This window comes from Salinimicrobium gaetbulicola (genome assembly GCF_042676025.1).
Taxonomy (GTDB): Bacteria; Bacteroidota; Bacteroidia; order Flavobacteriales; family Flavobacteriaceae; genus Salinimicrobium; species Salinimicrobium gaetbulicola.
On sequence record NZ_JBHTJP010000035.1, the window covers coordinates 1 to 230686 of the forward strand.

The 230686-nt window shown below is 41.6% G+C and carries 209 protein-coding genes and 5 tRNA genes (1 of these 214 cut by a window edge); 104 read left to right on the top strand and 110 right to left on the bottom strand.

From position 1 onward, the window contains the following. Window positions 1-189: 189 nt before the first annotated feature. The 8 genes from ACFQ1G_RS09280 to ACFQ1G_RS09315 all read left to right on the top strand — a co-directional run bounded on the left by ACFQ1G_RS09280 (window position 190) and on the right by ACFQ1G_RS09315 (window position 5268). Window positions 190-810 carry a hypothetical protein gene (locus ACFQ1G_RS09280; protein ID WP_380738879.1) on the top strand — a complete coding sequence of 207 codons (621 nt, stop codon included), beginning with the start codon at window positions 190-192 and terminating at the stop codon, window positions 808-810. Window positions 811-971: 161 nt separating this feature from the next. Continuing rightward, window positions 972-1529, top strand: coding sequence for a hypothetical protein (locus tag ACFQ1G_RS09285; protein ID WP_380738881.1), 558 nt, complete (start codon window positions 972-974; stop codon window positions 1527-1529). A gap of 17 nt (window positions 1530-1546) precedes the next feature. Then, entirely contained in the window at window positions 1547-1894 is a 348-nt protein-coding gene (locus ACFQ1G_RS09290; RefSeq protein WP_380738883.1) for a hypothetical protein, read from the top strand. A gap of 176 nt (window positions 1895-2070) precedes the next feature. Further along, a complete protein-coding gene (locus tag ACFQ1G_RS09295) occupies window positions 2071-2511 on the top strand; it encodes a hypothetical protein (RefSeq protein WP_380738885.1) in 441 nt (146 codons plus the stop codon). A 128-nt stretch (window positions 2512-2639) separates the two neighbouring features. Beyond that, on the top strand, window positions 2640-3092 hold the full coding sequence (locus ACFQ1G_RS09300) for a WapI family immunity protein (protein WP_380738887.1): 453 nt from the start codon (window positions 2640-2642) through the stop codon (window positions 3090-3092). Window positions 3093-3262: 170 nt separating this feature from the next. Continuing rightward, complete coding sequence (locus ACFQ1G_RS09305; protein WP_380738889.1) at window positions 3263-3919, top strand: hypothetical protein; 657 nt, start codon at window positions 3263-3265, stop codon at window positions 3917-3919. A 152-nt stretch (window positions 3920-4071) separates the two neighbouring features. Next, entirely contained in the window at window positions 4072-4656 is a 585-nt protein-coding gene (locus tag ACFQ1G_RS09310) for a hypothetical protein (protein ID WP_380738891.1), read from the top strand. A 75-nt stretch (window positions 4657-4731) separates the two neighbouring features. Continuing rightward, on the top strand, window positions 4732-5268 hold the full coding sequence (locus ACFQ1G_RS09315; RefSeq protein ID WP_380738893.1) for a GNAT family N-acetyltransferase: 537 nt from the start codon (window positions 4732-4734) through the stop codon (window positions 5266-5268). Window positions 5269-5368: 100 nt separating this feature from the next. On the opposite strand, the gene ACFQ1G_RS09320 is transcribed toward ACFQ1G_RS09315, so the two are convergent. Then, complete coding sequence (locus tag ACFQ1G_RS09320) at window positions 5369-6757, bottom strand: glycosyltransferase (RefSeq protein ID WP_380738895.1); 1389 nt, start codon at window positions 6755-6757, stop codon at window positions 5369-5371. A 362-nt stretch (window positions 6758-7119) separates the two neighbouring features. On the opposite strand from ACFQ1G_RS09320, the gene ACFQ1G_RS09325 reads away from it, so the two are divergent. Continuing rightward, window positions 7120-7551, top strand: coding sequence for a DUF6705 family protein (locus tag ACFQ1G_RS09325; RefSeq protein WP_380738897.1), 432 nt, complete (start codon window positions 7120-7122; stop codon window positions 7549-7551). A gap of 12 nt (window positions 7552-7563) precedes the next feature. Here the strand turns inward: ACFQ1G_RS09325 and ACFQ1G_RS09330 are convergent, their stop codons facing one another. The 3 genes from ACFQ1G_RS09330 to ACFQ1G_RS09340 all read right to left on the bottom strand — a co-directional run bounded on the left by ACFQ1G_RS09330 (window position 7564) and on the right by ACFQ1G_RS09340 (window position 9812). Continuing rightward, window positions 7564-7938: a DUF1508 domain-containing protein gene (locus tag ACFQ1G_RS09330; protein WP_380738899.1), complete on the bottom strand. Its 375-nt coding sequence runs from the start codon at window positions 7936-7938 to the stop codon at window positions 7564-7566. Window positions 7939-8206: 268 nt separating this feature from the next. Beyond that, entirely contained in the window at window positions 8207-8503 is a 297-nt protein-coding gene (locus ACFQ1G_RS09335) for a thioredoxin family protein (protein WP_380738901.1), read from the bottom strand. A gap of 85 nt (window positions 8504-8588) precedes the next feature. Then, a complete protein-coding gene (locus ACFQ1G_RS09340) occupies window positions 8589-9812 on the bottom strand; it encodes a metallophosphoesterase (RefSeq protein ID WP_380738903.1) in 1224 nt (407 codons plus the stop codon). Window positions 9813-10048: 236 nt separating this feature from the next. Here ACFQ1G_RS09340 and polA point away from each other — a divergent pair, with 236 nt between their 5' ends. Continuing rightward, window positions 10049-12874 carry a DNA polymerase I gene (gene polA, locus ACFQ1G_RS09345; RefSeq protein WP_380738905.1) on the top strand — a complete coding sequence of 942 codons (2826 nt, stop codon included), beginning with the start codon at window positions 10049-10051 and terminating at the stop codon, window positions 12872-12874. Window positions 12875-12939: 65 nt separating this feature from the next. Here polA and ACFQ1G_RS09350 read toward each other — a convergent pair whose 3' ends face one another. Together ACFQ1G_RS09350 and ACFQ1G_RS09355 are read right to left on the bottom strand one after the other, a co-directional pair. After that, window positions 12940-15585 (bottom strand): DUF5916 domain-containing protein, encoded by a 2646-nt coding sequence (locus ACFQ1G_RS09350; RefSeq protein WP_380738907.1) that lies wholly within the window; start codon window positions 15583-15585, stop codon window positions 12940-12942. Between the two features lie 176 nt (window positions 15586-15761). After that, window positions 15762-16340: a lipocalin family protein gene (locus ACFQ1G_RS09355; protein ID WP_380738909.1), complete on the bottom strand. Its 579-nt coding sequence runs from the start codon at window positions 16338-16340 to the stop codon at window positions 15762-15764. A gap of 378 nt (window positions 16341-16718) precedes the next feature. On the opposite strand from ACFQ1G_RS09355, the gene rplM reads away from it, so the two are divergent. The 4 genes from rplM (at window position 16719) to tsf (ending at window position 19554) form a co-directional block, all read left to right on the top strand. Beyond that, window positions 16719-17174, top strand: coding sequence for a 50S ribosomal protein L13 (gene rplM / locus ACFQ1G_RS09360; RefSeq protein ID WP_380738911.1), 456 nt, complete (start codon window positions 16719-16721; stop codon window positions 17172-17174). Further along, window positions 17174-17560, top strand: coding sequence for a 30S ribosomal protein S9 (gene rpsI / locus ACFQ1G_RS09365; protein WP_380738913.1), 387 nt, complete (start codon window positions 17174-17176; stop codon window positions 17558-17560). Before rplM ends, rpsI begins: the two co-directional genes overlap by 1 nt. Before the next feature lie 186 nt (window positions 17561-17746). After that, the gene (gene rpsB, locus ACFQ1G_RS09370; protein WP_380738915.1) at window positions 17747-18637 is read left to right on the top strand and encodes a 30S ribosomal protein S2; all 891 of its coding nucleotides are present in this window, start codon (window positions 17747-17749) and stop codon (window positions 18635-18637) included. A gap of 95 nt (window positions 18638-18732) precedes the next feature. Beyond that, window positions 18733-19554, top strand: coding sequence for a translation elongation factor Ts (gene tsf / locus ACFQ1G_RS09375; RefSeq protein WP_380738917.1), 822 nt, complete (start codon window positions 18733-18735; stop codon window positions 19552-19554). Window positions 19555-19626: 72 nt separating this feature from the next. On the opposite strand, the gene ACFQ1G_RS09380 is transcribed toward tsf, so the two are convergent. Continuing rightward, window positions 19627-19998: a hypothetical protein gene (locus ACFQ1G_RS09380; protein WP_380738919.1), complete on the bottom strand. Its 372-nt coding sequence runs from the start codon at window positions 19996-19998 to the stop codon at window positions 19627-19629. Window positions 19999-20135: 137 nt separating this feature from the next. Here ACFQ1G_RS09380 and pyrH point away from each other — a divergent pair, with 137 nt between their 5' ends. The 6 genes from pyrH to ACFQ1G_RS09410 all read left to right on the top strand — a co-directional run bounded on the left by pyrH (window position 20136) and on the right by ACFQ1G_RS09410 (window position 27708). After that, complete coding sequence (gene pyrH, locus ACFQ1G_RS09385; RefSeq protein ID WP_380738921.1) at window positions 20136-20843, top strand: UMP kinase; 708 nt, start codon at window positions 20136-20138, stop codon at window positions 20841-20843. 45 nt (window positions 20844-20888) lie between these two features. Then, entirely contained in the window at window positions 20889-21443 is a 555-nt protein-coding gene (frr, locus tag ACFQ1G_RS09390; RefSeq protein ID WP_380738923.1) for a ribosome recycling factor, read from the top strand. Between the two features lie 144 nt (window positions 21444-21587). Then, a complete protein-coding gene (locus ACFQ1G_RS09395) occupies window positions 21588-24002 on the top strand; it encodes an efflux RND transporter permease subunit (RefSeq protein ID WP_380738925.1) in 2415 nt (804 codons plus the stop codon). Window positions 24003-24109: 107 nt separating this feature from the next. After that, entirely contained in the window at window positions 24110-25552 is a 1443-nt protein-coding gene (gene asnS / locus ACFQ1G_RS09400) for an asparagine--tRNA ligase (protein ID WP_380738927.1), read from the top strand. Between the two features lie 90 nt (window positions 25553-25642). Next, window positions 25643-27103 (top strand): RNA polymerase factor sigma-54, encoded by a 1461-nt coding sequence (gene rpoN / locus ACFQ1G_RS09405; protein ID WP_380738929.1) that lies wholly within the window; start codon window positions 25643-25645, stop codon window positions 27101-27103. Continuing rightward, window positions 27103-27708, top strand: a complete 606-nt coding sequence (locus tag ACFQ1G_RS09410) for a hypothetical protein (protein ID WP_380738931.1) — start codon at window positions 27103-27105, stop codon at window positions 27706-27708. The genes rpoN and ACFQ1G_RS09410 overlap by 1 nt, the downstream gene beginning before the upstream one ends. Here the strand turns inward: ACFQ1G_RS09410 and ACFQ1G_RS09415 are convergent. The 9 genes from ACFQ1G_RS09415 to ACFQ1G_RS09455 form a co-directional block, all read right to left on the bottom strand. Beyond that, a complete protein-coding gene (locus ACFQ1G_RS09415; protein WP_380738933.1) occupies window positions 27703-28407 on the bottom strand; it encodes a porin family protein in 705 nt (234 codons plus the stop codon). The two genes, ACFQ1G_RS09410 and ACFQ1G_RS09415, sit on opposite strands and share 6 nt — an antisense overlap. Before the next feature lie 108 nt (window positions 28408-28515). Then, window positions 28516-28998, bottom strand: a complete 483-nt coding sequence (locus ACFQ1G_RS09420) for an ExbD/TolR family protein (RefSeq protein ID WP_380738935.1) — start codon at window positions 28996-28998, stop codon at window positions 28516-28518. A gap of 19 nt (window positions 28999-29017) precedes the next feature. Further along, window positions 29018-29629, bottom strand: a complete 612-nt coding sequence (locus tag ACFQ1G_RS09425) for an ExbD/TolR family protein (RefSeq protein WP_380738938.1) — start codon at window positions 29627-29629, stop codon at window positions 29018-29020. Between the two features lie 6 nt (window positions 29630-29635). Next, complete coding sequence (locus ACFQ1G_RS09430; RefSeq protein WP_380738940.1) at window positions 29636-30073, bottom strand: hypothetical protein; 438 nt, start codon at window positions 30071-30073, stop codon at window positions 29636-29638. Window positions 30074-30091: 18 nt separating this feature from the next. Continuing rightward, window positions 30092-30898 (bottom strand): MotA/TolQ/ExbB proton channel family protein, encoded by an 807-nt coding sequence (locus ACFQ1G_RS09435; RefSeq protein WP_380738942.1) that lies wholly within the window; start codon window positions 30896-30898, stop codon window positions 30092-30094. A gap of 70 nt (window positions 30899-30968) precedes the next feature. Further along, window positions 30969-31056, bottom strand: a tRNA-Ser gene (locus tag ACFQ1G_RS09440). An 83-nt stretch (window positions 31057-31139) separates the two neighbouring features. Next, window positions 31140-32168: an asparaginase gene (locus tag ACFQ1G_RS09445; RefSeq protein WP_380738944.1), complete on the bottom strand. Its 1029-nt coding sequence runs from the start codon at window positions 32166-32168 to the stop codon at window positions 31140-31142. Continuing rightward, on the bottom strand, window positions 32152-33294 hold the full coding sequence (locus ACFQ1G_RS09450; RefSeq protein ID WP_380738946.1) for a 1-acyl-sn-glycerol-3-phosphate acyltransferase: 1143 nt from the start codon (window positions 33292-33294) through the stop codon (window positions 32152-32154). The genes ACFQ1G_RS09445 and ACFQ1G_RS09450 overlap by 17 nt, the downstream gene beginning before the upstream one ends. A gap of 52 nt (window positions 33295-33346) precedes the next feature. Beyond that, window positions 33347-34114 (bottom strand): TatD family hydrolase, encoded by a 768-nt coding sequence (locus ACFQ1G_RS09455; protein ID WP_380738948.1) that lies wholly within the window; start codon window positions 34112-34114, stop codon window positions 33347-33349. A gap of 51 nt (window positions 34115-34165) precedes the next feature. Between ACFQ1G_RS09455 and ACFQ1G_RS09460 the strand changes: the two genes are divergently transcribed. Continuing rightward, complete coding sequence (locus ACFQ1G_RS09460; RefSeq protein WP_380738950.1) at window positions 34166-34603, top strand: retropepsin-like aspartic protease; 438 nt, start codon at window positions 34166-34168, stop codon at window positions 34601-34603. Between the two features lie 266 nt (window positions 34604-34869). Here ACFQ1G_RS09460 and odhB read toward each other — a convergent pair whose 3' ends face one another. Both odhB and ACFQ1G_RS09470 read right to left on the bottom strand, forming a co-directional pair. After that, window positions 34870-36102 (bottom strand): 2-oxoglutarate dehydrogenase complex dihydrolipoyllysine-residue succinyltransferase, encoded by a 1233-nt coding sequence (gene odhB, locus ACFQ1G_RS09465; RefSeq protein ID WP_380738953.1) that lies wholly within the window; start codon window positions 36100-36102, stop codon window positions 34870-34872. Between the two features lie 57 nt (window positions 36103-36159). After that, a complete protein-coding gene (locus ACFQ1G_RS09470; protein WP_380738955.1) occupies window positions 36160-38931 on the bottom strand; it encodes a 2-oxoglutarate dehydrogenase E1 component in 2772 nt (923 codons plus the stop codon). Between the two features lie 112 nt (window positions 38932-39043). On the opposite strand from ACFQ1G_RS09470, the gene ACFQ1G_RS09475 reads away from it, so the two are divergent. Continuing rightward, window positions 39044-39583 (top strand): alpha-ketoglutarate decarboxylase, encoded by a 540-nt coding sequence (locus ACFQ1G_RS09475; protein WP_380738957.1) that lies wholly within the window; start codon window positions 39044-39046, stop codon window positions 39581-39583. On the opposite strand, the gene ACFQ1G_RS09480 is transcribed toward ACFQ1G_RS09475, so the two are convergent. Next, window positions 39580-40548: a polyprenyl synthetase family protein gene (locus ACFQ1G_RS09480; RefSeq protein ID WP_380738959.1), complete on the bottom strand. Its 969-nt coding sequence runs from the start codon at window positions 40546-40548 to the stop codon at window positions 39580-39582. The two genes, ACFQ1G_RS09475 and ACFQ1G_RS09480, sit on opposite strands and share 4 nt — an antisense overlap. 144 nt (window positions 40549-40692) lie before the next feature. Between ACFQ1G_RS09480 and ACFQ1G_RS09485 the strand changes: the two genes are divergently transcribed. From ACFQ1G_RS09485 to ACFQ1G_RS09530, 10 genes are all read left to right on the top strand, one after another. Further along, a complete protein-coding gene (locus ACFQ1G_RS09485) occupies window positions 40693-41295 on the top strand; it encodes a TetR/AcrR family transcriptional regulator (protein ID WP_380738961.1) in 603 nt (200 codons plus the stop codon). After that, window positions 41296-42660, top strand: a complete 1365-nt coding sequence (locus tag ACFQ1G_RS09490) for a TolC family protein (RefSeq protein ID WP_380738963.1) — start codon at window positions 41296-41298, stop codon at window positions 42658-42660. It begins immediately after the preceding gene. Window positions 42661-42694: 34 nt separating this feature from the next. Continuing rightward, window positions 42695-43855: an efflux RND transporter periplasmic adaptor subunit gene (locus ACFQ1G_RS09495; protein ID WP_380738965.1), complete on the top strand. Its 1161-nt coding sequence runs from the start codon at window positions 42695-42697 to the stop codon at window positions 43853-43855. A 36-nt stretch (window positions 43856-43891) separates the two neighbouring features. Continuing rightward, window positions 43892-47335: an efflux RND transporter permease subunit gene (locus ACFQ1G_RS09500; protein ID WP_380738967.1), complete on the top strand. Its 3444-nt coding sequence runs from the start codon at window positions 43892-43894 to the stop codon at window positions 47333-47335. Window positions 47336-47467: 132 nt separating this feature from the next. Then, entirely contained in the window at window positions 47468-48667 is a 1200-nt protein-coding gene (locus ACFQ1G_RS09505) for a glutamate-5-semialdehyde dehydrogenase (protein ID WP_380738970.1), read from the top strand. Window positions 48668-48707: 40 nt separating this feature from the next. After that, window positions 48708-49487 carry a glutamate 5-kinase gene (proB, locus tag ACFQ1G_RS09510; RefSeq protein WP_380738972.1) on the top strand — a complete coding sequence of 260 codons (780 nt, stop codon included), beginning with the start codon at window positions 48708-48710 and terminating at the stop codon, window positions 49485-49487. A gap of 185 nt (window positions 49488-49672) precedes the next feature. After that, complete coding sequence (gene aspS / locus ACFQ1G_RS09515; protein WP_380738974.1) at window positions 49673-51427, top strand: aspartate--tRNA ligase; 1755 nt, start codon at window positions 49673-49675, stop codon at window positions 51425-51427. 44 nt (window positions 51428-51471) lie between these two features. Next, window positions 51472-53265: a chloride channel protein gene (locus ACFQ1G_RS09520; RefSeq protein WP_380738976.1), complete on the top strand. Its 1794-nt coding sequence runs from the start codon at window positions 51472-51474 to the stop codon at window positions 53263-53265. Window positions 53266-53267: 2 nt separating this feature from the next. Continuing rightward, entirely contained in the window at window positions 53268-53507 is a 240-nt protein-coding gene (locus ACFQ1G_RS09525) for a hypothetical protein (protein WP_380738978.1), read from the top strand. Window positions 53508-53609: 102 nt separating this feature from the next. Further along, window positions 53610-53804 carry a cold-shock protein gene (locus ACFQ1G_RS09530; RefSeq protein ID WP_380738980.1) on the top strand — a complete coding sequence of 65 codons (195 nt, stop codon included), beginning with the start codon at window positions 53610-53612 and terminating at the stop codon, window positions 53802-53804. Between the two features lie 68 nt (window positions 53805-53872). On the opposite strand, the gene ACFQ1G_RS09535 is transcribed toward ACFQ1G_RS09530, so the two are convergent. Continuing rightward, window positions 53873-54826 (bottom strand): NAD-dependent epimerase/dehydratase family protein, encoded by a 954-nt coding sequence (locus tag ACFQ1G_RS09535; RefSeq protein ID WP_380738982.1) that lies wholly within the window; start codon window positions 54824-54826, stop codon window positions 53873-53875. A 153-nt stretch (window positions 54827-54979) separates the two neighbouring features. Between ACFQ1G_RS09535 and ACFQ1G_RS09540 the strand changes: the two genes are divergently transcribed. Further along, window positions 54980-55579, top strand: coding sequence for a hypothetical protein (locus tag ACFQ1G_RS09540; RefSeq protein WP_380738984.1), 600 nt, complete (start codon window positions 54980-54982; stop codon window positions 55577-55579). 17 nt (window positions 55580-55596) lie between these two features. Here ACFQ1G_RS09540 and ACFQ1G_RS09545 read toward each other — a convergent pair whose 3' ends face one another. Both ACFQ1G_RS09545 and parS read right to left on the bottom strand, forming a co-directional pair. After that, the gene (locus ACFQ1G_RS09545; protein WP_380738986.1) at window positions 55597-56055 is read right to left on the bottom strand and encodes an RES family NAD+ phosphorylase; all 459 of its coding nucleotides are present in this window, start codon (window positions 56053-56055) and stop codon (window positions 55597-55599) included. After that, window positions 56055-56540: a type II RES/Xre toxin-antitoxin system antitoxin gene (parS, locus tag ACFQ1G_RS09550; RefSeq protein ID WP_380738988.1), complete on the bottom strand. Its 486-nt coding sequence runs from the start codon at window positions 56538-56540 to the stop codon at window positions 56055-56057. Before parS ends, ACFQ1G_RS09545 begins: the two co-directional genes overlap by 1 nt. A 129-nt stretch (window positions 56541-56669) precedes the next feature. Here parS and ACFQ1G_RS09555 point away from each other — a divergent pair, with 129 nt between their 5' ends. The 4 genes from ACFQ1G_RS09555 to ACFQ1G_RS09570 all read left to right on the top strand — a co-directional run bounded on the left by ACFQ1G_RS09555 (window position 56670) and on the right by ACFQ1G_RS09570 (window position 62482). Beyond that, window positions 56670-58181 (top strand): carboxypeptidase-like regulatory domain-containing protein, encoded by a 1512-nt coding sequence (locus tag ACFQ1G_RS09555; protein ID WP_380738990.1) that lies wholly within the window; start codon window positions 56670-56672, stop codon window positions 58179-58181. A 63-nt stretch (window positions 58182-58244) separates the two neighbouring features. Continuing rightward, on the top strand, window positions 58245-58739 hold the full coding sequence (locus ACFQ1G_RS09560; RefSeq protein ID WP_380738992.1) for a nuclear transport factor 2 family protein: 495 nt from the start codon (window positions 58245-58247) through the stop codon (window positions 58737-58739). A gap of 85 nt (window positions 58740-58824) precedes the next feature. Further along, window positions 58825-60891: a M13 family metallopeptidase gene (locus ACFQ1G_RS09565; protein WP_380738994.1), complete on the top strand. Its 2067-nt coding sequence runs from the start codon at window positions 58825-58827 to the stop codon at window positions 60889-60891. Window positions 60892-61249: 358 nt separating this feature from the next. Continuing rightward, on the top strand, window positions 61250-62482 hold the full coding sequence (locus ACFQ1G_RS09570) for a DUF6090 family protein (RefSeq protein ID WP_380738996.1): 1233 nt from the start codon (window positions 61250-61252) through the stop codon (window positions 62480-62482). Between the two features lie 106 nt (window positions 62483-62588). On the opposite strand, the gene ACFQ1G_RS09575 is transcribed toward ACFQ1G_RS09570, so the two are convergent. Continuing rightward, window positions 62589-63119, bottom strand: a complete 531-nt coding sequence (locus ACFQ1G_RS09575) for a CIA30 family protein (RefSeq protein ID WP_380738998.1) — start codon at window positions 63117-63119, stop codon at window positions 62589-62591. Between the two features lie 203 nt (window positions 63120-63322). Between ACFQ1G_RS09575 and ACFQ1G_RS09580 the strand changes: the two genes are divergently transcribed. The 8 genes from ACFQ1G_RS09580 to ACFQ1G_RS09615 all read left to right on the top strand — a co-directional run bounded on the left by ACFQ1G_RS09580 (window position 63323) and on the right by ACFQ1G_RS09615 (window position 67009). Next, window positions 63323-63475 carry a hypothetical protein gene (locus ACFQ1G_RS09580; protein WP_380739000.1) on the top strand — a complete coding sequence of 51 codons (153 nt, stop codon included), beginning with the start codon at window positions 63323-63325 and terminating at the stop codon, window positions 63473-63475. Window positions 63476-63481: 6 nt separating this feature from the next. Further along, entirely contained in the window at window positions 63482-63628 is a 147-nt protein-coding gene (locus ACFQ1G_RS09585) for a hypothetical protein (protein ID WP_380739002.1), read from the top strand. Between the two features lie 241 nt (window positions 63629-63869). Beyond that, window positions 63870-64748 (top strand): CPBP family intramembrane glutamic endopeptidase, encoded by an 879-nt coding sequence (locus tag ACFQ1G_RS09590; protein ID WP_380739004.1) that lies wholly within the window; start codon window positions 63870-63872, stop codon window positions 64746-64748. Between the two features lie 79 nt (window positions 64749-64827). Further along, entirely contained in the window at window positions 64828-65379 is a 552-nt protein-coding gene (locus ACFQ1G_RS09595) for a hypothetical protein (protein WP_380739006.1), read from the top strand. A 59-nt stretch (window positions 65380-65438) separates the two neighbouring features. Next, window positions 65439-65822 carry a lipocalin family protein gene (locus ACFQ1G_RS09600; protein WP_380739008.1) on the top strand — a complete coding sequence of 128 codons (384 nt, stop codon included), beginning with the start codon at window positions 65439-65441 and terminating at the stop codon, window positions 65820-65822. Next, window positions 65812-66207, top strand: coding sequence for a DUF2255 family protein (locus ACFQ1G_RS09605; protein WP_380739010.1), 396 nt, complete (start codon window positions 65812-65814; stop codon window positions 66205-66207). Before ACFQ1G_RS09600 ends, ACFQ1G_RS09605 begins: the two co-directional genes overlap by 11 nt. Then, a complete protein-coding gene (locus ACFQ1G_RS09610) occupies window positions 66204-66524 on the top strand; it encodes a hypothetical protein (protein ID WP_380739012.1) in 321 nt (106 codons plus the stop codon). Before ACFQ1G_RS09605 ends, ACFQ1G_RS09610 begins: the two co-directional genes overlap by 4 nt. Before the next feature lie 23 nt (window positions 66525-66547). Next, window positions 66548-67009: a GNAT family N-acetyltransferase gene (locus tag ACFQ1G_RS09615; RefSeq protein ID WP_380739014.1), complete on the top strand. Its 462-nt coding sequence runs from the start codon at window positions 66548-66550 to the stop codon at window positions 67007-67009. 49 nt (window positions 67010-67058) lie between these two features. Here ACFQ1G_RS09615 and ACFQ1G_RS09620 read toward each other — a convergent pair whose 3' ends face one another. Further along, window positions 67059-68693, bottom strand: coding sequence for a hypothetical protein (locus ACFQ1G_RS09620; RefSeq protein WP_380739016.1), 1635 nt, complete (start codon window positions 68691-68693; stop codon window positions 67059-67061). Window positions 68694-68831: 138 nt separating this feature from the next. On the opposite strand from ACFQ1G_RS09620, the gene ACFQ1G_RS09625 reads away from it, so the two are divergent. Continuing rightward, entirely contained in the window at window positions 68832-69803 is a 972-nt protein-coding gene (locus ACFQ1G_RS09625; protein WP_380739018.1) for a hypothetical protein, read from the top strand. Between the two features lie 189 nt (window positions 69804-69992). Continuing rightward, on the top strand, window positions 69993-71342 hold the full coding sequence (locus ACFQ1G_RS09630; protein WP_380739019.1) for a PQQ-like beta-propeller repeat protein: 1350 nt from the start codon (window positions 69993-69995) through the stop codon (window positions 71340-71342). Window positions 71343-71547: 205 nt separating this feature from the next. Here the strand turns inward: ACFQ1G_RS09630 and ACFQ1G_RS09635 are convergent, their stop codons facing one another. Then, the gene (locus tag ACFQ1G_RS09635; RefSeq protein WP_380739021.1) at window positions 71548-71793 is read right to left on the bottom strand and encodes a hypothetical protein; all 246 of its coding nucleotides are present in this window, start codon (window positions 71791-71793) and stop codon (window positions 71548-71550) included. A gap of 95 nt (window positions 71794-71888) precedes the next feature. Then, window positions 71889-72449 carry a helix-turn-helix domain-containing protein gene (locus ACFQ1G_RS09640; protein WP_380739023.1) on the bottom strand — a complete coding sequence of 187 codons (561 nt, stop codon included), beginning with the start codon at window positions 72447-72449 and terminating at the stop codon, window positions 71889-71891. Between the two features lie 184 nt (window positions 72450-72633). Between ACFQ1G_RS09640 and ACFQ1G_RS09645 the strand changes: the two genes are divergently transcribed. Next, window positions 72634-73524, top strand: coding sequence for an RluA family pseudouridine synthase (locus ACFQ1G_RS09645; protein ID WP_380739025.1), 891 nt, complete (start codon window positions 72634-72636; stop codon window positions 73522-73524). Between the two features lie 222 nt (window positions 73525-73746). Here the strand turns inward: ACFQ1G_RS09645 and ACFQ1G_RS09650 are convergent, their stop codons facing one another. The 3 genes from ACFQ1G_RS09650 to ACFQ1G_RS09660 form a co-directional block, all read right to left on the bottom strand. Continuing rightward, window positions 73747-75267: a tetratricopeptide repeat protein gene (locus ACFQ1G_RS09650; RefSeq protein WP_380739027.1), complete on the bottom strand. Its 1521-nt coding sequence runs from the start codon at window positions 75265-75267 to the stop codon at window positions 73747-73749. 515 nt (window positions 75268-75782) lie between these two features. Continuing rightward, window positions 75783-76592, bottom strand: coding sequence for an NAD(P)H-binding protein (locus ACFQ1G_RS09655; RefSeq protein WP_380739028.1), 810 nt, complete (start codon window positions 76590-76592; stop codon window positions 75783-75785). Between the two features lie 55 nt (window positions 76593-76647). Next, window positions 76648-78960, bottom strand: a complete 2313-nt coding sequence (locus tag ACFQ1G_RS09660; RefSeq protein WP_380739030.1) for a M28 family peptidase — start codon at window positions 78958-78960, stop codon at window positions 76648-76650. 131 nt (window positions 78961-79091) lie between these two features. On the opposite strand from ACFQ1G_RS09660, the gene ACFQ1G_RS09665 reads away from it, so the two are divergent. Next, window positions 79092-79559, top strand: a complete 468-nt coding sequence (locus ACFQ1G_RS09665; protein ID WP_380739032.1) for a CBS domain-containing protein — start codon at window positions 79092-79094, stop codon at window positions 79557-79559. On the opposite strand, the gene ACFQ1G_RS09670 is transcribed toward ACFQ1G_RS09665, so the two are convergent. From ACFQ1G_RS09670 to ACFQ1G_RS09680, 3 genes are all read right to left on the bottom strand, one after another. Continuing rightward, a complete protein-coding gene (locus ACFQ1G_RS09670) occupies window positions 79556-79903 on the bottom strand; it encodes a hypothetical protein (RefSeq protein ID WP_380739034.1) in 348 nt (115 codons plus the stop codon). The genes ACFQ1G_RS09665 and ACFQ1G_RS09670 overlap by 4 nt on opposite strands. A gap of 15 nt (window positions 79904-79918) precedes the next feature. Further along, a complete protein-coding gene (locus ACFQ1G_RS09675; RefSeq protein ID WP_380739035.1) occupies window positions 79919-80392 on the bottom strand; it encodes a hypothetical protein in 474 nt (157 codons plus the stop codon). A gap of 63 nt (window positions 80393-80455) precedes the next feature. Then, complete coding sequence (locus ACFQ1G_RS09680) at window positions 80456-81430, bottom strand: hypothetical protein (RefSeq protein ID WP_380739037.1); 975 nt, start codon at window positions 81428-81430, stop codon at window positions 80456-80458. Between the two features lie 260 nt (window positions 81431-81690). On the opposite strand from ACFQ1G_RS09680, the gene ACFQ1G_RS09685 reads away from it, so the two are divergent. Beyond that, window positions 81691-82023, top strand: coding sequence for a single-stranded DNA-binding protein (locus ACFQ1G_RS09685; protein ID WP_380739039.1), 333 nt, complete (start codon window positions 81691-81693; stop codon window positions 82021-82023). Between the two features lie 72 nt (window positions 82024-82095). Here ACFQ1G_RS09685 and ACFQ1G_RS09690 read toward each other — a convergent pair whose 3' ends face one another. From ACFQ1G_RS09690 to metG, 3 genes are all read right to left on the bottom strand, one after another. Then, a complete protein-coding gene (locus ACFQ1G_RS09690; protein WP_380739041.1) occupies window positions 82096-82998 on the bottom strand; it encodes a histone deacetylase family protein in 903 nt (300 codons plus the stop codon). 22 nt (window positions 82999-83020) lie between these two features. After that, entirely contained in the window at window positions 83021-85432 is a 2412-nt protein-coding gene (locus tag ACFQ1G_RS09695) for a hypothetical protein (RefSeq protein ID WP_380739043.1), read from the bottom strand. 322 nt (window positions 85433-85754) lie between these two features. Continuing rightward, window positions 85755-87848, bottom strand: a complete 2094-nt coding sequence (gene metG / locus ACFQ1G_RS09700; RefSeq protein ID WP_380739045.1) for a methionine--tRNA ligase — start codon at window positions 87846-87848, stop codon at window positions 85755-85757. A 125-nt stretch (window positions 87849-87973) separates the two neighbouring features. On the opposite strand from metG, the gene ACFQ1G_RS09705 reads away from it, so the two are divergent. Further along, window positions 87974-88561 carry a hypothetical protein gene (locus ACFQ1G_RS09705; protein WP_380739046.1) on the top strand — a complete coding sequence of 196 codons (588 nt, stop codon included), beginning with the start codon at window positions 87974-87976 and terminating at the stop codon, window positions 88559-88561. 22 nt (window positions 88562-88583) lie between these two features. Next, entirely contained in the window at window positions 88584-88943 is a 360-nt protein-coding gene (locus ACFQ1G_RS09710) for a YraN family protein (RefSeq protein ID WP_380739048.1), read from the top strand. On the opposite strand, the gene ACFQ1G_RS09715 is transcribed toward ACFQ1G_RS09710, so the two are convergent. From ACFQ1G_RS09715 to ACFQ1G_RS09750, 8 genes are all read right to left on the bottom strand, one after another. After that, the gene (locus ACFQ1G_RS09715) at window positions 88932-89468 is read right to left on the bottom strand and encodes a DUF421 domain-containing protein (protein ID WP_380739051.1); all 537 of its coding nucleotides are present in this window, start codon (window positions 89466-89468) and stop codon (window positions 88932-88934) included. The genes ACFQ1G_RS09710 and ACFQ1G_RS09715 overlap by 12 nt on opposite strands. A 19-nt stretch (window positions 89469-89487) precedes the next feature. Then, window positions 89488-90747, bottom strand: coding sequence for a DUF389 domain-containing protein (locus tag ACFQ1G_RS09720; RefSeq protein ID WP_380739052.1), 1260 nt, complete (start codon window positions 90745-90747; stop codon window positions 89488-89490). A 96-nt stretch (window positions 90748-90843) separates the two neighbouring features. Beyond that, window positions 90844-94218, bottom strand: a complete 3375-nt coding sequence (mfd, locus tag ACFQ1G_RS09725; RefSeq protein WP_380739054.1) for a transcription-repair coupling factor — start codon at window positions 94216-94218, stop codon at window positions 90844-90846. Window positions 94219-94287: 69 nt separating this feature from the next. After that, complete coding sequence (gene pdeM, locus ACFQ1G_RS09730) at window positions 94288-94956, bottom strand: ligase-associated DNA damage response endonuclease PdeM (protein ID WP_380739056.1); 669 nt, start codon at window positions 94954-94956, stop codon at window positions 94288-94290. Next, window positions 94941-97403 carry a ligase-associated DNA damage response DEXH box helicase gene (locus ACFQ1G_RS09735; protein WP_380739058.1) on the bottom strand — a complete coding sequence of 821 codons (2463 nt, stop codon included), beginning with the start codon at window positions 97401-97403 and terminating at the stop codon, window positions 94941-94943. The genes pdeM and ACFQ1G_RS09735 overlap by 16 nt, the downstream gene beginning before the upstream one ends. Before the next feature lie 70 nt (window positions 97404-97473). Then, window positions 97474-97896 (bottom strand): endonuclease domain-containing protein, encoded by a 423-nt coding sequence (locus ACFQ1G_RS09740; RefSeq protein WP_380739060.1) that lies wholly within the window; start codon window positions 97894-97896, stop codon window positions 97474-97476. Continuing rightward, window positions 97896-99491 carry an ATP-dependent DNA ligase gene (locus tag ACFQ1G_RS09745; protein WP_380739062.1) on the bottom strand — a complete coding sequence of 532 codons (1596 nt, stop codon included), beginning with the start codon at window positions 99489-99491 and terminating at the stop codon, window positions 97896-97898. Before ACFQ1G_RS09745 ends, ACFQ1G_RS09740 begins: the two co-directional genes overlap by 1 nt. Window positions 99492-99542: 51 nt before the next feature. Further along, complete coding sequence (locus ACFQ1G_RS09750; RefSeq protein ID WP_380739064.1) at window positions 99543-100589, bottom strand: ligase-associated DNA damage response exonuclease; 1047 nt, start codon at window positions 100587-100589, stop codon at window positions 99543-99545. A gap of 231 nt (window positions 100590-100820) precedes the next feature. Between ACFQ1G_RS09750 and ACFQ1G_RS09755 the strand changes: the two genes are divergently transcribed. Continuing rightward, window positions 100821-101246 (top strand): TerB family tellurite resistance protein, encoded by a 426-nt coding sequence (locus tag ACFQ1G_RS09755; protein ID WP_380739066.1) that lies wholly within the window; start codon window positions 100821-100823, stop codon window positions 101244-101246. A 62-nt stretch (window positions 101247-101308) separates the two neighbouring features. On the opposite strand, the gene fbp is transcribed toward ACFQ1G_RS09755, so the two are convergent. Then, complete coding sequence (gene fbp / locus ACFQ1G_RS09760; RefSeq protein ID WP_380739068.1) at window positions 101309-102316, bottom strand: class 1 fructose-bisphosphatase; 1008 nt, start codon at window positions 102314-102316, stop codon at window positions 101309-101311. 117 nt (window positions 102317-102433) lie between these two features. On the opposite strand from fbp, the gene ACFQ1G_RS09765 reads away from it, so the two are divergent. The 5 genes from ACFQ1G_RS09765 to ACFQ1G_RS09785 all read left to right on the top strand — a co-directional run bounded on the left by ACFQ1G_RS09765 (window position 102434) and on the right by ACFQ1G_RS09785 (window position 106930). Further along, window positions 102434-102916: a GNAT family N-acetyltransferase gene (locus ACFQ1G_RS09765; RefSeq protein ID WP_380739070.1), complete on the top strand. Its 483-nt coding sequence runs from the start codon at window positions 102434-102436 to the stop codon at window positions 102914-102916. Continuing rightward, the gene (locus ACFQ1G_RS09770) at window positions 102913-104163 is read left to right on the top strand and encodes an aspartate kinase (protein WP_380739072.1); all 1251 of its coding nucleotides are present in this window, start codon (window positions 102913-102915) and stop codon (window positions 104161-104163) included. Before ACFQ1G_RS09765 ends, ACFQ1G_RS09770 begins: the two co-directional genes overlap by 4 nt. Before the next feature lie 28 nt (window positions 104164-104191). Further along, on the top strand, window positions 104192-106009 hold the full coding sequence (locus ACFQ1G_RS09775; RefSeq protein ID WP_380739074.1) for a GNAT family N-acyltransferase: 1818 nt from the start codon (window positions 104192-104194) through the stop codon (window positions 106007-106009). A gap of 83 nt (window positions 106010-106092) precedes the next feature. Next, window positions 106093-106740 (top strand): SDR family oxidoreductase, encoded by a 648-nt coding sequence (locus tag ACFQ1G_RS09780; protein ID WP_380739076.1) that lies wholly within the window; start codon window positions 106093-106095, stop codon window positions 106738-106740. A 1-nt stretch (window position 106741) separates the two neighbouring features. Further along, window positions 106742-106930, top strand: a complete 189-nt coding sequence (locus tag ACFQ1G_RS09785) for a YwbE family protein (RefSeq protein ID WP_380739078.1) — start codon at window positions 106742-106744, stop codon at window positions 106928-106930. Window positions 106931-106933: 3 nt separating this feature from the next. On the opposite strand, the gene ACFQ1G_RS09790 is transcribed toward ACFQ1G_RS09785, so the two are convergent. The 13 genes from ACFQ1G_RS09790 to ACFQ1G_RS09850 all read right to left on the bottom strand — a co-directional run bounded on the left by ACFQ1G_RS09790 (window position 106934) and on the right by ACFQ1G_RS09850 (window position 120097). Beyond that, entirely contained in the window at window positions 106934-108127 is a 1194-nt protein-coding gene (locus ACFQ1G_RS09790; protein ID WP_380739080.1) for an MFS transporter, read from the bottom strand. A 164-nt stretch (window positions 108128-108291) separates the two neighbouring features. Continuing rightward, window positions 108292-109251, bottom strand: a complete 960-nt coding sequence (locus ACFQ1G_RS09795; protein ID WP_380739082.1) for a 2-hydroxyacid dehydrogenase — start codon at window positions 109249-109251, stop codon at window positions 108292-108294. 3 nt (window positions 109252-109254) lie between these two features. Further along, complete coding sequence (locus ACFQ1G_RS09800) at window positions 109255-109620, bottom strand: cupin domain-containing protein (RefSeq protein WP_380739084.1); 366 nt, start codon at window positions 109618-109620, stop codon at window positions 109255-109257. Window positions 109621-109712: 92 nt separating this feature from the next. Continuing rightward, a complete protein-coding gene (mgtE, locus tag ACFQ1G_RS09805; protein WP_380739085.1) occupies window positions 109713-111065 on the bottom strand; it encodes a magnesium transporter in 1353 nt (450 codons plus the stop codon). Next, a complete protein-coding gene (gene rsmA, locus ACFQ1G_RS09810) occupies window positions 111055-111897 on the bottom strand; it encodes a 16S rRNA (adenine(1518)-N(6)/adenine(1519)-N(6))-dimethyltransferase RsmA (protein WP_380739087.1) in 843 nt (280 codons plus the stop codon). Before rsmA ends, mgtE begins: the two co-directional genes overlap by 11 nt. A gap of 36 nt (window positions 111898-111933) precedes the next feature. After that, window positions 111934-112242, bottom strand: coding sequence for a DUF4286 family protein (locus tag ACFQ1G_RS09815; RefSeq protein ID WP_380739088.1), 309 nt, complete (start codon window positions 112240-112242; stop codon window positions 111934-111936). Window positions 112243-112276: 34 nt separating this feature from the next. Next, on the bottom strand, window positions 112277-114061 hold the full coding sequence (locus tag ACFQ1G_RS09820) for a tetratricopeptide repeat protein (protein ID WP_380739090.1): 1785 nt from the start codon (window positions 114059-114061) through the stop codon (window positions 112277-112279). Between the two features lie 57 nt (window positions 114062-114118). Continuing rightward, window positions 114119-115390 (bottom strand): serine--tRNA ligase, encoded by a 1272-nt coding sequence (serS, locus tag ACFQ1G_RS09825; RefSeq protein ID WP_380739092.1) that lies wholly within the window; start codon window positions 115388-115390, stop codon window positions 114119-114121. 75 nt (window positions 115391-115465) lie between these two features. Further along, a complete protein-coding gene (locus ACFQ1G_RS09830; RefSeq protein WP_380739094.1) occupies window positions 115466-116785 on the bottom strand; it encodes an HTTM domain-containing protein in 1320 nt (439 codons plus the stop codon). After that, the gene (locus tag ACFQ1G_RS09835) at window positions 116775-117713 is read right to left on the bottom strand and encodes a bifunctional riboflavin kinase/FAD synthetase (protein WP_380739096.1); all 939 of its coding nucleotides are present in this window, start codon (window positions 117711-117713) and stop codon (window positions 116775-116777) included. Before ACFQ1G_RS09835 ends, ACFQ1G_RS09830 begins: the two co-directional genes overlap by 11 nt. Window positions 117714-117722: 9 nt before the next feature. Continuing rightward, window positions 117723-118346, bottom strand: coding sequence for an aminoacyl-tRNA hydrolase (gene pth, locus ACFQ1G_RS09840; protein ID WP_380739098.1), 624 nt, complete (start codon window positions 118344-118346; stop codon window positions 117723-117725). Window positions 118347-118417: 71 nt separating this feature from the next. Further along, entirely contained in the window at window positions 118418-119041 is a 624-nt protein-coding gene (locus ACFQ1G_RS09845) for a 50S ribosomal protein L25/general stress protein Ctc (protein ID WP_380739100.1), read from the bottom strand. Window positions 119042-119155: 114 nt separating this feature from the next. Continuing rightward, window positions 119156-120097, bottom strand: a complete 942-nt coding sequence (locus ACFQ1G_RS09850) for a ribose-phosphate pyrophosphokinase (protein WP_380739102.1) — start codon at window positions 120095-120097, stop codon at window positions 119156-119158. Window positions 120098-120557: 460 nt separating this feature from the next. Between ACFQ1G_RS09850 and ACFQ1G_RS09855 the strand changes: the two genes are divergently transcribed. Together ACFQ1G_RS09855 and ACFQ1G_RS09860 are read left to right on the top strand one after the other, a co-directional pair. After that, window positions 120558-121370, top strand: a complete 813-nt coding sequence (locus ACFQ1G_RS09855) for a response regulator transcription factor (RefSeq protein WP_380739104.1) — start codon at window positions 120558-120560, stop codon at window positions 121368-121370. Window positions 121371-121478: 108 nt separating this feature from the next. After that, a tRNA-Leu gene (locus ACFQ1G_RS09860) sits at window positions 121479-121560 on the top strand. A 44-nt stretch (window positions 121561-121604) separates the two neighbouring features. On the opposite strand, the gene ACFQ1G_RS09865 is transcribed toward ACFQ1G_RS09860, so the two are convergent. Further along, window positions 121605-121949 (bottom strand): hypothetical protein, encoded by a 345-nt coding sequence (locus ACFQ1G_RS09865; RefSeq protein ID WP_380739106.1) that lies wholly within the window; start codon window positions 121947-121949, stop codon window positions 121605-121607. 303 nt (window positions 121950-122252) lie between these two features. Between ACFQ1G_RS09865 and ACFQ1G_RS09870 the strand changes: the two genes are divergently transcribed. From ACFQ1G_RS09870 to ACFQ1G_RS09885, 4 genes are all read left to right on the top strand, one after another. Then, window positions 122253-122840 carry a HupE/UreJ family protein gene (locus ACFQ1G_RS09870; RefSeq protein WP_380739107.1) on the top strand — a complete coding sequence of 196 codons (588 nt, stop codon included), beginning with the start codon at window positions 122253-122255 and terminating at the stop codon, window positions 122838-122840. A gap of 105 nt (window positions 122841-122945) precedes the next feature. Continuing rightward, entirely contained in the window at window positions 122946-123377 is a 432-nt protein-coding gene (locus ACFQ1G_RS09875) for a deoxycytidylate deaminase (RefSeq protein WP_380739108.1), read from the top strand. Further along, on the top strand, window positions 123374-124966 hold the full coding sequence (locus ACFQ1G_RS09880; protein WP_380739109.1) for a S41 family peptidase: 1593 nt from the start codon (window positions 123374-123376) through the stop codon (window positions 124964-124966). The genes ACFQ1G_RS09875 and ACFQ1G_RS09880 overlap by 4 nt, the downstream gene beginning before the upstream one ends. 12 nt (window positions 124967-124978) lie before the next feature. Then, a complete protein-coding gene (locus ACFQ1G_RS09885; RefSeq protein WP_380739110.1) occupies window positions 124979-125284 on the top strand; it encodes a hypothetical protein in 306 nt (101 codons plus the stop codon). A gap of 19 nt (window positions 125285-125303) precedes the next feature. Here the strand turns inward: ACFQ1G_RS09885 and ACFQ1G_RS09890 are convergent, their stop codons facing one another. After that, window positions 125304-125504: a hypothetical protein gene (locus ACFQ1G_RS09890; protein ID WP_380739112.1), complete on the bottom strand. Its 201-nt coding sequence runs from the start codon at window positions 125502-125504 to the stop codon at window positions 125304-125306. Continuing rightward, window positions 125501-126076, bottom strand: a complete 576-nt coding sequence (locus ACFQ1G_RS09895; RefSeq protein ID WP_380739114.1) for a MarC family protein — start codon at window positions 126074-126076, stop codon at window positions 125501-125503. Before ACFQ1G_RS09895 ends, ACFQ1G_RS09890 begins: the two co-directional genes overlap by 4 nt. A 127-nt stretch (window positions 126077-126203) precedes the next feature. Between ACFQ1G_RS09895 and ACFQ1G_RS09900 the strand changes: the two genes are divergently transcribed. From ACFQ1G_RS09900 to ACFQ1G_RS09925, 6 genes are all read left to right on the top strand, one after another. Beyond that, entirely contained in the window at window positions 126204-126773 is a 570-nt protein-coding gene (locus ACFQ1G_RS09900) for a DUF3109 family protein (RefSeq protein ID WP_380739115.1), read from the top strand. 407 nt (window positions 126774-127180) lie between these two features. Then, window positions 127181-128158, top strand: coding sequence for a ribonucleotide-diphosphate reductase subunit beta (locus tag ACFQ1G_RS09905; RefSeq protein ID WP_380739117.1), 978 nt, complete (start codon window positions 127181-127183; stop codon window positions 128156-128158). Between the two features lie 139 nt (window positions 128159-128297). Further along, window positions 128298-130745, top strand: a complete 2448-nt coding sequence (locus ACFQ1G_RS09910) for a ribonucleoside-diphosphate reductase subunit alpha (protein ID WP_380739119.1) — start codon at window positions 128298-128300, stop codon at window positions 130743-130745. 43 nt (window positions 130746-130788) lie between these two features. Next, on the top strand, window positions 130789-130926 hold the full coding sequence (locus tag ACFQ1G_RS09915; RefSeq protein ID WP_380739121.1) for a hypothetical protein: 138 nt from the start codon (window positions 130789-130791) through the stop codon (window positions 130924-130926). A 134-nt stretch (window positions 130927-131060) separates the two neighbouring features. Further along, window positions 131061-132404, top strand: a complete 1344-nt coding sequence (locus ACFQ1G_RS09920; RefSeq protein WP_380739123.1) for a deoxyguanosinetriphosphate triphosphohydrolase — start codon at window positions 131061-131063, stop codon at window positions 132402-132404. 58 nt (window positions 132405-132462) lie between these two features. Then, entirely contained in the window at window positions 132463-135309 is a 2847-nt protein-coding gene (locus ACFQ1G_RS09925) for a T9SS type A sorting domain-containing protein (protein ID WP_380739125.1), read from the top strand. Between the two features lie 9 nt (window positions 135310-135318). Here the strand turns inward: ACFQ1G_RS09925 and ACFQ1G_RS09930 are convergent, their stop codons facing one another. Together ACFQ1G_RS09930 and ACFQ1G_RS09935 are read right to left on the bottom strand one after the other, a co-directional pair. Then, window positions 135319-136287 (bottom strand): DUF3078 domain-containing protein, encoded by a 969-nt coding sequence (locus ACFQ1G_RS09930; RefSeq protein ID WP_380739126.1) that lies wholly within the window; start codon window positions 136285-136287, stop codon window positions 135319-135321. Window positions 136288-136318: 31 nt separating this feature from the next. Further along, window positions 136319-138097, bottom strand: a complete 1779-nt coding sequence (locus ACFQ1G_RS09935) for a 1-deoxy-D-xylulose-5-phosphate synthase (protein ID WP_380739128.1) — start codon at window positions 138095-138097, stop codon at window positions 136319-136321. Window positions 138098-138135: 38 nt separating this feature from the next. On the opposite strand from ACFQ1G_RS09935, the gene ACFQ1G_RS09940 reads away from it, so the two are divergent. Beyond that, on the top strand, window positions 138136-138585 hold the full coding sequence (locus ACFQ1G_RS09940; protein WP_380739130.1) for a nucleoside deaminase: 450 nt from the start codon (window positions 138136-138138) through the stop codon (window positions 138583-138585). Window positions 138586-138684: 99 nt separating this feature from the next. Here ACFQ1G_RS09940 and ACFQ1G_RS09945 read toward each other — a convergent pair whose 3' ends face one another. From ACFQ1G_RS09945 to ACFQ1G_RS10020, 16 genes are all read right to left on the bottom strand, one after another. Beyond that, window positions 138685-138894 (bottom strand): hypothetical protein, encoded by a 210-nt coding sequence (locus ACFQ1G_RS09945; protein WP_380739132.1) that lies wholly within the window; start codon window positions 138892-138894, stop codon window positions 138685-138687. A 37-nt stretch (window positions 138895-138931) separates the two neighbouring features. Continuing rightward, window positions 138932-139555: a glycoside hydrolase family 16 protein gene (locus tag ACFQ1G_RS09950; protein ID WP_380739134.1), complete on the bottom strand. Its 624-nt coding sequence runs from the start codon at window positions 139553-139555 to the stop codon at window positions 138932-138934. Further along, window positions 139552-140313, bottom strand: coding sequence for a glycoside hydrolase family 16 protein (locus ACFQ1G_RS09955; protein WP_380739135.1), 762 nt, complete (start codon window positions 140311-140313; stop codon window positions 139552-139554). Before ACFQ1G_RS09955 ends, ACFQ1G_RS09950 begins: the two co-directional genes overlap by 4 nt. 3 nt (window positions 140314-140316) lie before the next feature. After that, entirely contained in the window at window positions 140317-142593 is a 2277-nt protein-coding gene (bglX, locus tag ACFQ1G_RS09960) for a beta-glucosidase BglX (protein ID WP_380739137.1), read from the bottom strand. Between the two features lie 311 nt (window positions 142594-142904). Next, entirely contained in the window at window positions 142905-143849 is a 945-nt protein-coding gene (locus tag ACFQ1G_RS09965) for a glycoside hydrolase family 17 protein (RefSeq protein WP_380739139.1), read from the bottom strand. A gap of 41 nt (window positions 143850-143890) precedes the next feature. Beyond that, window positions 143891-144799, bottom strand: a complete 909-nt coding sequence (locus ACFQ1G_RS09970; RefSeq protein ID WP_380739141.1) for a glycoside hydrolase family 17 protein — start codon at window positions 144797-144799, stop codon at window positions 143891-143893. 24 nt (window positions 144800-144823) lie between these two features. Then, entirely contained in the window at window positions 144824-146386 is a 1563-nt protein-coding gene (locus ACFQ1G_RS09975; protein ID WP_380739143.1) for an MFS transporter, read from the bottom strand. A gap of 36 nt (window positions 146387-146422) precedes the next feature. Then, complete coding sequence (locus tag ACFQ1G_RS09980; RefSeq protein ID WP_380739145.1) at window positions 146423-147919, bottom strand: glycoside hydrolase family 30 protein; 1497 nt, start codon at window positions 147917-147919, stop codon at window positions 146423-146425. A 27-nt stretch (window positions 147920-147946) separates the two neighbouring features. Then, window positions 147947-149245, bottom strand: coding sequence for a glycosyl hydrolase family 17 protein (locus tag ACFQ1G_RS09985; RefSeq protein WP_380739147.1), 1299 nt, complete (start codon window positions 149243-149245; stop codon window positions 147947-147949). 1 nt (window position 149246) lies between these two features. Next, window positions 149247-152720 (bottom strand): hypothetical protein, encoded by a 3474-nt coding sequence (locus ACFQ1G_RS09990; protein WP_380739148.1) that lies wholly within the window; start codon window positions 152718-152720, stop codon window positions 149247-149249. A 77-nt stretch (window positions 152721-152797) separates the two neighbouring features. Beyond that, window positions 152798-154141: a hypothetical protein gene (locus ACFQ1G_RS09995; RefSeq protein WP_380739150.1), complete on the bottom strand. Its 1344-nt coding sequence runs from the start codon at window positions 154139-154141 to the stop codon at window positions 152798-152800. 479 nt (window positions 154142-154620) lie between these two features. After that, the gene (locus tag ACFQ1G_RS10000) at window positions 154621-156252 is read right to left on the bottom strand and encodes a glycoside hydrolase family 16 protein (RefSeq protein ID WP_380739152.1); all 1632 of its coding nucleotides are present in this window, start codon (window positions 156250-156252) and stop codon (window positions 154621-154623) included. 11 nt (window positions 156253-156263) lie between these two features. Next, complete coding sequence (locus tag ACFQ1G_RS10005) at window positions 156264-158357, bottom strand: PKD domain-containing protein (RefSeq protein ID WP_380739154.1); 2094 nt, start codon at window positions 158355-158357, stop codon at window positions 156264-156266. Between the two features lie 12 nt (window positions 158358-158369). Next, window positions 158370-159848 carry a RagB/SusD family nutrient uptake outer membrane protein gene (locus ACFQ1G_RS10010; protein ID WP_380739156.1) on the bottom strand — a complete coding sequence of 493 codons (1479 nt, stop codon included), beginning with the start codon at window positions 159846-159848 and terminating at the stop codon, window positions 158370-158372. Between the two features lie 11 nt (window positions 159849-159859). Further along, entirely contained in the window at window positions 159860-162880 is a 3021-nt protein-coding gene (locus tag ACFQ1G_RS10015) for a SusC/RagA family TonB-linked outer membrane protein (protein ID WP_380739158.1), read from the bottom strand. A 241-nt stretch (window positions 162881-163121) separates the two neighbouring features. Continuing rightward, window positions 163122-165905: a helix-turn-helix and ligand-binding sensor domain-containing protein gene (locus ACFQ1G_RS10020; protein WP_380739160.1), complete on the bottom strand. Its 2784-nt coding sequence runs from the start codon at window positions 165903-165905 to the stop codon at window positions 163122-163124. A gap of 187 nt (window positions 165906-166092) precedes the next feature. On the opposite strand from ACFQ1G_RS10020, the gene ACFQ1G_RS10025 reads away from it, so the two are divergent. Further along, window positions 166093-169677, top strand: a complete 3585-nt coding sequence (locus ACFQ1G_RS10025; protein ID WP_380739162.1) for a metallophosphatase — start codon at window positions 166093-166095, stop codon at window positions 169675-169677. 276 nt (window positions 169678-169953) lie between these two features. Here ACFQ1G_RS10025 and ACFQ1G_RS10030 read toward each other — a convergent pair whose 3' ends face one another. The 6 genes from ACFQ1G_RS10030 to ACFQ1G_RS10055 all read right to left on the bottom strand — a co-directional run bounded on the left by ACFQ1G_RS10030 (window position 169954) and on the right by ACFQ1G_RS10055 (window position 174852). Next, entirely contained in the window at window positions 169954-170430 is a 477-nt protein-coding gene (locus tag ACFQ1G_RS10030) for a DsrE/DsrF/DrsH-like family protein (RefSeq protein WP_380739164.1), read from the bottom strand. Window positions 170431-170446: 16 nt separating this feature from the next. After that, window positions 170447-170755: a TusE/DsrC/DsvC family sulfur relay protein gene (locus ACFQ1G_RS10035; RefSeq protein ID WP_380739166.1), complete on the bottom strand. Its 309-nt coding sequence runs from the start codon at window positions 170753-170755 to the stop codon at window positions 170447-170449. Between the two features lie 26 nt (window positions 170756-170781). Then, complete coding sequence (gene sqr / locus ACFQ1G_RS10040) at window positions 170782-172011, bottom strand: type III sulfide quinone reductase, selenoprotein subtype (RefSeq protein WP_380739168.1); 1230 nt, start codon at window positions 172009-172011, stop codon at window positions 170782-170784. A gap of 261 nt (window positions 172012-172272) precedes the next feature. Next, on the bottom strand, window positions 172273-173610 hold the full coding sequence (locus ACFQ1G_RS10045) for an OmpP1/FadL family transporter (protein ID WP_380739170.1): 1338 nt from the start codon (window positions 173608-173610) through the stop codon (window positions 172273-172275). A 411-nt stretch (window positions 173611-174021) separates the two neighbouring features. Further along, window positions 174022-174615 carry a lipid-binding SYLF domain-containing protein gene (locus ACFQ1G_RS10050; protein WP_380739172.1) on the bottom strand — a complete coding sequence of 198 codons (594 nt, stop codon included), beginning with the start codon at window positions 174613-174615 and terminating at the stop codon, window positions 174022-174024. Between the two features lie 165 nt (window positions 174616-174780). Then, window positions 174781-174852: transfer RNA gene (locus ACFQ1G_RS10055), tRNA-Arg, on the bottom strand. 133 nt (window positions 174853-174985) lie between these two features. Between ACFQ1G_RS10055 and ACFQ1G_RS10060 the strand changes: the two genes are divergently transcribed. The 3 genes from ACFQ1G_RS10060 (at window position 174986) to proC (ending at window position 177422) form a co-directional block, all read left to right on the top strand. Further along, entirely contained in the window at window positions 174986-175978 is a 993-nt protein-coding gene (locus ACFQ1G_RS10060) for a DUF1028 domain-containing protein (protein ID WP_380739174.1), read from the top strand. A gap of 4 nt (window positions 175979-175982) precedes the next feature. Next, the gene (locus ACFQ1G_RS10065) at window positions 175983-176339 is read left to right on the top strand and encodes a hypothetical protein (protein WP_380739176.1); all 357 of its coding nucleotides are present in this window, start codon (window positions 175983-175985) and stop codon (window positions 176337-176339) included. A 276-nt stretch (window positions 176340-176615) separates the two neighbouring features. Further along, complete coding sequence (gene proC / locus ACFQ1G_RS10070; protein ID WP_380739177.1) at window positions 176616-177422, top strand: pyrroline-5-carboxylate reductase; 807 nt, start codon at window positions 176616-176618, stop codon at window positions 177420-177422. Window positions 177423-177558: 136 nt separating this feature from the next. Here proC and ACFQ1G_RS10075 read toward each other — a convergent pair. From ACFQ1G_RS10075 to rseP, 4 genes are all read right to left on the bottom strand, one after another. Beyond that, window positions 177559-177632, bottom strand: a tRNA-Asn gene (locus tag ACFQ1G_RS10075). 51 nt (window positions 177633-177683) lie between these two features. After that, window positions 177684-177757, bottom strand: a tRNA-Asn gene (locus tag ACFQ1G_RS10080). 114 nt (window positions 177758-177871) lie between these two features. Then, window positions 177872-179314, bottom strand: coding sequence for a bifunctional metallophosphatase/5'-nucleotidase (locus ACFQ1G_RS10085; RefSeq protein WP_380739178.1), 1443 nt, complete (start codon window positions 179312-179314; stop codon window positions 177872-177874). A 71-nt stretch (window positions 179315-179385) separates the two neighbouring features. Next, window positions 179386-180756: an RIP metalloprotease RseP gene (gene rseP, locus ACFQ1G_RS10090; protein WP_380739180.1), complete on the bottom strand. Its 1371-nt coding sequence runs from the start codon at window positions 180754-180756 to the stop codon at window positions 179386-179388. Window positions 180757-180908: 152 nt separating this feature from the next. Here rseP and ACFQ1G_RS10095 point away from each other — a divergent pair, with 152 nt between their 5' ends. From ACFQ1G_RS10095 to ACFQ1G_RS10110, 4 genes are all read left to right on the top strand, one after another. Beyond that, window positions 180909-181574, top strand: coding sequence for an SCO family protein (locus ACFQ1G_RS10095; protein WP_380739182.1), 666 nt, complete (start codon window positions 180909-180911; stop codon window positions 181572-181574). 138 nt (window positions 181575-181712) lie between these two features. Continuing rightward, complete coding sequence (locus ACFQ1G_RS10100; protein WP_380739184.1) at window positions 181713-181943, top strand: FeoA family protein; 231 nt, start codon at window positions 181713-181715, stop codon at window positions 181941-181943. Between the two features lies 1 nt (window position 181944). After that, window positions 181945-184044: a ferrous iron transport protein B gene (gene feoB / locus ACFQ1G_RS10105; protein WP_380739185.1), complete on the top strand. Its 2100-nt coding sequence runs from the start codon at window positions 181945-181947 to the stop codon at window positions 184042-184044. A 12-nt stretch (window positions 184045-184056) separates the two neighbouring features. Then, window positions 184057-184209: a FeoB-associated Cys-rich membrane protein gene (locus ACFQ1G_RS10110; protein WP_380739187.1), complete on the top strand. Its 153-nt coding sequence runs from the start codon at window positions 184057-184059 to the stop codon at window positions 184207-184209. Here ACFQ1G_RS10110 and ACFQ1G_RS10115 read toward each other — a convergent pair. From ACFQ1G_RS10115 to ACFQ1G_RS10125, 3 genes are all read right to left on the bottom strand, one after another. Then, on the bottom strand, window positions 184206-184547 hold the full coding sequence (locus ACFQ1G_RS10115) for a hypothetical protein (RefSeq protein WP_380739189.1): 342 nt from the start codon (window positions 184545-184547) through the stop codon (window positions 184206-184208). The genes ACFQ1G_RS10110 and ACFQ1G_RS10115 overlap by 4 nt on opposite strands. 108 nt (window positions 184548-184655) lie before the next feature. Beyond that, window positions 184656-185477 (bottom strand): ZIP family metal transporter, encoded by an 822-nt coding sequence (locus tag ACFQ1G_RS10120; RefSeq protein ID WP_380739190.1) that lies wholly within the window; start codon window positions 185475-185477, stop codon window positions 184656-184658. Further along, a complete protein-coding gene (locus tag ACFQ1G_RS10125) occupies window positions 185474-186136 on the bottom strand; it encodes a metal-dependent transcriptional regulator (protein ID WP_380739191.1) in 663 nt (220 codons plus the stop codon). Before ACFQ1G_RS10125 ends, ACFQ1G_RS10120 begins: the two co-directional genes overlap by 4 nt. A 103-nt stretch (window positions 186137-186239) precedes the next feature. Here ACFQ1G_RS10125 and ACFQ1G_RS10130 point away from each other — a divergent pair, with 103 nt between their 5' ends. Continuing rightward, a complete protein-coding gene (locus tag ACFQ1G_RS10130) occupies window positions 186240-188528 on the top strand; it encodes a TonB-dependent receptor (protein WP_380739193.1) in 2289 nt (762 codons plus the stop codon). Window positions 188529-188532: 4 nt separating this feature from the next. Here ACFQ1G_RS10130 and ACFQ1G_RS10135 read toward each other — a convergent pair whose 3' ends face one another. Beyond that, window positions 188533-189261 carry a TerB family tellurite resistance protein gene (locus ACFQ1G_RS10135; RefSeq protein ID WP_380739194.1) on the bottom strand — a complete coding sequence of 243 codons (729 nt, stop codon included), beginning with the start codon at window positions 189259-189261 and terminating at the stop codon, window positions 188533-188535. A 166-nt stretch (window positions 189262-189427) separates the two neighbouring features. On the opposite strand from ACFQ1G_RS10135, the gene ACFQ1G_RS10140 reads away from it, so the two are divergent. The 3 genes from ACFQ1G_RS10140 (at window position 189428) to ACFQ1G_RS10150 (ending at window position 191366) form a co-directional block, all read left to right on the top strand. After that, window positions 189428-189838: a BrxA/BrxB family bacilliredoxin gene (locus ACFQ1G_RS10140; RefSeq protein ID WP_380739196.1), complete on the top strand. Its 411-nt coding sequence runs from the start codon at window positions 189428-189430 to the stop codon at window positions 189836-189838. 129 nt (window positions 189839-189967) lie between these two features. Then, on the top strand, window positions 189968-190708 hold the full coding sequence (locus ACFQ1G_RS10145) for a lysophospholipid acyltransferase family protein (RefSeq protein ID WP_380739198.1): 741 nt from the start codon (window positions 189968-189970) through the stop codon (window positions 190706-190708). 1 nt (window position 190709) lies between these two features. Then, complete coding sequence (locus tag ACFQ1G_RS10150; protein ID WP_380739200.1) at window positions 190710-191366, top strand: HD domain-containing protein; 657 nt, start codon at window positions 190710-190712, stop codon at window positions 191364-191366. 4 nt (window positions 191367-191370) lie between these two features. On the opposite strand, the gene ACFQ1G_RS10155 is transcribed toward ACFQ1G_RS10150, so the two are convergent. The 6 genes from ACFQ1G_RS10155 to ACFQ1G_RS10180 all read right to left on the bottom strand — a co-directional run bounded on the left by ACFQ1G_RS10155 (window position 191371) and on the right by ACFQ1G_RS10180 (window position 197473). After that, window positions 191371-192444: a PA0069 family radical SAM protein gene (locus ACFQ1G_RS10155; RefSeq protein ID WP_380739202.1), complete on the bottom strand. Its 1074-nt coding sequence runs from the start codon at window positions 192442-192444 to the stop codon at window positions 191371-191373. A gap of 53 nt (window positions 192445-192497) precedes the next feature. Beyond that, window positions 192498-193280, bottom strand: coding sequence for an enoyl-CoA hydratase/isomerase family protein (locus ACFQ1G_RS10160; RefSeq protein WP_380739204.1), 783 nt, complete (start codon window positions 193278-193280; stop codon window positions 192498-192500). A 6-nt stretch (window positions 193281-193286) separates the two neighbouring features. After that, on the bottom strand, window positions 193287-194741 hold the full coding sequence (locus ACFQ1G_RS10165; protein WP_380739205.1) for a sensor histidine kinase: 1455 nt from the start codon (window positions 194739-194741) through the stop codon (window positions 193287-193289). 44 nt (window positions 194742-194785) lie between these two features. Next, on the bottom strand, window positions 194786-195334 hold the full coding sequence (locus ACFQ1G_RS10170) for a CopD family protein (protein WP_380739207.1): 549 nt from the start codon (window positions 195332-195334) through the stop codon (window positions 194786-194788). 111 nt (window positions 195335-195445) lie between these two features. Continuing rightward, window positions 195446-196477 carry a ferrochelatase gene (hemH, locus tag ACFQ1G_RS10175; protein ID WP_380739209.1) on the bottom strand — a complete coding sequence of 344 codons (1032 nt, stop codon included), beginning with the start codon at window positions 196475-196477 and terminating at the stop codon, window positions 195446-195448. A gap of 93 nt (window positions 196478-196570) precedes the next feature. Then, on the bottom strand, window positions 196571-197473 hold the full coding sequence (locus tag ACFQ1G_RS10180) for an AraC family transcriptional regulator (protein ID WP_380740796.1): 903 nt from the start codon (window positions 197471-197473) through the stop codon (window positions 196571-196573). A gap of 200 nt (window positions 197474-197673) precedes the next feature. Between ACFQ1G_RS10180 and hemA the strand changes: the two genes are divergently transcribed. The 15 genes from hemA to ACFQ1G_RS10255 all read left to right on the top strand — a co-directional run bounded on the left by hemA (window position 197674) and on the right by ACFQ1G_RS10255 (window position 210430). Next, a complete protein-coding gene (hemA, locus tag ACFQ1G_RS10185; protein ID WP_380739211.1) occupies window positions 197674-198933 on the top strand; it encodes a glutamyl-tRNA reductase in 1260 nt (419 codons plus the stop codon). Then, window positions 198930-199850 carry a hydroxymethylbilane synthase gene (hemC, locus tag ACFQ1G_RS10190; protein ID WP_380739213.1) on the top strand — a complete coding sequence of 307 codons (921 nt, stop codon included), beginning with the start codon at window positions 198930-198932 and terminating at the stop codon, window positions 199848-199850. Before hemA ends, hemC begins: the two co-directional genes overlap by 4 nt. 30 nt (window positions 199851-199880) lie before the next feature. Next, window positions 199881-200585: a uroporphyrinogen-III synthase gene (locus ACFQ1G_RS10195; RefSeq protein ID WP_380739215.1), complete on the top strand. Its 705-nt coding sequence runs from the start codon at window positions 199881-199883 to the stop codon at window positions 200583-200585. 13 nt (window positions 200586-200598) lie between these two features. Then, the gene (gene hemE, locus ACFQ1G_RS10200; RefSeq protein WP_380739217.1) at window positions 200599-201621 is read left to right on the top strand and encodes a uroporphyrinogen decarboxylase; all 1023 of its coding nucleotides are present in this window, start codon (window positions 200599-200601) and stop codon (window positions 201619-201621) included. A gap of 33 nt (window positions 201622-201654) precedes the next feature. Next, a complete protein-coding gene (hemF, locus tag ACFQ1G_RS10205) occupies window positions 201655-202557 on the top strand; it encodes an oxygen-dependent coproporphyrinogen oxidase (RefSeq protein WP_380739219.1) in 903 nt (300 codons plus the stop codon). Between the two features lie 43 nt (window positions 202558-202600). Beyond that, window positions 202601-203566 (top strand): porphobilinogen synthase, encoded by a 966-nt coding sequence (gene hemB, locus ACFQ1G_RS10210; protein WP_380739221.1) that lies wholly within the window; start codon window positions 202601-202603, stop codon window positions 203564-203566. Window positions 203567-203606: 40 nt separating this feature from the next. Beyond that, window positions 203607-203951, top strand: coding sequence for a hypothetical protein (locus tag ACFQ1G_RS10215; protein WP_380739223.1), 345 nt, complete (start codon window positions 203607-203609; stop codon window positions 203949-203951). 76 nt (window positions 203952-204027) lie between these two features. After that, window positions 204028-204498 (top strand): hypothetical protein, encoded by a 471-nt coding sequence (locus ACFQ1G_RS10220; RefSeq protein WP_380739224.1) that lies wholly within the window; start codon window positions 204028-204030, stop codon window positions 204496-204498. Between the two features lie 270 nt (window positions 204499-204768). Further along, complete coding sequence (locus ACFQ1G_RS10225; RefSeq protein WP_380739226.1) at window positions 204769-205278, top strand: hypothetical protein; 510 nt, start codon at window positions 204769-204771, stop codon at window positions 205276-205278. A 171-nt stretch (window positions 205279-205449) separates the two neighbouring features. Then, window positions 205450-206430: a lipoate--protein ligase gene (locus ACFQ1G_RS10230; RefSeq protein WP_380739228.1), complete on the top strand. Its 981-nt coding sequence runs from the start codon at window positions 205450-205452 to the stop codon at window positions 206428-206430. Between the two features lie 80 nt (window positions 206431-206510). Beyond that, window positions 206511-207584: a CNNM domain-containing protein gene (locus ACFQ1G_RS10235; RefSeq protein ID WP_380739229.1), complete on the top strand. Its 1074-nt coding sequence runs from the start codon at window positions 206511-206513 to the stop codon at window positions 207582-207584. Next, on the top strand, window positions 207577-208050 hold the full coding sequence (locus ACFQ1G_RS10240) for a methylated-DNA--[protein]-cysteine S-methyltransferase (RefSeq protein WP_380739231.1): 474 nt from the start codon (window positions 207577-207579) through the stop codon (window positions 208048-208050). Before ACFQ1G_RS10235 ends, ACFQ1G_RS10240 begins: the two co-directional genes overlap by 8 nt. Window positions 208051-208053: 3 nt before the next feature. Continuing rightward, entirely contained in the window at window positions 208054-209199 is a 1146-nt protein-coding gene (locus tag ACFQ1G_RS10245; RefSeq protein ID WP_380739233.1) for a serine hydrolase domain-containing protein, read from the top strand. Then, window positions 209196-209909 carry a 3'-5' exonuclease gene (locus ACFQ1G_RS10250; protein ID WP_380739234.1) on the top strand — a complete coding sequence of 238 codons (714 nt, stop codon included), beginning with the start codon at window positions 209196-209198 and terminating at the stop codon, window positions 209907-209909. Before ACFQ1G_RS10245 ends, ACFQ1G_RS10250 begins: the two co-directional genes overlap by 4 nt. A gap of 155 nt (window positions 209910-210064) precedes the next feature. After that, the gene (locus ACFQ1G_RS10255; protein ID WP_380739236.1) at window positions 210065-210430 is read left to right on the top strand and encodes a DUF6616 family protein; all 366 of its coding nucleotides are present in this window, start codon (window positions 210065-210067) and stop codon (window positions 210428-210430) included. 134 nt (window positions 210431-210564) lie between these two features. Here ACFQ1G_RS10255 and ACFQ1G_RS10260 read toward each other — a convergent pair whose 3' ends face one another. The 7 genes from ACFQ1G_RS10260 to trhO all read right to left on the bottom strand — a co-directional run bounded on the left by ACFQ1G_RS10260 (window position 210565) and on the right by trhO (window position 220586). Then, on the bottom strand, window positions 210565-213774 hold the full coding sequence (locus ACFQ1G_RS10260; protein ID WP_380739238.1) for a M4 family metallopeptidase: 3210 nt from the start codon (window positions 213772-213774) through the stop codon (window positions 210565-210567). A gap of 214 nt (window positions 213775-213988) precedes the next feature. Then, window positions 213989-214645 carry a CoA transferase subunit B gene (locus ACFQ1G_RS10265; protein WP_380739240.1) on the bottom strand — a complete coding sequence of 219 codons (657 nt, stop codon included), beginning with the start codon at window positions 214643-214645 and terminating at the stop codon, window positions 213989-213991. Next, on the bottom strand, window positions 214646-215350 hold the full coding sequence (locus ACFQ1G_RS10270; RefSeq protein WP_380739242.1) for a CoA transferase subunit A: 705 nt from the start codon (window positions 215348-215350) through the stop codon (window positions 214646-214648). It lies immediately after the preceding gene. A 93-nt stretch (window positions 215351-215443) separates the two neighbouring features. Beyond that, window positions 215444-217789 carry a penicillin-binding protein 1A gene (locus tag ACFQ1G_RS10275; RefSeq protein WP_380739244.1) on the bottom strand — a complete coding sequence of 782 codons (2346 nt, stop codon included), beginning with the start codon at window positions 217787-217789 and terminating at the stop codon, window positions 215444-215446. Between the two features lie 14 nt (window positions 217790-217803). Beyond that, window positions 217804-218292 (bottom strand): gliding motility lipoprotein GldH, encoded by a 489-nt coding sequence (locus tag ACFQ1G_RS10280; protein ID WP_380739246.1) that lies wholly within the window; start codon window positions 218290-218292, stop codon window positions 217804-217806. Then, window positions 218285-219436 (bottom strand): PSP1 domain-containing protein, encoded by a 1152-nt coding sequence (locus ACFQ1G_RS10285; protein ID WP_380739248.1) that lies wholly within the window; start codon window positions 219434-219436, stop codon window positions 218285-218287. The genes ACFQ1G_RS10280 and ACFQ1G_RS10285 overlap by 8 nt, the downstream gene beginning before the upstream one ends. Before the next feature lie 118 nt (window positions 219437-219554). Then, entirely contained in the window at window positions 219555-220586 is a 1032-nt protein-coding gene (gene trhO / locus ACFQ1G_RS10290) for an oxygen-dependent tRNA uridine(34) hydroxylase TrhO (RefSeq protein ID WP_380739250.1), read from the bottom strand. Window positions 220587-220951: 365 nt separating this feature from the next. Here trhO and recA point away from each other — a divergent pair, with 365 nt between their 5' ends. From recA to ACFQ1G_RS10305, 3 genes are all read left to right on the top strand, one after another. Beyond that, a complete protein-coding gene (recA, locus tag ACFQ1G_RS10295) occupies window positions 220952-221965 on the top strand; it encodes a recombinase RecA (protein ID WP_380739251.1) in 1014 nt (337 codons plus the stop codon). A gap of 331 nt (window positions 221966-222296) precedes the next feature. Beyond that, on the top strand, window positions 222297-222839 hold the full coding sequence (locus ACFQ1G_RS10300) for an RNA polymerase sigma factor (RefSeq protein WP_380739252.1): 543 nt from the start codon (window positions 222297-222299) through the stop codon (window positions 222837-222839). A gap of 1 nt (window position 222840) precedes the next feature. Further along, the gene (locus ACFQ1G_RS10305) at window positions 222841-224109 is read left to right on the top strand and encodes an outer membrane beta-barrel protein (protein ID WP_380739254.1); all 1269 of its coding nucleotides are present in this window, start codon (window positions 222841-222843) and stop codon (window positions 224107-224109) included. Here ACFQ1G_RS10305 and ACFQ1G_RS10310 read toward each other — a convergent pair. Next, a complete protein-coding gene (locus ACFQ1G_RS10310; protein WP_380739256.1) occupies window positions 224106-224846 on the bottom strand; it encodes a lysophospholipid acyltransferase family protein in 741 nt (246 codons plus the stop codon). The two genes, ACFQ1G_RS10305 and ACFQ1G_RS10310, sit on opposite strands and share 4 nt — an antisense overlap. Window positions 224847-224921: 75 nt before the next feature. On the opposite strand from ACFQ1G_RS10310, the gene trpS reads away from it, so the two are divergent. Continuing rightward, a complete protein-coding gene (gene trpS, locus ACFQ1G_RS10315) occupies window positions 224922-225890 on the top strand; it encodes a tryptophan--tRNA ligase (RefSeq protein WP_380739258.1) in 969 nt (322 codons plus the stop codon). On the opposite strand, the gene dprA is transcribed toward trpS, so the two are convergent. Continuing rightward, window positions 225887-226987: a DNA-processing protein DprA gene (gene dprA / locus ACFQ1G_RS10320; RefSeq protein WP_380739259.1), complete on the bottom strand. Its 1101-nt coding sequence runs from the start codon at window positions 226985-226987 to the stop codon at window positions 225887-225889. The two genes, trpS and dprA, sit on opposite strands and share 4 nt — an antisense overlap. Before the next feature lie 95 nt (window positions 226988-227082). On the opposite strand from dprA, the gene ACFQ1G_RS10325 reads away from it, so the two are divergent. After that, window positions 227083-228012, top strand: a complete 930-nt coding sequence (locus ACFQ1G_RS10325) for an HU domain-containing protein (protein ID WP_380739261.1) — start codon at window positions 227083-227085, stop codon at window positions 228010-228012. Window positions 228013-228119: 107 nt separating this feature from the next. Then, window positions 228120-228635, top strand: coding sequence for an acyl-CoA thioesterase (locus ACFQ1G_RS10330; RefSeq protein ID WP_380739263.1), 516 nt, complete (start codon window positions 228120-228122; stop codon window positions 228633-228635). A 6-nt stretch (window positions 228636-228641) separates the two neighbouring features. Here ACFQ1G_RS10330 and ACFQ1G_RS10335 read toward each other — a convergent pair whose 3' ends face one another. The 3 genes in view from ACFQ1G_RS10335 to ACFQ1G_RS10345 are tightly spaced (at most 8 nt apart) and all read right to left on the bottom strand, a layout consistent with a single transcriptional unit that may run on beyond the window. Beyond that, the gene (locus tag ACFQ1G_RS10335; RefSeq protein WP_380739265.1) at window positions 228642-229862 is read right to left on the bottom strand and encodes a murein hydrolase activator EnvC family protein; all 1221 of its coding nucleotides are present in this window, start codon (window positions 229860-229862) and stop codon (window positions 228642-228644) included. Further along, window positions 229862-230641: a DUF4292 domain-containing protein gene (locus ACFQ1G_RS10340; protein ID WP_380739266.1), complete on the bottom strand. Its 780-nt coding sequence runs from the start codon at window positions 230639-230641 to the stop codon at window positions 229862-229864. Before ACFQ1G_RS10340 ends, ACFQ1G_RS10335 begins: the two co-directional genes overlap by 1 nt. An 8-nt stretch (window positions 230642-230649) precedes the next feature. After that, a protein-coding gene (locus tag ACFQ1G_RS10345) for a tetratricopeptide repeat protein (RefSeq protein ID WP_380739268.1) crosses the window boundary here: on the bottom strand, window positions 230650-230686 show its end. 1325 nt of this gene lie beyond the right edge of the window; 37 of the gene's 1362 nt are visible here — the last part of the coding sequence; its start codon lies off the right edge, out of view; the stop codon is at window positions 230650-230652.

Sequence of the window (230686 nt, forward strand, 5' to 3'; positions counted from 1 at the left end):
TTATTATTAAAACGACAAGAAAATAATAAAACGTTGCACAACAATGAATAACACAAATTGCTCAATACCTTCCAAAAGTGACATTTTTGACTACCTTTAAAATTGACCTTTTAACTAACAAATTCGAGTTCCCAGGCCGCAACTTGCGATAATCGCAACCGTTAGGCAAAATTTCAGAAAATTCCAATAATGAAGAAAATCTTACTGACCTTGATCCTGCTTTCTACAAGTTTAAACTTCTATTCTCAATCTGATAAAGATGAGTTATTAGAACAAAATATTGAACAATTAGTTGAAGAATTAAAATTCATGTATCACTATGATCAAGCTACAAGAGAATATTTGTACTATCAAACATTTGATAAATCGATCACAGATAGCATTGAAAATTTAAGCGATGAATTAAAGAAAAACAGGTTAGAATTTACTCCGATAAAATCTGATAGCCTGGAAAACCAAATCTGGCAGAACTATATTACTCCAATGGATAAAATCCATACGGAGAGAATGATTGAAATAACAAAAAAATATGGCTTTCCTTCAGCAGAAAGATTGAAAAAATATTCGGAGGAATCAATAGATTTCAGCCCTCTGATATTATTAATTCATTCTCCATTTTCATATTCAGAGGATTTAAAGAAAATAGCTAAAATAGAAAAGGAACAAGGAAGATTGGAAAAATGTGATTATGGATATTTATTATGGCATCTAAATGGAAGATCTGATTTTCAACCAATGCTCGATAATGGTTATGAAATGATAAAAAATGAAGATGGAACTGTCAAACTAAAACCGGTAGATTGCGATTAGAAACTTTACACAACAACGGTTAACGAGCAAATTGCGGAGACCTTTCAAAAATGACATTTTTGACTACTTTTAAAATCAACAATTAAACTGACAAACCCGCGTCTCCAAACCCGCAACTTGCGTTAACCGGGAACGTTGCCCAACATTTAAAAATCTCATTTATGACCAAAAAAGATTTCTTTAGAATACTTATTAAGTTGTTCGGAATTTATGCGCTCATATTATCATTATTCACTTATATACCTTCTAATATTAGTTATATCACTTATCAATTTGAGCCAATTAATCTGATTTATGTTTTTGGATTCACTGCTCTAATAATTGGAGTTTATATTTTACTTATTCGCCAAACAGATCGGATAATAAACCTTCTTAAAATTGATAAAGGATTCGATGATGAAAGAATAATTCTTGGCGAATTAAACGCTGTTAAAATACTTCAGCTCGGACTTATAATTATTGGAGGATTTTTAATTATTGATTATTTACCAAATTTTTTAAACTATACTTTTTTAGCTTTTAAAGGTCAGGTATCGCCCAGCGGACTAAATTATATGGAACAAGTTCAGTTCGGATCACCAACTGATTATTTGAATTGGTTTGTTTCCGGATTTAATTTAATCCTGGGCTACTTACTACTGACCAACTATTTAAGAATAGCTAAATGGTTGAATAGAAAAGATAAAAACGTTGGGCAACAGCGGTTAACGAGCAAATAGCGTCAGATCCTTCTAAAATGACAGTAGAAGAAATAAAACTAAAGATAAAATGGTGGGAATCTAAAAGGTGGATTTTCAACCTCGTTGTTGGATTATTTGGTGCCTATGCCGTTTACGACGGACTTTCAAGAGAGGAAATTTATTGGTCTAATGCAGACCTGATCGGAATCCTTCTTTGGGGAATTGGAGCCAACATCTTTTATTCAGCAGGAATATTGGTCGAACTATTCAATTGGTATTACTTAAATAACAGGATCACTTTTGCAAAGTTCCGGATGATGTTTTTTATAGCCGGACTTTTATTTAGTTGCTTTTGGACTTTATGGTGTGGATGGAATTACTTTTCTAAACCTTTTCTATGGTAAAAAAAACTAACTACAACATCGGTTAACGAGCAAATAGCGGGAGATCTTTTAAAATGACATTTTTGACTACCTTTAAAAATACTATTTAATCGACAAATTTCGTTTCCCAGGCCCGCTACTTACGTTGACCGGGCGGGTTGTAAGCAATGCAAAAAACTAACGATTAAGAACATTGGATGGAGACAATAGTAACGATAATATCAATCATTCTTTTGCTCCCACTCCTTTCGGTCCCAGTTCTTCTTTTCATTGGAATAAAAAAATGGAAACGACCAAAAGTTAACTTTCCGACTTATTTGATGATTGGACTGATAATCACAGCAGTTATTTCAGGGACATTTGCGTGGTGGGCGGACTATTCTGACCAACTTTTAATGATTCATTACGGCTATGACTTTGACGCAATGAACGACACAGATCGATTTGAAAATGTGGTACTCCAGAATCTTGAAAGAGTAAAACAACTCGAAATTGGATACTTTGGAATCGGTTGGCCGTTACAAGCAATTATGACTTTCGTTTTCTATTCGCCATTCCTGGTAATAGTTTACTTGGTCGGGCATTTGATAACGAAAGCTAAAAGAAAAAATAAAGAACATGCGCCTAACAACGGTTAACGAGCAAATAGCGGAAGAGCCTTCTAAAATGACATTTTTGACTACCTTTAAAACTATAACTTAACCGACAAATTCACGTTTCCCAAGCCGCCACTTTCGTTAACCGGGAACGTTAGAGCCAATGTGAAATGACACAGGAAGAAATTATGTTTTTTGAACTAAAAGGAAGTGGAGACTTTCTCCGAATTGATGTAATCGGAATTGCTCTTCCAGACGTAGAAGACGACTGGGATCAAAAGTGGGTAAAATCAAAAGTATCTCTAAAAGCAGGAGGGTTCTCTGGACAATTTGATTGTGATTTGGTGACAACAGACTTTAAAAAATTTAGAGACCAGTTATCTGAACTTTACGAAAAGATGAACGGAGTTGCCCTTTTTGACACCCTAGAAGAACAAATTTATCTCAAAATAAAAGGAGACGGAATCGGACATTTTAAAGCTGATTGTAAAGTTATGGATAGTATTGGAACAGGTAACGCTCTTGAATTTAAGTTAGAATTTGACCAAACCTTTATCCCTCAAATGATAATCCAACTTGACGATATAATGCGGACTTTTCCAAATTCCGCTAATCAAAAATAGCACCTGATAAAAAAAACACAGGCGCTAACAACGGTTATCAAAAACGGCTTTTTTGAGAGATATTTTCCTACATTTATTTCCACAAGAAAAATCGTTTCCGCCCAAAGTGCCATCTTCCCTACTCGCCACTTTTGTTAACCGGAGACGTTGTACACAAAATCTACGCAAACATGAACAAAAGAATATTCCTTTTAATTTTTTCTGTAGTAACAATATCCTGTAAGTCTCAAAACCATTTTAATTATTCTAAGGGATTTTCTGACTGCTTATCCAACAAGGACATAGAACTTTTGGACAAAGCAACACAAATATTCGAACAGAAATTATCTGAATATTATGGAGGTAAAAATGCCAATGAAAACTTTATGTTGTACCTAAAGGATTCGGGTTCGATACCTCCCTCATTAAAACCTCCCAAATTTTATTACAACCATGAATCTTTGGAGATTATTCAAGAATTGAAACGCAATGGAACTTATGAAAAGATATGGAGAGATTATGACCCCGATGATTCTTCAGAGGATAATATTGAGATTATACAACTGGATGGATCTGATGAACCCGAAAGGAAACCATTAAAGATGGCCTTTCTAGATCCAAATGGTGATTATCTTGATTGTATCAAAAGATACTATTCCAATAAACCAATAAAAGAAGTCTTAATTATTCAATCAGAACATGGAGATATTGCTACTTCAGTTATCGCAAGTGTTTTAAAAAAGCAATTAAAAGAAAAAGATTTTGAAAATGGTTTAAATAAAGTAATAGTGGCTATCTCGTCGTACTATGAAATGACTATTCTACTTAAGAACAATCCGAAGCCTTGATACTGCAGCCAACATCGGTTATCAGCAAATAACTGGCATTTCAGTAAAATGTGATATTTTAGACAACAAGTAACAAACAACAAAGCCGACAAGAACGCGTCCCTACTCCACGCTACTTGCGTCAACCAGCGGCGTTGGCCACAAGCAAAAAAATGAAATCAACTAAGAAGAAAAACTACTTAAAAGGGAAAACCGTCTTTATAGTTTCAATGATTGTAATTCTAGCAACCTTCTTAACGGTGTGGCTGACTGGAATAAATTACAACAGAGAAATAACTTCTAATTTATATTTATCCCTCTCCATAATTGGTGTAATTCTATTTCTATTCATGACATACGGACTATATAAAGGAGTCGGATTAGAAGATGATTTTCCAAAATATAGAAGCTTTAAAAAAGGAGATCTATTTGGAAGTACTCATCCAGGAACAATAGAAACACCAGATACAGATGTGGGAGATGGAATTGCGGGCTTAATTTTATCCATTGTATTATGGATATTGGTAACAATCGCAATGATTATATTATTGATCCTATTGGAAGCAATTTTCTGGTTCTCTTTATTTATAATTATAATGATGCTTTATTGGGTCTTTTTCAGAGCTCTAAAATTAGTTTTTAGCAAATCAGACAAAACATTTGGAGACATTTTTTCATCTATCTCATATTCTTTGACATATACAATTCTATATTTAGGATGGATATATGGAATAGTTTACCTGACAGAAATTTTATAGACAAGCCTGTGGCCAACAACGGTTCATCGCCAATAAGCGGCAGAAATTTAGTGCAACCCAATAACCAGAACATCAATGGAACTAAAATCTTTTCCGACATTAACCACAGAAAGACTTTTATTGAGGGAAATTAAACTTTCAGACTCTGATGTTATACTTTTCTTACGCTCTGATGAGACTGTCACTAAATTCATTGAAAGACCTGAAAACAGAAAAACCAGGAATATCGCTGATGCCAGGAAATTCATAAAAGAAATAGATAAATACTTTGAAACAAACAGATCGATCACCTGGGGGATAACATTAAAAAATGACCCCGGGCTCATAGGAACGATTTGTCTTTGGAATTTTTCTAAGGATCATAAAATTGCTGAAGTTGGATATGATTTAGACCCTAAGTTTCAAAAACAGGGAATAATGAATGAAGCTTTAAAGGAGACTATCAGATATGCTTTTCAAAAATTGAAACTGGAAAAAATCGAAGCTTTTACCCATAATGAAAACCATGATTCGAAGAGATTGTTAGGAAAAAACGGATTCCGGTTTGTTGAAAATAGAAAAGACCTTAATAATGAATCCAATGTTATTTTTGAACTTAATTCCTTTATGTAAAGAGTCAGACTAAAAAACAAATGACAATAGGTATTTCAAAAACATCAGTTATAAAAAAAGGAACCCAAATGGGTTCCTTTACTTTTATGTTTTAATTCACTTATCCTCTGGTCAACCAACCTCTCCTACTTGCCGTTGCAATAGCATACGGAGTGATCCAGAACAATCCGAAGGTGTAAAGGATGCTGTATGAATAAGCCCAGAAAGATTCTGATAATTTATATCGCTTCGCATAGAACAGTACCGGGAAGCTGGATAATATCAATATACTTAATAGCGTAGAGCTAATGAACAACACCGGATGCATCGAAATAAAGAACAGCATCAGCAATATTGAAGGGTAACTCATGACTAACTTTATTACCTGGTTAATGAACAGTATTCGTGATCCGGCCTTAGAACCTTCTCTGAAGTCTGTAAACACATACTTCGCCATTGCCAGGTTTTCACGCACGTTACTTCGTCCCCATCTAATGAACATCTTATATAGTCCGGTATATTTCTCGGGAACATTAGTAAAGGCGTAAGCGTTTCTTTGGAAAAGAACATGGTATCCCTGCTTCAGGATCATGTTCGTCATGGCTCTGTCCTCCCCAATATCTGAAGGTTGCCCCATAAAGGTCTGGTTGATCCACTCATCGAGACATCCAAAAACAGCATCTCTTCTATAGGCAGCAAGGGCTCCGGGAGTACACAATACCGATTCCAGGCTACTTTCAGCAGAACGAACAAATTCAAAGCTCAACACGAAACTCACATCGAGCATTTTAGGCAATAATGCCTTTTTTCCGTTATTCAGAACACGAATGTTACCGGCTACCGCCCCGCATTTCTCATTCACTACGAATGGGCTTACCAGGTTACGCAGTGTATCTTCAGTAACTTCAGAATCACTGTCTACAGTCACGAAAACCTCACCGGTCCCAATATTAAAACCACGGTAAAGAGCATGACGCTTTCCTTTATTTTCAGGCTGCTGGTAGATACTTACACGGTCACCAAGACTTTTCTTGGCTTCCTGCATCCAATGCCAGGTATCATCCTTACTCCCATCATCAATGGCCAGCAACTGTAGTTTTCCAGCAGGATAATCACTCTTTGCTAGGCTCATCAAGGTTGCCCACACTTGTTTACCTTCATTATACGCCGGAACGATCACCGTACAGGTAGGCAACTCTTCGTTAGATACAGACTCTACGGGCTTATAGCGGAAATATAGATACAGGTTATAAACAAAGAATCCGGCTTTGAACAAGAATAGTCCTCCTGCAATGATGAAAAATGCCATCCCCCAATTGGAATCCAGCTTTTCCATGTGATACCTGTCAAAATCATTTTGCAAAGCATACACCAGGTAGGCAGCGCCCATGAGAAGAACCAGGCTGCTTGCTCTTACTAAAATTCCTCTAAGATCTCTTTGCTTTTTAGGTTTAATGGATTTATTATTCTTTGTATTCGCTTGATTTGAAGCTATTGTTTCACTTTTCATTCTTATGCTGTGTTTAGTTTGTTTGTGCCGGAACCGCATCTTTCGTTCTACATTGGCTCCTGCCCTCAATAAGCAATCTGTGTACCAAGCCTAAAAAGCCAACAAACAGAGGTGTTTATGAGTTGTTTTAACCGAAAACTGGGGAATTATTCCACAGCATTTAAGGGCGATTACCCAACTTCAGCTAAACACGCGCAATATTAGCCAAAAAGATGATTGGTTGTAGGAATTAAGAACAGATAAGTAAGAATATTTAAGGAGTATGCTTCCACCCATTTTTCAAGCAAATTTTGAGTTTATTAAAGAATTACTATTTTAACAACCAGAAACATGGTTTTCCATCAAATCAATCTGAAATTATCATGAAAAAAATCACTTTTTTACTTCTTCTGGCAATAGCATTCATTTCCTGTACTGCAGATGACAAACTTAAGATAGACAGTTCAGAAATTGTGGGCGTCTGGAACTGGACCAGTACTGATGGAGGTATGGCTTTCAACATTCACGAAACTCCCCAGTCTACCGGAAATGAATATCAGTTAATTCTAAATTCAAATTATTCTTATTCCCTTCTTGAAAACGGGAACACAATTTCCAGCGGCACATTTGAATTAAGTATGAGAGAGTCTCAATTATTCAATAGAACAAGTAAATTCATCACTTTCTCCGGAGACATAGAAGAGGCTGATAATTTGGTCCTTAATGGAATGATCACCAGAACTGATCAGGAAACATTAACTATCGCTAATGACTTCCCAGACGGGATTGGTAGTACATTTTCAAAAATAGAATAGGTTCTTCAAAGATTATTTAGTCTCACCCGCAGCTACGGGCTCAGGTTCTTCAAACACATTTTCACTTTCTGAGAAATCAAGGGTTTCGGCCTCTTCAACGTATTTAACGATTTGGTCCAGACCTTTTTCAAGCATGAGCTCTGTGGAGAATTTTCGGCTGTTCGCCAGGACCAGCCCGCCTTTAGAGATCCTAAAAAAATGCTTTCCGGATTTCTTTTTCCTGGTAATGGTAAAATCTGAGAAGTTTTCTCTAATCGCGTTTATTATTAATTCGCAATCAGATTTCTTCTTTAAGGAAAAGCTGGTAAAGATGGTCTTCCCTTTTCGGTTAGCGAATGTGAATTTAAATTCTCCATTAAATCTCTTACTTATAACAAATGCACTCATAGATATCCTCAAATTTTCAACGCCTGCAAATCTAAAAAATCTGCTATATGCAGCAGTTCGCTGTGAAAATATCTATTGAAAAGTTATTAAGAATTCGATTTGATAAAATGGATTTCCTTCAATTTTCAGGCCCGGATCAAAGCATGAATTTCACCTCAATTTAAACCCTTAATAATTTGAAAATCATAACAATATTTATATTTTAGACAACTCTATACTTTTTGTCTTTTAGCCAACAGGAAACAGTCCCTACAATGTTTCTTGTTTCCTAAATGTATTCCTGCATAAGCCCAATGAGTGTATTGGCATCCTGTTCGCCACTTTGGCGCCACTTCATTTCACCTTCCTTATAGATCATTAAAGTAGGTAAGGTTTTCACTCGAAGTGCCTCGGCAAGCTGTGAATTTTTATCCACATTGATCTTTATGACTTTGCCTTTATCACCAAGTGCGGCCGCTACATCTCGTAATACCGGATGCATGGCACTGGAAGCGTCATTCCATTCTGTATAAAAGTCCAGGAGGACCGGAACGCGCAAGTCAATTAATTCACCAAATTTTGACATAAACCCAATTTTTAAATGAGCTGAAATGCCTGCGGAAAAATGACAGATTTCCGTGGGCTTTATCAAATATAGTGAAATCTTTAAATTATACGGGTTTAGGGCCTTTTCGCAGTTCAATGACCGATATTTCCGGCCAGATACCAACCCTTCCGGGATATGCTAAAAATCCAAAGCCCCGGTTCACGTTTAGGTAACGCCCGAACTCTTCATAAATACCTGCCCAGTTCTCATACCTATACTGCACAGGACTCCATTTAAACCAACCCGGGATCTCGATCCCGAACTGCATTCCGTGGGTGTGACCACTCAACGTAAGATGGTAATGCTTGGAATCCTTTTTGATCTTTTCCTGCCAGTAAGAAGGATCATGAGAAAGTAACACTTTAAAATCTTCATTATGCACACTTGACGCAGCCTTATCGAGATCTCCTTTCTTCTTAAAACCACCGGCACCCCAGTTCTCTACTCCAACCAAAGCGATGCGCTGACCGTTCTTTTCCAAAAACCTGTGTTCGTTCAACAGCAGGTCCCAGCCCATTTCGGCATGCACCCCTTTTAATTCTTCCAGGTTTCGAGTTTTCGCTTCGGCAGATTCCCAGTTCACATAATCTCCATAATCATGATTTCCCAAAACCGAGTACACTCCGTCTTTGGCACGAATACTTCCGAAGAGCTCTTTCCAGTCTTTCATTTCTGAAGCCTTGTTGTTGACAAGGTCACCCGTAAAGGTAACCACATCACTTTCCTGCTCATTGATAAGGTCGATCCCGTATTTGATCTTTTCGGGGTTATCAAAACTTCCGCTGTGAACATCACTTATTTGCGTGATACGATATTTATCGAAGGCTTCCGGAAGGTCGTCGAAATACAACACATATTTAAGCACCTTGTAATTGTAACGTCCCTGGTACATTCCGTAAAGAAGGGATGCGAACGGAATGGCAGCAATACCCAATGCGATCTGGCTAATGAATTTTCTCCTGGAAGGGACAGAAAAATCAGAATTAGAGTGTGCTAATTTATTAGCTCCGCCCACGATCAGTCTCACAAGATCCTCCCCAAAAAGAAGAAAGAACATGATCAATTTAGGCACAAAAAAGGCCAAAAAGAAACCTACGGAATAACTGCGTGCACCCGACCAACCTTCATTGCCGGGACCTACAAACTGATATAAAAGATTCCCCAGCGCCAAAAGTGACAAAAACAGGTAAATGTAATAGATCCAGTTGTGACGTGTGATCGTCTTAAAAGCCTGATAGGCGTAAATGTCCAGAACTACATAAATAATCACAAAAATGATCCAGCGCATGAGCAATATTTTTTTCGAAGATACTTCGGCAGCTGTTCATTAACCCTACTTTTTTAGTGGAATTAATTAATGAACCTATAGCTTCTTTTTATCAACGGGAACAATAATAGAGCCATGAATAAAAATATCCCGGAATGTAAAAACTACTCCCCGGCTTGAGATTGGAGTTTTAAGAACGGGGCTCGTGTTTTTTAGCCAGAACTTCGTAGTTTTGGGATCCTATCAAAAACACAAAAATGGCTAAACAAAAGCGACTTTTTCTTCTCGATGCATACGCCCTGATCTTTCGTGGGTATTACGCGTTCATAAAAAATCCGCGTATCAACTCAAAAGGACTGGATACCTCTGCGATCATGGGGTTCACCAATTCCCTTTTTGACGTAATACGCCGCGAAAAACCAGATCATCTGGCTGTATGTTTTGACAAAGAAGGAAGCGCCGCAAGAACCGAAATGTTCGAGGCGTATAAGGCGCATCGTGACGCGACTCCTGAGCCAATCCTTCAGGCCATTCCCTACATTCAGAATATTTTAAAAGCCATGCATATCCCGGTGGTCGTTCTCCCCGGATGCGAGGCAGATGACATCATAGGCACTCTGGCTAAACAGGCCGAAAAAGAAGGCTATAAGGTTTTTATGGTCACTCCAGATAAAGATTTCGCACAGCTGGTTTCTGAAAACATTTTCATGTACCGCCCCGCAAGAATGGGTAACGGAATTGAGATCTGGGGAATACCTGAGGTTCAGAAGAAATTTGAGGTAGAAAGGCCCGAGCAGGTTATCGATTTCCTCGGAATGATGGGAGATGCCGTTGATAATATTCCCGGATTACCGGGGGTGGGAGAAAAAACCGCCAAGAAATTCCTGAAGGAGTTCGGAAGCATGGAAGAGTTACTTGCCAACACAGACAAACTGAAAGGTAAGATGCGCGAAAAGGTAGAAGCCAATGCCGAACTTGGAATCCTATCCAAGAAGCTGGCTGCTATACTTACCGATTGTGACGTAAAATTCCACGCTGAAGATTACGAATTATCCATGCCCGATTCAGAAAAGGTACAGGAGATCTTTGAAGACCTGGAATTCCGAAGGTTAAAAGATCAATTCCTGAAGCTATTTTCAGGAGAGCAGACCTCTGCGCCAACCCAGGTTACCAGTACTCCCACCGCTAAAGCTCAGGCTCAGCCTGCCGGGGCAGGACAATTCTCCTTATTTGGCGGCGAGGAGCCCGAAAAAATGGAATCCTTCAGCGGAAGAAAAACCCTAAAAGAGACTGCGCATATGTATCAGAGTGTATCTCAGGGAATGGCCATGCAGTTTTTCCTTCAAAATTTAGTGAAACAAAACTGCGTTTGCCTGGAGCTTACCACTACAGAACTTGACCCTATCACGGCAGAAGTGATCGGGATCGCTTTTTCATGGGAAGCCGGAAAAGGGTTCTACCTGCCGGTTCCGGAAGACAAGGAGCAGGCACAGTCTATAATAGATACGCTAAAACCCTTTTTTGAGGCGGAAAATATTGAGAAGGTTGGTCAAAACCTGAAAAACGACATTAAAACCCTGGCTAAATACGGTGTTGAGATCAAAGGTCCGCTCTTTGACACCATGATCGCCCATTACCTGATAAATCCGGATATGCGTCACGGGTTGGATGTACTTTCGGAAACCTATCTTAACTACACGCCCGTTTTCGTGGAAGACCTGTTAGGAAAAGGAAAGAACCGCAAGTCTATGCGAAGCATCCCACTGGAAGAGCAAACCGAATTCAGTGTGGAAGACGCCGATGTGATCCTTCAGCTGAAACAAAAGTTTTCACCTGAGCTGAAAGAGGCAAATACAGAAAAACTTTTTAATGAGATCGAGATCCCGCTCGTAAGAGTGCTGGCCGACATGGAACTGGAAGGCATCAGGCTGGACAAAGACTTCCTGAGTAATCTTTCCGAAGCGCTTGAAAACGACATTGAAAACCTCGAAAAGGGAATTTACGAGACCGCCGGGGAAGAGTTCAATATTGGTTCCCCAAAACAGCTGGGGATCATACTTTTTGAAAAACTGAAACTGGTCGATAAACCCAAAAAGACCAAGACCGGACAATATTCCACAGGGGAGGACATTCTTTCTACTCTGGCTTCCGAACACAAGATAGTGCAACAGGTATTGGATTACCGCGGACTCGTAAAACTGAAGAATACATATATCGACGCGCTTCCGCTGCAGGTGGAGGAAAGTACGGGCCGGGTGCATACAGAATACCTGCAAACCGTTGCTGCCACCGGAAGACTAAGTTCCAATAACCCGAACCTTCAGAATATACCTATCAGGACAGAAAGAGGTCGACAGGTGAGAAAAGCGTTCGTACCAAGAGATGAAAACCATGTGTTACTGGCCGCCGATTATTCCCAGATAGAATTACGGATAATCGCTTCACTGAGCCAGGAGGATAACATGATAAAAGCGTTCAAGGAAGGACAGGATATTCACACTTCCACAGCGGCCAACGTCTTTAACGTACCTATCGAAGAGGTGACCCGCGAGCAGCGAAGTAATGCCAAAACAGTGAATTTCGGGATCGTGTATGGAGTTTCAGCCTTTGGACTGAGCAACCAGACAAATCTTTCCCGCAGCGAATCAAAAGATCTTATTGACACCTACTATAAGACCTATCCAAAACTCAGAAATTACATCAGTGACCAGGTAGATTTCGCCCGCGAACATGGATACGTTCAAACCGTACTTGGCAGAAGGCGTTATTTAAGAGATATCAATTCTCAAAATGCGATGGTGCGCGGTGCCGCAGAAAGGAACGCCGTGAACGCCCCTATCCAGGGAAGTGCAGCCGACATCATCAAGCTGGCCATGATCAATATTCATAAAAACCTCAAGGAAGGCAATTTCAAGACCAAAATGTTACTGCAGGTGCATGATGAATTGGTTTTCGATGTATACAAACCCGAACTGGAAGAGATCAAGACCCTGGTAAAATCTGAAATGGAGAATGCCTTTAAAATGGATGTTCCGCTAGAAGTCGATCTTGGAACCGGTCTTAACTGGCTGGAAGCCCATTAAAAAAACCGCATAAAAAAAGCCCTTTTTGGAGAATCAAGAAGAGCTTTTTCTTTGGCTAAATAATCTTATAATAAGAACCTGTAGGTCGCCTTTATTAAAAAGGTATTCTGCGGTTTTTGTCGCAACAGCTGGTTATCAACTATTCCGCTGAAATCATTATTAACATCTCCCATTCCGTTAATCCCCTGTGACCATACGAGGAAGATCTCAGACCCCGGTATGTATTCCCAACGGGCCACCAGGTTAGACCTGTATTGTACGAAAGCGAAATCAGGATTGGAAACCGTATAATCGGTTACATTATCCCTGTTCTCATCTATAAGATAACTTCCGTTTTCCAGAGAGATCTGGTCATCACCGTACCATGATACTCGATCGTTCAGGTCTTTAGCAACTGGGTCTACCACATAATTTAGGTTTGAGTAGTTCGCCTTGAAAATAAATGGCTGTCCATAATACTGAATGGTAAGGTTTGGATTAATATTATAGTTCAGTCGCAAGGTCGCGCTCAGGGTTTCCTGGTCGATTGCACCTAAAATATACCGGGCCGAATTGTTGAAAGCCTTCTCTGCCACATATTGAGTCCTATTCGGATTTTTCTCATATTCCAGGTCAAGGGACAGACTCAGGGAATTAAGAGGTTGATATTTCATGCCGACAACAAAACGGTCCAGGCTGAATTGATTTTGAGTGGCTTCGGAATGTACCCATCCAAATTTGGTTGCCAGTTTTTTCCTTTGATCACTTCCGGAGAAAATAAAGAAGTAGTTCTCTTCATTAAACCTCCATCGAGGTCCTCCTCTAAGAAAAGTATTAGTAAAGATGCGGGGTTTATGAGCCGCTCCGCCTTCACTCCACCAGTTATTCTTATAATTCACAAAACCAACCACCTCATATTGCACCCGGTTGTAATTTCCTTCAAAATCAAAGGATGTATGCTGATTTAACCCAAGCACCGCTCTCCTGAACCAGGATGTGGGCTTGGTGAACATTCTGCGAACAGTTAAATACTGCCTGATGTCATCTGCCTGGCGAAGGAATCCAATATCATTTAGTTCCAGCTCCGGTGAGATCCACTTACCTCCCAGCTTATATTGCCAGTCGCCTCCACCCATTCGCCCATATTCCAGCCGGCCTCCGGTCCCGGTAAGGGATGTTCTTTCAGGATCTACTTCCACATGCTCTGCATCAACTCGTTGAAATAAATGCACGATGGAGTTCTGAGTGCTGGCAATAGCTTCGGAATTTCCTTCTACCCTGCTCAGAACACCGCTTCCTGAAAGGTAATATTTCCTGTCCTTCCAGGTGTGTTTAAAATCAAGTCCGCCTGAAAAAGCACGGGTATGCAAAAAGGAAACTTCCTCTTCCATGTTTCGGTTTGTTGCGGTAAAAATTCCGCCCACATAACTATTCCTTTCATTCAGGTCTTTTTGAACTCTTCCCACCAGGTAATTGGTCAAAGGTTCCACCAGCCTTTCGGCTTCTTCGCCCGAATCGGTCACAACATCTGCGAATTCCCTTCCAGTAACAGATTCCAGCACCCCTATGGTCCATCCGTTTTCGGTCTTTCCGCTGAATTTTGCCGCACCTAGAATCGTAGTGTTCTGTGGCTGGTCTACATAAGCGGTATTTGGCCCCGAAGCACTTCCCTGGGGACTCCTGCCTATTCTTCGGGAAAAGAATAGATTATCCTGGCTGTCTGCAAAAGCATAATTGAAGACACTTTTATTTTCTACGAAGAAAGGCCTTCTTTCCTCAAAGAATATTTCAAATCCGTCTAGAGAAACAGCTCCCGGATCGGCATCTACCTGCCCAAAATCGGGATTTATAGTAAGGTCTACCGTTAGGTCGTTCGTTATTCCGATCTTGGCATCCAGCCCGGCAGTAAACTCCCCGTCTCTTCCATCTTTAAAAGGATTCCCCTGTTGCTCTTCATATGAATCATATTTTCCCACGGTATAAGGCTGAATCTCCAATTGCTTTTGAGGCTGCAAACCTTTTAACCCTCTCAATTCTCCGAATGAACTTACCCAGCCGGTAGGATTTGCAGGAACCGGTTGCCAGGTGGAACGTTCCTCTTTATTAAAATATCTTCTGGTGGCCTGGATTCCCCATACCTGGTCCTGTTCAGCGCTGAACCTTAACTGACTTAACGGGATCTTCACTTCGGCAGTCCATCCATCATCATCGATATTGGTCTTTAAATACCAGATAGGGTTCCAGCTGGGGTCAAACTGACCATTATTGGAAATGAATTCATCCCCTTTCACCCCACTGGCAGAAATAGTGAACGAAAAAGCGGTACGATCGTCATTGTAACTGTCAATATTCAGCTCCACCCAATCACCTGGAAATTCATCCCTTCTTCCCATTCTTTGAACGATCGTTTCAGGATTTGGTTCAAAGCATTTAAAAGCTACATAGAGATTTTTAGCGTCATAAAGGATCTTCATCCTGGTCTGCTGGGTAGGAGGCGTATTGTTATCGGGTTCGAATTCCACAAACCCGGAAGTCCAGGCAGCTTCATTCCATGTGGAATCGTCCAGGTAGCCGTCAATTTTTATAGCTTCTTTTCCTTCCACGGAAGTAGTGGTATAGGAACGTTTCGCGAAATCAAAATTTAATTCCGGCTCATTGCTGACCTGTGAAATTGATTGCTGGGAAATTACAGTACTCAAAAGGAGTACTGCTCCTGCTTTAAAATAATTCATTGCTCGTTTTCTGGTTGATTTGTTTAATAGACTGCAGAAAAAGCAATTTGTGACAAAAAAATTGAACTTTTTGAAATTTTTGAGTCGTTTGGAGCATAATTCCTGAGATTAACCCAAGAAAAAAGCCTTCGGAAAACTCCGAAGGCTCTAAGTATTAAGGGGGGCAAAAAAAGGTCTTATTGTTTTTTATAGATCATTTCAATTCTATTGATCGAAGAAACCGAAGTGTTCCCCGGATCTTTAACCAGTTCTTCAACTTCATAATCTTCAATAGCCACATGCAGGTACATTGCACCGTCTACAGTACTTAGACCAATAGTCTTTGTGAAAGTTAAAGTAGTTTCACCACTTTGAAAGCTAACCGAAAGTTCATTACCGGCTACCTCATAGGTAGCAGCATAATCACCTTCTCCATCACACTGCATTTCGCCATCAACAAAATTCAATCTGGCCTGGTGAGCTAAAACTCCACCTTCGGCATTGAAATTAAAGAACAGGTTGTCAAAACAAGTGGTCTCTTCAAGAATATTTGTGTTACTGGTCCCGTCTGCATCAAGGTCTACAGCAACATCAGAATTCATGGCTTTGATCTTCCAGGTTCCCACTAGATCATTCTGGCGGATATCCTGCTTCTCAAAAACGTTTGTTGTAGAGTTCAGGGAGGTCATTTCATCGTTCACAGATTCCGAAGAACAACTCACCAAAAGGGCGGCAGTAATGGTCAAAGCAAATAAGTTCAGGGCAATTTTTTTCATTATATAAATAATTAAGGTTCTGATATTTAGGAGTGACAAACATACAATGGAAAAAAATATTTTAGCAAAACTTTAACGTTAAAATTTCCTTTTGTCGGGGAATACTTACCTTTTAACGGAGAGAGCCTTAAAAACACCTATAAAGAGAAAAATTCAAATCCCGATCTATTCCGGGTAAAAAATAAAGTGAAATTCCATTTTAAAGAAGGAATGCAACTTAGGTTAAGAAAGCACTTTTCTAAGTCGTCTGAGAATCAGATTCTTTTACTATATCAAATTAATGAAATGCCGTTTGTAATATAAATTTATAATTGTACATTTGCACCCCTGTTTTATGCAGGGAATGGAATGTTTAATTATTAAGTAAATTTAATTAGTGTGGACACATTAAGCTACAAAACGGTTTCTGCCAACAAAGCCACTGTAAATAAGGAGTGGGTTGTTGTAGACGCTGAAGGACAAGCCCTTGGTCGCCTTTCATCTATAGTTGCGAAACTATTGAGAGGAAAGTACAAGGCTAATTTTACCCCACACGTTGATTGCGGAGATAACGTAGTTGTTATCAATGCCGAAAAGATCAACTTGACAGGAAAGAAATGGGACTCTAAAGAGTACATTCGCCACACCGGCTACCCTGGGGGTCAAAAAAGTTTAACTGCATCGGAATTATTCGGAAAAGGTCCTGAGAGACTTGTCGAAAATGCAGTAAAAGGAATGCTTCCTAAGAACAAATTAGGAGCTGACCTATTCCGTAATTTAAGGGTTTTCGCAGGATCTGAACACGATCTTCAAGCGCAAAAACCAAAAACTATTAACTTAAACGATCTTAAGTAATGGAAGTTATTCACAAAATTGGCCGTAGAAAAACGGCAGTTGCACGTGTTTATGTTTCTAGCGGAAGCGGGAACATCACTGTTAACAAAAAAGACGTTCAGGATTACTTCTCTACAGGCACTCTTCAATACAAAGTAAGACAGCCGCTTAACATGACCGGAAACAACGAGAACTTTGACATCAAAGTAAACGTTTACGGTGGTGGGATCACAGGACAGGCCGAAGCTATTCGTCTTGCCTTATCCAGAGCAATGGTAGAGCTTGATGCTGAGAACAGAACTACTCTTAAGCCGGAAGGTCTTCTAACTAGGGACCCAAGAATGGTAGAGCGTAAGAAATTCGGACAGAAGAAAGCTCGTAAGAAATTCCAGTTCTCTAAACGTTAATTTTTATTTGATGCTGCGGCGTCAAAAAGTTCATTTAAAAAAAGATTTTTGTTGTTACGCCGAATTCACACTGGGCAGAGTCTTAGTGTCGGTGGTTAGTTTAGCATCTAAACAGACAAGGCCGGATATATTTAGGTATCGCCACTTGCCTGTTGCTATCTCAACAGAACGTAAACTATTACAAAAATGGCAAACAAAGTAGAAGTAAAAGAATTACTTGATGCAGGTGTACATTTTGGACACTTGACAAGAAGATGGAATCCAAACATGGCTCCTTACATATACATGGAGCGCAACGGGATTCACATCATCAACCTTTACAAGAGTGCTGCTAAAATGCAAGAAGCTGCTGAAGCTCTTAGCAAAATCGCAGCCAGTGGTAGAAAGATACTCTTCGTAGCTACCAAGAAACAAGCAAAAGAAATCGTTGCTGAACAAGCCGAAAGAGCTAACATGCCTTACATCACAGAAAGATGGCCTGGTGGTATGTTGACCAACTTCGTAACTATTAGAAAAGCTGTTAAGAAAATGGCTTCTATCGATAGAATGAAGAAAGACGGTACATTCAACACGCTTTCTAAGAAAGAACGCTTACAAGTAGATCGTTTAAGAGCTAAGTTAGAAAAGAACTTAGGTTCTATTTCAGACATGAGCCGCCTTCCTGGTGCCTTGTTTGTAGTAGACATCACTCGTGAACACATCGCGATTAAAGAAGCTCAAAAATTAAACATTCCAATTTTTGCAATGGTTGACACCAATTCAGATCCAAGAGATGTGGATTATGTGATCCCTGCAAATGATGATGCTTCAAAATCAATCAACAAAGTTGTTTCTTATGTTGCTGATTCTATAGTAGAAGGATTGTCTGAAAGAAAAGCCGGAAAAGATTCTAAAGAGTCTGAAGGTGAAGACAAGCCAAAAAAAGCTCCTAAAGCTAAAAAGCCGGAACTAGAAACTGAAGTTCCTTCTACAGAGCCTGAAGATAAAAAGGCAATGAAAGAAGCTAAAGAAGACGTGAAACTAGAGTCTAAGAAAGAGACTTTAGCAAAATCTTCTAAAGAAGGCGAAGAAGAATAGAAGTAACACATAGAAGTTAATTATATGAGTCGTTTAGTTTCTTTCATCGCAAATTAGCTAAACGACTTATCCATTCTAATAAAACATTTAAGACTATGGCTAAAATAACCGCCGCAGAAGTAAATAAATTAAGAAAAGCTACCGGTGCCGGTATGATGGATTGCAAAAAGGCATTGGTTGAAGCTGAAGGAGATTACGACAAAGCTATTGAGATCCTTCGTAAAAAAGGACAGAAAGTTGCCGCTAACCGTGCCGACAGAGAATCTTCTGAAGGAGCTGTGATCGCAACCGTAAACGCTGACAACTCAAGAGGTGTGATCGTTTCGCTTAACTGTGAAACTGACTTCGTTGCTAAGAATGATTCTTTCGTTCAAATGGCACAAGACTTCGCTAACCTTGCTTTAGACGTAAACTCTAAAGATGAGCTTTTAGCTAAGGATTACAACGGACTTAGCGTTCAGGAGAAATTGACTGAGCAAACCGGTGTTATCGGTGAGAAGATCGAGATTGGTGACTTTAGAACTCTAGAGGCTCCATTCGTAGGATCTTACATCCACGCAGGTAACAAGATCGCTGTACTTACAGGGCTTTCTGCAAAAACTGACAACGCTGAGGAGATCGCAAAGAACGTTTCTATGCAGGCAGCTGCTATGAACCCTGTTGCTTTAAACGAAGATGGTGTTGACCAGACTATAGTAGAAAAAGAGATCGAGATCGCTAAAGATCAATTGAGACAAGAAGGAAAACCAGAAGAAATGTTAGACAATATCGCTAAAGGTAAGATCAAGCGTTTCTTTAAAGACAACACTCTTGTTAACCAGGCGTATATCAAAGACAACAAAATGTCTGTTGCTGAGTACGTGAAAACTGGAGGAGATGTTGAAGTTGTAGCTTTTGAAAGAGTTGCCTTAGGATAATTTCTTTGGAAAAATCATATAAAAAACCCGCTTCTGCAAAGGAGCGGGTTTTTAGTTTTTAGATGGCTCACACTACAACCTCTCAAAGGTCATGAACTTATTTGGGTCACTTTCCGGAATAGAAGGGTATAAATACCCAATATTGAATCTTCCCGGGTCGAGTTTATCAAAAGATAAAGCAGTTTCGCCCTCCGAGCCTTCCAAGCTCAAATAGATTTCGTCCCCATCAATACGGTAAGTGTAAATTTCAGTATACCCCTCCCCGTCTATTAGTGTCATTTTATTGTTGGCAGTAAAGATCAAGGTAGTGCGTTCACTTTGTGGATATACTTCCACCCATTCACCGGTAAGGGATTCTTCAATATCTTCATCGTTCATACAACCCACAACCCCTGATAGGGTCAATACAAGGACAATGAACTTAGTTATTATATTAGTTTTCATCATGTGATATTTGTTATTAAAATCCCAATAAAAATATAAAATTTCGGGCGGCTAAAATCTTCCGGTCAATTATATATTTTGACTTAATAATCTCAGCAATAAATTCCTTAGTTTTGCACAACCCACAATTCACATACATGCATTACAAAAGGATCTTATTAAAACTTTCAGGAGAAGCACTAATGGGTGACCGTCAATACGGTATCGACCCGGTTCGTCTCGCTGAATACGCGAAAGAAATTAAGGCAGTTACAGACAAAGGTGTCGAAGTTGCCATAGTTATTGGAGGAGGAAACATTTTTAGAGGAGTATCAGGAGCCAGCAAAGGTATGGACCGGGTAACCGGAGATCATATGGGAATGCTCGCAACCGTGATCAATGGACTTGCACTGCAGAGTGCCCTTGAAGATGCCGGAATTCAAACCAGACTTCAGTCGGCAGTAAAGATCAATGAGGTAGCCGAACCATTTATCAGAAGAAAAGCAATGCGCCATCTTGAAAAAGGCAGAGTTGTTATCTTTGGAGGAGGAACCGGAAATCCATATTTCACGACCGATTCCGCAGCCGTTTTACGCGCCATTGAAATTCACGCCGATGTGATCCTGAAAGGAACACGTGTTGACGGAATTTACACCGCAGACCCTGAAAAAGACAAAAAAGCTACTAAATTTGATTTTATTAGCTTTGATGATGTGTTGACCAAAGGATTAAAGGTAATGGATACAACAGCCTTTACCCTTAGCCAGGAAAACAAGTTACCTATCATAGTTTTTGATATGAACAAACCGGGGAATCTTGAAAAAGTAGTTACCGGAGAAAATATTGGAACCAAAGTAAACCTGTAACAGGGTTAAAATCTTGAAAAGTAGTTTTTAATTAAGTTTAAAAAAATGAACGACGAAGTAGAATTTATTATTGATAGCGCCAGGGAAGCTATGCAAAATGCCATCATCCACCTGGAAAAACAATTGGTAAATATTCGTGCCGGAAAAGCGAGTCCGGCTATGCTGGGAAGCGTAAAGGTTGACTACTACGGAAGCCAGACGCCACTTAACCAGGTTGCGAACGTAAACACGCCTGATGCCCGCACCATTACCATTCAACCTTTTGAAAAAAGTCTTATCCAGGCAATAGAAAAAGGGATCATGGTGGCGAATCTAGGGTTCAATCCAATGAACAATGGAGACAGCGTTATCATAAATGTTCCGCCTTTAACCGAGGAACGTCGTAGAGAATTGGCAAAACAAGCCAAAGCTGAAGCTGAAGAAGCTAAGATTGGGGTTCGAAACGATCGTAAAAATGCTAATCAGGACATCAAAAAGGTCGACATCTCTGAAGACGAGAAGAAAATGGCTGAAGCTGAGATCCAGAAATTGACCGATACTTACATTGAAAAGATCGATAATATATTAGCAGTAAAAGAAAAAGAGATCATGACAGTTTAATTGATCTGAACATATTTTAAAAGCGGCCTCGAGCCGCTTTTTTTATTCCCTCTCAAAAAGCTCTTTTTCAAAGCATTACTTAAGCCGCTTTTCCTGAGAAAAGTAAGAAGGCTTTCATACCTTTGCAGCCCTTAAAAATGTCTAATGTCCAAGTTTCTGAGTTTTGAATTCTGGAATACTGTTGCCCGTACTATTCTTCGGAACAGGATTCTCATCCTTATATTAATTTTTGCCACCACCGTTTTCCTTGCTTCCCAGTGGAAAAACATGAAATTTTCCTATACAGAAGCAAACCTTTTACCCGATGATGACGAGATAAACCTAAGATACCAGGAGTTTCTCGACAAATTTGGAGAGGAAGGAAATTTGATCGTGATGGCGACCAACGATTCTACGCTTTTCACGCCCGAAAAATTCAAGGCCTGGAACGATCTGGCCAAACGCCTGAATTCCTATGACGAGATCGATTTTACGGTATCAATCGGAGACCTGAAAAAACTTCAAAAGTTTGAAGATCCCGGCAGATTTGAGATGGTGCCTTTTATCAAGGATTCTACATTTAGTAGTGAAGAGGTATCGGGCTACCGGGAAGAACTCTTTGAAAGATTACCATTTTACGAAGGATTGGTTTACAGCAAGAATAGCAACACCGTTCAATCTGCCATTTACCTTAAAAAAGACATTGTAAACAGTAAGCTGAGAAAGGATTTTGTTGTCAATGACCTCATTCCTATAGTGGAAGAATTTGAAGAACAAACCGGCATGAACGTGTATGTCTCTGGAATGCCATACATACGAACCCTGAACTCGCAAAACATCATTGATGAGATAGGAATGTTCATTGGGGCCGCACTTTTGGTCACTTCCCTTATCTTTTTCTTCTTTTTCAGATCCTTCAGGGCTACCTTGATCTCCATGATCACTGTGGTAATTGGTGTGATGTGGGCCTTTGGGGTTTTAGGCCTATTGCATTATGAGATCACTGTATTAACCGCCATCATCCCACCACTTATTATCGTGATCGGGATCCCGAACTGTATCTTCCTAATCAATAAATATCAGCAGGAGATCAAGAAACACGGGAACCAGGCGAAATCCCTGCAACGAGTGATCACAAAAGTTGGGAACGCCACTTTGATCACCAATTTAACGACCGCTTCAGGATTCGCGACTTTTATCTTAACTGAAAGTACCCTTTTGAAAGAATTCGGTATTGTAGCCTCAATAAACATCCTTGCTATTTTCATTCTAAGCCTGTTGATCATCCCGATCATCTACAGTTACATGAGAATTCCGAAGCAAAAACACTTGAAACACCTTAATAAGAGGTGGATAGGTGGATTTGTGGACTGGATGGAGCGCATGGTGAGGCATCACAGGATAAGCATATTCATCATTTCCTTATTACTGCTGGTAGGAAGTATCATCGGGATCTACACAATCAAGATCTCAGGCAGCCTTTTAGAAGACATGCCTAAATCGGCAGGGTTCTTCCAGGATATTGAATTCTTTGAAGAAGAATTTGATGGGATCATGCCTTTGGAGATACTTATTGACACTCAGCGCGAAAAAGGGGTAATGAAACTTTCCACCCTTAAAAGAATGGATCAGCTTCAAGATCTCTTAGCCGAAGAAGAAGAGCTTTCAAAACCACTTTCTGTCGTTAACCTTGTCAAGTATTCAAAACAAGCGTACTATAACGGAAATCCCAAATACTTTCAGCTTCCTACCTCACAGGAACAGAATTTCATTCTCCCGTATGCAAAGAATCTGGGAGGGGACGGAAATAACATTTTAAACACTTATGTTGACAGCACCGGCCGCTATGCACGAATGACCACTTTCATGAAGGACATTGGCACCGAGGAAATGGAAAAGATCGAGGAAGATCTGTGGCCTAAGATCAATAAGATCTTTCCTGAGGACCGCTACGAGGTTGAAATGACCGGAAAAGCCCTGATCTTTCAAAAGGGAACGAATTACCTGGTGAAGAACCTGGTGATCTCATTAAGCTTAGCGATACTTTTGATAGCACTTATAATGGCCTGGATGTTCAAATCCTGGAAAATGATCCTGGTCTCTTTAGTCCCAAACCTCTTGCCGTTATTGGTGACGGCGGGATTGATGGGGTTTCTGGGAGTCCCTATAAAGCCATCTACCATTCTTGTCTTTAGTATCGCGTTTGGTATTTCGGTAGATGATACGATACATTTCCTGGCAAAGTACCGCCAGGAGTTAAAGGCCAATAAATGGAAAGTTAAACGCTCAGTATATGCATCGCTTCGGGAGACCGGGGTGAGTATGTTCTATACCTCGATCGTATTATTCTTCGGTTTTTCGGTATTTATGATCAGTAGTTTCGGAGGAACCGTAGCCCTGGGAGGATTAGTTTCGGCAACCTTATTATTTGCCATGCTTTCCAACCTGTTATTACTTCCTTCCATGCTGTTATCCCTTGAAAAAGAGATCGCAAACAAACAGGTTCTTAAGAAACCTGCCATTGATATTATTTCAGAAGAAGATGATTTCCTCGAAGAGGAAGAAGACCTAAAAAATTAAGTATGAATAAACACAGATAATTCCCTAAAAACAGGCTATTTCGAAGTATTGATTTACTTGCCAAGCTACGGGGGAAAAATTATCTTTGTTTTCCAAATTTCGAAAAGATGATAAAAGGAAAAGTTGCTGACCTTTTGGAAAGCACTCAATATTTACAGGAAGTACAGGTTAAAGGATGGGTTCGCTCTTTCCGAAGTAACAGGTTCATTGCATTGAATGACGGTTCTACGATCAACAACCTGCAGTGTGTGGTTGACTTTGAGAAAATGAATGAAGAGCTATTAAAGCGCATTACAGTTGGTGCCGCCATAAAAGTTACGGGTACGCTCCAGGAGAGTCTTGGCAGTGGCCAGAAAGTGGAGATTCAGGCATCTTCCATTGATATTTTGGGTGATGCAGATCCTGAAGAGGTAAAACTGACCATACTTTCTCCAAAACGTCACTCCCTTGAAAAGCTCCGCGAACAGGCTCATTTGCGTGTTCGAACGAATACTTTTGGAGCCGTGATGCGTTTACGTTCTAAATTATCGTACGCTGTACACAGCTATTTTCAGCAGAATAACTTCCATTATGTGAACACACCTATCATAACCGGAAGTGACGCCGAAGGCGCAGGTGAAATGTTCAAAGTGACCTCTTTTGATCTTGAGAACCCACCTAAAAATGAAGATGGGAGCATCAATTTTAAAGAAGATTTTTTCGGAAAAGAGACCAATCTAACCGTATCCGGTCAGCTGGAAGCTGAAACTTACGCGCTTGGACTTGGACAGGTTTATACTTTTGGACCAACCTTCCGCGCAGAAAATTCAAATACCTCAAGACACCTTGCAGAATTCTGGATGGTGGAGCCCGAAATGGCCTTTTGCGACCTTGACGGTAATATGGATATAGCCGAAGATTTTATAAAATACGTTCTAAAGTACATTTTAGAGAACTGTAAAGACGATCTTGCTTTTCTGGAACAACGCCTTGCCAACGAAGACAAAGCGAAGCCTGAAGCTGAAAGAAGTCCTATGTCGCTAACAGACAAGTTAAAATTCGTCATAGAGAACAACTTTAAAAGAGTGAGTTATACAGAGGCGATCGAGATTCTGAAGAACTCTAAGCCAAATAAGAAAAAGAAATTCAACTATATCATTGAGGAGTGGGGAGCTGATTTGCAGAGTGAGCACGAGCGCTATCTTGTTGAAAAGCACTTTAAATGTCCGGTAATACTTTTTGATTACCCTGCAAACATCAAAGCTTTCTATATGCGCCTTAATGAGGATGGGAAAACTGTTCGCGCCATGGATATTCTTTTCCCGGGAATTGGGGAGATCGTTGGAGGTTCTCAAAGAGAAGAGCGCCTTGACGTATTAAAGCAGAAAATGCAGGCTCTGGGCATCGATGAAAAAGAACTTTGGTGGTATCTTGATACCAGAAAGTTTGGAACTTGTGTACACAGTGGTTTCGGACTTGGATTTGAGCGTTTAGTACAGTTTGCTACAGGTATGTCAAACATCAGGGATGTAATTCCATTCCCACGCACACCGCTTAATGCAGAATTCTAAAAATCCTTTCCTAAAGTAGTCATAAAACAATCTGCAAAGTTTTACGTTTGGAGATTGTTTTTTTATTTTTATAGAAAGCCCATTAAATCTATGCTTAAACAGCAATTAAATCTAAAATTATCTCAGAAGCTCTCTCCGCAGCAGATTCAGCTGATGAAGCTTATTCAATTGCCTACCCAGGCCTTTGAACAAAGACTTAAGCAGGAAATGGAAGAAAACCCGGCTCTTGAAGGCGGGAAAGAGGAAAAGGAGGAATACGAGGATGAATTTAGTACAGATGACTACCAGGATGATGATCCGGGAAATGAGTCTATTGAGGCAGAGATCGATGTAGATGAATACCTTAGTGATGACGAGATTCCCAGTTACCGACTGCAGGCCAATAACTATAGTGCAGATGATGAAGACAAACACGTTCCTTATGCATCTGGCACCTCTTTCACCCAATTTTTAAAAACCCAATTAAGTACCCTGCGACTTTCAGATGACGAAAAAGAGATAGCAGAATTTTTGGTTGGAAGCGTTGATGAAAGCGGGTACATTAGAAGGTCAACTCAGGATATCGTTGATGACCTGGCCTTTACTCAAAATGTTTACACTGATGAGGCCAAGGTTGAAAAAGTACTCAAATATGTACATGAACTGGATCCGGCCGGAGTTGGAGCACGCTCCCTTCAGGAGTGCCTTTTAATTCAACTCAACCGCAAGGAACCCACCAAACAGGTCTCACTTGCTGCAGATATTATTGAAAAATCCTTTGATCAATTCAGTAAGAAGCATTATCAAAAATTGCTTTCCAAACACGATATTTCCGAAGATGAATTACGTGAAGCAATTGACGTAATTGAACATTTGAACCCGAAACCGGGAGGCGCCTATGCGGGCAATACCAGAATGGTGGAACATGTAATCCCAGATTTCACCATTAAGATCGTTGACGGCGAACTGGAACTGAGCTTGAATGGCCGGAATGCTCCGGAAATGCATGTTTCCAAAGATTATAGTGAAATGCTGAAGGGTTACAAGGCTTCCAAGGAAAAGTCAAAGGCCCAGAAGGATGCAGTCATGTTCATCAAACAAAAACTCGATGCGGCCAAGTGGTTTATCGAAGCCATTAAGCAGCGACAAACAACGCTGTTTGTTACTATGAGCGCCATAATGAATTACCAGAAAGAATATTTCCTTTCCGGTGATGAACGAAACTTGAAACCCATGATCCTCAAGGACATTGCTGATGAGATCGATATGGATGTGTCAACGGTTTCAAGGGTTGCTAACAGTAAATATGTTGATACCCCATATGGGACAAAACTCATCAAGGATTTCTTCTCAGAATCTATGAAAAATGACCAGGGAGAAGATGTTTCAACAAGAGAGATCAAGAAGATCCTTGAAATTACCATTGATGAAGAGAATAAACGCAGACCATTAACCGACGAGAAGCTGGCAAAAATGCTGAAGGAGAAAGGATATCCTATTGCGCGAAGAACGGTTGCCAAATACAGGGAACAGCTTGACATTCCTGTCGCCCGTTTACGCAAAGAAATTTAATGAAGTTCCTCTTAAAGTTGGCCTCCTACCTCTTTCATCCTATTTGGATGCCATTTGCGGGCTCTTTACTTTATTTTATAACATCACCCAGATTTTTTCCTGAATCGGTCATTAAAGCCAAAATACTGGCTATCTCGATCCTGACGATCTTCATTCCCTATGTCTTCGTCATGTTACTTAAAACAATTGGTAAATCAAAATCCCACTTTTTTCCAGATGTGCGGGAACGCAAAATGCCTTTATTATTCAATTCCCTGGTTTACCTGCTCACCCTTAAACTGGTCTTGGACTCCTTTGACTACCCTGAATTATATTTTTTCTTTTTAGGGGTATTCATTGCCACCATGACCGCTCTGTCAATGGTTTACTTAAATTTCAAGGTAAGTCTTCATATGATAGGACTGGCAGGATTGACAAGTTTCTTGATTTTACTGAGCATTCATTTTAACCTGAACCTAATTTTCACCATTAGCTTTTTTATTGCAGTAACAGGATTAACAGCCACCTCAAGGCTTACCCAAAAAGCACATACCACAAAAGAGTTAATTATAGGCCTTCTGGTTGGAGCTATTCCGCAATTTTTTCTGGCAATACTCTGGTTATAAAAGGAAGAACATTAAACCAACCTGGAAGGTTTTAAGATCTACCTGCTCACCATCAATTAGGGCATCTTCATTAAAAAAGGAATTCAGACTGTAGTAGAAGTTAAAGTTAAAGGTGTTGTATCCGAAAGTAAATGTTGCCCCCAATCTAAATCTATTGAATTCAGGAACATCTGTTTGTTTAACAGTAAGTTCGGGCTGCACAAATTTAGAACGGAAGTAATAAACGTATGAAGGCCTGAGACCAGCGTAAATTCGCCAAAATTTATAAGACTCGGGAGTTGAAGTTCTCCATCTGAATTGTAGCGGTAGATCTATAGCCTGTGTAGAGAATCTATTCTTATCAAATTCAATTTCCTCTGCGTCTAAATTGATGAAATTGGTGTTGCCTTCTGCATCCTCCCCTAAAAAGAGATTTTGACCATAGGTATTGATAGACCACCCTAAACCAACTCCAAGAGCTACATTTCGTCTTTGGTTAAGCGGAAAATCTCTCACAAAACCTGTATGAAATCCCCCTGAGAATTGCTTCCCCGTAATACCATCGGGTGTACCCATTAATAAATTATAAGTGAAGCCAAAATAGATCTGGTCTTCTCTATAAAGACTATCTACTGTAGACTCATTATTTTCCTGAGCTACGGCCTCGGGAAAGTTTACGAAACCCAGAAGAAGAAAAAAAAGGCAAAAATATTTGCTCATTGCACAGGTTTTGAACAAAGATAGAATTAAAGTAAGAGTCTAAATAAAAAAATCCCCTTTCAACAAAGTTAAAAGAGGATCCTTTATATAAATAAGTAATGATAAGATTTACTCCATATTTTGAGCAGCATCTCCCGTACGGGTGGTGTAGTTGATCTTAAGCGCTTCAGCTTTTCTCAATTCCTGCTTGATATCTGAAACTAATCCCATGTTTGTTTCCTTGTCAACCTTTAAGGCTGTAGTAAGGAATGGAACAAGTTCTTCCCTTTTGGTTTCCCTTTCAGAATAAATGAACTGCTGAATTTCACTCACATCCGCAAAATTATCGTTCAACTGGATACGAGCTTCAGTACCAAAACTGGATTTATATCGTGAACTGGGCTTCCCTGCATAGATGTACATCACCAGGTCTTTCTTGTCAAGTTTCTCAACCTGATCAGCGAAAGGCAATGTATTCTCCACCTTCAACGTAGTCTCCCGCATCGTGGTAGCCACCATGAAGAAGAAAAGTAGCATGAACACGATATCCGGTAAAGACGCGGTATTAACAGCAGGTAGTTCACTACTCTTTTTCTTTGTGAATTTAGCCATTTTAAAAATTTTTGTTCAATTAATTACTCTTCGGTTCAGCTTCTGATAACTTCTGAGGCCACATATCTTTGATCTCCTGGATTCTTTCTTTCAAAAGGTCCTTATTACCACGATAGTTTACATCATCATAATCAGCTTCCATCTTCGTGAAACTCTTTCCGTATAAACGTTGAGCAGTTCTATCACGTAGTTCGTTATATGCTGCTACCAGTTCATTCTGTACTGCAATATAAGTACCGTATTCAGTTTGACGGTCATTAACCAACATGATTACAGCCTTATCTGGATTATCAGAGGATTCTGGACTTTTGGCGCCTTGACAATAATCACATGCCTCAGGCCCTACTCCTCCTCCGTTATCAAGGAACTTTTTGGCAGCTTCTCTAAGATCGCCAAGTTCCATGATTTCATCTTCTACAAAGAGTTGATTGTTTCGGTTTACAATCACCTGGAAGATGTTTTTCTGCTTAATAATTGGCGGTTCCACTTCCTCTTCCTGCATTGGCGGCAACTTTCGGCTAATACCACTATCTGTTTCGATAGTTGTGGTCACCAAAAAGAAGATTAAAAGCAGGAAGGCGATATCGGCCATCGAACCGGCATTTACTTCAGGTGAAGATCGTCTTGGCATAATTTGCTATTTAATAAGTTTTTTCACTCCAGAAACAACCATCAACAAAATTGCTGTTGCAGCAAGGATGTAGAAAGTCACTAATCCTGCACCAACCCAATGAGTCGTACTTGCTGAAAATACTTCTCCGTCAGACATGGTCATTTCAGTTCCGCTGGTTACTAAGTAAGAGATCACTACTATCAGTAAAAATGCACCAACAGAAAGTAATGTCTTCTTAATATTACCTGTGAACAGACCTTTGATCACGAAGACCAGTACCAGCAATACAATAAGTGCAAATATGATGTACGCCACAATTAAAAATGGTGTAACCACACTCGCCTGTAGGTCGGCAGAGCTCTCGATAGCCTCATCTCCGGCAAGTAGTACTCTACCCCAAAGGATAAGTCCTAATACTCCGATTACGAGCGCTAAATATTTTAAAATTTTATGTAAGGTCATAATATAAGTTCGGTATTGTTATACTCTTCTTTTGTTCTTGTAGTCAACTAACATATCGATCAACGTGATGGAAGCATCTTCCATATCGTTTACGATTCTATCGATTTTAGCGATAATGTAGTTGTAGAAGATCTGAAGAATAATAGCAACGATCAAACCGAATACTGTAGTAAGAAGTGCTACTTTAATACCTCCGGCAACTAATGATGGTTGCATATCTCCTGCTGCTTCAATTTTATCGAAGGCCTGGATCATACCAATTACAGTACCCATGAACCCAAGCATTGGAGCCAAAGCAATGAATAAAGATACCCAAGATACGTTTTTCTCTAATTGTCCCATTTGAACACCACCATAAGCTACAACAGCTTTTTCAGCAGCCTCTGTGCTTTCGTCTGCACGGTCAAGACCCTGGTAGTAGATAGAAGCAACAGGTCCTTTTGTATTTCTACAAACTTCCTTAGCAGCTTCGATTCCTCCTGTGTTCAATGCGTCCTCAACTTCCTGAGCTAACTTCTTAGTGTTAGTAGTAGAAAGGTTAAGGTAAATGATTCTTTCAATGGCAATCGCCAAACCTAGGATCAAACACAAAAGAACGATCCCCATAAATCCGGGACCACCTTCAATAAAACGCTTTTTAAGCTCTTGGTGAAAACCTTCGCTTTCAGCCTCAACATCATCGGAAGCAGCAGCCGCCTCATCATCTTGCTGAACAAAGTTCATCATAGTCGCTGGCAAGGCATTTACGTTATTTGTCGCATTTACATTTACGGCTCCGAACACCATAATTGTAGCGATTACCAAAATTGAAAATAATCTTTTCATTACTTTTTGTCTTATTTTAATTAGTTAACGGGTTAAAGATATAAATATTTATTCAAATAAAAATAACTTGCAGAGAGGAAGGGATTCGAACCCTCGATACGCTTTTGGCGTATACACACTTTCCAGGCGTGCGCCTTCGACCACTCGGCCACCTCTCTAAAAATATAAAATTACCGCTTTTTTCAACGGTGCGCCAAATAACGAAAAAAATAATTTGCTGGTCAAGAAACAACCTGACTTTTTACGTTATTTCGCCCCTTAAAGACGTTTCAAAGATCGTCTTGAAAACTTTGGGAGATAAATCTTTCGCCAACAGGTACATCACCTTCGCCACAGCGGCCTCAGTCGTGATATCTTTTCCTGAAATTACACCTGCCTTTTTTAGCTGTGTACTTGTTTCGTATTGACCCATGGCAACACTTCCTCCAATACATTGAGTTACGTTCACTACAACCACTCCTCTGGAAATGGTATTCTTTACAAGGTCCACGAACCATTCCTCGGTCGGTGCATTGCCACTACCATAGGTTTCCAGGATCACCCCCTTAAGATCTTCTTTGGAAAAAATATGCTCCAACAAAGAACGGTTGATGCCCGGGAAGATCTTAACCAAAGCAATGCGATCGTCAAGCCCTTTATGAAGCTTCATTTTCCTTCTGCGGTTCGGTTTCCACAAAACAGCATCATTCACTGCAAGGTGAACGCCAGACTCTACTAAAGGGGGATAATTCAGGGATGAAAAAGCCTGAAAATGCTCTGCATTGATCTTTGTGGTCCTGTTTCCCCTGTATAATTTATACTCAAAATATAATCCCACCTCGGTGATCACAGGTCGGCCATGCTTCTGCAAACCGGCGATCTGTATACTGGTAATGAGGTTTTCCTTGGCATCTGTTCGAAGATCCCCTATAGGCAATTGCGAACCCGTAAGTATGATGGGCTTGGATAGATTCTCAAACATAAAGCTTAACGCTGAAGCACTGTAAGACATGGTGTCGCTGCCGTGAAGCACCACAAAACCATCATATTTATCGTAATTCTCTTCAATGATCTCTGCCATCTGTAACCAAAATGACGGACGCATATTTGAAGAATCTATAGGTTTACTGAAACTTACAGTTTCAATACTGTGCTCAAGTAATTTTAATTCAGGGATATTTTGAAGTAACTCGTCAAAATTAAAGGCCTTTAAAGCCCCGGTCTCAAAATCTTTCACCATACCAATGGTACCACCGGTATAGATCAACAGGATATTAGAGCTGGTCTTCATTCAGTCCTTTTTTATTTAAAACCGGATTGGCATACATTAAAAGATAGCTATTTACCTCCAGGGCATTTTTAAAATCTACCCTCCTGGTGAGACGCCTTTCAAACTGCCTTTTCTCTTTAACACTATAATATTCCTCAAAGCGGGATTTTCCGCTTAATAGGTCACAAGCTATATAATTGGCGGGCCACAGCCTGTAATTCCTATGTATCTGCTTATCAATATAAGAGGTCAAACTCTGTAATTGCTCATTTACAGAAATCGAGCCCTCCTCAAGTTTTTCAAATTCCGAAGCACTAATAGGCTCTCCCGCGCTTAGATGGATCCTACCTTTATTACCTAACGCGCCCTTTAAAATTGATTTAAAATCTTCATTGGCCGATTTAATATAGATAGTTTCCATGCGTTTTGCAAGGATCTCAGGCATCTTCAAGACATCTGTAGGATCAAATTCATAAGAAATAGAAACCGGAACGATCTTAAGCTTTGATAGGTATTGAGCTACAGTATCATCATGCTTAGCCATAGCCAGCATCTTAAGAACCCCCTGCTGGGTATGGTCATTCCCATCTTTAGTCCTTCCCTCGCGCTGCGCCATCCAAACAGATCTTTTTTCTTCAAGAATGAGCTGACGAATATATTCGGAAAGTTTTTGAGAGCTTTTGAGCATCTCCCTTGGCCCTAGTCCTCTTTTGACCAGAAAGTTCCTGTTCAATTTTGAAAGGGCCAGCAAAAATGGTTTCTGCACAAGGTTATCTCCAATCGCCGAAGCGGTCATTTTGAGATCGGCTTCATACAAAACGCAATTCAGCAGAGAAGTATCAAGAACTATATCCCGGTGATTTGAAATATACAGATAAGCCTCGTCTTTTTTAAGGTTATCAAAGCCTGAATAAGTAAGCCCTTCTGAACTTTTCTCCAGCACCTTTTGAACGGTAAGGTAAATGATCTTGGTTTGGAAATCCCGAATGGAATGACAACTCAGAACCTTTTCTTCAATAGCCGAAAAAGCAGCGTTGGGAAACGTAAACTGCAATAAGGCCTTAATCATGGGGTGTTTTACATATTCGCGAAGTGCCTGCTGCACTTCATCCTCATTATAAAACCGAATATCATCGTAATTTGCCACTATTATTACTTTAGGGTTAGCAAATGAACAAAAATTAAAATAATTCCTCCCCTCAAATATTAAATATCTCCTTTGAATTCTCTGTTGTCACCCGGGCCACTTCTTCTGGTGAAACCTCATAAATTTCAGCTACTCTATTAAGCACCTGCACTATATACAAACTCTCATTCCTTTTACCACGGTAAGGTACAGGCGCCAGGTAAGGCGCGTCAGTTTCCAGCACGATCTCCTTTAGCGGGATCTCTTTTAAAAATTTATCAATTTTACCATTTTTGAAGGTTACAACTCCCCCAATTCCCAGTTTCATATTATAGGACAGCGCTTGTTTAGCCTGTTCTAAACTTCCGGTAAAACAATGGAATATCCCGAAGAGATCTTCACCTTTTTCGGACTCCAGCACTTCGAAAACCTCATCAAAAGCGTCCCGACAATGTATTACTATGGGCAACTTATACTTTTTAGCCAGTCTTATCTGGTGACGGAAAGCTTCCTGCTGAATACCCAGGGTTGATTTATCCCAGTAAAGATCGATCCCGGTTTCCCCAACTGCATAAAACTTCTTTTCGGAAAGTTCCTTTTCCACAAAAGCGAGCTCCTCCTTAAAGTTATCCTTTACGTGCGTAGGATGCAAACCGGCCATTAAAAATATATTTTCCGGAAAGGCTTTTTCAAGCTCATGCATAGACTCGGCATATGCTGAGTCGATCGCAGGAATAAAGAATCGCTTCACATTGGCATCAATGGCCCGCCTGATCATCTCTTTACGGTCTTCATCAAATGCTTCGCTATATAAATGGGTATGAGTATCTGTAATTATCATGATTGCAAAAATAATTTATTTTATACACCTATCTTTGTCAAAAAGAAAAGAATGTCGTCTCTGAAAAAGTTTTTAAAAGAAAAAGGGTACAAGAAAATACCACTCACATATACTGCCACTCAACACCTGGAAGTCAAAGCCAAGATCAATCAAATTGAGGGAACTTTCATTCTCGACACCGGAGCTTCCAGTTCGTGCGTGGGCTTCGATGCGGTTTCCTATTTCAAACTCCTGGCCGAGGATAGCGATGTGAAAGCAGCGGGAGCCGGAGGCACGAATATGATGACACAGATCGCGCAAAAGAACATCATCGAGATCAAAGGCTGGAAAAAGAAAAAAGTTGACCTTGTCCTGTTCGACCTGCAGCACGTTAATGACGCTCTTGTAAAACACAAAGCTGAAAAGGTGCAGGGGATCATTGGAGCAGATATTCTTAAAAAAGGCAAAGCCATCATTGATTATAAATCAATGAACCTCTTCCTGAAATAAAGTTTTCTTAAAAGCTGTTTTTAGCCTGTGTATTTTATCGGGTTTTTACGTACCTTGTAGGTAACCCAAAAAATCATATGCTATGAATTTATTTGACCACGACCATCACATCCCAATTTTGCCGGCCATTTTAGCTGTCGCGATTATTTTAGTGATCCTACTGAACATTTACATGCTCATCCAGGGAATCTAACTATAATACTTAAAAGCAAAAAAGGCAACGATTTGAAACCGTTGCCTTTTTTTTTATTCTGATCATTGAATGACTACAATTCCAATGCTCGTTTTACATCGTTATCCATCAACAGTTCTTCAGGGTTTTCAAGCGCCTCTTTTACAGCTACAAGGAACCCAACAGATTCTCTTCCGTCAATGATTCGGTGGTCATAAGATAACGCAACATACATGATAGGACGAATTTCCACATGACCGTCAATTGCCACAGGTCTGTCTACGATGTTGTGCATTCCCAGGATACCACTCTGAGGAGGATTGATGATCGGAGTGGACAACATAGATCCAAATACTCCCCCGTTAGAAATGGTAAAAGTACCTCCTGTCATTTCATCAACCGTGATCTGTCCGTCACGGGCACGTATGGCCAATCTCTTAACCTCAGCTTCTACCCCGCGGAAGCTCATATTCTCCACATTACGCATCACCGGAACCATTAATCCTTTTGGACCTGATACGGCAATACTAATGTCTTTAAAATCATATTTGATCTGGTAATCTCCATCGATCATAGAATTCACATCTGGATACATATCCAGAGCTCTTACAACTGCGAGTGTAAAGAACGACATGAATCCTAAGCTCACACCGTGCTTATCCTTGAACTCTTCCTTATACTGCTTACGCAAAGAATAGATCGCGCTCATGTCAACCTCATTGAAAGTGGTCAACATCGCTGTCTGGTTCTTAGCCTCTACAAGACGCTCGGCAACTTTTCTGCGAAGCATGGACATTTTCTTGCGGCTTTCACCACGAGAACCTTTACCCGGAGTACCCATAGAAGGCTGAGCTTTCACAGCATCCTCTTTAGTTACTCTTCCGTCTCGACCGGTTCCGGAAACAGACTTTGCATCCATTCCTTTTTCGTCAAGGATCTTCTTTGCAGCTGGAGACGGGCTTCCCGTAGCATAAGTCTCCTCTTTTTTAGGAGCTTCTTTGGATTCTTCTTTTGCAGGCGCTTCTTCTTTTGAAGACTCTTCTTTAGTCTCCTTTGCTTCAGAAGACTTTTCTCCACCTCCCGGTTTCGGCGCATCTGTATCGATCAAACATACCACTTCTCCTACAGCAACGGCATCCCCTTCTTCTGCTTTAAGGGTTATGATCCCACTTGCTTCAGCAGGAAGCTCAAGGGTTGCCTTGTCGCTATCCACTTCGGCGATCGCCTGATCTTTTTCAACATAATCTCCGTCTTCAACCAACCATTGAGCGATTTCAACTTCGGTGATGGATTCTCCCGGAGAAGGGACTTTCATTTCTAAAGCCATGATCTTTTGTTTTTATTGTTTCCGGTACTGGACCGGGGAATTTTAGTTATTTACTTTTTATAATGGACTATCTGAACTCTTATCGAATACGGCAGCGATCACTCTTTCATGACGCTTCTTGAACCTTACAGAACTACCTGCCGCAGGGGAACCATAGAATTTCCTGCTGCATACCCTGAAGTTCTTGGATTCTTCAAAATGAAGCAACAAGTGACTATATGCCCCCATGTTTCTTGGCTCTTCCTGAGCCCAAACTATATCGTCTGCATTTTTATATTTCTCCATCACCTTTTTCATTTGGTCTGCAGGTAACGGGAATAATTGTTCAATTCTAACCAGCGCAACATCATCACGATTTTCCTCTTCCTTACGCTCTAAAAGGTCGTAATAGAATTTACCGGTACAAAATACCAAAGATGTAACTTTTTCTGCTGAAGCGGAATCATCATCCAATAAAGGCTGGAACGTTCCGTTCGCGAATTCTTCCTTAGTAGAAACCACTTTTGGATGTCTCAGCAAACTCTTCGGAGTGAAGACGATCAAGGGTTTTCTATAATTCACCTTCATTTGTCTTCTCAATAAATGGAACATGTTGGCAGGCGTGGTAACATCTGCTACAAACATATTATCCTTAGCGCATAACTGAAGGTATCTCTCCATTCTTGCGGAAGAATGCTCTGCACCCTGACCTTCATATCCGTGAGGCAACAACATCACCAACCCGTTTTGAAGCTTCCATTTATCTTCGGCTGCAGAAATATACTGGTCGATCATGATCTGGGCTCCGTTACTAAAGTCCCCGAACTGCGCCTCCCAAATGGTCAGTGATTTAGGACTTGCCATGGCATATCCATAATCAAAACCAACCACTCCATACTCTGAAAGCAGGGAGTTATAGATCTGGAAGTCTCCTTCAGATCCATTTATATTATTAAGAAGAATCACTTCTTCTTCACTGTCTTCTACTTTTACAACAGCATGCCTGTGAGAGAAAGTCCCACGTTCCACATCCTGTCCGCTCATTCTCACAAAATACCCTTCCTTAAGAAGTGTTCCGTAAGCCAGTAATTCAGCCATGGCCCAGTCTAAGCTATTGGCATCAAAGAACATCTTATGACGTTGATCGATGAGCTTCTGGATCTTGCGAAGGAACTTTTTATCTTCCGGAAGTTTTGTAATTACATCAGCCACTTCGGTCAACATGTCCATTGGCACGGTCGTGTCAACCTCCTCCATCATTTTGGTTTCGTCTACGTTATCGAAACCTTCCCATTCATCCTGCATGAAAGGAGTGATCCTTGTTGTTTCCTCTTTTCGGGAATCTTCAAGATTTTCTTCCAGTTTGGCCTTATATTCCTCTTCGAGCTTAGCTACATGGTCTTCACCTATAATGCCCTGCTCCTTTAACTTTTCAGCATAGATGTCACGCGGATTCTTATGCGCGCTGATTGCCTTATATAATTTAGGCTGGGTGAACCTTGGCTCATCCCCTTCGTTGTGCCCGTACTTTCTATATCCTAAAAGGTCAATAAACACATCCCTTCCAAAGGTCATTCTGAAATCTAACGCGAACAATACTGCATGCACTACGGCTTCGGCATCATCGGCATTTACGTGAAGTACCGGTGATAATGTCACTTTCGCCACATCTGTACAATACGTAGAAGAACGTCCATCCAGATAATTGGTAGTAAACCCTACCTGGTTGTTCACTACTATATGCACAGTACCTCCGGTTTTATAACCATCAAGTTGCGCCATCTGCACGATCTCGTAAACAAGACCCTGGCCTGAGATCGCCGCATCTCCATGTACAATAATTGGAAGTACATTTTGAATGTTGTCTTTATAGTGACGATCCTGTTTTCCACGTGCAATACCTTCCACCACAGCGCCTACTGTTTCCAGGTGCGATGGGTTTGGAGCGATATTGATATTTATCTCTTTTCCGTGGTCTGTTTGCCTGCAGGATGTCCATCCAAGGTGGTATTTAACGTCCCCGTCAAAAATGTCCTGCTCGTAATCTTTTCCGTCAAATTCACTAAAGATATCCTTGGCGCTTTTTCCGAAGATATTGGTAAGCGTACTAAGACGTCCGCGGTGAGCCATCCCCATCACGAAATCCTTAACTCCAAGATCGGCGGCTTTTTCAATAAGCGCGTCTAAAGCAGGAATAAGGCTTTCCCCTCCCTCAAGAGAGAAACGCTTTTGACCTACGTATTTGGTATGAAGGAAGCTCTCGAAAGAAACCGCCTCATTTAATTTTTTAAGAATGTGCTTTTTCTCCTCAGCATCAAAGTTCGGCTGATTCTCATTGATGTTCAGCTTATTCTGGATCCATTGGATCTCTTCAGGCTTTCGAATGTACATGTATTCGATCCCGATCGAGTCACAATAAACTTTCTCAAGATGAACTATGATCCCTCTTAAGGTAGTAGGCCCTATTCCAAGGATCTCACCGGCATTGAAAGTGGTATCAAGATCACTTTCCTCAAGTCCGAAATTCTGAATATCTAATGTAGGCCTGTATTTTCTTCTGGCGCGAACCGGGTTGGTTTTGGTAAAAAGGTGGCCGCGGGTTCGATATCCGTCTATCAACTTCACAACCTGGAACTCTTTTATAACCGGCTCGGGGATATCAATGGCTTCCCCGTTTTGAGGAAGTTCAAATACGGCCTGGCCGTTAGAAGAACTTTCCATCCCAAAATCAAAGCCTTGGAAAAAAGCCCTCCAGCTTGGTTCTACACTATCGGGATACTGTAAATACTGATCATATAATTCAGCAAAATATGCTGTATGTGCGGCATTTAAAAATGAAAATTTATCCATAAGGTGAAACTCCTGTTTCTTTTTTTTAAAACTTTACAAAAGTACAATTTTTCAAATGACAGGCCGATGCATTTCCTATATTTATCCTCTAACTTAGAGTTTTTTTAACAAGATGAACATACGTATTTTCAAGAAAAAGCAGATTTTCTTTTCAATAATAATAGCCTTATGCACTCATTCTTACTCGATTGCACAGTCCTCAAGCGGGACAGACGGGTCCGATTTTTTTGAACACGTTCGTTTCGGCGGAAGTCTAGGTGCCAGTTTCACCAATGACGGCTACGGAATATTTTTAGCACCAAAAGCTATTTATGACTTCAACCAATTCACCTCTGCGGGAGTTGGTCTTGCCGGATCTTATACAAGTGTTGATGATTTTTCTGCCTCCTCTTTCTCCGGAAGTCTGATAGGGCTACTTAGACCTGTTAAAAATATTCAGCTTTCGGCCGAATTCGAAGAGAACTATGTATCTAAAAACTGGGAACTGGAAGGCGCTAACAGGAAAGATTCTTACTGGTATCCCGCCCTTTTTCTGGGATTAGGCTACACCGCCGGACCTGTAACAGCAGGAATTAGGTATGATATTTTGTATGATGACACTAAAAGTATTTACGGAAGTGCCCTAATGCCTTTCATAAGTGTCTATTTCTAGACATCTCTGTTCATTAGGTTTTCTCCAAATTTTCTCAGCATAGATTTTTTATCCTCCTCGATATCCAGGTCATTTAAAACCTGAAATGCCTTGTGAGTGTATTTCTCGATCTCCAGACGGGTTTGCTCGGCTGCACCGCTGCTTTCAAAAAGAGCTTTTACGGTCTCCACTTTTGCCCGGGAATCTGGAGGATTAATAGAATACAAATGCCCCAACTGGATCGCCGTTTCTTCAGCGTTTAAGGATGTAAGGTATAAGAAGGTCTTTTTGTTCTCAATAATATCGCCCCCCACTTGCTTTCCGAAGGTTTCAGGATCCCCAAAAGCGTCAAGATAATCATCCTGTAACTGGAAAGCGATACCCAGAAGTCGGCCGAATTCATAGATCTTCTTCTTGTTATCTTGTGAAGTATTGGCTACAATCGCACCCATTTTAAGAGAAGCTCCCACCAGCACTGCAGTTTTGTATTCGATCATCTTCATGTATTCGGGAATACTCACATCATCACGGGTCTCAAAATCTATATCATATTGCTGTCCTTCACACACCTCGATGGCTGTTTTAGAGAAAAGCTGGGCAAGTTCCCTGAAAGTAGAACCTTCATAGTTTTCGAATAATTGGTAAGCTCTTATCAGCATGGCATCCCCAGAAAGTATACCGGTGTTAAGATCCCACTTTTCATGCACAGTTTTTTTTCCTCGCCTTAGAGGAGCATCGTCCATAATATCATCATGGACTAAAGAGAAATTGTGGAAGATCTCGATCGCAAGCGCAGCATCCAGCGCTTTCTTATGATCACTTCCAAAGATCTCTGCAGCCATAAGCACCAAAACCGGACGCACCCGCTTTCCTCCCAGTCCCAAAATATAAACCATGGGATCGTAAAGATTTTCCGGCTCTTTGGTTTTTACTTTCTCTGAAAGATAGGCGACAAATTCTTCCCTGTATTGGTCAATGGCGTGCATAAAATAGATTTTCGGCTAAAATACCAAAACAGGAATAAATTTCCCTCTTAATCAGTTTACTCTTATCAGAAAAAAACTACGGAAACTTGAATTGTATTGAAAGTTTCCTTTTGTATATTTGCGCGCCCAAAAATCTGAAAAATCATGAAGGAGAAAATTTTAAACAAAGCTGCTGAAAAGTTTCTCAATTTGGGAGTAAAAAGTGTGACTATGGATGAGATCGCCGGGGACCTGGGGATGTCTAAAAAGACCATCTATGCACATTTCTCGACCAAGACCAAACTGGTAGAAGCCACCGCTCTTCACGTATTTCAGAAGATCTCTGAAGGAATTCAGGCCATCAGGGAAGAAAAGAACGATCCCATTGAAGAGATGTACGAGATCAAGAACTTTGCCTGTACCCACTTACGCAATGAGCGCTCTTCCCCACAATTTCAGCTAAAAAAATATTACCCTAAGATCTTTGAAACCATTCGCACTAAACAGCAGCAGGTCATGGAAGCACAGATCAAGCAGAACCTGGAACGGGGAATGGCTGCGGGAATATACCGAAAAGACCTGCCATTATCTTTTACCAGCAGGATCTACTTCGTGGGCTTGTTGGGAATAAAGGACCTGGATCTGTTTCCGGAAGGAGATTACACCACGGCCGAGCTTATTGAAAAACACCTGGAATACCACTTAAGAGCCATCGTTACCGATAAGGGACGGGCCAAATTGAATAAACTTTTAAACACGAACAGTTAAATGAAAAGGATCAGCATTTTCCTTATCGCCTTCGTTTGCATGAGCCTTACAGCTCAAACGCCACGGGACACCACAGCACTTTCCCTTTCTCTGAAAGAGGCGCTGGCTATGGGAATGGAAAACAATTACAACTCTGTAAAGTCTGAAAAGGAGGTTGAGATTGCGCTTAAACAGAAATGGGAGATCATTTCACAAGGTTTACCGCAAATAAACGGGAACGTAGATTATCAAAATTTCCTGAAGCAACCGGTAACCCTAATTCCCGGGGAGATCGCAGATGGCGACCCAGGAACTTTCGTACCTGTAAGGTTTGGAACCAAGCAAAACCTCAACGCTACTGCCACCTGGTCACAGCTTATTTTTGACGGCTCTTATATTGTAGGAGTACAATCTGCCAGAACCCTGCTGCAGATCTCCAAAAATGCCAAAGTGAAGACCGATCTTGAAGTACGTAAAGCTATTATTAATGCCTACGGAAATGTCCTGTTGGCTGAAGAAAGCGTGGAGATTTTAAAAAGCAATCTTTCTACTGTTGAGAAGAATCTGAATGACACCCAGAAGATCTTTGAAAACGGCCTGGCAGAAGAGGAAGATGTGGAACAATTGAAGATAACACGTATTGGGCTTGAAAATAACCTCAACCGAAGCATTCGCATGAAAGACATTTCTTATCAAATGCTGAACATGGCACTGGGAATGCCGGTAGACACTAAAATAGTTCTAACAGAGGATCTGGATGCTCTTGCTATGCGCTTCCTCGACCTCGAGTTATTGGAAAAATCCATACCTGTAGAGGAAAACATCGATGTGCGTATCGCTCAAAATACAGCCGAAGCCGCTAACATCTTTGTACGCCTTGAAAAGGCCAAAGCCCTGCCAAGCCTCACCGGATTCTTAAATTATGGAGCAGCAGGATACAGTGATGATTTCAGTTTTTTTGAGGACGATCAAAAGTATTATTCTCAATCTATACTTGGGGTAAGTATGAACATCCCCATTTTCAGCAGTGGGATGCGAAGTTCAAGAACTCAGCAAAAGGAACTGGAATTTGAACAGGCCCTTTTAGACCTGGAACAGACCAGAAATCAGATTCGACTTGAAATTGAATCTGCCCGATCAAATTATAAGTTCAGTATCGAGAATTATCAGGCGCAGCAGGAAAACCTGGCACTTGCTCAGAGAATTGAAAACAAGAATCAAATCAAATTCTTTGAAGGTCTTGCCAGTAGTTTTGAACTAAGCGAGGCACAAAGACAGCTCTACGTAGCTCAGCAAAATTTACTGCAGTCGATGTTGGAAGTGATCACTTCAAAGGTTGAACTTGAAAATAAATTAAGCACTCAAACTTATCCCGAAGAGGAGTAAAAAAAGAATATTAAAACATCTAATTGTTTAGAAAATGAAGAAAATAAGTCTTGTAATGTTTAGCCTGTTGGCACTTTCCTCTTGCGGAAATTCTGAAAAATCTGTTGAAGAGATCATTGAGGGGGAGAATATTTCAGAAATAAGAGCTAAAAAAGCAGAATTGAGTGCGCAACAAAGTGAGCTAAGCTCTAAGATCGCCAATCTTGATGCTGCTATCCAAAGATTGGATAAAAACAAACAGTTCACCCTTGTGGAAACCATGGTGGTAAAAGACACCCTTTTCAAACATTATGTTGAAATTCCCGGAGATGTGGAGACTGACGAGAATATCACAATTTATCCTGAATTTTCAGGCGTCCTGACGCAGATGCTGGTTAATGAAGGAGACCGTGTTCAAAAAGGACAGGTTCTGGCAAGAATCGATGACGGTGGTTTAGGAAGTCAGCTGGCGCAACTGGAAACTCAGGAAGCGCTCGCAAAGACCACTTTTGAAAGAAAAAAAAGATTGTGGGAGCAGAACATTGGTTCTGAGATACAGTATTTGGAAGCCAAAGCCAATTTTGAAGCGGTTCAAAATTCAGTGAACCAGTTACAGGCTCAGCTGGCAAAAACGGTTGTGAGAGCACCTTTTAGCGGGGTGATCGACGAGAAGTTTTCTGAAAAAGGCGAGGTGGTTGCACCGGGACAAAGCAGGTTGTTCAGGTTGATCAATCTTTCTAACATGTATATTACCGCTGCCGTGCCCGAATCATACCTCGGAAAGATCCAAAAAGGGACAGATGTGATGATCGAGATCGCGGCGACGGGGACCGAATTCAAAAGTAAGATCGCACAGGTAGGAAACTTCATCAATCCGAACAACAGAACCTTTGAGATCAAGGTGGCCGTGCCGGCAGATAAGGAACAGGTAAAACCTAATCTTATCGCCACTGTAAAACTAAACGATTACAGTGCCGAAAACGCGATCACCATTCCTGAAAGTGTGATCCAGAAGAATGCGGCAGGTGAGAACGTAGCATATGTTTACAACCCAACCACCGACAGTACCGGGGTGGCCGAAAAAAGGATTTTAGAGACCGGTCTTATTTATAATGAGAAAGTGGAGATCCTTTCCGGAGTAAAAACAGGAGAGATCCTTATTACCGAGGGAGCAAAGAATGTTCAGGAAGGTGAGAAAGTAAGCATAAAAGACTAAAAACAGGCAGTCTTTTCGAAACAGAGAAACAACAGCATGAAAATAGAAAACGACTTTAAATTATCCTCCTGGGCCATTGACAACAAGATGACGGTGTACGTTATCATCGCCATCATTATGATAGGCGGATTGATGTCCTATTACAGTATGCCTAGGGAATCCTTCCCGGAGATCGTGGAGACCAAGATCTACGTAAGTTCGATCAATCCGGGGAACTCGGCAGAGGATATTGAAAAATTCATCACAGAACCCCTCGAAGAGGAGTTTAATAATATTGGAGGAGTCAACGAGATCACCTCCACCACCCTTCAGGATTACTCGTTGATTATCGTTCAGTTTGACGAGGATATTTCGGTTGATGCAGCCAAGCAAAAGGTAAAAGACAAGGTAGACCAGGAAAAAGCGGCTACCACCTGGCCAACTATGGATAATGGCGCAAAGGTTGAACCCAATGTGTTTGACCTGAATCTTTCCGAAGAAATGCCCATCTTGAATGTGAATCTTACAGGAGATTTCCCAGTGCAGCAGTTGAAGGAATATGCCGAATACCTGCAGGACAAAATAGAATTACTACCACAGATAAAGGAAGCTTCGATTCGCGGAGCTGAAGAAATGGAAGTGGAGATCGCGGTTGACGTGCATAAAATGACAGCTTCAAAAGTGAGTTTTGGAGACATTATCAGCGCGGTGAGCATGGAGAACCAGACCATTTCTGGAGGAAACGTAATTACCGGAGGGGTTCAAAAGAACATCCGTATTCTGGGTGAGATCGAAGACCCCAAGGAACTGGAAAATATCATTGTAAAACGCGAAGAAGGAAATGTCTTCCTGAGAGATATCGCAGACGTAAAATTCCAGGAGAAAGAGCCTACCACATATGCCCGCGAATATGGGAAACCGGTGGTGATGCTGGATATTAAAAAGCGCAGCGGAAAGAACATGATCGAGGCGATAGATGACATCAAAGCTATCATCAAAAAAGAACAGGAAACTTCGTTGCCGGACGGACTTACAATTACCTATTCCAACGACCAGTCGACCACTACCCAGAATATGGTAGATGACCTTGTGAATAACATCATTTTTGGGGTGATCCTTGTGGTATTGGTACTGATGTTCTTCCTTGGCTTCCGCAACGCGTTGTTCGTTGGTTTTGCCATCCCGCTTTCCATGTTCCTTTCTTTCATCATCCTTTCCAGTTTAGGTTTCACCCTGAATACCATGGTACTTTTCGCCCTGGTTATGGGACTTGGGATGCTGGTAGATAACGGGATCGTGGTAGTAGAGAACGTTTACAGTCTCATGGATCAGGGGATGCCCCGTCTGAAAGCAGCGAAACAAGGGGTTGGCGAGATCGCATGGCCTATCATTGCTTCCACGGCGACCACCCTTGCGGCGTTTTTTCCGCTTGGGCTTTGGCCAGGAACCATCGGGAAATTCATGATCTACTTCCCTATTACTTTATCGATAGTACTTGGTTCGTCACTTTTTGTGGCCCTGATCATCAACTCCATGTTGACCTCGCAGTTCATGAAGACAGAAGAAAAGGAATTCACCAGGAAAAAACTGATCAGGTTAAGTGCCATTTTAGGAGGTACAGGTTTGATCCTTGTGATCGCCGGATTCATACTGAATATGGGAGCATTCAGAGGAATTGGGAATTTGGCAATTCTGATTGCCATCTTACTCTGGGCATATAAATATTTCCTGAGTTCCTGGGTAGATTTCTTCCAGTTCAGGGCACTAAAGAAACTGGAAACAAAATACGAGGATACACTTCGTTTCTCTTTGGAAGGAAAGAAGGCCTATTTGGTCTTCTTCGGAACAGTTTTAATGCTGATCATTTCCTTCGTATTGGTTGGAATTGTAAAGCCTACGGTGCTTTTCTTTCCCGAAAACCAACCGAACCAGATCATAACTTATATCGAATATCCTGAAGGTACCGACATTCGCAAAACGAATGAACTTACCAAAAAGGTAGAGGACCGAATCTATAAGGCTATTGAAAAATACGAAGATGAGGACGGCTATAACTATATGGTAGAATCGGCTATCTCACAGGTAGGCCAGGGTGCCGGAAACCCGCAGACAGACGGTGGACAGCAGAATGAAATGCCTCATAAAGCGAAAGTCACTCTCTCGATGAGGGAGTTCAAAAAGCGTCGTGGTGTGAAAAGTAGCCACGTGCTTTCCGAGATAAGGGATGCAGTCCAAGGATTCCCCGGAGCATCTATTATTGTTGAGAAAGATGCCGCCGGACCTCCAACAGGATACCCCATCAACCTGGAGTTAAGAGGTGAAGATTACGGTGAAATGCTTATTGAGGCTGAAAAACTGAGAGAATACATCAACGAAATGAATATTCCGGGAATCGAGGAATTGAACATTGATGTAAATAAATCCAAACCAGAACTGAATGTTACGGTTGATCGCGTAAAGGCGGGTCAGCTGGGAGTATCTTCTGCTTCTGTGGGGCAAACCCTGAGAAGAGCCATTTATGGAGAAGAGATCTCAACTTTCAAGGACGGAGATGAAGATTACGAGATCAACGTGAGATTCAATGAAGATTTCAGGTATAACGAAAACGCGCTTTTCAACCAGCCTATTACCTTTAAGAATCAGAATACAGGTGAGATCGTACAGGTTCCTATTTCATCTGTAACAAAGAAAGATCTTAACTCGGCTTTCAGTTCCATTAAGAGAAAAGATCTAAAAAGGGTTATTACTATTTATTCTAACGTACTTGAGGGTTATAACGGAAATGCCATTGTTGAGCAGTTACAGAGTGAACTTCAGAATTATGAACTACCGGATGATGTGAACCTTCAATTCACAGGGGAGCAAGAGGAACAGCAGGAGAACATGGCGTTTTTACTTAGGGCCTTACTAATTGGCCTGGGTGCAATTCTATTGATCCTGGTAGCCCAGTTCAACTCAATACCAAAACCCTTGATCATTTTAATGGCAGTTTTCTTGAGTTTAGCAGGGGTCTTCTTCGGAATGGTGGTCTTCCAGATGGATTTTATCATAATCATGACCATGATGGGAATTATCTCCCTGGCGGGAATTGTGGTAAACAATGCCATCGTACTGGTAGACTACACCCAGATCTTAATTGACCGCAAAAAGTTGTCATTAGGACTGGATGACCATGATGTGCTGACAAAAGAACAGTATTTTGAAATGATCGTAGCCGGAGGTAAATCCAGGTTGCGTCCTGTGCTTCTAACTGCCATTACGACAGTTTTAGGCCTCATTCCACTGGCGATAGGGTTAAACATTGACTTTTTTACACTTTTCACAGATTATGACCCGCAGGTCTATATTGGAGGGGATAACGTGATCTTTTGGGGACCACTGGCCTGGACGGTGATCTTCGGATTGATCTTTGCCACCTTCCTAACCCTAGTGGTAGTGCCGGCTATGCTCTATATGGTTAACCGATGGAGAGTGAGAATTCACGAAAAAAGAAATAAATAAGCATTATATATTTTCAATAATATTTGAAACCTCCGGCCTTTAACCGGAGGTTTTCTTTTTATTCCGGAGTCTGGCAAAGAGTTTGCGCTTTATTAGTCGAAGTTCAATTATTTATTAATTAAAAATCAAAGAATGAACACGCTATTAACCATTGATGAACGAAACAAAGTTTTGCTGTCAATGGCCAAACTTGTAGAAAAGGAAAGAGAAAGTATTTTAAAAGCAAATAAGATCGACCTGGATGGTTATTCAGGAGACGATCTGGCCATGGAAGACCGACTAAAAGTCAACGATTCCAAAATTGAAGGTATGGTTGAGTCTTTGGAGCACCTTGCGTCACAGGAAGATCCTGTGGGCGTGGAACGCTTCAGCTTTAAACATGACAACGGGATGCAGGTATATAACAAGACCGCATCTTTTGGAACTGTCATGATCATATATGAATCCAGACCCGACGTAACTGTCGAAGCCGCAGGGATCGCCTTTAAATCAGGTAACAAGATCCTTCTTAAAGGAGGTAAAGAATCCCTAAATTCAAACCTAAGGATCGTAGAATTGTGGCACCAGGCTCTTAAGGAGAACAATGTCTCTACCGACTGGGTAGAATATCTTCAATATGACAGAAAGCAAACCCAGGAATTCCTGGCAAATCCAACCCAACCTGTAGATCTTATCGTGCCTCGAGGAGGGGAGCGATTGATCAAGTTCGTAAAAGAGAACTCTTCGGCACAGGTGATCGTGAGCGGACGAGGTAACAACTTCGTTTATGTTCACGACAAAGCAGATACAGATATCGCGATAAATGTGATCCTCAACGGGAAAACCGGGAAGATCTCAGCATGTAACGCGGTAGACAAAGTTTTGATCGATTCAAACCTTCCGAATAAAAAGGAATTTCTGAAAGAATTGACAGTCAAACTTAAAGAACACAACGTAGAACTTATTGCAGACAAGTCTCTGGAAGGAGAACTTCAGGAAGCAAGGCCTCTTAAAAGTGAGGACGAGTGGTATGAAGAATTCCTGGATTACAAAGCCCTTATTGGCGAAGTAGATTCAGTTCAGGAAGCCATTGAGAAGATTAATAAGTACTCAGGTGGACACTCGGCTTCTATTATCTCAAGAGATGATGAAGCTGCAAAACAATTTATGGAGACCGTAGATAATGCGGCGGTTTATCACAACGCATCTACGCGTTTCACAGATGGCGGGCAGTTAGGACTTGGTGGAGAGCTCGCTATTAGTACAGATAAACTACACCAGCGTGGGCCAATTGGCCTTCAGCATTTGGTAACCAATAAATGGTATATACACGGAAATGGACAAACAAGATAAGGATACACTAAATAAGATTTTAGAAACTAATAATATAGAAATGGACAAGCCTAAGCAGAAGAAGAGAATTTTATTAAAGTTAGGATCCAATACTCTTACAAGAGAAACAGACCAGATCTCCCGTGGGAAGATCGAAGATATAGGAAGACAGATCGCGGCACTTAAAGATGATTATGAGTTCGTGCTCATTAGTTCTGGTGCGGTAGCTGTTGCAAAACAATTCGTGAACCTGGAGAGAAGTGGAGAAAATATTGACGTGAAACAAGCGCTGGCTTCTATTGGACAACCTCACTTGATGAGAATTTTCCAGGAAAGCTTCAGGGAACTGGGGTTATTGACCTCTCAGATCTTGCTCTCTCCAAATGATTTTGGAAGGGAAGATTCCAAAAAGAACATCATTAATACAATGAATGTTTTACTTGAGAATGATTATATCCCGATCATTAATGAGAATGATACTTCTTCAACTGAGGCGATCCAGTTTGGAGATAACGATAACCTGGCGGCACAGACCGCAGCTTTACTGGATGTAGACCTTTTCATCATTGCGACCAATACGCATGGGGTTTACAAGAAAGGATCCATCAGCGCCGATACTCCTGAGACCATCCGCAAGGTGAATGACCTGGACGAGTTGAAGAAAGAGGTAATGAGCGATACCAAATCTGCTCATGGTACCGGTGGTATGGAGTCAAAAGTTTCAGCTGCCGAGATCACTCAAAAAGCGAAAATTGAGACGTGGATCGTAAATGGTCTTGATGAGAATTTTATTCTGAATGCTATTAATGACGAGGTGCATTTCACCAAGATCCACCATTAGTCGATAGCGATTATATAATTGAACATGAAAAATCCGGAGAGCGATCTCCGGATTTTTTTGTTTTATTTCTTCGGAAGGCATTCCATTAAGGAGCTTCTTTAAAAACTTCAGAATTATTTTTGACTGCAATTCCGCAGAATCCGCTCAGTTCTTCTTATTTTTGCAACTTCGAAAATCAGGAAATTATGTACAGAAGTCACAGCTGTGGTGAATTAAGAATAGAAGATATAAATCAGGAAGTTACCCTTTCGGGATGGGTGCAAAAACTGCGCGATAAAGGATTCATGATGTGGGTCGATCTTAGAGACCGTTATGGAGTAACGCAGTTGATCTTTGATGAGGAGCGCACACCGAAAGAAATGATGGAAAAAGCCTCAAAACTAGGGCGTGAATTCGTAATCCAGGTAAAAGGTACGGTGATAGAAAGGGTTTCAAAGAATCCTAATATGCCTACCGGAGACGTGGAGATCCTTGTTTCTGAATTGACTATTCTGAATGCTGCGGAATTGCCTCCGTTCACCATCGAAGATGAGACCGATGGTGGGGAAGACTTAAGAATGAAGTACCGCTATCTTGATATTCGCAGAAATCCTGTGAAGAACAAACTTATCTTCCGAAGCAAAGTAGCCATGGAAGTGAGAAAATTTCTTTCTGAAAAAGGCTTTATTGAGGTGGAGACTCCGGTACTTATCAAGTCTACCCCTGAAGGTGCACGTGATTTCGTGGTACCAAGCCGTATGAATGAAGGACAGTTCTATGCCTTGCCGCAATCCCCTCAAACATTCAAACAGTTATTGATGGTTGGCGGAATGGATAAATATTTTCAGATCGTAAAGTGTTTCAGGGACGAAGACCTTCGTGCCGACAGGCAGCCTGAATTCACGCAGATTGACTGTGAAATGGCATTCGTGGAACAGGAAGATATTTTGAACATTTTTGAAGACTTCACCCGTCATCTTATTAAAGAGGTAAAAGGAGTGGATGTTACAGAATTCCCTCGCATGACCTATGCAGAAGCCATGCAAAAGTATGGTAACGACAAGCCTGATATAAGGTTTGGAATGGAGTTCGGGGAATTGAAGGACCTTGCAAAAAATAAAGGATTCAATGTATTCGATCAGCAGGAGCTGGTAGTTGGGATCTCGGTTCCGGGAGCTGCAGGCTTCACCCGCAAAGAGATCGACAAATTGATTGATTGGGTGAAACGCCCTCAGATCGGTGCCAACGGACTGGTTTGGGTAAAATACAATGAAGACGGAAGCCTAAAATCTTCTGTTGACAAGTTCTATTCTGAAGCAGACCTGAAAGAATGGGCTGAAAGAACCGGGGCAAAAGCCGGTGATCTGATCCTGGTGATGGCCGGCGAAACAGACAAGACCAGAACTCAGTTGAGTGCGCTGCGTATGCACTTAGGAAATGAAATGGGCTTAAGAAAGTCTGACGAGTTTGCTCCGCTATGGGTAGTAGATTTTCCACTTTTAGAGTGGGATGAAGATACTAAGCGCTACCATGCCATGCACCACCCGTTCACCTCTCCAAAACCGGAAGATATTGATCTTCTGGATACAGATCCGGGGAAAGTGAGAGCGAACGCCTATGATCTTGTTCTTAACGGAAACGAGATAGGAGGAGGTTCCATCAGGATCCACGACAAGAATACCCAGGCGATGATGTTCCGTCATTTAGGGTTCACCCCTGAAGAGGCCAAAGCACAGTTCGGTTTCTTAATGGACGCTTTCCAGTATGGAGCACCACCGCACGGAGGGATCGCATTCGGGTTTGACCGATTGGTTGCGATCCTTGGAGGTCAGGAAACTATCAGGGATTATATCGCTTTCCCGAAGAACAATTCAGGTAGAGACGTAATGATAGATGCTCCTGCAAAAATCGATGAAGAGCAACTTAAAGAACTAAGCTTAAAACTAACTTCAGAATCATAAATTAAAAATCCTGCTTCGGCAGGATTTTTTGGTCATTTAAGAAGATGCCGGGGAAAAAGAGAAATCCGTTACTGCTTAGGTTCCTCATCTGGAGGACCAAGAACATGACGCAGCAGCAGTTCGTGATGTTGTTGAGCGCCCTCATTGGGCTTACGGCTGGGATAGGAGCGGTGGTGATCAAGAACCTCACTCACTTTATTCAGGAATTACTGGAGGGAAAGTTCATTAATTATTACCATCATGCCTTTTACTTTGTATTCCCTATTATCGGACTAACGCTCACCGCATTTATTATCAGGTACGTAATTAAAAGTCCGATAGGCCACGGTATTCCCTCTACCCTATATGCCATCTCGAAGAAGAAAGGTATTATGCGACCTTTACAAATGTATGCCTCGCTTATAACGGCGCCTATTACAGTAGGTTTTGGAGGATCTGTCGGTCTGGAGGGACCTACGGTTGCTACCGGGGCATCTTTGGGTTCGAACATTTCAAGGATGTTCAACATGAACCAGACCACCCGAACTTTATTGATTGGTTGTGCAGCGGCAGGAGCAATGTCCTCGATCTTTAAGGCTCCTATTGCTGCGATCATCTTTGCGATAGAAGTTTTTAGTCTTGACCTGACTATTGCATCCCTGCTTCCTTTACTTTTAGCTTCGGTTTCGGCCATCCTTACCTCCTATTTCTTTTTTGGATCGGGAACAGTTTTACCTTTTACACTTAAGGATAGTTTTGTGATAGCAGATGTACCTTACTACGTATTACTGGGTGTCATCGCGGCGCTCTGCTCAATCTATTTTACCAAGGTCTATTTTAAGATCAATGATCTTTTTAAAAATATTAACTCCAGGTTACACCGACTTCTGTTGGGAGGATCACTTTTAGGACTGCTCATTTATTTTATTCCTCCATTGTATGGGGAAGGTTATGACGTGATCAATAACCTGCTACAGGAAGATTACCTGAAAGCGATGGGGAATAACCCCTTTACAGCTTATATGGATAACTTCTGGATCGTGATAAGCCTTCTGGCCGGGCTTGTGATCTTTAAGATCGTTGCCACTTCCCTCACCTTTAACGCTGGTGGAGTTGGTGGGATTTTCGCACCTGTTTTGTTCATGGGAAGTACAATGGGCCATTGCGTCGCCCTTTTCCTTAACCACCTTAATATTCTGAAAAGTCCGCTTTCAGTAAGTAATTTTACCCTGGTAGGAATGGCCGGATTAATGGCCGGGGTGTTACAGGCGCCACTTACAGCTATTTTCCTCATTGCCGAACTCACTCACGGTTACGAATTGTTCGTGCCGTTAATGATCACGGCTGCCATTTCGTTTATGATCACCACACGTTTTCTGCCTCATTCTGTTTATACTATGGAACTGGCAGTACGCGGGGAGTTAATAACCCATAACAAAGATCACGCGGTACTTACCTTAATGGAGATCAACCAGGTCATTGAAAAGAATTTCATTCCTTTAAAACTTGGTATGACCCTTGGTGAAATAGTTTATAAAGGGGTGGTTAAATCTTCCAGAAACATATTTCCCGTGGTTGATAAGGACAATAATTTTATGGGTATCTTGCTGCTGGACGATATTCGGCCTGTCATGTTCGACAAAAACCTGTACGACACGGTTAAGATCGACGAACTTATGCAAAGCGCACCCGAAGTTATTGACCGGAACGCCGATGGCGTTAAAAGCATCATGAAAAAATTCCAGGACAGCGATGCCTGGAACCTACCAGTCGTAAGTCATGGCAAATACCAGGGCTTCGTTTCCAAATCAAAATTATTGACCGCTTATCGTAAAAAATTAATAGAAGTAACAGTTTAATTATGAATACTTTAATGAAAATAATCGGTATCCTGATCCTCCTGGCAATTGGAGTCGGATACTATTTTAGACTGAACGAAGATGTTCAAACAGGTGACCGCATTATAGGTATCGCAGTGCTTGCAAGTGCTTTCATACTTATGCCCATCTTCCTCTACCATAGATGGAAGGGGAAAAAATTAAAAGATTACACACTTTCAGATGAAAATTTGAAAAAAATGAAAGAGAGAAACAGGGACTAAATCTCAGAAAATAAAATTTTTAGAAATAAATAACACTTTCATTAACAACTGTTTCAAGAATTAGTCTATGTTTGTACTTTATTAATTATTATTTTTTTTACAATGGAAGGTACAGTTAAATTTTTCAATGAGTCTAAAGGTTACGGATTCATCACCAACGACGAAACAGGAAGAGACATCTTCGTACACGTTACCGGTTTAAACGGTGAGTCACTTAATGAAGGTGACAAAGTGGAGTATGTTGAAGAAGAAGGAAGAAAAGGAATGACCGCAGCTCAAGTGCGTGTTATCGGATAATATAAAGTTATTTGTATTTCAAACGTCCTGCCAGGCAGGACGTTTTTTTTTGCCTTTATTTTTCTTATCTAATCATAGTGAACTTCCTTCACACCTTCCAGCATCTCTGTTGTCATCCTGTCTAGGTCAAACTCATGCTTCCATCCCCAGTCCTCACGGGCACTGCTATCATCAATACTTGACGGCCATGAATCAGCGATCGCCTGCCTAAAGTCAGGAGCGTAATCGATCTCAAATTCAGGAATGTGTTTTTGAATTGCCTCAGCCAGAGTCTTAGGAGTAAAATTAAGAGCAGCGAGGTTATAAGAAGATCTTACTTTCACCTCTTCCGCAGGAGTTTCCATCAAAGAAATCGTAGCTCTAATCGCATCATCCATAAACATCATTGGAAGTTCGGTATCCTCTTTAAGGAAGGAGGTATATTTTTGATTTTTCAGGGCCTCATGATAGATCTCCACAGCATAGTCTGTAGTTCCACCTCCGGGAGGAGTCTTGTAACTGATCAAGCCGGGATAACGCACACTTCTTACATCTACCCCAAATTTGTTATGGTAGTATTCACACCAGCGCTCCCCGGCCTGCTTACTAATCCCGTATACCGTGCTTGGTTCCATGATCGTGGTTTGAGGGGTATCATGTTTTGGAGTGGTAGGTCCGAAGACCGCAATACTAGATGGCCAGAAGACCTTTGAAACTTTTTTATCCTTTGCCAGGTTCAACACATGAAATAGCGAATTCATGTTCAAGGCCCAGCCTTTCATTGGAAATTTTTCAGCAGTAGCGCTCAGCATGGCTGCCATCAAATAAACCTCATCGATCTCGTGTTGAATGACTAGGTCCTGAATTTGCTCAAAGTTAGTAGCATCGGCGATCTCAAAAGGTCCCGAAGCCATTAGCTCAGGGCTGCCCTCCCTAATATCGCTGGCAATTACGTTCTTATTGCCAACCTTTTCCCGCAAAGCCATAGTAAGTTCGGTTCCTATTTGCCCGCAAGCACCAATAATCAATATCTTTGAAGCCATAAAAATTCTGTTTTTGAGTTAAGCAAAGATATCTATTTCGAGAAAGATGAGAAACCACAGGTCCTAAATCCTTGCTGAAAGTCCCGATTTATTTTTTACTTCGGAAGCATTCATCAGAAACAGAAATTAAGGTGTAAACCCTATCTTTAAAAAATGAAAAAAATACTCTTTTTACTCTCCATATTGACACTGATCTCCTGCAAGGAAAATGTTCAGCAGAAAACGGAAACCACGGCTACAAACGGTTCTAAATTTTCAGATACCCTGAAAGTTACCACCAACCGAAAAGTCAACTTGTTGCCCGAAGCCAAAACTGAAGTGAGTCAATGGCTGGCCTATGTAACTGCTCAAAATGAGATCGAGTCGCTACGCACCAGCACCGGGCGTGATATTCTGGATACTTCCAACAGCATAATGCAGATAATGGAATCTCTTTCAACTTCAATTCCGGATAGTTTAAGAACTACGGCCGTTAATTCCCGGGCGAACGTTTTGCTAACAAAAGCGAAGATCCTGCATCAGCTGGCGAACAAAAAAGAGAAAAATGCCGATGAAATTTTTGAGGTCGCCAACGACCTGATCGTCGAATTCGACAATTTCAAATTACAGCTAAATGAGCTCTATTTAAAAAGTCCGGGAGATTTTGAACTGGAACTGGATGAAGAATTCGAAAAGGCAAAAGAAGAAGCCCTTGAAGCGGAACCCACGAGGGATTCATTAGATGAAGATGTAGATCCCAACGCCTTCAGGTAATCCCTTTTTAAACAACTCTATTTGAATAACCTTTCATCAAAAGGAAATTTTTCAACCGTAGAAATCTTGATCTTCTTAAAATCGGGGTGCTTGGGATTGATCAGGTAATTATGATCTCCAGGGACCACCGCCGAAGGGATCTTTAACAAACAAAATTCCTCTTTTCTCACAAAGTCATCCCCTACTCCCTGTGTATTGAGATCATAAGGAAACGCATTCCAGTTTTTAGAGAGTTCAGTTCTTTCTGCGACTGTAAACTTTACTTCGTCAGGGATCTCAATTTCTACCATTACAAAATCATCGGGCATGGTAGCCAGGGTAAGGTGCACGGCAACTTCGGCCATGGCCAGCGCCCTGCTCTCAGCGGTATAGATGATCTCGGTTCCACGGGAATTCCACCTGCCTCCTACCATGGCAGCTCCTTTCCCAGAAAGTTCTTCAGAATATTTTTTTCTTGACAACCGGTATACTTTCATTACGCGAAGATTCCCTGGTCAATATGGTGCAGTTCTTCTACCACCAGCTCCTTTCCGTAGGAATCTTTTAGCAACTCCTTCGGTTTCAGATTCCCCAATGCGTAGTTGGGAGTTTGCAGCCACAGGTAAAATTTTTCAGGCCCGAAAACTGAATTCCCCAGGGAAGTCACCTCAGCCAGTTCCAGAATCTTCTCAGAATGAATCGGCTTAAAAACGTGATTTTTGGAAGCCCTGTATCTCTGTAATGTCTTGGTAGAAATATTCAGGATCTCTGCCCACTCTTCTTCGGAAAATGGGGTTTTTTCCTGGATTAATTTAAACAGCCGGTAAGGAATGCCTTCGCGAATGGAATGTACAATGAGCATCCTGTTAGACAGGAATTCTTTGTAGGTGATCTCCCTATCACTAAGATTCAGGTGCTGGTCCTGCTCTACCTTTTTGAGATAGGTGCGCACCGCTTTATCAATTTTTAAATTGGCTTCCATAGCTTAGACATTTGTCTGTAAATTTACGACAAATGTCTTTAATAATTTAAATCTTATTGGAAAATAATCTATACAAGTATGAAAACGTAACATTTGGGCCCGAAAGTCGTCTTAGTAAAAAAGCTTTTCATGAGATCTTTCCGCTATATATTCACATTACTTCTATTTTCAATTATCAGTTTTACTGCTGAAGCACAGGAAATAAAAGCCCGGGTGCTGGACGCTGAAACTAAGGAGCCGATACAATACGCGAACGTGCTTTTTGGTGAACACCACGGTGTAGTAACCAATGACGAAGGATACTTCAGTTTTACTACCGGAAAACTTCCGAAGTCCATCAAGATCTCTTCTTTGGGTTATGATGCTCAGGAATTGGATCCCAATGAAGTTCAGAATAAGACCATTCTATTAAAACCTTCCACCATCGAACTTGGAGAGGTCTTTCTCTCCAACAAAACGTTAACTCCAAGTGAGATCCTAGAAAAAGTAAAGGATGAAGTTCCCAACAATTACGATTTAGGCCTTGGTCAAAAAAGAGTCTTTTTGAGACAATCTTATTTCACCAACATAAAAAAGTTCAAAATGGAGGTAGATGAATCCACTATCCCTGGGATTGATCAAAACCTGATGGACCGCATCACTGCCGAAATGCCAAAATTCACCGACTCTTACCGGGAGGTGTTGGGAGATCTTTACGGAAATTACGACAATCAGAAATTTAAAATCGTAAAAGCGGCGAATCTATATAATCCAGAAAACTCCCAGTCTCTGGAACAGCTCACAGATCACCTGGAAGAAGCCTTCAGAAAGAATCTGAAAAAGGGATCTTTCCTTAAGATCCGATCTGGGATCATTGGAGTGAAAGTTGACGAAGAGGAATTGGAAGAAAGCATGGCCGATCTGGAAAAAGAGAAAAAGGAAAAGACCCCTGAAGAAATTGCAGAAAGCAATGCCAAAAATCAGAAGTACCTCAAGGAGAACGCTACCCAAACTATCAACTCCTTGCTGGGAAACATCTTCTGGAAAAAGGACATTGATTTCGATCTTTTTGAAAAGACCCGTAAGTATGAACTTACGCTGGAAGGCTACCTGCGGATGGGAGAAAATACTGTTTACGTGATCAATTTTGAACCTAAACGCGGTGCAGATTACAAAGGGAAGATCTATGTAAACACCCTGGATTACGGGGTACATCGATTGGATTTTGAAAATGTAAAACCGCTGAGCAAGTTCAAATTATTTGGAATTAGCACTTCAAAGGATGTGCATAAAGGTAAAATGATCTTTACCCGCAACGAGCAGGGCAAATACAGCATTAATTACCTGGAACAGGAAAAAGGCGAAACTGTAGGCCTGGACCGGCCGCTAACAATTATTGAAAAGAACCGTCATGTACCGGGCCGTAACAAGCAGAACGAACTCGACCTGGACCTTGATTTCAGGGTTGGAGAAGTAGAAAAAGTGCAGCTGGTTGTATATGAGGACCGACCCCTTGACAAAACCGATTACGAAAAACTCAAAGTGAAGGACGATTTTGAATATCAAAAGTTCAAGACCTATAATGCAGATTTCTGGGCCGGGTATAATATTATTGAACCCAATGCTGCTATCCGGAAATTCAGTGCTTTGGAAAAAGAATAAGGCCTTTGGTTTCTTCGGAAAGCAATACCTGAAAATTGTATCTTGGGCTAAATTTTTTAACCCATGAAAAAACTACTTTTTTTAAGCCTGCTCCTGCTTTCAACTTTGGGAGTCAAGGCACAATCTGATACTAAGGAAAAGATCAACACGGTGTTGGAAAACTGGCATGATGCGGCCAGCCGTGCCGATTATGACGACTACTTCAACATTATGGCCGATGAATCTACTTTCATAGGGACAGATCCTACAGAAAACTGGGAAAAAGGAGAATTCGCTGAATGGTCTAAGCCTTATTTTGACAAAGGCAAAGCCTGGAGTTTTTCTACTTTAGAAAGAAATATTTTTCTAAAACAGGACTGCGAGATCGCCTGGTTCGATGAACTTTTGGAAACCCACATGGGAATTTGCCGCGGCTCTGGCGTTATGACTTATGAGGAAGGGGAATGGAAGGTTAAACATTATGTGCTTTCCATTGAGATCCCGAATGAAAATGTTGACGAGATCACCCTTATCAAAAAAGATTTTGACACCAGGCTGATGGAAAAGCTAAAAAAATAGTCCTTTCGGGACGGTTTTTGATGCTTCGGCTTCCGAAGAAATTTAACGACTTTAACATATATACTTAACTTCAATTTTATCATCAATGAACAGAATACCTAAGGCATTTTTGTTTTCTATGATCGCGGCGGTGTTGTCCACGGGATGTAAGAACGACAAGGAAACCGTTAAAACCGAAGAAAGCAGGGGAATCAACCTTGCCAATATGGATACCACTGTAACTGCCCGCGAAGACTTTTTCCGTTTTGTGAACGGAAGATGGCTGGACACGAACGAAATCCCGGCTGACAAGACCGTATGGGGCAGTTTCCACGAGCTAAGAAAACAAACCGATACCGATGCGCTGGCTTTATTAGAATCGGCAGCCGAAAATGATAACCTGGAGCCGGGTTCTGATCAGGCCAAAGCTGTTTTCCTGTACAAGACCATCATGGACACAGTGAGTAGAAATGAGCAGGGAATCAAACCTATCGAACCTTACCTCGCGAAGATCGAGGCCATTCAGAATAAAGCCGATCTTCAAAATTTCCTTACTGAAATGCATAAATATGGCGGTGCCGGATTTTTCAATTTTGGAGTAGGTGCAGACGCCAAGAATTCCAACATGAACGCGGCCTACCTTTACCCGGGAAGCCTGGGACTGCCAGACCGTGATTACTACATAGGTACAGATCCCGATTCCAAAGAAAAAAGGGAACTTTACAAGGCACACATTACCCGTATGCTTCAGTACCTTGGAATTTCTGAGCAGGAAGCCGACTTAAGCGCTAAAAAGATCCTGGCTTTCGAAACCGCTTTGGCAACACCAAGACTGGATAAAGTTGACCGTCGCGATGCGAGGAAGACGTATAATCCAATGACAGTTTCAGAATTACAGAATACCACTCCGGCCATTAAGTGGGAAAAATTCTTTAACGAGATAGGTGCTGAAAAGGTAGATACTGTGATCGTGCGTCAGCCAAAATACATGGAAGCTTTGCAGAACGTTTTGGCAGCCAATGACGTGGAAGAATGGAAAGAATACCTGAGATGGACGCTTTTCAATGATGCTTCTTCCATGCTTACTACAGAGATCGAAACGGCCAACTGGGAATTTTATGAAAAGACCCTGAGAGGAGCCAAGGAGCAGTTGCCACGCAACGAGAGAGCCCTGGCTACCATCAACCGTGCTGTAGGTGAGGCCCTGGGTAAATTGTATGTAGAACAGCACTTCCCTGCCGAAGCTAAAGAAAAGGCAGAGGAGATGATCCAGAATGTTATCAAAGCCTTTGAAACCAGAATTGACAACCTAAGCTGGATGAGCGACAGCACCAAGGTGAAGGCCAAACAAAAACTGAACACTACCGTGATCAAAGTAGGTTATCCAGATGAATGGAAAGATTACAGCAGCCTGGAGATAACTGGTCCTGCCGAAGGCGGATCTTACTTCCAGAATATGCTGAATGCCGCCAGATGGAACGTGGAGGATGATATGTCAAAACTGGGTGAGCCGGTTGACAAGACCGAATGGTTCATGGCACCACAGATCGTGAACGCCTACTACAACCCAAGTTACAACGAGATCGTGTTTCCGGCAGCAATTTTACAGCCGCCATTCTACGATTACAAGGCAGATGCCGCGGTGAATTACGGAGGAATTGGAGCCGTAATTGGGCACGAGATCTCTCACGGGTTCGATGACAGCGGTTCCCGTTTTGATTCTGAAGGAAACCTGAACAACTGGTGGACCGAAAAAGACCTCGAGCAGTTCGAGACCTTAGGCGGAAAACTGGCAGACCAGTACAGCGCTATCGAAGTATTGGACAGCGTATATATCAACGGAAAATTCACCCTGGGTGAGAACATCGGAGACCTTGGTGGAGTGAATGCCGCGTATGACGGACTTCAGATTCACCTAAAGGAACACGGAAACCCCGGCAAGATCGACGGGTTCACGCCAGAACAGCGTTTCTTCCTTTCCTGGGCAACCGTGTGGAGAACCAAGATGCGTGAGGAAGCTTTGAGAAACAGGATCAAGACAGATCCTCACTCTCCGGGTCAATACCGTGCTTACGTACCATTACAGAACATCGATGCTTTTTATGAAGCTTTCGATATTCAGGAAGGCGACCCAATGTATTTGAAGCCTGAGAACCGCGTGAAGATCTGGTAATCTTCTTCTGAAAAAAGATAATTAAAAGCCTCTTCTTAGGAAGGGGCTTTTTTTATTCTCCTGTAAGACATAAATTCCACTGTTTTCAAATCGGCAGAATTTCCCCGACCCCCATTGGATGTAATTTTTATAGCCCGAACCCAATATTTTACGCCCTAAAACATTAAATTAGAGTAGCTTAATCCAGTTTTCCCCTTCTGATTATTCCGGTAATTATTCCCCCGCAGTCCCTCACGGCAAAACCAGATCCCCCAATTTTACTTAGCCCTCGTATTAGCGATCATAATGAAATACTCATACTATCATGATTCCTTATTTCAGAAAGATTCGAAAGAAACTCGCAGAAAACAACAGGCCTATGAAATACATGCGATATGCCATAGGAGAAATAATACTCGTGGTGATAGGGATTTTGATCGCGATCCAGATCAATAACTGGAACCAGGAAAGGATCCAAAGCGAAGAATTAGACGGGTTGCTGCAAAGTGTGGCGAACGGGGTGAATTCAGATGTCAGGACTTTGAACCTGCTGTTGATCGCCCGGGAAAATATAGCCATCATGGCCGACTCCATTTACAGGACCCACATCGCTCCCGACAAACCACCCGCAAATGCCGTTGAAGCCGCGTATATTTCCTATGCGTTCAACGACATAAACAGCGCTATTTATTTTAACCCCAATACCAGTGCTTTCCAGGCCTTAAAGAACTCTACCTATATTGGAAAGCTTCAGGGTACAGACCTGGCATTGTTGATCAATACGTACTATAGCAATGCCGAAAAGCTTCGTGGTATTGAAGAGGAAATTAACCAGAACACCCGGAACCTGGTCCAGGATTGGGAAGCTGACTTCACAAAGCAGGATATAGCGCTCTTTTACCGTCCCTTCCCTGCCTATGATCAATCCCCTGCTGTCAGGACCCGTTTTTATGAGATCCTGAAAGATGATCAGTCCATCAATCTTCTAAGGAACTCAACTTATGAAGCTGCATTGGTGGGATTTTATGAGGAACAAATACTCCTGGGTAACAAGCTCATACAAATGATCAAGAATTCAAAGGAAACCTTTGACGAGCAGACCAAACTTGAATTCAGCGGGATCTTATTCTCTTTTGGCGACGCAGACCTGGTGAGCCTGCTTATCAATGGTCAGGTGCCAACAGAGTTCAATATAAATTATGCTGCCTCCAGCAATCCTACAGGCCTTCTCTCTTTGGAAAACGATTACATGGTGATCGAATACCCGAGCGATACGTATACCTGGGGGGCTCCTTATTTCAGGGTAAATGCCCTTAAAGGAAGGGTACATGAAATGGATTTCTCGCCCTATGACAAATTATTGATCGAGATGAAGGGGGCAACCGGCGGGGAGGAATTTGAGGTTACCATGAAAGATAAAAAGGACCCGCCCGATGGTTCAGAAGCCCGGGTAAGAATGCAGGTGACCGACGAATGGAAGGTCTATGAAATTGACACCGCTGAATTCACTACTGCCGACATGAAAACCATAGAGGTCCCGCTCGCGTTCGTTTTTCAGGGCCCCGAAGGACAAACGATCCACGTAAGATCTGTGCGGTTTAAAAAAGGCTGATTCATAGCTGCAAGTGAGACCTTAGACATGAGGCCAAGAACCGCGTGAAGATCTGGTAATTTAAATGAAATTGTCATTCCGACGCAGGAGGAATCTCACTGAACCATTATCTAAGTTCGATCTTATCGAGAAAGAGTTTGAATTTCTCCTTCTTCTTGTTCCCTATCAGGATGGCGATCTCTTCAAAATGCGCTGCGGAAAAATTCGGTTGCTCCAGTCTTCTTCCCCTAAAGGAGGGATACATGTCTTTCAGCGGGATCTCTATCTCCTGCCATTCTCCCGAAGTCTGAAAAGAAGCGACATACGAATAGGCATCTGCGGCATCGGCTTTAAGCCTGAACTGGTATTTTTTGCCGTCCCCTTTTAGCCTGAGCACGACCTTCGTGTGATCGTTCACCTCAATTTTACCCGACCTGTAACGCACCGAGGAGAAACCCCCGTTGTTCTCCAGGGAGATCTCCCCTTCGAAAACCCCGTGCCCGTCCTCATTTAAGCTGAAGTTGCCTAAGGAACGTCCTCCCATCACTATATCATCCACGACCACCCATTTCTGAAGGTCTGAACCTTTGGTAAAATCAAATATGAGCTGCGATGTCATGGAAGAAAAAAAGATCATTAAGATTAAGACTGGTACCATCACCCGTTTTTTAAGACTCCCTAATTTACCAATTAATTATCAGGGTTTTAACCAGATCACAAGTAAAAAACTCCAAAAAGAGCTTTTTTTATGGATTTCCGTAAAACTGTTAAAAAATTAACGTTAACTTAGACTGATTATTTTAATTTGAAATTCCCTACCGAAAGATTTTTCTAATAAAATCAACCTTTAAAAATAACTATATGGAATTTATTGTAGGAATTATCGTGATGGTAGTATTCGTATTCGTGATAAGGCTTTTCGGAGCTTGGATGTTACGAATTGATGAAATAATAACCAATCAAAAAGAAATTTTAGTTGAATTAAGAAAAGGGAATAAAGTTGATAATATATAAAATATCATGGCAGTAAAGCACATACCCACAGGAGAAGTTCACAAAGGATCCAAAGGTGGAACCACCGGATGTGGATTCAATACAAATGAACAATCAAATCATTGGACAAACACGGGAGAGAAAATTACCTGTGCGAAAAATGGTTGTAATTGATAAAATCTGTGAACCTTTTTTAAATTAAGCTATTCATCAACCAGGAAGAACCCCTGATATACTAAAAAGGACTTTTTTGGAGATTTTTTTATGGTATCCCGCAAATTTTGTAGGAATTTTCATTTCAATTTACGAGCCGCGCTTTTCTTCCCCTCACCTGTACGGCCATATAAGTTTGAAAAATCGGGTTTCTAAGCTCTGATATTTCAGAACATTCAAGGAGTTTGAAAAATTTTAAAGCATGTCAGAAGAGATCAAGATCAAAGGTTGGGTAAGGATCCTGTTAATTATTATCCCGTATATTTTTATCGTCGGCATTTTACAATTCATAGCCATAAGCCTGGCGGGTTCTGATTTCATTGATTTAAATATTCCGCAGCCGATAACACAGAAATTATTAACGCTTGTATTTTCATTTCTAGGTACCCTTATTATAGTGGCGGTATTTGTAAAATACGTGGATAAAGAAAAATTTTCAGAAATAGGTTTTAGGGTAAAGAATAAGGTCAATGAATTCTGGATAGGGTTTTTCTTAGGCTTGCTGATAATGTTTGGGGCCTTCGGAATACTGGAACTGCTGGATCAAATCCAATATCAGGCATTTGAATTTGACCTCAGCCAATTGATCGCGACCATACTCATATTCATCTTAGTGTCATTTACTGAAGAGATCCTTTTTCGGGGATATATTCTCAGAAACCTGATGTACTCCTTCAATAAGTATTTCGCCTTAATACTGTCTGCTTCAATATTTTCTTTTTTGCACGGATTCAACCCCAATATTGACATCATAGGATTTGCCAATATCTTTCTGGCGGGAATCCTGTTAGGGATCACCTATATACATACAAAAAGCCTGTGGTTCCCGATGGCTTTGCATTTTAGCTGGAACTTTTTCCAGGCCATTTTAGGTTTCAAGGTGAGCGGACAAAATTCTTATTCCATGATCAGGTTCAGCATGACTGAGCCCACCCTTTTAAATGGAGGAGCGTTTGGTTTTGAGGGCTCCATCCTGGCATTGATCACTATGATAGTCAGCATTATTGCGATCATACTATATTATCGTAGAAAAAAACCGGCCGTAACTTTAGTAAACCACAAAAAGCCCAGAACCTTTTAAAAAGATAGATAACTAAAATTTTCGTTCTTCAATTACATCACCTGCGTTAACCGGCAGCGTCGACAATAATTCACCTCCCATGACAAAAATAATTTTAAAATCGAATTTCCAGGCACATCAAAAATTAGTTTTGATCCTGCTGTTTATAGTGACCTTCTTCATTGGGTCGCTGGTGTTATTAGCCTTTTTGCTGGGGCCAGCTAATAAAATTGGGATTAGCGTTTGGGATTATGTCTATTTAATGCTCTTCCCCTTATCTCTGTATATAATGTTACTTCTTTTAAGCAAAAACGGGGTTGTCATTGACGATAACCAGTTATTCACATCCAAATTCATATTTAAAAAACCCTGGTACAGGAAAAAGGTAGATATGGCTGGAATGACAGATATCAGTATTCTAAAGTTTCGGGGAAAACAGAAATTCATGTTTGCTTCGGCTGCAGATCCAGACAAAGCATATTCGGTAGGACTTCAAAGAGCATTTCTTCTCAATGAAAATCACACTAAAAAAAAGTTATTATTTGAGGTGAATAATGAAGAAATGGCTCAACAGGCGGTTCACACCATTAAAGAAGAAACTGATTTGAATTTTACAGTGTATAGTCCAAAGATCAGGTCCAGAAGAAGGTAAAATTATTGCCAAAAAAATTACAGTTCTTTCTAGATCAATTTTTACAAATTTCCAAAACAATGAAAACAAAACCCTTCCTCATCTTATTATTGTTAACCCTGGCATTTAGTGTGAATGCACAAAGATCCGACCTCATAGTTGGAAACTGGGTTTTTAAAGATGCCCTGAACAAAGAAATAGATGAAGCCGGTAGAGCTTATATAGAAGCAGAAGTGATTGATAAATGGAAATTTTCATTTCACCCCAATGGCCTTTTTGAAACATCAATGATGGGTGAAAAGGAAACCGGGGAATGGAAATTAAGTTCAGATTCAAAAGGTATTATCTTATTAGGAATGGAGGGAGAACCAACAGAGTTCAAGATCCTGAAGGCTACCGAAAAAGAACTGACCTTAAAACTTGGATTAGGCGAGTTCGTGTTGATAAGAATTAATGAAAACTAATTTTATACCCATGTTCCCCGCAGACTTTTACACTTATTTATCAAACCACACCCTGGTCGAGATCAAGGGAGGTACCACGAGAGAAACCTTTTTACCAATCTGGATGGTCACGGTAGACGGCCGCGTCTTCTCCAGGAGCTGGAACAAAAGCGCGAAAAGTTGGTTCACAGAATTCCTCAACACCGGCGTGGGCGAGATCAAAACCGGCGACCGCGTGCTACAGGTAAGCGGGAAGAAGCTAAGTCCGGATGACCCGATCAACCCAAAGATCAGCGAGGCCTACCTGCGCAAATATGACCAGCCGGGAAATCTCACATATTCCCAGGGCATCTCCCAACCAGAATACTTCGATCATACCATGGAATTTTTCGTGAGAGAAGCATGAAGCACCCCTGGAAAACAGCCTTCTGGGCATGCTTTTTTATGTTGATCGCGGTCACCTGCCTCGGCGCGTATGCTGTTCTTGACCAGGGCGTGACCCTTACCTATCTTCGGGATGACCATTCCGTAAAAGAAAGGGAACTGGAAGCCATTACTCAGATGCTGGAAGGTGCGCCAATTCCAAAGCAACAGGTACTTCACGCGCTGGAAAAACATCTCTTATATGAAATCCCGGATGCCGAAGCAGATACCATTCGGCTGGCCAATCTTACTTTCGTCTTCCAAAATGACAGTCTGCAAAGGCTCATTAAAAACCCTTGAGCCCATCCTCACAATAGATCACTATGCCTGACCGCAACCTTATCAAAATTCTGAGAACGACCTCAGATGACCCAAATTTCAGAGCTCTTGTAAAGTTTCTGGACCAGGACCTGGCAAGAAGGGACGGCAAGGATCACGCGTTCTTCGCCCAATACAATAACCTGGATACGATCAGGCACGCGGTGGTGGCCTATGACAATGAACTGCCAGGCGCCATCAAGGAGTATGATAAATACACGATGGAAGTGAAGAGAATGTACACCCTTCCGGAAAGCCGCGGAAAAGGGATCGCTTCCCTGATCCTTTCAGAACTGGAAGAATGGGCCACAGAACTCTCTTATAGCAGGTGCATTTTGGAAACCGGGATCAGGCAACCGGAAGCCATCAGGCTGTATGAAAAGAACTCCTATCAGCTCATCCCGAATTATGGCCAATACAAGGAAGTGGCTAGCAGCAGATGTTTTGAAAAGCACCCTGGGCTGTAGGCTTCCTTAAGCCAGATTGCAAAACACTTCGACTTAAATAAAAAGCTTTCTACTCCGCAAGATTAATTTTAAAGAAATAGGTATATTCTTCCTGATTCACCCCGGTATTTTCTGCCCTGGCAAGGACCACTGTTTCATCATCTATGAATACCATTGACGAAATATCTCCAGTAGGTAACTGAGGATATTTCCAGACCATTTCCAGGTCATCAAAGTTATAAAGTGCTTCAAAAGTTGCAAGAAATTTATTGCCTGGACTTGCAGCTTTCATTTTTTCTTCGAAACTTCTAATCAAATTGAGACCGAGATCCAATTGGAACTTTTCCCAAAGTATGTATTGGTTGTCATCTGAAAGAAAAATATAGGGCTCAGGATAAGCAGCATATTCTGGCCATGAAGGATAATCCCTGTCCCAATTAATAGAATAACCATCTACTAAAAACCTATGCATCCTGCCACTACTGGTGTTACTTTCCCCTCCATAAAGGGAGCTGTTATTCTTGTTATATTCAATATCCCCGTGTCTTAAACCGGAGGTATTACTGCTTATAAGTTTTCCGCTATCTCCATTGTAGATCCAGAAGGAGGAGCTGCCCGAAGTAGGAGGGTTTCTGTGACAATAAAGAGTACTGTTCAGACCCACTTCAATCTTATGGAATCCCCAGCTATTGGTGTTGGTCACGAAGGTTTCTGCCTCGAGCAGGTCAAGGTCTAATTTAGTTATTTGGTCAACATTCTTCTGTACCAGGAAAAGATATTGCCCGTCTGGAGAAATATCCAGGTCGGCAAATTTTCGATCCTGCAAAATATGTGATTCGATCTCAAAGGTATTCTCCTTAACATCGATTATAAGGAGTCCGAAAGTGGTGGAATCATAATGAGAATATTGAGGGCCTACTATAGCATATACCTTTTGACGCAAAGGATCCTTTATAATTTTATGCACAAAATGAGGGAACATGAAAAATATCCCGGCATGCTGCTTTGCAATATTGCTTCCAACAGGATGATCATGCGGCCTTGTCGTTCGTACCACTACCTGGTACTCATGTTCTGCAATGAAGGAGTTCCCACCGGTCAACAGGTAGTCTAAAGTATTAATATCTGTAATTTCGGCAACAGGAGTGTAATCCTGTTTGTATATCAAATAAGAGATGAAATCTTCTCCCTGGTATTTTGACCAATGCAACCGTACAGACCTACCGGTATTCTCTGCTCGCAGTTCTATGCTGTTGGATAATATTATTGAATCTTTTGCGGTAAAAGTAGTTCCGGGAATCGAAGCTTCGAGAAAAACGGTATGAATACCTTTGGATAACTTTTTCTGAAGATTGGTATCTCCATTATCTTCGAGCCTTCCCTGAAAGAGTATCCCGTCTATATTGCTTCTCCACACCACCTCAACAGGAGGCATTTCCTCTGCCTGTGCGTCCCCCGAATGTTCAATTTGAACAGCTCCCGTAAAGGACAATTCCTTCCCAGGATCAGCGAATACACCTTCATAACCTTGTAAAGGTTCCTCTGCATTATGAAAGGAATAATCGCGAATTTGTTTTGGAGTAAGGATTTCAGCGGTAATACCTGTGAGAGGGTTCTGCGGTTCAGGTTCATTTCCATTTTTCTCTTCGGGACTGCATCCCACAACGATCCCCACAAGGAGGATTAAAAAACCATTTTTGATCATTTTATGTTGTTCTCTGTTACTTTACGCCTTCATCACAAATTGACAGACCTGAGTACTAATTCCTGAATTTTTTCAAAAGTAAGAATTTTACTATATCTTCCCCTCCTTACATAGTATTAACCGTTTTAAAAACCTTTAATGAAATTTTCGTTTTTATCCCTCTTTCTTGCATTTTTTCTATTTTCATGTAGTTCTGAAAGTCCTTCAGAAGAACCCAATCCTGAACCTGCCGAAAAATACTTCAACAACCATAAAAGTCTTACAACACAGACCGAAGTAGAAGATTTCGGCGAAAAAGGCTTTACCGTCATTACAGGTAATTTAATCATTGGAGTTGAGACATCTTCAGATCCCATTACTAATCTAAGCAGCCTTAGCAGCCTTACAAGCGTGAGAGGTGACATTGTTATCATTGGGACAAGCCTGGAGGATCTGGATGGCCTTGAGAACATAGATCTTGAAGACGACTCTTACCTTTCGTTGATCAACAACCCACATCTTATGGAAATTAGAGGTTTAAGAGGAATAACCGGGCAGTTGAAACAATTAGACATCAGGTTAAGCCCAAAACTCGAAAGCCTGGCAGGTCTGGAAGGAGTTACCAATGTAACCTATAACCTCGAACTGAGGGACCTTGAAAAACTGAATAATCTAAGCGCTCTCAGTAATATTCAGCATCCGGTAGAATATTTAACTCTTAACCAAACGGGAATTACCTCTACCACAGGCTTATCTAACATTCCTGCAGTGACCGACCTTTCTTTATTTCATAACGACAATCTCATATCCCTGCATTTGGCTGGACTTCAACAGGTAAAAAGATTCTCTATAAGTCATAATTCAAGCCTTGAAAACATTAATGGATTAACCGGACTTAAAGAAGTAGAGAATTTTAATATTGGCTACAACGCAAGTCTTCAAAATTTAGACGGACTTGAGACTCTGGAAAGGCCTGTAAATATGTCGATGTCAGTATCAAATAATTCTTCTTTGGGTAATTTCTGTGGTCTTCAAACCCTGACTTCTAAAGGCTGGACAGGATTTAACGCCTATCAGAACCTTTATAATCCAACCATAGAGCAGGTAGCAGGCGAAGAATGCCAGATCTAGGCACATAGCACACCTCTTTCACCGTGCAGTTTTATTCTTGCTCATTGCTGAATCGGGAGTTTTATTCTTTTGAATCGATTTGTTGTTTCAGGAAGGTAAGCTTTCTTTCTATTGGTTTTTTTTAGCGGGATTTTAATAAATTTACATTTATTACCCACTATTTCGTTCACATCCTGCATAGAAAATCTGATGAAAAAATTCATTTTAAGAACCAGTCCGATTTTAAGCCTTCTATTTCTGCTATTTATTTTTTATTCCTGCAACGAAAAGTATCTTAAGGAGAAGAAAATGTTCCTGGGAAACCAGGAACATACGGGAAATTATGATTCTCCTTCTGTAAAGGACGAACCAGAAATACTCTGGAAATTTGAAACGGGAGGACAGGTTATCTCTTCACCGGTAATCTTTGACAACACGGTATATATTGGGAGCAGCGACAACCGTCTTTACGCGATAAACGCAGGTACCGGGAAAGTGCTATGGGAATTCGAAACAGGCGGCGCCGTCAATTCCACGCCCGTGGTAACCAAAGACAAAGTGATGTTCTTGAGCTATGACGGGTTCTTTTACGCCTTGAACCGGGAGGATGGTAAGCTCGTTTGGAAGTTCAAAACCCAGGGAGAATCCAGGTTTTTGGTAAAAGATTATTTCAACAAATCCTTCAAACCAGATTTCTGGGACTTCTATCTCTCCTCGCCTGTCGTGAAGGGAGATAAAGTCTATTTCGGGTCCAGTGACTCGAATATCTATGCCCTGGATATCGTAACGGGAGAAAAGATCTGGAGTTACAAAACAGGTGGCAGTGTACACTCCTCACCTGCCATTTCGGGCAATTCCCTGGTTATAGGCTCTTGGGACAGTAATGTCTATTGCCTGAACGCGAGCACCGGAAAGGAAAAATGGAAATTCGAGACCGGTAAGGATCTTAAATCCTACATCTGGCATGGCGTACAGGCTTCACCCGCTATTGATGATAGTACAGTCTATATAGGCTCCAGGGACGCGAAATTCTACGCTTTGGACCTTGAAACCGGGAAACCAATATGGATAACCGATGAGTTTAACCGGTCCTGGATGCCGAGTTCCACGGCCGTAGGACCTAAAAACATCTATACCGGTTCCTCCGATTCCTTCAGCTTTTTTTCAATTGACAGGAAGTCGGGAGATATCAACTACGCGGTCGATACCAAAGCGTATACCTTTTCGAGCCCCGCCATAGACCGGGAAATGGCTTACATAGGTTCTGCGAACGGCAGGTTATATGGCATCGAACTGACTTCAGGAGATATCAAATGGGAGTTCGAGACCATGGGCGCCAGGAAAGATACCATCCATTTGTTCAATGCCGGCGGAGGCCTCGATAAGGAAAAGTATAAAGTACTGACAAAGGACATTAGGGACATGCCTGCCCTTTCAAGCCTGATGGAAAAGATCTTTAGCAGCACAGGAGCCATCGTGTCTTCCCCTGTGATCTCAGACCGGGTCATTTACTTCGGAAGCTCGGACGGACATGTCTACGCGATCACAGATAAAAAGTAACGTTCAGACCCCGAGCAGCCTTATACCTGAAAGATCCTTAAAAAATGGAAATAAAAAAGCAGGCCCTAAAGCCTGCTTTTCTTATGCCGGACGAAAAATATCATTCGGAACATTTTGGTTGGATTTACAATTCACGAGCCATCTTTCTTTACGAGAAGAAGTGCCGGATAGTTGCATTTTATATTAATTCAGAACTTTTGATCACCTAAGAAGCCTTTGCAACGGTTTCCTGGTTGGTTTTCAAAATATCAATAACCTCATTGCGTTTTTTATCCAATTTGGTTTCGATCCTTTTGATCAGATCTATTTCTTTCCCATTTTCAAATTTCACATCCTCACTAGTCAGTTTTGGATATTTTGCTTTTAAAGCTTTAGATTGTTTGTCCCAATCTCCTTTAACTTTAAAAGATTCATTCGGCATTGTTTGGTTTTCTTTTTTCTTGGTTTCCATAATTCAATTTTAACGAGTACTTAATTGCACTGGCACAAAGATGACCCTAAACCCCTCTTAATATGTTACATAAGTAAAAATCAAGCTTACATATGTTACAGGTTTTCCAGGTTTCCCTTTCTCTTTTTCCCTAATTTCTTATAATAAGAAGGGGTATGACCGGTAACTTTTTTGAACTGGTTCGATAAATGAGCCACACTGCTGTAGTGCAACCTGTATGCTATTTCGGTAAGATTCAATTCATCGTACAGGATGAGTTCTTTAGCTTTTTCTATTTTATGCTTAATGATAAAATGTTGTATGGTAACCCCTTTCACTTCGGAAAAGAGGTTGGATAAATAGGTATAATCATAGCCCAGTTTTTCACTGATAAACTCTGAATAATTCACTTTTGGCACCTCTTCCGAAACATGTATCATTTCAATAATCACATTTTTGATCCTGTCGATCAATATACTCTTCTTATCTTCTAATAATTCCAAACCTGAAACGGCGAGGTTCTGTTTCAACTGCTGAAGTTGTTCCTTTTGGATGTTTTCTTTTATTTCGATCATCCCCAACTCCAGACTTGTGTATTCGATCCCCAGCTTTTCTAATTCCAATTTTACCATGAGCTTACATCTCAAACTAACCATGTATTTAATATAGAGCTTCATGGATCACAATTATTTTATTGATTTACAATACCTTAAAGATAAGTTATTCAGCACGTGTACAGCTTTAAAGAATGAAGGAATAGAGAACTAAGAGTAATTCAATTATGTTCCTGTCTCCTCCATAATATTCCCCACAGGGAAAGATTTCATACCTTTCAGGAACCTAATATAATTCCACTTTTGAGTGAAAACCGAGACCCATTTAGTTCCTGAAGAAGTCATACCTATCCGGCTGCAGGAATACGGCGTGGGGATCTTCCGGGAATTCCCCACAAAGTCGGCGCTCAAAAAGGCCCTGAAGAAGCGGTATATAACGGTAAATGGGAAACCGGGGAGCACGGCAACGATGATCACCGGCGGGGAAAACATCCGGCTGGAAGTGCCTCCCGCCAAGGCTACCAATAAAAAACTGGTTTTTCCGCTCGAGGTCCTTTTCGAAGACGAGCACCTGGCGCTGGTATACAAACCTGCGGGCATCGTGGTTAGCGGCAACAGTTTCAAGACCCTGGCCAATGCCCTGCCCCAAAACCTGCGACCCAGCAAGCTTCCCGATGCCGCTACTCCCCGGCCCGTTCACAGGCTTGATCTTGCCACTACGGGCATCTTACTGGCCGGCAAAACCGGCAGCGCCATCCGTGCCCTTAACAAGCTTTTCGAGGATAAGCAGGTGGAAAAGACCTATTACGCGGTATGCATCGCAGAAATGTTCTCCTTCGGTAACATCTCCACGCCTGTCGACGGTAAAAGTGCCCTTACAGAATACCGCGTACTGGAAAAGGTAACTTCGGAAAGATTCGGTTACCTCAACCTGGTCGAGTTAAAACCCCAGACCGGAAGAAGACACCAGCTGCGGAAACATTTGTCGGGCCTTGGAAATCCCATTTTAGGGGATAAAGAATACGGACTCGAAGGCCTCATTTTGAAAGGCAAAGGCCTTTACTTGCATGCCGGCAGCCTCAGGTTCGAACATCCTTTTACCGGGAAAAACTTGAACATACAGACAGACCTTCCGAAGAAGTTTAGAAAGATATTTGGACCGGTTCAGGAAACAAGTTTAGGCTCGAATGAAGGCTAACAGTTAATAAAAAATAACCTCCTGATCTTTCTTCAGATTGTCAGGCTGAGCCTTTTTGTGGCCGCAAGGCAAACAAAAAGAAAGGTCGAAGCCTGATCTTTAAAGGAATAATTTCGCGACGCCGGTACATTTTATCTACCGGATCTATTATTTTTGAATATGGAGTTAAAAAAAGCCTTCAACTCATGTTGAAGGCCTTCTAAATTAAAGTATAACCCGGGTTTAACTGGTTTTGTTCTTACCTACTTTTTGATCAACTTCAGCCCGGATCAAAGCAAATTCAATAGAATTAAACCTTTCTTCTGCAATTTCTTGATATAAGGCCATTGCCTCTTCGGTATTTCCGGCCTTCTCGTAAATTTTGGCTTTCCAATACTTATCGTGAATATAATCTTCATCGGTCTGGTCGATGTGTTCCACAGCCTTTTCAATATTGCCCATCTTGTAATTAATAATAGCCAAAGCCCGGTGGTAAGGCTCTAACTTATCGGGACTGTTGAGGGAGTCTACGGCTTTTTTGATCGATTCCGCTTTTTCCTTGGCGGCATCATATTTTTTGCTGGTTACCAGTACCATGGTGTCCCAGTAATTCATGAGGGCATTTTGATTTGCTGTCACGCTGGGACTATTGGCATCACTGGCCAGTTGCTTTGATATTGGTCTCAGATCATTTACGATTTTCTCCATGCGTTTAGCGTCTCCATCATGCATGGCAATATGGGCAGCCGTAATAGCAGCCTGAAATTTACCGATAGTCTTATTGCTTTCAGGTACATTTAAGCTGTCCAGCGACTTGGTTCCCTCGTCAAGAAAGGCCAGTGCTTCTTTTGATTTACCTTCGTAAACAAAAGTATTGGCTTCAGCCGAAAAATTTGTTCCAAATTCACTTACTTCCCGGGCGTCCTTAAAATTTTTACGGGCTTCCTCATAATTACCGAGAATTGAATTGGCATGACCGGATTTTGCCAAAGCCACTTCATCCTGAGGGTCCAGTGAGGCCGCTTTTTCATAGCTCGCCAGCGCCTGGTCCAGCTGGTCTTGATCACGGTAATAATCACCCAATAAAATATGTGATCGAGGACTGTTAGGAGCCGTTTTTACGAGCATGTCGAAGTATTTTTTGGCCTGGTCCTTATCCTTTGGTGAATCAAATAAATAGGAAACTCCTAAACTTGCTATCGCCGGAACATATTTGGGATTCAATTCCAAAGCTTTCTTCCAGTGTTCTCTTGCCTTTTCTTCCTGGTCATTACCATTGTAATAAATGGCTAGATTATCCTGGGCCCGGGCAGATTTTGGATATTTCTCCACCATTTTTTTGCTGATCTTCAATTCCCGGTCCGTGTCACTTTTTAATCCGGCTTCCGTCGCATCCATCATCATGACCTCGGCATCATTAGCCTTTTCACGCATGGCCATGAATTTCTCACGATTTGTCGCCCAGTCTTTGGCAGAATTGGCAGCATAGGTCCTATACATTTGAGCCGATACAAAATCGGGGTCATGTTCCAGTGCTTCGTCAAACTTGGTGCGAGCCTTCCTGGAACTTCCATTGTCGAAATATTCCAGTCCTTCCTTAAAGGCCTCCATGGCCTCTTCAGAATCGGTGTTAACGGGTAATTCATTTCCAGCATAATCGGTTTCAACTTCTGTTTCCGGTTCCTTTTCAGAATCTTTACAGCCAGCAACAAAAACTATTGCTACCAGGAAAATGTAAATTGGCAATTTTTTGATATAAAACATAGTCATAATTATTTGGTTAGTACAACATCTATTCTACCTAAGTTAATGATTTTCAGTTAATAACTAATTTTTATTGGGTTAATAGCTTAAATAAATCTGGTACTTTTTGTAGGTTTAATCTTCACTCTTTTAAGGAAAATTTCAAGCATAATATCCTCACCGATATTTCGTCCTCATTTTTTGGTTCTTGGTCTTAAATTTCAAATTCACATTTTAAACTCAAAAATTTAATTTCCTGACCATATGCAGAAATAACCTGATGACCAAAAAAAGCCTTAATACACAGACAGCCCTTCCGAAGAAGTTCATAAAGATATTTGGATCGGTTCGGGAAACACATTTGGGCTCGTTTGCAGGAGAACAGTATGTCAGGCTGAGCCTTTTTGCGGCCGCAAGGCAAACATAAAGAAAGGTCGAAGCTTGCTAAGAAGTAAGAAGTCCTACCAAAAAGAACTTCGACTAATCCTCGGCTGAAGCCTCGGGCTCAGTTTGACAGCCGTGGTACAAAATGATTGTTAACTGATATTTGTCTTAAACTCATACTCCAGCTCCCGCCTCACTTTGGAGGCTGAAATGATCTTGCCCACGGAAGGTTTTGAGTGATCGAACTCCGGAAGTTCTAGTGCGGCTTCTCCGGCTTTCTTACGGTAGTACTCTTCTTTAGGCGGATTGAGCGGATACACCGCGTTGAACACCTCCCCGAAAATGTCCTTTTCGAGCAGGCTAATAATAATCCCGATACAATCCTCCTGGTGGATAAGATTCACCGGGCCCAACGGATTGGAAAGGTTCTTCCTGCCGGCCATGTACTTCACCGGGTGCCTCCCTGCTCCTATTAGTCCGCCGAACCTCAGCACCGTGGCCTCAAAAGAGTTGTTTCCAAGCAGGACTTTTTCAGCATTGGCCAGTTCGCTTCCGTTTCGGGAAGTGGCGTTGGGCTGCGAGTCTTCGGTGTAGATCTTAAAACTTTCGGTCTCCTCATACACCGAAATGGAACTTATGAATAACACTTTTTTAATGGCCACTTTTTCAATTTCTGAAGCCAGTTTCTGAATGCTTCCCGAAAAATCCAGGTCGGGATCTTTTCGCAGTCCCGGCGGGATGTCGACAATCAGCACGTCTGTCCCCTCTAAAAATTCGGAAACCTCTCCCTCCACTCCTTCAGGCTTCACCCGAACCAAATAGGGATCTATGCCTTCAGCCTGCAATTGGGAAAGTTTGTCCTGAGAAGTGGTGGAACCCTTCACAAAAAACCCTTTCTTCAACAGCGTTTTTGCCAGGGGAAGTCCCAGCCAGCCGGTGCCTAAAATCGAAATGTTCTTCATCAGTTCTCTGTTGTAAGTTATCAGTTGTCGGTTGGCCCACGGCTAATTGACAAAGTTATTCCAGTACAAAACTACGTTTTAAAATCACGGCGTCATTGAGCACGAACGGTCTTGGGATCATGTCTTCCCCGCGTGATTTCACGTGCAGCTCTGGGTTATCAAACAGGTCGTAAGCGGCCTCGAACATGGTGATCTCAGGATGCGTTCCTTTCTCCACGCTCATTTCCATTCTCAAGGTGTCGCGGTTCACCGGGTAATATTCCAGCAGTCGGTCACTCCAGCGAAGGCTGAACACGTTCAAGTTGCTTTCACCGGGTTGAAGATCTGGCGCCGGTTTATCATTTACGGTCATGTTCTCAAAACCAATGGTCTTATCGGCGTACAGCTCTATGCGGTTGATATCACGGTTGGAAGCGATCTTTACCGAATAGCTGTCCAGGTCAGGATCCAGGGAAGCTTTCCTTTCAATTCCGACGAAAGGCTTCGAAATTTCCACTTTCGGAGCAACCGCGGTATGTTTAAAGGAAGTGCCGTATTTGCTGCTGAATTCGGTTTTTACGCCTGCTTCGGAAGCATTTTCAAAATAGGGCGAGTTCCAGGTATCCAGTTGGGTGTCATAGGAATTCCAGGTCGCCACGCCCGACTCCTCATCCAGGAGATATACCAAACTGTTGGGCTTGGGTCTTTCCGCAGAAAAATCGGCTTTGAAATGAGCGATCACAAAGAGCGTCAAAAAGCTTAAAAAACTCAGGAACCCCAGCAACTGAAGTTTTGAATAATGGGAAAATACCGGCCAAACCAATACCCATAGCAGAACCGTGAGTATTCCGGCCAGAAACAGCATTTTCAAGCCCAGGGCAACCGGGAAGCTGACCACGAAAGGCATCAGGATAAAAATGGCAGGCAGGCTTAACAGGCTTTGAGCGAACAGGTTGAATTTTGGCTTTTTCAGCAGGAGATACCACTGCAGCAGTCCTACCAGCACGAGAATCACGAAATAAGACGCGCCTTTGAGAAAGAAGGCTGCCAGCGCGCTTATAAAGAGCCAGAAGAACAGCGGGGCCCCGAAAAAGGCTGCCTTATTCTCCTCTTTCCGGAAGTAATTATAGGTGTAGAAACAGATGCTTAGCCCCAGGAAGATCACCGCGGCGATGTAATAGTAGCCGTTGTAGGTGAACCCGTGTTCCATCTCGGTATACTGGGGGTACAGGAAAAGCGCGAATTTCCACAGCCCGTAAGCGAGTCCGCCACTTAACAACAAAGAGACCAATAGAGGAACAAAACCTTTAAGCACTCCCCTTATTGAAAGCAGGTCCTTGCCGGCGGCATAGAATAGCAATGCCAGGAAACCGATCGTCGCCAGGAGGAGCAACGGAAAGATCCATGAATAGGGATAATGCAGCATTTGAAAGGCCGGCACATTGAAGAACACCAGGTCTTCTTCAGAATTCATTTCCTTGAACGGGGTACCGGCGAAATAATTTAAAATAGGCATCAGGTAACTGCCCTGGTGGGCTAGCGTATTGACATCCAGATTTTCGGGCAGGTCACGGGCGGTATGATAATCAAAGTGGTCGTCTATAAAGGCGAAATTGAAGCCGCTGATTTCTCCCTGTTCCCTCAGCACCGTGAGATCGGTGTCATTCGGCAGCATTTTATAGACACTGTAGGCCAGCGAATTGGTGACGGGAAATTCCGGATCGGCCTCAAAAAATTGTTCCAGCAGGGCCTTATTTCCCCCGTTGGTCTCCAGCAGCATGAAGGAATTTCCGCCGCTGCCTCGTGCTTCAAAGTTCAGCGCGAGAGCCACGTCCTTTGCCCAGGGATGTTCTTCCACGAAAATATCGGCCCCGTTGAGGCCAAGCTCTTCGGCATCTGTAAATACCAGCATGATGTCATTCACCGGTTTCACGCCTGTGGCCAAATAGGCGCGGATGCCTTCCAGGATGGTGGCGACGCCGCTGGCCGCGTCACTGGCCCCATAAGAAGAATGCATGGCGCTGTCGTAATGCGTGAGCAGTAAAAGAGCTTTACCGTCACCCGAACCTTCTATGCGGGAAAGGATATTGCGGGGGCGGGTGACCGTCCCGTGCTTGTTCACAGACCAGCCTTCCTGGGTCTGCACCAGCAGGCCCATGTCCTGTAATTCGTTGATTATATAATTGCGAACCTCGATGTGCTCATCACTCCCCACATAATGCGGATGTTGAGACAGGGCTTCCACATGCCGAAAAGCTCTGGCGGTGGAAAATTCGGTCGCGGGGATTTCCCGGTTGAGATCAACATGAGGTTTGGTTCCGTAGAAGCTCCAAAACACGGCCGCGACCAGGATTAGAAAAGAAACGGGAAGCTGTAATTTTTCTGACATAACTCAAATATATTTAAAAGAAGTACAACTAATGAAGGGCTTAAGGATCATTTCTTAAATTATTATTAAGAAATGTATGGAAAAGGCAATTTTTGACTATTTTATAGTTTCACAATTAAACACTTAGGGTTATGGGTATAAAAAGTTTTCAAGGGAGAAGAGCCGAACCTGAAAAGGTACAAAGCGCTCCAATTAGTGTCTCAGATTACATGGCGACAGATCTCATCACCTTCAGGGAAGACCAGACGATCTTCGAGGTGATGGAACTATTAATGAAGCACCGCATTTCCGGGGGCTGCGTGGTAAATGATAAGAATGAATTACTGGGAGTGATCTCTGAAGGAGATTGTATCAAACATATTTCAGACAGCAGGTATTACAACATGCCTATGGAAGATTACACGGTGAAGAACCGGATGACCTGTAATGTGGAAAGTATAGACCCCGACATGAACGTACTGGATGCAGCTAAAAAATTCATTGAACACAAATTCAGGCGGTTCCCGATCTGTAAGGACGGGAAACTGATAGGCTTAATAAGCCAGCGTGACGTGTTGCGCGCAGCTATCAACCTGAAAGGCCAGAACTGGCATATCTAAATGCGTTTTACTAGGGCGTAGAAATCTCCTTCCAGCGGAAGATATCCCTGGTCGTAGACAAAGTAATAGGTATTCCCGGTCTTAGTGGTATAGATGCTCGTGAAATATTCAAAATTAAAACCTTTGGCCAGCAATTTCGTTTTGCTGGCCTTTGTTTTATCGTTCGGGTTGAGTTCCTCGAGGATCCGGTAATTCTTGCGCAGCAGGTTGTTCACATTACGTACGAGATTCTTCCTGTCCTTGTTGAGATTGTTGTTATAGGCATTGCGGCAGTAGTCGCTGCAGAACTTCTTGTCTGTTCTGCCCACGATCTTTTCCCCGCATTCCGGGCATGCTTTTTCCATACTTAAAGATATAAATTATTCAAGATCCTCCAGTTCCATTTCAAAATCGTGCTGCAGGTCTTCGTGCAGCTTTTGAATGTTCTTTCTTACCAGTGCCAGTTGGCGGTCAAATAAATTCTGCAGGGTCCTGTTCTTGTGTATTGAGGGACTGAAATCATGCATCTTGTGTAAAAAGTAAATAAGCAGTTCGGTTTCGGTTTCCTTTTTCCCGGAGTAGCGGCTGTACTTTTTCACATTCCTGAGGATCTTGCGCATGCTCTTCTTCATGAAATAATAGCTGCTGCGGTTGATCTCCTCAAATTGTCCGTCCATTTCCTGTTTTACGCCCTCTATGTATTCCTCTTCATTATCTGCGGAAAAAAGCAGGTAAGTAAGCAGCTCTTTATTTTCCTTTTTAAAACGGGAGAGCCTGAGAACGATCTCCAGGAGTTCCTGTGGAGACCGGTGTTTCAGTTCATCTTTAAGTTCCTTGACCGATGCGGGTTTCATCAATATTCATTGTTTCCTGCAAGATAAAGTTTTGCTGCCTGAAGTATAAGTGCTTCCGCATATTTATTCATGAAGTGCTTTTTCAAAGAACGCTGCGATCTCCTGTTTCACCTCCTCCGGATGTTCGTGCCCGAGCTGTTCATAGGTCCTTATTTCAGCGTTCACCCCTTCCCGCTTATAGATAGCTTTGGTCTTCTGCCACCGCGCAGGCAACATTTCCTTGCCCAGTACATTTTCAATGGCAGCACGCTCGGGCTCATCATAGGCATCACTATAGGGCAGGGCGTCATTGTCATCCAGGGCGCCCATAAAATAGAATTGCGGGGTGTTCATAAAAGCTTCAGATTCAAAGGCCTTCCCGAAAAATTTGACGAAATCAGCAGTCCCTACAGGATAATTAAGTTCCACTTCATTCTCTTCGGAAAATGGCAGCATCAAAATACCGTTCACCCCACCCGCAACAACCGCTTTCACCTTTTCAGGATGAATTAAGGTAAATCTATTAGCGAAACTTCCCGAAGCGGAAAATCCGGTCATCAAAAATTGAGGTGCCACAGAAATGCCTTTTTGCTGAAGTCTCTCCTTCGCGTCTTCCACCATGGCCAGCAATTGCATGTCCACGCGTTCCAGTTCATTTCCCTTCTGAAGCATCACGTCCCGGTCAAGACTGTGGGTATACATCTGACTGGTAGATTTTTCCCTGGGGAAAACCGGAACCAGTAACGGAAATCCGAGCTGGCGGGCAGTGTAGTTTCCAAGGTAATATTCATTGGTGGCATTGCTTTTTGCCCGGTCTATATGTTCCTGAAAATCATCGGTCACCATACCCGAATTATTGGGTTCCACCACCAGGTATTTCTCCGGATTTTCAGAAAGATCATCGGGAATAAAAAGATAGTATGGATAATTAAAGCCCTTCGAAGTATTTTTCTCGATGAGGGTCACTTCCCCTTCAATATCCTTTTTACAGGAAAGCAAAAGCGCCGTTAAAAAAAAGAGAAATAAAAAGCGTAACCGGAAAATTAGAAAAGAAGACATATTTGAACTTTTTGAATAAATCGGGTTTTACACTGTCTAAGGATGATATAATTAAGGGGTCATCCGCGCCACACCTGCCTTCACAAGTTAAATGTATGATTTTTAGGTTAAAGGAAAAAGGCCTCATATCCGTTTACAAACGCTTACAAACGAATGTAAACGAAAACAAATCTTTCCCAACCGAATATCGATGAAAACCCGCTGTACGTTTGTCCTGTTGAAATGAACGAATGATTTTCAGCTAACTAAATTTTTAAGTCATGAATACACTAAGAAACAAAGTACAGTTGATCGGCCACGTAGGAAACGCACCAGAGATCTTAACTCTTGAATCAGGAAAGAAACTAGCTAAATTTTCCATCGCTACTAATGAATCATACAAGAACGCGAAAGGGGAAAAGATCACAGATACCCAATGGCACAATGTAGTTGCCTGGGGCAAGACCGCAGAACTTATTGAGAACTATGTTCCAAAAGGTAAAGAAGTTGGTGTGGAAGGCAAACTTACCAGCCGCAGCTATGAGGACAAGGAGGGTGTAAAAAGATACATTACAGAAGTGGTTTGTAACGAGCTCTTATTGCTGGGTAAGTAAACTTCGGAAAAATAAAAATCCCGCCACAACGGCGGGATTTTTATTTTAGTTCCTCACAGAAGGTTCTTTTTGCTAAAAAAAGATCTCCTTCGCGAGCCTGAAGGTATTGGCGTGCGCATCCACGATATTCCTGATCTGGGGAGAATAGCCTCCTCCCATACTCACCTCAACAGGGATCTTAAGGTCATGACAGGTTTGAAGTACGAAGCGGTCTCGTTCCTTGCATCCGGCCTGGGTGCAGTCAAGCTTGCCCAGCTTATCGGTGGCCAGGATATCCACTCCGCTTAGGTAAAAAATGAAATCGGGCTTCACCCGGTCGATTAGTTTTGGAAGAGTGTTTTTCAGGATTCTAAGGTATTCCTCATCTCCCGTACCGTTTTCAAGTTCGATATCAAGATCAGATCTTTCCTTTTTGAAAGGATAATTGTTCTTGCCGTGCATGGAAAAAGTGAAGACTGAAGGATCTCCTGCGAAGATCTCGGCTGTACCATTTCCCTGATGTACATCGAGGTCTACGATGAGGATCTGCTCTGCCAGTTCATTCTTCTGAAGCCATCTGGCTGCTACAGCCTGATCATTGAACATGCAAAAACCTTCCCCCATATTGGAATAGGCATGGTGTGTGCCGCCTGCAACGTTCATGGCGACTCCATATTTCAAAGCATATTCAGCTGCTTTTATGGTGCCCTGGGAAATAATGAATTCGCGCTCTATGAGACGTTTAGACAAGGGTAAACCTATTTTCCTGGCCTCCCGCGGACTCAAAGTTTGATCTTTGAGAGCCTCTACATAGTGCTTATCATGCACGGCAAATATATTGGCTTCATCGGGAAATTTGGGTTCAAAGAAGTTTTCCTGAGTACAGATGCCTTCGTGTAGTAATTGCTGTGGTATCAGCTCATATTTTTCCATCGGAAAACGATGCCCCTTGGGCAAGGGCAATACAAATATGGGATGGTACGCGATTTTGAGCATGTTTATGCCAAAGATAAAAAACCTATTCCCCGACCGAAACTGTTTTCACATCATAAATTAATTTCCCGTCTGTAGTAAAACCTTCGATGATCATCTGGAAATCCACTTCAGGCTTTTTGATCTTGAAAATTACATCTTCTCCTACTCCCGCATAAAGATCTGGCTTCCAATCGATAACACCATACTTTTGAAAAAATTCATCATGGTTGTTTTCATACCTGGGTACATAAAATAATTTCGGACTACTGTAGGCCAATGGAATTTCAAATTGTTGAACCCTGTTGCGATCTCTTGCAGGGGTTCCTGATTTTAACAGCGAATAAATTTTAATTGCACCGTTACCACCCGTTATTCCCTCACCCAAACCATGTTTATTGATCTCAATGTAGTCAATAGAAGATAAGGGATATTGGTGAAACATTGTTTGATCTACAATACGTATTCCATCAAGAAAAACAGCCATTCCTTTGGATGGAGCAGGTTTTCCAAAGGATGCCCCAGAACCTGATTCATTTGCCGCAACAGCAAATTTATTATTGACACTAAAGCTTCCTCCCGCTTCAGAAACCATTAAACCTTTACTTTTTAAATAACCTGCTAAGGTTTGATATAAGGGTACTTCATTCTCCTTTATCACATGAATGCGCCCAAAGCTGTGGATTCCTAACTTCCTCTCCCGCTCCAGTAACTTGTCTATCTTGATTTCCAAAAGCACCTCCTTGAGTTCCTCCGCCTGACCTTCAAAAGGAAGTACGGGTGTCATTAAATTGCCGTTTATACTATACTCACTGTTTTTCTGCAGCAAAAACTTTGAATGATGGCTAAGATAAGGAATCTTCTGAGGCGAAAACTGGACTGCAAGTCCTGCAGGTAAGAGTTTATCATTGTCTTTAATGCGGGAAATAACAAGCTCTTCCCCTTCAAGAGGACGAAAACCATCAAAAACAAAGGCACCATTTCCCGGTGGTATATCCAGGAACAGCGGTTCATTATTTGAATTAGCATGGACGAGATAACGCAGCCGGTTTCGATTAGAACCTTTATTAATGTACCCAGTGAGTTCGATGTTGTTCTCAAACCTATACTTTAATTCCAGTGGCTTTTCGAAGATGGCCCCCCAGTCATAACTGCTCCATCCCTGGGTGATTAAAAGGTTGTCCAGTGCATATTTCTTTTCTTCGGTGATTTCATGAAAATACCAACTTCCGTTCTCAATGTTTCCACGGAGGTAAGGCTGAAGCATAGTATAAGAGACAATGTTGTGATTGCTGTTATTCGAAATGGAATTTTGAGGAAGAATGGAAACACTCAAATGAGAACTATCTGCTCCATTCCTGAGAAATCTTACCGCTAAAGAATCCTGGGCTTCAATAAGCCGTGGATCCTGAATCTCCCGAAGAGGTATTCCTTCATAATTGAAGAAAAGTCGTTCCGCAATAGGGCGACAAGCCTCGTCCATAAGGGTAATTATATTCATCCCCGATGCCAGGTAATCCAGATCCAGTACTACAGGAATGGATTTTTTATCTCCGAATTTAATATCAATTGTCTCTATGCGTTTCCGATTCTGAATTACCAGAAAGTATGGCTTATTTTCAATTTTTGGAAGACTCGCAGAATTGGAATTCACAACAAGCCGCAACTCTTTATTCCTTTGAACAGCAGACAGTATAATGCCTTCGGAAGCTACCGGGGTTTGAAACGATACCGAGATCTCCTTTCCTTCGAAAACAACTATCGCAGAATACTTCTCATTTGGATCGGGGATCAAAGTAAATTTACCTATTCCATACCTGTTAAGTGCTACGTCTGAAAGCAACCTATTGCGGCTATCCCTTATCTGAACCGCGGCGTTTGGCAAACCATATCCGGTTTTATCCTTAACAACAACTCCAACGGTATTGGTTACATCGCTTAGTAAATGCCCACTTTCAGGTAAAAATTGAGCATCGATTTCCGTGAGATCGTCTTTGTTTACTTTGAAATCAAGGTTGGAGTCCCGGACTACGAAACTTCCTTTAAAGAAATTTTGTTCATCGAAATTTCTCATCCAGTTGGTAAAACCGGTCAAAACGTAGTCTCCGGAAGTAAAAGAAGTGTCAATTTGAATTGTATTTGAAGCCACTCCATTCTTCACCAGCAGCATTTTCTCCTTCACCACTTCTCCTGCAGAATTACTTATCTGCACATATAAATTAGTGGTCTCTATGGAGGGTTTTAAATCGTTTTTATTAACTACATAAGCTGAAAAGCCAAGTTGTTCCCCCATCAACAGGATGGTTTTATTCAGATGCAAATAAGCGACTTCTTTAGGAATAGAATGATATTCTTTTAAAGTGGATTCAAGTTTTGCCTCCTGAATTTGAGCTTTTAAAGATGGGAGGATAAACATAATAATAAAGAGAGGGAAAGACAGACGGGTAAATTTATTCATGTTATTCCAAATTAATTAAAGAATTAATAAAAAATGTCTGCAGGGAATAAAAATTACTCAATAAATATACCGAAAAGATAATTTTATCAGGTATTGTTCAGCGGCCTGAAAATCAGAACAATAGGAGAGATCTAAAATAGAAAAACTCACAAATTCTTCAAATTGTGAGTTCCTGCTGTGAGTCTATTCCGTCAGATTTTGGAGATTACAAGCCTTTATTGGACCTGTTATTTAAGAAAATAAAGGATTTTAAATCATGAATCTTTCCACGAAAGGATTAGACCCCACAGGTTTTAAAAACCTGTGAGGTCTTGTAGTGTTTTTACGAGATCACTGTCCCAGGCTTCACCCCGTCCTCATCAGGATTTACGAAAACCAGTTTCCCTTCAGCATTCTCGGTCATTAGGATCATCCCTTCGCTCTCCACTCCTCTCAACTTTCGAGGAGCAAGGTTCACAAGAACGGTCACTTTCTTTCCAACAATATCTTCCGGTTTAAAACTTTGTGCGATCCCCGAAACAATGGTTCGAACGTCAATCCCGGTATCCACTTTCAACACCAGAAGCTTGTTTGCTTTTGGCATCTTTTCAGCTTCTACAATGGTTCCTACTCTCAGGTCCATCTTGGTAAAGTCTTCAAAAGTGGCGATTTCCTTCTGTGGTTCTGCCTGTTTGTTCTCGGCTTCGTTCGCCGCTTTAGTAGCTTCCAATTTATCCAGTTGTTTTTGTATTTGTTCGTCCTCTATTTTTGAGAACAGTAATTCCGCTTTTCCTATTTGGTGTCCTGCCGGTAACAATTCGTCCTGTCCGGCAATCTTGTGCCAGCTGCTTTCTTCAGATTCGTTCTCACCTCCTGCTTCGGAAGTAGACTGCCCGTGATTCAGCATTCTCTTCAATTTTTCCGCGGAAAAAGGAAGGAAAGGTTCACTTAATGTAGCTAAAGAGGAAGCGATCTGAAGGGCCACATACATAATGGTTTTTACTCGCTCCTCATCGGTCTTGATGAGTTTCCAGGGCTCCTCATCGGCCAGGTACTTGTTTCCTAAACGAGCTACGTTCATCAGCTCTGCTTGTGCTTCCCTGAACCTGTAGCGCTCTATGGAACTTTCTATCACCGCAGGATACGCTCTCAATTCGGCAAGGGTCTGCTCATCAACTTCGGAATATTCTCCGGGAGCCGGAACGATTCCGTTGTAATATTTATTGGTCAGCACCACTACACGGTTGATGAAGTTTCCGAAAATGGCAACCAGCTCATTATTATTTCTCGCCTGAAAATCCTTCCAGGTAAAGTCGTTGTCCTTGGTTTCAGGCGCATTGGCGGTAAGAGCGTACCTCAGCACATCCTGCTGATCTGGAAAATCTTCCAGGTATTCATGCAGCCAAACCGCCCAGTTCTTCGACGTTGAAAGCTTATTTCCCTCCAGGTTCAAAAATTCGTTGGCGGGGACATTTTCAGGAAGTATATAACTTCCTTCAGCTTTTAACATGGCCGGGAAAATGATGCAATGGAAAACGATGTTATCCTTACCAATAAAATGCACCAGTTTAGTATCCTTATCTTTCCAGTAAGGCTCCCAGTCTTTTCCGGTTCTTTCAGCCCACTCTTTGGTAGAAGAAATATACCCGATCGGCGCGTCAAACCACACATATAATACTTTTCCTTCGGCTCCTTCTACAGGCACCGGAATTCCCCAGTCAAGATCACGGGTCACCGCACGAGGCCTCAAGCCGTCATCGATCCAGGATTTCACCTGTCCGTAAACGTTAGGTTTCCAGTCCTTTTTATGGCCTTGGAGGATCCATTCTTTCAGCCAGCTTTCATATTGATCTAAAGGAAGGAACCAGTGTCTGGTCTCTTTTAAAATTGGGGTTTCCCCGGTAATAGCCGATTTTGGGTTTATAAGATCTGTCGCGTTATGGCTGGTACCGCACTTTTCGCACTGGTCACCATAGCTCTCTTCATACCCGCATTTTGGACAGGTTCCTACCACAAAACGATCCGCCAGGAACTGCTGGGCTTTCTCGTCATATAACTGCTTGGTGGTCTCTTCTGTGAATTTTCCGGCTTCATATAATTTCCTGAAGAATTCTGAAGCCGTTTTATGATGCATCTCCCCTGAAGTACGGGAATAATTGTCAAAAGAAATTCCGAAGTCCTGAAAAGAGTCCTTGATGATCTTGTTATATTTATCAACGACATCTTGTGGAGATACTCCTTCTTTTTTGGCCTTTATCGTAATTGGTACGCCGTGTTCGTCACTTCCGCAGACAAAAGCGACATCCTTTCCCTGCATTCTTAAAAAACGCGAATAAATATCGGCCGGCACATAAACTCCTGCCAAATGACCAATATGAATAGGTCCGTTAGTGTATGGCAGGGCTGCCGTGATCGTATATCTCTTAGATGATTCCATCAAAAATAAGGTTCAGTTTTAAAAGCTGTAAAGTTAAGGAAGTGCAAGGGATTACACGTTAAATTCTTGTAAAAGGGGTAGGCTTTGACCGGAAAGCGAACTAATTTTAAGAAAAACCTTAATCCATGCGTAAACTTCTACTCCTATCTGCAATTATCTTGCTGGTTTCCTGCAAGAGTAAACAACTGACTGCCAATTCCCCGGAAAAATACGACCTCGAAGTACTGGCCCAGGTAATCTCTGATAATAAACTGGATGAGATCTATCCCGGCTCCAACAAGACCGAAGGAACAGAATTGTTCGAAGAAGGAACTGAAGAACGCTCTTATACCATTCTTTATCCTCAAACCCCTGATAATTGTTTGATAATTTGGGCCGATAAAGACCGTACAAAATTACACCAGATCTATGTTGAAAAAGAAAGTCGCTGGCGTTCCAATACCGGAATTCGCGTAGGATCAACTTATGATGAACTCGAAGAGATCAATGGCGGACCTATAAAGTTCTATGGCTTTGGATGGGATCATAGCGGCGCGGTTGACTGGAACAAAGGCGGACTTGAAAATAGTAAAATCAGGGTTTTTCTAGCTCCAAAAATAGCGCCTCCAAAAGATTTTTACACAGACAAGATGATTACTACTACCGATGATGAGATCGATGCCATGCAATTAAAAGTAAGGGCGATCCTTTTTCAGGAACCGACAGAAAATTAATGTAAAGTACGTTTAAAAGGGAATGGCAGATCACAATGAATTGGGAAAGGAAGGGGAAGATCTTGCCGTAACTCACCTTTTAAAGAACGGGTATAAGATCGTCGCGCGAAACTTTAGGTATCAAAAAGCTGAAGTAGATATCATTGCCCGAAAAAAAGATGTTCTCGCGGTTATTGAGGTAAAAACCAGGAGCACCCCCGACTTTGGAGATCCACAGAATTTTTTAAAGCAAAAGCAGATCAATTCCCTGGTAAAGGCCATCGATTTTTTTGTGAATGAACATGATCTCGAGGTGAACGTTAGATTTGATATCATCGCCATCATCAAGAACAAGGCAGGTACTAAAATCGAACATCTTAAAGATGCTTTTTTACATTTCTGACCTATCTAAAACCTCTTCAAAAGTCGTTTCTCCTTGCCTATCTGTTTTTCCAATTACAGAAAATGAGGCATCTATCTCAAGGATAACGGCAGCAACGTCCTCCATTCTACCGAAGCCCTCTTTTCGTGCTGCCTCCACTACTTTACTTTTATCGAGCCTCTCTTTTCTGAGATTTCTCTCTAAAAATTCATCATTATAGAAAAGCAAGATAGGCGTTGTACTTATCAGCCTCTTAAAGAATTTCGATTTGCGCTCCAGGGTTGCAAATAAATACTGAAGCACAGCCAGCAACATAAAAGCTGTTATAGCTTCTGACAGGGAAAGGCTTTTGGCAGTAAGCACCCTTCCGAAGACCGAACCAATTGCTACCATAATGATCATATCAAAAGCACTGATCTTTGCCAGGGTCCTTTTACCTGAGACCCGCAAAATAAAAACTATAGAAAGGTAGGCAGCGATCCCCACCACGATCACCCTAAGGATGGGTTCCCATCCGGCCCAAAAGAAAATCGTCTGGTCTTCCATACAAGAAATTTAATTTTAATTAATCTTCCACTATTTTGATCTGATACACCTCATGCAGATTGTCATCCTGGTACCTGATATTCTTTTTAAGGTGGTCAATAATCGTCATTTTGAGATCCTTTTCATTCATTTTTTTATTCTTCGGAAGGACCGTAACATCATATTGCACGGTAGCCTTTCCGTTAATTTTGATCTGTGTGAAACTGACCTCTTTACTGATCACTTCGATATTTTCCAGTTTTTGCAATTCTGAAGCCAGCAACTCCGTAAGCTCGGTGTTCATACTGGCCTTCCGAAGAAAGGGCGGCTCACTGAACTGCCAGAACATCATGGCACCGATCGCTAACACTACAAAACCGCTGGTAAGCCAGGTCATTATTTTATTCCCCTGAAGAAAACGCACTCCGTCAGGTTTCACTTTTCCATAGAAATAAAAAACCAATGTTGCAGCCAGGTGAATTCCGAAGAGCTGTAAGACAACCCTAAAAACACTGCTCCAAATCACTCCCCAGTCCATCATATAAATTCCTGCGCCAATAAGCCCCACGGGAGGAGCCAGGGAAGCAGCGACCAATATTCCAACGGCCGCTCCCGAAACCAGGCTGTCGCGCTCAGATTGCACGATGTTGATCGCCCCGGCGAAACCGGAAACCAGCGGCAGCAAAAGTGCCACTTTGGAAACCTGACTGATCTCAACCATTAACGGGGTGAGGACCTCCAGCGGGAAAATGACGCTCATCAAATAACTTACGGCCACACCGATCCCTATAGCGAGAATATATCGTTTTAAACTGCTTCTTAACAGGTCCTTTGTCCCCGCAGATGTTGCCAGCGCCGCATTCATGGCAGGTCCCGCAAAGGGGGCTACCAGCATGGCTGCGATCAATAAAAAGATATTACTGGTATACAAACCGATCCATACAATGATCCCGGCCGCTATGGAATAGCCTATCAATCCTTTTAGAGAACCTACGCTTTGAATACCTCCCAGATAGATCTCCAGCGAGCTTTTTGGCTGCACATCGATCACCTGGTCCGGAGAATCGGAAGCAGGAGGATAAAGTGTAATTACACCACGGGGTATAAGACTGATCTCGGGTTTACCGAAATCATCCAGTTTTTTAAGGAAATCATTGACCTTCTGATTAGGTAAAAAGATCACAAAAACATCATTTCCCCCTTCTTCTAGACAAATACTGTTGATGCCGTTTAGATCTTCTGCCAGATCCAGGATCTCTTCTTTTTTCCCTTTAGGGATCTTGATTATTAGTTGCCGCATCCTGCTATTTGGTTAGTTAGGAAAAGCTTGATCTCCTACAAGTTAAAAAAAGCAGGCCATCCTGAGGCGACCGTTAAGGGTAATTTAGGGAATCTTCTATTCCACCTCCACCTTCGCCTTCACATCCAGCGGCTTCAATACCTGCAAAGCGCGATCTATTGAAGTCACTTTTTCGAAGGTTAATAACAATCTTAATCCTGAACGGGTTTTCTTTTCTTTCATGGTACAGGAATGCGGATGCGTCTGCACGTACTGCAAGACCTTTGTAAAGTTCTTACTCTGGTAGAATCCGGAATTTTGATCAGCAATAAAGTAGCCTATCAATTTGCCCTGCTTCATCACGATCTTCTCCAAACCGATTGCCGATGCGATCCATTTTATGCGGACGCTGTTCAGAAGATCTTCTGCCGGATCAGGCAGTTCTCCGAACCGGTCGACCAGTTCAGCCTCGAATTTCTCCAGCTCTTCTTCACTTTTGACATTATTGAGCTGGGTATAAAGATTCAGACGTTCAGAAATATTGTTAATGTAATCATCAGGGAACAACAGTTCAAAGTCACTGTCGATCTGGGTGTCTTTTACATATTCCTTATCTTCCGAAGCCTGGTCTGCATACAGTTCCTTGAACTCATTTTCCTTGAGCTCTTCGATGGCTTCATTCAATATCTTCTGATAGGTGTCAAAGCCGATCTCGTTGATAAATCCTGATTGTTCGCCTCCTAAAAGGTCTCCCGCACCGCGTATTTCAAGATCTTTCATCGCGATATTGAACCCGCTGCCCAGTTCACTGAACTGCTCGAGAGCTGTGATACGTTTTCGGGCATCATCGGTCATAGCCGAATATGGCGGAGTGATAAAATAACAGAAAGCTTTTTTGTTGCTTCGGCCAACCCGTCCGCGCATCTGGTGCAGGTCTGAAAGTCCGAAGTTGTTGGCATTATTGATAAAGATGGTATTGGCGTTTGAAACGTCCAGTCCACTTTCCACGATCGTGGTTGAAACGAGAACGTCGAATTCCCCGTTCATGAATTTCAGCATCAGCTGCTCCAGTTTCTTTCCTTCCATCTGCCCGTGACCGATCCCGATCTTTGCGTCGGGCACCAGTCGCTGTATCATACCCGCGACTTCCTTGATGTTCTCGACCCTGTTATGGATGAAGAACACCTGCCCTCCACGTTGGATCTCGTAAGAGACAGCGTCGCGAATGGTCTCTTCGGAAAAACGTATTACATGTGATTCTATCGGATACCTGTTTGGCGGCGGAGTCGTAATTGTAGAAAGATCCCGCGCGGCCATCAAACTAAATTGCAGCGTCCTCGGAATTGGCGTCGCGGTCAACGTGAGGGTATCCACATTTTCCTTAATGGTCTTCAGTTTATCTTTTACGGCCACCCCAAATTTCTGTTCCTCATCAACGATCAGCAATCCGAGATCCTTGAATTTTACGGTCTTGTTCACCAGTTGGTGTGTCCCGATAATGATGTCGACTTTCCCGTTCTCCAATTCTTCTAAAGTCGTCCTTCTCTCCTTGGCCGTTCTGAAACGGTTCAGATAATCGACTGTAACCGGAAAGTCCTTGAGTCGTTCGGTAAATGTTTTATAGTGCTGAAAAGCCAGAATGGTTGTAGGCACTAAAACAGCAACCTGTTTCCCGTTATCCACCGCTTTGAAGGCGGCACGGATTGCCACCTCAGTTTTTCCGAAGCCAACATCCCCACACACAAGGCGATCCATGGGGCGTTCGTTTTCCATATCAGCCTTCACATCCGCCGTGGCCGTACTTTGATCGGGAGTATCTTCGTAAATAAAGGATGCTTCCAGCTCGTGCTGCAGGTAAGAATCGGGACCAAATCCGAAGCCTTTTTGCAGCCTACGTTTGGCATAAAGCTCAATAAGGTTGTATGCGATGTGTTTAACCCGTGCCTTGGTCTTCTGCTTCAGGTTCTTCCAGGCATTACTGCCCAATTTATATATCTTGGGCGGTTTCCCGTCTTTCCCGTTATACTTGGAAATCTTGTGCAGGGAGTGAATGCTCAGGTAAAGAATATCACGTTCTCCATAAATGAGCTTTATCGCTTCCTGCTTTTTGCCCTCAACATCTATTTTTTGAAGCCCACCGAATTTCCCGATTCCGTGGTCAATGTGAGTCACATAATCTCCCACTTCCAGGCTGGTAAGTTCCTTGAGAGTAATGGCCTGCTTCTTGGCATACCCGTTCTTCAGGTGGAATTTATGATACCGCTCAAAGATCTGGTGATCTGTATAACATACCATCTTTGAAGCTTCATCAATAAAACCCTGGTACATGGATAACACCACTGTCTGGTACTTCACATCCTTGTCAACATCGTCAAAAATGTCATGGAATCGCTTGGCCTGCTGCTCGCTTACGCAGAAAATATAGTTGGTATATCCTTCTTCAGACCGCTCATGCAGATCCTGTATCAGGAGGTCGAAATGCTTGTTGAAAGAAGGCTGTGGTTTGGTATTGAATTCAATGGTCTGAGGTTCTTCTCCCGGCCTTAACTGGTAATGCCGGCTTGACATTTCCACTACCGAATAGTCCTGCATTTGCTCCTTTAAAAGAGTGGAACTACAGAACAATTCTTCAGGCGTGCCGTGTTTCACCTCTTCCGGAAGGGTTTTGAAAGCTTCCAGGGCCTTTACAAAAAGCTTGTCTACCTGCGCAGAAAGCAATTCCAGGTCTTTGGTGAAAACGACGGTCTTATTGGAAATATATTTCAGGAAACTCTCCCGTACTTCCTCGGTTCTCTTGTGTTCTACATTTGGAATAATAGTGATCTTCTTGACCTTTTCCGTGGAAAGCTGGGTTTCCACATCAAAGGTCCTGATGCTTTCCACCTCATCTCCGAAAAATTCAATTCGGTAAGGCTCATCATTGCTAAAGGAGAATACATCCAGAATCCCCCCGCGCACCGAAAATTCACCTGGTTCGGTCACAAAATCCACTCTTTTGAACTTGTATTCGAACATGATCTCATTGACAAAGTCAATAGAAAGCTGATCGTTCACATGTATCTTCAAGGTGTTCTTATCGAGCTCCTTTCGGGTGACCACCTTTTCAAAAAGGGCATCAGGATAAGTAACTATAAGAGCTGGCTTCTTCCGGGAGTTGATCCGGTTAAGCACCTCTGCCCTTAGAAGCACGTTAGCATTGTCGGTCTCTTCTATCTGGTAGGGCCTGCGATAACTTCCGGGGTAAAAAAGCACATGCTTTTCCCCCACCAGCTGCTCGAGGTCATTCAGGTAATAGGCCGCCTCTTCCTTATCATTGAAAATGAGCAGAAAAGGTTTGTCTGATTCCTCAAAAGCGTTGGCGATCACAAAAGAAAGGGCCGAGCCTACAAGGCCTTTTATATGAATATTATTTTGAGGTTGGGCAATAGCTTTCCCCAGTTCCAGCTGTTGGGCCGACTGTGCAAAACTTTGGGCGATAGAAGATTTACTCAAAAATTAGAATTTTGCGCAAAGATACTAAGTTCTGAGCTTTCGGATAAGACCAGAGGTTTTAAGGTGAAGTTAAATTCCTCCCACCAAACATATCACCTCTTCTTTGGTGATCACAAAAACCTCATCGCCTTTCTTAGGACTTAGAATATGTTTACCCGTAAATTCCCCAAATGCCGGCAGGATCATCTGGGTTTCAGTTTTGAAAAAGCATGGTAATTTCAGACTTTGTCGGGCCCACCCTTTGATTCGCACCCCGGGATGAAGGTGTCCCGAAAAGTTGAAAAACCCGGGTCTTTCTTCCGGATGATGTGTGAGAAGAAAATTCTTCAGAATGATCTCAGGAGTCAGTTTTACTCCTAAAGCTTCATATTTTAAGGGTGAAATTATATCATGGTTCCCCTCTACCAGTATCACTTCGGAAGAAACATTTTCCATCCAGGCTTCAAAGAACAGCCATTCCTTGTTCAGTGAACTGTGAAACAGATCTCCAAGGAAAACCAGCTTTTGAGGTTTGAAAAAATCGACTGCCTCGTCCAATTTCTGATAATTGCCCAAAAGGGCATTTTGGGGCACTGCACTGCCAAACTTTCTGAAATGGGACACCTTGCCAAGGTGTACATCACTGATCAGCAACATATCCTCCTCTTCCCAAAACAGTGCTCCGGAAGCATGCAGGATAAAATTCTGGTCAAAAATAGAAATGGATTTTGTCATTTTAGAAGTTACAGGTTTTCCCATTGCGCCATCATTCTTTTAACCCGGTCTTCCAGCTTTTCGGAAGTCAGTTTTTGCCGCAACCGGTCGGTAATGATCGGAAAGGCAAAAGGAGTGGGCTTTTCACAATCCTTCCAGACGATGGTCTGTTGTTCGATGCGTTCCACGGCCATAAGCAAACGGCCTTCTTCTAGCTGGTGTTCAAAGGTTTCCCGGAAGGCCTGCTGAAACAAGAGATTGTCACTTTCATAATCCCTAAAAACGCTGAAAAGCAATTGGGAATTGGATTGCAGATGTTTTGTTTTGATCATTTTATTCGGAAAACCAGTAAAAACCATGCCTGAAATTACCGCAATATCACGAAATTTCCTTCGGGCCATTTCTGTAGCGTTCAAACTCTTCTGAAGGTCGTCCATCACATATTCAGAAGATATCAGATTATTGTCAAAAACCTGGTCCATGTCTATCGGTTGATCTGAGAGCAACTCAAAGCCGTAGTCGTTGAAAGCCAGCGAGAAGGTGATCGGGGACAAGAGACTTATGCGGTAAGCCAGCAAACTTGCCATCGCTTCGTGCACGAACCGGCCTTCAAAAGGGTAAAAGATAGCGTGGTATCCCTCGCGGGTCTTAAAAGTTTCTATCAGAAATTCATATTTCCCCGGGATTATTGATTCCTTCTTTTGCCGCTCAAAAATATGAGAAAGGGCCTTTAATTCAACAGACTTGTGAGTTTTGCCCGCGGCCACGAACATCTCTTCCCGTAGCAATTCACTCATTTGTGCCGAAAAGGTCATTCTCCCCCCGGCCCAACTGGGAAAACGCGAACTTTTCTGTTTCGACTTCTTAACGATCACCTGCATATTTTTGATCTGGTACAGTTTTAGGTTCTTTCCGGCAAAGGTGAAAACATCCCCGGGATTCAGTTTTGAAATGAACCATTCCTCGATAGTGCCGATATATCCTCCACCCAGATATTTAACAGAAAGTACGGCATCTCCCACAATAGTTCCTATTTGTAAACGGTGACGCATCGCGATCGCCCGGCTGTTCACTTTAAATTTTCCATCTTTTTCAATTTCCACTTTTTTGTATTCATCATAAGCCTGCAGCGTCTGGCTACCTTTGGTGATAAAATTCAGGATCCATTCCCATTGTTCTTCGGAAAGAGCCTGATAACAGAAAGTTGATTTTACTTCCGGATAGATTTCCTTCGGAAAGAATCCGTCTGAAACCGCCAGGGTAGTCAAATACTGGACCAGCACGTCATAACTTTGGAGGTATGGAATCCGGTCTTCAACCACCGTATTCTTAACCGCTTTTTGCAGTGCTGAAGCTTCTATAAGTTCCATGGCGTGAGTCGGCAAAAAATAGATGACGCTTTCCTCGCCGGGACGGTGTCCGCTACGTCCGGCCCTCTGGAGAAACCTCGCGACTCCTTTTGGCCCGCCTATTTGGATAATAGTTTCCACCGGCGCGAAATCCACTCCCAGGTCAAGGCTGGAAGTCGCGACCACGGCCTTAAGCCGTTCTTCCCTGATAGCCTGTTCCACCCACAGTCGTGTTTCCTTATTAATGCTTCCGTGATGCATCGCCAACTCACCGGCAAACTCCGGGTACTTCTGAAGTATTCGCTGAAACCAGATCTCACATTGAGACCGCGTATTTGTAAATAGCAAAGTTGTTTTGCTTTTTCGAATGATGGGGATGACCTCATCCAAAAGATGCATTCCCAGGTGCCCCCTCCAGGGGAAGGTTTCCATTTTCTCGGGAATAATAGAACTCACCCTGATCTTCTTATTGATCTTCGCCCTTATCAAAACCGAATTTTCAAAGGCTTTTGAATTCGGGCCCAATAAAACTTCCCGTGCCTGCTGCAGGTTTCCTATTGTAGCCGAAATCCCCCAGATCTTCATTTTTGGAGACACGGTCTTTAGTCGTGAAAGGGCAAGCTCCACCTGCACCCCGCGTTTAGTTCCCAACAACTCATGCCATTCGTCGATCACGATCGCATTCAGATTCTTAAAAGTCTTGTCATAACCTTTGGAGGAAAGCAAGAGTTGCAAACTTTCAGGAGTGGTAATTAGCAGATCGGGTATTTGCTTTTTTTGTGCCGCACGAACCTTTTGCGGTGTATCGCCAGTTCGTATTCCCACCGTCAATTGTGTTCCTATTTCCTCAGCAAAGCGGTTTGCAGCCTGTTCTATTTCTACGGAAAGCGCCCGCAACGGGGTGATCCAGATGGCTTTTAAACCGGGTTTGTGTTTGTTCTTGTAATCAGGGTTCTTCCTGATATAATCCAGCACGATAGGGATCCAGAGGGCATAGGTCTTCCCGCTACCGGTAGGCGCGTTCAGGAGTCCGTTCTTACCTTGCAAAAAGGCATTCCAGGTCTGTTTCTGGAATGGGAAGGGCTTCCAGTTTTGATTTTCAAACCAGGTATCCGCTATTTTTATGAGTTCGTTTTTGTTCATAACCCTTCCGTCCGATTTCATCGGACACCTTCCCTTGGAAAGGGAAGGAACTTTTTGTTTAGTACTTCAATTAATTTCTTAGAGGCTCCCCTCCTCCCTGAGGAGGGGTGTCCGAAGGACGGGGTGGTCCGTCGTCCCTAAAATTATTTTTTATTTCACCCAATACCCAATCCAAATTCTCAAACACACTTTTGTTCTCAAACCTTATTACTTTAAATCCTATATTCTCCAACATCGCAGTTCTCTTCCTGTCTTTTTCTTCTGCCGTAAGGTTCATATGGCCCTGCCCGTCAAGCTCAATGATCAGTTTCTCTTCTGGACAGTAGAAATCTACTATAAAATTAAGAATGCTGTGTTGCCTTCTGAACTTTCTGCCCTCCAGCTTCTTTTGCTGCAAATATTTCCAGAGAAATGCCTCGGCTGAAGTGCCTTGATTTCGCAGTTTTTTTCGATACGACTCGAGAGATTTCTTGTTGTGGATCTTCTTCTTCATCACTTAGGAATTAATGCTTTCAGATCCTCCAGGGTATTTGCTTCTTCAACTTTCTTATCCTGCCGCCATCTTAGTATTCTCGGAAAACGTGTCGCCACCCCGCTTTTGTGCCGATTGGATTCAGCTATCCCTTCAAAAGCGATCTCGAAAACCAGTTCAGGTTTTACGCTGCGTACCGGACCAAAACGCTCCAGAGTATTCTTCTTTATAAAGGCATCCACCTGCCGGAATTCAGCATCTGTCAGCCCTGAATAGGCCTTGGCAAAGGTTACCAATTCTTCTTTTTCCTCATCCCATAATCCGAAGGTATAATCTGTAAACAAATTCGACCTCCTTCCATGGCCGCGCATGGCATAGGTCAACACAGCATCAATGGTCAGAGGCTCCATTTTCCACTTCCACCAGTCGCCTTTTTTTCTTCCTACCAGGTAGGGAGAATCCCAGCGCTTTAACATAAGGCCCTCACTTTTCACTTCCCGGGCACGTTCCCTTTCGGCAGCGGCTTCATCCCACTTGTTAAATGTGATCGTGTGAGAAAGATGAAGAGGCAACTCTTCGTGTTTTACCTTCGAATGAAGTTCTTCCAAAATCTCCCTTCTGTGTGAAAATGCCCGAGCCCTAAGATCTTCGCCCTGCCATTCCAAAAGGTCGTAAGCTTTCAGGATGACCGGAGTTTTCTTCAGTAAGGCTTTGGAAACGGTTTTTCTGCCTATCCTGGTTTGTAGGTCTTTGAAAGTCCCAATCTCTCCTTTTGGAAATGGCAATATTTCCCCGTCCAAAACAGTACCGTCAGGAAGTACTTCTGTGAAAACGGAAAACTCAGGGTATTTATCGGTTACCAGTTCTTCTCCCCGGCTCCACACAAAAACTTCACCATTACGCACCACCACCTGGGAGCGAATTCCGTCCCACTTATGCTCTGCACTCCATTCGGCAGGATCTCCCAGGTCTCCCGGCTTCCCTTCAATAGCGTAAGCCAGGTAAAACGGATATGGTTTAGAAAGGTAGTCCTCCTCATTTTCTTCCAGAATAAGTTTCTCAAAAGTGATCTTTTGAGGGTCCCAGTTCCCCATAAGTTTATACGCCAGGATATCTTCATCAATATCTGTAGCTTTTGAAAGAGCCCGGGTCATCAATTTCTGACTTACCCCGATCCTGAAACTCCCGGTGATCAATTTGGTGAAAACGAATCGTTCATAGTAATTCAATGCGAGCCAGTTCTCTTGCAGGTATTCTTTCTTTTCTGATTCCGTGGCCGATTTAAGGTCAATCATCTCATCCAAAAACTGGGAAAGGCTTTTTTCACTATTCTCTTCGGAAGGAGGAATCACCAAAGCTATGGTTTCAGCCAGGTCTCCTACAATGTGGTAGGATTCTTCGAAAAGCCACAACGGAATTTGAGCCAGTTCGGCAGCGAAAGTCCGCAATAAAGTGGTGTTCACAGGCCGGGGCGGCCTTCTGTGAGAAAGGATCGCGATGGCCCATACCTTATCCTTACCCGGCACCCTTTGAAAATAGCGGGTCAATGCCGCCACTTTTACCGTGGTCTTATTGGTGCTGTCCAGTTCTTTTATGAGTGCTGCGAATTCTTCCATAACCCCTCCCCGGCCCTCCCCTAAAAGAGGAGGGAGTTTTAGTTTTTTTAATTAATCTTCTTCATTTTTAACCTCTTCCGTTTTAGTATCCATTTCAGCCAGTTCTCCTTCATACTGAGTTTCGGCAGTTCGCGCATCATATCCTTGTTCAGCGAGAAACCGGGAGAATATTTCAGAATAACCATGGGTGCAGATCACCCTTTCACAACCGGTAGCCTTGATCGACGTGATCAAGCCCTGCCAGTCACAATGATCTGAAAGCACAAAGCCCCTATCTACAGCACGTCTTCTTCGCGCTCCGCGGAAAGCCATCCATCCACTTGCCATCGCCGATTCATAGGGAACCATTTTCCGGATCCAGGTACTTCCATGGGCACTGGGCGGTGCCAGCACAACCCCACCCTTGATCTCCTCTTTTTTGACCTCCCGTGTTATTCGGGTGGTTTCGGGAAAGTCTACCATAGGCCGAATCACATCGGTCATATTTTCGATCGCGCCATGCGTAAAGATCCTGCCAATAGAAGGATCCAGAAATTTTAAGAGCCGTTGTGCTTTCCCTAAGGAATATCCAAAAAGAACCGAAGTCTTTCCTTCATCGCGATTTTGTCGCCACCAGTTATTGATCTCTTCCATAACCTGCGCCTGTGGCTGCCATTTAAATGCCGGCAAACCAAATGTACATTCCGTAATGAAAGCATCACAGCGGATTGGTTCATAAGGAACTGCAATTCCATCATCTTCGGTCTTGTAATCTCCGGAAAACACCCAGACCTCTCCTTTATATTCCACCCTCACCTGGGAAGAACCAATAATATGCCCTGCCGGATGTAGTGAAAATTTGACATTATTGACCGTGAAGGTTTCCCCATAGTTCACACCGGAAACATTTATATCTCCCAGCCTATGTTCCATGATAGGTATATTATCGTGATGGGTAATGTATTGATGGTGGCCCCATCGAGAATGGTCTGCATGACCATGGGTGATTATAGCTTTATCAACCGGTTTCCATGGATCCAGGTAGACCCCGGCCTGTTCACAGAAAATGCCTTTCTCATCAAAGCAAAGCAGGGGTTTTTTGTTTTTTCGTACCGGCATAATCTCAAGTTAGGGATTTTCATGCAGGGCAACTTTGGCATTAGGAAAAAATTAAAATTCTATCGTGGTTTTTGGGTAAGCGATTGCAGCGGATAGCTCCCGAAGGTTTCCGAAAACTGAGGGACTATGAGCGGAAAGCGCGGTCCCGACCTTAGGAGGGATACCCCAAAGTTTTATAAAAAAATCGGAGAGTAAAAATGGTTTCTTTATCTTTATCTAAAACAAAAAAGTATGTCATTTTCAGATCTATTTGGTACCGGGGAACACCTTCGGAATTTAGGGCACTTCGCCGCTATCGTAAATCTCGCTGCAGTTGACGGGGAAATAAATGAACGGGAGGAAGAACAGTTAAAGCGTTTTGCTGCAAAAATGAATATCCAGGAAGAAGAATATATGAAGGTGCTGAAAAACCCAACGGCTTTTCCAATCCACCCTAATAACAGTGTAGAAGGAAGGCTGGAGCGCTTACATGATCTTTTCAAGATCATATTCGCTGACCATATTATCGACGAAGAGGAGGAAGAATTGCTGAAAAAATATGCGATTGGCCTGGGCTTCTCGTCAGAAGTTTCGGAAGGGATCATCAAACGATCTATACAGATATTTAGCGGACAGATAAGTTTTGATGACTATTTGTTCCTGCTGAACAAAGAGTAAGGAAACATTATCCAATAAAAAAAGGACCTCTTCAGGTCCTTTTTTCGAATCAACTAATTAAGCTATTTATACTTAGCCATAAACTCTTCAGCTTTCTCTACCATAGATCTGCTGCCGCAGAAAAATGGCACTCTTTGATGCAGTTCCTGAGGTTCAATATCCAGAATACGACTGAAACCATCGCTGGCTTTACCACTTGCCTGCTCAGCGATGAACGCCATGGGATTACATTCATATAATAACCTCAACTTTCCGTTTGGAGCCTTCGAACTTGTGGGATAGAAATAGATTCCTCCTTTAATCATATTCCTGTGAAAGTCTGAAACCAAAGAACCAATATACCTTGAGGTATACGGGCGATCATCCTTTTCTTCCTGGCAATACTTGATATAATCTTTTACTCCCTGCGGAAAATGCACATAATTCCCCTCGTTTACCGAGTAGATATGGCCGTTTTCAGGATATTTCATGTCCGGGTGGGATAGATACCACGAACCCAATGCAGGGTTCAGGGTAAATCCGTTCACCCCGTGCCCAGTAGTATAGACCAGCATAGTCGAGGTGCCGTAAACTATATATCCGGCTGCTACCTGTTTGTTTCCCGGTTGCAGAAAATCTTCCAGTTGCACGGGCGTACCTACCGGTGTCACCCTTCTGTAAATCGAAAAAATAGTTCCTACTGAAACGTTGACGTCAATATTAGAACTTCCGTCAAGCGGATCCATCAACACAACGTACTTGTTCTTATGATCTTTATTACAGCCTTCAATGGTTATGAAGTCATCATTTTCTTCGGAAGCGATCCCACAAACGATCTCACGGTTGGTCAAGGTTTGAATGAACTTCTCATTGGCATAAACATCCAATTTTTGCTGGTCTTCCCCCTGAACGTTTGTTTCACCTACGGCTCCCGTGATATCTACAAGACCTGCTTTATTAACCTCGTGATTAACCACTTTTGCGGCCAGACGAATGGAATTTATTAGTCGGGAAAGTTCTCCCGATGAGTATGCGAATTCTGATTGATTTTCAATGATAAACTCCCCAAGAGTTTGGTTTTTCTTGACCATTTGGTTATTATAAATTTGGTACTCAACAAAACTAAATCAAATTAATTTAAGCAACTATAACGTTTTCGTAAATTTTATCTTAAAATCAATTTCTATTTTTGTCGTTAAATAAAGTCTATGGAAACCATCATCAGAAAAGGAAAGAAAGAAGACATGCCGGCGGTACTTGAACTCATCAAGGAACTGGCAGCATTTGAGAAGGAGCCCGATGCAGTAGTTACCACTGTAGAGACTTTAGAACAGGAAGGGTTCGGTGAGAACCCGCTATTCCACGTTTTTGTGGCCGAAGTGGACGGGAGAATCGAAGGGATGGCCCTAGTCTATTACCGTTTTTCTACCTGGAAAGGTCGTACTTTACATTTGGAAGATCTCATTGTTAGAGAGGAAAAACGCGGCACCGGCTTAGGAAACGCTTTGTATAAGAAAGTAATAGAGTTCGCAAAAGAACAGAACTTAAAACGTGTAGAATGGGTGGTACTGGATTGGAACCAGCATGCCATTGATTTTTATGAGCGAAGCGGAGCCAACATATTAAAAGACTGGTACACGGTACAAATGGATGAGGACGGAATCACCAAATACGTAGAAACCAACACATGAAAGTATTCAAATTTGGAGGCGCCTCTGTAAAAGATGCTGAAGGAGTAAAAAATGTACTCAAAGTCCTGGAGACCACCGGCACTTCACAAAAACTGGTCGTGATCTCTGCAATGGGAAAAACCACCAATGCCCTTGAAGAGGTGGTGAAGGATTACCTGGATACAGGAAACTATAACAACAGTCTTCAAACTATAAAGGAATATCATCACCAGATAATTCTCGAGCTTTTCCAAAGCAAGGAACATCCAATTTTCAAAAAGGTGAGCGGCTTCTTTCAGGAACTGGAAAACTTCCTGAACCACAACCGCTCGCAACAATACGATTTTGTATATGACCAGGTAGTGATCTACGGTGAACTTTTGTCAACCTCTATCGTTGGTGAATATCTTTCTTCGGAAGGAATCCGCACCGAGTGGCTTGACGCCAGAAACTGTATCAAGACCGACAGCACTTACCGTGACGCGCAGGTGAACTGGGAAGAGACCCAATCGCAGATCACCAAATTTGTAAAAAGAGATAATCTGACCATAACTCAGGGTTTCATCGGTTCTGACGCCAATAACTTCTCCACCACACTTGGTCGGGAAGGAAGTGATTACACTGCCGGGATCTTCGCATATTGCCTTAACGCCGATAGTGTAACTATCTGGAAAGACGTTCCGGGGGTGTTAAACGCAGATCCGCGTGTGTTCCAGGATCCAACATTACTGGAACAGATCTCCTATGAAGAAGCGATCGAACTTGCATTTTACGGGGCTTCGGTCATTCACCCTAAAACACTTCAGCCTTTACAGAGAAAAGAAATTCCACTTTATGTAAGATCATTCCTAAACCTGTCGCAGGAAGGAACAGCCGTAAAAAAGGGGCATACCATCCTGCCCAGGATTCCGTGTTTTATAGTGAAGAAAAATCAGGTTTTGATCTCGCTATCTTCGCTTGATTTCTCATTCATCATGGAAGATAAGATCAGTGAGATCTTCAGTTTATTCCATAAATACCAGATCAAGGTCGACCTCATTCAGAACTCCGCGATCAGCTTTTCAGTTTGTGTTGATAATAAATTTAATAATTTAGAAAAGTTAATTAATCAGCTAAAAGCTACTTTTAGAGTCACCTACAATACCGGAGTTTCTTTATATACCATCAGGCATTTCAATGATGCAGCGATAAAAGAGCTTGAAAAGGACAAAAAGATTCTCTTGAAACAAACCACAAGGGAAACTGTCCAGATAGTAGCGACTCCCTGAGCATTTTAGTGCATTAAATTTTATACAAATGGGAATTGTAAGCGCCAAAGAGGTTGCCAGGTTCATGAACCTAGATAAATTCGGATTTTTAGGGACTTCTGTAGGATGGATCGTTTTACAATCCACCAGGCTTTCTGTAATCAATAAGGAATATGAAAAGCGGAAAAACCTTCCTGCTACAGAATTTATTGATTCCATATTAGAAGCTTTCGAAATAGACTTCGAGATCCCCGAAGAAGATCTTAAAAGGATTCCGAAGACAGGTCCTTTCATCACCATTTCAAATCATCCGTTAGGCGGGATCGACGGAATGATCCTGCTGAAGTTGTTGCTGGCAAAGCGGGAAGATTATAAGGTGATCGCCAATTTCCTGCTACAGCGTATAGAGCCTTTGGAATCTTACATCATGCCGGTCAATCCTTTTGAAGATCACAAGGAAGCAAAATCCAGCCTGAAAGGTATCAAGGACGCTATTTTACACATCCGTGAAGGGAAAGCTTTGGGAATCTTCCCCGCGGGCGAGGTTTCCACCTACCGGGACCACCGCATGATCGTTGACCGCCCCTGGGATCCTGCAGCAATGAAATTGATCCAGAAGGCCAATGTGCCGATCATACCAATCTATTTTCACGCGAAGAACAGTACTTTTTTCTACAGACTGGCATCTTTGAGCGATGTACTACGCACTGCTAAATTGCCCAGCGAAATGCTATCTCAAAAGAAAAGAAAGATCAAAGTGCGTATTGGAAATGCCATAAACCCTTCTGATATTGAGGAAATCCCAACTATTGAAGCGCTAACGGCCTTTTTAAGAAGAAAGACCTATATGCTGGCAAATGCCTTTGAAAAAAAGCCATTTTTTAAAGGCTTACCTAAAAATCTGAAAAAGACGAGAGCCCCAAAAGAGATCGTAGAAGCTACCCGCGATGACCTTATGATCGAAGAGGTGGAGAACTGTCGGAAAATGGATAAAAGGCTGCTGGAAAGCAAGAACTATGAAGTATTCCTGGCAAAAAAAGAGATCATTCCTAACATCTTAAAGGAAATAGGTAGGCTGCGGGAGATCACTTTCAGGGCGATCGGGGAAGGCACCAATAATCCCATTGATTTAGATGAATTCGATGATTACTACTATCACATGTTTCTCTGGGATAATGAAGCCAACAAACTGGCTGGAGCTTACCGAATGGGAATGGGCTGTGAGATCTATGAAAAATACGGAATAAACGGATTTTATTTACAGGACCTCTTTAGGTTTGAACCAGAACTGCATACTATGATGAGCCAGTCCATTGAAATGGGGAGAGCCTTCATCATTAAAGAATATCAACAAAAACCGATGCCCCTTTTCTTACTTTGGAAAGGGATCGTACACTGTACTTTACGTTTCCCGTCCCATAAATACCTTATTGGCGGGGTAAGTATCAGCAATAAGTTTTCGAATTTTTCCAAATCGCTGATGATCGAATTCATGAGGTCCCATTATTACGATCCATACATTGCACAGTATGTAAGACCTAAGAAGGAATTCAAGGTCAAACTGAAGGATGGTGACAAGGACTTTGTTTTTGACGAAACCCAGGCCGACCTCAACAAATTTGACAAGATCATTGATGAAGTGGAGCCGGGAAGTTTACGTTTACCGGTACTTATCAAGAAATACATTAAACAGAACGCCAAGGTGATCGCTTTCAATGTGGACCCATTGTTCAATGATGCGGTTGACGGCCTAATGTATATTCGCATTGCAGACCTTCCGGAAAGCACCGTAAAGCCAGTGATGGAAGAATTTCAGGTGGAACTTGAACGCAAGGTAACAGAGATGCGGAAGCAAGAGAAAAACTGAATTATTTTATTGACAAGATTCTCTTCTACAGTTGTAAATCTTTTTTAGGATCGTTATATTACCTGAATAGAAAAAGAAATACTATGGAAAAAATATTGATAGCCGGAGCTACCGGAAGTACAGGAAAAAGGATCATCGAAATTCTGAATAACAGTCAGAGTTTTGACCCTGTGGCCATGATCAGGAAAGAGGAGCAAAAGACCATTTTTGACGATATGGAAGTAAAATGGGTGTTGGCCGATCTGGAAGGAGATGTTTCCGAAGCAGTAAAGGGGGTTGATAAGATCATTTTTGCGGCAGGCTCAGGTGGAAGTACCGGTCCTGAAAAGACAGATGCAGTAGATCGTGACGGAGCAATAAAGCTAATTGACGCAGCCAAAAAAGCCAAGGTCAAAAAATTCATTATGCTGAGTTCCATGGGTGCAGATGATCCCGCCGCTCATGAAGAATTGAAACATTACCTGGAAGCGAAGGCTGCCGCAGATGAACACCTGAGAAAAAGTAAATTAAAATATACCATTTTACGCCCCGGAAGACTTACAGATGATATGGGACTTGGAAAGGTGAATCTGGCCGAAAAACTGGATGACCTTGGAGAGATCCCGAGAGATGACGTGGCTTTCTTATTGATCATGTCGCTGGCAGACCCGCTTCTTCCTAATATGACCGTAGAAGCCATTGAAGGTGAGGAACCTATTAAGTCGGCAATGATCGAACTAAGCAGAGGATAAAATGAAACCACTTCGGAAGGATATCAGTCCCGGTACAGCGGTAAGAATTGTACAAAAACAGGATCAGCGATCCGGAAAACTTACGGAAGGTATTGTGGCTGATATGCTGACGAAATCCCCTTCCCACCCACATGGGATAAAAGTACGCCTGGAAACAGGAGAAGTAGGAAGAGTACAGTCTATAATTTAGCTGTTAAAACTTCCGGATCCGTTGGGAGTTAAGAATGGTCAAGGCCATTGCGCCAAAGATTCCCAAAATGATCGACTCGAAACTGATTCCCATGTCGATCATAAATCCAACTACCAGTGGTCCCAATGCTGTACTTACGACCATAAACATGGTAAATACACTTCTTATGGCTCCCATTTTCTCGGTGCCGTAGATCTCGGCGATCAAAGAAGTTTTAACGGTACCGGACATTCCAACGGTAACGCCCATTAGTACCAGGAAGATCAAAGCTCCAATAATACTATTCATTAATGCTAATGGTAATAGTCCCAGACAAACAGGAATCAGGTAATACCTGAACATTTTCTTGGCGGTGAACTTATCGACCCATACCCCGCCGAAAAGGGAAAACAGGAACCGGGTAGCCGCATAGACCGTGAAAAATGTAGCGTAGAGCTGGACAGACCAACCTTTATTCTCTACAAATACATACTGGTAGAAAATGATGGCTGTAACCGAAAAGCTCAGCATAAAACTCGCTGGCACCATCACCCCGAATTTTTTATCGAAAACGATGCTTTTGTAATCCTTCAGAAGTGACCAGAAGGAAGGTCTGGCCGCAGTAGACAGTTGCTCATCAAAAGCCTCAAGATTGGTGAATTTTAATCTTAGTAAGTACAACAGCAGAAATACGCCACTGGTAATGGCGGCAATACGCCAGTCGTAAAAGGCAATTAAAAGCGAGATCAAAACAGGGAATACAGCTTCACCTACAGAAAATCCGAGAGATGAAAAACTCAAAGCCTTACCTCGATCGGCAACGAATTGCTTAGACATGATGGTCATACTTATATGCGTAAGTAAGCCCTGACCGGTAAGGCGCAGCCCTGTTATTGCAACGATGAGGAAAAGGATATTTTGAGAAAATCCCAGCAGCATACTGGAAAGCCCTAGTCCTATAATAGTAAAGGCTGTCACTTTTTTGGCCGGTTTATGGTCGACGGTGTGCCCTACCGAAAGCATGATCATGGAAGCCGTAACCGTACACCCGGCGTAAATGGCTCCAAAGGTACCTTCAGAAATGCTAAATGATTTTATTATTTCCGGCACATAAAGCGATATCAGGAAGGTCTGTCCAAATCCTGACAAAAAGGTCAATAACCATCCAAAACTTACTTTTCTAAAGTTCCCTTTCAGAAAGTGGTAGAAATCTTTCAAACCTGTATTTTTTCAATTAGTGCGCAAAGGTAACAGGCTTTATTCGGAAATCTCGGAAAGGACTTAAGTATATCTTTTAGCGCTATAGAAAAGCTTTATCTTCTTCAAATAAAACGATGCCGCAAAAGACTGGTACATGAAACATTTGGGCTTAAATACAGATCCTATTTTTCTTCGGAAGCAGTTCCGAAACGTTCAATGATCTTGGCCGCTATGGTATCTGCCAGTTTACGATGAGATTCCAGCGTCCACCCCGCCACATGCGGCGTAAAAAGCACATTATCCATCACCAGTAACTCCTGGAGGGCCTGAGGAAGTTTTTCTTCTCCGGAAAAAAGATCTTCAAAAGAGGATTTTTCGTACTCCAGCACATCCAGCCCTGCACCCAGGATCTTTTTCTCCTGAAGCGCTTTCACCAGGTCGGCGGTCACCACACTTTTTCCCCTAGCGGTATTCAGGAACCAAAAAGGCTTTTCAAAAGCATTAATGAAGTTCTTATTGATCATATGATTGGTTTGCGGGGTCCAGGGGGTGTGCAGACTTAACACATCTATTTTTTTCCTGAATTCTTCAAGGGAGACCTGGCGCGCATTTTCATCACCTACTCCGTCCAGAATATCGTAGCAAAGCACCTCCACTTCAAATCCGCACAGTTTTTTTGCGAAGGCCTTTCCCATATTTCCGTAGCCTATGATCCCCACGGTCTTGCCGTCCAGCTCCACTCCCCTGTTCGCTTCCCGAAACCAAAAGCCTTCCCGAACCTGCCTGTCTGCCTTATTCAAATTATTGAAAAGGGACAATAACATTCCGAGGGCGTGTTCTCCTACCGCGTTCCGGTTACCTTCAGGAGCTGAGAACAAAGCCACCCCCTTCTTTTCGGCATGTTCCACATCAATACTTTCCAACCCTGCTCCTACGCGGGCGATAAACTTTAGGTTGGGAGCGGCATCTAAAAAATCCCTTCCTATTTTAAACCTGCTCCTGATCACGATCCCGTCATACAAATGCTGGTTTTCCAGGATCTCTTCAGAACTCAGTTTATAACCTTCAATATTTTGATGTCCTGCAGCTTCTAACTGCTGCATAAGGGTCGGGTGGTTACTATCGGCGTGAAGAATGGTCATAAATTAGATTTTTGGATAGTCGGTCTTTGTGAGTTCGGCGTTCACCTCCCCTGTATGTTTGATGCTGAGCTTTTCAAAAAGCATGATGTGCACCTCTTCCCCATTCTTGGTCATGGGACAATGCCGCACTCCTTTTGGGACCACGATGATCTCTCCTTCCTTTATGGTTTCGGTCCGGTCCTCAAACTGGATATACAGGGTACCCTTGACGACCTGAAAAAGCTCATCTTCCTCCTCATGTTGATGCCATACGAACTCGCCTTTGACCTTTGCCAGCAGTACCTGCATGTCGTTGACGACAGCTATCTGGTGCGGATGCCAGTGATCCCGGAATTTAGTGAGTTTTTCTTGTGGATTGATCGAGTGCATAAAACTTTCAGAAACAGGTTCTTTACAAAACTACTGAATGAAAATGGAATTCAGGACAGCCACCACAGGTATCGGTAGCAGCTTTTATTCAATTAAAATCCTAAGATAACCTTCGCGATGGTGAAATAAATAAGGATCCCGAAAATGTCATTACTGGTGGTGATGAACGGGCCGGTTGCCATCGCAGGATCGATCCCGAACTTATCCAGAATGATAGGTACGAAAGTTCCAATAAGCGATGCGATCACGATCACCGAGATCAATGATATCCCTACGGTAAGACCGAACCAGAAATCAAATCCAAGAAGGAAAATCCCACCAATAAGCAATAAAAGCGCCAGGGCGGCACCATTGAGCAAACTCAGTAATATCTCTTTAAAAAGTCGGTTTAGCAAAGATCCGCTCAGGCTTTGATTTGCCAGACCCTGCAACACGATCGCCGAAGATTGTACCCCTACGTTTCCTGCCATCGCCGCGATAAGCGGTACGAAGAAGAATAAGGCTGCATGTTCTTGCATTGCGGCATCAAAGGTTCCCAGCACGGTCACTGATACAAATCCTCCCAATAACGCAAGAATAAGCCATGGTAAACGGGCTCGGGTAAGACGTAAAATAGAATCATCTGCCTCAACATCTTCAGAGATACCGGCTGCCATCTGGTAATCTTTTTCAGCCTCGTCCCTTATAAAATCAACGATATCATCAATAGTGACACGACCTACGAGTCGCCCCATTTCATCTACCACGGGAATGGCTTCCAAATCATATTTTTGCATGATACGAGCCACCTCATCACCTTTGGTATGAACGTTCACATAATCCACCTTAGGAATGTAAACATCACTTATATTGGCCCTGCTAGGCGCGGTAAGCAGATCTTTCAAAGACAAACGTCCCTTTAATTTGCCCTTATCGTCCACCACGTAAATGGAATGCACGCGGGTCACATTCTCGGCTTGGGAGCGCATCTCTGTCATACATCCGGTCACACTCCAGTTCTCATTGACTTTTACAAGTTCTTTCGCCATTAAACCCCCGGCAGAATTCTCATCATATCGAAGCAGTTCGACGATGTGCTCGGCGTGTTCCTCGTCAATGATCTCTCCAATAACCTCCTGCTTCCTTTCTTCGGAAAGTTCAGAGATAATATCGGCGGCATCATCGGTATCCATATTCTCGAGCTCCTCGGCGATCTCCTTGGCCGAAAGATTATCAAGAATGCGTTCCCGCACGTCTTCTTCCAGCTCCATAAGAGCTTCGGAAGTTTTCGTACTATCGAGAAGTTTAATGATATAGGTAGCCTGGTCGAGATCAAGTTCATCAATGATCTCGGCAATATCGGCGTGGTGCACCTCCTCAAGCTGCACCAACAATTCATCATCCCGCTGTTCTTCGATGAGATGTTGAATGTTCTCGATATATTCTTCGGTTACCTCAAACTGCATGCGGTTCTATTTTTTGGGTCAATTCAATAAAGCGGGCAACAGAAAGCTGCTCCGGGCGCAGTCCAAAGATACTATCTTCTTTTATATCTTCAGGCAGATCGAATATTTTGAGACTGTTCCTAAGGGTTTTTCTGCGTTGCTGAAAAGCGGTTTTTACCACTCTAAAGAATAATTTCTCATTGCAAGGAAGTGAAAAATCCTCTTTCCGGGTCAGTCTCAGCACCCCGCTATCCACCTTTGGAGGCGGATTAAAAACTGTTGGCGGAACTGTAAAAAGATATTCGGCTTCATAAAAAGCCTGTACCAGAACTGATAATATTCCGTAGGTCTTACTGCCTTCCTTTTCGCAGATTCGTTTGGCTACTTCCATTTGGAACATCCCCGAAAATTCAGGGATAAAGTCCCGTAATTCCAGCATCTTAAAAACGATCTGGGAAGAAATATTATAAGGGAAATTGCCGATAATGGCGAATTGATCTTTCCCGAACACCTCGCTTATATCATATTTCAAAAAGTCCTTTTCGTGGATCTTTCCGTGAAGAGGGGGATAATGTTCATTCAAATAGATGACACTCTCGGTATCGATCTCAATGACGTGTACATCAATATCCTTTTTCAAAAGGTATTTGGTGAGCACTCCCATCCCGGGACCTATTTCAAGTACATAATCATAACCTTGATAAGTCAAAGTTTCAGCGATCTTTTCTGCTACGTTCTCATCTTTCAAAAAATGCTGCCCCAAATGTTTCTTGGCGCGTACCTCTCCCTGAGAATCTTCATTTTTGAAATGTTGCCCTTTACCCGGACGATTTTTACCGTATTTTTTCTTCATGTTCCGGAGTTTTGGCTTTGGAAAGCCGAATGGAAATTATTGTTCGCTGATCACTTCAAGTTCTGTTCTAAAGGCTACGAATTTACCTTCAAATGCTTTTGAGCTTGCCCGCAAGCGCTGCGCGTCTTCGTCGTAATACTTCTGAAGCATTTCCTTGCTGGGCGTCGTATACTGCACTGAATATGTGATCCCGCCCATTTCCTCTTTCACCATCACCCGGGTCATAAGAGCCTTAGAGAATTTTCCGGTATTTAACATGTCTGGAATATGTACGGTCTTCATCCAATCTACCCACTCATGGTGGACATCTTCCTGGATGTTTATGGTCACGTTATAAATATACATAGCTTCTGAAATAAATTTTGAGAATTAGCGGCGATCATTCGATCTCATCGCCCCTTAATTGACGGAATTTTTTCCGCGCGTCGACAAAGTAAATACTATCAGCGTAATTAAAGATAATTTTTTCATAAAAGTCCTGCGCTTTTTCGGGCTGCTGAAGTTTTCCGAGGTATAATTCGGCCAAACGGAAATAGGCATTGTCGGCTAAAACTCCTTTTTGGTAATGCTGAATTATCTTTAAATAGTTCGCCTCGGCCTTTTCATACTCCTCTGTCTCTTCAAACAGTAAGGCCTGCTTTAAAAGAGCATCATCCTCAATTTTTTCACCTTTGTGATGGGTTAATATTGAATCCAGCTCTTGAATAGCCTGCTCTTTCTTCTCCTGAAAAGCCATGAGATCTGCTCTCGCATATTTTTTCAAAGCAGTTTGAGTGGAATCCTCCAGGCTGTTTTCACTAATCAACAGGCTTAGTTCCATCGCATCATTTGCAATAAGCTGGGAGGTGGCAGACTTCAAAACATCCAGCTGAATATTGGCCCACTTAAAATCTCCTTTGTAATAACTTGTTTTTGCAACCTTGAACCGGGCCATTTGTGCAACCACATCATTCTCAACCAGATTTTGAACCTGCGTAAAATAAATGAGTGCCTGGTTGAACTTTTCGTCCAGGACCAGAATATCAGCAAGTGCCATTTTCAAGGCTGCTTCTTCAAACTTTTTGAGATCCTCATCAAAAAACGTTTTCAAAACCGCCTCGCCCTCTTCATTCTTTCCCATGTTGAAGGCCAGGAAATTCGCGTAATCAATATGTAAAGAAAGAGTCTTAAGGCCTGTCCCGTAACTGTCAAAAAGCTGTTGGTAAGCTTCAATTATTTCTGGATATTTTTTCTTCGGAAGGGTATGCTTTAAAATGTTGAGTTTTAACTGGTGAGCCTGAAGTTTCACTTCTTCCTGCGGAGCTTCAGCTATGATAAAATCCAGCACCTCCAGGGCCGTATCATTCTGACCTTCTTCGTTAGCAAGCATGGTCAATCTCATAATGGCACCCAGGCCCTGCTGGGATCGCCTATAGATAGCCTTCTCCTGTAAAAAGGCCTTTTTAAAGTCCTTTTGCTGAATAAACAGCCAGCTTAGCATTTCATTGAAGAGAATATTCTGGTCTTCCTGAAGCTTTTTCAACAGTAAGGTCCTAAAGATAACATTGGCTTCATTTCCCGGATCATCAGTAATAAACTGACCGTAAATTCGGCTAACTCCCGGCAATAATTGGGGGTTATTCCCCAGTACTTCAATATAATTGCTGAACATTTTTTCGATCTCGCCCTGCTCTCCGTATAATCTTGCCAGCTGGATATTATATTCGGCATCGGGGTTGCCTTTCATCCCCAATTCGTAAGCCGAAACGGCTTTATTCAGCAGGCTGTATTTCTCAAAGGTCTGCGCTATGGAAAGTGCGTAATTTGGTCTCGATTCAATAGCTCTAAGAGCCTCATTGTAGAATTGCTCTGCCTGTTCCTTGTTCTGCTGAAGTTCATAATTGTGTCCCAGTTCTACCAGATAATAAGGAGCATTGGCCGTGTTATTGAGCTTAAATTTCAGCAGTTCTTCCGCCTTTTTAAAGTTTTCCAGCTGCTGGTAAGTAGCGATCAGGCCAAAGAAAATACTTGGGCTGTGCGGCTGATCTTCAAACAGGCGTTCGTAGATATTCTGCGCTTTCTTAAAGTCCCCCCTGTCAAAATAGTTCTTCGCCAGTTGTTCTGACTGCGCAAAACCGGCATAACTGAAGAGTAAAAAAAAAGTAAGGATATAAAAAAAGCGCATTCAGTTGTTTTTTATAAAGATAACAAAATGCGCTTTTAGATTTTGAATATCAGCCTCTTAATCTATGATATCAAAACCGGTATATGGGATCAATACTTCAGGAACCTTAATTCCCTGCGGAGTCTGGTAATTTTCAAGAATTCCTGCCAACACTCTTGGTAAGGCAAGAGAACTTCCGTTAAGGGTATGAGCGAGCTGCTTTTTCCCGTCGGCAGTTTTGTAGCGCAGCTTTAAACGGTTTGCCTGGAAGGTCTCAAAATTAGAAACCGAACTAATCTCCAGCCAACGATCCTGAGCGGTTGAAAACACCTCAAAATCGTAGGTAAGCGCAGAAGTGAATCCAAGGTCACCACCGCAAAGTCTCAAAATACGGTAAGGCAATTTCAATTCACGTAAAATATCTTTTACCTGCTCCACCATTCCGTCTAATGCGGCATATGAATTTTCAGGTTTTTCAATTCGAACGATCTCCACTTTATCAAACTGGTGCAGACGATTCAATCCTCGCACATGTGCCCCGTAAGATCCGGCTTCCCTTCTAAAACACGGCGTGTACCCGGTACAGGCGATAGGTAGATCGCTTTCAGAAAGCAGATCATCCCTGAACATGTTGGTCACAGGTACCTCAGCGGTTGGAATGAGGTACAGGTTGTCTTCGGTCACGTGGTACATTTGCCCTTCTTTGTCTGGCAGCTGCCCGGTTCCATAACCCGAAGCTTCATTTACCAAAAGCGGCATTTGATACTCTGTGTATCCCGCGGCCACATTTTTGTCTAAAAAGTAAGAAATAAGCGCGCGTTGCAACCTTGCTCCTTTTCCTTTATACACAGGGAATCCGGCGCCTGTGATCTTGTTCCCAAGTTCAAAGTCAATAATGTCATATTTTTTGGCCAGTTCCCAGTGAGGCAAGGCAGCTTTGTCAAGTTGCGGCACTTCACCTTCCTTAAATATCTCTTCGTTGTCTTCTTCTGAAACTCCCGCAGGTACGATCGCATTCGGAATATTAGGAATGTTGTACAGGTGTTTGTTAAGCGCCTCGGTAGTTTCGGCCAGCTTCTCAGAAAGTGCTTTTGACTTCTCTTTTAGATCTGAAGTTTTCTGCTTTAAAAGATTCGCTTTTTGATGTTCGCCATTTTTGAACATCAAACCTATCTCTTTGGAAAGCTTATTAGATTCAGCTAAGGTCTCGTCCAGCTCAGCCTGTGTGGAACGACGGGTTTCGTCTAATTCCAGCACTTCGGAAAAGATCTGGTCGGCTTCAAAATTTCTCTTTTTCAAGGCCTCGATATATGCCTCTTTATTCGCCCGAATATTGGCTACCTGTAACATAAGTTCTGTTTTTTGAAGATTAACTGAAGTGAATATTTCAGCTCAAGGAACAAAAATAACAAAAGCCCTTAAACATTAGTCAATCGAAGAGGGTAAAATCCAGGGAGCATGCCCAAAATGGTTCCATTTCACCGAAGCCAGGTCGACCGAAGGATCAATAAAGGGCGCATACGACCTACCGTTAACGCTCAGCCTGCTTTCTACATAGATCTCCACATCTTTACCTTTTTCGGCGTATTCTTTTTTAATATGCTGGGCAAACTGCCAGATAAGATCTGCTTTGGCCGGCATGGAACGCAGCTGTTTCGGGCTGAGATAATCTTTATTGTCAATTTTTATCGTGTCCTGTCGATTCGCTTTATCAACTACCTTAAACCGGGCGATACCGCTTTTTGAACGCAGCATCATGCGCCAGCTAAGGCGATGGCCTTCTTCGGTCCACAAGACATCATCCTGGAAGAACCAGTGTCTTACCGGTAAAGCAAGTTGCACGGCAAACCAGATCCCACATAAAATGAGCAGGGGTTTGCGGTAAGCGGGTACTTCCAGCTCATTTTTGGAGTAGTAAGGTTTCTTCCAGAGAAAATACCTGTTGATTTTTTCCGAAGGAAAAAAGAACAGTGTAAATGCCAGTGCCAGATAAGGGAAGATCCCAATGTGGAAAACGAAGCTGTTGAAAAGGTGAAAAAATACGGCTGCCAAAAATGCAAAGATCCGGGTTCGTTTCCATAACAACAACGGGATGATCAATAGGTCAAATAAAAATCCGTAGTAGGCAATGGAATAATGTACCCATTCATGCTGCAGGAATTCCCCGATAAGCGGAAGGTCTTTTTTTCCCGCCATAAGCAAAGCCGGAAACCTAAGGCTGAACCAATCTGGATAAAGCTTAGCAATGGCCGCGTAGGTATAGACGATCCAGAGTTGAAAAACTATCAGCAACCATACCCAGCGAGGCATGTTTATATTTTTAAGACTCGGTTTTCGCCATACATCAACAGATGCATAACGATGTGCCGGTAACAGGGTCATTATAAAACACAACAACATCAAAAGATAATAATGGTTGTTGTAAGAAGATTTTTGCATGAGGTAAACTCCGGCCCACATGATCGCATACATGAACACACTTAGGCGGTATTTGAAACCAACCATCACGAAGAGACCAAAGATTCCAAGAATGGCGTAATACCAGATCATGCCATTTCCCGGTAAAGGCTGCAAAAATTCGAATCCAATAAAGTTAAAAGTAAATTCAGGCTCAATGAGAATGCGTCTCACCCAACCTGTAAAGATAGCGCCGAATGCTTCAATGGCGAGCAGGGCACCAAAACATATCCTGAAGACTATCAGGGCGGAATTGTCAATACGGGTAAACAGCCATTTATTTAGCATAGTTATCACGGATAAACTGCCTGCTGAACGCCTCATCCTGTTTCATGGCGCGTTTCAGGTTTTCAACGGTATCGAATTTCTTCTCATCCCTTATGCGGGTGAGCAGTTCTATACTCAGGTATTTTCCGTAGAGATCCTTGTCCAGATCCAGAAAATGGGTCTCTATGGTCTTATCTGTCCCGCCAACGGTGGGGTTGGTACCAATGTTCATCATTCCAAACACCTCTGCCCCATCAATTTCTGAACGCACCACGTAAACCCCATTTTTGGGGATCAACTTATATTCTTCTTTTATTTCAAGGTTAGCGGTTGGAAATTCGAATTCCTTACCGAGGCCTTTACCCTTTACTACCGTGCCTGCCAGGGAAAAAGGGTAACTCAGGTAGCGGTTTGCTTTTTCAACATATCCGTCAAGCAAAGCCTGCCTGATCTTGGTTGAGCTAACCGCGACTTCCTCGACATCCTGTTTGGAAATCTCTTCTACTTCAAACTCGTATTCCCGACCAAACTCGCGAAGATCATTGATATCGGCAGTTCGATTCCTTCCGAAGCGGTGATCATACCCAATAATGACCTTTTTGGCCTTTAATTTATGAACCAGGATATCTCTTACAAATTCACGGGCACTAAGCCTTGAGAATTGCTGAGTGAACGGATGAATAATGAGATGATCCACCCCGCTTTTTGCGAGGATCTCCTTGCGTTCTTCTATGGTGTTGATAAGCTTGATTCCGGCATCTTTTTGCAGCACCATTCTTGGGTGCGGGAAAAAGGTGAGGATCGCAGATTCCAGGTTCCCGGCTTTCGCTGTGTTTACGAGCCTTTCAATTATTTTTTGATGCCCCACATGCACTCCATCAAAAGTCCCAATCGTAACCACCGTGTGGTGATCACTTTCAAATGCGTAAGCTCCTTTATGTTCTTTCAAGGCAAAAAGCTATTTTCCGTTAAAGGTATTCATTGTATTATTAATTCCAGCGGTGCCAAAAGATTTTATGACTTCAACCGACTTTTTAAGACGCTCGGGTAGGTTCTTCTCCTCTCCTTCATCCCATTCCCCAAGGACGTAATCTACCTGGCGGCCTTTTGAGAACTCATCACTAATTCCAAATCGGAATCTATTGTAATTGGTGGTACCCAACTGCCCTTGGATATCTTTTAATCCGTTATGTCCTCCGTCACTTCCTTTGGTCTTCACTCTAATTGTCCCAAAAGGTAGATTAAGATCATCAGTTATCACCAACAGGTTTTCAACAGGAACTTTTTCCTTCTGTAGCCAGTAATTCACAGCTTTTCCGCTTAGGTTCATATACGTGCTTGGCTTCAGCAGAATAAAAGTACGGCCTTTAAATTTGTAGGTCGCAATATCTCCCAACTTTTGGGTTTCAAAAGTTAGGGATTCCTGTTCGGCTAAATAATCCAGCACTTTAAAACCAATATTGTGACGGGTATTATGATATTTGGGCCCAATGTTGCCTAGCCCAACGATGAGAAACTTCTTCATAGGGGGAATTTCTTCTTGTTTTTCTTTTCCAATCAATCTTCCGAAGAAGGATAGCATAGTTTCGTTTTGGTAAAAATAAAAAAGCATCCCGAAATGGGATGCTTTTATGATCGAAAACTCTTAAAGTTTTACTCGTTAACTTCAGTTGCCGGTACTTCGTCAGCTGCAGTTTCTTCTTCTTCATCTTCGTCGTCAATAGCAACAACGTTACGAGAAGTTCTAACCTGACAAACCACTGTGTTATCTGGGTGCATGATCTTGTAATCATCGCTTTTCAATGCAGTAACATATAATTTGTTACCAATTTTAAGCGGAGTGATATCAGCCTCGATAAAGTCAGGAAGGTTTCCTGGAAGACCTTTAACTCTCATACGACGAAGGTTGAAACGCAACACCCCACCGTTTTTAACTCCACGTGCAACACCGGTAGTGTGAACAGGGATTTCCATAGAGATCTCTTTATCTTCGAAGATCTCATAGAAGTCAATGTGCAAAATAGCATCGGTTACAGGGTGGAATTGGATATCTTGAAGAACAGCATTAAACTTCTCTCCTCCTTTTAATTCAATAACTACAGTGTGTACATCTGGTGTATACACTAAGTCTTTGAAGGCAATTTCGTCTGCTGCAAAGTGTAATGGCTGATCTCCTCCGTATAATACGCAAGGAACCTGTCCAGCATTACGTAAGGCTTTTGTAGCTTTCTTGCCTACGCTTTCTCTTTTAGATCCGTTGATCGTAATTGATTTCATTGTAAAAAATTTTAGGCTGCAAAAGTAAATCTTTTTTTCGATTTACTAAAAGCTTCGCAGCGAATAATTTAAACAATTAGGCTTTCTTTTATTTCCTCGGAAGGATTCCGGGCCTTACATGATGAATTTTGAGCTTATTGACCTGTTGTCGTGTACTCTTCTCATCACATCTGCAAATAGATCTGCGCAGGTAAGTACACGAATCTTATTACTTTCCTGTTTCAGCGGAATGGAATCTGTCACAATCAACTCTAATAATTTAGAATTTTCAATTCGCTCGTAGGCTTCTCCCGAAAGTACAGGATGTGTACAGATAGCGCGAACACTCTTTGCGCCTCTTTCCATCATTACATCGGCAGCTTTGGTAAGGGTTCCTGCTGTATCTACCATATCGTCTACCAGAACAACATTCTTACCTTCTACATTCCCGATCAATTCCATGTGAGAGATCACGTTGGCCTTGGCTCGTTGCTTATAGCAGATAACCACGTCACTTTCCATGGTTTTGGAATAAGCGTAAGCTCTTTTCGAACCTCCCATATCAGGTGATGCGATCGTAAGATTTTCAAGGTTCAAGCTCCTTAAGTAAGGCAGAAATACAGTGGAAGCGAACAGATGATCGACCGGCTTTTCAAAGAATCCCTGGATCTGGTCTGCATGGAGGTCCATTGTAATAATACGGGTCGCACCGGCAGTTTCCAGCATTTTAGCGATCAATTTCGCCGCGATTGGAACACGAGGCTTGTCTTTTCTATCTTGGCGGGCCCAACCGTAATAAGGAATCACAGCAGTAATATGCCTTGCCGAAGCTCTTTTGGCAGCGTCAAGCATGAGAAGCATTTCCATAAGGTGATCAGATCCCGGGTGGGTAGAACCAATTATAAATACTCGTGATCCTCTTACTGATTCTTCAAAAGAAGGCTGGAATTCACCGTCACTATAAGTGGAGGTAATCACATTTCCAAGCTTGGTGCCGTAGGCTTCAGCTATTTTTTCAGCGAGATTTCTACTCTGGGTACAGGAAAAGATCTTGGCTTCGGTAATTACGTTAGGCATGTTGTGTTGTTTTTGAAGTGTTTGTTGTTGCTCTGCAAATTTAGAAATTAAATTATAGTAGGCCCTTGAATTCCCACCTCAAAAGCACAAATTTTGTTTTATTATTCAAATAATAAAATCATGAATAGAATCCTGAATTTTTATTAAAAAAATAAACTCGGACCAAAATACCTTTTTTAAGGTATTTTTTAGGCCACTGAAACTGTTTAACTTAGCATCGCCAAAAATATGAATTGAGCAACAAGTTTGGGTATACATGGAGAATCGGTGTAGGGGCGATAATCCGAAATGTAGGTCAAAACTTCACTGCTAATCATAAAACTTGGCATTAAAGCCTTTTGGATTTTCCAGAAGGCTTTCTGTTTTTTAAACATTTCCAGAAAATGGGATTGAATTATTGCGACTAAATCTGCAGGATTTATATAATTCATATATTTACTACTCCCAATTAAAAACCGCTATGCAAAAGGATCTACAAAAGATCTCAGATTACTGGAAGGAGATGTATTCCAGCCAGGTGAAAGAGTATCGCGCTTTTGAAATCTCTGATGATTTTAAAAGGTATGCCTCTATGTTCGCTTTGGGAAACTCCTACTTATATATTGTGAATCTTCACAACTTTAAATTGGAATATATCTCAGACTCTGTAGAGCGCTTTGTGACTAAGAAACCTGGCGATGTAGACCTCGAGGATCTTTTAGCAACCGTACTTCCAGAAGACCTTGAAAACATAAATCTTAAAAGCAAGGTCATAAACGATTTCTACACCTCATTTCTAGACCCAGATAATGTCCTGGCTTATAAGAATATATTTTCTTACCGCATGAAGGATGCCAGTGGAAAAGTAAAAACAATGCTTTATCAGGCAATGCCTCTAACTGTTTTAGAAAATGGGGCCCCTGAACATGTTTTATGCATTCAAACAGATGTTTCTCATTTAAAGGTGACCAGCACAAGTGCTGTTTCATTTATTAATATGAATGGCGGAAAATGCTATTACAACGTTGACATCTCTAAAGGGAAATTCGACCCCAGGGTTTGTGAAGGTGGCGAAAAAGATCTTTCAGAGCTTTTTTCTGAAAGGGAAAAAGAGATAGTCATTAAGTTTTCACGAGGACTCAATGCAGAACAGATCGCAGAGGAATTAAACCTCTCCCATCACACGGTCAAGACTCACCGAAGAAATATTTTAAAGAAAAGCGGCTGTACAAATACTACTGAATTAGTTGCAAAATGCCTTACCAATGGAATAATTTCACCAAGTCTCTTTTAAAATTTAAAGCTTTAAAAGCTTTTTAATAGAGACTGTTTTAGTTTAGAAAATTAATCTTCCTAAAATACATTTGAAAAAAGAAAATTTTTATATTTTTGCCGTCCACTTGCTCGAGTGGCGGAACTGGTAGACGCGCTGGATTCAAAATCCAGTTTCTTCGGAAGTGCGGGTTCGATTCCCGCCTCGAGTACTTAAAAACCCTATCATTTTTTGATGGGGTTTTTGTTTTTATGACTATCTGAACCAGCCTAATTGAGAAAAGATCAAAAAGAAGGTTAGTAAAATGATCAAAGGAACAACTGCAAAGTAGAGCCACTTTTTCTCGATCTCCCTTCTCAAACTGTCCTTAACAAGCCGCTCCTCGAATCTTTCCAAGGATATAAACTTTTTAACATCAGATCGTAAGGCTTCTCTTCCCTTTTGAGATATAATGAAAACTCCCCGGGGAGTTGCATATATCAAGTTGTATTTCTGTAATTGCAAAAAAATCTTCTCTTCAGCTGTACTTCTGAAATGCGGAATGTCTTCAATTCCATTTTCAAATTTCAGAAGCACCTCTCTTTCAAGGTTAGGCTCCATTTGTTTAGGGTACAAGGATTTGGGGCTGCAAAACTATCTAAAAAAGAGGGAATAAAAAACATAAATGTTCCACCCTTTAAGCCTAAATGAAAAGAAAAGATTTTCATGAATTGATCCTGAAATATGAATTTTTAAACCGATACAATGTAGACCTCTCCCCCAGGTTCTTTTAAATTGAATTTCAGACTTTTTCACTATCCTGAGAGGTATTTGAGTAATAATATCACTTTTCAATTACCTTTCTCTTTTTGGATTTTTGGTAATAAATCGTACTTTCGACCCCCTCACTAGCCCCCATTAATTATGTCTGAATTCTGGTTATACTTCAAATTAGGCCTGGAACATGTTCTGGACTGGAAAGCCTATGATCACATCTTATTTTTAATCGTACTGGTTGCCTGCCACAGCTTTCACGGTGCCAAAAGGGTATTCTGGCTGGTCACTCTTTTTACGTTGGGCCACACTTTATCTCTCTTTTTATCTACCTACGGAATTATCTCGGTAAGCGTAAAATGGGTGGAATTCCTAATTGCATTAACCATTTTCATCACCGCAGTCTTCAATATCATTACCGCGAAAAAGCCTGAAAACAGGAAGGATATTACAGTACTTTATATAGCTTCGGTTTTCTTCGGAATAATTCACGGGCTCGGATTTTCCTCTTATTTCAAGATGATCTCAGCTGGGACTGAAAGTAAACTTTTACCACTGCTCGAGTTTGCACTCGGTATTGAAGCTGCTCAGCTTATTGTTGTGTTGATCGTGCTCATTTTGGCATTTATTTTCCAGGGAGTCTTGGGAGTTACCCGAAGAGACTGGATATTGGTTCTTTCCTCTATTGTGATTGGGGTGGTACTTCCAATTCTTATCGAAAATATCCTGGCCCTCTAAGTAAAATTTAACATCAGGAAATTGTTTTAACTTCGTGCCTGCAATATTTTAGTAGTGCACAAGTTTACTGGGCAAAGCTTCATATATTGCACGTTATTACACATTATGCAAAAAAAGAAGCAACTTAAATACGACAAAGCCTATCTCAGGATTGCCCGGGAATGGAGTAAACTTTCCCATTGTAAGCGAAAGCAAGTTGGCGCGCTTATTGTGAAAGATAGAATGATAATTTCCGACGGATATAACGGTACCCCCACCGGTTTTGAAAATCCGTGCGAGAATGAAGAGGGATATACCAAATGGTATGTATTGCATGCGGAAGCTAACGCCATTCTAAAAGTGGCCGGTTCTACACAATCCTGCCGGGGAGCAACCCTTTACATTACGATGTCACCCTGCAAAGAATGCAGTAAATTGATACACCAGTCAGGTATAAAGAGATTGGTTTATTCAATAGATTATAAGGACAATTCCGGACTTGAATTTCTTAAAAAAGCCGGAGTCGAGATAGAAAAAATTGAAGAACTTGACGATTGAAGAAGAATTCGAATAAATACCTGCCCTTAATAATAGGATTCGCCTGCGCTATTGGAGTGATCTTAGGTGCAGCTCTCGATTTTTCAGATTACACCTCTTCCCCATTCCTTTCCAATAACACCAAAAAGGAAAAATTAGCCCGTCTTATAGATTATATTGAATATGAATATGTAGACGACGTAAATATTGACAGCATTGTTGATATTACGGTAAACGGCATCCTTACAGACCTTGATCCACACTCAGTTTATATTCCTCAGGAAGAATACGCGATGGTAAGCGAGAGCATGAAAGGCGATTTTGTAGGGATCGGGGTGAGCTTTTATAGCGTGAACGATACTATAGTCGTAATACAACCTCTTGAAGGCGGACCTAGTCAAAAAGTAGGCATCCAGGGAGGTGACCGCATATTATACGCCGATGGAAAACCTTTATTCAACAAGAACATCAGTAATGACTCCATCACAGAGCATTTAAAAGGGGAAGAAAATACTAAGGTAGTTCTTAAGGTATATCGAAAAGGTAATCCAGAACTGCTGGAATTTAACGTAAGACGCGGCCGGGTACCCCTGAGAAGCGTAGATGCCGCCTATATGCTTACCGACAAATTGGGTTACATTAAAATTAACAGATTTGCTGAATCTACATACAAAGAGTTCAAGGAAAGCCTGATTAATCTAAAGGAACAGGGTGCCACAAAAATAGCCTTAGACCTTCGGAATAATCCCGGCGGATATCTTGGGGAAGCTACCCAGATCGTAGATGAATTCCTGCCAGATGACAAGTTGATCCTGATCACCCGGAATAAAAAAGGAGCTGTTGAAAAAACCTTTGCCACCAATTCCGGAAACTTTGAAGAAGGAGAATTATTCGTATTAATAAATGAAAATTCAGCATCGGCAAGCGAGATCGTAGCCGGAGCTCTTCAGGATAATGACAAAGGAACCATTGTGGGACGCAGGTCTTACGGAAAAGGACTGGTGCAGCGAGAAATGGCATTAGGTGACGGAAGCGCTGTTCGCCTCACCATTGCCCGATACTACACCCCTACCGGAAGATCTATACAAAAACCTTACGACCACGGCAATAAGGAATATTTCAATGACTATCTAAACCGCTACAAGAATGGCGAATTGATCAACGCCGATAGCATTACAGTGGCAGACAGCCTTAAATATATTACCCCCGGCGGAAAAGTAGTTTTTGGCGGCGGCGGTATCATTCCAGATGTCTTTGTGGCCAAGGATACCAATTTTGAAAAAGAAAGCCTCAATCTGATGCTCCGAAGCGGGTATATGGATCGCTTTATATTTGAAGTTCTTGAAAATGACAGAGAATATTACAATTCACTCGTATTCGAGGATTTCATGCAGATAGAAATGGTTGATGAAAAAATTCTTGACCAGTTCAGAACCTTCACCATAAGAGAAAACTTCCAGGTTAAGATCACAGATTATGAACCGGTTTTAAGGCGTTATCTCAAGGCCACCATGGCGCAGCAGCTTTTTGGCAGCAACGCATTTGAGCAAATTGTGAATGAGGAAGACCGGATGATCGAAAAAGTAATCGAATTATCTTTGAAAAAATAGTATTTTAGGAACGTGAAAGAACCGTTTCTTTATGGACAGGCAATTTTGTTCCTGTCTCCTCTTCTCATGTTCATAATTGCCGTTGCCTTCCGTTTGTTAGACAACAGCGCTTACCTCTTTTTACAAAAAGAGATCATCATCAATTCTTCCTATATTTCGGTCAGGCTTTTAAGATTGCATGCACAACGCACACATGATCCTAAATTCGCAAGGCAACTAAGACGCATGTTACTCTATAGAAAGCTGCATAGGCTATTCCTGTATCTTATGATACCCGCTTCGGTCTTCACCATTTACTACGGAAGACTCTTGTTTTAATAATCTGGTAAGATAAACCCTATTCCTTATTTACCTTTTCTGAAATGGCGCGTGACATCAGAAGGATGATCATTAGGACCACAACGCAGCTTGATGCCAGAATTCCTATCAGCGCGGTGGCGCTATCTCCTGAAAAAGCATTATTGAAATCCACGAAAGTAAAATTATAGACTATTAACGCAGCCGCTAGGAACAGTAATAGGTAGATGAAGATTTTCATAAAAACAAACTCTTAATATTTGTAGCAAATAGTTTAACAGCAATGGCAAGCAGGATTACCCCGAAGATCTTTCGGATGACATTGATCCCCTGTTTTCCAAGAAAGTGTTCGATCTTGCCCGATGCTTTAAGCACGATGTACACAAAAATGATATTTATAATAATGGCCGCAATAATGTTTACGGTCTCATATTCAGCTCTAAGTGACAATAAAGATGTCATGGTCCCCGCTCCCGCTATCAAAGGAAAAGCAATGGGCACTACCGCAGAGGTTTCAGGGGCATCATCTTTATAAAGTGTAATCCCGAGTATCATCTCCAAAGCCAGGAAGAACAGGATCAAGGAACCTGCCACGGCAAAAGAATTAACATCGATCCCAATAAGGTTAAGGATCTCTTTCCCAACAAACAAAAAGGCGATCATTAAAATTCCCGCTACCACAGTAGCCTTCTCACTTTGAATATGTCCGGCTTTTTTTCGCAGTTCAATGATAATAGGGATACTACCAATAATATCAATGACCGCAAATAGGATCATACCGGCAGTTGCTATTTCTCTAAAATTCAGATTCATGTAGATAAAAAAGTGGGATGCAAAAATACATTGAAAAATTACAACGAGGGCAGGTCTATGTGAAAATTTTAACACAATTGGAAAGACTGAGGTTTATTTTAAGGACATTAAAAAGTATCTTTGCAGCATGTTTCAAATAGGAAAAACCATCGTTAGTGAAGAGATCCTGGAAAAGGATTTTGTGTGCAACCTTTCAGCTTGTAAAGGAGCATGTTGTATTGCGGGAGATGCGGGAGCGCCTCTGGACCAACAGGAAACTGAGATACTTAAGGATATTTACCCCAAAGTAAAACCCTTTCTTCGCAAAGAAGGGATCAAAGCCATAGAAGAACAAGGAACTTCAATAATTGGTGCTGACGGGGAATTTGAAACTCCGCTTATTGATGGAGCAGATTGCGCATATGTGACTTTTGATAACAAAGGAACCGCCCTCTGCGGAATTGAAGAAGCCTACAACCAGGGCGATATCGACTGGAAAAAACCCGTTTCCTGTCACCTGTACCCGGTAAGAACCCAGGATTATTCAGAATTTTCAGCCGTAAACTACCATCACTGGCACATTTGTGATGACGCATGCACCCTTGGAAAAGAACTCCAGGTACCGGTTTACAAATTTGTGAAAGAAGCACTCATTAGAAAATATGGCGAAGACTGGTATGCGGAACTTGAAAAAGTAGCCGAGAAGATCCAAAAATAACCCTCTTAAAATTACATTCCCACCTCACGGTCTTACCTCAAATATGACCCAATTTGGTATGCTCCTATTTCAGGCTTACATCAGCATGGTTTTCGGTCAGAAGCTTATTTTCTTCATAAAATTACATTTTCAGGACTACTAAAATTTTAACTCTTTTACCTACTATGCCGTCAGACAGAGTTAACAACGCTTCAAAAGTTCATAATCTTATTAACAGGTTATAAGGTATTGTTTTTCAGTGTATTAATGTATTCTTTTAACAAGAACTCAATAACAATGAGGGTTTTGCGTGTTGAAAACTTTGTTGAAAACGTTTCAGCAGACATCTTCATATATCTGCCTGATTTTCCAATATTTGTTAAAACCAACTAAACAAACAAACAACCCAACCAAAAGCGTAAAGAATTATGTCTCAGTTAGAACCCATTTTACAAGAGAACAAAGACCGATTTGTGATCTTCCCAATCAAACACCACGATATTTGGGACTGGTATAAAAAAATGGAGGCTAGTTTTTGGACTGCAGAAGAAATTGACCTGCACCAGGACCTTACTGACTGGAGCCACAAATTAACTTCAGATGAACGTTATTTCATCAAACACATTCTTGCCTTTTTTGCCGCTTCTGACGGAATCGTAAATGAAAACCTTGCCGAGAACTTTGTAAATGAAGTCCAGTATTCCGAAGCAAAGTTCTTTTACGGCTTCCAGATCATGATGGAGAACATCCATTCAGAAACCTACTCCCTTCTCATAGATACTTACGTCAAGGATGAGAAAGAAAAAAATCAGCTTTTTAAAGCTATAGAAGTATTCCCGGCTATTCAGAAAAAAGCTCAATGGGCTTTAAAATGGATCGAATCTGATTCTTTTGCCGAGAGGCTGATCGCCTTCGCGGCGGTTGAAGGGATCTTCTTTTCCGGAGCATTCTGTTCTATCTTCTGGCTGAAGAAGCGCGGACTCATGCCCGGATTGACCTTTTCAAATGAATTGATCTCAAGAGATGAAGGCGTACACTGTGATTTCGCGGTACACCTTCACAATAATCACCTTATCAATAAAGTTCCAAAAGAGCGAATTCGTGAGATCCTTATGGATGCCCTGAATATTGAAAGAGAGTTCATTACTGAATCTCTTCCGGTAAGCCTTATTGGAATGAACTCTAAATTAATGACTCAATACCTTGAGTTCGTTACAGACAGATTGCTGGTAGAACTGGAATGTGAGAAAGAATACGGCACCGCCAATCCGTTTGATTTTATGGACATGATCAACCTGCAGGGAAAAACCAATTTCTTTGAAAAAAGAGTGGGTGAATACCAGAAAGCGGGTGTCATGAACAAAGACAAAGAATCTGACAAGATCAGCTTCGATGCCGATTTTTAGATAATCCTATTTTTCAATGCCATGCACGCCCCCCAGCGTGGCGTTGTTTTCTTATAAATTATTTGAATTTTCCGGGTTGTTAAAACCTACAGGAACCAGCTATTCCATAATGAACCGGAAACAACAAAAACTGTAACGTATGTACGTAGTAAAAAGAGACGGGCGCAAAGAGCCTATCATGTTTGACAAGATTACAGCCCGGGTAAGAAAACTTTGTTACGGCTTAAATGAACTGGTAGACCCTGTAAAAGTTGCCATGCGGGTAATTGAAGGGCTTTACGACGGGGTAACAACCAGCGAACTGGATAACCTGGCGGCCGAGATCGCGGCTACCTTAACCACTGCCCATCCCGATTATGCTAAGCTAGCCGCGAGAATTTCAGTCTCCAACCTTCACAAGAACACAAAAAAGACATTTTCAGAGGTCATGACAGACCTTTATGAATACGTGAATCCACGCACCGGTCAGAAAGCCCCCCTTTTGGCCGATGACGTTTATGAGGTAATTCAGAAACATAAAGAACGCCTGGATTCAACAATTATCTACAACCGCGATTTCCAGTATGATTACTTCGGATTTAAAACGCTGGAGAGATCTTACCTGTTGAAGTTAAACGGAAAGATCGCCGAACGACCTCAGCATATGCTGATGCGCGTTTCCATCGGAATTCATCCCGATGACCTTGACGCGGCCATAGAGACCTATGAGCTGATGTCTAAAAAATATTTTACACACGCCACTCCTACCCTTTTCAACGCGGGTACTCCAAAACCACAAATGTCTTCCTGTTTCCTGTTAACCATGCAGGATGACAGCATCGATGGAATTTATGACACTTTAAAGCAGACTGCGAAAATCTCCCAGTCAGCCGGAGGGATCGGCCTTTCTATACACAACGTGAGAGCTACCGGTTCTTATATCTCCGGAACTAACGGAACTTCAAACGGGATCGTACCCATGCTTAGGGTTTTTAACGACACCGCGCGATACGTGGACCAGGGAGGCGGAAAACGTAAAGGTTCCTTCGCGATCTATGTAGAACCATGGCATGCCGATATTTTTGACTTTTTAGACCTTAAGAAGAATCATGGAAAAGAAGAAATGCGTGCCCGTGACCTGTTCTATGCGATGTGGATCCCTGATCTTTTCATGAAGCGAGTAGAAGAAGACGGAAAATGGACCCTGATGTGCCCGAATGAATGTCCTGATCTTTACAATAAACACGGAGAAGAATTCGAATCTCTTTATCTGAAGTATGAAAGTGAAGACAAAGGCAGAAGAACCATAAAAGCTCGTGAACTATGGGAAAAGATCCTGGAATCTCAAATTGAGACCGGTACTCCTTATATGCTGTACAAAGATTCGGCAAACCGCAAATCAAATCAGCAAAACCTGGGAACAATTCGCTCATCCAACCTTTGCACAGAGATCCTGGAATATACCAGTGAAGATGAAGTAGCGGTTTGTAACCTGGCTTCTATCGCCCTTCCAATGTTCATCAAAGGGAATGAATTTGATCATAAAGAATTGTTTAGGATCACGAAACGCGTAACCCGCAACCTGAATAAAGTTATTGATAGGAATTACTATCCGGTAAAAGAGGCTGAAAATTCAAATTTCAGGCACCGTCCAGTTGGATTGGGAGTGCAGGGTCTTGCAGATACTTTCATTAAACTAAGAATGCCTTTTACCAGTGACGAAGCCAAAAAACTGAACCAGGAGATCTTCGAAACCTTATATTTCGCGGCGGTTACCGCTTCTATGGAAATGGCTTCTGAAGAAGGACCCTATTCCACTTACGAAGGTTCTCCAATGAGCAAAGGACAGTTCCAGTTCAACCTTTGGGGAATAGACGATAAGGATCTAAGCGGACGCTGGGATTGGGCTAAGCTGAGAAAGCAGGTGCTTAAAAACGGGGTTAGAAACTCCCTTTTAGTAGCGCCTATGCCTACAGCTTCCACTTCTCAGATCCTTGGGAACAACGAAGCTTTTGAACCCTATACTTCAAATATCTATACCAGGAGGGTGCTTTCAGGCGAATTTATCGTGGTGAACAAGCATTTACTGGAAGACCTTGTTGAAAGGAATCTTTGGAACGAAGAAGTGAAGAACGCGATTATGCGTTCAAACGGATCGGTTCAGAACATTGACGTGATTCCTCAGGATCTAAAAGAACTCTATAAGACTGTTTGGGAATTGAGCATGAAAGACATCATAGACATGTCCAGGCATCGTGGTTACTTCATTGACCAGTCCCAGTCCCTGAACCTTTTTATGGAAAATGCGAATATGAGCAAGCTTACTTCCATGCATTTTTACGCCTGGAAAAGCGGTTTAAAAACAGGAATGTATTATTTGAGAACCAAAAGCGCGGTAGATGCTATTAAGTTCACTCTCGCAAAAGAGGAGAAAAAAGAAGATCTTCCCAAGTCATCTTCCGCAGCAGAAAAAGCGGCGGAAACCCTGACAGAAGCCTCTGCAACTATTGCACCGGAAGGAACCTCATTATCACCTGATGAATTGCGCGCCTTGATCGCCCAATCTAAAGAAGCCGAAGGTGATGATTGCTTGATGTGCGGATCATAAACCAACATAAAATTTTAGTAACAAAATGAGTATAAAAACCATTATGAAAAACAATCAGACCGAAGCCGCTTACAGTATCGAAGATCTAGAGGTAAGCATTAGTTCAATTGGGAATGACCTTGACCTTGTTGAAGAATTCGTAAAAGAGGATTCTGTAGAATATTTTGTCATAAATATTTAGCCTGCAGGATGAGTGTTCATTCACATACTCACTTTGACTAACAAAAAGGGAAGCTATCAAAAGATAACTTCCCTTTTTTGCTATTTTTGGCTTCGGTGATCGTTCACCTTAACATTTAGAGACTTCATAAAATGATGAACTGGGAACAACTTCTATCCCTTAGAAAGGCAGGAGACACAAATAAAAGACTACGAAAAGAGCAAAATGAAACCCGTCTTGGGTTTGAAGTAGATTACGACCGCATCATATTTTCTTCTGCTTTCAGAAGTTTGCAGGACAAAACCCAGGTGATTCCGCTTTCAAAGACAGATTTTGTTCACACCCGTTTAACTCACAGCCTTGAAGTTTCGGTGGTAGGTCGTTCTCTGGGGCGTCTTGCCGGCCAAAAGATCCTGGAAAAACATCCGCACCTAAAGAACATTCACGGCTACCAGATGAACGATTTTGGCGCCATCGTGGCCGCTGCTGCTTTAGCTCATGATATTGGGAATCCTCCTTTTGGTCATTCCGGAGAAAAAGCCATCGGGGAATACTTCAGCAATGGCAATGGGAAAAGATTTCGAGATAGGCTTTCTGCGGAAGAATTTCAGGATCTTGTAAAGTTCGAAGGTAACGCCAACGGCTTCAGGATCCTTACAGAAGACAGGCCCGGCAACCCGGGAGGAATTCGGCTATCTTATGCCACTTTGGGAGCATTTATAAAATATCCGAAAGAGTCCCTTCCTCATAAACCCACCAGCAAAATAGCCGATAAGAAATTCGGAGTTTTCCAGAGCGAAAAGAAGTTTTTCAAGGAAGTGACAGAAGAACTTGGGTTAATCGCTACCGGAAACGGTAAAAACCTAAGCTACAATCGTCACCCATTAGCATTCCTGGTTGAAGCAGCAGATGATATTTGCTATACGATTATAGATTTTGAAGACGGGATCAATCTAGGTTTGATCCAGGAAGAATACGCGCTTGAATACCTGATAAAGCTGGTAAAGGATTCGATCAACACCAAGAAATATCACAATTTACAAACCCGCGCAGACAGGTTGAGTTACCTACGAGCATTAGCGATCAATACCTTGATCACCGAAGCGGTTGAGATCTTTTTGGATAACGAAGAAGCCATTCTAAAAGGAGAATTTCACGAGGCTTTATTTGACAAAAGTAAGTATGAAGCGCAGATCACAGATATTATTAAGATAAGCATCGATAAGATCTACCGGAGTGAAGAGGTAATAGGAAAAGAGATCGCCGGCTACGAAATGCTTTCACATCTTTTAGATACTTATACAAATGCCCTCTTGCCTGTTGAAGGTGAAACGCCTACTAATTACAATAAACTGGTGCTGAAATTGATCCCTCAGGCCGAGGAATATGAGGAACTTTCAGATTACGGAAAACTCATTAAACTTTGCAGCTATATCTCCTCATTGACAGATAGTAACATTGTAGCTTCCTTCAAAAAGTTCAAAGGTTTAAAGATATAATTTCGTATTTTGCAAAAACTACTACCCTACACTTCGTGAGTAGTGATGCAACCCTAACATGAGTAAAAGATTATACTTCATAGCTCCGGTAATTGTGTTTGCCATATTTTTTGGCATATACAACTTTGTCGAAGATTCAAATAATGACATTTTAAGCCAAAGAGAGCGACACGCTGCGTTTTTAAAAGAGCATGTTCCGGCTAATAATAATGGTCTCTCCCGTACAGAAAGGATAAGGAAGGGACTACCTCCCAATCCTTACTATGAGTTGATGCAATACCTTACCATGAACCCTTCCCTGGGATATCCTGAGCCTTATAAGGTGCGAGAGGTAAGTGAAAAGTTGAGAAAAAATAAGAAAAGCTGGAGTCAGAAAGCTCCTGGTGAAAAAGATGAAAGTCCGTGGGTTTCTCGCGGCCCTAACAATGTGGGTGGTCGTACCAGAATGGTACTGTTTGATCCTAATGATTCAGATTTTAACCGTGTATTTGCAGCTTCGGTAAGTGGCGGGTTATGGGTAAATAATAATATCACCAATGAAAATTCGGGATGGACATTGGTCCCCGGCCTTCCTTCCAATTTGAACGTTTCATGCATTACGGTTGACCCAAGAGATTCCATGACCTGGTACATTGGGACCGGGGAACAATATACCGGCGGGGATGTAATTGGAACAGGAGTTTATAAAACTACCAATGGCGGAGATACCTGGACGAAGATCCTTGATGAAAAGGATTTTGTAACTCCCGGTTCAGGTCAAAATTCTGAAGTAATAGGAGGTCTGTATTTCATAAATGATATCATTGCCTGGGATAATGGCACTTCTACTGAAGTTTTCATTGGAGTGGCAACACATATTTATGCAGATGCCCGAAACCCGGTAAATTTTCTTGGCTTTTTTGATCGTGGGCTTTACAACTCAACTGATGGCGGAAATACATGGGAGCAGATCATAGAAGAAGATTCATTCAACGATTTTGAAATAGATGCTGCAGGAAACCTGTGGGTAGCTACTACAGATTCACCCGGGGATGGGGAAGATGCCAGAGGGGGAAAGATCTATAAAAGAGAATTGGGAGAAGATAGTACTTTTGAGCTTATTAATACGGTACCTGATGTTTTAAGGACCGAAATAGAAGCCTCGGCTACTAATCCTGATAAATTTTATATAGCTGCTGAAAGCCTATCCGAAGAAGCTGATCTTTTTATTACTACTGACGGGTTTGCAACCATCAATAAAATTAACGAACCTGATGATGCTGATAATGATATTTCTCCTTCCGATTTCTCGCGCGGACTGGCTTTTTACGCATTGATGCTGGAATCAGATCCTACCAACGATGAAATTGTATATGCCGGAAGTATTGACCTTTTCAGGTCGACCGACAGCGGACAGACCTGGGAACAAATTTCGAAATGGTCAGAGAATCCGGGGTTGAATAATCTTCCCGTTTCAGAGGTGCATGCAGATCATCATGTAATGACTTTCAGACCCGGTAATGCCAACCAGGCGGCTTTTGGTCATGACGGTGGCGTTTCTTTTGCCAGCGATCTTTCTGCGGCAAGTTCATCAGATGTTTTTATAACTCCCGAAACAAATTATATTACCACGCAGTTCTATACGATGGCGGTGGCTCCTAACTCTTTTGCCTCAGGTGATTATTTCCTGGGAGGCACTCAGGATAATGGAACTTTGTTAGTGCAAAATGGCGATCCAAATTCAATTGGTGTTTTAGATGGAGATGGCGCATACTCTTTTTACGACCAGGTAGACACTAAATATTTTATTGCCAACATCACCTACAATGACGGGATCTTCGCCTACAATTATGAAAAAGATGATTATACGCTGGTATATTATAATTTCGACGGAGCTGACAGCAGTGAAGGAACTTTTATAAATCCGCAGGCACTTGATTCCAACCTTGATAAATTGTTCTCAAATGGTGCCAACGGGGAGTTCTTCAGGTATGATAACATTGATGATCTTGAACCTTTAGGAGGGGATTTGAATGAAAATGTTACCCCAGCTGAAAGGATCACTTTCAGCAACTCGCTTTTAAACACACAACCAAGTGACCGTTCCTCAATCACTGCGATGACGGTTTCTCCATATACCACGTCAAGCACCACACTATTAATAGGTCTTATAAATGGAAAACTGATTAGAGTTAAAAATGCCGATGGCGAACCTTCTCAAGCGGTTTGGGAAAACATTACCGGAAATGCTTTCCTCGGAAGTATCTCAGATGTCGAATACGGCACGAGTGAAGATGAGATCTATGTGACCTTTTACAACTTTGGAGTGCGAAACATTTGGTACACTAAAAATGGAACTTCTGCAAATCCAACCTGGACAAGTAAAGACGGGAATTTTCCTGATCTTCCGGTGTTGTCGATCATGCCCAATCCCCAAGATGAAGATGAAGTTATAATTGGAACAGATCTGGGAGTTTGGGTCTCAAACAATTTTACAGACGTTTCTCCTACCTGGGAACATGCCTACAACGGAATGAGTGATGTGAAGGTGACCGACCTTGATCTAAAAAAAGGAACCTTAAAAGTATTCGCGGCAACTTATGGCCGGGGTATCTTTTCAGGAGAATTTAAAGCATCAGATACAGGCGGGGGAACTCCACCTCCCGGAACTGAAGAAGAGGAACTGGTAATCTATCAAAGAGATTCAGACCCTGACGGTATTTTCAATATTGTCACCGGAGAAAACCTTGGTCCTGCTACCATTTTTGTATTTGACCTGCGAGGGCAACTTATAAACATGCAAACAGGACAGTTTGATTCCAATATACCTGTACAGATCGACCTCAGCGGAAGAGCTTCAGGGGTCTACATCGTAAAAGTAGAGTCTTCAGAAGGAAATTTTGTTGGAAAGGTCGCGCGTAAGTAAAGAGATATCTTAAAACTGGTAAACCAATCCAACACCTAGCAGTTGTTTGAACTGGATCCTGGCACCACCGGTATCTAGTTTTCCGTCGCCATCAAGATCCTTTTTGAATTTGACATCATCATCATATTTCAAATGCGAGCCTACATTAGCCTTGACGTACTCGTTTACCTTAAGATCAAGGTTTAATTCCCAGTCAACGTCAATATTCCCGAACTTATTGAGATAATCAGAATATAAACGCAGTTGGTTATTAAGTCCTATGTTGTCGAAGATCTCTGTGCTAAATCCACTGCTCACTAAAAATCCAAACTCGGTCCGGATCTTTTCTCCTTTCTGAATAATATTTCCCTCCTCATCCCTGACCGCAGGAGTAACTCCGAACATTCCTTCATTAGCCAGTTTTTGGTCGAGCACGAAGGTAGATTTTTCGGTTACTGGAGAAACATACACGGTAAGGTCTTCTGAAGGAGAAGAGTATTCAGTACCCACACCAATAAAGGCATAACCTGGCGCCATAAATTTGGAAATAGGTTCTTCGGTATTCGGGTAACGATATCCGTAAGTAAATTGGGTATTAAAATTTAGCTTGGCCGAATAATACCAGTTACTAACCGAATCTCTTCTATAACCGAAGTTTGAGTTTATCTCGAGGTTATCTTCAGTTTTTCTAAGCTCTCTTCCTTCCTGGGCATTTAACCCGTATTTCACCGCGAGAGTTGTATTCCAGTTCAAAAGTTCCTTTTTAAACTTTCTTCCGAAAGTGGCATTCATTAAGGCCGAAACAGAGTTATTTCCTCCCGAGTTCCAGTTTACAAATGCGACTTCAGATAAATTAACACCCACTTTATTCACTTTCTTCCAGTAGGTGATCTTTTCCTGAACTACACGCGTAGTATCCACAACAATGGTATCGGCAATGTTTCCGTAAGAACTTAATGAAATCAATAAGAAAAGGAGGAGAGAGTATAATTTAGTCATGGGGGCAATGGGGATTTCTGTTCTTATAAAATTATTTTAAAAGTGAAATAAAGGTTGCACTTAAGTTACTAACGTCAATTTTTGCAATTTCTTGCAATTCAGTTACTTTACCATGGTCAATAAAACAGTCAGGTACTCCTAAAACTTTCACGGGCACAAAATACTTATTTCTTTGAGCAAATTCAAGAATCGCCGACCCAAATCCTCCGTTAATTGTTCCATCCTCTAAAGTCACTATGTTTCTGAACTTCTGAAAGATAGTATGAAGCAAATCTTCATCCAGCGGCTTCGCAAAACGCATGTCGTAATGAGCGATTTTTTCCTTTTCGGAAATATTCTCAATGGCTTCCATTGCATTTTGGCCAATAGCCCCAAAACTTAAGATCGCGAGATCTGTTCCTTCCTTTAAACACCGTCCTTTACCAAAATTTATGATCTCAAAAGGAAGTTCCCATTCTTTCCGGAATCCACGACCGCGAGGATAACGAATGGCTAATGGCCCATCCGGTTTATTTTCCTGGGTGGTATATAGCATATTTCTCAGCTCTACCTCATCGAGCGGTGAAAAAATGCTCATATTAGGGATGCACCGCAAAAAGGCAATGTCAAAAACCCCGTGATGGGTGGCGCCATCCTCTCCAACAAGTCCCGCCCTGTCAAGACAAAAGATCACCGGTAAGTTTTGTAAGGCAACGTCATGGATCACCTGGTCATATGCCCTTTGCAGGAAAGTGGAATAGATCGCACAAAAGACGGTAAATCCTTGTGTAGCCATCCCGGCCGCAAGAGTAACCGAGTGTTGTTCGGCGATGCCCACATCAAATGCCCTTTCAGGAAAGGCATCCATCATATATTTTAAAGAACTACCCGTAGGCATGGCAGGGGTAATCCCAATAATTTTTTCATTCTTCTCAGCAAGCTCTACCAATGTCAACCCGAAGACGTCCTGAAATTTCAAAGAAAGATCAGTCGTATCATAAGGAAGTAATTCTCCGGTATCGGGAATGAATTTACCAGGAGCATGATATTTTACCTGGTCTTCTTCAGCCTTTTGAAGCCCCTTCCCTTTTTTGGTAATTACATGCAGAAATTTGGGTCCGTTTATATGTTTCAGTTTTTCAAAAACTTTCAGAAGACTGGGGAGGTCATGACCATCCACCGGACCGAAGTATTGAAAATTCAAGGCTTCAATGATATTAGCCTGGGCCGGTTTATGCCCTACCGTAGCTTTTATAAGATAATCTTTTAGCGCTCCTACACTAGGATCAATCCCTATTGAATTATCATTAAGCACGATCAGGAGATTGGCATCGGTCACTCCGGCATGATTCAGGCCTTCAAAAGCCATTCCGCTGGCAATGGAAGCATCTCCAACAACAGCAATATGTTGTTTGTTCTTTTCCCCTTTTAGTCCCGAGGCAATAGCCATTCCCAGAGCTGCAGAGATGGCCGTGGAAGAATGCCCTACCCCAAAGGTGTCATATTCACTTTCACTTCTCTTAGGAAAGCCGCTAATGCCGTTTAATTGCCGATTGGTGTGGAAGACATCACGTCTTCCCGTTAGGATCTTATGACCATAGGCCTGATGCCCAACATCCCAAACCAGGAGATCTTCAGGAGTGTTAAAAATATAATGCAGGGCTATGGTCAATTCCACCACTCCAAGACTGGCACCCAAATGCCCTTCTTTGGTGGCAACGATCTCAATGATAAACCGGCGCAATTCCGCAGCCAGTTGCGTTAACTTTTCCGCAGGAAGTCTGCGAAGATCAGCTGGAGAATTGATGGTTTGTAGAATACTTTCGGCCATAAAAAGCAAAGGTACATTTTGAAATTGTATTTTTGAATATGCAATTAGTATTTGACGACAGCTATTTTATGCGGAAGGCTTTGGAAGAGGCAGAACTCGCATACGAAAAAGGAGAGATCCCTGTGGGGGTGGTAATTGTTGCCAATCAACAGATCATCGCCCGAGGACATAACCTCACCGAACTCCTCAATGACGTGACCGCCCACGCCGAAATGCAGGCTATTACGGCCGCTGCTAATTCGCTGGGAGGAAAATATCTCATTGACTGTACCATGTACGTCACCCTCGAACCCTGCCAGATGTGTGCCGGAGCACTATATTGGAGCCAGATCTCAAACCTGGTTTTCGCTGCGGAAGACCCTGCAAGAGGTTATCGAAAAATGGGAGCCAAGCTACATCCTAAAACGAAGGTGATAAATGGCATTTTAGAGGAGGAAGCTTCAGAGCTTTTGAAGCGATTCTTTATTGAAAGAAGAAACCTTAATTAAAGACGCTGGATCACTAAGTTTCTAAAGTGGCGAGCCAGGATAATCTTTAATTTAAAAAGATCCTTTCCAAAAACAGCGTTTTCGAAAAGGGATCTTGAATTAATTTTGTTTATTCTTTTGAGTAATTAGCACCCAGTCTACAAGTACTTCTGCTTTTCCTTCCTTGATCAGATCTACGGTTGAGGCCGGAAGTCCGTTGTAGGGTTCTTCCACGCCATTTGTTTTAAAGGGATACGCTCCTCCAACGGCAAGATTTAAGATCAAAAATTTAGGGTTATCAAAGGCCCATTCTCCATAATGTTCCACCATAGGTTTCGTTACTCGGTATATCAAACGACCATCGACCTTAAATGCGAGTCCAGTCAACTGAATATACATGCCAATCGGTCGCATCTTTCCCTTCCGGAAAGAAGTATTTATTCACCAGCGGAGTTTCCCTAAAGTAGCCCGGTCCATGTAAAGCCACTCCAATCCAATCTGTTTCCCCTACATATTCCATTATATCTATCTCCCCGGTATCCGGCCATTTCCCGACTCCCAAAGCCCAGAAAGCCGGCCAAAAACCCGAACCTTCCGGTAATTTCATACGAGCAGCAGCGGTACCATATGTAAACATTACCTTGTTCTTAGTATTGATCCTTCCGGAGATGAAATTGAAATCCTTCCCTTTGTAGGTTATAAAATCGGGACTATAAAGTGCTTTAAGCACCAGCGCATTTTCGACACCTTTAGCGTCTTCATTTATGACATTAAAAATAGTCGCAGCAGAATCCACATAAACCTGCTGTTCGTTATTCACCCAAAAATTAGGGCCAACAACATTCCACTTTTCTCTGTCAAGAGAACTTCCGGAGAAATCATCAAAGAATAAGGTGTCTGTGCTTTTCGCAGCCTGGTATTCCTGCGAATAACTAATTCCAGATGTGAGCAACACTAATACTAAAAAGATAACCGTTGATCTGCTTTTCATAATTTGGTCACCTTTATATAGTCTACATAAAACTTCTTCGGAAAAATTGAATCATCAACTTCCGGACCACCAAAGCTTCCGCCTATTGCCATATTGATCAGGAAATAGAAAGGCTTCCTGTATGGATAGTGTTCATCATCATATTTTTCAGGGATGAATTTATAAACCGAATTTCCGTCTATAAAAAACTCGATACTTTTTTCAGTCCAAACCGCCTTATAAATATGGAAACCCTCTTCTATGTCTTCAATGAAAACTTTTTTGGTGTTAATTGTGTTGCCATGACTGGCAGGAGTGTGAAGGGATGTAAAAACTCGCTGCGGTTCCTTACCAACATACTCCATAATATCAATCTCCCCGGCAGCAGGCCAACTAACTTCATCAATATCACAACCTAACATCCATACGGCAGGCCATAGGCCTTTTCCCTGAGCTACTTTCGCCCTTACCTCAATCTCGCCATACAAGATTTCCACTCTGTCTTTCGAATTGATCTTTCCAGAGAAATACTTATCCCCCTTCTTAACCGCAGTGATCACAAGATTACCATCTTTAACCTCAACATAGTTTCGATCATAGATTTGTAATTCTCTGTTACCCCAACCGCAATTACCGGGACAGCCATCACCTTCCTCATAATTCCAGTGATCCATATTCAGCTGGTTCCCATCGAAATTTTCTTCGAAGATAACCTGCGCATTCACTTTAAAAGATATTAATGTGATTATGCTCAGTATGTAAAATCTTGTTCTTATCATTTTCTATTTTTTCAAGTAAAACTCAGCCTCCTGAAGATCTCTTGAATTTCCTCCAACCATTATTTTGAAAACACCTTCTTCGGAAGTCCATTTCTTATCGGCATTATAAAATTCAAGCATCTCATTTGTTATATTGAAAGATATTTCTTTTGTTTCCCCCGGATTAAGCTCTACCATTTCAAAAGCTTTCAGCTCCTTAATTGGGCGGGTGGTGCTTGCCACCATATCTCTTAGATATAACTGAACGACTTCTTTTCCGGCAACTTCACCCGTGTTGGTCAAAGCAATACTAACAATAATTTCGCCGTTTTGATCCATTTCATCTGAAGAAAGCTTCAAATCTCCATATTCAAAGGTTGTATAGCTCAACCCAAATCCAAACGGATACAGGGCATCCTTTTGTACATCCTGGTAGCCCGAATAGGTTACTTCTACAGGGTTTGCAGGTCTTCCTGTATTTTTTTGATTATAGTAAAGCGGCTCCTGTCCAACTGCACGCGGGAATGATACCGGTAACTTTCCAGAGGGATTATACTTTCCAAAAAGTACATCTGCAATGGCATTTCCACTTTCTGACCCTAATAACCAGGCTTCCACAATAGCCGGAATATTTTCTGAAGCCCAGGTAATTTCTAACGGCCTACCATTGAATAAAACCAGGATTACGTTCTTATTGACCTTATAAACAGCTTCCAGCAGCTCCTGCTGTACCCCCGGAAGATCGATATTGACCTGACTTCTGCCCTCCCCGGTCTGGAAAGCGTCTTCTCCAAGCGCCATGATGACCAGCTCTGCATTTTTAGCTTTTTCAACAGCCTCCTCAAACCCCGATTTATCGGTTGTGTTGATTTTTAAAGGTTTCATAAAGCTCCTTTCGCCCATTCCAAGATCCGCGCCTTTGGCGTAAGTGACTTTAACATCTTTGCCTACGGCATTTTTCAAACCTTCTAAAAGTGATACCGCTGAATTTGGTTCTCCCTGAGCTCTCCAATTGCCAATTGGACTGTCTTTATCGTTAGCCAATGGACCGATCACAGCAATTTTCTTAACTGAAGATTTTATAGGCAATAATTGCTTTTCATTCTTGAGTAAAACAATTGATTTCTTAGCTATATCTCTAGCTTCCCTGAGGTGTTGGTCATAATCAATTTGCAATTGGGTTTCAGGATTGGAATACAAATACGGATCGTCAAAAAGCCCCAGTTTAAACTTCACCCGCAGCACACGTCGAACGGCATCATCAATTAGAGCTTCCTCCACTTTTCCTTCCTCAACAAGTTCAACAAGCCCCACCTCATAGGCTCTACCTTCCATGTCCATATCGCTACCTGCTTTTATAGCTATTTCAGAGGCATGTTTTCTATCCCGGGCAAGACCATGTGTTACCAGTTCTGCAATAGTACCCCAATCTGTTATTACAAATCCCTGGAAATCCCATTTCTCTTTGAGAATTTCCCTTTGGAGCATTTTACTTGCGGTCGCAGGAGTACCATCAAGGTCATTGAATGAATTCATAAAGGTTGCGACTCCTGCATCGGCTGCAGCCTTAAATGGAGGTAAAATGGTATTGTGAAGTTCATTTTCACCCACGTGAACAGTGTTATATTCCCTTCCGGCTTCCGCGAAACCATAGCCCGCGAAGTGCTTAGCGGTAGCCGCAATAGTTCTTGGATCTGAAAGATCGTCTCCCTGATATCCTTTTACTTTGGCTACTGCTACTTTTGAAGTAAGAAACGGATCTTCTCCAGATCCTTCCATGATCCTTCCCCAACGGGCATCTCTAGAAATATCTATCATAGGAGAAAAGGTCCAGTTCACACCTTCAGCAACAGATTCTAAAGCGGCAATTTGTGCAGATCTTTCGGCTGCTGCCATATCCCAACTTGCTGTTTCTCCTAACGGCACTGGGAATATCGTTTTATATCCATGAATAACGTCATACCCAAACATCAAAGGGATCTTCAGTCTGGAGTTCTCCATAACCATCTTTTGTGCTTCAGTAGTGGCTTCAATTGAAAGTACGTTCAACATGGAACCTACAAGTCCTTTTTTAAGTTTCTCTTCCTTTTCTTTATTCCCAACCTCTGAAGCCGGACCGGTTAGATCCCAACTCCCATTATACTGGACAAGCTGCCCCACTTTCTCCTCAAGGGTCATTAAAGCAAGAACTGAATCTACTTTTGCCTCAGCATTTTGAATCGAGCTCTTAATTCCCGTATTCTGTGCTGTTCCTGAAAAAGTTATCCCCATCGCCACTAAGATTAGTTTGTAAGACTTCATAATCATTTTATTTTCTGAATCACTTAAAAAAGTGTCTTCTATTATTCAATGTTTAGACTGAAATTATCATTCTTTGAAAAAGTTCAACTTTCATTCACTCATTTAAAAACCTTAAATCATAAGGGCTTTAGAACTTTTGTAGCAAAAGTAAAAGATACAAATCTTGTTTGTCTCGGTTTTAAGGATATTTTTTAAGCAGTTAACTGTGTAAATTAAACCCAGTTTGTTTATTCACTATAAATCCTAAAAACTTAGAAACCTCCTGATTTCTCAAAAGGTTTCATTAGTAATTTTAAATCCAGCTAAAAACGTTAGTTATTCTGATGATTTTTTTCAAGGATCTTTTGCATTACGAGCTTTGGAGTTCTATCTACCTTAAACAAGCCCCAGTGCTTTTCGGGTTCATTAGGATCTGGAGATCCTTTCCATGGCTCATCAAATGCTTCAAATACGAAAGTGAGTATATTATCTTGTTTACTCCACTCCACAAGCTCATTGTAATAAATATCTTGTAAGTCCTCATTTACATTTTCCTGATCAATACCCCTTCCGTTAGAGTTCGTAGCCCAACCAGCCTCTGTGATAACTACCGGCTTATCCGGATATTTATGCGCTACAGAATAATAATTGCTTTTGGTATATTCTAAGGCATTCAAAATATTCTGGTATTCCCAAACAGGATAGGTATGGATCGAAATAAAATCTATTTCAGCCACAAGTGGTTCTAGTTTATGAAGCCAGGGAACATAATTTTCACAGAAAGTTACCGGCTGTTTGGCTCCGGCTTTCACTAACCTAACATACTTTATCACACTTTCTACTGGAACATAATGATCTGTCCAATCTACACAGGCCTCATTACCTACAGATAATGAAAAAATAATATCTGAATATTTGTTAGCAAACCCTATCAGCTTGTCAATCTTATTAAGATTCACCTTTTTATTCTCCTGTAAAACTTCGTCTGGATAAGTTCCGCCCCAGGGACAACCAAAATTATTCATTTCGGCCTCAATATAAGCCCCCAACATCACTTTAAGATCCAGCCTCTCCTCTTCTATTACCTTTAAAACAGTTTCTGAATGAGGGCCGCAATCGTATAATCTAATATATTTCCAATGATCCTTAAGTATAAGAAGATCTTCCTTCACCTGGTCATAATCAGGGTATGCTACCCCGGGTCGCTGTCCTTCTCTATAGCCGGAATAGCAAATAGCGTTGCCCGGCTCTATTTTTAGTGCTTTAGTATAGTTCATTTAATTTTGTTCGTCTGTAAATACAGGAAAGAGCAGCTACCTTAGAATTTTAAGTTGCCATTCTTATCCCATAATCCCCAATAAGCTCCAACATCACCTTCTGTACCCGTTTTCCATCCTTCATCGAAAGATGAGAAATAGAAGAGCTCGACATTTTGATTATCTGCCCACACCTGAGAATTAATAAAATATTTCATAGCATTTTCTGAAGAAGAATGTGCGCCGCGTAGACTTCCTCCTTCGCTTGGCCATCCCGTTTCGGTGATGATAACCCTTTTCCCTTTTCCAGCGTCTTTAGCGTGATGATACATTTGGCGCATATGGTTTAGCGAATGCTCTATATCACAACCCTCCCAATAAGGGTAGCAGTTGGAGAGGATAACATCGCAAGCGTCGGCAATTTCAGGGTGGTCTGTAAATTCATAATAGGCATCTACATATCCTACAGGAATTTCAGGTATAGCTTTCTTTACACGCTGAATATATTTCAATAATTGTTCTTCAGTTAACTCTTTTCTGTATAATACCTCATTTCCTACTGCTGCTATATCGACTACTCCTTCTTTAGCCAGAGAAATTAGGCTTTCGATTTCAGTTTCATTCTTTTCAAGGTCATCTCCCAACCAGGCACCAACAAGAGTTTTTATCCCATTTTGATGTGCGATCCTGGGTATATGTTCATTTCCTTCAATACAGGAAAAGGACCGAACCCATTTTATGTAAGGCTTAATAATCTGTATCCTTTTTCTCACCTGCAATTCTGAAATGGTCTCACCTGGCTTCTGGTTATCCTCATACATACTGAAGCATAAACCGTGCATTCCATTTTTAAGAGTATCTCTCCACAAGTCACGCAAATCTTCAGTAGACATCTCACTAAAATCTACACCAACGTACTCTGTGAATTTTAAATCTTTCAGGGAAAAATGATGACCTTTCCTATATGACATCTGTGAAAAGTTTTTAATTGGAAATTATATATCTCCTCTTCGATCAATTAGTTCTTCTTTGATCTCACGGGCCCTTTTCTCATTCAGACTGTAAGTCCACATGATCCAGATTGCAAGAGCAGCTGTAATTGCCGGAATTGCAATATCTGCAATTCTTAATTTAACCATTGTGTCAGCAGTTTGAGTTGGAGCGTCAGAAATAAAACCTACCAATTTAAGAACAAGTCCTCCTAACACTAAAGCAATAGCCTGTCCTAATTTTACCATCCACCAATAGATGGCTCCAAAAGTCCCTTCTTTACGTGGCATTCCATTCTCTAACTCATCCAGGTCACAAACATCTGCGGTCATACTCATCATAATTGTGAATAAGCCACCAAGCCCAAAAGCAATTAATGGGATTGGAATGAACATTAACCATGGAATTCCCTGACTTGCATCAATACTGAACCAGGTCATCCCCGCTGTCTCCAGGTATGGATTTAAAAATTCAAAAATATGAGCTACTCCGTTGCTTAGAGTTTGTCCTAATTCTGTATTATTAAATCTTGCGTTAAGAGTAACATCAAAGCCCCACCATTTTAAAATATACCCAATAATTGAAAGGAAAGTTGAAATAATAAAAGCTTCACGCTTACCCCATTTATTAGAAATAGCAGTAACAATAGGGATAACTACAAATGCAGTAATAATAGCTGTTATACTGGAGAACCACGCAGGCCATGTTCCTGCTGCGCCATAGCTTCCATTAAACATGTAAAAAACAATAATATATACACTGAAAGCCGCAACGATTTGGAAGCCGTTAAACACCAAAAAGGTGGCGCCACATAACTTCATAAAAGGTTTGTTTTTCGACATTAGACCAATTCCCCTAAATAATTCTTTAAGGTTCGAAAACATGGTTTTAAAAGAAATTTTCTTTCTATTTTCCATATGAGTAGAGTCAATCTCTTTACAGAATAAGGCTGGTAAGATTCCCAAAACCATACAAATCCCTCCAACAATAATAGATAGTTGCCTTACTCCTACTGCCTGAGATTCAAATATATTTGGATCAGCTATGATCACCCAAAACCATGGCACGATCATCCAGGCAACTTGGCCTATTGTATTACCAAAGGCCATAATACGGGTACGCTCATTATAATCTGACGACATCTCGTAACCCAGACCCACCAATGGTGTTGCGAACATGGTATTCCCAATTAGAAATATCATCGAAAAAATTAAAAAATACCAGAAGTTAAACAATTCACTATTCTCAGGATCTAATTGCCATAGTACAGCGAACAAGATTCCACTTAGTATTGCTCCAACAAATATATAAGGCCTTCTACGACCCCATCTTGATTTAGTATTATCTGAAATGAATCCCATTATAGGATCAGTAAGCGCGTCAAAGATCCTTGGCAGCCCTCCTAATAGCCCGGCTAAAAATGGGTCCATGCCAAAGGCGGTCAATAAGAAAAACATAAAGAAGCCCAAGGCTCCGGGTAGTAGATTGAGAACTAAATGTCCCGCACCAAAAGCCATTTTTTGTCCCGTAGGTACAATATCCTTTGCAGGGGTTTTAATTTGAGCCATTAGTTTTTAGTTTTGTAATTATTCAAAATTTTCGTTTTATGATTGGGATTTCCCAATTAGTATTGTTTGTATAGCTTGTCCATTAATTTTAATTGACACTTCCTGATCTTCCAGTGCCAGGGTAACAACTTTTTCTTCTGGGCCTTCGTTAAATAGAATAACAGCTATAGTCCCGTCAACATTTTTTGCCGCGGTGGCCATTAATGCTTCGTCTGACACCTCTATACCTATGCGTTTTGCTTCGGGCCTTATATATTTACTAAAATGAGATAAAGTATAATAAATAGGTGTGAAATAAACCTCATCCTTTTCAGGGTCTACTAATACCGGAGCTACGCACCAGTTTTCTGCCCAGTTAGGTCCTCCCTGCCTGTCGAGCACCATATTCCAGTCTACCCATCCGTCTACATAGTTATTAAGGCATCCAATAATGTCTCTGGCATATCTGTTTACCGGAGCATATTTCGGATGTAAGTGTTTTTGATCGTCCGGAGCCCAGTCAAATCCCCAGTCAGTTGCTTCTTTACTCCAATACCACTTATCATCTTTCCACTTTGGCACCTCTGCGTCTACACAAGCTTCCGAGTTAATTAAGTGCTTATTCGGGGCCTTTTTATGAGCATATTGCAAGGCCTCAGGGAAGTAATCATATGTACTGGCATACCAATGCACTGCCGCACCGGAGTAATATTTTGAGGCAGTCTCATCCCCATACATTACATCTACCCATTTATGTAGTTCCTCTCTATTTTGGTCATAACCAAGGATCTTTACATCGTGATTATCAGCTTCCAACCTTGGGCCTAAATGGTTTGTCACAAAACTGGTCATTTCCTCAGGAGAAAAATGCATACTCTCCCAGTTGCTATCGTTTCCTAAAGGCTCATTTTCCACCGTAAAGCCCCAAATATCAATTCCTTCAGCCTTATAGGCATCAATGTATTTTGAGAAGAACAAAGCCCAGGTGTCATTGTATTTCGGAAGCAGTTTTCCACCTTCCCATTTCTTATTATCCTTCATCCAAATTGGAGCGGTCCAGGGAGAGGAAATGATCTTAAAACCATCCTTAGATACCGCCATCGCATCTTTTATCATTGGAATAATATCTTCCCGATCTTCATCTATAGAAAAATGCTCTAACTCCATATCATCTTCAACCGGTGCATATGAATAGTTACCTAGTGAAAAATCACAGGAATTCATATGGGTACGGGTAAGTGAATATTTAGCGCCACTTTCTCCAAAATAAGCTTCAAGGACTTTATTCCTGTTTTCTTTACTCACCTGGTTAAGCAGGTAAGCTGAAGATTCTGTAAATGAACCTCCAAAACCGGTGATGGTCTGGAACTCTTCCTGGGGTAAAATCTTAACACTTGAAGAATTTTCTGCTTTTGCAACTGGTTTTATCTCTGTTAATTTATTACCATTTGCAGAGGTTTCAAGAATAGTAACCTCTAAATCGTTATTTTTCTCATTACAACTCATTATCACCAATGTAAATAGTAAGCATAAAAGGGGGTTGATTGTTTTCATATATGAGAGTGTTTAAACAAATCATTTTTAGTTAATTGTTGTTTCATTTTTAGAAGGAGGTACAAGGACATTTTTCATTAATAACTCCTTGTTGCCATCATGGGTTTTTGTAATTGGGTTACCGTTTCTTGTAAGCCCATCAAACAAGCCGGCGTCGACGAGTTCCCATAAAGCATATTTTGCCTGCCCGTCTATAGTAAATAATCCAAAATGATTTTCAGATCCTTTTTGATTCGCGGCGTCTTTCCACCGCTCATTAAAGGCTTCGAAATAAAAGCAAGAGATGTTGTTCTCATTTGTCCAATCTCTTATCATGCTATGATATTTTGCCTGTTTATATTGATCGGTAGCTTTAGAGCCTTTCGGGCCGTAAAAACCATTAGAAGTAGTAGCCCAACCCGTTTCACCAATATGTATGGGTTTATCAACACCAATACTTTTCATATAGTTTGAAACGCTATTGTATTGAGCTTTTGCAAATTCTACTGCTCTTTGCATTGCCGCATCTACCTTTTGTATGTCATCCAGGTTTTCCTCCTCTAGCGGAACTTGCCAGAATTCAGGATTATAGTGTGAATTGTGGTAAGGATATGTATGCATGGACACATAATCTACTGCATGGTAAAGTTTTTCAAGGTCATCTGTATGATAAAGAGGATCGCCTCCTCCCCATGATGCAAAATCATCAGAACTTGTGATCCATAGCTTTTCGGGTAATTCCCCGGAAGCCTTTTTTTCCTGGAGGTAGGTTACCCACTTTAAAATAACATCGGGCTGTACATAATAGCTGGCAGCCCATTTTACCATAGCTTCATTTCCGACCGCTATTACTTTAACGATTTCGGGATATCGCTTAGCTAATGCGACGGCTCTTTCAATTTCCGCCGCATTAGCCTCACTTTCTTTATTATGATTGGGAGTTTTACCCGTCCAGGCATTCTCACAATCTATCCAAGCCCCTAACATAACATACATCTCAAGCGATGGATCTGCTTGCTTCAACTCACTAATCGCTTTTAACAAATTAGGTGCTTGTTTAAGCTGAACATTATAGGTGCGAAGTATTTTGATCCCCATGGCTGATAAGATCATCATATCGTCTTTTAACTCCTTGATGGTCGGTTGAGAATCTCTAGACATCTTACGATACCCCCCATATGAAATGGCCAAATACTCCGGATTTCCTAAAATGTCTTCTGCATTCACTTCTGTTCTGGTTTTAGATTCCTTATTCACTTCGTTGCTTTCCTGATTTTTGCATCCGATACTCAAGACAGAAACTAAAATCAATAAGGCTAAGACATTAAGGGGCTTGAAAGTTTTCATTTTATCTTAATTTCTCTTCTTGGAGATAAACCGTTAGGTAATCTACTTCTCCTGTTCTTTTAAAAATTTTCTCGCTGGTAGCAGGATCCAGAGTTAAAGAATCAAATTGATCTGTTGATCCATTATTGAATTTCACTTCAACACCCTCTTTTGGAGCTTTCTTGTATACTACCGGCACCTGGCAAATAGTGTAGCAAAGCGAACCTTTCTCCAGATTAATTTCTTTGCTCTCTGAAGTCACGGTTTCATAAACAAATGTTTCCGCTTCAGTTAAGAACTCATCTTTTTTCAATAAACCTGGGTGGAAGTACAATTGACCGTTCTTCACAAAAACTCCCAGTTCTCCAAATCTGCTCAGGATATCCTCCTTCACCTGTCCCGTCATTCCCGGTTGCTGCGCACCTTTTCCTGCAGGAGTGTGAGAGTAAGGATCTGTTGGAAACGCTCCGTAAAGCTTAGGATCTTTATGAACGCCAATACCTTCATTGATTTCATAGTAATGCTCTAACAGGCCACCTACGATCTCTGGGCTTGCGTCTTCATTTATAGCTCTAATACAGGTTTCCTGAACGGCCAGTAATAACTTTGAAACCATATGCCAGTAAATAGAACCTAAACCTTCATAACCATAGAAAGTTCCAGATCTACCAGTAAATGCTTTATGATTGAAGACCTGTTCAAAAGCTTTTAAAAGAAGTGACCTTTCTTTTTCTATCAGTTCGCTATACTGTTCTTCTGCCAGCTTATCTAATGCCTCCTCCAGGCTTCTTTTATTATTAAAACTACCATTGAAATGAGTTTCTCCATTCACATCTTTTTGGACGATCTGAGTATTGCCATCCTGAATTAATTTTTGCATTAATTCTGAATTTTCTACTGCAGATTCGGGAATGGTGTTTTTAACTGTAAAACGAGCTAATTGTTTGTTCGGATACAGAATATAACTGTACTGATCCTTACGGAAGAGTTTGCTGTTCTTTAAGCTATTTAAAACTTTCAGACCTTCTTCAGAATTTAAATAACCGGAACTTAGTACTGCAACCTGCCCTTCCAACATCTCGGCCAAGTAAGAAATGGAAATTTCTTCTTCGTTCTCAAGAGTCATCAAATTGTAAGCGTGGTAAAGCTCATCTTCTCTCTTGTTGGCTTTGATCGTGTGATCTACAAAAGCTAAAGTTGTAGTTACAAAGTCTTTTAGATCTGAAAGGGATACAGTTGATTTTTCACCTGAGAAAGATTCAGTATAAACTTTAGACCTATAGTCACTTGCAGCTTGTGCAAGTCCATCAAGTACTGTTTTTCTTTCCTTATCGGAAATATTTCCAGACAACAAGTTTTTATGGTCCTCTAAAGTTGATTTCACTTTATTAAAGAACACCAACAGATCTTCTGAGATCATTGTATCTTCTACAGAAGATTTATTAAGAATCTCCTCCATGAAGCTTAGAAATCGTCTTATGTAGTAGAGAGTGACCATGGAGACCCCATTCCCAACAAGGGCATTGTTAGCATCATTCCATTCTGGTCTTTGAGTATTCAACCAAATTCCGGCTTCAGGAATAAAGTTAGAGATCTTAGCAAGAAGGGTAGCCAATATTTTCTCTATAAAGTTTACTCTATAAAGCTCATTGTTCTTATCTGTCAATAAGGTCGCATCTGCTCCTAATTCATGGCGTCTATCTCTTATTTTAAGGTCAAGATCAGTATCGAATTCGATTGTGTCCTTAGGATTCTTTAAAATATCCTGATAGGTCTTTATCTTGTATGGCACATTGGCGTAGACAAAAATATCTTCATTGAAGTACTCCGATAATTTATTAGGAGAAACCTCTTCCATAAATTCTAAGAATTTAAGCAAGTAGATTATCTGGTGATCTCCCCAATATCCAATATATGACCATGGATTATCAGGCTCAATTGTTTCCCAGTCAAATCCTCCTTTTGTAACTCTATATGGGTTGTACCCGTCAAAAGTTGTAGCATTCAGGAATTTATGGATCATGCTCTCAATAAATTCCGGGTAAGATCGTGACAACACCTCCCAGTTCTGGAAAATATCTCTCCAGTTACCTTCATAATCAAGGATCTTTGATCCATCGTTCTCATTACGGGTATTTATAGAGAATTTATTCCAAGGCCTACTAGGATCTCCGTGACGACGACTAAACTTAAGTGGCATGTACTCAAAAGCCAGTCTCTTAAAATCTTTATCTTCAGTTTTCTCGGCAATAGCTTTTAATTCTGAATGCGTGAATTCTGAAGGAAGCTCATTTATTAATTTGGCAGATGCCTTATAAACATTAAGATTTGCTTTTTTAAGGTAATCTTTAAAATCCCACTTTTCAATTTGATAGTTATTATCAAATATTCCACCCCGCATTATATTAAAGAGCGTATTGGCGAAATGTCTAGTGTCTTTAAAAGTATCTGCAGTAGCCTGAACCCCATCTGAAGCATTTACAAGCTCTATCAATTTCTTTGTCCCAGATTCTATATCTTCATTAACTGAATCATATAACCCGGTATCTTCTTTAATAGCCTTTTCTATAGTAGCAATCGCTGCATGGTTTTTATTTACATCTGCAACGATCAACCATTCCTTTTCAGCATTTCCAGCCAAATTAAGCGTGTCATGAACAAAGTAAGCACCTTTCTCTGCTCTTACATCTGTTTCTTCCTGGATATCTATTCCTTCCCTGAAGTTATTAAGCTGAAGGGAGGATACTAAATGAACAGGGTTTTCCAATCCTAAAGACCATGCTACAGTGGCTTTAAGCGCTTCACTAGGCTCAGCCTTGTCAACAATAATTGCACTCAGGGCAAAGATCCCTAAACCAGATTCGGTTTCAAGTTCATTCTTTTTGTAGGCATCAACCAGGTTACTTACACTGTTTTGAAGATCACTTCCTACTCCGTAAGGCAGAATGTTTTGAATCCCATCAACAAATGATACTTTCGAAGCTTTAGAAGAGTTGTTGATAAGCCTGGATCTTTTTACAAATCCATATTTATCACTTGAACTCCACTGATATCTGAAAGTCAGGCCAAGGTCTTCATTTACCTCTTCAAAAATCACTTTGTTACCGTAAGCATTTTTGTAAAGATTTCTTTGAAGGGAATAACTTCCCTTAAATCTGTCAGAAAACGGTTCCCATAATTGTATTTTTCCCTCCACATCTACAAGGAAAATTGTCTTATTACCTGTTATTTCAGATAATTCAGTGATTTTATCATCTGTATAATAAGGAAACAAAGCGCTTTGAGCATTCTGTCTTCCTGCTGTCAATCCGCCATTACTGGAAATAAACATCCAGTGATTGGAATCACTCACTATACTCATAAAGAAAGGACGCATGGCGTCGCTATTCGATATCTTATAGTAATTTTCATTTTCAATTTGAACCAATTCTCCGGCAATCTCCTTTTTTCCAAAATTAGCTTTGCAGTCGCCTATAAAAATCTCTCTCTTACTCATCAATTCTTGCATTAAATTTTCATCTATCTTAAATAGGCCTTGGCTTATACATATCTCCTTAACCTACCTTTCAACATCTAATTATTTTCTTTTATTATTCTTTCAAATTTGAGAGCATTACTATCTGATCTAGCCTCTAAAACTGCTCCCATTATATTTATTTTATTAAAATGGTCTTCTAAACCTTCAATACAGGCAGATCTTTTATAAGGATTATATTCATGCACTTTTGTAAGCGCGTAATAAGCGGCTCTGGGATAAAGATGGTAGCGTTGATTTCCATCTGAAGGGCCTTTGGCACAAATCCCAAACCATTCTTCATTCATATTATTCAACCCTTCACGGAAATCATTTTTATAGCCTCCATTTGACCATGAGGCATGATCATCCTGCACAGACAAATTGACCGTTTGCCCATACTTCCACCATCCATCGCTAAATTGAAAAGTAAATCCGCCTAAAGAGTTCCCTGCCTTTCCCAGGCCTGCAGCGTTTTGATAAATCTCTTTCCAATTACCCAATAGATAATAGGCTTGAGATTTCTGATCTTCCTTTTTCTCAAGAACATCAAATGCATCTGCACCAAATTCTGTTAGTAATACAGGTTTATTCAATACTTCTTTAACTTGTTGAAAAGTGTCTCCAAAAGAAACACCTCGATATATGTTAGCACCAAAAATGTCCATAGCCAGACACTCTTCTTTTATAATATTAAGAAATTGAAGATCTCCGTTGCATATAGCTATGGGATGTTGGCTGTCAACTTCCTTCATTGCCAAAATTCCTTCGTTGAATAATCTGTATAAAGCACGAGCCGATTCTTCGGTGCTTTGAGTGTCAACGGGAATGTCTTCGGTTTCGGCTCCTTCCCAAAAAAGACCATAATTATTTTCGTTACCTAGAAGAAACAGTAACAGTCCGGGAGTGTCTTTATATATACTTGCCATTTGAGAAACTTCAGCAAGCAATACTTCTTTGGTCCTTGGATCTGCATAATCGGTTTTTGCGATCCATTCGCCTTGAATCTCTAAACCGTAGCGACCATAAGAATGGTTAAGCATGGTAAAGATCCCATAATTTTCGTAGATATATTGAATCCATTTAGGCTGAATACCGGTATACACCCGTATGGTGTTAACACCCATATTTTGAAGTAAAGCCATTTCATAATCAAGAACGGACTCAATAAATTCATCAGATTGATCCCATAGATTAAAGGAATAATTAGTTCCAATTGGAAAATAATCCCAATTCATTCCATTTATCATCATTTCATCTCCATCTACAATCATCTTCACGCCATCTTCTTCGGATAAAATTTCGACCAAATTAGCTTGTGCAAAAATTGGGTTCAGTCCAAAAAAGAGGAAGAGATATAGTAGTGTATGACGGATGATAAGCATCTTAATCTGATTGATCATAAATTTATTATCAATAATTCAGAATTCAATAAAATATGCCCCAACAAAATGTATACATCCTAATTAAAATGGCTTTCATTATCAAGTTTATTTCGAAAGCCCTCACAAATGGGATTTTAGAAAACTTTAACAAATTATAAGTTATACTAAAACTTTGACAATTGTATGGGTAATGTTGTAGTACAAGAGGTGCTTGTTGTGTTTAGAAATGAAATTCAAAAGCTCTAAAATGCAATGGAAATGCCGATTCTTAGCAATCTACGAACATACCGCCCTCTCAATTGTAATTCGTACAGATCTGCCTTTAGAATGTTGGACTATTAAATTGCACCTATTATTCTTTAAAAAGCTTAGAGTTTGAACTTAAACGCACAGACCCTAAAGCATCTAACTAGCCTGCCCTTAATTTCAATTTGGGCAATTAAATTCCAGGGGAGCAATTTGCTCCCCCGGATTTTAACAAAGTCTAGGGCTAATAATTATTCTTGAAATACCTTCACATAGTCAATGACCATAGAAGATTCTGTAAAGTTGGCATCGATATCACCTCCAAAGGTTCCTCCCATGGCTACATTCAGGATAAGAAAGAAATCTTTATTGAACGGAACGTCATTAGAGTTTGCAAACTCATGATACACTACGTTATCTACCAAGAAAACTATCTTCTCCTCAGTCCACTCCACCGAATACAGATGAAAGTCAGATTCAACATTGGCAACAGTGGTGGACTCAGTCACGGCGTCACCTCCTGAATTCCCAGGAAAGTGAAGCGATCCATGAATTACGTTAGGCTCATTGCCTTTATATTCCATAATATCGATCTCACCTGTAGCAGGCCAACCAGCAGTGTCAAAGTCGGCTCCTAACATCCAGATAGCAGGCCAAACGCCTCCGCCGGAAGGCAATTGAGCTTTTACTTCAACCCTACCATAAGTGAAATCAAAATTACCTTTTGTAGTGATTCGGGCTGAAGTGAAATTATATTCATTAAAAGCTTCAGCTTTGGCGGTGATAACCAGGTTACCATCCTGTACGGTTACGTTATCTGCTGTGTAGTACTGATCTTCTTCATTACCCCAACCGTTATTATTACCGGTTTCTATATTCCATGTATTGGTGTCTAATGAAGCCGCATCAAAGTTATCTTCCCATAGCAGGGTGTTAAACTGGCTTTGAAACTCTTCAGGTTCTGAAGTTCCGCCTTCTGGCTCAGAAGTAAGAAGGAACCACCAATCTAATTCTCCTCTTCCATCTGTAGTTCTAAGAAGCAATTCATTTCCAGAGCGATCCCAAATTTCATATTTATGATCTCCACCAACGTAATAGCCAATGAATCCGTTCCCTGTAAGATTTATAGTTTCTGCACCTCCAGGAGCCGTAATGAACCAATTTTCACTATAATTTGAATATGGCACATTAAGAATATCATTTCCATCAGACTCGATTACACAATCTGAACATGAAGCTATCTCATCGATTAAACCGGTTCTTCCAAATATAGTTCCAGTATCATCTCCACTGTTAATATCTGTAATATGGGTGAAAGTACCGTCTTCACTAAAGATATAACGATCATCATACATACCTCTACCTGCTTTGTCATTTGGTCCGGCACCATACCACTCATTAGGTACAACACCTCCTACAGGTCCTAATCCAAAATGGCCAGGAGCTTCTGACTTAATACGCCACTCTTTACCAACTAATTTATCAATTAGATCCTGTGGTGGCTCATACGTAACAAGTACTTCCACTTCGGTTGTCATTGAACTGGCAGTTCCACCGGGCCCATAAGCGATAACATTAACGGTATAAACTTTGGTTCCTGTTTGTGAAAAACTGTGAGAATAAACACCACTAGGGGTGATTACTGAACTTCCGTTTTCAAAAACATACTTATAGGTCATGGCTCCATCTGCAGAGGCATTGAAAATCACTTCTCCTGTACCATCTCCAAATGGATTTTCTTCACTCTGTCCAACAACCTCAGCAGAAACGCTGAGATTGGATGGTGTGGTAAGCTCGCCGAATTCAAAATCGTCATCCACACAGCTGGTATAGAATACCAGCATGAAGACTGAAAGGGCTATGTTTATTAGATTATTTTTCATTTGAATACTTTTTAATTTATGAGTTGAATATCATCGTAATAGTAAACAGTTCCATCTCCAGGCAGCATGGAACCATCTCCAAACTCAAAGAACATGATCACTTTTCCAAACTCCTGTGCGGTATCTATTCCTACTGTCGAGAAATCGAAGACTAACTCTTCCCATTGATTTTCCTTTGAGGTCACTACAGACACTTCACTTTTGATATTGTTATCGTTGCTATTTTCAAGTTTCATCAATACAGGAATCCCGGCTTTAGGAGAATATACTTTTACACTGATTTTCGTAGTAGAAGAAAAGTCTATCGGCGCCTCAAGTTCTAGAGTGGCTCCTGCCCAAGGTTGGGAATCAACAGTTTTTGTAAATTTAACTACTGTGCTACTAGGGTTTATACCTCCTGGGTACGGATTAGCCTCAATTGCAGTTTCTGCCCCTTCAAAAGGTAATAAAGAATAAGTCAATGAAGAGTTTTCAAAAGTCACCGGTAATGTAACGGTAGTTGCATTACTCGCAGAAGAGAAGTAAAGGTTGTCAATATAAAATGTACCTCCAGGAGCAGCTGTCACATCAAATTTGAACTGGAATATATCGCTTACATCAAGACCCTGACTCGTAAATTCAGACAGTGGTATTTGAATACTGTTCCACTGATTTGGCATTAAATCCAAGGTTACGCTTCTTTCTATTGGTCCAGGAGCAATGAGGAAGAATGGAATTGAAGTATAATCTCCAGACCATACATCAATGTGTACGTAATCAAATCCTGTTAAATTTAAAGACTCACCGATATCAATTCCCTCATAATTCGCATTGCCATATTTTATCGCGGAATTTCCGTTAATCGAAACCATTTCATAGGTTGTGGTTTGACCCCAATTAGGGAAATAGTTAACTCCTGCAGGATCAGTGTATTTATCACTGAATATGGACTGCACATCTGCCTCAACATGTACTGGTGTAGGAGCGGCCATAACAGGTGAAGTTGGCACTTGTACTCTGTCATCATAAAAGAATACGTTATCAACAAGAACAGTAGTCTCACCTGCTGGTGCAGCAGAATAAATCAACTGGGAAATATTTGCTCTAGTAGTAAGACCGGTAAAATCTTCAAGAGGTATATCTAGGGTCACCCATTCTCCCTGAGGAATATTTTCAAATACAACCTCGTGTTCAACATCATCTCCACCCTGCCACGCTCCGTCAGGTCCAAAGTCTACAAGTTTTACTCTAAAGGTTTCTGCATCAAGAGAGAAAATATCAGTACGGAAATGAGTCATTCCTGTTGCATCAATCTGAGTACTTTCTGTTATAACTCCAACAAAATTTAAATTAGAATATTTCTTGACATCATTTCCTTCAATATCAGTTTCTTCAAGTTCAGCCTGAGACCAATCAGTTATCCACATATCTACCGGGACATTCGTATAAGCATTACTGAATAATGAGATCACACTTTCAGGTAACTTATTAGGAGTAGGAGCCGGTACCGGACCTGTCATCTCCACAGTTTCTGTATATTCAACAGTTGCTGAACCACCACTCAGGGCTACTACCTTAATGTCATAAGTACCGATTTCCGCATAGGTATGTGTAACAGATTCACCTATCATAAGCGGTGTTGGATCCTCGGCTTCAACCTCTCCGAAATAAACTTCGAACATTGCAGCATAATCTGCTGAAGCCGAAACCGTAACAGAATAACCATCAGTACCTTTTGAAATCACAACTTCCAGGTTTTCCGGTTGTCTAAAGGAAACTGTCAAAGGCTGTGTGCCTTGACCGGTTTTTCCTGCAAGGTTAGTACCAGTCACTACCACATCGTAATCACCTTCAGCATATACATGGGTTACGGTTTCTCCCGGTTTGATCTCATCAGCAGATGGAGAACCATCTCCAAAATCAACTGAGTATTGTGTTGCACCACTTCCGGTTGGAATTATTGTCACCACTCCAGAGTTATCCTGGGTGATCTGGAACGTAGCTCCTAGATCAGATGGCGCGGCCAATCCTTCAAGGTCTACATTCAAACTATCATCATCCATATCACATGCAGCTATGGCCAAAGTGATAAAGACTGATAAGATTATTTTAAAATATTTTTTCATGTGACTCATTTTTTAGTAGTTCGGGTTTTGACTCCAGTTTCCTTGTGAAAATTCAATTTCTTCAAGAGGGATTGGGAACAACTCATGTTTTCCGGCCACAAAGCCATCGATCTCCTGAGCAGCTCTTCCCGTACGCACGAGGTCAAAGAAACGGTGGCCTTCACCAACCAATTCTAATCTTCTTTCAGCATAGATAATTTCCAGTAATGCACCTTGAGCAGTGACCGGCACCAATCCGGCTCTTTCTCTTACCATACTAACATATCTAGCAGCTCTGTCAGCGTCAATATTACCTCTTACAAGAGCTTCCGCAGCCATTAACAGTACGTCAGCATATCTGATCGCACGATAATTATTCGGCTGTGTAATATTCGCATCTCCCTGGTTGTCATTCTTACGAGGGATGTATTTACGGTTAAAGTAACCTGTATGCTCATAACCCTCACCATAGGAAGCTCCGGTTTCTGCAGCCCAAGCTTCAATGTCAAGTATCGAATAGTCTCTCCTGATATCATCTTCAGTAAAGGCATCATACACCTCCTGTACAGGTACGTTAAAACTGAAACCTGATTCATACAATGGACCAGTATAGTTTCTTACTCCCTGGAATCCAACTGCTACGTTACCCTCACTACACTGAAGACAATCAAAACCAGCACCTTCTGCACCAGAATATTGAATTTCAAAAACAGACTCTGGACCGTTTTCTCCTACAAATTCAAAAAGATCAGTATACTCTTCATTTCCCTGGGTTCCAAGAAGGTGGTATTGCCCGCTATTGATAAGATCTGTCAATACCGCAGCTGACTTCTGGAATTCCTCCTGGTATAAGTAAGCTTTTCCAAGAAGTGCCTGGGCGGCACCTTTGGTAGCACGGCCTACCTGAGGCGCAGTATAATCAAGGTTTTCAACAGCAAATTGAAGATCTGATACTATTTGGGCGTAAACTTCGCTTACAGGAGCACGAGGAATCGTTTTTTCGTCTCCAAGGTTAAAGCGTTGGTCACCTTTTAAAGGAATAGGACCAAACCACTTAACTAGTTCAAAAGTGAAATATGCTCTTAAGAAGCGAGCTTCAGCTATGATCTTTTCCCTTCCAGGAAATTCAGTTTTATCCTTAAACTCCAATATGTAATTAGCTCTTTGCACTCCGGCAAAGTTCCAGTCCCATACGTCGTCAAGGTTATCATTAACAGGTGTATGTGTCATATCATCCACTTGCTGGAATCCTATAACGTCTGTTGCACTTTCTCCTCCTGCCAGGGTATTATCTGAGGCAATCTCTCCAAGTAAAACGTTCACGTAAGTTGACTGGAGGATATCGTACGCCCCAATAAGAGCGTTTAGATAGTCTTTTTCAGAATTAAAATAATTCTCAGAATCTTCGGTATATTCTGCAGTTTCATCCAAATACTCTTCTGAGCAACCAAAGAACAGAGTTAGCCCAAGAAGCAATAAAAGGGGTTTAAATTTCAAATTATATTTCTTCATGTTGCAATTTTTTAAAAGTTAAGGTTAAGACCAACCTGATAGATACGTGGTAACGGATAGAATCCATAATCAATTCCACCACCTATGGCAGCTCCACCGGTAGCAGAAGGATCAAATCCTTTGTATTCGGTAAAGGTGTAAAGGTTGTTTACCGCGGCGTAAACACGTAATCTATTCATGCCAATTTTTTCAAGTACATCACCTGGCAGGCTATATCCTAACTGAACAGTCTGGATTCTCGCAAAAGAAGCATCTTCAACATAATAGTCTGAGAAGGCTAAATTAGTGGTAGCTCCAGTTGTTACTCTAGGAACAGTATTGCTGGTACCTGGTCCAGTCCATCGGTCCAAAATAAAAGCCGGACGGTTCACATTAGGTTGCGCTCTCTCATAATTCCTTACCATATCGTTTCCTATAGATGCAAATGTGTAAGCAACTAAATCAACAGGTCCATAATTAACATTAAGGTTAAGACCCATTGTAGCAGTTGGAATTGGATCCCCAATATTAGTACGATCCTCTGTATTGATCACACCATCTCCATTGATATCCACATAACGAAGGTCTCCGGGAGCTGATACAGCACCAAGAGCCGTTTGAGATGGGTGAGCGGCAACTTCTTCAGGAGTCTGGAAGATTCCATCAGTCTTGTACCCGTAGAAATAACCTACTGGGAAACCTTCTTCAAATCTTGAAGGCTGTGGTTGACCAACACTAAATTGACCTCCTGGTAGAAATTCGGTTCCTCGCACTTCAATCACCTCATTATCAAGGAACATGGCGTTATATGAGATATTGAAATCAAGATCGTCGCTTACCACCTGAGAATATTTGATAGCAAATTCAACACCCTGGTTTCTAGTGGTACCAGCGTTGATAGTTGGCGCCCCAGAACCCGGTGCACCTCCTCCAAAGATTCCTGAAACAGGAATTCCGGAAATTAGCAGACTGTTTCGGTCTTCTCTAAATACATCAGCAGAAATATCTATCATATTATTCCAAAGACGAAGATCCATACCTATGTTAGTCTTTTCAGCTTCCTCCCATTGAGCATTTGGATTTGCAATAGTACCAAGCGCAGTACCATTAATCAATTTGCCATCAAGAACATAAGTTGCCTCCCCGCTTAATAAACTGCGGTAATAGCGACTTCCTCCCGTATTATCATTACCTAGAGTACCATAACTGGCTCTAAACTTAAGGAATTCGATGACGTCACTATTCTGAAGGAAAGACTCTTCAGACACAACCCAACCTCCTGTAACAGAAGGAAAATATCCTACTCTGTTAGAAGGGCTAAAATTGTTTGAAGAATCACGTCTTAACATTCCTGAAACAAGGTATTTTCCTTTGTAATCATACTGCAATCTTCCAAAGAAAGAAAGTTTTCTGATGTCATATACATAACCTCCGCTGGTTTGTGCATCACTAGCACCTCTTGCCAAACTTATATCAGCAAAGTCCCAGGAGTTGTTAGGCACATCAAAACCGGTTGTAGATAAACCGTCACCGTATGTTCTGATAACTGTCGTACCACCAGTTAATGTAACGTGGTGCGCCTCGTCAAACGTATCTTCATAAGTACCAAATAAATCAAACGTATAGCTATTATCATTTATCCTGTTTTGATTTACCTGGCTACGAGCATTGTTAAATACTTTCCCTGGGCCGTACTCTATAATAGGGAAAAATGTTTTCCCTTTACTGTTAGCAAGGCTATAACCAAACCTTGAAGTAAAAGTAAGTTCTTCTATAGGATTGTATTCTAAAGCGAAAGTACCATTAAGTCTCTTCAGGTTATAGTCATTAAATGTATTCTCAATTTGAGATAATGGGTTGATGATCTCATTCCCAAGAATACCTTCAGTATCCTCATCGTTGATTCCAAAAGTAGGCGCAATATTTAATGCGTTAAAAAGAACCGAACCAAGACCATTTTCATTTAGTGAACGTCTGTTAAGATCTGTAAAAACACTATTGGCTGTAAAATTCAAATCTTCAAAGAACTCAACTCCTATACTGAAACGTCCTGTGCTTCTTGTAAAGTCAGATTTATCAGATCCAACAATACCTTCCTGAAATAAGTGAGAACCACCTACAGAATAAGTGATCTTTTCTGTACCTCCAGATAAACTCAAAAAGTGACTATAAAGAGGTGCAGTATCAAATACTTCATCCTGGAAATTGGTTCCTTTTCCAAGTGCACTTACATCTGGATAAGGAAGCTCTTCCCCATTATTAGCATATGCTTCATTAAGAATTAAAGCATATTCGGTAGCATTTAAAAGAGGAATTTTTCGAGTAGTTTCCTGGATCCCCATATAAGTGTCATATTTCACTGTTGGGGCAGTATTTTTCTTACCCGTTTTTGTTGTAACCAGTACAACACCATTCGCACCGGCGATTCCATAAATGGCAGCCTGTGCATCTTTAAGAATAGAAATAGAGGCAATATCGTTTGGATTCAAGGTGTTAAGATCTCCCTGATATCCATCGATTAGCACCAATGGTTCATTCACAGAGTTTGATGCAATACCACGAATGTTAATGCTGATCCCTGCACCAGGAGAACCTGAAGAAGGTAAAACGTTAACACCGGCAGCAGTACCTTGCAGAGCTTGCTCTACTTTAATAGGATTTAGTTCCTCAAAAACATCTTCAGAAACTACCGATACAGAACCAGTGATATCCTTACGTTGCTGAGTACCGTATCCAATTACTACTACTTCAGCTAAAGACTCTGAATCTGTTTGTAAAACTACATTTAAAAAGGTGTTGTCTTTGACAACTATTTCGCGGGGTTCAAACCCCACATAGGAAAACTGAAGTACATCTCCTGCAGAAACTTCTAAACTAAAGTTTCCATCAAAATCTGTTACTGTTCCCTTCGCTTGATCTTTGACCAAAACGTTTACTCCCAATAAAGGCATACTACTTTCGTCAGTTACATTCCCCTCAACCGAAATCGTTTGAGCGTGCAGTGACAAAAATCCTCCAAAAAGAGCAATTAAAAGGCATTTAAATTTCTTCATGTGACTGATTGTTAAATTTCGTTAACTAAATTATCAGAATATTTTCTGTTTTGAACCGAAAGCACCTTTACAAAAAATATACAGGAGTAAAATATCTTTTAATCGGTTGTTAAGATGCTCGTTTCCCCCAGCAAAACAGGGATTTTAAGCTAGAACAAGGATTAAAATCAAGCCAATCAATATGAAGATTATAAGAAGTTGTATAGTTAATGTAGAGTTATACGAGACAATTGTATAGGTACTAAATCTCTAAAATATAATCTACAAGATTAATTTCCCTAGGAAGGTCCATTTTTTTACGCAATCGATATCGTTTTACTTCCACACTTTTTACGGAAATATTAAGAAGTGGAGCTATTTCTTTAGAGGTTAAATTAAGTCTTAGATAAGCACATAATTTCAAATCATTCGATGTTAACTCAGGATGTTTAGCCTTGATCTTCTTAAAGAAATCTTTATCGGCATTACTAAACGCCTCTTTGAAGAATTTCCAGTTGTCCTTGTCGCTTATGTCTTTATCAATGGTCTTTATGACAGATTCTACCTGTGAGGATCCTTCAGACTCTTTCAGTTTCTCCTTTATACTTGAAAGAAATTCATTTTTCTTAATCAGGCTCATAGTAGAAACTGCTAATTCTTTACTTTTACCCGCCATTTCCTTTTCAAGTTGTTCATTCTGGAGTTTAATAATCTTTTGCTCTGCTTCCAGGTTTTTCATCCTTAGTGCCTTTTCATTTTCCATGGCCCGTTTTTTATGGTGCCTTTTGTAGGCTAAATGAACCAGGAATACTACTAGTAAGAAAAAGACTATATAAACAACCACTGCATAATTACTGAGGTACCAGGGTCTTTCTACCTCAAAATTGAATACCGAAGATTCAGTGACCTCATCACCTACTTTACCTCTTACTTCAAATTCATAATCTCCGAATCGAAGATTTTCAAACGTTGCGGAAGAAGTTGTCTCCCAATCACTCCAGCGGGAACTTAAACCCCGAAGACGATAGCTATAAAGAGGTAAAATAAACTTATCATATTCAGGAATACTAAAATGAAACTGAATATTATTTTCTTGAAAATCAAGGGAAGCTACACGGTCTAACTTTACAGGATGAGAATCCTCATTTAAAACCGCTTTAGAAATCTTGTCGATCCTTACCTCAAAGTCATTGAATTCTGCAGGAAACCTGCCATCAAAGATCAAATAACCATTCACAAGACCTAATAGATAAGTATTTGCATCAAGCTTTGAAATATTTTCATAACCGGCAGGAGTGCTTCGTAACGCGCGTGGTATGAAAACTGATTCTGAAGTATAGCCAGATTTAAGACTTGAGGGCGTTATTTTAACCAGGGCATTTTCAGTAAATGTCCAGATCTCTTTATCCAAAACAACAACCCGGCCAGAAACAAGATCTAATCTATCCATAACCTTTGCCAAAGCATCGCCTGTGGTAAATTCCAGCTTTTGGCGATCATATGTAAAAAGCTTGCTTTTGGCAGCGTAATAAATAGACTCGTTGAACTTAAAAATACTGGAGGTGATACCCACTATTTCGGGAAAATTATAATTCTTAAGTTCCTTTATTGACCTAAGCGAATCTCCCAATTTAAGTTGAAAAACCCCTTTATGTTCATTTCCAATCCAAAGATCACCATTCTTCTCAGAAATAATGTGCCTGGAAGAATGAGGGAAATCAATAACCATTGGAAGATCTTCAAATCCATTTTCATTTTGTTTTAAAAAGCTAAAGCCATTATAATGTCCCTGGACAAAGGTATTCTCCCGGTCTAACAATTTTTTCACCGTCCAGGTTCCCAATCGCTCTGAAATCTTTTTGGCATTCGCTCCTTCTACTACAAAAGTTCCATTATTATGACCGCAAAACAAAACACCGCCTTCGAGCTGTAAGCTCCAAACCTGCCCATTGGTGCCTTCAACAAAAGTAAAATCAGCTTCTCCACTTTGCCTGTAATACAACCCCTGATTTGTGCCCAGGTATAAGTAATCCTCCAGCCTGAAAGAAGTATAAACGGTGCCAATTTTGCCAACATTGTCCTGGTAAAGATTAAAGGGAGAGTTAACATTTAAAATACTTAATCCATTATCAAGTGCCACCCACACATTATTATCCTTGTCCAGAAAAAGATTTAATACCGTATTATTTTGAAGTCCGTTTTCCTGCTTAACATGGTGTAGAATAGTTCCATTGATATCCACATGATAAATACCGTTCTCTACGCTACCTAATAAAAAAGTGGTGTCGGAAAGTTTCAATGCGGAAAAAACACTAATTCCACCAAGCTTTTCGGTAAGTGAAGAATTAAATTGCTTCAACACCCCTTCTTCCCATTGGAAAAACTCCCCTCTCCTATTTACGATTTGGAGATTCTCGTTTTCCTCAAAAATTTGAATAATCTCATTATCCCCCAATATTTCCTTAGGAATTATGAGTTTAGGCTCCCCCTTTTCAAGGGTATAAATTCCTTTTTCAGGAATTATAAAATAAATGCTCTTGCCGGCTTTATATAAACTAGTAACAGGAAATCCTTTTGGAAGACCAAGAGATATAACTTCTGCCTTATCGATATCATATAAGTATATCCCGTCAAAACTTTGAATGATAACAGTACCCTCAATATTTTCAATATGCCAGAATTGCTCACCGTCCTTGACTCCTTCTGGGAAATCTGATATCAGGCTGGTGTATTCAAGATTTCCGAATTCATTTTCCTCCCAAAATCCGGCCTCCATATATGCCCCTGTAAATATTTTATCACGTACCACCTTTACAGCTCGCACAATAGTATTATTAGGAACCGGGTATAAATTCCACTTCGCACCGGTATATTCCAGAAGTCCAAGGCCGTTTGCGATGTAGACGTTCTTGTTCTCAGCTTGCGAGATCATCCAGTTCTGGTTTCCCGCTTCATAATCATTGGGACTGTAATTAATTACAGGCGGTAATTCCTGAGCGACCATCGCAATAGGAAAAAGCAAAAGAAATAATAGAAGTCTACGCAAATATGTAAGTTTTGAATTGATAGTTAAAGGGTTTCAGACAAATATAAACTCAATTTCCCTTTATGAAAACTTTTAGGGAAAGCTTTTCCGAATTGTTATAATGCGTTAAATTTTCGTGCGAGCGCCCATTTTTTGTGAAATTGAGTCGGAAATACCTGAAATAAGATCCAACTTCTAAAGTTCGCATATGAATAAGATAAAAGGAAAAATCCCAAATCTTAATTTATTGACCCTTTTACTTTTCTTTTTACTTGCCATGCCCGTCCTGGGCCAAGACAGTATTTTTCATGGAAAAAAAATAACTCATTCCTTTTATATTACTGCCAACACAGGTAACAGCACGCAAACAGATATACTTAGAAACATTACAGAGCAGTCGCAAAAAGACCATTCTTCAAGCCTACTCTTAGTGGGCAACATTACCAATGAAAAGGGATTTCCCGCAGAAGGCCCTGAAAGAGAAGCGCAGCGTGAATTTCTTCGAAAAGATCTCCTTAAACCACTTAAAAATTTTAACGGAAAAGTATTTTTTACTCCCGGAGTGAATGAATGGAATATGGCAGCGCCAGAAAGTATTGATGACCTGGAATCATTTCTACAGCATAATAGTAATTCTGAATTTTGGCCTGATGACGGATGCCCTATAGAAAATGAATCGATCTCAGAAAATATTGAAATTGTAAGTGTCGACTCGCAATGGTTTTTAGAAGATTGGGATGAACATCCCACCATGAATACCAACTGTAGTTACAAGACCAGGGAAGAATTCTTTACCGAATTCAAGGACGATCTAAAAGACTACCAGAGAAAACTGGTAATTGTTGCCGTCCATCACCCGGTTATGAGCAATTCTTCGATCCCTTTTTTCAATAAAGTAACAGGAGCTTCTCCTGCTCATTTTGAAAGTGCCCGACAAAAAGAACTCAAAGGAAAACTGGAAACCCTGGCCAGCCTTTTTGAGGATGTGATCTTTGTTTCCGGAAATCACAATAATCTGCAATTTTTGCATAACGGTAGAAATCCACAGATCATAAGTGGTGCTGCATCACAAACAAATCCGGCTAAAGTAAAAAAGGACGGACTTTTTGCTTCTTCCGAAAAAGGCTTCGCTAAACTTACTGTTTTTGAAGATTTGTCTTCCGCGGTCCAATTTTTTGAAATAAAGGAGGGAAAACCGGTGTTGGTCTATGCCCACTCAATTCCCCGGGAAAGGATCGAATTCAAGGAACTGGAGGTGGAATTTCCAGGAAAAAGGTTAAAAAAGGCCACTTCTTCAATCTATACTACCCAAGAGACATCAAAAAATGCCCTTTATAGAGGTCTTTGGGGAAAACGTCACCGGGAGGTATACAGTCAGCCGGTGGAAGCTAAGGTATTGTATCTCGACTCTCTGATGAAAAACCCTGAACCCATTGCAGAAGGGGGTGGTCAACAATCTAGAAGTCTTCGCCTAATAAATGATACTCAGAACGAGTTCACCCTTCGGGCTATGAGAAAAGATCCTATTAGGTATCTGCAGGCAGATATCATTCAGACAAATTTTGTTGGAGATTTTCTTGAAAATACCATTGCCCAGCGTTTTGTTGCCGATTTTTTCACTACCGCCCATCCATATGCCCCTTTCGCGGTCAATGAACTTTCTGAAGACCTGGACATTCTTCACGCCAATCCTGAGCTCTTTTACCTCCCAAAACAGAAGGATCTAGGCATTTATAATGAAGATTACGGGAATGCTCTGTATATGTTCGAAGAACACGTTGGAGACGAAAACAAGGAATTTGAAACATTTGGATCTCCCGATAATATAATAAGCACAGCCGATCTACTGTTGGAACTGCGGAAGACCAAAGATTCTTACGTTGACCAGGAAGCTTATCTGAGAGCTCGAATTTTCGATATGCTTATTGGCGACTGGGATCGTCACAGCGATCAATGGCGCTGGGCACGGTATAATGAAAATGGCAAAAAAAGGTATTTACCAATCCCGCGGGACAGAGATCATGCTTTTCCAAAATATGACGGGTTGGTATTTCCACTTTTGAAGTCTGTAGTACCTTTACTTCGGAAGATGCAGAGCTATGATGCAGAGCTCAAAAATGCCAAATGGTTCAATCTTTCAGGATATCCAATGGACCAGCGATTTATCTCCAACGCAAACTGGAATGAATGGAAGGAACAAGTGTCCTATATTCAGGAAAATCTCACAGATGAATCTATTGACAATGCATTTGAAACCCTTCCGAAGGAAGTGACCGGTAACGAAGAAATCTCTGAGATCAGGAAAAATCTGAAATTAAGAAGAGACAATCTTCTCTCGATCACCAGGGATTATTACGACTATTTCAGAAGATTCCAGAGCATTACAGGGACCGAGGAAAACGATCATTTCCTTATAACCAGAAAACCCAATGGGATAACGACAGTCAAGATCAGCAATGAGAAGGGAGATGTCTTCAACGAGGATTATATCTCTTCTGAAACTAAAGAGATCTGGATCTACGGCCTTCAGGGCGATGATACCTTTAAGATAGACGGCAAGGGAGATGATCTTATTAAATTAAAAGTTCTGGGCGGGGTTGATGAAGATACTTATGATTTTGATAATTCAAAGAAGGCCAAACTTTACGACTTTAAGAGCACTAAAAGCACCATTACTAAGTCTTCTTCCCGAAAATGGCTGGTAGATTCATATGACATCAACCACTTTCATTATAAAAAAAGAAAATACAGTGAAAATAAAGTAATCCCTGTTTTGGATTGGGTTACAGATGCGGGGCTTACGGTAGGAATAAAAGATATCTATACCCGGTATGGGCTGATCCAAAACCCATTCACCAGCCAGTACATTTTGAGCGCTCAATATTTCTTCGCCAGCAGTGGTTATGAGATCAATGCTTCGGCGGAATTTGCTCATGTACTCTACGAATGGAATTTAATGTTGGAAGGTCGGTATTCCAGCCCGAATTACTTCATCAATTATTTTGGCTCAGGAAATGAAACTACTTTTGACCGGGACGAAATTGATAAGGAATATAATCGCGTGAAGCTCGAACAATACGAATTCAGTCCCAGCTTGAACTGGAGAAGTGAATCCGGAGCCTATTTTTCTGCAGGTCCGGTTCTGGAAAGTGTAAAAGTAGGTTATGCGGAAGATTCTTTTTTAGCCGATAACTTCTCTCCCGAAAATGACATTTTTGACCTCCAGGTTTATTCCGGTGCTGAAAGCCATTTCGCCTTCGAAAACAAGAACAATCCTTCATATCCCAGCCTGGGAACCCGTTTAGATCTAATTGCAGGTTATAAACAGAATATTGATGAGTACGACAATAAGTTCGGATATTTTAAACCCTCCTTTTCAATTGATTATCCACTCATTCCAAGCGGTTTTGCTGTATTTGCAACAAAACTGGGAGGAACTGTAATGGTGGGAGATGAATTTGAATTCTATCACGCTGCGACTCTCGGTGGAAACAGAAGTCTGAGAGGATACCGCAACCACAGATTCAACGGAAAATATTCCTTCTATCACAGTACCGATCTGCGAACTGCCCTGGGATTGATCAGAACAGATTTCGTTCCATTGATTGTAGGAATAAGTGCAGGTTTCGATTACGGAAGGGTCTGGCTTGATGACGATACTTCAGGAAAATGGCATAATAACTACGGGGGATCCTTCTGGGTGAACGGCTTTTATGCTTTAACAGCAAACTTCGGATATTACCAGGGCGGAGATGGCGGACGGTTTACCTTTACAGTCAACTTCAAATATTAGAAAATAACAAGAGCCGGCGAAAACGCTATTTTTGCCGGCCCTTACCACCCTCTATCATGAAAAACAGGAATCACATTTTAACCTAAAAATTGTCGGGGGTGGGGATTAGATCATGTTTTTAATTCACCCTTTAAAGATACCATCAATAAAGGGTTGCGACTGTAACATGAGTTACACTTCAAGCATAAAAATGAAATTTTTATGTCTTTTTTTTAAAAAAAGAAGGCCGGATGTTTCATCCGGCCTTCTCACACCAACTTAACTATCTGACAATTGCTAAATAAACAACATTTGGGTTCCTTCCTGATCGGCCTGATTATAAAAATCTCCGATGGTTAAAACCCCATCCAGATCTTCGATCAAATCCTCCTCTTTAAGATGAAACATATCAACAGCCAGTTTACATGCCCATAATTTCACCCCTGAAGCGGAAAGGATTTCAAGGAATTCATCTACCGGAGGCATATCAAGTTTCTCCATTTCCTTTTTCATCATCTTGGTCGCCAATGCTTCCATGCCCGGAAGTCCTCCTACCATAGTAGGAATATGCATGGCCGGGTTACCCACAGTGGCAACATGTAATTTATTCAGTTTCTTTTTTTGGATCGCTTCTAATCCAAAGAATGTGAAAAATATTTCAGATTCAATGCCTTCCATTCTGGCCCCATTGGCCATTACAAAAGCCGCATATACGTTTTCAATGGTAGCTTTTGATAAGATGAAGAGCATCTTTTTTACTTTCGTCTTGCTCATTTTAGTAGGTTTTAAATTAGATACAGCTTTTAGGTTTAGGTACACCTGCGATCTTGGTTGAGATCTTTAGTGGTCCTCCAGGGAAAAGTGCGTAGAATTCTTTGATGTCAAGCACGCCACTTTTTTTAATACCTCTTATAGAAAGCGGCTTATCTGCTTTTACCTGTCCTTGAAGCCATTCAATAACTTCCCAGTGACGTGGGGTCATTGTGATACCTTCAGCATTTGCAATTTCTTCTCCCACCTCACGGTTCCATTGAGAAAAATCTAGTAAATAACCTTCTTCGTTTACTTTTACGTTTGATCCTGCGATTAAAGTTTCCATGATATTTAATTTTTAAATTATTCTTTTTAAAGTCTTTTTCCTTTTGTACTCATATTTCGGCTTACCAGCGGAATGGGAATTCCTTTTAACAACATGTTCCAGTAGATCCATCTAAAAGCTAATTTCCCCCAATGGTTAAAGACACTTTCTTTAAGTAATTTCAGAGGTCCTAAACCTGGGATTGGGAATGTTCCTTCAACCGGCTCCTGTTTGTAATTGAAATCGATCAACAAAGCCTTGTTCTTTCCGGTTTCAATGAAACAGTTAGCGTGCCCGTCAAATTCAGGTTTTAAAGGTTTGCCTTCAATATGTAATAGGATATTGTCTGTAAGGGTTTCCGCTTCAAAGTGTGCTACAGATCCAGCTTTTGAGGCCGGCACGTTCGTAGCGTCACCAATTACGAATACATCTTTATATTCTTTAGATTGTAAAGTATTATGGTCTGTCGGCACGAAGTTGAGATCGTCTCCCATGCCTGATCGTGCAATTACCTCATCCCCCATGTTTGTAGGGATAGTAACTAAAAGGTCATATTCAACCTCTCTTCCGCCGTAATCAACGATCTTATTATTTTCATTATCCACACTTTCGATCGCAAAATCGATCTCCAGGTTGATATTCTTCTCTTTCATAAGATAGCCTAGAGCCGCAGAACTTTTCTCCTTTGTAAATGCTCCGGAAAGAGGCGTCACATAAGTGAGTTTCACCTTATCCCTCATGCCTTTCTTCTCAAAATAGGAATCTGCAAGGAATGCGAATTCCAGCGGAGCTACTGGACACTTAATAGGCATTTCGGTTAAATGAACTACCATATTACCGCCTTCCCATTCTCTTAGCTTGTTTCTAAGAGCCAATGCTCCTTCATAAGTATAGAAGTCAAAAACATTTTTATGCCAGTTCTTTCCCTTCATACCCTCCACTTCTTCAGGGGCGATCTTTGACCCGGTCGCGATGATAAGAATATCATAATTCAGGGTTTCATCTTCCAGTTTTACCTTTCTATCTTCAGGGAAGATCTGATCGATCTTTTTCTGAACATAATTAACTCCTTTCGGAATGAATTTTTTCCCGACTTTCTTTACCTGATCTTCGGTATAAATATCAAAGGGAAGAAATAAAAATCCTGGTTGATAATAATGGGTTTTATATTGATCTACTATGGTTATATTCCAATCAGCCTTCTTTAATTTCGGTCTTAAATGGTTCGCCATCATGGTACCTGCGGTACCGGCTCCAAGGATTACTAAATTTTTCATGATAGTCGTTTTAAAAATCTGAAGTAAAGATACAATCAGAGCATTATCAATAATGTAACAATTGTTACAATAGACTTAAATTATTTAAAATTTAATCTGTAATATTTATTTATTATAAAAATTACATACCTTTACAGCGTATTAAATGATAATTTCATAATCATTGTTTATGAGTAAAACAATGATGAAAATCAGTTTTTAGTGAATTAATTTTAGAGAAAGCCAGATTGAAAAATCTGGCTTTCTTGATTCTAAATGGGTTTAATTTTGATTGTCTTTTTCGGCAATAGATTTTGAAAATTTATAACTGATACCTACCATGATAAGATCAGTTGTCATTTCATAAGAAACCTCACTTCCGGGAATGGTTCCATATGGCGGATAAGTCTGAGCCATATTTGGGTGATATATTGATCCTGCAGTTTCTTCGCTGCTCTCCCCATGATGGTAAACCGCATCTATGGTGAAGTTCTCAGATACGTCATAACCAAATCCAATCTGGAAAGCATTTTTAATAATCGCTGTCGCCGGTATATTAAAGAAGGTAACTTTATTATCAATTGGCACGCTGCTATAAGTGTAACCCAGTCTAAGTGGTAATTTTTGGATCCCTTTATATTGTAGCCCTGCAGAGATCACATTCATATTCTCCCATCCAAATCCTTTAACTGCAGCTGTTTCAGTCCATCCTGTTTCAGAAAAACCATCGGTATTTTCATAATCAACCAGTCTATAATCCAAAGCCAGATCAAAAGCGCCGGCAGAGTATCCTAGCCCAACAGAGAAAATTGCAGGGTAATCCATATTAAACTCGTTAGTGGAAGTTGATCCGTCTAAATAAGTGTTCTCAAATTCGAAATCGCTGAAGTGTTGACCGGTTTTATATGCAATCCCGGCTTTAAATCCGGTGTCTCCACCATAGAAAAGACCTACCTGGCCTCCAAAACCAAAAGCAGAAGCCCTGTCAGTCCCCGGGTAACCGGCTGAAGTTGGGTTAGCTGTGGGGTTAGGCAGTAATTCCAAAGAAGCGTAATTAATTGTAGGACTTAAGCCAAATGATAACTTATCTGTTATTTCATAAGCATAGGTGACCCCACCTTGCAGCAACATATAATCTGATTCTATTCTTCCGAAGCCACCCATACTTTGCGGCATATTGACAGGGTTGGTATTGCTTTCGGGAAAGGTTACCCCAAACCCACTTATTCCGAAAAGAGAGGCACCAAAAGTGTGTTTACTATCCTCACTTCCCCACACCACTCCTAAAGCAGGCATAGGTGATACCCCTCGATCATCCTTGGTAGTCCCGCTGAAATAATTCCCGGTAGGCTGCCCATTTTGATCCATTTCAGGAACAGTACTGTTTAACTCAGGAGAGGAGAAGAAAAGACCGATGTCAAAACGAATTCTGGTATCGTTAAACTTAGATATCGCTGCCGGGTTCCACTGGAGAGCTCCCGAGATGTCAATTGGCTGGGCTGTGGCGGCGCCGCCCATAGACATATTGCTGGAACCGACACCTTGCATGATATGTCCGGCCTGCCCGAAAGCCAGGGTGACAACCAGCAGCAACAACGAGGTGAGATGAAATTTTTTCATAATGTAATGTTTAAAGGGTGAATTTTGATAGAGAATTTCAGCTTGCAGTCAAAAAAGCCTGATCCGGTCATTTGTTTTCTGAAGACAAGATGAGTGGTCGTACAAATTTGTTTTGTACCGGTTAAAAGAAGAAGGAAATCTGGCATTTCTGACACCGGATAAAATTTCAGAATAAAGGTAAGGGCCGGCAGAAAAGCATTGTGTAACATTTGTTACATTCAAGAAAAAAAACTAGAAATAATTCAATAAAATAGGATAATTTTGTCTATTTTCCACTAAAATTGCAAATAAATAAGATTTTCATTACTCAATTAAATCTTATTAAAATATGAGGAAAGTCAGTTTCCGGAAGATTTACGCACAAAAAAACCGGATCGATTGATCCGGTTTTTTGTTCTTTAAAATTTAAAATTAATCGGCGTCCCGATAATCAAATTCCTGTCCGCCAATTGAAATACCAACCATGGCTCCTGCTTTAGGCATTAGGGCTACTCCTATTCCATCTTTGAACTGGATGCTTTCTCCTTTTCCTTTATCCCAAACCACCGCGGAAGCACTACCTTCAAAACTGAAGTTTCCTTTCTTGAATTTATCAAGTGCAGATTGGGTTCTGAAAATAATGAGTTCTCTAAATGCCTGACCTCCAAATTGGAATCCGACATCTACTTGTCTCAACTCAGAAAAACCAACTACCTGCCCATTTTCAAAGACAACTCCGTTTCCGGCAGCTCCACCCAGGATCCAGGCACCTTTCCCTACATTAGGGAAAATAGCATATCCTACGGCGTTATTAAGGTGTTCCTGAATTCTGGAATCTTCATCAATAAAGGCCTTCTTGGCTCTTTTAGAGTCTTTTATAAGCCTCTGTCTTTCATTTTGATCGACAACTTCTTCCTTATCTTTCTTTTTATCTTTCTTGTCGTGATCCTGTGCCATTAATGGTAAGGCTGAAAAAAGGAAGATAATCGGAATTATTCGGGTTAAAAACTTCATGTAATGTTTCATAACAAATTCCTTTTTTTGGTTATTCCAATGAATGTAAACATTATCTGCGCCGAAGAGTGTTAACCGCAAGTTATTTCACTAAAAATTAATGATATAGCATGCTTTTTTAGACTTCTTTCATAAAAAAAGCCGGATGAAAAGTAATTCATCCGACTTTAACTAACGTAGCCTCGCCAAGAATCGAACTTGGATCTAAAGTTTAGGAAACTTCTATTCTATCCATTGAACTACGAGGCCGGGCAAACAAATTTAAAAACTTCCTGAATCTTTCACCATCCTAAAACTCATTTTTTCCGGTGTTTTTCCGCTCGTATAATGCATTCCTAAACTTCTTGGAAAATTTTCTATTTTTAAGAAAACAATTCTCCGTATGAAAAAGTTTTATTTCTTCCTCTTTGCAATTATATGCGTATGGACGGGAACCGCCCAGGACTATGACTTTCAAAAAGATGCATTTGCCCACACCTTTTCAATTGTCGCTAGAGACGCCGAAACCGGGGAAATGGCCGTAGGAGTACAAAGCCACTGGTTTTCGGTAGGCAGCGTGGTGCCATGGGGAAAATCAGGTGTTGGGGTCGTAGCCACGCAGAGTTTTGTGAATCCGGCATACGGACCACAGGGACTTGAATTGATGGAGCAGGGAAAGTCGGCCACCGAGGCATTGGGGATTTTAGTATCACAGGATCCCGGAAAAGAGTATCGCCAGGTAGCCTTTTTGGATGCCAATGGAAGAACCCAGGCATTTACAGGAGCCAAATGTGTGGAAGCAGCTTCCGATATTACAGGCCAAAACTTTTCGGTACAGGCCAACATGATGTTGAATAAAGATGTAGTTCCTGCTATGGAGGTAGCCTTCCGAAGCCATGCCGACCTTCCTTTAGCCGAAAGAGTTCTAAAAGTGCTTCAGGCAGCCCAACAGGCCGGTGGGGATATAAGAGGTAAACAGTCTGCTGCGATCATAGTTGTGGGAGCCGATAAAGTAGAAAACAGCTGGGAAGACAAGAAAATCGACTTGCGTGTTGATGACCATGATGAACCTTTAAAGGAATTGGAACGCCTTTTAAAAGTCGCCCGGGCTTATGAATTTATGAATAGAGGCGACCTGGCTATGGAAAAAAATAATATTGAAGAAGCGCTCACCCAATATGGACAAGCCATGAAAATGTTTCCTGAAAATCTGGAAATGCGATACTGGACCGCGGTCGCTTTAGCAAATTCCAAGCGTATGAATGAAGCACTTCCACTATTTCATTCTATATTTGAAGAAGATGAAAACTGGAGGGAAATGACCCGTCGTTTGCCAAACTCTGGGCTGTTAAATGTTTCTTCGGAAGAAATGAACCAAATTGTCAACAAAAAATAACACTATGAAAATTCGAAAAATAACCTTTATTATGGCTGCCCTGGCCATTGGTCTTGTTTCTTGTAACAATTCTGAAAAAGAGGCGGAAAAAGCAACCACTAATACCGAGCAGGCTGCTCCTGAGGGGGAAGACCTAGGGCTAAAAGTGAATCCTGCCCACGGACTTCCTGGACACAGATGTGATCTTCCGGTTGGCGCTCCGCTTGACGGATCTCAGCCAACAGCTCAACCAAGTACTCCTGCCCAGCCGGTTTCAACTTCTGTCTCCCCGATCAGAGTAGATCAAAAACCGGATAAAAATCCGCCACACGGAGAGCCTTATCACGATTGTACCATTCCCGTTGGAGCTGATTTGAAGTAATCACTAAAGATCAACCCTCAAAAAACGATTTAAACCTGACGTTTTTTCCGAATTAAGCGGCAGCTGACGGTTTGGCACTTTTCAACAGTTTATTTAAAAACAGCCTTACCCCTTAAATAACAAGGGATAAGGCTTTTTAGTTTCGGATTTTTTAAAAAAGTCATTTTCTTTCACGCCCCCGTACAGTCTTTGCACAGTAAAGACAAGAAACTTATTCGTAAATTATAGTCTGCTTGAAGAAATAGCAGGCCAAACAATTTTAAAAGTAAAAAATAAATGAAAGTTTTAGTTATCGGAGCAGGGAATATGGGATTAACTTATGCTGAAGGCATGGCCTCTTCAACATTTTTAAACCGTAGAAAGTTAATGGTCTTTGATGTCTCCCCAGACAAGATCCTTTCATTAAAGGAAATGGGAATGTTTGACGTCTATGAAAACCTTGAAGACGCTCTTCCTAAAGCAGATGTTGTATTCCTCGCGGTTAAACCATACCATAGCGAAGAGTTATTCGGTAAGATGAAGCCCATGATGAACGATGAGCAGATCGCTGTCTCGTTAATGGCCGGTGTAACCATAGAGACCATACAGGAAGGCCTTGGAATCAAGAAAGTGATCAGAACAATGCCGAACCTGCCTGCACAGGTAGGGAAAGGAGTTACCTCTTATACAGAATCTGATGAGGTTTCCAGGGTAGAGTTACTTATGGTGCGAAACCTATTAGATACCACCGGAGAATCTATACATGTGAAAAACCAGAATTTTATTGATGCCTCTACCGGGATTTCGGGAAGTGGACCGGCATATGTATTTTATTTCATGAATTCGATGCTGGAAGCAGCCTTGAAAATGGGATTCTCTAAAAACGACTCTAAGGTATTGGTGTCCCAGACCTTTGAAGGAGCGGTCGAACTCTTTAATCAAAATGACCTGTCTCCAACCCTTTGGATGGATCGGGTAGCCTCTAAAGGAGGTACGACAAGAGCGGCATTGGACTCAATGGATGACAACAACGTAAAGGAATTGATCAAAGAAGCCGCCTATGCTGCGTTTAACCGTGCTGTTGAGCTAGGAGAAGAAGACTAAACTTTTTAATCAATTAGATATCATATAAAGCATCCTTCGGGATGCTTTTTTATTTCACTAGAATTTTGGAACTATAAAAACTGTAGACATGACCAAAAACAAAAAACCCCGCATAAAAATGCGGGGCTGTATTTTGCTCCTCCTCTTGGGCTCGAACCAAGGACCCTCTGATTAACAGTCAGATGCTCTAACCAACTGAGCTAAGGAGGAATTTCAATATGTCTTATCGTTTTTAAAAAGGTGATAATTCCTTTTTTGTTGCTCCTCCTCTTGGGCTCGAACCAAGGACCCTCTGATTAACAGTCAGATGCTCTAACCAACTGAGCTAAGGAGGAATTTCACAACCAATTTTGCGGTTGCAAATATAATGTAATTTTTGGTTTTCGCTAAATATTCAAGAAAAAAAGAAAAGAAAATTCTTCAATTTTTCTGCAGCTAACCATAGCCTATCAGATACTGTTATTACAGTCTTCATAATCAATTACCGACTGGTATTCCTGAAGGTATTCGATCAAATACTCAGCCGTGGTTTTCTCAAAGGTTTTTACAGGTGATGCAAAATTATCTGCATGTACATTTGAAATATAATCGTTCATGCCAATTACCAAAACCTCATTATCGCTCATTACATTTTCTTCGCTGTCATAAATGGTAATATTTCCATTGGTTCTGGCGATCCTAACTCCGGAATAAGCCAGAGAAGGCGCCTCTGGATCCATCAAAAAGTTCTTGAGTTCAGCAACGGTCATTGAAAATGTGTCCAAGCCATTTCCGAAGGGATCGATCGTATAAATATCAAATGGGGTGATCGGGCCATAGTCCAGTCCGGCACGAATTCCTCCGTAATTCTGAAAAACAAGATCAGCCCCGGTGATAGTACGAAGCGCATCAGTATAAAAACAACCGGTTTCCCTGGAGTCATGATCCTGCATAGAAGTCCCTATTTCTACAAAGAATTCAGGCTGGTTATTATATTCAGCGATCAATTGAGCCATTTCAGCGTCTTCCTCAGTCCTTTCTTCCAGATCAATCAACTCATAATTGTAATTCACTATTTCCCCTTCAAGAACTTCCAAACTAAGCTTTGTCATCTTCTTGAGGTTAGAACCGCTTTGAACCATGTACCTACCGGCAACCTTCCTGTTATATATGTCATGATTATGCCCTCCGATCACAAGGTCGACGAAATCATGATTTCTCAGGATCATTTCATCACCTCTGGAACCATAGTGAGTAAGTGCAACTACAAGATCTGCATTTTTTACGGCTGCGGAATCCCGGTACTGTTCAACCGCTTCAACTCCTTCGAAAAAGTCCAGTCCCTTTATCCTTTTAGGGTGCGTAGAAGGAATATTACCGGGAGAACTGGTTTCCACTACCCCGATAAATGCGATCTCAAAACCATCTTTTTCAATATTCACCTGTCCTTTGGGCACATTAAGCTCGCCTGCAGAATTATTCACATTGGCACACAGGAACGGGAAAGTAGCCTGTTGCATCCTGGCATTTAAAATATCCTGCCCGTAATCAAATTCGTGATTTCCGAGGGCGCTCACATCCATACCGGCTTTTCCCATAAGGTCAATTATTGGGAAGCCTTTTTCTGGATGAAAATCAACGATCGGGTTTCCGGAGAAAAGGTCTCCTCCTGCTACGAAGAATACCTGAGATTCCTTTTCTTTCTCCTCATCTATGATGGCTTTGACCTTCGCGAAATTTTCAATCTTTCCATGCGGATCATTAATAGTAAAGATCACAATTGACTCGGGAGTTTTTGAAGGAACCGGATCTGTAGTACTGTTTTCTGTACTGGAACAGCTGTTCAGCAGCACAACGAACACTGAAAGCTTCAGTAATATGGATTGTACGGATACTGAGAAGTGTTTTTTCATTTTATTAGATAAATAAAGAGCCAGGGATCCTGAAGATCTCCGGCTCGTATAATTAGAATATTTTAGTTTTCTTATTCAAACAACCAGCGGTATATATCATTTCCGTTAGCAAATAAAACCAGGGCGATCAACAGGAAGAAGCCTACCAATTGGGCATATTCCATAAACTTTTCGTTTGGTTTTCTTCCGGAGATCATTTCATATAAAAGGAACATCACATGCCCCCCATCTAACGCCGGAATAGGCAGGATGTTCATAAAGGCCAGGATAATGGAAATAAAGGCCGTCGTCATCCAGAAGGCTTGCCAGTTCCACTGATCAGGGAATAAACCTCCAATGGCTCCAAATCCTCCCACTTGGGTAGCTCCTTTCTTGGTAAACACATATTTGAACTGTGCGACATAGTCGTGTAAAGTCCAATAAGCCAGATCAAATCCTTTAACAACACTTTCACCAAGACTGTATTTTTCATGACGAATATTCAATCTTGTGATCTTTGGATAAACGCCCAGTTTACCTTCCTCATCTGGAGTAATTTTAATGGTTTTCATTCCGCCGGCCAGTAATTTCTTGCCTTCGCCGTCAAGCTCCATGCTTTCAAATTCACCTTCACGTTGAATTACCAGTCTCAACTCTTCATCCTGACTCGCCTTTACCTGACGGGTGAGTTCATGCCAGTAACCTATCTCTGTATCATTAACCGCTATGATTCGGTCACCTTTTTGAAGACCTGCACGTTCAGCCGGACTGTCAGCGGTAATAGAATCCAAAATCGGATATTCCATCGGTACGAATGGAAGCATTACCCCTTGCTGGAACATGGTTGAGCCGATATCTTCAGGAATAGAGATTGTTTCTTTTTTTCCATCAGGATGTTGAACCGTAACATTATTCACATCACGCAACATCAGGTATTTATTGATATCAATAGTATTCTTAAGTTCTTCCCCGTCAACTTTAATGACCTTATCTCCGTCCTGGAATCCCATTTCCTTGAAAGTATCATCAACAGCAAAACCATTCGGAAGATCTTCAGGAGTGATGTATGGACTTCCCCATACAAAAAGCACCATCATATAAATAAGGAAACCGAGTACAATGTTCACCGTCACACCTCCAAGCATGATGATCAATCGCTGCCATGCCGGCTTACTGCGGAATTCCCAAGGTTGTGGCGGCTGGGCCATTTGTTCCTTGTCCATACTCTCATCGATCATCCCGGCGATCTTCACATAACCTCCTAACGGAAGCCATCCAATCCCGTAAACCGTACCCCCGATCTTCTTTTTGAAAAGGGCGAATTTTACATCAAAAAAGAGAAAGAACTTTTCAACTCTCGTCTTAAAGATCTTTGCAGGGATGAAATGCCCCAATTCATGCAGAACAATAAGTATTGATAAACTTAAAATTAGTTGAAGGGCTTTTATAAAAAATGGATCCATAGTCATTCTCAAAATTAAAATCGCACAAAAGTAACCTTTTCAAGGTTGTTACAAAAGTTTAAAACCCCAGTGAAAAAATTACTTCCCTTTTTTGCCGCATACAGCCTTATAAATTGATTTTTAGAGTGTAATTTTGCGCTAAATGTGATATTATGCTCAAATTTTTTGCGAAATATAAGTTCTTCGGAATCTTTCTCTTTGTTCTTTCGGCAATAATAATTACCATCATTTATAATATCCTCAAGCCTAAAGAACGCCTGCCTGTTTACCAGCCAAACATGGTGACAAGTGAACTGGTTGATTCCACTATGCAGGAGGTAAGAAAATATCATACCATTTCTGATTTTGAACTATATAATCAGAATGGAGACACCATTACCCAGGATTTTTACAAGGACAAGATCTATGTAGCCGACTTTTTTTTCACCACCTGTTTGACCATCTGTCCAATAATGACAGATCATATGCTACAAATTCAGGAGCGTTTAAAAGACGACCCGGAAGTTCTGTTATTATCCCACACGGTCATCCCAAATGCTGACAGTGTTCCTCAATTGAAAAAATATGCGGTTGAAAAGGGCATTAATGACGAAAAATGGAACCTGGTCACAGGAGACAAAAAAGAGATCTATGACCTGGCCAGAAAATCATATCTGGCAGCAAAAAGCCAGGGAGACGCAGGTCCTTTTGACATGATACACACCGAAAATTTTGTGCTGGTTGACAAAAAGAAGCGCATTCGCGGCTTTTATGACGGAACAGACGCTGAAGCAATCGAAGAGCTAATGCACGATATAGAGGTTTTAAAAAAAGAATAAAGCTTTCCGTCTTAAAATGCGGTGATTGCTGATAAAGATCATCTTTAACTCAATTCTACTTTCTTTTCCCTTTACAAGTTTTTCTAATCCTGAATTTTGCCTTATTTTTGCCTTGTTTAAATTCAATCTAAATAAACATTGAGTAGCACGATCGCCGATCTGAAAAGAGGCCAACGAGGTATCATTAAGGAATTTTCCGCAGATATTATTCCGCTGAAACTTCTGGAAATGGGCTGCCTTCCAGGCAATGAAGTGGAGTTAGTGCAAACTGCACCCTTTAGAGATCCCATGTACCTTAACATCAACGGAAGCCATCTGGCAATCAGAAAGGAAACCGCGCAGAATATTCATATAGAAATAATCCCGTAATATGGGCAAACAGATCAATGTTGCACTAATTGGGAATCCCAATACAGGAAAAACTTCGGTTTTCAATCAGCTTACCGGTCTTAACCAGCAGGTAGGGAACTACCCCGGTATTACGGTGGAAAAAAAGGAAGGGGTTTGCAAGTTGCCACGTAATGTAAAGGCGCATATCCTTGACCTTCCGGGAACATACAGTCTTAACGCTTCCTCCCTCGATGAAAACGTAGTCATAGAACTGCTTCTCAACAAGAACGACAAAGATCACCCCGATGTCGCCGTAGTGGTAAGTGACGTTGAGAACCTAAAAAGAAATCTGTTACTTTTTACCCAGATCAAGGATCTGGAAATACCAACCATCCTGGTCATAAATATGGCAGACCGTATGGATCGCAAAGGAATTTCACTTGATATTCCTGAGCTGGAAAAAGAACTTAAAACACGTATCGCACTGGTAAGTGCGAGAAAAAATTCAGGAATTGACCAGCTTAAGGAGCATATCCTTAATTACCGTCACATTTCTACCGAACCCTGTTTGAATGCATCCATCATGGATCCTGAATATTTCAACAGGCTCCGAAATGCTTTTCCCAGCCAGTCCCTTTACAAGCTTTGGCTGGTCATCACCCAGGATGTGAACTTTGGTAATGTGAACCGAAATACCCTTGAACACACCAAGGATTTCGTTACTAAAGACCACAGCACATTAAAAAAAATGCAACAGAAGGAAACGATCCTTCGTTACCAGTTCATAAATGGTGTCCTTAAAAAAACCATGACGGTAGATGTTAATGCCGCAAAAGGTCTTAGGGCAACTTTCGATAAGATCCTTACCCATAAGGTTTGGGGATATTTGATCTTTTTCGCGATCCTGATGCTGATCTTTCAGGCCATATACAATTGGTCCAGTTATCCAATGGATTTTATCGACGACACCTTTGTGGTTCTTAGTGAACTAACAAAGGAGCTGTTGCCTTCAGGTGCTTTTACGAATCTTATAGCAGAAGGGATCATTCCCGGTTTAGGCGGGATCGTCATCTTCATACCACAGATAGCATTTTTGTTCCTTTTCATCTCAATTCTGGAAGAAAGCGGCTATATGAGTCGGGTGGTTTTCTTAATGGACCGCACCATGCGGCGTTTCGGCTTGAGCGGAAAAAGCGTTGTCCCCCTGGTATCAGGAACCGCCTGCGCCATTCCGGCTGTTATGGCTTCTCGGAATATTGAAGACTGGAAAGAACGACTGATCACAATTCTCGTTGTGCCTTTTACCACCTGTTCTGCGAGACTACCTGTGTACCTCATAATTATTGCCCTGGTAATTCCCGAAAAATCATTTTTAGGATTCAATCTGCAGGGACTCACCTTAATGTTATTATACCTGCTCGGCTTCGGAATGGCAATCTTTTCAGCATGGGTACTCAATAAAATACTTAAGATAAAAAGCAAGTCTTACTTTGTTATTGAAATGCCCAACTATAAAGTTCCTATGCTCAAAAATGTAGGGATCAATGTGATGGAAAAAACCAAATCCTTTGTAATGGGTGCAGGTAAGATCATTTTGGCGATCTCAATTATTCTTTGGGTACTTGCGAGCTACGGCCCCGGGGAAGAATTTGAAAATGCCGAAGAGATCGTGCAAAAGGAATACAGTGAAATCCCGATTTCACAATCGGAGCTGGATAATAAGATCGCATCTTTTAAACTTCAGCATTCATATATAGGAAACATCGGAAAAGCCATTGAACCGGCTGTTGCACCTTTAGGTTACGACTGGAAGATTGGTATAGCAATTGTAAGTTCTTTTGCAGCGAGGGAGGTATTCGTAGGAACCCTTGCCACTATCTACAGTGTGGGTAGTGATGAGGAAGAGACGATCAAGGCGCGAATGAGCTCTGAAATTAATCCGATTTTGGGAGGACCACTATTCACGTTTGCCAGCGGTATAAGTCTGCTTTTATTCTACGCCTTTGCCATGCAGTGTATGAGTACCCTTGCTATTGTGAAGCGGGAAACAAATACCTGGAAGTGGCCGGTGATACAACTGGTAGCCATGACAGCGATCGCCTATTTTGCAGCCCTGGCAGCATTTCAGACACTTAGTTAAAAACGATACAGTATGGATTTAGTACAGGAAATATTAGTTTTTATAACCTTCTTTTTAGCCGTGGGATACATGTTCACTAAGTTCGTCTATAAGCCAAAATTCCTCTTCGGAAAGGCTCAAAAGAACACAAAATCCTGCGGAGTAGAATGTGGCAGCTGCCACTAAGATTCTGTAACCAGCTTTAATCCTAGGCAATATTCTTTTGGATTTGTCTTCTTTGTAGTTGTAGGATAAGGGTCTAAGTAGGAGATTAATATTTCCAGGTTTCCGAATTTTAAAATTCGTCCAAGTCTTCCGGAAATTACTATCTGCTTTTCAAAATAATTCTCGTTTATAGTAATTCCTAACAACACCTCAGCTTCCCCTTGCCAGATACATTCTACATTCTCAGGGCATCGAGAATCAGAGATCACCTTGATAAACTTTACTGAAGTTTTATCATTCAGTAACTCTCGCCCTATTTTTAGTTCACCACCTACATTTAAGACTTTTACCACCTCCATTGATTCCGGTTCTTGGGAATAAATGATGGAACTAAAAATTAAGACCAAGAGGATAATCACATGTTTCTTCATACAGTAAAGACGAAATAAAACTTCTTATGTGACAGATTATCCCAGTCCTACATCCAGGGTCATCATTACAAGGAAACCGCCAATGAATCCCATGGTCGCGATATCTGTATAGCGATCCTGCTGAGATTCAGGGATCACTTCTTCCACAACAACGAAGATCATTGCTCCTGCCGCGAAACATAAGGCATAAGGTAAGATAGGTTCAAAGGTCATAACAGCCCAGGCTCCTAACACTGCCGCAACAGGCTCAACGATAGCCGACATTTGTCCAAAATTAAAACTTCTCCACCTGCTTAAGCCCTGCCCTCTCAATGGCATGGCCACTGCGAAACCTTCCGGGAAGTTCTGGAGCCCGATCCCCATTGCAAGGGCAACCGCTCCACCAATACTCGCACCTTCCAGACCCATTGCTGCACCACCAAAAAGCACTCCTATCGCAAGACCTTCAGGTATATTGTGCATGGTAATGGCCAACGTAAGTAATACAGACCTGTGCCATGGCGTCTTAACCCCTTCCTTTTCACTCATTTTAAAGTTAACATGCAGGTGAGGTAACACTTTGTCCAGTCCAAAGATGAATAAGGCACCTAACGCAAAACCTACTACTGCAGGAATCACTTTTATGAATCCCTCTCCTTCACTCATTTCAATTCCCGGTGCCAGCAAGCTCCAAAAACTGGCCGCTACCATCACTCCTCCTGTAAACCCGAGCATTCCGTCGAAAAGCGCCCGATTCATTTTCTTAAAGAAAAAAACCAGCGATGCTCCTAAGGCAGTCAGCCCCCAGGTAAACAGGGTGGCATATAAGGCAGCCATCACGGGATCTAATTGTTCAAAATAGTTTATTATCGAATTCATAACTCAACAGGTTTTACAAAAAGATTATTTGAAATGCTTTTTGAGATTCTTAATTCATTCTCGTTAATTTTGATCAGTAAAGACTGGTCATATTCTTCCCGGTGTACCACTTCAATTGGTTTTCCAAGAGCAATATCATTCTTATCAAGGTATCGAAGGAATTCGGTAGAGGAATCTTTTACTCCCACGCAAACTCCGGATTGCCCTTCCTCAAGATCGGCCAGGATCATCTTATTAGCTATTCTAAAATTGCCTTCTGCATCTGGAATAGGATCTCCATGCGGATCCCTTTTTGGGTGTCCCAGGAAATTATCCAGTTCTTCGGTCAGTTTTTCAGATTTTATGTGCTCCAGTTGTTCGGCAATATCATGTACCTCATCCCAGGCAAAATTTAGTTTGTCCACCAGGAACACTTCCCAAAGGCGATGCTTCCGGATAACCTCTATAGCGGTTTTCCTTCCCTGCTCGCTCAAAGTAACTCCTTGATATTTCCGGTACTTCACCAGTTTTTTATCTGAAAGCTTCTTAACCATATCGGTTACGGAGGAGGCTTTGGTCTCCATTTCTTCCGCAAGGGCATTGGTGCTCACCCCGCCGGAATATTTCTTTTCTAAATGAAAGATAGCTTTCAGATAATTCTCTTCAGAAAGGCTAAACATATATTGGTTTGTTTTTACATGCCAAAACTACATTTTTTATCATTCAGAAACAATTTTTAGTCTAATCTAAAATTACTTTATACCTTTGTGAAAAATTAGTGCTTTGAAAATCTGTTTTACCCTACTGTTTACATTATCCGCCTTATTATGTCAGGCTCAAAAAGCTGAAGTTAGCGGAAAAGTGACGTCTAACGGAAGTCCGGTTCCCTTTGTGAACATTTTTCTGGAAGGAACACAAATCGGGACCACGTCCGATGAATCGGGCAATTATACGCTCGCTGCTCCGTTAGGTCATTATGAAATAATTATTCAGGCCATTGGCTATAAAACCATAAAAAACCACCTGGATCTATTGAGTCCTGAAAAACAAACGATGGACTTCTCCCTACAAGAAGACATCACAGGACTTGACCAGGTGGTAATTTCTGCCAGCCGAAATGGTCAGCTTCGGCATACTGCACCTGTAATCGTTTCGGTAACCTCCTCCAAAGATTTTAAAGCGACCCAATCTATCAGTCTTAGCGAAGGATTGAACTTTCAACCGGGCTTGAGAATGGAAACCAATTGCCAGAATTGTGGTTTTTCACAGGTACGCATGAATGGTTTGGATGGAGCATACTCCCAGATCCTTATCGACAGCCGACCAGTATTCAGCGCCTTAAATGGAGTCTACGGTCTTGACCAGATCCCGGCTAATTCCATCGACAGGATCGAAGTGGTACGAGGAGGAGGGTCTGCATTGTATGGGTCAAATGCCATAGCCGGAACAATTAATATAATCACTAAAAAGCCGACCGAAGATTATTTTGAAGTTGCCGGGAATGTCGCGGCAATTAACGCGGAATCTTCAGACAAGGCTGTAACCATGAACGGAACCGTTCTTACAAATGATTATAACGCAGGTCTGAATGTCTACGGAATGTTTCGCGATCGCAACCCTTATGACCATAATGATGACGGATTTACCGAAATCACCCAGGTGGAAAATAAAACCTTCGGATTTAAATCATTTTACAAACCTAATGATCGCAGTGAGATCAGCCTGGATTTTCACACTATCCATGAATTCCGAAGAGGCGGAAACAATTTGCATCTTCAGCCATTTGAAACGGATATCACCGAACAGATAGAAAGTGATGTCATAGGCGGGGGACTTACATACGAAGCCTTTTCAAAAAACAAGAATCTGCGATATTCTGTCTACGGAACGGCCCAGCTATCCAGAAATGAGAATTTTTACGGAGGAAAGGGAGAAACTCTCGAAGAGAGCATGAAAGGTTTCGGAAATTCCCTGGACAATACTTACTTACTGGGAACACAATTTTCATTTGACCAGGAAATTTTTCTGGGATCTACAGCCACTTTTACCGCCGGAAGTGAATTCAAGAACAACCTTATGAAGGATCGCAAACCGGGTTATAACGCCAGGATAGATCAAAACCTGAATATACTAGGACTATATGCCCAGCAGGAGTGGCAGGCTACTGAAAAACTTAAGGTTTTAGGGGGATTACGTGCAGACCTTCACAACGTAGCGGAAGAAAAAGTCGTTTTTAACCCCCGTTTGAATCTTTTGTATGCCGCAAACGACCAGCTTCAGTTCAGAACGAGTTACGCGAAAGGTTTCAGGGCCCCTCAGGTCTTTACTGAAGATATTCACGCCCGGATCGCAGCCGGAGAAGTGAGTTTGGTTCAGTTTTCAGACAACCTTGAATCTGAGACTTCTCACAGTTATCTGGCTTCCGCAGAATGGAGCAAAAGCACTTTGGATGAGAATTACCGACTTACTTTTGAGACCTTCTACACTAGGCTGGAAAAACCTTTTGTTCTGGAAAGGGTTTCTGAAACAGTTTTTGAGAAACGGAACGGGGAAGGCGCCAATGTCTACGGAATGAACCTGGACGCAGTGTTCGCTCCCAATCAGGATTGGATCCTGCAACTAGGAGGAACTTTGCAAAAAGCGAAATATGATTCCCCCGTGCAGTTCAGTGATGATCCATCTGTTTCCCTTGAGAACGCCAGGAACTTCTTTAAATCGCCGAATATCTATGGAAACTTCATACTTACCTACGCCCCGGTAAAGAACTGGCAAAACAATCTTTCGGGAGTATATACGGGCAGCATGTATGTGCCACACCTCGCAGGCTACATTGAAAATGACCGATTGGAAAAAACAGAAGATTTCATGGAAGTAAACTTCAAAACTGCCTACATTTTTGAACTGGCAAAAAGCTTTCAACTTGAGTTGAATCTGGGAGTTCAGAATATTTTCAACCAATACCAGAAAGATTTTGACATAGGGGTTGACCGGGACGCTAATTACGTGTATGGCCCATCAAGGCCACGAACAGTGTTCGTTGGTTTGAAATTCGGGAATAAACTGCTTCAGTAAAACTTTAGAAGCCTCGTTCTTTTTGAATCTGTTCGTAAGCCTCCTGAACTTTCCTGAATTTTTCTTCAGCTCCTTTGATATAGGCTTCATCCATATGCTGTATCCTGTCCGGGTGGTACTTCTTAGCCATGGTCCTAAAGGCCTTTTTAACCTCGGCATCGGTAGCTGACTTATCGATCTCCAGGATCTTATAGGCATTATCGGTCGTTTTGAAGAACATGGCCATAATACTCTCAAAATCCTTGGAGCCAAGCTTCAGGTAGCCGGCAATTTCTCGTATTTTTCGGGCTTCAGGTTCACTCACATGACCATCTGCATTGGCGATAGAAAATAGAAAGTGAACAATCTGCAACCTGGCAGCATATTGAGTCCTGACAGCAAGAAATTGAGATATGCGTGCCGCATTCATTTCCCGCTTGTTCACCACTTCATTAAAAGTTCTGAAAATGGCATTTGCACGCTCCTTTCCGTAGGATTGAACGAAATACATTCTCACATAATCCATCTCCCGCTGACTTACATTTCCGTCAGCCCTTATCACAATAGCGGAAAGTGACAACAAGTGTAGTTCGAAATCTCCGGGTGTCACCTTTCTTTCCTGGGTAAACGTTCCGAAGCCTCCGCTAGAAGACGAGGTTAGACTATCCAGTATACTTCCTATAATAAATCCTAAAATTGCTCCCCGGACCCCGTAGAACATTAAGCCGAGTATGGCGGCGATCCATTTGATCATGCGTACAAATTTTCAGGGGCAAAGATAACATTTTCAAGCTCTTTTCAAGAAGCCGTCTTTGAATAAGGTCTCTTACATCCAATCCTTTATGGCATAGATTTTTAGCCCAGCTGAACATAATTTGGTATCTTTGCACCTTTACAGATCTAATAAAAATTTAAAATATATGTATCCACCAGAATTAGTAAAGCCAATGCGTGAGGATTTGACGAGCATTGGATTTCAAGAATTACATACAGAAGCAGAAGTTGATGAGGCTATTGCCAAAAAAGGAACCACTTTAGTGGTTGTGAATTCGGTTTGTGGATGTGCAGCAGCAAACGCACGCCCGGGAGCTCGTATCTCCTTACAGAACAGCAAACGTCCTGATAACCTGGTAACCGTTTTCGCCGGGGTTGACAGAGAAGCTACAGATAAGGCACGTTCTTATATGGTACCATTCCCTCCATCTTCTCCAAGCATGGCTCTTTTCAAAGACGGAGAGTTAGTTCATATGCTGGAAAGACACCACATTGAAGGTCGTCCTGCTGAAATGATCGCAGAAAACCTTTCTGAGGCTTACAACGAGTTTTGCTAATCCTCTCGTTTGAATGATTTTAAGGCTGTGAGAAGACATACTTTTCACAGCCTTTTTTAATTCCCATTCCTACTTGTCCAACACTTATTAATTTGAGAAATTGCACCTGTTTTTTGCAACCCAATTCAAATGAAACAACTTAAGAAACTAATCTCATATCCGCTTTCGGTCCTTTTCTACATCTTCTTCTTTCTTACACTGTTTGTCTTTCATCCAATCCAGTGGGTAAGCCTTAAACTGGGCGGCTATGACGCTCATAAAAAAAGTGTGGATCTTTTCAATTTTATGCTCCTTAGATGCCTTAACATCCTGGGGACTAAATATGATGTTGAGAACCCTTATAAACTCCCGACAGACAGGCCGTGTATCTTTGTGGCCAACCACCAGGGAATGTATGATATCCCTCCAATAATCTGGCACTTTAGAGAGCAGCATCCAAAATTTGTGAGTAAAAAGGAACTTGGTAAAGGAATTCCTAGTATTTCTTTTAACCTAAGACACGGAGGTTCTATTCTTATTGACAGAAAAGATTCGAAACAGGCTCTTTCCGCCATTATGGGATTTGCAAAATACCTCAATGAAAATAACCGTTCGGCGGTAATTTTTCCTGAAGGGACCAGAAGTCGTACGGGAGCACCAAAAAGATTTGCGGTGCAGGGGCTTCAGCTTTTATTCAAAAAAATGCCCGAAGCTACTATCGTTCCCATCACCATTAACAATTCCTGGAAATTGTTCAGATATGGTAATTTTCCGATGGGGATAGGAACGCATCTTAAATTCAAAGTACATGAGCCAATTCCGGTAAAATCTGATCTTCCGGAAAACCTCGTTGCCAAAGTTGAAAGAATCATCACTGCAGATATAATCTAAAATGAACAAACCCCAGATCATCCACAACACCCGTAGTTTTGTCAAAGAAACCCTTCAAAATGCCGAAGGAGGGCACGATTGGTTCCATATTCAACGGGTTGTCAAAAATGCCAGGGAAATAGCTGAAGGAGAAGAAGTGGATCATTTCGTGGTGGAACTCGGTGCTTTGTTACATGATATCGCAGATTCCAAATTTCACGACGGGGATGAAAGTGTTGGCCCGAAAGTGGCGCGGGAATTCCTGAAAAAGCAGGAGGTTTCCGAAGAAATTATTGGCCACGTGGTGAAGATCATTGAAAATATCTCTTTTAAAGGCGGAAATGTGGACCAAAAATTCACTTCCGCAGAATTAGACGTGATACAGGATGCAGACCGTCTTGATGCTCTTGGAGCGATAGGAATTGCCCGCACCTTTAATTATGGAGGCCATAAAGGGCGGGCTTTGTATGACCCGGAAATAAAGCCGAACCTCAACATGACCAAAGAGGAATATAAAGCTTCCACCGCCCCAACGATCAACCATTTCTATGAAAAGCTCTTTTTACTGAAGGATCGCATGAACACTGATACCGGACGCAAAATAGCAGAAGAAAGACATCGTTTCATGGAGTTGTTTTTGGAGCAGTTCTATGCCGAGTGGGAAACAGATCTTGAATAACTTCCTAAAAAAGCTTCATTTGACCATCCTTATATTGTTCGTGTAAGGCACGGTTAAGTGCTGGTCGTTCTCTTCCTGAAAGATATTTTTTACGGGCTATTGCGAATTGTTGTGCCACCTGATCGGCAATATTCCCATCCCCTTTCATCCGTGTCCCGAAACGGCTGTCATTGAGGTTTCCGCTATGACATTCGGCGATCTGGTGTAGAACCTTTTCAGCCCTGTCGGGCATGGTTTTCCGAATCCACGTAGAAAAGACTTCGCCAATAGCTCCATTCAAACGCACCACTGTATAACCAACTCCGCACGCACCTCTTTCAGCTATTTCCTTGACCAAAGGCAGGATCTCGTGACTGTTTATGGACGGAATAATGGGAGCCATCATTACATTGACCGGAATGCCCCTTTCGTGCAACTTTTCAATGGTCTGAAGACGCTTTTTAATACTGGCGGTTCTGGGCTCCAAAAGTTGCCTGGTCTTTTCGTCAAGAGAGGTGATGGATAAATTCACCCTCACGAGATTGTCTTTTGCAAGCTCCTGCAGAATATCAATATCCCTTTGAATAAGCGCATTTTTGGTGATGATCCCAACAGGATGTTTATACTTCAGGAACACCTGAAGCAGTTGCCGGGTGATCTTTAATTTCCTTTCTATAGGCTGATAGCAATCGGTGTTTCCGGAAAGAATGATAGGGGCTGCCTGCCAGTTTTTGCTCCTGAGTTTCTTCTCCAGCAATTCAACGGAATTTCTCTTAACAAGTATCTTCTGTTCAAAATCCAATCCTGGTCCATATCCCCAGTATTCATGAGAATTACGGGCATAGCAATAAACACACCCGTGTTCACAACCCTGGTACGGGTTTAAAGAAAATTCCAGCCCCACATCGGGGCTGGTTACTTTGTTTACTATTGTCCTGGGAAAAGTATCAATAAATGTAGTTCGGGAATCTACAGCTTCCTCTCCTTCGCTGGCGCAGTAATTTAAAAAATCATCACGCATCTCATAAGAAAGCTCCAAAAACCTATTGGATACCTGGTGCTGTGCTCCCCTTCCTTTAATAATTTCGTTCCCCTTCATCGGGAACAAAATTAGGAAAATATCCTATTTAATGGAATTATTCCATGTTAAGATTATCTGCCGGGAAAATCTGCCTTACGTTTATTAAGAAAGGCTGAAGTCCCTTCCTTGAAATCTTCAGTTCCAAAAGCCTCACCAAATTGTTCGATCTCTACTTCATACCCGTTCACCCCGTCTTCATAATTAGCATTCACTGCCTTGATCGCTCCAGCTACGGCCACCATGGAGTTTTTCATGATCTTTTGTGCTAATTGCTCAGCCAGGGTCAAAAGATCCTCCTGGTTGGTAACGTGGTTTACAAGGTTGTATTCCAGCGCCTGTCTGGCATCTATCATTCCCGCAGTCATGATCATTTCCATAGCACGGCCTTTCCCTACCAGTTGAGGTAAACGTTGCGTACCGCCATATCCAGGGATCACTCCCAAGGAAACTTCCGGAAGTCCCATTTTCGCGTTTTCGCTGGCAATTCTAAAGTGTGCCGACATTGCCAGTTCCAGTCCGCCACCCAGGGCAAAACCGTTCACTGCCGCTATTACCGGCTTGGAAAGGTTGGCTACAAAGTCAAATAATTTATGCTGCCCGTCTGCTGCCAGTTTCTTGCCTTCTTCCGGAGAAAAATCAGCGAATTCACTAATATCTGCCCCGGCTACAAAAGCTTTTTCACCACTTCCGATCAGGATGATCACCTTCACTTCAGCCTCATCTTGGGCTTCTCTAAATGCCTCGTGGAGCTCCTGAATCGTAGCTTTATTTAACGCATTTAGCTTTTTAGGGCGGTTAATAGTTATAGTTGCAATTCCTTCGTTATGTTCAAATAGAATGTTCTCGAATTTCATAATTTATTAGTTTGGAAAACGTACTTTAAAGATAGTACCTTTATTTAATTTACTGGTGAAATCAATGGTGCCGTTACAGCTTTCCACAATATTTTTCACCATCGCAAGGCCCAATCCCATCCCGCTTGACTTGGTGGTAAACTTGGGCTCAAAAACTTTAGGTTTATTCTCTTCTGTAATTCCGGTTCCATTATCTGAAACTGTTAAGCAGGCAAACCCGTCTTCTTCGGTTACCGCCACCAGGATCGCTGGGTTTTCAACATCTTCGGTTGCCTGAATGGCATTTTTAACAAGATTGGTCACAACCCGAATCAGCTGGGTGCGATCGAATTTTGCAAGGATCTCTTCTTTTTCCGCGGAAAATAAAATATACTCCTCATTAAAAATATCGATCGCGAGTTTCACGATCTTCGGAACATTGAGGGTTTCATTTTGCTGCGCCGGCATTTTCGCGAAACTAGAGAAAGCCGAAGCAATCGAGCTCATCGTGTCAATTTGATTGATAAGCGTCTCACTGAACTCATTTACCTTATGGTTCACCTCAGGATCCCCAGGATCAAACTTGCGCTGGAAGTTCTGAACGCTCAACCTCATTGGTGTAAGCGGATTCTTGATCTCATGAGCAACCTGCTTTGCCATTTCCCTCCAGGCCTGTTCCCGCTCATTGGTCGCCAGTTTTACGGCACTTTCTTCGAGCTCATCGATCATACTGTTATAGGCGCTTACCAGTGTGTAGATCTCTTCGGAAACATTCCCGATATCGATCTTCTGGTTTCGTTTATCCAGCCTGGTTTGATGGATCTTTTCAGAAATGGTCTTTAGACTTCTGGTAATATACTTTGAAAGGAAATATGCCAGCAGCACTGCTATCAGAAGCATGAACAAATACACTTCCACCAGTTTAATGAGAAAATTCTCAAGGTCCCGTGTAATGAAATAGTCGTCTTCCAGGTAAGGAAGGTTTAAAATTGCCAGCGGCTTGAACTTATTGTCGGTTATATAGGTGTAAGAAGATTGAAAGCGCTTGTTGTTCTTGGTGGTATGCACCAAAACCCTTTTTCTGGAATTATTGCTCAAACCTTCCAGGATTCCATCGGCCAGCTGAAGATCTGTGGTATCGGGAAAAAAAGACTGCTTGGATTTCAAGATCAAATCTCCTTCCAGACTGTATATATTCAGAGGCATATTGTGAACCTGGGAGATCTCATGGATCTTTCCGCGTTCCTTCAGAATAAGGGTAATATTATCTTTGCTGACCTCGTAGGTGGTACTTTCAATGACGAACTTGATATTCTCCCTGATGGCCTCCTCTTTACGCTCCAGTCTTTCCTGGTGGTAATCTTTAGCCTCCTCTTTATATTGGTAAACCGTAATACCTCCAATTAAAATAGACGCCAGCAGCACCAGCAAGATCATGGAGAGGAAGATTCTTGTACGTAAGGAAAATTTTAAAAGCTTCATGTATTTCAGTTACGGCCTAGAAGTTACAATTATCAAACCACTTTTTAGAGTTCCGGATTTTTACTGCGCAATCGTTTATAGATCCTTATTCCCAGCATGAGCATTGCCGCCAAAAGGAAGATCCCGATCACTCCGTAGATCCAATTAACAGCATCCCGAACTATAACAAGAAAGACCACCGCAAACAGGATGAGGGTGGAACCTTCATTCCATAAACGCATTTGGTTGGATGTCCATTTAACAATGTCTTTTTGAAGTTCTTTAAAGATCCAATGGCACTTGAGGTGATAGAGATATAATAAAAAGACAAAGCCCAGCTTCACCAGCATCCAGTCCATTCTTAACCAGTAAGGATTCAGAAATAGCAGCCAGAAAGCGAACACACTGGCAAGAACAGCCGATGGCCAGGTTATGATATACCATAACCTTTTGGTCATCAATTTAAGCTGATTTGTCAAAAATGACCTTTCAGGCTCCGGTTTTTCGGTTGCTTCAATGTGATAAATAAACAGTCGGGGAATGTAAAAAAGACCTGCAAACCAGGTGATCACAAAGATCAGGTGGAGGGCTTTAATGTAATTGTAGTATTCCAAGTATTGAAGATTTTAAGTTTCAGGCTCATCACTACGCTCCCACTCTCACCAGGCCTTTGAACAAAGATACGCAATAGGTTTACTTCGGAAAACTTCCGGGAATTAAACTTTTTAAGCGGTCACAGGCTGTGTGGCCCACTCATCTACCCAACGCGCCAATACTTTCACCCATTCATCACGATCGTTGAGACAAGGCACGACGGTAAACTGCTCCCCACCTACTTCTTCAAAGATCTCTTTTCCTTCCATCGCGATCTCCTCAAGAGTCTCTAAACAGTCTGAAACAAATGCCGGTGTAACTATAGCAAGCTTTTTAGTGCCTTCAAGTCCCAATCTTTCAATGGTTCTGTCTGTATAGGGTTGCAACCATGGGTCGAATCCTAAACGTGACTGGAAGGAAACTGAATAGGAGTCCTTTTCCAGCTCTAAATATTCAGCTACCAGCCTGGTGGTTTCATAACACTGGTGACGATAGCAAAACTGGTGTGCCGCAGAAGGCGTCTGGCAGCAGCTGCCGTCTATCTTACAATGAGACTTGGTGATATCGCTCTTTCTAATATGCCTTTTAGGCACCCCGTGATAGGAGAATAAAAGATGTTCGTAATCAACATCCTTCAGTCTTTCTGAAATGCTGTTCGCGAGCACCCGAATGTAATCGGCGTGATTGTAAAATGCGGGAACAGAGGTGAATTTCATCTGCGGAAAATGCTTCTTCCGAAGTTCTTCTGCCAACACCAGAATGGTTTCGGTGGTAGCCATGGCAAATTGCGGGTAAAGCGGAAACAGCAATACCTCATCTACCCCTTGATCATGTAATTCCTGAAGCCCGTTCATGATGTTGGGCTTTCCGTAGCGCATGGCCAGGGAAATTGGAACAGAGGTGAGATCGTCCACTTTTTTCTGAAGTCTTTCAGAAAGGACAATAAGAGGCGAGCCTTCTTCCCACCAGATCTTTTGGTAGGCCTCTGCCGACTTCTTGGGACGGGTATTCAAAATGATCCCTCGCACCAAAAGTGTTCGCGCCCAATATGGCACATCAATCACCCTTTCGTCCATCAGGAACTCATCGAGGTACTTTTTTACATCTTTTGGATCTGTACTGTCCGGAGACCCTAAATTTACCAGTAAAACACCTTTACTCATTTTCAAAAATTTATGCTCAAAAATACGATTAATAAAACGTCACTTAAAAGTGATCTTCAAATTAAAGCCTGATAGGCTTATCGACGGGACTTATTAACCGGCGTCTGAGGTAAGTGACATTAAATACTTCTTTGGAGTGGTCCCGAACTTCTTTTTAAATGCCGCAATAAAATGACTGGACGTGCTGTAGCCAACTTTCAGCCCTACTTCATTTACATTGTACTCTCCACTATCTAAAAGTTTACGGGCATACTCCATTTTATAATCGAAAAGGAAACTGAAAACCGAATCTCCATAGATCTGCTTAAAGCCTTCCTTTAATTTCTTCAGACTAAGGCCGATTTCCCTTGACAACTCATGAAGCGATGGTGGTTCAGCCATATTCGCGATCACGATATCCTTGGCCTTCCTTATTTTCAGAACATTTTCTTCGTCTGTCAGGAAAGGACATTGCTCAACATCGGGCTCCTCAGACCGGTTGAAATACAAACTGAGCAGTTCATATGCCTTTGCTTTGTAATACAGATTCTTGATAGTGGGTACAATATTGTAGTTGGCCAACTGGTTGAGCACGATCACCATGCCCGGCGAAAGCGGGGCGTCTTTGTAATACTGCTTATCCCGATTCTCCAGGTTCAAAAAGCTGATATATCCGGCTTCTTCGGAAAAGAGCGCGTGAAACTTCTTTATGGAGATCACAATGGAGAATACCCAGCTTTTAGGCTCCAGCTGAAGGTCTATCGGCAAATCCCTTTTTGGATTGTACAAGAGTAAGGAATTCTCTTCAAAAAGGGGGATTTTATAACTCCCTCCATTAAAGAAGAACTTGCCTTCCCCTTTCCCTGAAAAATGAAATTGTATAAACTTACTGTTGATGTTTCGGGTCACCTTTACAGGCTCTTTCTGCTCATTGGTAAACTTTAAAAGGTAGAAGCCCTCTTCGAGTTTTGTCTTTTCAAAAATCCCTCCAGCGATATTTTTTTCATTTTCTTCCATAATGATCTTGATCATAAAATAAAGGACAAATTTGCCCAATTTTTTCTCAAACCCCTAGTTTCATGGTAAAATTACGCAAAAATATGATTTACATCAGTTTTTTCCCTAAAATCACGTGCAGCGACAAAAAATGTACTTTGAGCGTTGTTTTTTAAAATAGCCTTAGCTTAATTTTGTTAGCTGAATTCGTAATCAGGTAAATGGAGGATTATAACATTTCAAGAGGAAAGCATTTTTATACTATAGGCCTTAGCTACAAAAAGGCCGATGCTGAGATAAGAGGACATTTTAGTCTTAGTGACGAGGGTAAGAAAAACCTATTACAGCAGGCAAAAGTAGAAGGCATTGATGGCTTGATCGTCACTTCTACCTGCAACAGAACCGAAATTTACGGTTTTGCTCAGCACCCTTTTCAGTTAATCAAACTTTTATGTGAGCACACTCACGGTACTGTAGAAGAGTTTGAGAAAGTCGCTTATGTATATAAGAACAAAGAGGCCATCTCACATATGTTTCGTGTGGGAACCGGGCTGGACAGCCAGATCCTTGGGGACTTTGAGATCATAAGTCAGCTAAAGATTGCCTTTTTACAATCCCGTGAAGCCGGCGTTGGAAATCCCTTTTTAGAAAGATTGATCAACGCGGTGATTCAGGCGAGTAAAAGGATCAAGAATGAGACCCAGATCTCTTCCGGAGCAACCTCGGTAAGCTTCGCCTCTGTACAATATATCCTGAAGAATTTCGAAAACCCCGCCGAAAAGAACATTCTGCTTTTCGGGACCGGAAAAATAGGCCGCAACACTTGTGAGAACCTGGTAAAGCATACCAAAAATGATCATATCACCCTTATTAACCGTACCAAAGATAAGGCTGAAAGGATAGCGGGTAAATTCAATTTGACTGTAAAAGATTATGTAGACCTGCAGGCAGAGATCAGGGAGGCTGATATTCTTATTGTTGCTACTGGGGCACAGAACCCAACCATTACAAAAGAACTTATCTACAATAAAAAAGATCTGCTTATACTTGATCTTTCGATACCTAAAAACGTAGCCGATGACGTGATGGACCTTCCGGGTGTTACCTTGATACATTTAGACCACCTGTCTCAAATGACCGACGAGACCCTGGAGCGCAGAAAACAATCCATCCCGCAGGCAAAAGAGATCATCCGCGAAATTGAAACTGAATTCATTCAGTGGCTTGAAACCCGTAAGTTCGCACCAACCATCAAGGCCTTGAAGAAGAAATTAAAGGCTATGAAAGACGCTGAAATCGATTTTCAACGCAGAAAGATCAGCGACTTCAACGATTCCCAAGCCGAGATCATTAGTGACAGGATCATTCAGAAAATCATGAATCATTTTGCCAACCATCTTAAAGGCGATTCAAATTCGACCGACGAGAGTTTGGAGCTTATTCAAAAAATGTTTCAGCTGGAAGAACCTGTGAGAAAATGAAAAAAACCATACGCATAGGAACCCGCGATAGTGAACTGGCTTTATGGCAGGCCAACACCGTTAAGAACGCTTTGGAGGCCCTGGGTCATGAAACCGAATTGGTTCCTGTTAAATCACAAGGTGATCTTGTATTAGACAAACCTTTATATGAATTCGGCATCACAGGGATATTCACAAAAACCCTTGATGTCGCCATGTTAACCGATACTATCGATATCGCTGTTCATTCCATGAAGGATGTTCCTACTGCCCTTCCAAAGGGAATAGTGGAGGCTGCTGTCATGAAAAGAGCCCATACCCAGGACATACTTCTTCACAAGGGAACAGATTTTCTAAACGGAAAAGGGACCATAGCCACCGGAAGCCTTCGCAGGCAAGCACAATGGCTGAACAGGTATCCGCAACATGAGGTGGTAGATCTTAGAGGAAATGTCAATACCCGACTTAAAAAATTAGAGGACAATAACTGGAACGGGGCGATCTTCGCCGCGGCCGGCCTCGAAAGGATCAATCTTAAGCCTGAGACCTATCTTGATCTTGACTGGATGATCCCGGCACCCGCACAGGGAGCCATGTTAATAGTTGCCAAGGAAGAAGATGCTTTTTGCAGAAATGCTTTAGCAGCTTTAAATCATGAAGAATCAGAGATCTGCGTCCATATAGAGCGTGAGTTCCTGCGAACCCTGGAAGGCGGTTGTACCGCCCCAATTGGTGCCCTGGCAGTTATCGAAGAAAACGAGCTCCATTTTAAAGGCGCTCTTTTTAGTGTAGATGGAACCAAAAAGCTGGATATTGAGAAACGAATCAATGTTTCTGACAGCAAGAACTTTGGAAAGTTATGCGCAGAAGAGATCCTGCAGGCAGGCGGATCTGAATTAATGAAAGAGATCAAATCAAAACTCGCTCAAAAAGGTTAACTTTTTGAGGATATTTATAAAAATCCAGAAATGTCGGCTTCTATAGATACTTCTCAAAAGACCCTATTGTCGACCAAAAAACTGGCTGAGCATCAAAAGCAACTTTTGTTGAATTCCGGTTTGGGCCTGGTCGAATATGACTTTATTTCTGTAAAGCCACAATCTTTTGAGATCAATATAATTCCCCGAAACCTCATCTTTTCGAGTAAAAATGCGGTACTGGCAGTATTAGACCATCCAAAAGTTGATCTTTTAAAAGAAAGGAAAAGTTTTGCTGTAGGCGTAAAAACTTCGGCCCTCCTTAGAGAAAACGGATTTACGATCGCGAGAATCGCTAACAATGCTGAAGAACTGGCATATGAGATCAAAGAGTTTCATAAAATGGAAGAATTCATGTTCTTCTGCGGAAAAAAACGTCTGGATGCCATCCCTTCGCAATTGCGTGAAAACGGAATTGGTCTTACTGAAGTTGAAGTTTATGATACCATTCTGAAACCGAAAAAATTTGATCGTATCTTTGACGGGGTTCTTTTTTTCAGTCCCAGCGGGGTTGAAAGTTATTGTTCAGAGAACGATCTTTCTGAAAGTATTGCATTTTGCATAGGTAACACCACTGCTTCCGAAGCAAAAAAATATACGAACCAGGTAGTCATCGCCAGTAACCCAAGCATTGAAAATGTGATAGTGCAGGCGGTGAAAAAATTAGGAAAAAAACAGTGGCCCGGGTCACTTTAAAAAATCAAAGTAGATGATAAAGAACGATTTATTTCTTAGAGCTTTAAAAGGTGAAACGGTAGAACGTCCACCGGTATGGATGATGAGACAGGCAGGACGCTACTTACCTGACTTTATGAAGCTGAAGGAAAAATATGATTTTTTCACGCGCTGTCGCACACCCGAACTGGCTACCGAGATCACGGTGATGCCAATTCATCAGGTGGGCACAGATGCGGCTATACTTTTTAGCGACATTTTAGTGGTTCCGCAAGCGATGAATATTGAGGTGGAAATGAAACCCGGAGTTGGGCCATGGCTTCCAAATCCTGTTCGCAGCATGGAAGCCGTGAACAAAGTGATCGTGCCAGATGTTCACGAAACCCTCGGCTACGTAATGGATGCTGTGAAAATGACCAAAAAGGAGCTCAACAACGAGGTGCCATTGATCGGTTTCGCCGGTTCCCCATGGACTATACTTTGTTACGCGGTGCAAGGCCAGGGTTCTAAAAACTTTGATATTGCCAAAAAATTCTGTTTCACACAGCCACAAGCAGCCCACACATTGCTTCAAAAGATCACAGATACTACCATTGCTTATTTAAAAGCCAAGGTAGAAGCCGGTGTTGACGCTGTCCAGATCTTTGATTCCTGGGGAGGAATGCTATCTCCCAGAGATTATGAAGAGTTCTCATGGAAATATATTCAGCAGATCATTGATGCTTTAAAAGATGACATTCCTGTGATCGCTTTTGGAAAAGGATGCTGGTTCGCACTAGATAAAATGGCAGTTTCAGGCGCTTCTGCACTAGGTGTGGATTGGACCTGTTCTCCGAAAATGGCTCGAAAATTAACCGGTGGCGAGATCACGCTTCAGGGGAATTTTGACCCGAGCAGATTGTATTCTCCGCCTGCAGAAATTAAAGAAATGGTTCATACCATGATCGATGAATTTGGAAAAGACAGATACATTGTTAATCTGGGCCACGGAATTCTTCCTGATATTCCGGTTGAAAACGCGATCGCCTTTGTAGAAGCTGTGAAAGAATACAAATAATTCCGGCTCTTCCAATTCGGAAAAAAGTAAAAGATGAAAGAGAAGTTCTACGCATATATTCAGAATCTGCAGGATAAGATCACTTCCGGTTTGGAAGAGATCGACGGAAAAGCTGTTTTCAAGGAAGACCTATGGAAACGCAAGGAAGGTGGCGGCGGAAGGACCCGTGTCATTGAAGACGGAGCAGTTTTTGAAAAAGGGGGCGTAAATATTTCAAAGGTTCACGGACCGCTGGCACCAGCCATGCAGAAATACTTCAATGTTGGAGACGTGAATTTCTTTGCCTGCGGACTAAGTCTTGTGCTTCATCCGAAAAACCCGATGGTACCAACTGTCCATGCTAACTGGCGATATTTTGAGATGTACGACAAGGACGGCAAAGTGATCGACAGCTGGTTTGGCGGCGGACAGGACCTTACTCCTTATTACCTTTTTGATGAAGATGCGACACATTTTCATTCGGTTTGTAAGGCAGCTTGTGACCGTCACGACCCCGGTTTTTATTCTGAATACAAACAAAAATGCGACGAATACTTCTGGAATTCCCATAGAAATGAAGCCCGCGGCGTAGGCGGATTGTTCTTTGATTATTGCAAGGCTTCCGAAGAGAGATCTATGGAAGACTGGTACAACTTCGTGACCGACGTAGGAAACAGCTTTTTAGAAGCCTACATACCTATAGTGAAAAGAACTATGGACCTGCCTTATTCCGAAGAACAAAGAAAATGGCAGGAAATAAGACGCGGTCGTTATGTTGAATTCAACCTGGTGCATGATAAAGGAACCCTTTTTGGATTAAAGACCAACGGAAGGATTGAAAGCATCCTTATGAGCCTTCCGCCGCATGTCCAGTGGGTCTATGACCATCATCCCGAACACGGCAGCGAAGAAGAAAAATTGATCAAGGTACTGGAACAACCCAGAGAATGGGCTTAAAAAGCCAACAGCTACCTGAATAATAAAACTTAAAGCATTTGATATGTTAATAAGAAACCGAAGATTAAGAACCAACGAAGCCATTAGAAGCCTCGTGCGGGAAACTTCACTATCGCCAAATGATTTTATAGTTCCCCTTTTCGTAGTGGAAGGAAAGAATGTGAAGGAAGAGATCGCTTCCATGCCAAATTATTTCAGGTTTAGCCTTGACTTGTTGGAAAAGGAAGTGAAGGAGTTGTGGCAAATGGGTCTTAAATCGGTTTTGGTTTTTGTCAAGGTGCCCGATAACCTCAAGGACAACGAAGGAACAGAAGCGCTTAACAAGGAAGGTCTCATGCAGCGAGCCATCAAGACCATCAAAAACGCAGTTCCCGAAATGCTCGTAATGACTGATGTTGCTCTGGATCCTTATTCTTCATATGGTCACGACGGAATTGTTGAAAATGGAGAAATTTTGAATGACCCTACCACCAAGGTGCTTGCAAAAATGGCACTTTCGCATGTCAAGGCCGGGGCCGATTTTGTTGCACCAAGCGACATGATGGACGGCAGAATTTTAGCGATTCGGGAAACTCTAGAAGAAAACAACTTTCACAAGTCAGGCATCATGAGCTACAGTGCTAAATATGCTTCGGCTTTCTACGGACCTTTCAGGGATGCGCTTGATTCGGCTCCCGGGTTCGGAGACAAGAAAACCTATCAAATGGATCCTGCCAACCGGGAGGAGGCTATTAAGGAAACTATTATGGATATTGAAGAGGGAGCCGATATCGTGATGGTAAAACCCGGACTTTGTTACCTGGACATTGTGCGTGACATTCGCAACGCGGTTGACGTTCCTGTGGCCGTTTACCAGGTGAGCGGGGAATATGCCATGATCAAGGCAGCTTCAGAAAAAGGCTGGTTGGATCACGATGCCGTGATGCTGGAACAACTTTTATCCATCAAACGAGCAGGCGCCCATATGATCGCCAGCTACTTTGCAAAAGACGCTGTTAAATTATTATAAGGCAGTATCAAGCAATACTTTCTTTAATTACTTTTAACGGGTGAAAACACCTCAGTTTTTCTTCGGAAAATTTCTTCTCGTTCTACTGGCTTTTTTCAGCCAGGCAGGCATGTCTACTTTTGCCTTTCCTTCGGAATTATTTGAGCCTGATACAGAAAAAGCTCAATTTCGAGAAGCCCATCCGGTATTATTGGTCTTTGATCAAACTGAAAACCTCGAGGTTCCGGAAGCTTCCGAAAGAACTTCTTTAAGCTATGGAAAATCTAACCCTTCCGAAGTAATATTCCTGGAGAGGGTTTTCCTGACAAACTCATATTCTTTTCTAAAAAGGGATCTTCGGGCCGCGATCACCGCCCAGCTTTTTCCCTACCACTTCTTTCTTTGAATTAATGGCATTTTCATGCCCTCTTTAGGCTTCAGCTTTAGTCTGAAAAAAATTAAGTCAAAGAAAAAATAGAAAAATGGATACAACAACCACGCTTATGGGGTTAGGCCTGTTAATGGCATTTTTAGCACCTGTAGGCTACCTTCTTATAGAACAAAAAATCTCTCTGAGAAAGAAAGAAAAAGCGATCCAAAAGATCGCTGCCGAACATAACCTAATTTTAACGGAAATCGATTTCTTACCTGATCTTGCACTAGGGATCGACATGGACAAACGTAAGTTTTTAAGTGTACCGCATTCTAAAAAGGCTCACGTGAAATTGATCGACCTGGGACTCATTCAAAAATGTGAAGTTTCAAAGGAATATAATAAGAATAGCGTTTCTTCGAATCTTGATGAGGTACGGGAAATAATCCTGAATATCAATTTAAAGAACCGCCCGGCAGAGCACCTTCGTTTTTACACGGAAGAAGATCATCCCGTCACCGAAAAAGAGATGCGCCTGGCCAAGGCGGGAAAATGGCAAAAGATCATTTCTGATCTTTAATTCTAATTGTTGAACTTAATAACGGGAGAATGATCTCCCGTTATTTCTTTTGAAATTGCTGTTATAACTAGGGTTTAAGAATCATTTAGGCTAGTCTTAATACAATTTCACAATCACCTCCTGTACATTTGAACCATATTAGAACATCAGATTCTAAAAATTCATTTTTTCAGAACCACTGAAATTGAACCAGAATCTGCCCCTCTTCTATTTACTAACAGGAACTAAATGAACCGAACGCATATGAATGGACAAAAAATGAAGGTCTTAATGACTACGGATACGACGAATGGAATTTGGAATTATTCTCTGGAACTATGCAGGACACTTGAAAAATACAATATTCAGGTACATTTAGTAGCATTGGGCGGATGGCCTTCCCCATACCAGCAAACAGAAGCTGAAGAACGTCCCAATGTGACCTTTTACAAAAGTGATTTTAAATTAGACTGGCTCAGGGAAACATGGGAAGACCTCAACCCAACCCGCAAATGGCTCAACAGCATATACCACACTGTAAACCCGGATATATTTCATTTAAATAATTTCTCACATGTGGAGGAAAGCTGGACTACTGCTTTGATCACCGCATTCCATTCGGGAGGACAAACCTGGTGGCATGCTGCAAAAGGTGAAGAAGAGCCTGTTCTATGGAACGAATATATCCAGGAAATCACCCATTCTCTTGATACTCTATATCGTAAGGAGAATCCAATGTCGGGTGACATGAAGAATTTCAGGAACAGACGCCGAAATGCCCCAACCAGGCAGGCTGTCTAACATTGCCCCATACTTTAACCAACCAAGACGAAAACGTCATCTTATAAGATGACGTTTTTTATTTTGAACAATACCTTAAGCTACCTCCCGAAGAAAAACTGAAATTAATTTACAATTAGGAGTTTTCAGAATAAGCTTTCTTATTTTTGAAAGAACCAATTTTGCAAAAACATGCTGTGCATTAAACATCACTCCACCGATCCATACTTTAATATAGCGACAGATGAATATATTTTTAAGCATATGGAAGAGGATTGCTTCATGCTGTGGCGCAATGATAATGCGATCATCGTCGGCAAACATCAAAATACCCTTGCCGAGATCAACCATGAGTATGTGAAGGAACGAGGAATAAAGGTGGTAAGAAGACTTTCCGGTGGCGGGGCCGTTTATCACGACCTGGGCAACCTCAACTTCTCTTTCACAAGGACAGGAGACAGTTATGAAATGATCGATTTCCAAAGATATACCCAACCTATCATAGAGGTACTAAAGGAACTTGGGGTGAATGCGAAATTTGAAGGCCGAAACGATCTGACCATTGACGGAAAGAAGTTTTCAGGAAACGCTGAGCATGTCTTCAAGAACAAGGTCCTTCACCACGGAACCTTGCTTTTTTCATCTGAAATGAATGATATAAGCGGTGCTCTAAAGATCAATCCACTAAAATATAAAGATCGTGGTGTGAAGTCGGTTCCAAACCGGGTTACCAATATCAGTGATCACCTGCCGGAAAAGATCAGCCTGGATGAGTTCACCAATAAGATCATGGAATATATCACGAAAAATTTCCCCGAAGCCCGCATGTATGAGTTTACCGAGGAAGACCTTCAAAAGATCCAGGAAATACGTGATGAAAAATATAGTACCTGGGACTGGAACTTCGGGTATTCGCCTGATTATAACTTCAAGCAGGGTGCACGTACCAAAGGAGGAACCATTGAGATGAATATGAATGTCTCCCACGGGATCATCAATGATGTGAAGATCACCGGCGATTTCTTCCACATTCGGGATATCAGGCCGGTTGAGAAGGCACTTGAGAATACCAAACACGAAGAAGAGGCGATACGTTCTAAACTGGAACCCTTCAACCTGAAGGAATATTTTGATAAGATCACGGTTGATGATCTGATCTCAATAATGTTTTAGGTATTGTTAAGTTACTTTCAGGGCTTAACATCAATTATCCTCTTAACTTTTACTATATTGAAATCAGCAAACAGCGGTAGATGGGATTATTACTTTTTTACGCATTCATTTCTATATTCTTTTCCTTTCTGTGTTCTATACTGGAGGCCTCTTTTTTAAGCATTACTCCGGGTTATATCCAAATGAAAGCAAGGAAGGGGAAAGCGTATGCAAAAACACTTGCGAAATATAAACAGGATTTAGATAAGCCTCTTATTGCGATACTCACTATTAATACGGTAGCTCATACCGTGGGTGCCATTCTGGTGGGTGTTCAGGCAGAAAAGGTCTTTGGTGACGGTGGCAATATGGTTGGGATCGTATCTGCGCTCATGACCCTGGGAATCCTTGTGCTTTCCGAAATTATTCCGAAAACAATTGGAGCGACCTACTGGAAATCCTTAGGGTATTTCACGGCTCAAACCTTAAAGATCTTTGTTTTTCCGCTGAAGTATACCGGAATCCTTTGGCTTATGATGCTTACCACGAAACTTATAGGCAAAAGTGCTCACGTGAGTACGATGAGCAAAGAAGAGTTTATGGCCATTGCCGATGTTGCTGAAGAAGAAGGCGTTTTTGACGGAAAAGAAACTACGGTGATCAAGAATATGCTGGTGTTTGAAAAGGTTAAAGCCAAAGATATTATGACGCCGTTCTCTGTGGCGGTTATCGAGGATGAAACAACCACCATCGAACAATTTTACATCAACCACAAAAATTTAAAATTTTCGCGGATCCCTGTTTACAGTCGCAAATCACATAATATCACAGGTTTTATCCTAAAGGATGATGTACTGGAAGAAATGCTGAATCAAAAAGGGAATGAACCTTTGTCATCTCTTAAAATTGACATCCCAATTTTTTCTGAAGACACGCCTATTCCTGAACTTTTTGATAAGTTCCTGCAAAAGAGAACACACCTTTCGGCCGTGGTAGATCAATATGGGAATACTATTGGCCTAGTGACCATGGAAGACATTATTGAGACCTTGCTGGGGCTGGAGATCATGGATGAAAGTGACAATATTGAAGACATGCAGGTAATGGCTCGAAAGAACTGGGAGCAGCGTGCGCGCAAACTGGGAATTATAAAAGAGAAAAGAAAAGATGAATAGTACCGGCTTCAAAACCCCTCTTGGTTATGCCATTTTGGAAGGTGATGAAAACGGGCTTTCCCGGGTCTATGTGGCTGAGGACAAACCGAAATTTTCAGAAACAGTTCCGGAACCTCTTCAACAAGCTAAAATTCAATTGAAAGAATATTTCTTAGGAAAAAGGGAAACTTTCAACCTTAAGATCAATCCCGAAGGAACCGATTTTCAGAAGAAAGTCTGGGAATTATTACTGAAGATACCTTTCGGAAAAACCAGTTCCTACCTTGAACTTTCCAAGGAATTCGGAAATACTAAAGCTATACGTGCGGTTGCCGCCGCAAATGGGAGAAATCCTTTATGGATCATCGTTCCCTGTCATCGCGTAATAGGCAGTGACGGTTCACTCACAGGCTATGCCGGCGGGTTATGGCGTAAGAAATGGTTGCTGGAACATGAACAGCCTCAAAAACAACAAAGCTTATTCTAAACTATGAAACGTCTCTCCCGCAGCCTCCTGGGCATTATTGTATTTTTTCTGGCAGTGGTAGTCCTGCTGTATATTTTCAACTTTGAATATATCCTAAGGGCTTTACAGGTCACTTATTTCAATGGGTACACCACGGCCTACATTACAGATCACAGTGAATTTGCCAACCGGGAGATTGAAGCGGGGGAACCTCAACCCTGGCCCCAACATTCTAATTACAATAAAGCTGAAACTACGCCAGATCTCGAAAAGATCAACGAAGAACTTGGAACCGTAGCCTTTCTTATCATTAAAAATGACAGTATCTGGTACGAGAACTATTCCGAAGATTTCGGAAAGGACTCCAGAACGAACTCCTTTTCAATGGCGAAAAGCATAGTTTCTGCACTTCTGGGAAAAGCGATCAGGGACGGAAAAATAAAAAGTTTAGATCAGCCGGTAGCCGATTTCTTTCCGCAATTCGATAAACGGCTGACCGTGGGTGATCTTTCTTCCATGTCTTCTGGCCTCAACTGGGACGAAAGCTATTATAACCCTTTTTCAATGACTGCAAGGGCGTATTTTGGAGAGGACATTAGAGAACAGATCCTTGATCTGGAGGTTACTGAAGAGCCCGGCAAAGAATTCAAATACCTGAGCGGCAATACTGAACTATTGGCGATGGTGATCGAAAAGGCGACGGGAATAACAGTTTCTGAATACCTCAGCGAAAGCTTCTGGAAACCCCTGGGCATGCAGCAAGATGCTTTATGGCAACTGGATAGTGAGGAAAGCGGAATGGAGAAAGCGTATTGCTGTATCGCATCAAATGCCCGTGATTTTGCCCGCCTCGGAAAGCTATACAAACACTTTGGAACCTGGAATGGAAATCAATTGCTGGATTCCTCCTTTGTCGCCACCTCCATTCAACCACGCTTCGAAGACTCTCCGCATTATGGATACGGCCTGTGGTTGGAGAACTACAGGGACAAAGAGATATTTTACATGAGAGGAATACTTGGGCAGTATGTGATCGTGATCCCGGAAGATGACCTTATAATCGTACGTCTGGGAGAGGAGAAATACCCTAAAAAAGAAGACCAGGAACATTCAGACGATTTTTATGTCTATATTGATGAGGCCTATAAAATGCTGGGCGAAACGAAATGATCAAGAAGCTTTCTTTAAAGAACATTTTGTTCCTGGATATTGAAACTGTTCCGGAACATGCCTCCTACTCTGAACTTTCCGAAGTAAAAAAGAAACTCTGGGAACTCAAGACCCAGTATCAAAGAAAAGAAGATTTCACACCCGAAGAATTCTATGACCGTGCAGGGATCTGGGCCGAATTTGGAAAGATCGTCTGTATTTCTGTAGGTTTTATGGCATTTCAGGGAGACCTGAGAACTTTCAGAATCACCACTTTTCATGGGGAAGAAAAGAAATTGCTTCTCGAATTTAAAAACTTACTGGAAGATCATTTTTCGGGACCTCAGCATTTGCTTTGCGCCCATAACGGTAAGGAATTTGACTTTCCATACATCGCGCGCCGTATGCTGATCCATAATATTGAATTGCCATTCAAGCTGGATCTCTTCGGAAAAAAGCCTTGGGAAGTGCCACATCTGGATACTTTAGAACTATGGAAGTTTGGCGATTTTAAACATTACACTTCCCTGAAACTTTTATGCAATGTATTAAACGTCCCCTCTCCAAAAGATGATATTGACGGATCGGAGGTTAGAGATGTTTACTATAATGACCAAAACCTGGATCGTATTATTGTTTACTGTGAAAAGGATGTGGTGGCTATTGCACAGGTAGTCCTCAGACTACGGCAGGAAGAATTATTGACCGAGGAGGAGATACTTTCTGTATAACAAATCTTTCCGGAAACCTTAATCATTTGTTATTGTAGCCGCCTGTTTCTCAATTATTTGGTACATTTAAGTTAGATGACCGGAAAAATGTTCATTAAAAGACATTTTCCGAAGAAGGCATTTAGAAACCAAAGTCTAACCAAAATAAACGAATTATGTATCTATATGTGGAACAATGGAATGTAACCACCAAGTGGATGAACCTTCCCAAAGAGGATCGCAGAGCCTATATGAACAAGGTTCTGGGAGCGATCGCAGACCTCGAAAAAGCTGGAATTGAGAACCTGGGATGGGCATTGAATGATGAACATACTCCTTACCGCAGTGACTATCGTTATATCGCTGTTTGGAAAGTGCCTTCTCTTGATGATGTCAAACTTTTTGAAAAAGGCGTTGAGGAAGCCCACTGGCATAAATATTTCTCTCAAAAGAATTCCAGAGGAGAGATCATAACATTGAACGAAGCTGTTGATTTTCTTGTTAACCTTAAAAAACATTCGACTTCGGTAATTGACGATTAACCGAAATCTTCTAATAATAAAAGGTCCTGATTATTAAAACAGGACCTTTTTTATTCATTGCCATTTATATTATACAGAACGACATATGATAAAAAGACCCGAAAAAAATTCCGGGTCTTTTTTGCTGTAATGTGTTATAGCTTAATGAATTTTTTGACGATCTCTTTTTGACCGTCACTAAATTTAATAACGTAAGTGCCACTTTTCAGGGCTCCCACATTTATATCATTATCAACTTTTCCTTTTGCTACCTGAAAACCAACAGAATTAAATATTCCATAATCAAGAGTTCGGTTTTCCGGTAACGAAACAGTTAAACGGTTTCCGCTTACAACCGGATTTGGAGACAAGCTGACATCAAAAATATTTGGCTCATTCCCCATCGGCTCCAAAGTCTGGTGTGCAGAATTTATATTTGCAATTGAAGCAGAAGATTGACCCACAATTACTGTATAATCTTCTACTTCTCCATATGAGAATGTTTCACAGGCAGTTTGAGCCGAATTATATTTCATGGAAACCCTCATTCTGGTAGCTCCTGCAGCTGCAGTAGAAGGAACGGTAAAACTTGCCGATAATGTACCGCTGCTGGAAGAAGATCCGCTCACCATCAGTTCTGATGATTCAAAAGTTCCATTTTTATTATAATCTATCCATATTTTCCAGTATTCGGTATAGGAAGAACTGGCAAATCCTGTACTTATATAAATGGTATTAGAACCATATGGTAAACTTGCACTCAGGGCTGTATAATCTTTATAACCACCGTCATTTCCGGTCACATTATTAAGATCATTCAATTGAACTAGGTCTATCCATTCATAATTGGAATTGCTTCCTTTAGAGCTACAGTATGTAACAGCACTACCGGAAGTGGTCACAGAAATTGTATTCGATTTTGCGGAAACATTCCCCGCCTCATCTTTCGCCTTTACATAAAAACTATAGGTGGTTGAAGCTGTGAGACCATTCGCTGTATAACTGGTAGTGCCAACTGTAGCAAGGAAGCTACCGTTTTTGTAAATATCATATCCTGTTACTCCCACATTATCTGTAGAAGCATTCCAGGAAAGTGAAGTAGAGGTTTGAGTAGTTCCGCTAGCTGCCAGATTAGCAGGTGCAGAAGGTGCCTGAGTATCCGGAGCTCCTGCTCCAATATTTATGGTGTAATCTTCTACTTCTCCATATGAAAAAGTTTCACACTGTGTAGGGATACCATTGTATTTCATAGAAACTCTCATACGGGTCGCTCCATCCTTGGCTGAAGTGGGAACCGTAAACGAACCAGAAACCGGAGTGGTTTTAGATGCCGCTTTACTCCAGACTAATTCTCCGGAATCTCCAAAATCTCCATTCTGGTTGTAATCTATCCATACTGCATATCCTTCACTATAAACAGTACCTGTCCAGGTTGGCGTTACGGTTATGGTAGCCGAATTTCCTTTAGATAAATTAGCAGAGATAGAAGTAAAGTCGCTATAACCGTTTCCTCCGGAAGAAGTATTATCTATACCTTCTAACTGCACCCGACCGATATATTCATCAGAAACACTATTTCCCTTAGATGTACAATAATTAACTTCTCCATATGCAGCACCTACTCCCACCGCATAGAATGCGTTGGTTGTTGCAATCACTTCAGGAGAGTCTGCTCCATAAAGATCTGCAGCGGACTGAATTCCATAAGTTCTTGCGTTGGCATAGGTAGCATTAGCCGATAAATAAACGGTTTCCAATCGATATGCAATTTTAGCAGCTTTGTCTATACTTATCCCTGTTACATTATAAGAGTTCCCAAGATCATTGGTGCCGGATTTTCCAACGGCGAGTATATAAAACCAGTGATTTAAAACACCGCTGTTCGTATGAACTCCACAGTAGTCATTTTGATCTGTTGGTGTACAATTCGGATTAATCCAGTTAGTACCGCCATAAGTGTCCGGCTGTCCTTCAGATTTTGGATCGCTCATGGATCTCAAGGCAGCATGCCCGGATCTTCTTTCTATATCTTCCCCGATTAACCATGTGGATTTTGAAGGAGCTGCATAATACTCTACACAGGCTCCCCAAATATCAGAGAAGGCTTCGTTCATGGCACCCGATTCTTTTTGGTAAACCAGGTTCGCTGAAGTCTCACAAACGGCATGGCCAATTTCATGAGCCGCAACATCAATAGAGGTAAGAACATCAAAATAAGTTCCGCTACCGTCACCATAGGTCATGACGCTCCCATTCCAATAGGCATTATCATAAGCCACATCAAAGTGAACATAACTCTTAATCGCTGCTCCCTGGTTATCAAAACTGTTTCTACTGTGTACGTTATACAAGTAATCAAAGGTTTTTTGAGCTCCCCAATGCGCATCAAGTGCTCCATTGTCTTTTGCTGCATTATCATGTTCAGCCGCGGTCCAGTTATTATCATTATCTGTGAAGTTCACGGCATTGTTATAATTGGTGCCTGTATTCATATCATAGGTCTGTACACCATTTGCCCGTGTAACATCAGAAAGGATATAAGAGGATCCGCTTAAAGAAGTTTGAATGGTTTGAGAACCACTATAACGAGTGGCCGCATTTCCTGTGGCTAATGTTAATGCAGATGTTCCACTTTTTGACTTTGCTTTTTTTGAAGAATTTGAATGGCTGTACTTCCCTAAATGCTTAATGGTTGCATCATAAAGTAATACCCTGCCATTCTGGGCATCTATATAAAGATCCCCACGACTTACGGGGCTTGTTGCATAGATGTCAAATTTATAAGCCAGCCGAACTTCTTCTTTGAAACTTTTATCATTAACAACTTCAAATTTCCCGGTTGGCAATAAAACTAATTCACCTTCTGGTTTTTCATAGCCTATTTTAGAAGCACTTGCAGGGTCTTCCCACAAATAAGACTTAGCTCCAATGTGCTGTACAGCCATTCTAAAAGCCACAGAGCCGGAAAGCTTCGGCGTAACATCTACTTCTTCAAGATCATAGTACTCACCACTCATGGACTGCAATCGCTCACCCTCTGAGTGAATAGTGTAAGTAGCAAATTCCACTTTTACACCATCATAGAACATTTGATACTTGTCATGTTTATAACCGGCATTATCCCTTTCTGATTTAACTTTCGAAAAGTTTACCCGGTCACCGGCTTGCAACTGTTCTTTAAACAGTTTCCGATAATCACTGGCATTGAAACTTGAATTTTCTTTGAAAACGATAAGGGTAGGTTTCCCGTTTTCATCAGTGATCCTTTTTTTTACGTCCTTTTCAGAATCCTGCGCATTTGCCTGAAACGTAAAAAGGCTTAATCCCGCGATTAACACGGATTTAAAGAGTAATTTTTTCTTCATTTTAGTAGGTGGTATTTGGGGTTTAACGCCACAAAGTAGGAAAATTATTAAGCTTCACTAAAGTTTTAACACAATTCATCTATTATATAACGCATTTCAGCGATTATTGCAGAAGTAATTAAAATGCATGAAAAAAGGGTGTAGCAATGCTACACCCTTATCATTCCTGCTCTGTTAATTAGAACAAGACCTTTTGAATTTATAATGTAATTCTTTACAGCTGCATTTCAGGAATTTCTCCATCAACGATGAGGGTACCTTCGGTGGCGTTTTTGATCTCTTCCACACTTACTCCAGGAGCTCTTTCTAAAAGTTTAAATCCTTCATTGGTTACTTCCAGTACTGCGAGATTAGTTACGATCTTGGTAACACAGCCTACCCCTGTTAATGGTAGGGAGCATCTTTTAAGGAGTTTTGACTCTCCTGCGCGGTTCGTGTGCATCATCGCAACGATAATGTTCTCAGCGCTGGCTACAAGGTCCATAGCGCCACCCATTCCCTTGACCATTTTACCAGGGATTTTCCAGTTTGCGATATCTCCGTTTTCAGCTACTTCCATAGCACCGAGAATGGTAAGATCAACATGCTGTCCCCTGATCATTCCAAAGCTCATGGCCGAATCAAAGTAACTGGCACCAGGTAAAGCGGTAATGGTTTGCTTTCCTGCGTTAATTAAATCGGCGTCTTCTTCTCCATCTATTGGAAAAGGACCCATTCCCAAAATCCCGTTCTCACTTTGAAATTCTACCTGAATATCATCTCGAACAAAATTGGCTACTAAAGTGGGGATCCCTATCCCCAGGTTCACATAGTAACCGTCCTTTACTTCTTTCGCGATTCGTTTTGCGATTCCTTCTTTATCTAAAGCCATTTAGTTCGATTTTGGTCTAACAGTTCGTTGCTCAATTCGTTTTTCGTAATTTTTACCCTGGAAGATCCGTTGCACGAAAATTCCCGGAATATGGATCTCGTTAGGATCTAATTCACCCGGCTTTACAAGTTCTTCCACTTCAGCCACGGTAATTTTTGCGGCACCGCACATTAACGGATTAAAGTTGCGGGCAGTTCCTTTGAAAATAAGGTTTCCTGCTTCATCCCCTTTCCAAGCCTTCACAAAGGCAAAATCTGCTTTATAAGCTTCCTCCAGAACATACATTTTTCCATCAAATTCCCGGGTTTCTTTCCCTTCGGCTACTTCAGTCCCGTAACCTGCTGGAGTATATATCGCAGGAAATCCCTGTTGGGCAGCCTGGCATTTAGCTGCAAGTGTACCCTGTGGTGTTAATTCCACTTCGAGTTCCCCGCTAAGCATTTGACGTTCAAATTCGGCGTTTTCCCCCACATAGGAAGAGATCATCTTATCGATCTGTTTCTTCTGAAGCAATAATCCCAATCCGAAATCATCCACCCCTGCGTTATTGGAGATACAAGTAAGATTTTTGACATTGAGGCGAACCAGTTCAGAGATTGAATTTTCGGGAATTCCGCATAAACCAAATCCTCCCAGCATGAAGGTCATACCGTCATGAACTCCTTCCAGAGCTCTGGTCACATCCTCTACAGTTTTCTTGATCATTGTTAGTTATTTTATTCCGAAAAATACAAAAAAATGGCCGTGTCCCAACGGATTCACGGCCATAAATGTGATTTTTATAGTAATATGTTCGTTCTAGAAGTCGAGTTCGTCCGGAAGCGAATCAACCTCGCTTTCTCCATTCTTTCCGTAGTTCTCACAATTGGTTTCAATGGTAAGGTTCTCCGGCTTTGGAAAAGCTTCTTTTGACACGTTCAGTTCTTTATCTCCATACACTTTCTTCATATAGATCGCCCAAATTGGAAGCGCCATGGTAGCTCCCTGACCGTACGTGATCCCCGGGAAGTGAACAGCACGATCTTCAGCTCCCACCCAAACTCCGGTTACCAGATTTGGGACCATTCCCATGAACCAACCATCACTTTGATTTTGTGTGGTTCCTGTTTTTCCGGCAATAGGATTCTCAAATTCATAAGGATAGCCGGTAACGGCACGTTTATAATGGTCTGCATTGACTGCCCAGTTTCCGCGCAAGCGTTGACCAGATCCATATTGAGTAACCCCTTCCATTAGATTTAGGGTAACATAGGCAGCTTCACTGCTCAACACATCTCTTGTTTCAGGCACATGCTGATAAAGGATGGTTCCGTTCTTATCCTCGATCCTGTTTACGATCACAGGTTTTACATAAACACCTTCATTGGCAAAAGCTCCATATGCCGATACCATTTCAAAAACACTAAGATCAGCCGTTCCTAAAGCAATCGAAGGAACTTCAGGAATATTTCGGGTATCAATATCCAGTTTCTCAATAAGGTTGATCACAGGTTTAGGCCCGATCCTGTCAATGAGCCTTGCAGTAACCGTATTAACCGATTTTGCAAGAGCCTTCTTTAAAGTTACCATTCCAATATACTCATCACTGCTGTCACCACTGTTTCTTGGGGTCCAGTCATTCATGTTGCCGTGTTTTCCCGCTTCAATAGTGTAGAGGGACATAGGCAAAGTATCACAAGGTGACAAGTGCAACTGGTCGATAGCGGTGGCATAGACAAATGGCTTGAAGGTGGAACCAACCTGTCTTTTCGCCTGCTTAACGTGGTCGTATTTAAAATGTTTGAAGTTCACACCTCCTACCCACGCCTTTACCTCTCCGGTTTGTGGGGTCATGGACATCATTCCCGCAAGCAGATGTGATTTATAATGTTTTATAGAATCTCTGGGAGTCATGATAGTATCCTTAACTCCATCCCAGGTAAATACCTGCATTTCGGTCTTTTTTTCGAAAGAGGCTTCGATTTCCTTTTCCGACAATCCTTGAGATCTAAGAACTCTCCAGCGCTCACTTCGTCGCATGGCATTTTTAATAAGGTCGTTCGCCTCGCCTTGAGTAATATCTCTGAAAGGAGCGGTCTTATTATTCGCATTTTGACGATCAAATTCCTTCTGAAGATTGGAGATGTGCATCTTCACCGCTTCTTCGGCATATTCCTGCATACGGGAATCGATACTGGTGTATATTTTTAACCCGTCACGGTAAATGTTGTATTCGGTTCCATCGGGCTTCGGATTCTTTGCGATCCAATCTTTAAGAAATCCCTGAAGATACACCCTGAAGTAAGTTGCAATACCTTCATCATGTCCTTGAGGAGTGAAATCTATCTTTAAAGGTAATTGCTGAAGAGAATCTTTTTCAGCTTCACTAATGTAATCGTTTACCTCCATCTGACTCAGAACCACATTTCGGCGGGAAAGTGCATTATCCTTGAATTTTTCCTTAGCAGGATTATATAGGATCGGGTTTTTCAACATGGCCACAAGAACCGCTGACTCCTCGACATTCAGATCTTTAGGCTCCTTGTCAAAGTAAATTTTTGAAGCCGAACGCACTCCTACCGCCTGATACAGAAAATCATACTTATTGAGGTACATGGTGATGATCTCTTCCTTGGTGTACTGTCGCTCCAGCCTGGTAGCAATAACCCATTCCTTCGCTTTTTGTATTATACGCGAAAGTGGGTTTCGGGAAGCATTTTCAGTAAAAAGAAGTTTTGCAAGTTGCTGAGTAATGGTGCTCGCCCCTCCTTTTTTACCCAGGTAAACCGCTGCTCTCAAAGTCCCCCTGGCATCAATACCTGCATGTTCAAAGTAACGCTCATCCTCAGTAGCAACTAGCGCCTCGATCAAATGAGGCGGCAGGTCATCAAATTTTACCGGGGTACGGTTCTCATTGTAATATTTCCCCAACGTCTCTCCATCAGAAGAAAAGATCTCTGTTGCCAGGTTGGTTTCAGGGTTTTCGAGTTCCTCGAAGGTAGGCATCGGACCGAATACACCCCACCCTGCCAGTAAGAACAATAATACTCCCAGGGAGATCCCTATTGCAAAAAGGGACCAGAACCAGGATTTATATTTACTGAATTTCCTTCTTTTTTCGGCCTCCTGCTTTTTTTCTTTCGCAGTTTTCTTAGTATTGCCCATGGGCTGCTGATAAATTAATTTGTGGTCTTTTCTATTCTGAATCCAACTTCGGTCACCCCGGCAAGTCGTTCAATTCCTTTAGTACTGTCCCTTTTCCTCATGGCTTGCTGAATGGTTACTGAATATTCACCATCTTCCTCAAACCGGAAGTTCTCTTTATACCAAAGTTTACTTTCTTTCACCTCACCAAAGCCTGTACCAAGCCATTCTCCTGAAGGTTTCGCCATATCATATTGTAACGTGTCACTGATCACTTTTCCGTAGGGAAAATTGATCTCGGTAATTACGAACAGGTTACTGTATTTATAATCTGAATTATTCCGAAGATTAATGAACAGGTTATATTCATTGAGGGTATCGGGCGCCTCTACCTTGAAGGTCACCACCGAATCCTTATGCCATTCATTGGGAAGACTTTGATAATCGTCATGCACCCTGGTCTTATCACAGGAAACAAGGAACAGGAGGCTGCAAAAAATGAAAAAAGGTATTCCCTTACCCATTCTTTTGAGGTTTTCTCTTTTTACGTTTGTTCTTACGCTTCTTTTTCCCGGAGCCTTTATTATCAAATCTCGTAAGACTGTCCTGTCCTACCGCATTAGTGAAATCTGGTTTGGACTCCTGAGGTATTTCCACGGCATATTCCTCAAGGCTGTTTACAGGTTCCTTTTTAGAATTTGCTTTAATAACGGTATTGGCCTGTTCTGCTGTAAGCGTATGCCAGTTGCTCCAGTCACCTTCATAAGCATACCAAAGTAAACCTTTGAAAATATCTATTTTTTGACATACCGCTGCACCTTTCTTAGTGTGAAGTTTCACATCGCTCTTCGGAAAATCTTTCAACGCATCAAGATACGTGTCCAGCTCATAATTGAGGCAGCACTTCAATTTTCCACACTGTCCTGCAAGTTTTTGAGGGTTGAGGGAAAGTTGTTGATATCTAGCAGCGGAAGTATTCACCGATCTGAAATCGGTTAACCAGGTAGAACAACAAAGCTCCCTTCCGCAGGAACCAATTCCTCCAAGCCTGGAGGCTTCCTGACGGAAACCAATTTGTCGCATTTCGATCCTGGTATTGAACTCGCGTGCGAATTCCTTGATCAACTGGCGAAAATCTACACGTTCTTCGGCAGTATAATAAAATGTGGCTTTTGAACCGTCTCCCTGAAATTCGATATCACTGATCTTCATCTGAAGGTTCAGTCTAATTGCGATCTCACGGGCACGCACCTTCATTTTTTCTTCCCGGTCACGGCCTTCCTGCCAGATATCAATATCTCTTTGTGAAGCTTTTCGGTAAACCCTCAGGATTTCTTTACTGTCTGGTCGTACCTTTTTCTTTTTCATTTGTACCCGTACCAGTTCTCCGGTAAGACAAATTACTCCAACATCATGTCCAGGGGCTGCTTCGGTTGCAACCACATCACCTATGCTTAAACTTAAATTTTCGGTATTCTTATAGAAATGCTTCCGCCCGTTCTTAAAACGGACTTCCACAAAATTGAACGGCTCCATTCCCTGCGGAAGTGACATATTTGACAACCAGTCAAAAACAGATAATTTGTTACATCCGTCTGTCCCACAGGTGCCGTTGTTCTTACATCCTTTCGGCTGACCATCTTTGGTCGAGCAACTACTACATCCCATAATCTATATATTGTAATCCTAGACGCTGGTGTTCCAGCGTCTGGATTTTATTTTATTTATAAAACTGCTGAGGTAAATATACCATTATTTATGGAACGCAATGCGGAGAAACTAATTGTCACCGTTTGTATAAAAGAACTTCTGAGCGTCCTTTTTTGAATATTTTGTTGCTGTTACCCTTGCCTTTACGAAGTGCTTTTTGCTCCTCATACGGTAAAGCTGCGATATCCTGGCATTCGGTAGAACAGCAGGTATTCATTTTTTCAGCGCATTCCTCACACTGAATGAACAACAGGTGACAGGCTTCATTGGCACAGTTCACATGGGTATCACAAGGTTTTCCACATTGGTGGCAATTTGAGATAACGTCCTCGCTTATGCGTTCACCTCTTCTATGGTCAAAAACGAAGTTTTTACCTAAAAATTTATTTTCCAGTTTCAGGTTTTCAACCTGCCTAGCGTACTCTATGATCCCGCCTTCAAGCTGAAAAACCTTTTTGAACCCTTTATGTTTATAGTACGCACTGGCCTTCTCACATCGAATTCCACCTGTACAGTACATAACCAGGTTTTTGTCTTCCTTATACTCCTGAATGTCTTTTTCAATTATATCAAGACTGTCCCTAAACGTATCCACATCTGGTGTCATAGCTCCTTCAAAATGACCTATTTCACTCTCATAGTGGTTTCGCATGTCAACCAGTACGGTATTAGGGTCATCAAGAAGTTCATTGAATTTTTGCGCATCCACATGTACCCCTTTATTGGTTACATCAAAGGTTTCGTCATTCAAACCATCGGCAAGGATCTTTTCCCTCACTTTCACCTTTAGTTTCAGGAATGATTTAATATCATGCTCAATAGCAATGTTCAAACGTACATTTTCAAGAAAATAGATTCCGTCAAGGAAGTTTTTGAACTCTTCAAATCTTTTTGCCGGAACAGAAAGCTGGGCGTTGATACCTTCGTGCGCGACGTAGATACGTCCTAACACTTCCATTTGATCCCAGGCTACGAAAAGGTGATTTCTAAATAATTCGGGGTTTCCAATTTTTGCATACTGATAGAAAGAGAGCGTAAGGCGGTCTTCTCCGGCCTCTTCAAGGAGTGCTTCTCTTTCTTTAGCGCTTAATTTATTGTACAGTTGCATGCTATACTAATTTTTTAAGGTTAAAGAATTTTGCGCAAAGGTAAGGCTTTAAATGAAAAAATGCCCGGATTTTGCATCGGGGCATTTTTTTTCGAACGGCTAATTCGTTATTAATATTTTTTAATTCTTCAACTAAAAATAGAAATAACGTTAGCCACCGTCCACCCGGCAACTACAACTCAGATTCACTACTGAGGCAGCACCGGAAATACTTAGAATAATATTCCTTTTTAAAAATTTCATTAGTTATAGTGTTGCTTTACCCTATAGATGCAGGAAAGTAAAAAAGGTTGCGTATTAATGTTGCGTCGATACAAAAACTTAGTATTTTAGCACCAATATCATATAAATAGAAGCTGAAAATAATGAGTAACGAGAAAGAAAAAGAAGCAAAATTAAAGGCCCTCAAACTCACTCTTGACAAGATGGATAAAACCTACGGTAAGGGAACGGTGATGAAGATGAGTGACCAGTCTGTGATGGATATAGAAGCTATTTCCAGCGGATCATTAGGACTGGACCTTGCATTAGGGGTTGGAGGTTATCCGCGCGGAAGAGTGATCGAAATATACGGACCTGAATCTTCGGGTAAGACAACTTTGACGCTTCATGCCATTGCAGAGGCTCAAAAAGCCGGTGGAATTGCAGCTTTTATTGATGCTGAACATGCTTTTGACCGTTTTTATGCTGAAAAATTAGGGATCGATCTTGAAAACCTGATCATTTCTCAGCCGGACAACGGGGAGCAGGCACTTGAGATCGCAGATAACCTGATCCGTTCAGGAGCTATCGATATTATCGTGGTGGATTCTGTGGCTGCCCTTACTCCAAAGAGTGAAATTGAAGGAGAAATGGGAGATTCAAAAATGGGATTACACGCCCGTCTTATGTCTCAGGCTCTACGAAAGTTAACAGCTTCTATCAGCAAGACACATTGCACGGTAATCTTCATTAACCAGTTAAGGGAAAAGATTGGAGTGATGTTTGGAAACCCTGAAACTACTACAGGTGGTAACGCCTTGAAATTCTATGCTTCCATTCGTCTTGACATTAGAAGGTCTACCCAAATCAAGGATAGCAACAGTGAAGTACAGGGGAATAAGACCCGTGTGAAAGTAGTGAAGAACAAGGTTGCTCCTCCTTTCAAAACAGCCGAATTTGACATCATGTATGGAGAAGGAGTTTCTAAAATTGGTGAGATCATCGACATAGGTGTTGATTATGAGATCATCAAAAAGAGCGGTTCCTGGTTCAGTTATGAAGACACCAAGCTGGGACAAGGCCGTGACGCGGTGAAAACGCTTCTAAAAGACAATCCCGACCTCATGGAGGAACTGGAAACAAAGATCAAAGACGCGATCAAAGTCGCTAAAGCATAAGCAAATAAAATCCCGAATCTTTCGGGATTTTTTGTTTTCAGGCGCAACCTTTCAGTCCAAATTGCATCTGATAAAGACAGGTCCCCAAATAACCTGAATTTAATGAAGCTATTGGAATCCAATTCACTTTTGCCCTTATTCTGTAGTTCCAAAACGGAGCACGACCCCCCTATGCAATATTTTGAAAGTGAAGATTTAACACTGGTTCCAAAGACAAATGTTGTTGCCGTGACGAATGATTTTTATATATTTAAGTTCTGGCAGGAAAGTCATGGCCGGAAGGATTCTTCCTTTTTCATTTTTGAAAACAACTGTAACAATTTAGTTCATATTGGGGATCAACCAACTCATAAAAAAATGCAAGCAACAGGATATAAAAGCGCAAGAGCAGCTTTACAGGCTCTATGCGCATAAATTATTCCCGCTTTGCCTTAAATATTCTGCCAGTTACCAGCAGGCAGAAGATAATTTACAGGATGCATTTTTAATGATTTTTAAAAAGATCCCACAGTATAAACACAAAGGTTCTTTTGAAGGATGGATGAAAAGGGTTGCTATTAATACCGCCCTACAAAAATTTAGAAAACAAACGGTTTTTGAGATCATCAATGATGATCATTTAAAAGAACCGGAGATTGAAATTGATGAAGATACTGTTTCAGTAGATTATCTACTGGAAATCATTCAGCAGCTACCCGATCGATACAGACAGGTTTTTAACCTCTATGTGCTGGACGGTTTCTCTCACAAGGAAATAGCTGAGATCATGAATATTTCTACAGGAACTTCTAAATCTAACCTGGCCAGAGCCCGGGTGATCTTGAAAGAAAAGATTGAGAAAGGCCTCAATAAATCGAGTGCCCGGTCGATATAAAATGAGTGAAAGAAAACACATAGATAGGTTATTCCAGGAGAAATTCAAAGATTTTGAAGCTACTCCCAATGAAGCTATCTGGCGGAACATTTCAGCGAAACTGCAAGAAAAAGAGCGTCGCCGTCCTATCGTTGCACCAATTTGGTCACGCGTTGCAGGAATAGCTGCTGTACTAGCCATCATCTTCTTAATTGGTGAATGGATGTTCCCTGTTTCCAACACTAGCCTTATAGCAAGTGAAGATCTGGAAGAAACCTTTGATAAAACCAACCTTTCCATAGCCGATAATTCCACTTCTGAAATTCCTGCAGAAAGCAACGAAACCAATGCGACACCCGTTTTTGAAAAGAAAAAAACTAAAGCTTCCGAAGTTCCTTCTGAAGTAAAGGTAATTCCGCTGAAAACGCCTGTTCAAAGGGAAAACATCAGTTCTTCAGAAAAAACAATAGCTTCCACCAAGACCAGTGAGGGTCCTTCTAAAAAAGAAACACTTCAGAATAAAAAGTCTCTTTTTGATGCCATAACTGAACCTGAAATAGAAGTGGCTGAAGGCGGTTCAAAAGGGAATTTTGAAGTTTCCACCCATGCCGCCCCTATTTATTACGGTAATTTTGGAAACGGAAATTTCCTTGGTTCGCAATTCAGCCAGAACAGTAAAGAAAGCGAGATCACTTATTCCTACGGGATCAACATCGCGTATTCTATTTCAGATAAGGTGAAGATCCGTTCTGGGGTGAACAAGGTTTCCATGAGCTACAACACCAGTAACATTGCGTACAATGCCATAGTGGGGCCGGCTGCATCAAATGCAATCGCCTTAAATGAGGATCCCGGTGTAGAAGTTAATTCTAAAGGAAACTTAACCAAGCAACCACTTTCAAATACCACCAAAGATGCCATTGGTAGAATGAATTCGGGGTTACTGAATCAAAAAATGGGCTTTATCGAGGTTCCTGTCGAGCTTGAATATAATCTTATCGATAAACGATTTGAGCTGAATCTTATTGGAGGTGCCAGTACCTTGTTCCTAGATGAAAATAAGATTTCTGTGAACGACGGAAATATTTCGGCGGTTGGAAAAGCCAACAACCTCAATCAGGTTAGTTTCAGCACAAACATTGGTTTAGGGCTTGATTACAATCTTTCTGAAAAATTCAAGCTGAACATGGAGCCAATGCTGAAATATCAATTCAACACCTTTAATTCTCAGTCCTCGGGCAACCAGCCTTACTACCTGGGTATCTATTCAGGGTTTAGCTTTAAATTCTAAAAATCGGGGTTGTAAAGTTCTTCCAGGATCAGATTACGGGTTTTCTCGCGTAGTTCTTTTTTATCCTCCTGAGTCTTTCCTTCGGTATCTATAAAATTCTTGACCTTTACACGCATTTTTCCAGGTTTACCTTCAAATAGGATATAAGGGAATCGGTCTCGGTTATCATAAAAGACAATAGGCACTATAGGGATCTGGTGATCAATGGCCAGTCGGAAGGCACCATCTTTAAAGGTATCCAGTATCATATCAAGATTATCGGGTACACCTCCTTCCGGAAAAATACAAATACTCGTCCCTTCATTAAGTCTCTTTTGAGCTCGGTCAAAAACCTCCTTCCGGCTTTTCTGATTTCCCCGATCTACAAGGATACAAGTGCGTTTATAGAAATATCCAAAAAGGGGTATTTTCACCAGTTCTTTTTTCCCCACAAAAACAAACGGATTGCGCACGGTAGCCAGCATTAACATAATATCTGTCATTGAGGTATGATTGGCCACCAGCATATAGCTTTTCCCCTTTTCCAGTTGTTGTTCCCGCTTTATCTTCGGAAAGAATCCCATTCCGTAGAGAATAAAGAAAGCCCACCAACGCGCTAATAGAAAGAATTGAGGATAAAATTTTGTGTGCGAAGTGAATAAAAGCAGGAAGGGGAAAAATACGATTATGGGAACAGCCATTAGGATGTAAAACCAAATTCGCCATAAGGCATTTAAAAATGACCTGAGGATCTGCATAAGCACCAAAAATAAGCAAATGGATTGAAGGAATTCCTTAAAATAGATACCTTTGTTCAAAAATAGAAAAAGCCAATGTCCAGAGTACTTACAGGAATTCAAAGCACAGGAACACCCCATTTAGGAAATATATTAGGAGCGATCATCCCGGCTATTAACATGGCCAACGATCCAAAAAATGATTCTTACCTCTTCATCGCTAACCTGCATACTTTAACACAGATCAAAGATGCGGCGATCATGAAAGAAAACACCCTTTCTACTGCGGCCACCTGGCTGGCATTTGGTTTGGACATAGAAAAATCTGTTTTTTACCGTCAAAGTGATATTCCACAGGTGACCGAACTCAACTGGTACCTGAGCTGTTTTTTCCCATATCAACGACTTACCCTGGCGCATTCTTTCAAAGATAAGGCAGACAGGCTGGAAGATGTGAATTCAGGACTTTTCACATACCCGATGTTAATGGCTGCGGATATTCTATTATATGACGCAGAAATAGTTCCGGTAGGAAAAGACCAGCTACAACACCTGGAGATGACCCGGGATGTAGCATCGAGGTTCCATACAAAAATGGGAGAAACCTTCGTAATGCCAGAAGCTAAGGTACAGGAAGAGACCATGTATGTACCGGGGACCGATGGCGCAAAAATGAGTAAATCAAAAGGAAATACTATCAATATTTTCCTTACCGATAAGAAGCTGCGCAAACAGATCATGGGTATCCAGACAGACAGTACACCACTTGAAGAGCCTAAAGATCCAGATACTTGCAACGTATTCAATCTTTATAAGATCATGGCTTCCAAAGAGCAGATCGCAGAGATGCGCAGCAATTATGAAGGCGGGAATTATGGTTATGGCCACGCCAAACAGGCACTTTACGAACTTATCGTCGCAAGATTTGAAACTGAGCGTGAGAAATATCACTACTACATGGAAAATCCTGCTAAGATCGAAGAGGCTTTGCTAGTAGGTGCGAAAAAAGCACACGAAACCGCCGATAAGGTTCTGGCCAAAGTTCGTGAAAAGCTCGGGTATTAGATCACCTCAAAAAGCTTACCCGGCAACGGCCGTACAACCCCTTTAAGTTCCATATTCAACAAAAGGCTTGCGGCCTTAAAAGTTGGGATACTACAGTTAAGAGCGATTAGATCTAATTGCTCTTTTCCGTTTTCTTTAAGGTAGCCGTAAAGCAATTTCTCTTCGGAATCAAGCTCTACAAAAAGCTGTTTCTGAACAGGGTTCAATTTTTCTTCAGGATGCCAGTTCAGGATATAGAGTAGATCAGCAGCGCTGGTTAAAACATGTGCCTGCTGTGATTTTATAAGCATATTACAACCTGAACTTTGAGTGTCTGACGGGCGACCGGGCACTGCAAAAACTTCCCGGTTATAAGAATTGGCAATATCACCCGTCACTAAAGAACCTCCTTTTTCGGCACTTTCTATGACGATGGTCGCTTCACTCATCCCCGCGATTATGCGATTCCTTTTTAGAAAATTATTACGGTCAAAGGCATCAGCACTCCAGAAATCAGTTAAAAAGCCTCCGTGTTCTTCAATGCCGCTCACGTATTTCTGGTGGATCTTCGGATAGATCTGGTTCAAACCATGGGCAAGACAACCAATTGTTTGAAGTTCATTTTTAACCGCAGCCTTCTGGGCACAGATATCGATTCCATAAGCAAACCCCGAAACGATAACCGGATCTAAGGGACTCAGTTCTTCTATCAATCGCTCACAGAATGCAAGGCCGTGATTGGTCGCATTGCGAGTTCCCACTATGCTGATGATCTTTTTTTGTTTGAGATCGATATTTCCACGTTGAAAAAGGAGAATTGGACCATCAAGGCAATGTTTAAGTTTTTCAGGATAATCCTCATCTTGAAAATAGAGGCATTTGATCCTGTTCCTTTCTATGAATTCAATTTCTTTTTCAGCTGCGCGGAGGTGAGAAGGATCCTTCAGATCTTGAAGTTTGAATTTACCAACCCCATCAATTTTAAGCAGTGTGTTCAATTTTTCTTTGAAAACAGCTTCCGCAGAACCCGCATGCCTGATGAGTTTTTTAGCCGTGGCATCGCCCAGGTTCGGGACGTGCTGTAGCGCCAGAATAAATTGTAGATCAGACAGATGCATGCTTATTGGATATATTTAAATTTAGTCTAAAAATTTGTTAATAAAATTGGCCCGGGCTGTTTTATCTGAAATTAAAATGTTTTACATTTGTTCAAATGGCAGTAGAAAATTACATACACGATCTTTTGTACCGGTATGAATGTGTGATCCTACCGGGATTCGGTGCATTTATCACCCAACAGCATTCAGCTCAAATTCATTCAGCTACCAACCAGTTCTACCCTCCTAAAAAGACGGTTTCTTTTAACCGCCAGTTGGTTAACAACGATGGTTTGTTGGCTAATTATATCATGGAGGCCGAAAAGACCGGGTATGAAAATGCCATTTTCAAGATCAATTCTTTCGTTCAGGAACTGAATACCGTTCTAAAGGAAAACAAGACCGTTAGTTTTGGTCCTGTTGGATCTTTAAGGCTTACAGAAGATGATAAACTTCAGTTCGAGCCTTCTTCTAATAATGATTACCTGACGGAAGCTTTTGGACTTAGTTCGGTTGCTTCTTCAGAAATTACCAGGGAAACCTACAAGAAACAAGCAATTGCTCTGGAAGAGAAAGCGCCAGTAGCTTTCACTCCCGAAAAACGAGCTTCCAACTGGCTGAAATATGCCGCCGTAGGATTGCTTGCCATAGGACTTAGTGGTGCTGCCGGCCTGAATTTCTACAGCAATCAGGTTAACGAACACAATATAGCCGAACAGCAAAAAGCGGCTTCCCAATTGGAAAACCAAATTCAGCAGGCAACGTTTGTAATTGACAATCCGCTGCCAGCTGTGACATTAAAGGTTTCAAAGCAAACCGGAAAATACCACATTGTAGCGGGTGCTTTCAGAATGCAGGAAAATGCAGAAAAGAAAGTGCAGCAGCTAAAGGCCGAAGGGCATAAGGCGCGCGAGATCGGTGCGAACAGGTTCGGGCTTCACCAGGTTGTTTACAGCAGCTACGAAGACAGACTGGAAGCCTTAAGAGCTCTACGTGAAGTAAAAACTGCCAATCCTGGTGCCTGGTTACTGGTACAGGAGCTGTAATTACAACACCCATCTATCAACATCCTTTTTGGGAGAATAGTATTTTAATATACCATTAACGCGAATGGTTTGTTAAAGCAACTTACCTTTGCCAAAAATTTAGCTTCATGCACGCAAAAACTCCGGAAGAATCCAGAACTACTATGACCGACCTGGTTTTACCTAGTGAAACCAATCCCTTAAACAACCTTTTTGGAGGGGAATTATTAGCGAGAATGGACAGAGCTGCCAGTATCGCTGCCAGACGTCACAGCCGAAGAATAGTAGTGACTGCCTCTGTAAACCACGTTGCATTTAATAAAGCAGTGCCTCTTGGGAGTGTAGTGACCGTAGAAGCGGCCGTTTCCCGGGCTTTTAAGACCTCTATGGAGATCTATATCGATGTTTGGGTCGAAGACCGCGAGAGTGGTACCCGAAGTAAGGCAAATGAAGCTATTTACACGTTTGTAGCAGTCGATGAAACCGGAACTCCGGTTAAAATTCCAACTCTTGAGCCTGAAACCGATCTTGAAAAAGAGCGTTTCGCCGCTGCCTTAAGAAGAAAACAATTGAGTTTGGTGCTCGCCGGGAAAATGAAACCGGGAGAAGCCACTGAACTGAAAGCCCTTTTCGAAAACAGTTAGTTGTAATTACATTTTGTAGATCCAGTCAGCCGGATCTAGCTTTTGGTTGTTCTTAAACATTACGAAGTATAATGTAGTTCGGCCGTCTGTAATATCAGTTGCAATTTTTCCGATTTCATCACCCATGTTTACTTGTTGACCCTTTCGAACGTTTGAAGATGAAAGATGATTGTACACGGTTATATAATCACCATGCCTTAGCATGACCATTAAACTTGAGCCTTTTATTGCTATTATTTCACTTACGGTACCGGCAAAAACGGCTCTAGCACTGGATCCCGGATCTGTAGCAATTCTAACTCCATTACTGTTCTTAGTTGCCGATTTTACAATGGGGTGAGGTTGAACTCCAAATTTCATGACAACGGTACCAGTTCTAACAGGCCACGGCAATTTACCTTTATTCGATGCAAAGTTCGCGGCAAGAGCCTTGGCTTCAGGAGTTAGTGCAAATACTTCCCTAGAAGTAGATCCGCTTTCTTCATTATTTTTTGCAATAGCATCGGCAATTATTTTTTCAATAGCTCGGTCGATTGAATTAATTTCCTTTTGTTTTCTGTTGAGTTCGGCAGCAAATTGTCCCTCCTTTTTTCGAATTGTGGAAACCAAAACTTCCTGCGCTTTCTTACTTTCCTCCAGCTGCGCCCTGGTGGCTCTGTTCTCGGCGATCAGTTTTTCCTTGGTCTTTTTCTGCTCTGCCAGGTTTTGATTTAACTTTTGAAGATCTTCGGTGCGGGTTTTTATCTCATCTCCCTGTTGTTTCCTGTAGTTGGCATATTGCTTCATGTACTGAAGCCTTTTATAGGCCTGTAGAAAGCTTTCCGCGGAAAGAAGGAACATGATCCTGCTTTGCTGACTTTTACTTCTGTAGGACTTCTGGATCATCCTGCTGTAATCCTCTTTCAGCTTCTCCAACTCCTTACGAAGCGTCCCGATCTTATTCTGATTGGAATTTATTTCACGGGTAAGCAGGTTTGCCTGTTGATTGGTGACCCTGATAAGACTCTCGGTAGCGCGTATCTTCTGCTGAAGATCTTCCACCTCGGTAAGGATAGATTTCTCCTTCTTAAGGTTCGAGGTCCTGAGGTTATTGATCCGTTTTATCTCCTGTTGAAGTTCCAGCCTGCGCTGTTCAAGCTCTTCACGTTTGTCGGTTTGGGAAAAAGTTTGCAGGTTAAAAAACAGCAAACCTATGAGGATCAAATGTCTTACAAGGGGTCTTGTCATTATTCTAGTGAAATTTCATCGTAGCCCGAAGGTATGGAAAATGGAAAAGATACAGGCACATTAAAATCAACTCCTCTAAACTGCATATCTATTCGGGTGTTTTGTGCGCCTTCATTGGCCACAATCTGTATCTCACCCGGAAATAACTGCTGGCCTATTTTCTGATACTGGGGATAAGTGACCGTCACACTTCGGTTCGCGTTCGCCTGCCCTATTTGCTGAGCTACGGCTTTAAAATTACCGGCGTCCAAAAGAAATAGTTTTTTCAAAAATCCTTCCGCGGAAGGCTCCAGCTGATACCCTCGTGAAGATTCGGTTAATTTATACCGCTCATCCCTGAGATCATAAATAGCCTGCCCTATCAATAAGTTCTGAACTTTTTGATAATCCAGGGGAGTTCCCAAAAGATCGCTCAGCAACCTGAAGTCACCATCAAAATAGGTTTTTGAGATCTTTTCATAGAAGCGCACTGAATTTGGAGTGATCATGACCTTAGCTAATGGAATGCCCAGTAATTGGCCGCTCATCCAGATAGTATCATTCTTCTTCATCCTGAAATTCACGGTCACGCTTTGATCCCTTTCTTCGGTCGAGTATCGTACACTCAGTTTACCCTGTAGCGTCTCAAAATTGGCTTCATTAGTGTAATGCTGTGCTACCACTGCCGCGAGAGCCTCATCTTCGGGCGCCACGGTTCCCATCTTTGCATTACGGCTACCACAGGAAGCCAGGATCACTAAGGAAAACAGTAAGAGCGTTATTTGAAATTTCTTATTCATCAATTTTTTTAATTTTCGGGTTCATTTGCCTTTTCTCTGAATTTC

Bases quoted from the DNA above. Each gene is read 5' to 3' on its own strand.
- ACFQ1G_RS09280 (WP_380738879.1), top strand. From the start codon at position 190: ATGAAGAAAATCTTACTGACCTTGATCCTGCTTTCTACAAGTTTAAAC.
- ACFQ1G_RS09285 (WP_380738881.1), top strand. From the start codon at position 972: ATGACCAAAAAAGATTTCTTTAGAATACTTATTAAGTTGTTCGGAATT.
- ACFQ1G_RS09290 (WP_380738883.1), top strand. From the start codon at position 1,547: ATGACAGTAGAAGAAATAAAACTAAAGATAAAATGGTGGGAATCTAAA.
- ACFQ1G_RS09295 (WP_380738885.1), top strand. From the start codon at position 2,071: ATGGAGACAATAGTAACGATAATATCAATCATTCTTTTGCTCCCACTC.
- ACFQ1G_RS09300 (WP_380738887.1), top strand. From the start codon at position 2,640: ATGACACAGGAAGAAATTATGTTTTTTGAACTAAAAGGAAGTGGAGAC.
- ACFQ1G_RS09305 (WP_380738889.1), top strand. From the start codon at position 3,263: ATGAACAAAAGAATATTCCTTTTAATTTTTTCTGTAGTAACAATATCC.
- ACFQ1G_RS09310 (WP_380738891.1), top strand. From the start codon at position 4,072: ATGAAATCAACTAAGAAGAAAAACTACTTAAAAGGGAAAACCGTCTTT.
- ACFQ1G_RS09315 (WP_380738893.1), top strand. From the start codon at position 4,732: ATGGAACTAAAATCTTTTCCGACATTAACCACAGAAAGACTTTTATTG.
- ACFQ1G_RS09320 (WP_380738895.1), bottom strand. From the start codon at position 6,757: ATGAAAAGTGAAACAATAGCTTCAAATCAAGCGAATACAAAGAATAAT.
- ACFQ1G_RS09325 (WP_380738897.1), top strand. From the start codon at position 7,120: ATGAAAAAAATCACTTTTTTACTTCTTCTGGCAATAGCATTCATTTCC.
- ACFQ1G_RS09330 (WP_380738899.1), bottom strand. From the start codon at position 7,938: ATGAGTGCATTTGTTATAAGTAAGAGATTTAATGGAGAATTTAAATTC.
- ACFQ1G_RS09335 (WP_380738901.1), bottom strand. From the start codon at position 8,503: ATGTCAAAATTTGGTGAATTAATTGACTTGCGCGTTCCGGTCCTCCTG.
- ACFQ1G_RS09340 (WP_380738903.1), bottom strand. From the start codon at position 9,812: ATGCGCTGGATCATTTTTGTGATTATTTATGTAGTTCTGGACATTTAC.
- polA (WP_380738905.1), top strand. From the start codon at position 10,049: ATGGCTAAACAAAAGCGACTTTTTCTTCTCGATGCATACGCCCTGATC.
- ACFQ1G_RS09350 (WP_380738907.1), bottom strand. From the start codon at position 15,585: ATGAATTATTTTAAAGCAGGAGCAGTACTCCTTTTGAGTACTGTAATT.
- ACFQ1G_RS09355 (WP_380738909.1), bottom strand. From the start codon at position 16,340: ATGAAAAAAATTGCCCTGAACTTATTTGCTTTGACCATTACTGCCGCC.
- rpsI (WP_380738913.1), top strand. From the start codon at position 17,174: ATGGAAGTTATTCACAAAATTGGCCGTAGAAAAACGGCAGTTGCACGT.
- rpsB (WP_380738915.1), top strand. From the start codon at position 17,747: ATGGCAAACAAAGTAGAAGTAAAAGAATTACTTGATGCAGGTGTACAT.
- tsf (WP_380738917.1), top strand. From the start codon at position 18,733: ATGGCTAAAATAACCGCCGCAGAAGTAAATAAATTAAGAAAAGCTACC.
- ACFQ1G_RS09380 (WP_380738919.1), bottom strand. From the start codon at position 19,998: ATGAAAACTAATATAATAACTAAGTTCATTGTCCTTGTATTGACCCTA.
- pyrH (WP_380738921.1), top strand. From the start codon at position 20,136: ATGCATTACAAAAGGATCTTATTAAAACTTTCAGGAGAAGCACTAATG.
- frr (WP_380738923.1), top strand. From the start codon at position 20,889: ATGAACGACGAAGTAGAATTTATTATTGATAGCGCCAGGGAAGCTATG.
- ACFQ1G_RS09395 (WP_380738925.1), top strand. From the start codon at position 21,588: ATGTCCAAGTTTCTGAGTTTTGAATTCTGGAATACTGTTGCCCGTACT.
- asnS (WP_380738927.1), top strand. From the start codon at position 24,110: ATGATAAAAGGAAAAGTTGCTGACCTTTTGGAAAGCACTCAATATTTA.
- rpoN (WP_380738929.1), top strand. From the start codon at position 25,643: ATGCTTAAACAGCAATTAAATCTAAAATTATCTCAGAAGCTCTCTCCG.
- ACFQ1G_RS09410 (WP_380738931.1), top strand. From the start codon at position 27,103: ATGAAGTTCCTCTTAAAGTTGGCCTCCTACCTCTTTCATCCTATTTGG.
- ACFQ1G_RS09415 (WP_380738933.1), bottom strand. From the start codon at position 28,407: ATGAGCAAATATTTTTGCCTTTTTTTTCTTCTTCTGGGTTTCGTAAAC.
- ACFQ1G_RS09420 (WP_380738935.1), bottom strand. From the start codon at position 28,998: ATGGCTAAATTCACAAAGAAAAAGAGTAGTGAACTACCTGCTGTTAAT.
- ACFQ1G_RS09425 (WP_380738938.1), bottom strand. From the start codon at position 29,629: ATGCCAAGACGATCTTCACCTGAAGTAAATGCCGGTTCGATGGCCGAT.
- ACFQ1G_RS09430 (WP_380738940.1), bottom strand. From the start codon at position 30,073: ATGACCTTACATAAAATTTTAAAATATTTAGCGCTCGTAATCGGAGTA.
- ACFQ1G_RS09435 (WP_380738942.1), bottom strand. From the start codon at position 30,898: ATGAAAAGATTATTTTCAATTTTGGTAATCGCTACAATTATGGTGTTC.
- ACFQ1G_RS09445 (WP_380738944.1), bottom strand. From the start codon at position 32,168: ATGAAGACCAGCTCTAATATCCTGTTGATCTATACCGGTGGTACCATT.
- ACFQ1G_RS09455 (WP_380738948.1), bottom strand. From the start codon at position 34,114: ATGATAATTACAGATACTCATACCCATTTATATAGCGAAGCATTTGAT.
- ACFQ1G_RS09460 (WP_380738950.1), top strand. From the start codon at position 34,166: ATGTCGTCTCTGAAAAAGTTTTTAAAAGAAAAAGGGTACAAGAAAATA.
- odhB (WP_380738953.1), bottom strand. From the start codon at position 36,102: ATGGCTTTAGAAATGAAAGTCCCTTCTCCGGGAGAATCCATCACCGAA.
- ACFQ1G_RS09470 (WP_380738955.1), bottom strand. From the start codon at position 38,931: ATGGATAAATTTTCATTTTTAAATGCCGCACATACAGCATATTTTGCT.
- ACFQ1G_RS09475 (WP_380738957.1), top strand. From the start codon at position 39,044: ATGAACATACGTATTTTCAAGAAAAAGCAGATTTTCTTTTCAATAATA.
- ACFQ1G_RS09480 (WP_380738959.1), bottom strand. From the start codon at position 40,548: ATGCACGCCATTGACCAATACAGGGAAGAATTTGTCGCCTATCTTTCA.
- ACFQ1G_RS09485 (WP_380738961.1), top strand. From the start codon at position 40,693: ATGAAGGAGAAAATTTTAAACAAAGCTGCTGAAAAGTTTCTCAATTTG.
- ACFQ1G_RS09490 (WP_380738963.1), top strand. From the start codon at position 41,296: ATGAAAAGGATCAGCATTTTCCTTATCGCCTTCGTTTGCATGAGCCTT.
- ACFQ1G_RS09495 (WP_380738965.1), top strand. From the start codon at position 42,695: ATGAAGAAAATAAGTCTTGTAATGTTTAGCCTGTTGGCACTTTCCTCT.
- ACFQ1G_RS09500 (WP_380738967.1), top strand. From the start codon at position 43,892: ATGAAAATAGAAAACGACTTTAAATTATCCTCCTGGGCCATTGACAAC.
- ACFQ1G_RS09505 (WP_380738970.1), top strand. From the start codon at position 47,468: ATGAACACGCTATTAACCATTGATGAACGAAACAAAGTTTTGCTGTCA.
- proB (WP_380738972.1), top strand. From the start codon at position 48,708: ATGGACAAGCCTAAGCAGAAGAAGAGAATTTTATTAAAGTTAGGATCC.
- aspS (WP_380738974.1), top strand. From the start codon at position 49,673: ATGTACAGAAGTCACAGCTGTGGTGAATTAAGAATAGAAGATATAAAT.
- ACFQ1G_RS09520 (WP_380738976.1), top strand. From the start codon at position 51,472: ATGCCGGGGAAAAAGAGAAATCCGTTACTGCTTAGGTTCCTCATCTGG.
- ACFQ1G_RS09525 (WP_380738978.1), top strand. From the start codon at position 53,268: ATGAATACTTTAATGAAAATAATCGGTATCCTGATCCTCCTGGCAATT.
- ACFQ1G_RS09530 (WP_380738980.1), top strand. From the start codon at position 53,610: ATGGAAGGTACAGTTAAATTTTTCAATGAGTCTAAAGGTTACGGATTC.
- ACFQ1G_RS09535 (WP_380738982.1), bottom strand. From the start codon at position 54,826: ATGGCTTCAAAGATATTGATTATTGGTGCTTGCGGGCAAATAGGAACC.
- ACFQ1G_RS09540 (WP_380738984.1), top strand. From the start codon at position 54,980: ATGAAAAAAATACTCTTTTTACTCTCCATATTGACACTGATCTCCTGC.
- ACFQ1G_RS09545 (WP_380738986.1), bottom strand. From the start codon at position 56,055: ATGAAAGTATACCGGTTGTCAAGAAAAAAATATTCTGAAGAACTTTCT.
- parS (WP_380738988.1), bottom strand. From the start codon at position 56,540: ATGGAAGCCAATTTAAAAATTGATAAAGCGGTGCGCACCTATCTCAAA.
- ACFQ1G_RS09555 (WP_380738990.1), top strand. From the start codon at position 56,670: ATGAGATCTTTCCGCTATATATTCACATTACTTCTATTTTCAATTATC.
- ACFQ1G_RS09560 (WP_380738992.1), top strand. From the start codon at position 58,245: ATGAAAAAACTACTTTTTTTAAGCCTGCTCCTGCTTTCAACTTTGGGA.
- ACFQ1G_RS09565 (WP_380738994.1), top strand. From the start codon at position 58,825: ATGAACAGAATACCTAAGGCATTTTTGTTTTCTATGATCGCGGCGGTG.
- ACFQ1G_RS09570 (WP_380738996.1), top strand. From the start codon at position 61,250: ATGAAATACATGCGATATGCCATAGGAGAAATAATACTCGTGGTGATA.
- ACFQ1G_RS09575 (WP_380738998.1), bottom strand. From the start codon at position 63,119: ATGGTACCAGTCTTAATCTTAATGATCTTTTTTTCTTCCATGACATCG.
- ACFQ1G_RS09580 (WP_380739000.1), top strand. From the start codon at position 63,323: ATGGAATTTATTGTAGGAATTATCGTGATGGTAGTATTCGTATTCGTG.
- ACFQ1G_RS09585 (WP_380739002.1), top strand. From the start codon at position 63,482: ATGGCAGTAAAGCACATACCCACAGGAGAAGTTCACAAAGGATCCAAA.
- ACFQ1G_RS09590 (WP_380739004.1), top strand. From the start codon at position 63,870: ATGTCAGAAGAGATCAAGATCAAAGGTTGGGTAAGGATCCTGTTAATT.
- ACFQ1G_RS09595 (WP_380739006.1), top strand. From the start codon at position 64,828: ATGACAAAAATAATTTTAAAATCGAATTTCCAGGCACATCAAAAATTA.
- ACFQ1G_RS09600 (WP_380739008.1), top strand. From the start codon at position 65,439: ATGAAAACAAAACCCTTCCTCATCTTATTATTGTTAACCCTGGCATTT.
- ACFQ1G_RS09605 (WP_380739010.1), top strand. From the start codon at position 65,812: ATGAAAACTAATTTTATACCCATGTTCCCCGCAGACTTTTACACTTAT.
- ACFQ1G_RS09610 (WP_380739012.1), top strand. From the start codon at position 66,204: ATGAAGCACCCCTGGAAAACAGCCTTCTGGGCATGCTTTTTTATGTTG.
- ACFQ1G_RS09615 (WP_380739014.1), top strand. From the start codon at position 66,548: ATGCCTGACCGCAACCTTATCAAAATTCTGAGAACGACCTCAGATGAC.
- ACFQ1G_RS09620 (WP_380739016.1), bottom strand. From the start codon at position 68,693: ATGATCAAAAATGGTTTTTTAATCCTCCTTGTGGGGATCGTTGTGGGA.
- ACFQ1G_RS09625 (WP_380739018.1), top strand. From the start codon at position 68,832: ATGAAATTTTCGTTTTTATCCCTCTTTCTTGCATTTTTTCTATTTTCA.
- ACFQ1G_RS09630 (WP_380739019.1), top strand. From the start codon at position 69,993: ATGAAAAAATTCATTTTAAGAACCAGTCCGATTTTAAGCCTTCTATTT.
- ACFQ1G_RS09635 (WP_380739021.1), bottom strand. From the start codon at position 71,793: ATGGAAACCAAGAAAAAAGAAAACCAAACAATGCCGAATGAATCTTTT.
- ACFQ1G_RS09640 (WP_380739023.1), bottom strand. From the start codon at position 72,449: ATGAAGCTCTATATTAAATACATGGTTAGTTTGAGATGTAAGCTCATG.
- ACFQ1G_RS09650 (WP_380739027.1), bottom strand. From the start codon at position 75,267: ATGTTTTATATCAAAAAATTGCCAATTTACATTTTCCTGGTAGCAATA.
- ACFQ1G_RS09655 (WP_380739028.1), bottom strand. From the start codon at position 76,592: ATGAAGAACATTTCGATTTTAGGCACCGGCTGGCTGGGACTTCCCCTG.
- ACFQ1G_RS09660 (WP_380739030.1), bottom strand. From the start codon at position 78,960: ATGTCAGAAAAATTACAGCTTCCCGTTTCTTTTCTAATCCTGGTCGCG.
- ACFQ1G_RS09665 (WP_380739032.1), top strand. From the start codon at position 79,092: ATGGGTATAAAAAGTTTTCAAGGGAGAAGAGCCGAACCTGAAAAGGTA.
- ACFQ1G_RS09670 (WP_380739034.1), bottom strand. From the start codon at position 79,903: ATGGAAAAAGCATGCCCGGAATGCGGGGAAAAGATCGTGGGCAGAACA.
- ACFQ1G_RS09675 (WP_380739035.1), bottom strand. From the start codon at position 80,392: ATGAAACCCGCATCGGTCAAGGAACTTAAAGATGAACTGAAACACCGG.
- ACFQ1G_RS09680 (WP_380739037.1), bottom strand. From the start codon at position 81,430: ATGTCTTCTTTTCTAATTTTCCGGTTACGCTTTTTATTTCTCTTTTTT.
- ACFQ1G_RS09685 (WP_380739039.1), top strand. From the start codon at position 81,691: ATGAATACACTAAGAAACAAAGTACAGTTGATCGGCCACGTAGGAAAC.
- ACFQ1G_RS09690 (WP_380739041.1), bottom strand. From the start codon at position 82,998: ATGCTCAAAATCGCGTACCATCCCATATTTGTATTGCCCTTGCCCAAG.
- ACFQ1G_RS09695 (WP_380739043.1), bottom strand. From the start codon at position 85,432: ATGAATAAATTTACCCGTCTGTCTTTCCCTCTCTTTATTATTATGTTT.
- metG (WP_380739045.1), bottom strand. From the start codon at position 87,848: ATGGAATCATCTAAGAGATATACGATCACGGCAGCCCTGCCATACACT.
- ACFQ1G_RS09705 (WP_380739046.1), top strand. From the start codon at position 87,974: ATGCGTAAACTTCTACTCCTATCTGCAATTATCTTGCTGGTTTCCTGC.
- ACFQ1G_RS09710 (WP_380739048.1), top strand. From the start codon at position 88,584: ATGGCAGATCACAATGAATTGGGAAAGGAAGGGGAAGATCTTGCCGTA.
- ACFQ1G_RS09715 (WP_380739051.1), bottom strand. From the start codon at position 89,468: ATGGAAGACCAGACGATTTTCTTTTGGGCCGGATGGGAACCCATCCTT.
- ACFQ1G_RS09720 (WP_380739052.1), bottom strand. From the start codon at position 90,747: ATGCGGCAACTAATAATCAAGATCCCTAAAGGGAAAAAAGAAGAGATC.
- pdeM (WP_380739056.1), bottom strand. From the start codon at position 94,956: ATGGGAAAACCTGTAACTTCTAAAATGACAAAATCCATTTCTATTTTT.
- ACFQ1G_RS09735 (WP_380739058.1), bottom strand. From the start codon at position 97,403: ATGAACAAAAACGAACTCATAAAAATAGCGGATACCTGGTTTGAAAAT.
- ACFQ1G_RS09740 (WP_380739060.1), bottom strand. From the start codon at position 97,896: ATGAAGAAGAAGATCCACAACAAGAAATCTCTCGAGTCGTATCGAAAA.
- ACFQ1G_RS09745 (WP_380739062.1), bottom strand. From the start codon at position 99,491: ATGGAAGAATTCGCAGCACTCATAAAAGAACTGGACAGCACCAATAAG.
- ACFQ1G_RS09750 (WP_380739064.1), bottom strand. From the start codon at position 100,589: ATGCCGGTACGAAAAAACAAAAAACCCCTGCTTTGCTTTGATGAGAAA.
- ACFQ1G_RS09755 (WP_380739066.1), top strand. From the start codon at position 100,821: ATGTCATTTTCAGATCTATTTGGTACCGGGGAACACCTTCGGAATTTA.
- fbp (WP_380739068.1), bottom strand. From the start codon at position 102,316: ATGGTCAAGAAAAACCAAACTCTTGGGGAGTTTATCATTGAAAATCAA.
- ACFQ1G_RS09765 (WP_380739070.1), top strand. From the start codon at position 102,434: ATGGAAACCATCATCAGAAAAGGAAAGAAAGAAGACATGCCGGCGGTA.
- ACFQ1G_RS09770 (WP_380739072.1), top strand. From the start codon at position 102,913: ATGAAAGTATTCAAATTTGGAGGCGCCTCTGTAAAAGATGCTGAAGGA.
- ACFQ1G_RS09775 (WP_380739074.1), top strand. From the start codon at position 104,192: ATGGGAATTGTAAGCGCCAAAGAGGTTGCCAGGTTCATGAACCTAGAT.
- ACFQ1G_RS09780 (WP_380739076.1), top strand. From the start codon at position 106,093: ATGGAAAAAATATTGATAGCCGGAGCTACCGGAAGTACAGGAAAAAGG.
- ACFQ1G_RS09785 (WP_380739078.1), top strand. From the start codon at position 106,742: ATGAAACCACTTCGGAAGGATATCAGTCCCGGTACAGCGGTAAGAATT.
- ACFQ1G_RS09795 (WP_380739082.1), bottom strand. From the start codon at position 109,251: ATGACCATTCTTCACGCCGATAGTAACCACCCGACCCTTATGCAGCAG.
- ACFQ1G_RS09800 (WP_380739084.1), bottom strand. From the start codon at position 109,620: ATGCACTCGATCAATCCACAAGAAAAACTCACTAAATTCCGGGATCAC.
- mgtE (WP_380739085.1), bottom strand. From the start codon at position 111,065: ATGCAGTTTGAGGTAACCGAAGAATATATCGAGAACATTCAACATCTC.
- rsmA (WP_380739087.1), bottom strand. From the start codon at position 111,897: ATGAAGAAAAAATACGGTAAAAATCGTCCGGGTAAAGGGCAACATTTC.
- ACFQ1G_RS09815 (WP_380739088.1), bottom strand. From the start codon at position 112,242: ATGTATATTTATAACGTGACCATAAACATCCAGGAAGATGTCCACCAT.
- ACFQ1G_RS09820 (WP_380739090.1), bottom strand. From the start codon at position 114,061: ATGCGCTTTTTTTATATCCTTACTTTTTTTTTACTCTTCAGTTATGCC.
- serS (WP_380739092.1), bottom strand. From the start codon at position 115,390: ATGTTACAGGTAGCCAATATTCGGGCGAATAAAGAGGCATATATCGAG.
- ACFQ1G_RS09830 (WP_380739094.1), bottom strand. From the start codon at position 116,785: ATGCTAAATAAATGGCTGTTTACCCGTATTGACAATTCCGCCCTGATA.
- pth (WP_380739098.1), bottom strand. From the start codon at position 118,346: ATGCTATCCTTCTTCGGAAGATTGATTGGAAAAGAAAAACAAGAAGAA.
- ACFQ1G_RS09845 (WP_380739100.1), bottom strand. From the start codon at position 119,041: ATGAAATCAATTACGATCAACGGATCTAAAAGAGAAAGCGTAGGCAAG.
- ACFQ1G_RS09850 (WP_380739102.1), bottom strand. From the start codon at position 120,097: ATGCCTAACGTAATTACCGAAGCCAAGATCTTTTCCTGTACCCAGAGT.
- ACFQ1G_RS09855 (WP_380739104.1), top strand. From the start codon at position 120,558: ATGCAAAAGGATCTACAAAAGATCTCAGATTACTGGAAGGAGATGTAT.
- ACFQ1G_RS09865 (WP_380739106.1), bottom strand. From the start codon at position 121,949: ATGGAGCCTAACCTTGAAAGAGAGGTGCTTCTGAAATTTGAAAATGGA.
- ACFQ1G_RS09870 (WP_380739107.1), top strand. From the start codon at position 122,253: ATGTCTGAATTCTGGTTATACTTCAAATTAGGCCTGGAACATGTTCTG.
- ACFQ1G_RS09875 (WP_380739108.1), top strand. From the start codon at position 122,946: ATGCAAAAAAAGAAGCAACTTAAATACGACAAAGCCTATCTCAGGATT.
- ACFQ1G_RS09890 (WP_380739112.1), bottom strand. From the start codon at position 125,504: ATGAAAATCTTCATCTACCTATTACTGTTCCTAGCGGCTGCGTTAATA.
- ACFQ1G_RS09895 (WP_380739114.1), bottom strand. From the start codon at position 126,076: ATGAATCTGAATTTTAGAGAAATAGCAACTGCCGGTATGATCCTATTT.
- ACFQ1G_RS09900 (WP_380739115.1), top strand. From the start codon at position 126,204: ATGTTTCAAATAGGAAAAACCATCGTTAGTGAAGAGATCCTGGAAAAG.
- ACFQ1G_RS09905 (WP_380739117.1), top strand. From the start codon at position 127,181: ATGTCTCAGTTAGAACCCATTTTACAAGAGAACAAAGACCGATTTGTG.
- ACFQ1G_RS09910 (WP_380739119.1), top strand. From the start codon at position 128,298: ATGTACGTAGTAAAAAGAGACGGGCGCAAAGAGCCTATCATGTTTGAC.
- ACFQ1G_RS09915 (WP_380739121.1), top strand. From the start codon at position 130,789: ATGAAAAACAATCAGACCGAAGCCGCTTACAGTATCGAAGATCTAGAG.
- ACFQ1G_RS09920 (WP_380739123.1), top strand. From the start codon at position 131,061: ATGAACTGGGAACAACTTCTATCCCTTAGAAAGGCAGGAGACACAAAT.
- ACFQ1G_RS09925 (WP_380739125.1), top strand. From the start codon at position 132,463: ATGAGTAAAAGATTATACTTCATAGCTCCGGTAATTGTGTTTGCCATA.
- ACFQ1G_RS09930 (WP_380739126.1), bottom strand. From the start codon at position 136,287: ATGACTAAATTATACTCTCTCCTCCTTTTCTTATTGATTTCATTAAGT.
- ACFQ1G_RS09935 (WP_380739128.1), bottom strand. From the start codon at position 138,097: ATGGCCGAAAGTATTCTACAAACCATCAATTCTCCAGCTGATCTTCGC.
- ACFQ1G_RS09940 (WP_380739130.1), top strand. From the start codon at position 138,136: ATGCAATTAGTATTTGACGACAGCTATTTTATGCGGAAGGCTTTGGAA.
- ACFQ1G_RS09945 (WP_380739132.1), bottom strand. From the start codon at position 138,894: ATGGTGGAACATTATGGAGAATGGGCCTTTGATAACCCTAAATTTTTG.
- ACFQ1G_RS09950 (WP_380739134.1), bottom strand. From the start codon at position 139,555: ATGAAAAGCAGATCAACGGTTATCTTTTTAGTATTAGTGTTGCTCACA.
- ACFQ1G_RS09955 (WP_380739135.1), bottom strand. From the start codon at position 140,313: ATGATAAGAACAAGATTTTACATACTGAGCATAATCACATTAATATCT.
- bglX (WP_380739137.1), bottom strand. From the start codon at position 142,593: ATGAAGTCTTACAAACTAATCTTAGTGGCGATGGGGATAACTTTTTCA.
- ACFQ1G_RS09965 (WP_380739139.1), bottom strand. From the start codon at position 143,849: ATGAACTATACTAAAGCACTAAAAATAGAGCCGGGCAACGCTATTTGC.
- ACFQ1G_RS09970 (WP_380739141.1), bottom strand. From the start codon at position 144,799: ATGTCATATAGGAAAGGTCATCATTTTTCCCTGAAAGATTTAAAATTC.
- ACFQ1G_RS09975 (WP_380739143.1), bottom strand. From the start codon at position 146,386: ATGGCTCAAATTAAAACCCCTGCAAAGGATATTGTACCTACGGGACAA.
- ACFQ1G_RS09980 (WP_380739145.1), bottom strand. From the start codon at position 147,919: ATGAAAACAATCAACCCCCTTTTATGCTTACTATTTACATTGGTGATA.
- ACFQ1G_RS09985 (WP_380739147.1), bottom strand. From the start codon at position 149,245: ATGAAAACTTTCAAGCCCCTTAATGTCTTAGCCTTATTGATTTTAGTT.
- ACFQ1G_RS09990 (WP_380739148.1), bottom strand. From the start codon at position 152,720: ATGAGTAAGAGAGAGATTTTTATAGGCGACTGCAAAGCTAATTTTGGA.
- ACFQ1G_RS09995 (WP_380739150.1), bottom strand. From the start codon at position 154,141: ATGATCAATCAGATTAAGATGCTTATCATCCGTCATACACTACTATAT.
- ACFQ1G_RS10000 (WP_380739152.1), bottom strand. From the start codon at position 156,252: ATGAAAAATAATCTAATAAACATAGCCCTTTCAGTCTTCATGCTGGTA.
- ACFQ1G_RS10005 (WP_380739154.1), bottom strand. From the start codon at position 158,357: ATGAAAAAATATTTTAAAATAATCTTATCAGTCTTTATCACTTTGGCC.
- ACFQ1G_RS10010 (WP_380739156.1), bottom strand. From the start codon at position 159,848: ATGAAGAAATATAATTTGAAATTTAAACCCCTTTTATTGCTTCTTGGG.
- ACFQ1G_RS10015 (WP_380739158.1), bottom strand. From the start codon at position 162,880: ATGAAGAAATTTAAATGCCTTTTAATTGCTCTTTTTGGAGGATTTTTG.
- ACFQ1G_RS10025 (WP_380739162.1), top strand. From the start codon at position 166,093: ATGAATAAGATAAAAGGAAAAATCCCAAATCTTAATTTATTGACCCTT.
- ACFQ1G_RS10030 (WP_380739164.1), bottom strand. From the start codon at position 170,430: ATGAGCAAGACGAAAGTAAAAAAGATGCTCTTCATCTTATCAAAAGCT.
- ACFQ1G_RS10035 (WP_380739166.1), bottom strand. From the start codon at position 170,755: ATGGAAACTTTAATCGCAGGATCAAACGTAAAAGTAAACGAAGAAGGT.
- sqr (WP_380739168.1), bottom strand. From the start codon at position 172,011: ATGAAAAATTTAGTAATCCTTGGAGCCGGTACCGCAGGTACCATGATG.
- ACFQ1G_RS10045 (WP_380739170.1), bottom strand. From the start codon at position 173,610: ATGAAAAAATTTCATCTCACCTCGTTGTTGCTGCTGGTTGTCACCCTG.
- ACFQ1G_RS10050 (WP_380739172.1), bottom strand. From the start codon at position 174,615: ATGAAACATTACATGAAGTTTTTAACCCGAATAATTCCGATTATCTTC.
- ACFQ1G_RS10060 (WP_380739174.1), top strand. From the start codon at position 174,986: ATGAAAAAGTTTTATTTCTTCCTCTTTGCAATTATATGCGTATGGACG.
- ACFQ1G_RS10065 (WP_380739176.1), top strand. From the start codon at position 175,983: ATGAAAATTCGAAAAATAACCTTTATTATGGCTGCCCTGGCCATTGGT.
- proC (WP_380739177.1), top strand. From the start codon at position 176,616: ATGAAAGTTTTAGTTATCGGAGCAGGGAATATGGGATTAACTTATGCT.
- ACFQ1G_RS10085 (WP_380739178.1), bottom strand. From the start codon at position 179,314: ATGAAAAAACACTTCTCAGTATCCGTACAATCCATATTACTGAAGCTT.
- rseP (WP_380739180.1), bottom strand. From the start codon at position 180,756: ATGGATCCATTTTTTATAAAAGCCCTTCAACTAATTTTAAGTTTATCA.
- ACFQ1G_RS10095 (WP_380739182.1), top strand. From the start codon at position 180,909: ATGCTCAAATTTTTTGCGAAATATAAGTTCTTCGGAATCTTTCTCTTT.
- feoB (WP_380739185.1), top strand. From the start codon at position 181,945: ATGGGCAAACAGATCAATGTTGCACTAATTGGGAATCCCAATACAGGA.
- ACFQ1G_RS10110 (WP_380739187.1), top strand. From the start codon at position 184,057: ATGGATTTAGTACAGGAAATATTAGTTTTTATAACCTTCTTTTTAGCC.
- ACFQ1G_RS10115 (WP_380739189.1), bottom strand. From the start codon at position 184,547: ATGGAGGTGGTAAAAGTCTTAAATGTAGGTGGTGAACTAAAAATAGGG.
- ACFQ1G_RS10120 (WP_380739190.1), bottom strand. From the start codon at position 185,477: ATGAATTCGATAATAAACTATTTTGAACAATTAGATCCCGTGATGGCT.
- ACFQ1G_RS10125 (WP_380739191.1), bottom strand. From the start codon at position 186,136: ATGTTTAGCCTTTCTGAAGAGAATTATCTGAAAGCTATCTTTCATTTA.
- ACFQ1G_RS10135 (WP_380739194.1), bottom strand. From the start codon at position 189,261: ATGATCAAATGGATCGCCGCCATACTCGGCTTAATGTTCTACGGGGTC.
- ACFQ1G_RS10140 (WP_380739196.1), top strand. From the start codon at position 189,428: ATGTATCCACCAGAATTAGTAAAGCCAATGCGTGAGGATTTGACGAGC.
- ACFQ1G_RS10145 (WP_380739198.1), top strand. From the start codon at position 189,968: ATGAAACAACTTAAGAAACTAATCTCATATCCGCTTTCGGTCCTTTTC.
- ACFQ1G_RS10150 (WP_380739200.1), top strand. From the start codon at position 190,710: ATGAACAAACCCCAGATCATCCACAACACCCGTAGTTTTGTCAAAGAA.
- ACFQ1G_RS10155 (WP_380739202.1), bottom strand. From the start codon at position 192,444: ATGAAGGGGAACGAAATTATTAAAGGAAGGGGAGCACAGCACCAGGTA.
- ACFQ1G_RS10160 (WP_380739204.1), bottom strand. From the start codon at position 193,280: ATGAAATTCGAGAACATTCTATTTGAACATAACGAAGGAATTGCAACT.
- ACFQ1G_RS10165 (WP_380739205.1), bottom strand. From the start codon at position 194,741: ATGAAGCTTTTAAAATTTTCCTTACGTACAAGAATCTTCCTCTCCATG.
- hemH (WP_380739209.1), bottom strand. From the start codon at position 196,477: ATGAGTAAAGGTGTTTTACTGGTAAATTTAGGGTCTCCGGACAGTACA.
- ACFQ1G_RS10180 (WP_380740796.1), bottom strand. From the start codon at position 197,473: ATGGAAGAAAATGAAAAAAATATCGCTGGAGGGATTTTTGAAAAGACA.
- hemA (WP_380739211.1), top strand. From the start codon at position 197,674: ATGGAGGATTATAACATTTCAAGAGGAAAGCATTTTTATACTATAGGC.
- hemC (WP_380739213.1), top strand. From the start codon at position 198,930: ATGAAAAAAACCATACGCATAGGAACCCGCGATAGTGAACTGGCTTTA.
- ACFQ1G_RS10195 (WP_380739215.1), top strand. From the start codon at position 199,881: ATGTCGGCTTCTATAGATACTTCTCAAAAGACCCTATTGTCGACCAAA.
- hemE (WP_380739217.1), top strand. From the start codon at position 200,599: ATGATAAAGAACGATTTATTTCTTAGAGCTTTAAAAGGTGAAACGGTA.
- hemF (WP_380739219.1), top strand. From the start codon at position 201,655: ATGAAAGAGAAGTTCTACGCATATATTCAGAATCTGCAGGATAAGATC.
- hemB (WP_380739221.1), top strand. From the start codon at position 202,601: ATGTTAATAAGAAACCGAAGATTAAGAACCAACGAAGCCATTAGAAGC.
- ACFQ1G_RS10220 (WP_380739224.1), top strand. From the start codon at position 204,028: ATGGATACAACAACCACGCTTATGGGGTTAGGCCTGTTAATGGCATTT.
- ACFQ1G_RS10225 (WP_380739226.1), top strand. From the start codon at position 204,769: ATGACTACGGATACGACGAATGGAATTTGGAATTATTCTCTGGAACTA.
- ACFQ1G_RS10230 (WP_380739228.1), top strand. From the start codon at position 205,450: ATGCTGTGCATTAAACATCACTCCACCGATCCATACTTTAATATAGCG.
- ACFQ1G_RS10235 (WP_380739229.1), top strand. From the start codon at position 206,511: ATGGGATTATTACTTTTTTACGCATTCATTTCTATATTCTTTTCCTTT.
- ACFQ1G_RS10240 (WP_380739231.1), top strand. From the start codon at position 207,577: ATGAATAGTACCGGCTTCAAAACCCCTCTTGGTTATGCCATTTTGGAA.
- ACFQ1G_RS10245 (WP_380739233.1), top strand. From the start codon at position 208,054: ATGAAACGTCTCTCCCGCAGCCTCCTGGGCATTATTGTATTTTTTCTG.
- ACFQ1G_RS10250 (WP_380739234.1), top strand. From the start codon at position 209,196: ATGATCAAGAAGCTTTCTTTAAAGAACATTTTGTTCCTGGATATTGAA.
- ACFQ1G_RS10255 (WP_380739236.1), top strand. From the start codon at position 210,065: ATGTATCTATATGTGGAACAATGGAATGTAACCACCAAGTGGATGAAC.
- ACFQ1G_RS10260 (WP_380739238.1), bottom strand. From the start codon at position 213,774: ATGAAGAAAAAATTACTCTTTAAATCCGTGTTAATCGCGGGATTAAGC.
- ACFQ1G_RS10265 (WP_380739240.1), bottom strand. From the start codon at position 214,645: ATGGCTTTAGATAAAGAAGGAATCGCAAAACGAATCGCGAAAGAAGTA.
- ACFQ1G_RS10270 (WP_380739242.1), bottom strand. From the start codon at position 215,350: ATGATCAAGAAAACTGTAGAGGATGTGACCAGAGCTCTGGAAGGAGTT.
- ACFQ1G_RS10275 (WP_380739244.1), bottom strand. From the start codon at position 217,789: ATGGGCAATACTAAGAAAACTGCGAAAGAAAAAAAGCAGGAGGCCGAA.
- ACFQ1G_RS10280 (WP_380739246.1), bottom strand. From the start codon at position 218,292: ATGGGTAAGGGAATACCTTTTTTCATTTTTTGCAGCCTCCTGTTCCTT.
- ACFQ1G_RS10285 (WP_380739248.1), bottom strand. From the start codon at position 219,436: ATGGGATGTAGTAGTTGCTCGACCAAAGATGGTCAGCCGAAAGGATGT.
- trhO (WP_380739250.1), bottom strand. From the start codon at position 220,586: ATGCAACTGTACAATAAATTAAGCGCTAAAGAAAGAGAAGCACTCCTT.
- recA (WP_380739251.1), top strand. From the start codon at position 220,952: ATGAGTAACGAGAAAGAAAAAGAAGCAAAATTAAAGGCCCTCAAACTC.
- ACFQ1G_RS10305 (WP_380739254.1), top strand. From the start codon at position 222,841: ATGAGTGAAAGAAAACACATAGATAGGTTATTCCAGGAGAAATTCAAA.
- ACFQ1G_RS10310 (WP_380739256.1), bottom strand. From the start codon at position 224,846: ATGCAGATCCTCAGGTCATTTTTAAATGCCTTATGGCGAATTTGGTTT.
- trpS (WP_380739258.1), top strand. From the start codon at position 224,922: ATGTCCAGAGTACTTACAGGAATTCAAAGCACAGGAACACCCCATTTA.
- dprA (WP_380739259.1), bottom strand. From the start codon at position 226,987: ATGCATCTGTCTGATCTACAATTTATTCTGGCGCTACAGCACGTCCCG.
- ACFQ1G_RS10325 (WP_380739261.1), top strand. From the start codon at position 227,083: ATGGCAGTAGAAAATTACATACACGATCTTTTGTACCGGTATGAATGT.
- ACFQ1G_RS10330 (WP_380739263.1), top strand. From the start codon at position 228,120: ATGCACGCAAAAACTCCGGAAGAATCCAGAACTACTATGACCGACCTG.
- ACFQ1G_RS10335 (WP_380739265.1), bottom strand. From the start codon at position 229,862: ATGACAAGACCCCTTGTAAGACATTTGATCCTCATAGGTTTGCTGTTT.
- ACFQ1G_RS10340 (WP_380739266.1), bottom strand. From the start codon at position 230,641: ATGAATAAGAAATTTCAAATAACGCTCTTACTGTTTTCCTTAGTGATC.